General features: G+C 43.0%; 212 protein-coding genes and 1 tRNA gene (2 of these 213 only partly in view). 93 read left to right on the forward strand and 120 right to left on the reverse strand.

Annotated elements, in window-relative coordinates:
* Both LAQ65_RS16140 and LAQ65_RS16145 read right to left on the reverse strand, forming a co-directional pair.
* Positions 1 to 1469 carry the 5' portion of a SusC/RagA family TonB-linked outer membrane protein gene (locus LAQ65_RS16140; protein ID WP_224118028.1) on the reverse strand. The gene continues 1648 nt to the left of window position 1, outside the view, so 1469 of the gene's 3117 nt are visible here — the first part of the coding sequence; it begins with the start codon at positions 1467 to 1469; its stop codon lies off the left edge, out of view.
* A gap of 548 nt (positions 1470 to 2017) precedes the next feature.
* Entirely contained in the window at positions 2018 to 2704 is a 687-nt protein-coding gene (locus tag LAQ65_RS16145) for a zinc metallopeptidase (protein ID WP_224118029.1), read from the reverse strand.
* Between the two features lie 417 nt (positions 2705 to 3121).
* On the opposite strand from LAQ65_RS16145, the gene radA reads away from it, so the two are divergent.
* From radA to ricT, 6 genes are read left to right on the forward strand one after another with little or no spacing between them, the layout of a single operon-like run.
* Complete coding sequence (radA, locus tag LAQ65_RS16150) at positions 3122 to 4492, forward strand: DNA repair protein RadA (RefSeq protein ID WP_224118030.1); 1371 nt, start codon at positions 3122 to 3124, stop codon at positions 4490 to 4492.
* Positions 4493 to 4542: 50 nt separating this feature from the next.
* Positions 4543 to 5253: a ComF family protein gene (locus LAQ65_RS16155; RefSeq protein WP_224118031.1), complete on the forward strand. Its 711-nt coding sequence runs from the start codon at positions 4543 to 4545 to the stop codon at positions 5251 to 5253.
* 34 nt (positions 5254 to 5287) lie between these two features.
* Entirely contained in the window at positions 5288 to 6688 is a 1401-nt protein-coding gene (locus LAQ65_RS16160) for a choice-of-anchor Q domain-containing protein (RefSeq protein ID WP_224118032.1), read from the forward strand.
* 39 nt (positions 6689 to 6727) lie between these two features.
* The gene (locus tag LAQ65_RS16165) at positions 6728 to 7240 is read left to right on the forward strand and encodes a glutathione peroxidase (protein ID WP_224118033.1); all 513 of its coding nucleotides are present in this window, start codon (positions 6728 to 6730) and stop codon (positions 7238 to 7240) included.
* 43 nt (positions 7241 to 7283) lie between these two features.
* Complete coding sequence (locus tag LAQ65_RS16170; RefSeq protein WP_224118034.1) at positions 7284 to 8495, forward strand: DNA polymerase III subunit; 1212 nt, start codon at positions 7284 to 7286, stop codon at positions 8493 to 8495.
* A gap of 55 nt (positions 8496 to 8550) precedes the next feature.
* Positions 8551 to 9924 carry a regulatory iron-sulfur-containing complex subunit RicT gene (ricT, locus tag LAQ65_RS16175; protein ID WP_224118035.1) on the forward strand — a complete coding sequence of 458 codons (1374 nt, stop codon included), beginning with the start codon at positions 8551 to 8553 and terminating at the stop codon, positions 9922 to 9924.
* Between the two features lie 46 nt (positions 9925 to 9970).
* Here ricT and LAQ65_RS16180 read toward each other — a convergent pair whose 3' ends face one another.
* Complete coding sequence (locus LAQ65_RS16180) at positions 9971 to 11437, reverse strand: amidohydrolase (RefSeq protein WP_224118036.1); 1467 nt, start codon at positions 11435 to 11437, stop codon at positions 9971 to 9973.
* Between the two features lie 175 nt (positions 11438 to 11612).
* Between LAQ65_RS16180 and LAQ65_RS16185 the strand changes: the two genes are divergently transcribed.
* Entirely contained in the window at positions 11613 to 11810 is a 198-nt protein-coding gene (locus tag LAQ65_RS16185; RefSeq protein WP_224118037.1) for a hypothetical protein, read from the forward strand.
* Positions 11811 to 11876: 66 nt separating this feature from the next.
* On the opposite strand, the gene LAQ65_RS16190 is transcribed toward LAQ65_RS16185, so the two are convergent.
* From LAQ65_RS16190 to LAQ65_RS16225, 8 genes are all read right to left on the reverse strand, one after another.
* Complete coding sequence (locus LAQ65_RS16190; protein ID WP_224118038.1) at positions 11877 to 14474, reverse strand: TonB-dependent receptor; 2598 nt, start codon at positions 14472 to 14474, stop codon at positions 11877 to 11879.
* A 111-nt stretch (positions 14475 to 14585) separates the two neighbouring features.
* The gene (locus LAQ65_RS16195; RefSeq protein ID WP_224118039.1) at positions 14586 to 15299 is read right to left on the reverse strand and encodes a LytR/AlgR family response regulator transcription factor; all 714 of its coding nucleotides are present in this window, start codon (positions 15297 to 15299) and stop codon (positions 14586 to 14588) included.
* Positions 15299 to 16342, reverse strand: a complete 1044-nt coding sequence (locus LAQ65_RS16200) for a sensor histidine kinase (protein ID WP_224118040.1) — start codon at positions 16340 to 16342, stop codon at positions 15299 to 15301. The genes LAQ65_RS16195 and LAQ65_RS16200 overlap by 1 nt, the downstream gene beginning before the upstream one ends.
* Before the next feature lie 224 nt (positions 16343 to 16566).
* On the reverse strand, positions 16567 to 17361 hold the full coding sequence (locus tag LAQ65_RS16205) for a TIGR00266 family protein (protein WP_224118041.1): 795 nt from the start codon (positions 17359 to 17361) through the stop codon (positions 16567 to 16569).
* A 37-nt stretch (positions 17362 to 17398) separates the two neighbouring features.
* On the reverse strand, positions 17399 to 21016 hold the full coding sequence (locus LAQ65_RS16210; RefSeq protein WP_224118042.1) for an efflux RND transporter permease subunit: 3618 nt from the start codon (positions 21014 to 21016) through the stop codon (positions 17399 to 17401).
* A gap of 25 nt (positions 21017 to 21041) precedes the next feature.
* Positions 21042 to 22199, reverse strand: coding sequence for an efflux RND transporter periplasmic adaptor subunit (locus tag LAQ65_RS16215; protein WP_224118043.1), 1158 nt, complete (start codon positions 22197 to 22199; stop codon positions 21042 to 21044).
* A gap of 29 nt (positions 22200 to 22228) precedes the next feature.
* Positions 22229 to 23590, reverse strand: a complete 1362-nt coding sequence (locus LAQ65_RS16220) for a TolC family protein (RefSeq protein ID WP_224118044.1) — start codon at positions 23588 to 23590, stop codon at positions 22229 to 22231.
* Positions 23591 to 23601: 11 nt separating this feature from the next.
* Positions 23602 to 24225 (reverse strand): TetR/AcrR family transcriptional regulator, encoded by a 624-nt coding sequence (locus LAQ65_RS16225; protein ID WP_224118045.1) that lies wholly within the window; start codon positions 24223 to 24225, stop codon positions 23602 to 23604.
* A gap of 172 nt (positions 24226 to 24397) precedes the next feature.
* Here LAQ65_RS16225 and LAQ65_RS16230 point away from each other — a divergent pair, with 172 nt between their 5' ends.
* From LAQ65_RS16230 to LAQ65_RS16255, 6 genes are read left to right on the forward strand one after another with little or no spacing between them, the layout of a single operon-like run.
* The gene (locus LAQ65_RS16230) at positions 24398 to 25045 is read left to right on the forward strand and encodes a DUF502 domain-containing protein (protein ID WP_224118046.1); all 648 of its coding nucleotides are present in this window, start codon (positions 24398 to 24400) and stop codon (positions 25043 to 25045) included.
* Between the two features lie 8 nt (positions 25046 to 25053).
* A complete protein-coding gene (locus tag LAQ65_RS16235; protein ID WP_224118047.1) occupies positions 25054 to 26016 on the forward strand; it encodes a zinc dependent phospholipase C family protein in 963 nt (320 codons plus the stop codon).
* A 30-nt stretch (positions 26017 to 26046) separates the two neighbouring features.
* Entirely contained in the window at positions 26047 to 27141 is a 1095-nt protein-coding gene (serC, locus tag LAQ65_RS16240) for a 3-phosphoserine/phosphohydroxythreonine transaminase (protein WP_224118048.1), read from the forward strand.
* Between the two features lie 19 nt (positions 27142 to 27160).
* Complete coding sequence (locus LAQ65_RS16245; RefSeq protein WP_224118049.1) at positions 27161 to 28390, forward strand: DUF1015 domain-containing protein; 1230 nt, start codon at positions 27161 to 27163, stop codon at positions 28388 to 28390.
* A gap of 12 nt (positions 28391 to 28402) precedes the next feature.
* Entirely contained in the window at positions 28403 to 29422 is a 1020-nt protein-coding gene (locus LAQ65_RS16250; protein ID WP_224118050.1) for a tetratricopeptide repeat protein, read from the forward strand.
* A 58-nt stretch (positions 29423 to 29480) separates the two neighbouring features.
* The gene (locus LAQ65_RS16255; protein ID WP_224118051.1) at positions 29481 to 31328 is read left to right on the forward strand and encodes an AMP-dependent synthetase/ligase; all 1848 of its coding nucleotides are present in this window, start codon (positions 29481 to 29483) and stop codon (positions 31326 to 31328) included.
* On the opposite strand, the gene LAQ65_RS16260 is transcribed toward LAQ65_RS16255, so the two are convergent.
* From LAQ65_RS16260 to LAQ65_RS16275, 4 genes are all read right to left on the reverse strand, one after another.
* Positions 31329 to 32258, reverse strand: coding sequence for a transporter (locus LAQ65_RS16260; RefSeq protein WP_224118052.1), 930 nt, complete (start codon positions 32256 to 32258; stop codon positions 31329 to 31331).
* A gap of 33 nt (positions 32259 to 32291) precedes the next feature.
* The gene (locus tag LAQ65_RS16265) at positions 32292 to 33095 is read right to left on the reverse strand and encodes an MbnP family protein (RefSeq protein ID WP_224118053.1); all 804 of its coding nucleotides are present in this window, start codon (positions 33093 to 33095) and stop codon (positions 32292 to 32294) included.
* Positions 33096 to 33182: 87 nt separating this feature from the next.
* The gene (locus LAQ65_RS16270; protein ID WP_224118054.1) at positions 33183 to 33563 is read right to left on the reverse strand and encodes a hypothetical protein; all 381 of its coding nucleotides are present in this window, start codon (positions 33561 to 33563) and stop codon (positions 33183 to 33185) included.
* A 53-nt stretch (positions 33564 to 33616) separates the two neighbouring features.
* The gene (locus tag LAQ65_RS16275; protein ID WP_224118055.1) at positions 33617 to 34453 is read right to left on the reverse strand and encodes a CvfB family protein; all 837 of its coding nucleotides are present in this window, start codon (positions 34451 to 34453) and stop codon (positions 33617 to 33619) included.
* A gap of 97 nt (positions 34454 to 34550) precedes the next feature.
* Here LAQ65_RS16275 and purU point away from each other — a divergent pair, with 97 nt between their 5' ends.
* From purU to LAQ65_RS16310, 7 genes are all read left to right on the forward strand, one after another.
* On the forward strand, positions 34551 to 35390 hold the full coding sequence (gene purU, locus LAQ65_RS16280) for a formyltetrahydrofolate deformylase (RefSeq protein WP_224118056.1): 840 nt from the start codon (positions 34551 to 34553) through the stop codon (positions 35388 to 35390).
* Between the two features lie 180 nt (positions 35391 to 35570).
* Positions 35571 to 35957 (forward strand): hypothetical protein, encoded by a 387-nt coding sequence (locus tag LAQ65_RS16285; RefSeq protein WP_224118057.1) that lies wholly within the window; start codon positions 35571 to 35573, stop codon positions 35955 to 35957.
* 106 nt (positions 35958 to 36063) lie between these two features.
* Positions 36064 to 36783 carry a c-type cytochrome gene (locus LAQ65_RS16290; protein ID WP_224118058.1) on the forward strand — a complete coding sequence of 240 codons (720 nt, stop codon included), beginning with the start codon at positions 36064 to 36066 and terminating at the stop codon, positions 36781 to 36783.
* A 12-nt stretch (positions 36784 to 36795) separates the two neighbouring features.
* Positions 36796 to 37170, forward strand: a complete 375-nt coding sequence (locus LAQ65_RS16295; RefSeq protein WP_224118059.1) for a c-type cytochrome — start codon at positions 36796 to 36798, stop codon at positions 37168 to 37170.
* A gap of 11 nt (positions 37171 to 37181) precedes the next feature.
* Positions 37182 to 37637, forward strand: coding sequence for an OB-fold putative lipoprotein (locus tag LAQ65_RS16300; RefSeq protein WP_224118060.1), 456 nt, complete (start codon positions 37182 to 37184; stop codon positions 37635 to 37637).
* Entirely contained in the window at positions 37637 to 38194 is a 558-nt protein-coding gene (locus LAQ65_RS16305; protein WP_224118061.1) for a YceI family protein, read from the forward strand. Before LAQ65_RS16300 ends, LAQ65_RS16305 begins: the two co-directional genes overlap by 1 nt.
* 33 nt (positions 38195 to 38227) lie before the next feature.
* On the forward strand, positions 38228 to 39133 hold the full coding sequence (locus tag LAQ65_RS16310) for a DUF5777 family beta-barrel protein (RefSeq protein WP_224118062.1): 906 nt from the start codon (positions 38228 to 38230) through the stop codon (positions 39131 to 39133).
* Positions 39134 to 39182: 49 nt separating this feature from the next.
* Here the strand turns inward: LAQ65_RS16310 and LAQ65_RS16315 are convergent, their stop codons facing one another.
* A complete protein-coding gene (locus tag LAQ65_RS16315; protein WP_224118063.1) occupies positions 39183 to 39758 on the reverse strand; it encodes a hypothetical protein in 576 nt (191 codons plus the stop codon).
* A 235-nt stretch (positions 39759 to 39993) separates the two neighbouring features.
* Between LAQ65_RS16315 and LAQ65_RS16320 the strand changes: the two genes are divergently transcribed.
* Entirely contained in the window at positions 39994 to 40872 is an 879-nt protein-coding gene (locus LAQ65_RS16320) for a hypothetical protein (protein WP_224118064.1), read from the forward strand.
* Positions 40873 to 40883: 11 nt separating this feature from the next.
* Here LAQ65_RS16320 and LAQ65_RS16325 read toward each other — a convergent pair whose 3' ends face one another.
* The 11 genes from LAQ65_RS16325 to LAQ65_RS16375 all read right to left on the reverse strand — a co-directional run bounded on the left by LAQ65_RS16325 (position 40884) and on the right by LAQ65_RS16375 (position 52564).
* Entirely contained in the window at positions 40884 to 41888 is a 1005-nt protein-coding gene (locus LAQ65_RS16325) for a YncE family protein (RefSeq protein WP_224118065.1), read from the reverse strand.
* A 13-nt stretch (positions 41889 to 41901) separates the two neighbouring features.
* Entirely contained in the window at positions 41902 to 42339 is a 438-nt protein-coding gene (locus tag LAQ65_RS16330) for a PepSY-like domain-containing protein (protein ID WP_224118066.1), read from the reverse strand.
* Positions 42340 to 42404: 65 nt separating this feature from the next.
* Positions 42405 to 44594, reverse strand: coding sequence for a TonB-dependent receptor (locus LAQ65_RS16335; protein ID WP_224118067.1), 2190 nt, complete (start codon positions 44592 to 44594; stop codon positions 42405 to 42407).
* A 57-nt stretch (positions 44595 to 44651) separates the two neighbouring features.
* Positions 44652 to 45899: a sensor histidine kinase gene (locus tag LAQ65_RS16340; RefSeq protein WP_224118068.1), complete on the reverse strand. Its 1248-nt coding sequence runs from the start codon at positions 45897 to 45899 to the stop codon at positions 44652 to 44654.
* Positions 45896 to 46585 (reverse strand): response regulator transcription factor, encoded by a 690-nt coding sequence (locus tag LAQ65_RS16345; RefSeq protein ID WP_224118069.1) that lies wholly within the window; start codon positions 46583 to 46585, stop codon positions 45896 to 45898. Before LAQ65_RS16345 ends, LAQ65_RS16340 begins: the two co-directional genes overlap by 4 nt.
* 118 nt (positions 46586 to 46703) lie before the next feature.
* A complete protein-coding gene (locus LAQ65_RS16350) occupies positions 46704 to 47669 on the reverse strand; it encodes a hypothetical protein (protein ID WP_224118070.1) in 966 nt (321 codons plus the stop codon).
* A 140-nt stretch (positions 47670 to 47809) separates the two neighbouring features.
* Positions 47810 to 48778: a 3-keto-disaccharide hydrolase gene (locus tag LAQ65_RS16355; protein ID WP_224118071.1), complete on the reverse strand. Its 969-nt coding sequence runs from the start codon at positions 48776 to 48778 to the stop codon at positions 47810 to 47812.
* A 48-nt stretch (positions 48779 to 48826) separates the two neighbouring features.
* A complete protein-coding gene (locus LAQ65_RS16360; protein ID WP_224118072.1) occupies positions 48827 to 49543 on the reverse strand; it encodes a c-type cytochrome in 717 nt (238 codons plus the stop codon).
* Between the two features lie 14 nt (positions 49544 to 49557).
* The gene (locus tag LAQ65_RS16365; protein ID WP_224118073.1) at positions 49558 to 50994 is read right to left on the reverse strand and encodes a flavin monoamine oxidase family protein; all 1437 of its coding nucleotides are present in this window, start codon (positions 50992 to 50994) and stop codon (positions 49558 to 49560) included.
* Positions 50984 to 52021, reverse strand: a complete 1038-nt coding sequence (locus LAQ65_RS16370) for an amidohydrolase family protein (RefSeq protein ID WP_224118074.1) — start codon at positions 52019 to 52021, stop codon at positions 50984 to 50986. Before LAQ65_RS16370 ends, LAQ65_RS16365 begins: the two co-directional genes overlap by 11 nt.
* Positions 52022 to 52285: 264 nt before the next feature.
* Positions 52286 to 52564 (reverse strand): GNAT family N-acetyltransferase, encoded by a 279-nt coding sequence (locus LAQ65_RS16375; protein ID WP_224118075.1) that lies wholly within the window; start codon positions 52562 to 52564, stop codon positions 52286 to 52288.
* 168 nt (positions 52565 to 52732) lie between these two features.
* Between LAQ65_RS16375 and LAQ65_RS16380 the strand changes: the two genes are divergently transcribed.
* Both LAQ65_RS16380 and LAQ65_RS16385 read left to right on the forward strand, forming a co-directional pair.
* Positions 52733 to 52987, forward strand: coding sequence for a hypothetical protein (locus LAQ65_RS16380; RefSeq protein WP_224118076.1), 255 nt, complete (start codon positions 52733 to 52735; stop codon positions 52985 to 52987).
* Between the two features lie 147 nt (positions 52988 to 53134).
* Positions 53135 to 53704 (forward strand): hypothetical protein, encoded by a 570-nt coding sequence (locus LAQ65_RS16385; protein ID WP_224118077.1) that lies wholly within the window; start codon positions 53135 to 53137, stop codon positions 53702 to 53704.
* Between the two features lie 100 nt (positions 53705 to 53804).
* Here LAQ65_RS16385 and LAQ65_RS16390 read toward each other — a convergent pair whose 3' ends face one another.
* From LAQ65_RS16390 to LAQ65_RS16405, 4 genes are read right to left on the reverse strand one after another with little or no spacing between them, the layout of a single operon-like run.
* The gene (locus tag LAQ65_RS16390; RefSeq protein ID WP_224118078.1) at positions 53805 to 55430 is read right to left on the reverse strand and encodes a hypothetical protein; all 1626 of its coding nucleotides are present in this window, start codon (positions 55428 to 55430) and stop codon (positions 53805 to 53807) included.
* Positions 55431 to 55445: 15 nt separating this feature from the next.
* The gene (locus LAQ65_RS16395) at positions 55446 to 56567 is read right to left on the reverse strand and encodes a DUF4249 domain-containing protein (RefSeq protein ID WP_224118079.1); all 1122 of its coding nucleotides are present in this window, start codon (positions 56565 to 56567) and stop codon (positions 55446 to 55448) included.
* Entirely contained in the window at positions 56567 to 59278 is a 2712-nt protein-coding gene (locus LAQ65_RS16400; protein WP_224118080.1) for a TonB-dependent receptor, read from the reverse strand. The genes LAQ65_RS16395 and LAQ65_RS16400 overlap by 1 nt, the downstream gene beginning before the upstream one ends.
* Entirely contained in the window at positions 59272 to 59928 is a 657-nt protein-coding gene (locus LAQ65_RS16405) for a hypothetical protein (protein ID WP_224118081.1), read from the reverse strand. Before LAQ65_RS16405 ends, LAQ65_RS16400 begins: the two co-directional genes overlap by 7 nt.
* Positions 59929 to 60124: 196 nt before the next feature.
* Between LAQ65_RS16405 and LAQ65_RS16410 the strand changes: the two genes are divergently transcribed.
* Entirely contained in the window at positions 60125 to 63358 is a 3234-nt protein-coding gene (locus tag LAQ65_RS16410) for an alkaline phosphatase family protein (protein WP_224118082.1), read from the forward strand.
* A 75-nt stretch (positions 63359 to 63433) separates the two neighbouring features.
* Here LAQ65_RS16410 and LAQ65_RS16415 read toward each other — a convergent pair whose 3' ends face one another.
* The 5 genes from LAQ65_RS16415 to LAQ65_RS16435 all read right to left on the reverse strand — a co-directional run bounded on the left by LAQ65_RS16415 (position 63434) and on the right by LAQ65_RS16435 (position 66557).
* Positions 63434 to 64672, reverse strand: a complete 1239-nt coding sequence (locus tag LAQ65_RS16415) for a DUF3570 domain-containing protein (protein ID WP_224118083.1) — start codon at positions 64670 to 64672, stop codon at positions 63434 to 63436.
* A 23-nt stretch (positions 64673 to 64695) separates the two neighbouring features.
* Positions 64696 to 64911, reverse strand: coding sequence for a DUF4266 domain-containing protein (locus LAQ65_RS16420; protein WP_224118084.1), 216 nt, complete (start codon positions 64909 to 64911; stop codon positions 64696 to 64698).
* A 10-nt stretch (positions 64912 to 64921) separates the two neighbouring features.
* Positions 64922 to 65872, reverse strand: a complete 951-nt coding sequence (locus LAQ65_RS16425; RefSeq protein WP_224118085.1) for an FAD:protein FMN transferase — start codon at positions 65870 to 65872, stop codon at positions 64922 to 64924.
* Positions 65859 to 66299, reverse strand: a complete 441-nt coding sequence (locus tag LAQ65_RS16430) for a thioredoxin family protein (protein WP_224118086.1) — start codon at positions 66297 to 66299, stop codon at positions 65859 to 65861. Before LAQ65_RS16430 ends, LAQ65_RS16425 begins: the two co-directional genes overlap by 14 nt.
* Before the next feature lie 186 nt (positions 66300 to 66485).
* A tRNA-Arg gene (locus tag LAQ65_RS16435) sits at positions 66486 to 66557 on the reverse strand.
* Between the two features lie 205 nt (positions 66558 to 66762).
* Between LAQ65_RS16435 and LAQ65_RS16440 the strand changes: the two genes are divergently transcribed.
* Positions 66763 to 67413, forward strand: coding sequence for a tetratricopeptide repeat protein (locus LAQ65_RS16440; RefSeq protein WP_224118087.1), 651 nt, complete (start codon positions 66763 to 66765; stop codon positions 67411 to 67413).
* On the opposite strand, the gene LAQ65_RS16445 is transcribed toward LAQ65_RS16440, so the two are convergent.
* Positions 67410 to 67877 (reverse strand): SRPBCC family protein, encoded by a 468-nt coding sequence (locus tag LAQ65_RS16445; protein WP_224118088.1) that lies wholly within the window; start codon positions 67875 to 67877, stop codon positions 67410 to 67412. The two genes, LAQ65_RS16440 and LAQ65_RS16445, sit on opposite strands and share 4 nt — an antisense overlap.
* Positions 67878 to 67954: 77 nt before the next feature.
* Between LAQ65_RS16445 and LAQ65_RS16450 the strand changes: the two genes are divergently transcribed.
* The 5 genes from LAQ65_RS16450 (at position 67955) to LAQ65_RS16470 (ending at position 74321) form a co-directional block, all read left to right on the forward strand.
* Positions 67955 to 69415, forward strand: a complete 1461-nt coding sequence (locus LAQ65_RS16450) for an Ig-like domain-containing domain (RefSeq protein WP_224118089.1) — start codon at positions 67955 to 67957, stop codon at positions 69413 to 69415.
* Between the two features lie 9 nt (positions 69416 to 69424).
* Complete coding sequence (recR, locus tag LAQ65_RS16455; protein ID WP_224118090.1) at positions 69425 to 70039, forward strand: recombination mediator RecR; 615 nt, start codon at positions 69425 to 69427, stop codon at positions 70037 to 70039.
* A gap of 225 nt (positions 70040 to 70264) precedes the next feature.
* Positions 70265 to 71281, forward strand: a complete 1017-nt coding sequence (locus LAQ65_RS21280) for a homocysteine S-methyltransferase family protein (RefSeq protein ID WP_224118091.1) — start codon at positions 70265 to 70267, stop codon at positions 71279 to 71281.
* Positions 71281 to 73974, forward strand: a complete 2694-nt coding sequence (gene metH, locus LAQ65_RS16465) for a methionine synthase (protein ID WP_224118092.1) — start codon at positions 71281 to 71283, stop codon at positions 73972 to 73974. Before LAQ65_RS21280 ends, metH begins: the two co-directional genes overlap by 1 nt.
* A gap of 20 nt (positions 73975 to 73994) precedes the next feature.
* On the forward strand, positions 73995 to 74321 hold the full coding sequence (locus tag LAQ65_RS16470; protein ID WP_224118093.1) for a DMT family transporter: 327 nt from the start codon (positions 73995 to 73997) through the stop codon (positions 74319 to 74321).
* Here LAQ65_RS16470 and LAQ65_RS16475 read toward each other — a convergent pair.
* Together LAQ65_RS16475 and LAQ65_RS16480 are read right to left on the reverse strand one after the other, a co-directional pair.
* Positions 74316 to 75086, reverse strand: coding sequence for a CPBP family intramembrane glutamic endopeptidase (locus tag LAQ65_RS16475; protein WP_224118094.1), 771 nt, complete (start codon positions 75084 to 75086; stop codon positions 74316 to 74318). The two genes, LAQ65_RS16470 and LAQ65_RS16475, sit on opposite strands and share 6 nt — an antisense overlap.
* A gap of 26 nt (positions 75087 to 75112) precedes the next feature.
* On the reverse strand, positions 75113 to 75844 hold the full coding sequence (locus LAQ65_RS16480; RefSeq protein ID WP_224118095.1) for an LOG family protein: 732 nt from the start codon (positions 75842 to 75844) through the stop codon (positions 75113 to 75115).
* 51 nt (positions 75845 to 75895) lie between these two features.
* On the opposite strand from LAQ65_RS16480, the gene LAQ65_RS16485 reads away from it, so the two are divergent.
* From LAQ65_RS16485 to LAQ65_RS16500, 4 genes are all read left to right on the forward strand, one after another.
* A complete protein-coding gene (locus tag LAQ65_RS16485; RefSeq protein WP_224118096.1) occupies positions 75896 to 76663 on the forward strand; it encodes an exodeoxyribonuclease III in 768 nt (255 codons plus the stop codon).
* Between the two features lie 9 nt (positions 76664 to 76672).
* The gene (locus LAQ65_RS16490) at positions 76673 to 76978 is read left to right on the forward strand and encodes a DUF4286 family protein (protein WP_224118097.1); all 306 of its coding nucleotides are present in this window, start codon (positions 76673 to 76675) and stop codon (positions 76976 to 76978) included.
* Between the two features lie 276 nt (positions 76979 to 77254).
* The gene (locus tag LAQ65_RS16495; protein WP_224118470.1) at positions 77255 to 77542 is read left to right on the forward strand and encodes an HU family DNA-binding protein; all 288 of its coding nucleotides are present in this window, start codon (positions 77255 to 77257) and stop codon (positions 77540 to 77542) included.
* Between the two features lie 111 nt (positions 77543 to 77653).
* The gene (locus LAQ65_RS16500; RefSeq protein WP_224118098.1) at positions 77654 to 77776 is read left to right on the forward strand and encodes a 30S ribosomal protein THX; all 123 of its coding nucleotides are present in this window, start codon (positions 77654 to 77656) and stop codon (positions 77774 to 77776) included.
* Between the two features lie 254 nt (positions 77777 to 78030).
* Here LAQ65_RS16500 and pdxH read toward each other — a convergent pair whose 3' ends face one another.
* From pdxH to pyrH, 3 genes are all read right to left on the reverse strand, one after another.
* On the reverse strand, positions 78031 to 78675 hold the full coding sequence (gene pdxH, locus LAQ65_RS16505; protein ID WP_224118099.1) for a pyridoxamine 5'-phosphate oxidase: 645 nt from the start codon (positions 78673 to 78675) through the stop codon (positions 78031 to 78033).
* Positions 78676 to 78794: 119 nt separating this feature from the next.
* Positions 78795 to 79826, reverse strand: coding sequence for a hypothetical protein (locus LAQ65_RS16510; protein WP_224118100.1), 1032 nt, complete (start codon positions 79824 to 79826; stop codon positions 78795 to 78797).
* Between the two features lie 161 nt (positions 79827 to 79987).
* The gene (pyrH, locus tag LAQ65_RS16515) at positions 79988 to 80713 is read right to left on the reverse strand and encodes a UMP kinase (RefSeq protein ID WP_224118101.1); all 726 of its coding nucleotides are present in this window, start codon (positions 80711 to 80713) and stop codon (positions 79988 to 79990) included.
* A 56-nt stretch (positions 80714 to 80769) separates the two neighbouring features.
* Between pyrH and LAQ65_RS16520 the strand changes: the two genes are divergently transcribed.
* The 4 genes from LAQ65_RS16520 (at position 80770) to LAQ65_RS21215 (ending at position 83937) form a co-directional block, all read left to right on the forward strand.
* The gene (locus LAQ65_RS16520) at positions 80770 to 81573 is read left to right on the forward strand and encodes an ABC transporter ATP-binding protein (RefSeq protein WP_224118102.1); all 804 of its coding nucleotides are present in this window, start codon (positions 80770 to 80772) and stop codon (positions 81571 to 81573) included.
* Positions 81566 to 83272, forward strand: a complete 1707-nt coding sequence (locus LAQ65_RS16525) for a hypothetical protein (RefSeq protein ID WP_224118103.1) — start codon at positions 81566 to 81568, stop codon at positions 83270 to 83272. The genes LAQ65_RS16520 and LAQ65_RS16525 overlap by 8 nt, the downstream gene beginning before the upstream one ends.
* A gap of 84 nt (positions 83273 to 83356) precedes the next feature.
* On the forward strand, positions 83357 to 83635 hold the full coding sequence (locus tag LAQ65_RS16530) for a hypothetical protein (RefSeq protein WP_224118104.1): 279 nt from the start codon (positions 83357 to 83359) through the stop codon (positions 83633 to 83635).
* Between the two features lie 146 nt (positions 83636 to 83781).
* Entirely contained in the window at positions 83782 to 83937 is a 156-nt protein-coding gene (locus LAQ65_RS21215; protein WP_224118105.1) for a PepSY domain-containing protein, read from the forward strand.
* Positions 83938 to 84003: 66 nt separating this feature from the next.
* On the opposite strand, the gene tsf is transcribed toward LAQ65_RS21215, so the two are convergent.
* From tsf to rplM, 4 genes are all read right to left on the reverse strand, one after another.
* Entirely contained in the window at positions 84004 to 84840 is an 837-nt protein-coding gene (tsf, locus tag LAQ65_RS16540; RefSeq protein ID WP_224118106.1) for a translation elongation factor Ts, read from the reverse strand.
* Positions 84841 to 84966: 126 nt separating this feature from the next.
* A complete protein-coding gene (rpsB, locus tag LAQ65_RS16545) occupies positions 84967 to 85854 on the reverse strand; it encodes a 30S ribosomal protein S2 (RefSeq protein WP_224118107.1) in 888 nt (295 codons plus the stop codon).
* Between the two features lie 27 nt (positions 85855 to 85881).
* The gene (rpsI, locus tag LAQ65_RS16550; RefSeq protein ID WP_224118108.1) at positions 85882 to 86271 is read right to left on the reverse strand and encodes a 30S ribosomal protein S9; all 390 of its coding nucleotides are present in this window, start codon (positions 86269 to 86271) and stop codon (positions 85882 to 85884) included.
* A 32-nt stretch (positions 86272 to 86303) separates the two neighbouring features.
* Positions 86304 to 86747, reverse strand: coding sequence for a 50S ribosomal protein L13 (gene rplM / locus LAQ65_RS16555; protein WP_224118109.1), 444 nt, complete (start codon positions 86745 to 86747; stop codon positions 86304 to 86306).
* A gap of 173 nt (positions 86748 to 86920) precedes the next feature.
* Here rplM and LAQ65_RS16560 point away from each other — a divergent pair, with 173 nt between their 5' ends.
* Positions 86921 to 87523 carry a hydrolase gene (locus tag LAQ65_RS16560; RefSeq protein ID WP_224118110.1) on the forward strand — a complete coding sequence of 201 codons (603 nt, stop codon included), beginning with the start codon at positions 86921 to 86923 and terminating at the stop codon, positions 87521 to 87523.
* Here the strand turns inward: LAQ65_RS16560 and LAQ65_RS16565 are convergent.
* A complete protein-coding gene (locus LAQ65_RS16565; RefSeq protein WP_224118111.1) occupies positions 87509 to 88243 on the reverse strand; it encodes an NUDIX hydrolase in 735 nt (244 codons plus the stop codon). The two genes, LAQ65_RS16560 and LAQ65_RS16565, sit on opposite strands and share 15 nt — an antisense overlap.
* A gap of 50 nt (positions 88244 to 88293) precedes the next feature.
* Between LAQ65_RS16565 and ligA the strand changes: the two genes are divergently transcribed.
* The 3 genes from ligA (at position 88294) to LAQ65_RS16580 (ending at position 91881) form a co-directional block, all read left to right on the forward strand.
* Positions 88294 to 90507, forward strand: a complete 2214-nt coding sequence (gene ligA / locus LAQ65_RS16570; RefSeq protein WP_224118112.1) for an NAD-dependent DNA ligase LigA — start codon at positions 88294 to 88296, stop codon at positions 90505 to 90507.
* A 53-nt stretch (positions 90508 to 90560) separates the two neighbouring features.
* On the forward strand, positions 90561 to 91124 hold the full coding sequence (locus LAQ65_RS16575) for an NUMOD4 domain-containing protein (protein WP_224118113.1): 564 nt from the start codon (positions 90561 to 90563) through the stop codon (positions 91122 to 91124).
* Positions 91125 to 91215: 91 nt separating this feature from the next.
* Entirely contained in the window at positions 91216 to 91881 is a 666-nt protein-coding gene (locus tag LAQ65_RS16580; protein ID WP_224118114.1) for a DUF2461 domain-containing protein, read from the forward strand.
* Between the two features lie 7 nt (positions 91882 to 91888).
* On the opposite strand, the gene LAQ65_RS16585 is transcribed toward LAQ65_RS16580, so the two are convergent.
* Positions 91889 to 92881, reverse strand: a complete 993-nt coding sequence (locus LAQ65_RS16585) for an aspartate-semialdehyde dehydrogenase (RefSeq protein ID WP_224118115.1) — start codon at positions 92879 to 92881, stop codon at positions 91889 to 91891.
* A gap of 259 nt (positions 92882 to 93140) precedes the next feature.
* Between LAQ65_RS16585 and LAQ65_RS16590 the strand changes: the two genes are divergently transcribed.
* Positions 93141 to 94799, forward strand: a complete 1659-nt coding sequence (locus LAQ65_RS16590) for a lamin tail domain-containing protein (RefSeq protein ID WP_224118116.1) — start codon at positions 93141 to 93143, stop codon at positions 94797 to 94799.
* On the opposite strand, the gene LAQ65_RS16595 is transcribed toward LAQ65_RS16590, so the two are convergent.
* Entirely contained in the window at positions 94796 to 95722 is a 927-nt protein-coding gene (locus tag LAQ65_RS16595; protein ID WP_224118117.1) for a PfkB family carbohydrate kinase, read from the reverse strand. The genes LAQ65_RS16590 and LAQ65_RS16595 overlap by 4 nt on opposite strands.
* Positions 95723 to 95875: 153 nt before the next feature.
* Between LAQ65_RS16595 and LAQ65_RS16600 the strand changes: the two genes are divergently transcribed.
* The 6 genes from LAQ65_RS16600 (at position 95876) to paaD (ending at position 100319) form a co-directional block, all read left to right on the forward strand.
* A complete protein-coding gene (locus LAQ65_RS16600) occupies positions 95876 to 96466 on the forward strand; it encodes a TetR/AcrR family transcriptional regulator (RefSeq protein WP_224118118.1) in 591 nt (196 codons plus the stop codon).
* A gap of 2 nt (positions 96467 to 96468) precedes the next feature.
* On the forward strand, positions 96469 to 97551 hold the full coding sequence (paaE, locus tag LAQ65_RS16605; protein ID WP_224118119.1) for a 1,2-phenylacetyl-CoA epoxidase subunit PaaE: 1083 nt from the start codon (positions 96469 to 96471) through the stop codon (positions 97549 to 97551).
* A gap of 86 nt (positions 97552 to 97637) precedes the next feature.
* Positions 97638 to 98597 (forward strand): 1,2-phenylacetyl-CoA epoxidase subunit PaaA, encoded by a 960-nt coding sequence (gene paaA, locus LAQ65_RS16610; protein ID WP_224118120.1) that lies wholly within the window; start codon positions 97638 to 97640, stop codon positions 98595 to 98597.
* Between the two features lie 28 nt (positions 98598 to 98625).
* On the forward strand, positions 98626 to 98994 hold the full coding sequence (paaB, locus tag LAQ65_RS16615) for a 1,2-phenylacetyl-CoA epoxidase subunit PaaB (RefSeq protein ID WP_224118121.1): 369 nt from the start codon (positions 98626 to 98628) through the stop codon (positions 98992 to 98994).
* A complete protein-coding gene (paaC, locus tag LAQ65_RS16620; RefSeq protein ID WP_224118122.1) occupies positions 98995 to 99804 on the forward strand; it encodes a 1,2-phenylacetyl-CoA epoxidase subunit PaaC in 810 nt (269 codons plus the stop codon).
* Complete coding sequence (gene paaD / locus LAQ65_RS16625; protein ID WP_224118123.1) at positions 99798 to 100319, forward strand: 1,2-phenylacetyl-CoA epoxidase subunit PaaD; 522 nt, start codon at positions 99798 to 99800, stop codon at positions 100317 to 100319. Before paaC ends, paaD begins: the two co-directional genes overlap by 7 nt.
* Here the strand turns inward: paaD and LAQ65_RS16630 are convergent.
* Positions 100313 to 101710 (reverse strand): hypothetical protein, encoded by a 1398-nt coding sequence (locus LAQ65_RS16630; protein ID WP_224118124.1) that lies wholly within the window; start codon positions 101708 to 101710, stop codon positions 100313 to 100315. The genes paaD and LAQ65_RS16630 overlap by 7 nt on opposite strands.
* 104 nt (positions 101711 to 101814) lie before the next feature.
* On the opposite strand from LAQ65_RS16630, the gene LAQ65_RS16635 reads away from it, so the two are divergent.
* The 4 genes from LAQ65_RS16635 to obgE are packed head-to-tail and all read left to right on the forward strand — an operon-like array spanning position 101815 to position 104732.
* Complete coding sequence (locus LAQ65_RS16635) at positions 101815 to 102591, forward strand: enoyl-CoA hydratase-related protein (protein ID WP_224118125.1); 777 nt, start codon at positions 101815 to 101817, stop codon at positions 102589 to 102591.
* A gap of 3 nt (positions 102592 to 102594) precedes the next feature.
* On the forward strand, positions 102595 to 103026 hold the full coding sequence (paaI, locus tag LAQ65_RS16640) for a hydroxyphenylacetyl-CoA thioesterase PaaI (RefSeq protein WP_224118126.1): 432 nt from the start codon (positions 102595 to 102597) through the stop codon (positions 103024 to 103026).
* Positions 103027 to 103079: 53 nt separating this feature from the next.
* Positions 103080 to 103685 (forward strand): acyltransferase, encoded by a 606-nt coding sequence (locus tag LAQ65_RS16645; RefSeq protein ID WP_224118127.1) that lies wholly within the window; start codon positions 103080 to 103082, stop codon positions 103683 to 103685.
* A gap of 42 nt (positions 103686 to 103727) precedes the next feature.
* Positions 103728 to 104732, forward strand: coding sequence for a GTPase ObgE (obgE, locus tag LAQ65_RS16650; protein ID WP_224118128.1), 1005 nt, complete (start codon positions 103728 to 103730; stop codon positions 104730 to 104732).
* 166 nt (positions 104733 to 104898) lie between these two features.
* On the opposite strand, the gene LAQ65_RS16655 is transcribed toward obgE, so the two are convergent.
* Positions 104899 to 105498 carry a DNA-3-methyladenine glycosylase family protein gene (locus LAQ65_RS16655; RefSeq protein ID WP_224118129.1) on the reverse strand — a complete coding sequence of 200 codons (600 nt, stop codon included), beginning with the start codon at positions 105496 to 105498 and terminating at the stop codon, positions 104899 to 104901.
* A gap of 28 nt (positions 105499 to 105526) precedes the next feature.
* On the opposite strand from LAQ65_RS16655, the gene mnmD reads away from it, so the two are divergent.
* Both mnmD and LAQ65_RS16665 read left to right on the forward strand, forming a co-directional pair.
* Positions 105527 to 106198 carry a tRNA (5-methylaminomethyl-2-thiouridine)(34)-methyltransferase MnmD gene (gene mnmD, locus LAQ65_RS16660; RefSeq protein WP_224118130.1) on the forward strand — a complete coding sequence of 224 codons (672 nt, stop codon included), beginning with the start codon at positions 105527 to 105529 and terminating at the stop codon, positions 106196 to 106198.
* An 8-nt stretch (positions 106199 to 106206) separates the two neighbouring features.
* A complete protein-coding gene (locus LAQ65_RS16665) occupies positions 106207 to 107547 on the forward strand; it encodes an alpha-L-fucosidase (RefSeq protein WP_224118131.1) in 1341 nt (446 codons plus the stop codon).
* Positions 107548 to 107569: 22 nt separating this feature from the next.
* Here LAQ65_RS16665 and LAQ65_RS16670 read toward each other — a convergent pair whose 3' ends face one another.
* From LAQ65_RS16670 to LAQ65_RS16680, 3 genes are read right to left on the reverse strand one after another with little or no spacing between them, the layout of a single operon-like run.
* A complete protein-coding gene (locus LAQ65_RS16670) occupies positions 107570 to 108331 on the reverse strand; it encodes a LytR/AlgR family response regulator transcription factor (RefSeq protein ID WP_224118132.1) in 762 nt (253 codons plus the stop codon).
* 8 nt (positions 108332 to 108339) lie between these two features.
* On the reverse strand, positions 108340 to 109356 hold the full coding sequence (locus tag LAQ65_RS16675; protein ID WP_224118133.1) for a sensor histidine kinase: 1017 nt from the start codon (positions 109354 to 109356) through the stop codon (positions 108340 to 108342).
* Positions 109357 to 109374: 18 nt separating this feature from the next.
* The gene (locus tag LAQ65_RS16680) at positions 109375 to 110316 is read right to left on the reverse strand and encodes a fasciclin domain-containing protein (RefSeq protein ID WP_224118134.1); all 942 of its coding nucleotides are present in this window, start codon (positions 110314 to 110316) and stop codon (positions 109375 to 109377) included.
* A gap of 155 nt (positions 110317 to 110471) precedes the next feature.
* Between LAQ65_RS16680 and LAQ65_RS16685 the strand changes: the two genes are divergently transcribed.
* Genes LAQ65_RS16685 through LAQ65_RS16700 form a run of 4 tightly spaced genes read left to right on the forward strand, consistent with a single transcriptional unit; the run spans position 110472 to position 114654 of the window.
* The gene (locus LAQ65_RS16685; RefSeq protein WP_224118135.1) at positions 110472 to 111236 is read left to right on the forward strand and encodes a M90 family metallopeptidase; all 765 of its coding nucleotides are present in this window, start codon (positions 110472 to 110474) and stop codon (positions 111234 to 111236) included.
* Positions 111237 to 111245: 9 nt separating this feature from the next.
* Positions 111246 to 112130 carry an SMP-30/gluconolactonase/LRE family protein gene (locus tag LAQ65_RS16690; protein WP_224118136.1) on the forward strand — a complete coding sequence of 295 codons (885 nt, stop codon included), beginning with the start codon at positions 111246 to 111248 and terminating at the stop codon, positions 112128 to 112130.
* Between the two features lie 13 nt (positions 112131 to 112143).
* A complete protein-coding gene (locus LAQ65_RS16695) occupies positions 112144 to 113856 on the forward strand; it encodes an IlvD/Edd family dehydratase (RefSeq protein WP_224118137.1) in 1713 nt (570 codons plus the stop codon).
* A 30-nt stretch (positions 113857 to 113886) separates the two neighbouring features.
* The gene (locus LAQ65_RS16700; RefSeq protein WP_224118138.1) at positions 113887 to 114654 is read left to right on the forward strand and encodes an SDR family NAD(P)-dependent oxidoreductase; all 768 of its coding nucleotides are present in this window, start codon (positions 113887 to 113889) and stop codon (positions 114652 to 114654) included.
* Between the two features lie 27 nt (positions 114655 to 114681).
* On the opposite strand, the gene LAQ65_RS16705 is transcribed toward LAQ65_RS16700, so the two are convergent.
* From LAQ65_RS16705 to LAQ65_RS16770, 14 genes are all read right to left on the reverse strand, one after another.
* Positions 114682 to 115470, reverse strand: a complete 789-nt coding sequence (locus tag LAQ65_RS16705) for a 3-keto-disaccharide hydrolase (RefSeq protein WP_224118139.1) — start codon at positions 115468 to 115470, stop codon at positions 114682 to 114684.
* Between the two features lie 9 nt (positions 115471 to 115479).
* Positions 115480 to 116058 carry a LutC/YkgG family protein gene (locus tag LAQ65_RS16710; protein ID WP_224118140.1) on the reverse strand — a complete coding sequence of 193 codons (579 nt, stop codon included), beginning with the start codon at positions 116056 to 116058 and terminating at the stop codon, positions 115480 to 115482.
* Positions 116055 to 117425, reverse strand: a complete 1371-nt coding sequence (locus LAQ65_RS16715) for a lactate utilization protein B (protein ID WP_224118141.1) — start codon at positions 117423 to 117425, stop codon at positions 116055 to 116057. The genes LAQ65_RS16710 and LAQ65_RS16715 overlap by 4 nt, the downstream gene beginning before the upstream one ends.
* Positions 117422 to 118159 carry a (Fe-S)-binding protein gene (locus LAQ65_RS16720; protein ID WP_224118142.1) on the reverse strand — a complete coding sequence of 246 codons (738 nt, stop codon included), beginning with the start codon at positions 118157 to 118159 and terminating at the stop codon, positions 117422 to 117424. Before LAQ65_RS16720 ends, LAQ65_RS16715 begins: the two co-directional genes overlap by 4 nt.
* 119 nt (positions 118160 to 118278) lie before the next feature.
* On the reverse strand, positions 118279 to 119694 hold the full coding sequence (locus LAQ65_RS16725) for an alpha-L-fucosidase (RefSeq protein WP_224118143.1): 1416 nt from the start codon (positions 119692 to 119694) through the stop codon (positions 118279 to 118281).
* Between the two features lie 72 nt (positions 119695 to 119766).
* A complete protein-coding gene (locus tag LAQ65_RS16730; RefSeq protein WP_224118144.1) occupies positions 119767 to 121161 on the reverse strand; it encodes an FGGY-family carbohydrate kinase in 1395 nt (464 codons plus the stop codon).
* A gap of 15 nt (positions 121162 to 121176) precedes the next feature.
* Entirely contained in the window at positions 121177 to 122451 is a 1275-nt protein-coding gene (locus tag LAQ65_RS16735) for a TIM barrel protein (RefSeq protein WP_224118145.1), read from the reverse strand.
* A 28-nt stretch (positions 122452 to 122479) separates the two neighbouring features.
* Positions 122480 to 122794, reverse strand: coding sequence for an L-rhamnose mutarotase (rhaM, locus tag LAQ65_RS16740; protein WP_224118146.1), 315 nt, complete (start codon positions 122792 to 122794; stop codon positions 122480 to 122482).
* Between the two features lie 17 nt (positions 122795 to 122811).
* Positions 122812 to 124932: a bifunctional aldolase/short-chain dehydrogenase gene (locus LAQ65_RS16745; RefSeq protein ID WP_224118147.1), complete on the reverse strand. Its 2121-nt coding sequence runs from the start codon at positions 124930 to 124932 to the stop codon at positions 122812 to 122814.
* A 27-nt stretch (positions 124933 to 124959) separates the two neighbouring features.
* The gene (gene rhaT, locus LAQ65_RS16750) at positions 124960 to 126039 is read right to left on the reverse strand and encodes an L-rhamnose/proton symporter RhaT (RefSeq protein WP_224118148.1); all 1080 of its coding nucleotides are present in this window, start codon (positions 126037 to 126039) and stop codon (positions 124960 to 124962) included.
* A gap of 100 nt (positions 126040 to 126139) precedes the next feature.
* A complete protein-coding gene (locus LAQ65_RS16755) occupies positions 126140 to 127456 on the reverse strand; it encodes a c-type cytochrome domain-containing protein (protein ID WP_224118149.1) in 1317 nt (438 codons plus the stop codon).
* Positions 127457 to 128563 (reverse strand): NHL repeat-containing protein, encoded by a 1107-nt coding sequence (locus LAQ65_RS16760; RefSeq protein WP_224118150.1) that lies wholly within the window; start codon positions 128561 to 128563, stop codon positions 127457 to 127459.
* Positions 128564 to 128588: 25 nt separating this feature from the next.
* A complete protein-coding gene (locus LAQ65_RS16765) occupies positions 128589 to 130109 on the reverse strand; it encodes a DUF1501 domain-containing protein (RefSeq protein WP_224118151.1) in 1521 nt (506 codons plus the stop codon).
* Positions 130110 to 130112: 3 nt separating this feature from the next.
* On the reverse strand, positions 130113 to 133349 hold the full coding sequence (locus LAQ65_RS16770; protein WP_224118152.1) for a DUF1553 domain-containing protein: 3237 nt from the start codon (positions 133347 to 133349) through the stop codon (positions 130113 to 130115).
* Between the two features lie 135 nt (positions 133350 to 133484).
* Here LAQ65_RS16770 and LAQ65_RS16775 point away from each other — a divergent pair, with 135 nt between their 5' ends.
* The gene (locus tag LAQ65_RS16775) at positions 133485 to 135170 is read left to right on the forward strand and encodes an alpha-L-fucosidase (RefSeq protein ID WP_224118153.1); all 1686 of its coding nucleotides are present in this window, start codon (positions 133485 to 133487) and stop codon (positions 135168 to 135170) included.
* A gap of 152 nt (positions 135171 to 135322) precedes the next feature.
* Here the strand turns inward: LAQ65_RS16775 and LAQ65_RS16780 are convergent, their stop codons facing one another.
* On the reverse strand, positions 135323 to 138514 hold the full coding sequence (locus LAQ65_RS16780; RefSeq protein WP_224118154.1) for an alpha/beta fold hydrolase: 3192 nt from the start codon (positions 138512 to 138514) through the stop codon (positions 135323 to 135325).
* Between the two features lie 65 nt (positions 138515 to 138579).
* Positions 138580 to 141054, reverse strand: a complete 2475-nt coding sequence (locus LAQ65_RS16785; protein WP_224118155.1) for a glycoside hydrolase family 95 protein — start codon at positions 141052 to 141054, stop codon at positions 138580 to 138582.
* Positions 141055 to 141094: 40 nt separating this feature from the next.
* Here LAQ65_RS16785 and LAQ65_RS16790 point away from each other — a divergent pair, with 40 nt between their 5' ends.
* Entirely contained in the window at positions 141095 to 141778 is a 684-nt protein-coding gene (locus tag LAQ65_RS16790; protein ID WP_224118156.1) for a 3-keto-disaccharide hydrolase, read from the forward strand.
* A 9-nt stretch (positions 141779 to 141787) separates the two neighbouring features.
* On the opposite strand, the gene LAQ65_RS16795 is transcribed toward LAQ65_RS16790, so the two are convergent.
* From LAQ65_RS16795 to LAQ65_RS16815, 5 genes are all read right to left on the reverse strand, one after another.
* On the reverse strand, positions 141788 to 142663 hold the full coding sequence (locus tag LAQ65_RS16795; RefSeq protein WP_224118157.1) for a sugar phosphate isomerase/epimerase family protein: 876 nt from the start codon (positions 142661 to 142663) through the stop codon (positions 141788 to 141790).
* Between the two features lie 24 nt (positions 142664 to 142687).
* Positions 142688 to 145057: a TonB-dependent receptor gene (locus LAQ65_RS16800; RefSeq protein ID WP_224118158.1), complete on the reverse strand. Its 2370-nt coding sequence runs from the start codon at positions 145055 to 145057 to the stop codon at positions 142688 to 142690.
* A gap of 32 nt (positions 145058 to 145089) precedes the next feature.
* The gene (locus LAQ65_RS16805; protein ID WP_224118159.1) at positions 145090 to 148536 is read right to left on the reverse strand and encodes a ThuA domain-containing protein; all 3447 of its coding nucleotides are present in this window, start codon (positions 148534 to 148536) and stop codon (positions 145090 to 145092) included.
* A 12-nt stretch (positions 148537 to 148548) separates the two neighbouring features.
* Complete coding sequence (locus LAQ65_RS16810) at positions 148549 to 150123, reverse strand: GDSL-type esterase/lipase family protein (RefSeq protein ID WP_224118160.1); 1575 nt, start codon at positions 150121 to 150123, stop codon at positions 148549 to 148551.
* Positions 150124 to 150232: 109 nt separating this feature from the next.
* Entirely contained in the window at positions 150233 to 153250 is a 3018-nt protein-coding gene (locus LAQ65_RS16815) for a family 78 glycoside hydrolase catalytic domain (RefSeq protein WP_224118161.1), read from the reverse strand.
* 279 nt (positions 153251 to 153529) lie between these two features.
* On the opposite strand from LAQ65_RS16815, the gene LAQ65_RS16820 reads away from it, so the two are divergent.
* On the forward strand, positions 153530 to 154561 hold the full coding sequence (locus tag LAQ65_RS16820; RefSeq protein ID WP_224118162.1) for a winged helix-turn-helix domain-containing protein: 1032 nt from the start codon (positions 153530 to 153532) through the stop codon (positions 154559 to 154561).
* 7 nt (positions 154562 to 154568) lie between these two features.
* Here LAQ65_RS16820 and LAQ65_RS16825 read toward each other — a convergent pair whose 3' ends face one another.
* The 6 genes from LAQ65_RS16825 to rlmD form a co-directional block, all read right to left on the reverse strand.
* Positions 154569 to 154955: a Dabb family protein gene (locus LAQ65_RS16825; protein WP_224118163.1), complete on the reverse strand. Its 387-nt coding sequence runs from the start codon at positions 154953 to 154955 to the stop codon at positions 154569 to 154571.
* A gap of 10 nt (positions 154956 to 154965) precedes the next feature.
* Positions 154966 to 156465: a cysteine--tRNA ligase gene (cysS, locus tag LAQ65_RS16830; protein ID WP_224118164.1), complete on the reverse strand. Its 1500-nt coding sequence runs from the start codon at positions 156463 to 156465 to the stop codon at positions 154966 to 154968.
* Between the two features lie 68 nt (positions 156466 to 156533).
* On the reverse strand, positions 156534 to 157676 hold the full coding sequence (locus LAQ65_RS16835) for an endonuclease/exonuclease/phosphatase family protein (RefSeq protein ID WP_224118165.1): 1143 nt from the start codon (positions 157674 to 157676) through the stop codon (positions 156534 to 156536).
* A gap of 8 nt (positions 157677 to 157684) precedes the next feature.
* Positions 157685 to 158611: a rhomboid family intramembrane serine protease gene (locus LAQ65_RS16840; RefSeq protein WP_224118166.1), complete on the reverse strand. Its 927-nt coding sequence runs from the start codon at positions 158609 to 158611 to the stop codon at positions 157685 to 157687.
* Positions 158612 to 158622: 11 nt separating this feature from the next.
* Positions 158623 to 159225, reverse strand: a complete 603-nt coding sequence (locus tag LAQ65_RS16845) for a rhomboid family intramembrane serine protease (RefSeq protein ID WP_224118167.1) — start codon at positions 159223 to 159225, stop codon at positions 158623 to 158625.
* 9 nt (positions 159226 to 159234) lie between these two features.
* The gene (gene rlmD / locus LAQ65_RS16850; protein ID WP_224118168.1) at positions 159235 to 160638 is read right to left on the reverse strand and encodes a 23S rRNA (uracil(1939)-C(5))-methyltransferase RlmD; all 1404 of its coding nucleotides are present in this window, start codon (positions 160636 to 160638) and stop codon (positions 159235 to 159237) included.
* Between the two features lie 63 nt (positions 160639 to 160701).
* Here rlmD and LAQ65_RS16855 point away from each other — a divergent pair, with 63 nt between their 5' ends.
* The 3 genes from LAQ65_RS16855 (at position 160702) to LAQ65_RS16865 (ending at position 164846) form a co-directional block, all read left to right on the forward strand.
* Positions 160702 to 162165 carry a thioredoxin-like domain-containing protein gene (locus LAQ65_RS16855; RefSeq protein ID WP_224118169.1) on the forward strand — a complete coding sequence of 488 codons (1464 nt, stop codon included), beginning with the start codon at positions 160702 to 160704 and terminating at the stop codon, positions 162163 to 162165.
* A 3-nt stretch (positions 162166 to 162168) separates the two neighbouring features.
* The gene (locus LAQ65_RS16860) at positions 162169 to 164100 is read left to right on the forward strand and encodes a peptidylprolyl isomerase (RefSeq protein ID WP_224118170.1); all 1932 of its coding nucleotides are present in this window, start codon (positions 162169 to 162171) and stop codon (positions 164098 to 164100) included.
* A 62-nt stretch (positions 164101 to 164162) separates the two neighbouring features.
* Positions 164163 to 164846, forward strand: coding sequence for a porin family protein (locus LAQ65_RS16865; protein WP_224118171.1), 684 nt, complete (start codon positions 164163 to 164165; stop codon positions 164844 to 164846).
* Positions 164847 to 164859: 13 nt separating this feature from the next.
* On the opposite strand, the gene metF is transcribed toward LAQ65_RS16865, so the two are convergent.
* Complete coding sequence (metF, locus tag LAQ65_RS16870; RefSeq protein WP_224118172.1) at positions 164860 to 165813, reverse strand: methylenetetrahydrofolate reductase [NAD(P)H]; 954 nt, start codon at positions 165811 to 165813, stop codon at positions 164860 to 164862.
* Between the two features lie 95 nt (positions 165814 to 165908).
* Between metF and lptB the strand changes: the two genes are divergently transcribed.
* Positions 165909 to 166685, forward strand: a complete 777-nt coding sequence (gene lptB / locus LAQ65_RS16875; RefSeq protein ID WP_224118471.1) for an LPS export ABC transporter ATP-binding protein — start codon at positions 165909 to 165911, stop codon at positions 166683 to 166685.
* A gap of 29 nt (positions 166686 to 166714) precedes the next feature.
* A complete protein-coding gene (locus LAQ65_RS16880; RefSeq protein ID WP_224118173.1) occupies positions 166715 to 168232 on the forward strand; it encodes a GH3 auxin-responsive promoter family protein in 1518 nt (505 codons plus the stop codon).
* On the opposite strand, the gene LAQ65_RS16885 is transcribed toward LAQ65_RS16880, so the two are convergent.
* Complete coding sequence (locus LAQ65_RS16885) at positions 168229 to 168969, reverse strand: hypothetical protein (protein WP_224118174.1); 741 nt, start codon at positions 168967 to 168969, stop codon at positions 168229 to 168231. The genes LAQ65_RS16880 and LAQ65_RS16885 overlap by 4 nt on opposite strands.
* A gap of 81 nt (positions 168970 to 169050) precedes the next feature.
* Between LAQ65_RS16885 and fabG the strand changes: the two genes are divergently transcribed.
* The 7 genes from fabG (at position 169051) to LAQ65_RS16920 (ending at position 174698) form a co-directional block, all read left to right on the forward strand.
* On the forward strand, positions 169051 to 169806 hold the full coding sequence (gene fabG, locus LAQ65_RS16890) for a 3-oxoacyl-[acyl-carrier-protein] reductase (RefSeq protein WP_224118175.1): 756 nt from the start codon (positions 169051 to 169053) through the stop codon (positions 169804 to 169806).
* Positions 169807 to 170015: 209 nt separating this feature from the next.
* Positions 170016 to 171032, forward strand: a complete 1017-nt coding sequence (locus LAQ65_RS16895; RefSeq protein ID WP_224118176.1) for a fumarylacetoacetate hydrolase family protein — start codon at positions 170016 to 170018, stop codon at positions 171030 to 171032.
* A gap of 7 nt (positions 171033 to 171039) precedes the next feature.
* On the forward strand, positions 171040 to 171924 hold the full coding sequence (locus LAQ65_RS16900) for a flavin reductase family protein (RefSeq protein WP_224118177.1): 885 nt from the start codon (positions 171040 to 171042) through the stop codon (positions 171922 to 171924).
* A 256-nt stretch (positions 171925 to 172180) separates the two neighbouring features.
* A complete protein-coding gene (locus tag LAQ65_RS16905; RefSeq protein ID WP_224118178.1) occupies positions 172181 to 172870 on the forward strand; it encodes a CPBP family intramembrane glutamic endopeptidase in 690 nt (229 codons plus the stop codon).
* The gene (locus LAQ65_RS16910) at positions 172867 to 173874 is read left to right on the forward strand and encodes an NAD-dependent epimerase/dehydratase family protein (protein ID WP_224118179.1); all 1008 of its coding nucleotides are present in this window, start codon (positions 172867 to 172869) and stop codon (positions 173872 to 173874) included. Before LAQ65_RS16905 ends, LAQ65_RS16910 begins: the two co-directional genes overlap by 4 nt.
* Positions 173847 to 174341 (forward strand): SDR family NAD(P)-dependent oxidoreductase, encoded by a 495-nt coding sequence (locus tag LAQ65_RS16915; protein ID WP_224118180.1) that lies wholly within the window; start codon positions 173847 to 173849, stop codon positions 174339 to 174341. Before LAQ65_RS16910 ends, LAQ65_RS16915 begins: the two co-directional genes overlap by 28 nt.
* Positions 174342 to 174368: 27 nt before the next feature.
* The gene (locus LAQ65_RS16920; protein ID WP_224118181.1) at positions 174369 to 174698 is read left to right on the forward strand and encodes an SDR family oxidoreductase; all 330 of its coding nucleotides are present in this window, start codon (positions 174369 to 174371) and stop codon (positions 174696 to 174698) included.
* Positions 174699 to 175179: 481 nt separating this feature from the next.
* On the opposite strand, the gene LAQ65_RS16925 is transcribed toward LAQ65_RS16920, so the two are convergent.
* Complete coding sequence (locus LAQ65_RS16925; protein WP_224118182.1) at positions 175180 to 176214, reverse strand: glycosyltransferase family protein; 1035 nt, start codon at positions 176212 to 176214, stop codon at positions 175180 to 175182.
* Between the two features lie 11 nt (positions 176215 to 176225).
* Complete coding sequence (locus LAQ65_RS16930; protein WP_224118183.1) at positions 176226 to 177092, reverse strand: UDP-2,3-diacylglucosamine diphosphatase; 867 nt, start codon at positions 177090 to 177092, stop codon at positions 176226 to 176228.
* A 101-nt stretch (positions 177093 to 177193) separates the two neighbouring features.
* Here LAQ65_RS16930 and lysS point away from each other — a divergent pair, with 101 nt between their 5' ends.
* Together lysS and LAQ65_RS16940 are read left to right on the forward strand one after the other, a co-directional pair.
* Complete coding sequence (gene lysS, locus LAQ65_RS16935) at positions 177194 to 178711, forward strand: lysine--tRNA ligase (RefSeq protein WP_224118184.1); 1518 nt, start codon at positions 177194 to 177196, stop codon at positions 178709 to 178711.
* Positions 178712 to 178821: 110 nt separating this feature from the next.
* Positions 178822 to 179457 carry a sterol desaturase family protein gene (locus tag LAQ65_RS16940; RefSeq protein ID WP_224118185.1) on the forward strand — a complete coding sequence of 212 codons (636 nt, stop codon included), beginning with the start codon at positions 178822 to 178824 and terminating at the stop codon, positions 179455 to 179457.
* A 59-nt stretch (positions 179458 to 179516) separates the two neighbouring features.
* Here the strand turns inward: LAQ65_RS16940 and LAQ65_RS16945 are convergent, their stop codons facing one another.
* From LAQ65_RS16945 to LAQ65_RS16995, 11 genes are all read right to left on the reverse strand, one after another.
* Positions 179517 to 180338: an SDR family oxidoreductase gene (locus LAQ65_RS16945; RefSeq protein WP_224118186.1), complete on the reverse strand. Its 822-nt coding sequence runs from the start codon at positions 180336 to 180338 to the stop codon at positions 179517 to 179519.
* Positions 180339 to 180862: 524 nt separating this feature from the next.
* Positions 180863 to 182437, reverse strand: a complete 1575-nt coding sequence (locus tag LAQ65_RS16950) for an amidohydrolase (RefSeq protein ID WP_224118187.1) — start codon at positions 182435 to 182437, stop codon at positions 180863 to 180865.
* Entirely contained in the window at positions 182434 to 183777 is a 1344-nt protein-coding gene (locus LAQ65_RS16955) for an aspartate aminotransferase family protein (RefSeq protein WP_224118188.1), read from the reverse strand. Before LAQ65_RS16955 ends, LAQ65_RS16950 begins: the two co-directional genes overlap by 4 nt.
* Position 183778: 1 nt before the next feature.
* Positions 183779 to 184438 carry a GNAT family N-acetyltransferase gene (locus LAQ65_RS16960; RefSeq protein ID WP_224118189.1) on the reverse strand — a complete coding sequence of 220 codons (660 nt, stop codon included), beginning with the start codon at positions 184436 to 184438 and terminating at the stop codon, positions 183779 to 183781.
* A 10-nt stretch (positions 184439 to 184448) separates the two neighbouring features.
* Entirely contained in the window at positions 184449 to 185813 is a 1365-nt protein-coding gene (locus LAQ65_RS16965) for a Na+/H+ antiporter NhaC family protein (protein WP_224118190.1), read from the reverse strand.
* Between the two features lie 3 nt (positions 185814 to 185816).
* Positions 185817 to 187247, reverse strand: a complete 1431-nt coding sequence (locus LAQ65_RS16970) for an NAD-dependent succinate-semialdehyde dehydrogenase (protein ID WP_224118191.1) — start codon at positions 187245 to 187247, stop codon at positions 185817 to 185819.
* A 4-nt stretch (positions 187248 to 187251) separates the two neighbouring features.
* Entirely contained in the window at positions 187252 to 188568 is a 1317-nt protein-coding gene (locus LAQ65_RS16975) for an aspartate aminotransferase family protein (RefSeq protein ID WP_224118192.1), read from the reverse strand.
* A gap of 10 nt (positions 188569 to 188578) precedes the next feature.
* Positions 188579 to 189940, reverse strand: coding sequence for an NAD-dependent succinate-semialdehyde dehydrogenase (locus LAQ65_RS16980; protein WP_224118193.1), 1362 nt, complete (start codon positions 189938 to 189940; stop codon positions 188579 to 188581).
* A gap of 1 nt (position 189941) precedes the next feature.
* The gene (locus LAQ65_RS16985) at positions 189942 to 191489 is read right to left on the reverse strand and encodes a flavin monoamine oxidase family protein (RefSeq protein WP_224118194.1); all 1548 of its coding nucleotides are present in this window, start codon (positions 191487 to 191489) and stop codon (positions 189942 to 189944) included.
* 9 nt (positions 191490 to 191498) lie between these two features.
* Positions 191499 to 192881 carry a RagB/SusD family nutrient uptake outer membrane protein gene (locus LAQ65_RS16990; RefSeq protein ID WP_224118195.1) on the reverse strand — a complete coding sequence of 461 codons (1383 nt, stop codon included), beginning with the start codon at positions 192879 to 192881 and terminating at the stop codon, positions 191499 to 191501.
* 18 nt (positions 192882 to 192899) lie between these two features.
* The gene (locus tag LAQ65_RS16995; protein ID WP_224118196.1) at positions 192900 to 196001 is read right to left on the reverse strand and encodes a SusC/RagA family TonB-linked outer membrane protein; all 3102 of its coding nucleotides are present in this window, start codon (positions 195999 to 196001) and stop codon (positions 192900 to 192902) included.
* 206 nt (positions 196002 to 196207) lie between these two features.
* Between LAQ65_RS16995 and LAQ65_RS17000 the strand changes: the two genes are divergently transcribed.
* Complete coding sequence (locus LAQ65_RS17000; RefSeq protein ID WP_224118197.1) at positions 196208 to 197227, forward strand: hypothetical protein; 1020 nt, start codon at positions 196208 to 196210, stop codon at positions 197225 to 197227.
* A 5-nt stretch (positions 197228 to 197232) separates the two neighbouring features.
* Here LAQ65_RS17000 and LAQ65_RS17005 read toward each other — a convergent pair whose 3' ends face one another.
* On the reverse strand, positions 197233 to 198222 hold the full coding sequence (locus LAQ65_RS17005; protein WP_224118198.1) for a potassium channel beta subunit family protein: 990 nt from the start codon (positions 198220 to 198222) through the stop codon (positions 197233 to 197235).
* A gap of 160 nt (positions 198223 to 198382) precedes the next feature.
* Between LAQ65_RS17005 and LAQ65_RS17010 the strand changes: the two genes are divergently transcribed.
* From LAQ65_RS17010 to LAQ65_RS17070, 13 genes are all read left to right on the forward strand, one after another.
* Positions 198383 to 199480, forward strand: coding sequence for an acyltransferase family protein (locus LAQ65_RS17010; RefSeq protein ID WP_224118199.1), 1098 nt, complete (start codon positions 198383 to 198385; stop codon positions 199478 to 199480).
* 74 nt (positions 199481 to 199554) lie between these two features.
* A complete protein-coding gene (locus tag LAQ65_RS17015; protein ID WP_224118200.1) occupies positions 199555 to 200076 on the forward strand; it encodes a hypothetical protein in 522 nt (173 codons plus the stop codon).
* Positions 200077 to 200239: 163 nt separating this feature from the next.
* Entirely contained in the window at positions 200240 to 201058 is an 819-nt protein-coding gene (locus LAQ65_RS17020) for a hypothetical protein (RefSeq protein ID WP_224118201.1), read from the forward strand.
* Between the two features lie 20 nt (positions 201059 to 201078).
* On the forward strand, positions 201079 to 201462 hold the full coding sequence (locus LAQ65_RS17025; protein WP_224118202.1) for a hypothetical protein: 384 nt from the start codon (positions 201079 to 201081) through the stop codon (positions 201460 to 201462).
* Between the two features lie 18 nt (positions 201463 to 201480).
* Positions 201481 to 202458, forward strand: coding sequence for a DUF5777 family beta-barrel protein (locus tag LAQ65_RS17030; protein ID WP_224118203.1), 978 nt, complete (start codon positions 201481 to 201483; stop codon positions 202456 to 202458).
* Positions 202459 to 202474: 16 nt separating this feature from the next.
* Positions 202475 to 203014 carry a hypothetical protein gene (locus LAQ65_RS17035; RefSeq protein WP_224118204.1) on the forward strand — a complete coding sequence of 180 codons (540 nt, stop codon included), beginning with the start codon at positions 202475 to 202477 and terminating at the stop codon, positions 203012 to 203014.
* Positions 203015 to 203102: 88 nt separating this feature from the next.
* Positions 203103 to 203510 carry a c-type cytochrome gene (locus LAQ65_RS17040; protein ID WP_224118205.1) on the forward strand — a complete coding sequence of 136 codons (408 nt, stop codon included), beginning with the start codon at positions 203103 to 203105 and terminating at the stop codon, positions 203508 to 203510.
* A gap of 171 nt (positions 203511 to 203681) precedes the next feature.
* On the forward strand, positions 203682 to 203921 hold the full coding sequence (locus LAQ65_RS17045; protein ID WP_224118206.1) for a hypothetical protein: 240 nt from the start codon (positions 203682 to 203684) through the stop codon (positions 203919 to 203921).
* Between the two features lie 15 nt (positions 203922 to 203936).
* Positions 203937 to 204869, forward strand: coding sequence for a 4Fe-4S dicluster domain-containing protein (locus LAQ65_RS17050; RefSeq protein ID WP_224118207.1), 933 nt, complete (start codon positions 203937 to 203939; stop codon positions 204867 to 204869).
* A gap of 11 nt (positions 204870 to 204880) precedes the next feature.
* Positions 204881 to 206200 carry an NrfD/PsrC family molybdoenzyme membrane anchor subunit gene (nrfD, locus tag LAQ65_RS17055; protein ID WP_224118208.1) on the forward strand — a complete coding sequence of 440 codons (1320 nt, stop codon included), beginning with the start codon at positions 204881 to 204883 and terminating at the stop codon, positions 206198 to 206200.
* Positions 206178 to 207083: a hypothetical protein gene (locus LAQ65_RS17060; protein ID WP_224118209.1), complete on the forward strand. Its 906-nt coding sequence runs from the start codon at positions 206178 to 206180 to the stop codon at positions 207081 to 207083. The genes nrfD and LAQ65_RS17060 overlap by 23 nt, the downstream gene beginning before the upstream one ends.
* A 156-nt stretch (positions 207084 to 207239) precedes the next feature.
* Positions 207240 to 208064 carry an N-acetylmuramic acid 6-phosphate etherase gene (locus LAQ65_RS17065; RefSeq protein WP_224118210.1) on the forward strand — a complete coding sequence of 275 codons (825 nt, stop codon included), beginning with the start codon at positions 207240 to 207242 and terminating at the stop codon, positions 208062 to 208064.
* 8 nt (positions 208065 to 208072) lie between these two features.
* A complete protein-coding gene (locus LAQ65_RS17070) occupies positions 208073 to 209341 on the forward strand; it encodes a sugar MFS transporter (RefSeq protein WP_224118211.1) in 1269 nt (422 codons plus the stop codon).
* Between the two features lie 24 nt (positions 209342 to 209365).
* On the opposite strand, the gene lptC is transcribed toward LAQ65_RS17070, so the two are convergent.
* Genes lptC through LAQ65_RS17090 form a run of 4 tightly spaced genes read right to left on the reverse strand, consistent with a single transcriptional unit; the run spans position 209366 to position 212720 of the window.
* Positions 209366 to 210013 (reverse strand): LPS export ABC transporter periplasmic protein LptC, encoded by a 648-nt coding sequence (gene lptC, locus LAQ65_RS17075; protein ID WP_224118212.1) that lies wholly within the window; start codon positions 210011 to 210013, stop codon positions 209366 to 209368.
* Positions 210006 to 211367, reverse strand: a complete 1362-nt coding sequence (locus LAQ65_RS17080) for an outer membrane protein transport protein (RefSeq protein WP_224118213.1) — start codon at positions 211365 to 211367, stop codon at positions 210006 to 210008. The genes lptC and LAQ65_RS17080 overlap by 8 nt, the downstream gene beginning before the upstream one ends.
* The gene (locus LAQ65_RS17085) at positions 211345 to 212070 is read right to left on the reverse strand and encodes a type III pantothenate kinase (protein WP_224118214.1); all 726 of its coding nucleotides are present in this window, start codon (positions 212068 to 212070) and stop codon (positions 211345 to 211347) included. The genes LAQ65_RS17080 and LAQ65_RS17085 overlap by 23 nt, the downstream gene beginning before the upstream one ends.
* Before the next feature lie 5 nt (positions 212071 to 212075).
* Positions 212076 to 212720, reverse strand: coding sequence for an LON peptidase substrate-binding domain-containing protein (locus tag LAQ65_RS17090; RefSeq protein WP_224118215.1), 645 nt, complete (start codon positions 212718 to 212720; stop codon positions 212076 to 212078).
* A gap of 100 nt (positions 212721 to 212820) precedes the next feature.
* On the opposite strand from LAQ65_RS17090, the gene LAQ65_RS17095 reads away from it, so the two are divergent.
* Entirely contained in the window at positions 212821 to 213690 is an 870-nt protein-coding gene (locus tag LAQ65_RS17095) for a glycosyltransferase family protein (RefSeq protein ID WP_224118216.1), read from the forward strand.
* A 29-nt stretch (positions 213691 to 213719) separates the two neighbouring features.
* On the opposite strand, the gene LAQ65_RS17100 is transcribed toward LAQ65_RS17095, so the two are convergent.
* On the reverse strand, positions 213720 to 214613 hold the full coding sequence (locus tag LAQ65_RS17100) for a methyltransferase domain-containing protein (RefSeq protein WP_224118217.1): 894 nt from the start codon (positions 214611 to 214613) through the stop codon (positions 213720 to 213722).
* A gap of 158 nt (positions 214614 to 214771) precedes the next feature.
* On the opposite strand from LAQ65_RS17100, the gene meaB reads away from it, so the two are divergent.
* Positions 214772 to 215674 (forward strand): methylmalonyl Co-A mutase-associated GTPase MeaB, encoded by a 903-nt coding sequence (gene meaB, locus LAQ65_RS17105; RefSeq protein ID WP_224118218.1) that lies wholly within the window; start codon positions 214772 to 214774, stop codon positions 215672 to 215674.
* Here meaB and LAQ65_RS17110 read toward each other — a convergent pair.
* Positions 215671 to 218082 carry a zinc-dependent metalloprotease gene (locus LAQ65_RS17110; protein WP_224118219.1) on the reverse strand — a complete coding sequence of 804 codons (2412 nt, stop codon included), beginning with the start codon at positions 218080 to 218082 and terminating at the stop codon, positions 215671 to 215673. The genes meaB and LAQ65_RS17110 overlap by 4 nt on opposite strands.
* A gap of 62 nt (positions 218083 to 218144) precedes the next feature.
* Positions 218145 to 218363, reverse strand: coding sequence for a hypothetical protein (locus LAQ65_RS17115; protein ID WP_224118220.1), 219 nt, complete (start codon positions 218361 to 218363; stop codon positions 218145 to 218147).
* Positions 218364 to 218434: 71 nt separating this feature from the next.
* Here LAQ65_RS17115 and LAQ65_RS17120 point away from each other — a divergent pair, with 71 nt between their 5' ends.
* Complete coding sequence (locus tag LAQ65_RS17120; RefSeq protein WP_224118221.1) at positions 218435 to 219268, forward strand: tetratricopeptide repeat protein; 834 nt, start codon at positions 218435 to 218437, stop codon at positions 219266 to 219268.
* Here the strand turns inward: LAQ65_RS17120 and LAQ65_RS17125 are convergent.
* The 16 genes in view from LAQ65_RS17125 to LAQ65_RS17200 are tightly spaced (at most 24 nt apart) and all read right to left on the reverse strand, a layout consistent with a single transcriptional unit that may run on beyond the window.
* Positions 219263 to 219631 (reverse strand): hotdog family protein, encoded by a 369-nt coding sequence (locus LAQ65_RS17125; protein ID WP_224118222.1) that lies wholly within the window; start codon positions 219629 to 219631, stop codon positions 219263 to 219265. The two genes, LAQ65_RS17120 and LAQ65_RS17125, sit on opposite strands and share 6 nt — an antisense overlap.
* Entirely contained in the window at positions 219631 to 220248 is a 618-nt protein-coding gene (locus LAQ65_RS17130) for a hypothetical protein (RefSeq protein ID WP_224118223.1), read from the reverse strand. Before LAQ65_RS17130 ends, LAQ65_RS17125 begins: the two co-directional genes overlap by 1 nt.
* Complete coding sequence (locus LAQ65_RS17135) at positions 220226 to 220864, reverse strand: LolA family protein (RefSeq protein WP_224118224.1); 639 nt, start codon at positions 220862 to 220864, stop codon at positions 220226 to 220228. Before LAQ65_RS17135 ends, LAQ65_RS17130 begins: the two co-directional genes overlap by 23 nt.
* Positions 220857 to 221618 carry a polysaccharide deacetylase family protein gene (locus LAQ65_RS17140; protein ID WP_224118225.1) on the reverse strand — a complete coding sequence of 254 codons (762 nt, stop codon included), beginning with the start codon at positions 221616 to 221618 and terminating at the stop codon, positions 220857 to 220859. The genes LAQ65_RS17135 and LAQ65_RS17140 overlap by 8 nt, the downstream gene beginning before the upstream one ends.
* The gene (locus LAQ65_RS17145) at positions 221612 to 222616 is read right to left on the reverse strand and encodes a beta-ketoacyl synthase chain length factor (RefSeq protein ID WP_224118226.1); all 1005 of its coding nucleotides are present in this window, start codon (positions 222614 to 222616) and stop codon (positions 221612 to 221614) included. The genes LAQ65_RS17140 and LAQ65_RS17145 overlap by 7 nt, the downstream gene beginning before the upstream one ends.
* Position 222617: 1 nt before the next feature.
* Positions 222618 to 223865, reverse strand: coding sequence for a beta-ketoacyl-[acyl-carrier-protein] synthase family protein (locus LAQ65_RS17150; RefSeq protein WP_224118227.1), 1248 nt, complete (start codon positions 223863 to 223865; stop codon positions 222618 to 222620).
* Positions 223825 to 224094, reverse strand: coding sequence for a phosphopantetheine-binding protein (locus LAQ65_RS17155; protein WP_224118228.1), 270 nt, complete (start codon positions 224092 to 224094; stop codon positions 223825 to 223827). The genes LAQ65_RS17150 and LAQ65_RS17155 overlap by 41 nt, the downstream gene beginning before the upstream one ends.
* A complete protein-coding gene (locus LAQ65_RS17160) occupies positions 224072 to 224713 on the reverse strand; it encodes a hypothetical protein (RefSeq protein ID WP_224118229.1) in 642 nt (213 codons plus the stop codon). Before LAQ65_RS17160 ends, LAQ65_RS17155 begins: the two co-directional genes overlap by 23 nt.
* A 2-nt stretch (positions 224714 to 224715) precedes the next feature.
* On the reverse strand, positions 224716 to 225963 hold the full coding sequence (locus LAQ65_RS17165) for an NAD(P)/FAD-dependent oxidoreductase (RefSeq protein WP_224118230.1): 1248 nt from the start codon (positions 225961 to 225963) through the stop codon (positions 224716 to 224718).
* A 24-nt stretch (positions 225964 to 225987) separates the two neighbouring features.
* Positions 225988 to 227070 carry a methyltransferase gene (locus LAQ65_RS17170; RefSeq protein ID WP_224118231.1) on the reverse strand — a complete coding sequence of 361 codons (1083 nt, stop codon included), beginning with the start codon at positions 227068 to 227070 and terminating at the stop codon, positions 225988 to 225990.
* Positions 227071 to 227086: 16 nt separating this feature from the next.
* Entirely contained in the window at positions 227087 to 228223 is a 1137-nt protein-coding gene (locus LAQ65_RS17175; RefSeq protein WP_224118232.1) for a beta-ketoacyl-[acyl-carrier-protein] synthase family protein, read from the reverse strand.
* Positions 228224 to 228227: 4 nt separating this feature from the next.
* Positions 228228 to 228656: an acyl-CoA thioesterase gene (locus tag LAQ65_RS17180; protein WP_224118233.1), complete on the reverse strand. Its 429-nt coding sequence runs from the start codon at positions 228654 to 228656 to the stop codon at positions 228228 to 228230.
* Positions 228657 to 228671: 15 nt separating this feature from the next.
* Positions 228672 to 229313 carry a hypothetical protein gene (locus LAQ65_RS17185; RefSeq protein ID WP_224118234.1) on the reverse strand — a complete coding sequence of 214 codons (642 nt, stop codon included), beginning with the start codon at positions 229311 to 229313 and terminating at the stop codon, positions 228672 to 228674.
* Positions 229314 to 229323: 10 nt separating this feature from the next.
* Positions 229324 to 229746 carry a 3-hydroxyacyl-ACP dehydratase gene (locus LAQ65_RS17190; RefSeq protein WP_224118235.1) on the reverse strand — a complete coding sequence of 141 codons (423 nt, stop codon included), beginning with the start codon at positions 229744 to 229746 and terminating at the stop codon, positions 229324 to 229326.
* Entirely contained in the window at positions 229743 to 230624 is an 882-nt protein-coding gene (locus tag LAQ65_RS17195) for an LpxL/LpxP family acyltransferase (protein ID WP_224118236.1), read from the reverse strand. Before LAQ65_RS17195 ends, LAQ65_RS17190 begins: the two co-directional genes overlap by 4 nt.
* Positions 230624 to 230686, reverse strand: partial view of an acyl carrier protein gene (locus LAQ65_RS17200; RefSeq protein WP_224118237.1) — the 3' end only. 195 nt of this gene lie beyond the right edge of the window; the window shows 63 of its 258 coding nt (coding positions 196-258); its start codon lies off the right edge, out of view; it ends in the stop codon at positions 230624 to 230626. The genes LAQ65_RS17195 and LAQ65_RS17200 overlap by 1 nt, the downstream gene beginning before the upstream one ends.

The following is a 230686-nucleotide window of genomic DNA, read 5'->3' on the forward strand; positions in this document are numbered from 1 at the left end:
AAAGACAGGCCTTTCATAATTTGCGCCTGTCCATATACGTTACCCAGAATCCGGTTAACAAATGTATTATAGTATGCTCCTTTTACACTCAGCATAGGGTTATAATAGACCGGGTAATTTGTGTTGGGAACACCGGTCTCGGGATCTAATTCCCCACTTATCAAACCGGTACGCGGATCAATCAGCGGGGTAATTGGAGAAAGGGCAACACTCTGTAAAGGAGTTGAGAAGGCGTTATCATTAGACACCCTGAAGTTTAAGGTTCGGGAAAATGCCATGTTCATACCTGCTGAAAGCCAGTTATTTAATTTGTGGTCAATATTCAACCTGCCATTATACCTTTTTAAACTATTGTTTTTGGCAATACCAGTTTGATCAAGGTATTGGCCGGCCATATAGAAGGTGGTTTTTTCATTACCACCAGAAAGGCTCAGGTCATATTGCGTTATTGGCGCAGGTTGAAAAGCTTCTTTCTGCCAATCGGTATTAACCTTATAGGTCTTATAATCATCATTGCCGGCAGAATACCTTTTTAACCTGCTTTCAACATAGTTTGTCCACCAGTCAATTCCTTCCTGTTCTGTATTCCAGTAGCCAAGCCTGTACTCATATTTACCAGCACCTACAGCCGCCTGCCGGGAATAATCAACAAATTGCTGGGCATTCATAAAACTCCTCAAGTGGGTTGGTTCCTGGACACCAGAGAAAAAGCCGAAATCAATTTTTGATTTGCCTGCCTTACCCCTTTTTGTGGTAATCAATACAACACCATTTGATGCCTGGGACCCATAAATAGCTGCTGATGACGCATCTTTCAGTACTTCTATTGACTCTATATCATTTGTATTTAAATCAGCCAGAGGACTGGTCTGGGCTCCGTTACTTGAAAGGTCTGTGGTTGTTACAGGAACACCATCTACAACATACAAAGGTTCATTTCCTGCAGATACAGAAGATGCTCCCCTGATCCTGACTTTAATTCCCTGTCCGAGTTTACCATTTTGTTGTTCTACCTGAACACCTGCAGCACGACCCTGGAGGGCACTTTCAAAGCTGGTAGCAGGTGTATTGCCAAGTTCTTTTGCGCCAACTTTGGCAACAGAACCTGTAATATCACGCTTAATTTTAGTACCATAACCTACCACCACTACTTCAGAAAGCGCACTTTCACCTACTGTAAGACTAACTGAAATATTGTCGTATACAGCCACTTCCTGCTGGGCATACCCTACTGAGGAAATTACGAGAGTTTTAGCTCCTGAGGGAATTTTAAGGCTGAAGGTTCCATCAGCACCGGTAGCAGTTGAAACACTTGTACCTTTTACAGTTACAGTTACACCAGCAAGGGGAAGACCATCCTTTTGGTCTGTAATTCTACCGGATATTTCCCGGGTTTGTGCCTGAACCGATAATGTGGTCAGAAGCAATAAGCTCCATAACAGGCCAGTCAATTTCTTAAATGCAGCCATATACATCTGTTAGTTTGTGCCAAAGGTATTGGCGGTTAAAGGATAGTTAAACTTTATAACAGGTCTATTTTAAAAAAGTTATGGTAATTTCCAAAGAAATACATATATTTTTTTACAATATCTGTTAAATAGAAGTGAAACACTTATCGAAAAGACAATTTAATCTAAAAATTTGCTGTCTGACTACAAAAGAAAAACCAGGTTAGAATACCAGGATTAAAGATGCATATGAGAAAAAACCTTACTATTTATGATTTACGACCGGATCACTACTCATTTTTTACATTGGCATTAACATCACCTTTTGCCGAAAGGACTATTGCATAACTTCTTCCACCGCCTTCTGATAATTTATTTATACCCCAGCGGCATACATGGCAATATGGTTAACCCCTTGAAAGCCAGGCATTCGTCTATTTTACCAGTATTAATCAGTGCCTCTGCTTTATTCAACTCCATTTCTTCATAAGTGCCTGACAGGTATCACTTATACAGGAAAAAAAGTCCGGCAAAAAGCCGGACAAACCAATATCATTTTGGTTATAAATTTAATTACGGTTTCTTCCCTGGTAAATCAATATGTACTGAAAGAGGGTTACTATAGAAGCCACAGCAGCCACAACATAAGTAAGAGCTGCCCATTTCAGGGCATCTTTTGCCATGGGCTGCTCTTCAATGGTGGTTATTTTGGTGCGTTCCAGCCAGGCCAGGGCCCGGTTACTGGCATCAAACTCTACCGGCAGGGTTATCAGCGAAAACAAGGTAGTTACCGCAAAAAGGATAATTCCGCCCAACAGCAGGCCAGGAAACCGGTTAATGGTAAAAATACCAGCTAAAAGGATCCACTGAACAATTGTTGAACTGAATTGAACGGCAGGAACCAGTTTACTACGCATATTTAACCATGGATAACCTGTAGCATGCTGAACAGCATGGCCGCATTCATGGGCAGCTATTGCGGCTGCAGCTACATTCCTGCCCTCAAAGATATCAGTACTCAGGCTAACTGTTTTGGTAAGAGGATTATAGTGGTCACTTAAAAAACCCTGGGCAGGAACCACCTGAACATCATAAATGCCATTTTCCCGTAACATACGCTCGGCAATCTCCTTTCCAGACATGCCCGATTGCATGGGAGTTTGGCTATATTTTTTGATCCTGCTCTTCAAAGCCAGAGAGACCAGCATACTAAGTCCCACAAAAATGAGCGATACAAACATAATTGAAGGTGTCATATATAGTCAGATTCTAATAGTATTATGATCCATCAAAGCTATGACCAATTCCCTATCCTGCCATTTTCTGCCTGCCCTTTCCCTAGCCGGACAGCCGTTTTGTCAGACTCCTTAAAATCGATACTTTTTACCTGCCAATTTAGCGGCGAACGTCATTTTTGAGAAATTTTTAATCACGCATATATTATTGATATACAACAACTTACACCTACTCTTCAGGTGCTTTAATACGGAAGCGGTGGTGGGTAAAAGTTATTCACAGGAGCAAAAAATTATTTTGAAATGTGCCCCTAATTCGTAATTTAGTGCAAGAATTTAATGGGTTAGTAAGTAAAGGGTCAGCAGGAATGCTGGCCTTTTTACTTTTACGGAACTCCCGATTTAATCCTTCTTTTTTTCCCTTTTTACGATTTGGTCATGAGCAAAATGAAGTCATCTTTTTTCTGTCAGCAATGCGGATATGAAAGTGCAAAATGGTTAGGAAAATGTCCGGCTTGCCAGGAATGGAATAGTTTTGTTGAAGAGATCAAGCAACCAGAGACTAAACAAAATGCCACTCCCTGGAAACAGGATAACCATCGATCAAAATCTGGTGTTACACGTTTACAGGATATTTCTGTTACAGAAGAAAATAGAATTGTTACTCCGGATATAGAATTGAACAGGGTGTTAGGTGGCGGTATTGTAACCGGCAGTATTATTCTGGTAGCAGGAGAACCCGGAATTGGAAAATCAACTTTGTTCCTACAAATAGGTTTACAACTTCAAAATTTAAAAGTATTGTATGTAAGTGGTGAAGAAAGTGAACAGCAAATCAGGATGCGTGCTGAAAGACTTCCATGCCAGAGTGGGAATTTTTTTCTGCTAACCGAAACCAGTACCCAAATCATTTTTCAGGAAATAAAAAAACTGAGGCCCCAACTTGTTATAATAGATTCCATCCAAACCTTACATACATCACAAATAGAATCTTCACCTGGAAGTGTTTCACAAATAAGAGAATGCGCAGCAGAATTGCAACGCTTTGCAAAAGAATCCAATACCCCTGTTTTCCTTATCGGGCATATTACGAAAGAGGGTGCAATTGCTGGTCCAAAGATCCTGGAACATATGGTGGACACGGTTTTGCAGTTTGAGGGTGACCGGCATTTTACCTTCAGAATCCTGAGAACCCTTAAAAACCGTTTTGGCAGCACTGCTGAATTGGGCATCTACGAAATGAGTGCAGAAGGCATGAAAGGTGTACTCAATCCCAGTGACCTGCTCCTTTCTCAGAAAGAGGAACACTTAAGCGGTATTGCCATCGCTGCAACGATAGAAGGAATGCGGCCGTTCCTGATAGAAGTTCAGGCATTGGTTACTCCATCTGTTTATGGTACCCCGCAAAGAACAGTAAGTGGTTTTGATTTGCGCAGGCTACAACTACTGTTGGCAGTTTTGGAAAAAAGAGGCGGATTTCAATTTGGCTCAAAAGATGTTTTCCTGAATATAGCAGGCGGATTAAAAGTTGAAGATCCTGCAATTGACCTATCAGTTCTATGTGCACTTTTAAGTTCATATGATGACACACCGATTGCACCTTCCATTTGTTTTGCAGGTGAAATCGGACTTAGTGGAGAGATCAGGTCAGTGAACCGGATCGAACAAAGAATTGCTGAAGCGGAAAAATTGGGGTTCGAAAAAATGATCATCAGCCGTTACAACCAGAAGGGATTGTCCAAGATAAATGCACAAATCGAAATTATACCGGTTAGTCGCGTTGAAGATGTATATCGCCTGCTTTTTTAATACGGTGAATTGACGCTTGTCAATCAAAAATCTGCGGCCTATTTTTCAGCATGTTTTTTCCTTCTTTCAGGTACTGTTTTAAGGCTTTTTCGGCCTTGTTTTTCCCCCACAATTGTGCTGGCTGCAATTCGCCAGCATTACCCGAATCAGCCGGCATCTGTGCCCAATGCCTTTCAAAATTACCCATTACCGGTTATTTATCCGAACCTGGCAACGCGGTGGAGCAGGTTTTCTGGGGAAGGTTACCGGTTTCCCGGGCAGCCGCCTGCTGCTTTTTTACCAAGAAAAGCAGGGTTCAATCTGCCCTTCACCAGATAAAATACCATTTCCGCAAGGACGCTGCCCTTCAAATTGGGGAATGGATGGGTAATCAACTGGCTAATTCCGGTTGGTGTGCAAACGTCGATCTGCTCCTGCCTATGCCCCTTCACCGGAAAAGGGAACAGGAAAGGGGTTATAACCAAGCCGCCCTTTTATGCGATGGCATTTCTGATAAATTGAATATCCCCACCCTGCACCATGCGCTGGTCCGTAAATCGGCAACCCGGTCACAAACCAAACAGCACCGGGCTGAACGGTGGGAAAATATGCAGGGAGTATTCGCTATTGCTGATCCAAACCTGCTGATCAACAAGCATGTGTTGCTGGTTGATGATGTTATTACGACCGGAGCAACCCTGGAAGCTATGGGAGAAATTTTACTGAAGGTGCCGGGATTAAAACTAAGTATCCTTTGCTTTGCTTATACGGTTAAGCATTGAGGCCGGTTAAGCAATTCCCCCTACTTTTGAAAACATGTTGCGCATTTTTTATTTTTTTGTCCTTCCCTTGCTTTTCCTCTTTGGCGCATGCTCTAAAGAGCACCTGACCAACAGCCAGGAAGCCCGGATTGGCACAAGCTCCGACAGCCTTTATTTCGATACGGTATTTACCCAGGAAGTTTCGATAACCCAAAGCATCAGGATATATAACCAGAACAACCAAAAAATAAAACTGGCATCCATCCGGCTGGCAGGTGGTGATACCTCCATTTTCAGGATTAATGTAAATGGCGAATCCGGTCCTGTTGTTCAAAACATTGAAATAAGCGCCAATGACAGCATCCACGTTTTTGTAAATACCAGGGTACCACAAAATTCATCCCACCTGCCATTCATTGTGGAAGACAGCATTATAATAGTATGGAATGCCAATCAAAAAAAAATAAAGCTGTCAGCATGGGGGCAAAACGCCCGCTATATTAAAAATGCCAGTCTTTCAGGCAAGCATATCTGGACCAGTGAACTACCCTATGTAATACTTGGTGAACTTCACGTTGAAAAAGATGCAATCCTTCAAATTGCTAAAGGAACCAGGGTTTACTGCCATGCAAATGCACCAATTCTTATAGACGGATCCATACAGGTTAACGGTGACACAGCAGCCAGGGACCGTATTGTTTTTTCCGGGGACAGGCTCGATAAACCTTATAAAAATCTCCCGTCAGGCTGGCCTGGAATTTACTTACGCGAGCCCAGCCATGATAACAGTTTCGCCTATACGATAATCAAGAATGCATACCAGGGAATTATTACGGAAGGGCAGCAAAACAATCCCGGAAAAAAATTATTGCTTGAGCAATGTATTATAGACAATATATGGGACGCAGGTTTACTTGCGATTAACAGTTCAGCCGAAGTCAACAACTGCCTGGTCAGTAACTGCGGAAAAAATATCCGGTTAATTTATGGCGGTGATTATAGTTTCACTCATTGCACAATTGCCAGCTTTAGTAACCAATATTTTTCACATACTGAACCGGTAGTTTTTATTACAGATGCCATAAGTAATAATAATGTTGTACAAACGGCAGCACTATCCGCCAGGTTTACCAATACGATCTGCTGGGGTGATGGCGCTATGGTAAACAATGAAGTAGTGGCTTTGAAAGAAGGAAGCAATGCGTATTCGGTCATATTTACATATGGCTTATGGCGGGAAAATGAAGTTTCCCCGAATATCGACACAGAAAATACCTATAATGATATTGATCCGGAATTTGAAGAAACCGGTGGCGAACAGGGAAAATATAATTTTCACTTAAAAAGCAGTTCACCAGCCATAGATAAAGGGCTAACCACTAATTTGGTGGTTGATCTGGACGGCAACCCCCGAATCCGGGAAATTCCGGATTTTGGTGCCTACGAAAAACAATAGTTTAGGATATTTGTTAGATTACCTGTAAATCGAATTATTATGTTAAAGACATTAATTGTAGCTATGATAGTTATGGCAGCCACCGGCATTTATGATTTTAAATTAACAAGCCTTGACGGTAAGGCATTTAACCTTGGACAGTTTAAAGGGAAAAAAATCCTGATAGTGAACACAGCATCCGCTTGTGGATATACCCCTCAATATGCTGACCTGGAAGCCCTTTATGAAAAGTATAAGGGAAAATTGGTGGTGGTTGGTTTCCCGGCCAATAATTTTGGCGAGCAGGAAAAAGGCACGAATAGTGAAATCCAGACTTTCTGCAAGAAAAATTATGGGGTTACTTTCCCAATGTCTGAAAAGGTCTCCGTAAAGGGAGATGATATCCATCCATTATTTAAATACCTCACCGAAGAAGCTGGAAAATTGGGTGAAACAGATCCTATCAAATGGAATTTCACCAAATTTCTGGTAGATGAAAATGGTAAATTAATTGCCGTATTCCCCAGCAAAGTGACGCCGATGAGCGAAGAGATTACCAAATACCTGAACTAAGCCGGGTTGGGAATAGGGAATCGGTAATCGTTATCTTCGCGGTATGCAATTCGCTTCTGTAATCGGGCAATCTGAAGTTAAACATCAGTTAACAGACATGGTTCAGCACAACAGGCTGAGCCATGCGCTTTTATTTCTGGGAAAGGAGGGAAGCGGAGCCTTGCCCCTTGCCCTGGCATTTTCACAATATATAGTTTGCGAAAAAGTCCAGGGTAAGGCAACTGAACCTGCTGTTTCATTATTTGGGGAGGCATTACCGGCAACGGTTACAGGAAGTGTTAATGATAGCTGCGGGGCTTGCGCTGCCTGCACTAAAGCTGCAGCACTCGTTCATCCTGACATACATTATTCTTACCCGGTTATTCCAAGGAAGTCAGGAGATAAACCAATTAGCACAGGCTATATTTCAGAATGGCGCGAGTTTGTCAAAAACTATCCTTACGGAAATGTTTTTGACTGGTTACAATCAATTAATGCTGAGAATAAACAAGGTAATATTACAGCGGATGAATGTTCTGATATTCTTCGGAAACTAAGCCTCAAGACATTCGAAAGTAAGTATAAAGTGCTGGTTATGTGGATGCCAGAATTCCTGGGCAAAGAGGGCAATAAGTTGCTGAAGTTGATCGAAGAACCTCCGCCAAATACTATTTTCCTGTTGGTTGCTGAAAATGAATCGCAGATCTTGCCAACTATTTTATCGCGTTGCCAGCTGGTGAAAATTCCGGCATTGACCAACAATGAAATAAGTGCACAACTTGTACAAAAGGCCGGCATTACCCCAGACCAGGCGCAACAACTGGCTGCCATTAGTGAAGGAAATTACAGGGAGGCCCTGCAACAATTGAACCATGCCGGTGAAGACTGGCAATATATGGTGCGCGAATGGCTCAATGCAATTTTGAAAAACGGCCCGGTTTCGCTGGTAAAATGGATCGAAGAATTAAGTAAACAGGGCCGGGAAAAACAAAAGCAATTCCTCCGTTATTTTAACCACCTGCTGGAGCAAAGCGTCAGACTGAATATTTTGGGAACCGAAAGCGAATGGGCCAATAGTTTGCCTCTAAGCGAAAAAGACTTCATACTTCGTATTAACAAAATGTCGGACCTCGCCCAACAGGAGGCAATAGTGGAGGAGTTAGACAAGGCAGCATATTATATTGAAAGAAATGCTAATGCGAAAATCTTGTTTCATGCCCTGAGTATTAAGCTATTCCATATCCTGACGGAGAAGTCGAGGGTAAAGCCGTGGTAGTTTTCGCCTATATTTGTAGAATCTAATTAATTCACATTCATTTTATTAATAATATATGGGATGCAGTAGTTGTGGAACAGGAACACCAAACGGGTGCAAAAGCAATGGAGGATGTTCCTCTGGCGGTTGCAACCGGATGAATGCTTACGATTGGTTGCAAAATCTGCCCTTTGCGGATACGGAATCAGCTTGTAAAGTGGTAGAAATTTCTTTTAATGGTGGCAGTCGAAAAGATTTTTTCAGGAATAACGCCCTTCAAAATTATGAAAAAGGGGAACAGGTTACAGTAGAAGGAATCAGCGGCGTTGATGTTGGAGAGATCAACCTTACCGGCGAAATTGTGCGGCTCCAGTTGAAAAAGCGTGGGGCGAATGAGTTCGATCCGGAGATGAAGAAGATTTTACGTCGTGCTAATGACCGTGACCTGGAATTATTACGTTTAAATAAAGCCCGTGAAGCTGAAGCCCTGATCAGGGCAAGAGCAATTGCACGCCAGTTGAAACTGGATATGAAAGTGAGTGAGGTGGAAATCCAGGCCGATGGCCGCAAAGCAACATTTTACTATATCGCAGATGACCGTGTTGATTTCAGGGAACTGATAAAGATCTATGCCGGCGAATTCAAGGTAAAAGTGGAAATGCGGCAGATTGGTGCCAGGCAGGAAGCTGCAAAAGTTGGTGGTATAGGAAGTTGCGGCCGGGAACTTTGCTGCAGTACCTGGTTAACGGATTTTAAGAGTGTAAATACCACTGCAGCCCGTTACCAGAACCTAAGCATTAATCAAACCAAGCTCAGTGGCCAGTGTGGCCGTTTGAAGTGTTGCCTGAATTATGAATTGGACACTTACCTCGATGCCCTGCAGGGTTTTCCCGACCGTGCCGACAACATTAAAATATCCAGGGGAACTGCTACCCTGATCAAAAAAGATATTTTCAAAAACCTGATGTGGTATGTTTTGCCGGATAGCAATAAACAATATCCGCTTACTATTGAACGGGTGCGGAATATTCAGTCGCTGAATGCCCAGGGTGTTATACCGGATGAACTTGAAGCAGTTGATCTCACAGGTTCAAAATCGAAGGAACTGGAGCCGGAATTTGTTGATGTAGTGGGACAGATTAGTTTAAGGAGCCTTGAGAAAAATGATCGTCGTCGAAAGCAACAGCAGCAGCAACAAAAAGGGCGACCGGGTATCCAGAAGGCAACTGCACCACAGCAAGCCCAAAAGCCAGGTGGGCCTGCTGCATCTCAGCCTTCCCGCTCACCCCGTCCGCCGCAGGGTACCAGGCCCCCCCAGGGAAATCGTCCGCCGCAGGGTGATAGGCCGCCCCAGGGAAATCGACCACCGCAAGGTAACCGGCCCCAGGGTAACAGGCCACCCCAGGGTAACAGGCCACCAAGGCCACAAGAGCCAAAACAAGACAACTAACCAGATTACCGAATCAATCATAAAAGGCACCCACCAGGTGCCTTTTTTAATCGCGGTAATTCAATGCGGGCTGACGGTCACCCAATAATGGTACATACTTAAACTCTTTCCCTCTTGCTTCCTGCAATTCTTCTTTCGCTTTTTGGACCAGGCCTGCATCCTGGAATAAATCAATTGCTGTTAATGCCATTGCTTTCGCCGCAACCATCATTCCCTTGATACCAATTTCCGTTCCTCCGCAGGCCACTGCCTGCCAGCTGTGCGCCGGTGTTCCAGGAACCCAGGTCGCAGTATACAAACCTACAGTTGGAACATTCCAGCTAACGTCACCAACATCGGTTGATCCCATCGGCGGATTTGGTGCTTTGACCAAGGGACTAACTTCAGCGGCTTTCTCTGCAGTCGGACAAGCATATCCTATGGTTGACTGGATTTTCCGGGCGAATTCAGTTTCTGCCAGAGTATACTGAACGCCGCCAACCATCTGCAGGTTTCGTTGCATGGCATTAGCCAGTATGTTGTTTAATAAGAGGTCGTAAGTGCCACCAATAATTTCATAATCAGACCGGGTTTCTGTACCAAGAGCCGCACCCTGTGCTGCTTTATTTACGCGTTCAAATAATTGCTTAACTACTTCACGGTCAGGATGCCTTACATAATAATATACTTCTGCAAAATCAGGTACAACATTTGGGGCTTTGCCACCATTGGTTATTACATAATGTATCCGCGCATCCGAAGGCATGTGTTCCCGCATCATGTTGACCATATTGTCCATTGCCTCAACAGCATCAAGGGCGGAACGGCCTTTCTCGGGCGAGGCTGACGCGTGGGCCGAGGTTCCATAAAAACGAAACTTTGCCGACTTGTTAGCCAAAGCACCATCATAAGTGGTGTTGTTTTTATCGCCCGGATGCCAGTGGATTACAGCATCAACATCATTGAATAGTCCGGCCCGGACCATATATACTTTTCCAGAACCGCCTTCCTCTGCTGGTGTTCCATAGACCCTTATTGTTCCCTTCCATTTATTTTGGTCTATCAGTTGTTTTAACTCGATACCAGCTGCAACAGATGCAGTGCCAAACAAATGATGCCCGCAGCCATGGCCTGCATTGCGACCGGCAATGGGCGCTTTTTCGGGTATGGCTTCCTGTGAAAGGCCGGGTAAAGCATCGTACTCTGCCAGGATACCAATTACAGGGTGCCCGCTGCCATAAGTTGCAACAAATGCGGTAGGAATACCCGCTACGCCGGCTTCAATGACAAAGCCTTTATCTTTAAGTGATTGTTGCAGTAAGGCCGAACTTTTTTGTTCCTTATAACCGAGTTCAGCATAATCCCAGATCTTAAGGGCAATTGCCTTATAAGTATCGTACTGGGAAGAAATGTCTTTCTGTGCCTGTTCCTTCCAGGTTAACAGATTTGTACCGGTATTTTTCTTTTGAGCCGGCGCAGTTAGGATACAAAGGCAAAACAATATTGACAAAACAAGTTTAAACACATTGAACATATTTTCCAATTGATTCTCCAAATTATGCCATTTATGAAAAGATCAATGAGCATACATATCATTTCTCACCAAACCGCCCCAGATACACTTCCCATTTTAATTTATAACCGGTAAGGCTACCGGGAACCTTTAGGAACTTAGCTCAGATTTTATGTATTTTGTACAAATTCAACCTATGATAATCCGAAACCTCTTTTCAGCATTGGTAGCAATAACTGTTTCCCTGACCAGCTGTACAAACAAAATGGTAGTCGTGGCCCCCTCTTCGCATCATCAGAACCTGCCACCCGGACAAGAAAAGAAAATTTATGGTGAGAAATCCGCAAAATCATATGCACCCGGTCAGCAAAAGAAAGGCAATACTGAAAATTAAATTTTATTAAAATGGGAAATGCCAGAAAGCATAACTCTCTGGCATTTCCCATTATTTAATGAATCATTATTCCATTTGCATACCTTCCCCGCCAGCCTTCATGTTCTTTCTTTTGAAAAGGGACGTATCTATTTTACCGAATTTATAGGCCAGGTTTAAGCGTACCATTTGCGGATCACGAACCCGGTAATTATCCTGAGTAAAATACTCATTATAAGAATACTGTTCCATTTTCCGGGTACGGAATATATCGTTGAAACTTAGTGTTGCAGACAATGCATTGTTCTTCAGGAAGCTTTTCTTGATTGCTATATCTATACCGTAGTTAGCTTTGATATAGCCTTGTGATGCACTCTGGGCCTGGTTCATAGGTGGTCCGAAGCCCTGGTTCTGGTTTACCGGCAGGTTGGTTTTAGACTGGAAGGTACCACTCAGCTGGATATTAAAATTTTTAGGGAGTTTGAAGGTATTATTCCATTTGGCAAAAACACTCCACATCCCATCTGTTTCGGCTGCCTTGGTGGAATCATTAGTATTGATTTTACTGTTATACAGGTTTACGTTTGTAGTCATATCCCACCATTTGGCGATCGGGTCTACAGCAGTAACTTCTACACCAACACTCCGGCTATTGTTCGCATTAATATAACTATTCACCAGAACATCCCTTTTAAGCACATTATCATATTCAATTTGCTGGTACCGGGTGATCAGGTTGTCGGTATATTTATAATAAGTTGAAGCGAGGATGGTGTGATTGTGTGGCAGGGTTTTGGAATACGACAATTCCAAAGACTGTGTAAATTCAGGAACCAGGTCGGGGTTACCGCGGGTGATGTTAAGAGGATCCGTATAATCCGTGAAGGGGATCAGCTGAAAGAAATTGGGACGGTTAATCCTGCGGCTGTAACTGAATTGTAATTGCTGGTCTTTATTCAATTTCTGGTTCAATGAAATAGAAGGGAATAAACTAACAGGGAATTGATTGGTGAACTTTTCACCTGTATTGGTCTTTTCGCCTTCATAGGAAGAACTCTCCGCCCTTAAGCCAAGCTGGTAACCGAAATTCCTGACAGTATTAGATACAGAAACATATGCCGCATAAACATTGTCTGAATTCTTATAGTTTGTGCTTGCATCTGTTACCAGGTCAAAATCACCGGTTCCCTTATTATACAGGTAATTGTCAATATTACTCTTGGTTGACCTCAGCTGCGCCCTGAGACCTGTTTCCACTTTCAACTTTCCTTTTATTGGCTGCACATAATCAGTTTGTACTGTAACGAACTGATTGCCGCCATCACTTACCAGTTTTTGTTCCTGGTAATCTGTTACAGCGCCTTCTTTAGCTGCAAAATAATCTGTATGGTATAATGAATTGGATGTCATCTTTCCTCCGAAGTAGTTGATATCTGCAGTCAGTTCCTGCCCTTCTTTAGGGAACAATTGCTTCAATCCCATTGAAAGCCCGGTACCATTAAATTCCCTTTTACCTGTAGTTGTCCTTTCATAATAACCATGTGTTGTTCCGCTTTCATACAATGAATCAACTGAAGTTGCAATAAAATCATTCGGTTTGAATTCACCATGGACTTTTACCGCGCCAACTGAGATGGTTGTCCTGTTGGTGGCAAAATAATCGAATCCAACCCTGCTAAACATGAACTGGCCATTGTTGCGGTTTGTATTGGTCTGGAAAATACTGGTTTCCGGCACCTGGCTGAAATTATCGCGCGCTGTGGTGCCGTTCCCCCTTCCTTTGTTCTGGTTAAGGTTTGCACTTATTGAAAAATTGAATTTTTGCTGACGGATGCTTAAATCACCACCACCAGTTACTGCTCCATATTTATCTACACCAGCCTGAACTGTACCATTGTAACCAGATTTTTTATTCTTTTTAAGTACAATATTCAGTATGCCCGCATTGCCGCCTGATGCATCATACTTTGCAGAAGGATTGGTAATCACTTCAATTGATTCAATGGCATTGGCAGGGATCTGGTCTAGGGTAAGTGTGGTGGGGCGACCATCAATAAATAATGTGGGCTGCGCATTCCGCATGGTTACATTTCCATCAATATCCACTTGCACGGAAGGTACGTTTTTCATTACATCAATTGCAGTCCCCCCAGCACTTACCAGGTCTTTATCAACATTGAATATTTTTTTCTCGCCATCCATCCTGACAATGGGTTTGCTAGCGGTCACAGTAACATTCTCCAATTGTTTAATTTCCTTTTTCAGGCTAATATTTCCGAGGTCCTTTGATAAACCGCCACCTCTTTCAAACACAACCGGATGTTCTGTTGCAGCATATTCCAGGGATGAAATCTTTAATTTCATTGGTCCGGATAAAGCAATATCTGAAAAATTAAAATCCCCATTTGCCTTTGTGGTTATACCTGAAACCAGGATGTCTTTACTTTTCTTACCGGTTGTATCACGGCTGGTTTTCAGCAATAAAACCGAAACATCACCTAAAGGCTTTCCATCACTGTCCACAATCTTACCATATACCTGTGCGGTGGGACCACCAGGACCACCGGGAGGCATACCACCCGGAGCCATGCCACCAACAGGCATTTTTGCAGGAGGCGTGCCAGTTTGCGCGAATACACTGGCAACTAGTGATAAGAAAGTGAGGATAAACAATAAACGTTTCATGGAATAAATATTATGCCACAAAACTAATCTGCAATACGGCAATAATGGAAGAAATGAGATGATCGGTAAAAAAGATGCGACTTAATAGATAAACGCCGGGAAACAAACTTATCAAGAAAGTTTTCCTGTTATGATTGCGATAGTATCACGGTAATTTTCTCCAACCGGAATTTCCATAGTGCCTATGAATAAACTATTCTTACGAACTGCCGTAACCTGGTCCTTTGAAATAATAAATGATTTGTGAACCCTTAAAAATTTATCAGCAGGCAGGCTTTCCTCCAGCAGTTTCATGCTCATCCTTGTAATTATGGGCTTCGACGAACTTTTCAAATTAATCTTAACATAATCCTTTAGCGATTCGATCCACAAAATATCACTGAATGAGATTTTCAGCAGGCTGTAATCTACATTCACGAAAAAATAATCTGCAGAATTTTCGCTGGGAGGTCCTTGTTTTAATGACCTGAGTTCGTGTAATTCACGGGCTTTATTACATGCCTTGATAAACCGGTCCAGGGATACAGGTTTCACGAGATAATCTACCACATCCAGTGAGTAACCTTCCAGGGCATATTTTTCATACGCTGTAATTAAAATAAACAAGGGCTTAATGGTAAGGCTCTGGATAAATTGTAAACCGGTTAGTCCGGGCATCTGAATATCCAGGAATATAAGGTCTACCGGATGTTTTTCCAGTATGCGCATAGCCTGAAGAGGGTTTTCGCAGGCAGCAACCAATTTTAGAAAAGGTACTTTGCTGATATTGTCTTCCAACAATTCAAGCGCTAATGGCTCATCATCAATGGCGATACAATTTAGCATCAGGTTAATTTAATGGTTAGCAATACGGTAAACCAGCCATCTTCCCTGTCTACCTGCAAAGTGTGGTTCTTTCCATATAAAAGATTCAGTCTTCTTCTCACATTAACCAGGCCTATACCGGAAGTTTTATCTTTTAGTTCCTGGTCTTCATCTAGATAACGGTTCTTCACCCTGAATTGTAAAAGGCTATTTTTTGTTGTCAGTTCAATGTCAATAGCTGCCTGGTCGATAATACCGGTGCCATGTTTAAATGCATTTTCCACAAATGGGATCAGTAACATCGGTTCTATTTCAAGGCTCCGGTCTGCTTCTTTAAAATCGGTAGTAATTATTACATTCTTGCTGATCCGTTGTTTTTGCAGGTCTATATAGCTTTCGAGATATTCAATTTCTTTTTCTAATGATACCTTTTCGCCATCAACATCATAAAGCATGTAACGCATCAGGGAAGACAGCTTAATCAATGAAGGTTCAAGTAAATCAGATTTTTTCCTGGCCAGCGCCACCATGTTATTCAAAACATTGAACATAAAATGCGGACTAACCTGTGAACGCAGCAGGGACAATTCGGTTTTAAGGTTTTCATTGATTTTTTCATCCGCCAGTTTTTCAGCCCTTATCCGGTCTATACCCATGCGTATGGCAGTACTGGTAGCCAGCATGAAAAGGAAGATAAAAAAAGTGAACAGAAAATGGCTTCTGAAATTAAAATGATTTTGATCCCGGAGCAACAAATTATTCATCCAGCCAATACCCAGGTAAACAACAAATAAAAAGACCTGCATCATTACGAAGCCTGCATATTTTTTACGGTAAAGGATGCGGGGAACTAAAACCACGGCATTCAGGTAAAAGAATGCTATCCAGAAAAGGTTATTGATGATGTAAAAATAATACATCCCGGAAGAGGATGATTCAGGTTTACCGGCTTGTTGGGGGGAGGAACTTGGCCGCAACATGAATGGCAGGGAAAAGAGGAGCATCCAGGCTACTACCTGGAGCAATGCCATCATCCATTTCCTGTTTAACAGGTTTCTAGTCATGGCAGAAAATTACAGCATTTGGCCGTATCGATAGGTTGTTGCTGGCAAAAATGCGCTTAACCAGCAAAATTCAGCGATTAAACCGGACTGCAAACCCGGCCTTTCGGTTTTTCCTCATGATTAATCATCAATCGCAGGCATCTAAGTAAAACAGGTATAGAAATATGATGAGATAGGAAAGAGCCACCAATATATAGCAGCTCTTTCAAAAATCATACTTCATTTTACCATCCATCTCCATCCAGCATATTGCCTAAACCGCCAAGGATTCCACCTTCCTCTTTTCGGGTGGTTGTGCCATATTGCAGCACCCGGCTGGCCAGCCTGCTGATTGGCAAAGTTTGGATCCATACTGTACCTGGCCCACGCAAGGTTGCAAAGAACAAGCCCTCGCCACCAAAAATTGTGTTGCGGATACCGCCAACATATTGAATATCAAAATCAATGGTTTGTGTATAGGCAACTACACAGCCAGTGTCTAACTTTAAAAGTTCACCAGCCTGTAGTTCACGGGCAAATACATGTCCGCCGGCATGCACGAATGCCATGCCGTCGCCTTCCAGTTTTTGCATAATAAATCCTTCACCACCAAAAATTCCTGTACCTAGTTTTTTCTGGAGGGAAATGCCGATGCTAACGCCTTTGGCAGCGCAAAGGAAGGCATCTTTCTGGCAAATTACCCGTCCGCCTAACTGCAATAGGTCGAGTGGTATTATTTTTCCGGGGTAAGGTGATGCAAAACTCACCCTTTTCTTCCCCTGGCCCATATTGGTAAAGGTTGTCATGAAGAGGCTTTCCCCTGTAAGTACCCTTTTACCGGCACTGACCAGTTTTCCCAGTAGCCCGCTTGTTTGCTGTTTTGATCCGTCACCGAAAATAGTGGCCATTTGTATTCCATCATCCATCATCAAAAAGCTGCCGCTCTCTCCTACAGCGGTTTCGTTGGGATCCAGTTCAACTTCAACATATTGCATTTCTTCCCCGAAAATGCGGTAATCTATTTCGTGATTAGTTCGCATGGTTAAAATATATTTTAATATCAATAATCAGTCATTCCTAAAACCAGCTTCCTGTAAATGCCTTATAAGCCCGACTGGTTTCGTCACCATTAAATTTCCTTTTGCGCCTGGATACTTTAATCATTTGCCTAAACATGGTAACAAACATCAGGGGAATAAATAAGAATGTTAACGGTGGAATACCCAGCATGCTGATCCATTTGCCACCGTATTGGTTTCGCATTGGCCTTTTTAACCGCTCAGAAATCAGATACATCGCCGGTACTATAATCAGGGTCATAAAGAAGGCAAAAGTCAAACCAAAGATGATGGTCCAGGACAGTGGCTTCCAGAACCTGGCGTTATCACCACCGAAGAAAATATGTGGGTTCAGGTCTGCAAACAGCGTAATGAAGTTGATATTGAATCCTACTGCAAGCGGAATCAAAGCCAGGATGGCCGCCATTGCAGTAAGCAATACCGGAATAATACGTGTCTTACCCGCTTGTATAACCGCTTCACGGGTTTTCAGGCCCCTGGAACGCAATTCATCAGCAAATTCAATCACCAGGATCCCATTCTTCACTACAATACCTGCCAAGCCGATAATACCTATTCCGGTCATTACTACGCTCACGGTCATCCCAGTAAGGGCAAAGCCAAGTAATACACCAATTATACTAAAGACAATTTCCGTTAAAATAATTACGGGCTTACTAACTGAATTGAATTGCAGCACCAGGATGAAGAGGATCAGCATCAGGGCTATGCCGAGGGCCTTAATCAGGAATGCACCTGTTTCCGCCTGCTGCTCGCCTTCGCCGGTTTGTTTGATATTGACACCTTCACCCTTCATATTGAAACTACTGATGTAATCTGTAATTCGCTGGTTCACCTCTGTTGGTGTATACCCTGTTAATACATTCGACCTTAATGTAATTACACGCTTCAGGTTCTTCCTTTTCACACTTCCAAGCGTACTGGTATAATCAATATTTACCAGTGAACTGATAGGGATTTTCTTTACCTGGCCGCCACTTGCCATATCACGGAATACTATATTCATATTAAGCAGGTCTACCAGGTTATTCCGCTGCAGTTCACTATTCCTTAATTGAATTTTATATTCATCCTCACCATCCTTAATCTTTGATATTTCACGACCAAACAATGCTGTTCTGATCTGCTGGCCAACCTGGGCAGAAGAGACGCCTTCAATCAAAGCGCGCTCGCGGTTAATGGTCAGTGATATTTCCGGGTTATTCAGGTCCACATCCATTTTTAATTCTTCAACACCTGCCACCTGGATAGAATCTAGGTAATTTTTAAGTGCTACAGCCGTCTTGATCAGGTTATCAAAATCTTCGCTGGATACTTCAATATTCACTGGCGGGTCAGTAGGTGGACCACTCTGTTCCTGTGTTACGCTGAGCTCAGCACCCGGAATTCCTTTTACTACAGCGCGGATCGAGTCCAATATGGGTTTTGTACCAACACCATGACGCTTTTCAAATTCAACAAATGAGATCTGTATACGCGCCAGTTCCGGCCTGGTACTTCTATCACCGCTCATAGGATCACTTGCGCCTACTGCAACGTTCGAAATGATCGATTCAACAATTGGATTTTGCTTTCCATTCTCCATGTCCAGCACCTTATAAACTCTTTTCTCCAGTACCTGGGTAACAGAATCAGTGTAGTTAACAGCTGTACCCACCGGCAATTTCATGTATACATATACAAAGTTAGGATCACCGCTTGGAAAGAAAACTACCGGGACTTTCCTGGCTACAAAAAAGAACACAGAGAAAATGAATAATCCAAATATGCCTGCCAATAGCCAAACCGGGCGCCATCCTTTCAGGGCCCAGCGGAGGAGGTTTTCATAGTGGCTCATGATCCATGGCAATACTTTCTTTTGGAAATTATTAATCATATCGGCGAAAAAGAAAGTATCCAGCAGGGCAAGTATCACAAAAAAGAACAGGAGGTTGCCCCAGAAATAATACATATTACTCACACCTGGTATCTTATCCGCACCTGATCCCATGATCGTTAAAATAATTCCCAATCCGAGGGCAATCCACAATCCCTTTTTCCTGAAAATAGCGGTCTTATGCTCGGTATGTTCTTCTGCGTTCATGAAGTCTACAGCGAATACCGGGTTCATGATGAAGGCAACCACCAATGAGGCTGCAAGTGTAAAAATCAGCATGGTAGGCAGGTAAATCATGAATTTCCCAATAATACCAGGCCAGAATAACAAGGGAAAAAACGGAGCAAGTGTGGTTAGGGTACCTGCAAGAACTGGCACGAAAACTTCACCGGCAGCCATCATAGCAGATCGCTCTGAACTAATTTTACCTTTGCCTTCCGTAAAGATCCTATGGGTATTTTCAATCACGACAATTGCATCATCCACAATGATTCCCAATCCGAATAAAAGTGCAAAGAGGACCATGAAGTTTAGGGTAACATGGGATCCGGCAATAATATCAGCAGCAGGTAAAAACCAGAATGCCACAAACATACTCAGGGGCACACTAAGCGCCACAAAAAATGCATTTAGTACACCCATAAAGAACATCAGGATGACCAATACCAGTATAAATCCGATAACAATGGAATTGACCAGGTCATTAAAAGAAACCCGAGTCGCTTTGCTTTGATCACCTGTGATCACCAGATTCAGGTCTTTGGGAAATTCTGTAACCTTTAATTCATTTACTATTCTTTTAACCTCATCGGATGTTTCAATCAGGTTCTCGCCTGCCCTTTTGATTATATTGAGTGTGATTACATTTTTACCATTCAAGCGGGCAAAACTCTCCTTGGTTTTGATAGTATCCCTGATATTGGCGATATCTTTCAGGTAGATTGGAGCACCGCTCGTATTGCGGACTATAACTTTCTCCAGGTCAAAACTCGTCTTGAACTGGCCCTTGAGTTGCAGGTTTCTTTTCATATTACCCACTTCAAGCAAACCTCCTGAGATATCAAGGTTTTCGCGCGCCACAGCGTTGGCAATATCATCAAAAGTAATATTGGATGCCTGCATGCGGGCATTATCAACATTGATCTGAAACTCCCGTTCAGGCGCTCCGACCAGGTCAACCCGGTTGATCTGGGGCAACTCCTCTAATTTATCCTGTATTTCGTCTGCATATTTCTTCAACCGCACAAGGTCATATTCACCGCTGACGTTTACATACATGATAGGTTGTTCAGACAAGCTGACTTCCATCACTGTAGGCTCCTGTGTAAGATCAGTGGGCAGGTCCTTTTTCGCTTTATCCACTGCATCCTTAACCTTTTGCAGGGCTATATCCGTTTTAACATCAGCATCAAACTCTACTATAATAATACTAAAATCCTGCTGTGAGGTACTGGTCAATTTTTTGACCTTGGCACCCGTTATTCCCTTGATTTGTTTTTCTATAGGCCGGCTTACCAGGTTTTCAATGTCCTTTGGTGAGTTACCTACATAAATGGTTTGCACATAAATATTGGGAATTACGACATCCGGGAATTGCTCCTTGGGTAAAGTAACAAATTGGTACACACCAATTATGCTCACAAAAATCATCATCAGGTAGATGGACGTCTTATTCCTGATGCTCCAGGTGGTAGGTCCAAATTGCTTGAACTTATCCATTATGTTATTTAAAACACTCATACAATTAGTTTAATGTAACCGTCTATTATTTTACTTCCGTGCTGATCAGCTGGCCATCAAACAATCCCTGGAAACCATTCATCACCAGTACATCACCAGCGTTAAGGCCTTTATGGATCTCCAGTTTTTCACCATAAAGCTGGCCAACTTCAACCATTCTTTTCCTGGCTTTCAATTTGCCATTCTCATTTTCTGCAACCATCACAAATTTTCCTTTTTCATCATTCTGTAAAAGGTTAACAGGAATAGTGACAGCGTCATTTACGGTGTAATCTTCAATCTGTACATTGGCTATCTGGTTTGGACGGAAGCTATTATCCTGCGGCATTTTTGCTTCAATATAAAATGAGCGTGATGCCGGGTCAATAAGTTTTCCGGAAACTGAAATTTTCGTAGTCACAGTCTTTCCAATATCAGGCAAAGTCACTAAAACAGGTTTCCCGACTTTAACCTTGTCGAGGTAATTTTCGGGTACCTGTGCAATTACTTTCAGATTGCTTGTATTTACAATCCGGATCCCGTTCATCGGTGAACCGGTAAATGTTTCTCCAACCCTTATATTAACTTCGTCTGCAACACCACTAATTCCTGCATAAACGCTAGTCATAGAAAGTTGCTCATTCAAAATACTCAGCTGCCGTTCAGCCTGGTCTACATTGTTCTTGGCATTGATGAGCTGTACCTCGGTACCAATATTCTGGTCCCACAGGTTTTTTTGGCGCTGGTAGAGGTTCTTTGCATATTCTACCTGCGTTTTAGCAGTTTCAATCTGCTGGCGGATAACTGCGTCATCGAGTTTCAGCAATAATTTGCCTTTTGTAACAACATCCCCTTTTTTTACATAAATGGCACTAACCTGGCCACCCATTCCTCTCGGAGTTACATATGCAACATTCTCCGCATCAATCTTGCCCTGAAGGTTTATATAGTGAGTAAAAGGTGCCGTGCTGATGCTGGCTGTAGTAACCAGCTTAGGCTTTTCCGCCGGAACTGTTGTTGGATCCATCAAAGCAATCTCCTTTTCAAGTGAAGCAATTTTTTCAGCGGTACTTACCTGCGTACTTTTTAATTCCTGTAGTTCTGCTTTCTTTTTATCCAGGTTTGATTTACCACCACCCTGGCCACAGGCCACTGCCAGCAGTATGAGTGTAGCGGTTGCCATCTTCTTCATGATCGTTTGCATAAATGCTATTTAAAATTTTCAGGATTTGTTTAATAAATTTTACCAACTGCTTTCAGGTAATCAATTTTTGCTATTACGGCATCATAATATGCAGAGAAAAGATTTGTCTGGGCTGTCAGCAAATCGGTTTGGGCAGTATTGATTTCAGTATTAGAGCCCAGGCCCTGGTCATATTTTTTCTTTGTTTGGTCGAATACAGACTCTGCCACCTTCATGTTTGCGTGTTGTGCGTCCACCGCAATTACAGCATCACGGAAACGGTTACGAGAAGCAGCAACATCATTATCGATACTGAGTTCAAGCAGCTTGGCATCATATTCTGATTTTCTAACGGCAGATATAGCTTGTTGCATCCTTGCCCGGCGCCGGTTGCCATCAAAAATGGGCACATTAACACGCAGTCCTATAGCGCTTTGCTGGAACCAAACACCACCCTCTTCAAAATAATCAAACCTGTTCCGCTGGGCATTGGTATAATAGTTACCAAATACCGAAAGGGTCGGAATGGCCATCATCTTATAGCGTTTCACATTAAACTCATTCAGCTGTTTACTTAACATGAGCATCTGGTATTCCCTGCGGTTTTCATAATTATATGCCGAATCGAGGATATCATTCTTTACCATTGCCTCGGTTATCTTATCTGTCAAAATAAGGCTGTCTGCAATGGGCATTCCCAATAATACCTTTAAACCCAGGTAGCCATTATTCATCTGGGTCCGCAATTTCAGGCTATCAGTACGCAGGTTAATAAGGGTAACACTAACCTTATCTACATCAAGCTTTTCTGCAAATCCGTTTTTATAAATTTCGCGGGTATCGTTGTATAGTTTTTCATAGCGCACAATATTATCATGGAATAAGCCAATCTGGACTTCGGCTATCAGCAACTGGTAATAAACTTTATAGACATTTACAGCAATATTCTCCTCAGTAATCTCTTCGTTTTTCCTGGCAAACTCCATGGCTGTTTTCCGGGCTTGCAAACCAACAAAGACCTGGCCATCAAAAATTATCTGGTCTAAAGTTGCGCCAAGAGTTGAAGAGTATTGCACTCCAAACTTTACAGGAATATATGTGCCGGCAGGTTGCCCAAAAAATTCACCTGGCAAAAGGCTGGTAGGCAACTTAACATTATCCGTAAAATTGAAGGATCCGTTAATCTGCGGAAATGCACTGGCGGTAACTTCACGGTTAACCTGGTCCTGTATGCGTATATCCTCCAATGATTTCTTCACCTGGTAGTTGTTCTTCTTTGCAAATTCAACCGCTTCCTTGGCAGAAAGCTTATTGATCTGCCTGGTTCCCTGGGCGATTGCACCATTCCCTATAGCTGCCCAGTAAATGCTTATAAAGGTCAATACCCTTATCCACCTGCATGTCATTTTCATATTCGTCTGGTTTAGGTCTTTTGTCTTTTTTGTTGATATTTCAGAATCAGTTTATAGCCTTTCAGGGTAACGATACCGAAGAGATAATGCTCCATTATCTGCTGCTCTATTGTAGCAAGATTTGCTTTCTGTTCGGCTAAAAAAGTTGGATCAAAAGGTAACATTGCGCTTCTGACGCGGAAATGCGCTATGATATTAATATTGATCTCGGGCCGGTATAATTCTTCCCTGATACCCCTTTCAAGATTGGTACGGATCACATTAAAGATGTATTCGTTTTGATGCTTTTCTATCTGGCTGTAGGCAAGCGGGTGGTATTTCTTCAGGTCAAATAAAACCGACGGATTCATGGTCCGGAACATCTGTTCTACCATTTCCATGGTCCTGAAAATTTCATCTATGGCGTTTTCAGATACGATACGGTCGTGGTTACAGAATTCCTCTGATTCACAAACCTTAAACTGTATAACAGCATTAACCAGTTCATCTTTATCGGCAAAATACTGGTAAATGGTCTTTTTACTCATGCCCATGGATGATGCGATATCGTCCATGCTGATGCTTCTTATGCCATATTGCATGAATAATTCCCTTGATTTTGTCAGTATCCGCTCTTTATTGTCTAAGTCAGCCATATTAGGGCGCAAAACTATGGAAACTTTTTATGTAACAAAAGTTTCCATCATTAAAAATCACCATTCGTCACAAAATCTTAATATCGGGGGTGTAAACCCGGTAATACAAATGGGTCAAATAACTGGTTCTGCATCGCTGCCATTTTAGTAGGTTTGTGCCAGAAACCGCATTATGGACAATTTACCGGTGCCGGCCAATGGCTGGCGGTGGAAAAAAGTTTTCCAGTATTTCATACAGGGCCTGCTGGTAACCGCCCCGGTTGCCATTACAGGTTACCTTTTATTTTGGTTTGTGAGTTCTATAGACAACCTGTTACCAATATTCCAGGTACAGGATCCCAGTGGAAAATTCACGACCCGGAATTACGGATTGGGTTTTGTGGTTATTATTTTTACACTAATTGCAATAGGCTACCTGAGTTCAAATTTTATTACCAGCCGGATTTTCAGCCTTTTTGACCATTGGCTGGAAAGGGCACCTGGCGTAAAATTTATTTATTCTTCCATTAAGGATTTTTTTGAAGCTTTTGCAGGCAATAAAAGAAAATTCAATAAGCCGGTTGCCGTTTCCCTATTCCAGGAAGATGTTTTCCAGATTGGTTTCATAACAGATGAAAATCCCATTGAATTTGGTTTCAAGGAATACCTTACCGTTTACATACCACTTTCCTATTCATTTGCGGGACAAACCTACCTTGTTCCGCGGTACCGGGTTCGCGCACTGGACAACGTAAAAGCTGCTGATGCCATGAAATACGTGGTATCGGGCGGAATAGCGGAACCCGATCATGAAGCAGAGGAGCAGCCAAAAAATAGCTGATTGCACAAATGGCCCGAATTGTAATTGCGACCATCTTATTAGCCTGGTCGCAGGAAGTGTATTGCTGGGGCTTTTATGGCCACCGGCTGATTAACGAATATGCTATCTACCTTTTACCACCCAAAATGCTGGTCTTGTATAAACCAAGCCTTGAATACCTGCGGGAACATGCGGTTGATGCCGATAAGAGGCGCTATATACTGGCCACTGAAGCACCAAGGCATTTTATTGATATGGACCATTACGGCACTTTGCCATTCCAGGGCTTACCGCGCCGATGGGAGGATGCCGTAAATAAATATGGCACCGACAGTTTACAGGCACACGGAATTTTACCCTGGCGGATACTGCAAATGCTGGGAGCACTCACCCGTGCTTTCCGGGATAAAAATGCCCTGGACATTATCAGGTTATCGGCAGATATTGGGCATTATATTGGTGATGCACATGTACCCCTCCATACCAGCTCCAATCACAACGGCCAGAAGACGGGGCAACATGGCATTCATGCATTTTGGGAAAGCCGGCTACCCGAATTGCTGGCAGAGAATGAATGGGACTTCTTTATGGAAAAGGCTGCTTACGTAGATAATCCTTCCCAATTCATCTGGGGAAGCATAATTGAAAGCGCAGCTGCAGTTGACTCGGTTCTTTTACTTGAAGCAGCACTATCCGCCCAAACGCAGCCAGACCAAAAGTATTCCTATGAGTGGCGGAACCAGCAGGTATTGCGGCAATATGCCACCAAATACAGTAAAAAATATAACCAATTATTAAATGGTATGGTAGAAAAGCGCCTTCGTAAAGCAATATATACGGTTGCCAGTTTTTGGTATACAGCCTGGGTAAATGCAGGCCAGCCTGATCTTTCAGGCCTTACTACCGGCTCTACACCATTAATGGTTAATCAGACTGACAGCCTTGACTTTTACTGGAGGCGACAACCACCAAAAGGAAAATCCTGCGAATAGCGGGCGGAGAATTAATAATTTTTAAGGAAATTGCAGCCTTACCAAATTGCCAAAACATTGGTCCACAATTTCAATGCAGGGCCTTCCATCCTGCCAAAAACTGTTTTTCAGCAAGCCAGCGAAGCCGTTCTTAACTATAATAACATGGGGTTATCCATCCTGGAAATCGGCCATCGTACAGATGCATTCCAGGCTGTAATGGACGAAGCACAGATGCTGGTCAAAGAATTGATGCAATTAGACAGTAACAAAGAGGTCCTCTTTCTTCATGGTGGAGCTTCAACCCAGTTTTTCCAGGTTCCTATGAACCTTTTGCATGAAAATGCCTCTGCAGCTTACCTCGATTGTGGCGTATGGGGCAGTAAAGCAATTAAGGAAGCAAAACTATACGGCAAGGTAGATGTAGTAGCCACTTCAAAAGATCGCAATTATTCATATATTCCTAAAGGTTATACCATTTCTGATAATGCAAGCTATTTCCATTATACGACAAATAATACTGTTGAAGGCACCCAAATGCATGCAATGCCCCAAACCAGCGTTCCGTTGGTGGCAGACATGAGCAGCGATATACTAAGTACTGTAATGGACTTTAACCGTTTTTCACTGATCTACGCAGGGGCACAGAAAAATATTGGTGCTGCCGGGGTTAACCTGGTGATCGTAGACCCTGAAATTTTAGGAAAAACTGGACGGAACATGCCAAGTATGATGGATTACCGTGAGCATATTAAGAACGGCTCTATGCTTAATACACCGCCGGTATTTGCAATTTACGTTTGTCTGTTAACGTTACGTTGGCTGAAAGAACAAGGTGGCGTACCTGCCATTCAGCAGGTAAATGAAAGGAAAGCAAAGCTTCTTTATGAAACCATTGACCAGTTCCCGGTTTTCAACGGGGTTGTTGATAAAGAAGACCGGAGCCTGATGAATGTAGTTTTTACCATAAATGATCCCGAAGTGGAAAAAGAATTCCTGGCCATCTGCAAATCAAATGGAATGTATGGTGTTAAGGGACATCGCTCTGTGGGAGGCTTCAGGGTGAGCATGTACAATGCGCTGCCTTATGAGAGCGTAGTGGTATTAACGGACCTGATGAAAGAATTCGCTAACAAAAAAGGATAAATCCAGCATAAAAATTATTATGGCCACTATACGACCTTTCAAAGCACTAAGACCAGCCCCGGTTAAAGCAGCAGCAGTTGCTGCCCCGCCTTATGATGTACTGAACTCTGCAGAAGCAGCAATGCAGGCCGCAAATAATCCGGATAGTTTCCTGCATATAACGAAATCGGAAATTGACCTTCCGGGAATAACCGATATACATACTGCGGAAGTGTATGAAAAAGCAAAATCCAACCTTGCAGGTTTCATTGGCAGGGGTGTTTTGATCAGGGAAGAAAAACCCTGCTATTATATTTATGAACTGGTGATGAATGGCCGGACGCAAACCGGCCTGGTTGCTGTTTCCTCTATTGACGATTATGAAAAGGATATTATCAGGAAGCATGAATTTACGCGGCCTGAAAAAGAGCAGGACCGCATTAACCATATCAGAACCAGCGGTGCACAAACAGGTAATGTGTTTTTGGCTTACCGGGATGTTCCTGCCATTAATTCGCTTATAGACGAATGGAAAGAAAAAACGCCGGTATACGATTTTACCGCAGCTGATGGAATATCTCACCGGATCTGGATAATCAATGATGAAGTTGCGATTGAGCATATCAGTGACTTATTCACCAGCCAGGTGCCCTTCACATATATCGCAGACGGGCACCACCGTGCAGCTTCTGCAGCTAAAGTGCGGCGTTCACTGGAACCAGGTTATAACGACAACGCCAATTATTTCCTCACCACTTTGTTTCCTGCGAACCAACTGCATATCATGGATTATAACCGTGTGGTAAAAGACCTCAACGGGCATACAGAAGCAGAATTGATCCGCGCTTTATATGATGATTTTGAAGTGGAAAGAATGCCTGCAGCCTTTTCCCCTACTCATTTTCATGATTTTGGTATGTACCTGGGTGGACACTGGTATAAACTTACAGCAAAAGAAGGCAGTTATTCAACAGACCCGATCGGCGTGCTGGATGTAACTATACTTTCTGAAAAAGTGCTCGACAAATTATTGGGCATTAAAGACCAGCGGACTGATAAACGAATCGACTTTGTCGGCGGAATCAGGGGCTTGCACGAACTGGAAAAGAGAGTGGATAGCGGCGAAATGAAATTGGCCTTTAGCCTGCATCCTGTAAGTATCCAGCAATTGTTTGATATTGCAGACAGCGGTAATGTAATGCCTCCAAAAAGCACCTGGTTTGAACCAAAACTTAGAGATGGCCTGCTTACCCATTTAATTTATGAATGAATGCTTAATAGTATGAAAAAAGCGCTGCTTGTTGCCCTGACGCTTACACTGTCTTTATTTTCACTGGCACAGCAGGATATTAAAGCATTGCAGGCGAGTGCAAAAAATTATATGCAGCAGGGTGATTACGCAAATGCCACACTGGTGCTGAATAAAGCCTTGCAGCAGTCACCGGATAATATCGACCTGCAGAATGACCTGCTGTTCAATTATTACCTTTCGCAGGATTATGCGAAAGCAATGGAGTTGGGTAAAAAACTAACCAGCCGGCCTGATGCGGATATCAGGAGTTATCAACTACTTGGACTAACATACCGGAATATTGAGGAAATAAAGGAATGCGAAAAATTGTACAAATCGGGCATTAAGGCCTATCCTAAAAGTGGTGTGCTGTATAATGAATATGGAGAATTTTTGTGGTCAAGGAAGAAAATGGAAGACGCCATTGACCAATGGGAAAAAGGCATTGCAGCCGATCCGAATTATTCAGGGAATTATTATAATGCCGCAAAATATTACTACATCAGCACCGATAAAACCTGGGCACTAATTTATGGTGAAATTTTTGTAAACCTGGAAAGCTATAGCCGCAGGACACCTGAAATCAAACAGATTTTGCTGGATGGCTATAAGAAATATTTTACCAATTTGAATAGCCTGAAGGCTCCTGATTCAAAAAACGGCTTTGAACAGGCATTCTGCTCCATATTGAATAAACATGCCGCAACCGTAAATGAAGGTGTAACCACTTCTTCCCTAACCATGCTGAGAACCCGCTTCCTGCTTGATTGGTTTGAAAAAGAACCCGGGAAATATGCTTTCCGTTTATTTGATTACCAACGCCAGTTAACGCGTGAAGGACTCTTTGACGCTTATAACCAGTGGCTATTTGGAGCAACTCAAAGCCTTCCAGATTTCCAGCAATGGACCCAACAGAACCAAAAAGCCTATGATGGATTCATTGAATTCCAGAAGGGCCGGGTCTTTAAATTGCCTCCCGGGCAAAACTATAGGGGCTGGCCTTCTAACTGATTCCTTTTTCAGGTCAATTAAACTTTAGGTTAAAACAACCTGACAGTTAATCTTATCCATGATTCCCTATATTTGGATTAGCATCTATAACCTACACGATCGATTGCATATGGACCAGCCAAAAAGACTTTTTGATTGCCTGCAACTCCAAATGAAAACAGGCCCGGTTGACGATTTACTGGCAGCCAAAGAAGGCGGCGCCTGGAAAAAGTATAGTACCGGGGATGTTATTGAACTGGTAAACCAGTTGAGTGCAGGTTTACTGAACCTTGGTATCAGTTGTGGCGACATGAGCGCTGAAGGCCGGGACAAAATTGCCATCTTGTCGAAAAATCGCCCCGAATGGATAATGGTTGACCTGGCAGTTCAGCAAATCGGCGCCATTTTAACACCTCTTTACCCCACTATAAATGTCAAGGAACTGGAATTTGTCCTGAATGATGCTGAAGTGAAAATGGTATTTGTAAATGACGAGGAACTCTACCATAAAGTACTCAGCTTGCAAGGAAAAATTCCGAGCCTGAAGCATATTTTCACTTTCGAAAAAGTCGCCCAGGCTGCACATTGGAAAGACGTTATCAGGAACAGCAATGCCGAAGCATTGCAAAAGGTACCGGAAATTTCTGCAAGAATCGGATATGAAGACCTTGCAACCATCATTTATACTTCAGGTACAACCGGAACGCCAAAAGGCGTTATGTTAAGCCATGAGAATATTGTGAGCAACGTTGTGAGCAGCATAGATTGTGTATTCAATGAAATTGGTGTGAAAGGCCAGCGTGCCCTTAGCTTCCTGCCTTTAAACCATATCCTTGAAAGGATGGTTACCTATATATATTTATTTTCCGGAACATCTGTTTATTACGCCGACAGTTTTGATACCATTGGCGAAAACCTGAAAGAAGTACAACCCACTTTATTTACTACCGTTCCACGCCTTCTGGAAAAAGTATATGAAAGGATTATGCAGAAGGGAATGGAACTGACCGGCATTAAAAGAAAATTATTTTATTGGGCGCATGGCCTTGCTGAAAATTTTGAGATTAATAAGAACCAGGGACTCTGGTACACGACGCAATTAGCCCTGGCGAATAAATTGGTGTTCAGTAAATGGCGGGAAGGTCTTGGTGGCAATGTTAAAGCGATTGTTTCAGGAGGCGCTGCCTGCCAGGTCAAACTAATACGGATTTTTACTGCTGCGAAAATTACGATCATGGAGGGTTATGGCTTAACAGAAACCTCTCCTGTAATTTCCGTGAACAGGTTTAATGAAAAGGGCAGGAAATTCGGTACAGTAGGCCCTTTGATTGATGGGGTTGAAGTACGGATAGCAGAGGATGGTGAAATCTTATGCAAGGGCAAAAATGTGATGGTGGGTTATTATAAACGGCCAGACCTGACAGCAGAGGTAATGAATGATGGCTGGTTTGCCACAGGAGACATTGGTCTTTTTGAGGACAATATATTTCTGAAGATTACTGACCGGAAAAAAGAAATGTTCAAAACCAGCGGAGGTAAATATGTAGCGCCATTGCCAATTGAAAGCAAGTTGAAAGAGTCACTGTTTGTTGAGCAACTAATGGTTATAGGTTCTGAACGAAAATTTGTCGGGGCTTTAATCGTGCCCTCCTTTGCCAACCTGAAAGACTGGTGCAGGCAAAAGGGTATCATTTACACTACCAATGAAGAAATGATCCGGCACCCGAAGGTGGTTGAATTGTTTAAAGACCTTGTAGAAAGCTTCAATATATTTTTTAACCATGTGGAACAAATCAAGCGGTTTGAATTACTACCTAATGACTGGAGTATTGATACTGGTGAACTGACCCCAAAACTTAGTTTGAAAAGAAAAGTGATCATGGAAAAATACCAGGAAGCTATCGACCGGATTTATTCTGAAAAATAATCAGAATGACCAGGTCATTTGAATCAATGCCCTATTTTTACCACGTACTGTCCCCTCTGCAAGATCCTGCTTTATGGGGGCTTGGAAATTTCCGCCAATGCCAAAATTACCAAAAGAAATTTCGGCACCAAGGGTTCCCATCAAAGAGCTTCCGCCTGATTCATAAACAGTAGTACCATATTTATTTAAATCCTTACCGGAGGATTCATATAACAATCCGGCATTGGGGGCGAGCACTATTTTTTTCTGCACCCTGATCTTGTAATAGGCCAGCCAGTTCAGGGTGAATTTATTCCCATACTGGTAATCGTACTTATTAGCTGTATTAATTTTATAGTTCAGGTTTGTATTCATGCCAATATCCTGGATGCGGATATCATACATGGCATTAAGGGAAAAATCTACACTGCCTGTTCCCAATTGAAAACTATTTTGCGATCCCTGAACAGTGTTTTTATCCAGGGGATTATATACACCCGTTGGAAGTTTTAATCCGCCCCCCAGCCAAAGGGAATGAACCAGCAATTTATTACCATGTATCGGACTCCTTTTGTCGAACAACTTGTAATACCCATAAAGAGCAATATCACCAAGTCCGGATTTATAATATGATTGCCCCTCGCTGGCTCTTTGGTTAATATTATAAGGTACAAAAGCCATCAGCCTGAACTTTTTCCCGAGGTTCCAGGCACCCCAGATATCGATAGTCTGGTAATTCTCATCAGAACTGAGATAACTTATATTTCCATCTGGACCTATATGCGTGGTCAATCCTTTATGCTGGTACCTGATGCCAATGAATCGCTTTTTAAATTCTGGTAGTATGCCCAAATAATACGACCCTACACCGCAACCACAGATATCACAGGCCAGCAGGGCTGGTGCCTTTAACAGGATGACCATTATGGCAAGTATAATTTTCCTTTGCATTGTGTTCATTTAAAATTGTTCAGAAGTCTGTTTTCAGTCATTATGAATATGATCAATTGAAAACATATTCGCATAGTTATTGGCAACATTAACTGAGAAAGGGTAATACAAAATATCCGGATGGTCGGCGAAACTGATGTTAGTAGCGCCATTCACAAGTTTGAGGACATCTGAAAACAGGTGAATATGTGGGGCCTCCGCCTTATTTTTCCTGACTTCTGCCCTGGCACCCGGAGCCCCATTGAGCGAGATTGCTTTTATATTATTAAGTGACGGAACTACCGGTCCGCCATAACCGCCAATATTAAACCGGTAAGCATGAGCAGTAGTATTTACAGCATCAGCATGACCTTCCATTTTCATAAAAATATATCCGCGGTCTTCGTCCCAGTACATTCCTGCACCTGCACCTGCAGGGTCTAAAACGCTGGTCCGATTGCCCGCAGGTTCAGTACTTTTCAGACTATCAATGCCAACTATAAAACTTAGACCGGTATAATTTCCTGCAGGTATATCCTGAAGATTTATGATTTGTGTACTATTTGCTTCTTTTATCAGGAAGTAACTATCATTCACAGGAACTATAAACTCTGTGCCATTTTCATTCTTAAGGCGAATATTACTGATATAATAATTAAGGGTATCAACAGAAAAAGATTCTCCTGCGGCATTCGTATATATTCCAGTGTATAATTGAAGATTTTGCGCGCCAACAACATTATCAAACTCAATTTCAAGCTCACCTGTATCCCCGGGTTGAAAATCCGGTGATTTTGTTTTTGAACAGGAAGCGAATATTATAGCCGCAGATAATGCAGCAATGAAAAAATATTTCATACTATTTGATTATTATTTGTAAAACCTTACTGATCCTGCAATACAGGACACAATGAAAAAATTAATTTCGGGAAGCGGGACAAATAATCAAACAGAGGGAGGATGGAATATTGCATTATAAAAACCTGCAGGAATGCCTGTGGAATTTGGTACAAAATAATGGCGATTGAATCTGCTGGAAGTATAAGTCATATCATTATTTAATGACTTAAATGACAACACTTCGAATTTCCATTCCAGTTTCTTTTCAGGCGTTTGCTGGTCTTTCTTATCTGACTGATGCATTTTCTTCATTAACAGGCATTGCCCGTTACAATGGAGTTGAGGCCTGGACTTATTCTCGCAATTTGCCAGGTAGACTGATTTATTGGCATAATAATCCATAACCAGCAATAATTTACCGGTATTTTGCGCTGTCAAAGCCAACAACAATACTACAGTAATTATATTTCTGATCAAGTTATTCACAACGCGAAACTAACTAAGGAATACTGAATAAAACCTGATTGGGATCATTTTTTTTATTTCTGGCCAGGCAACCGGATGCCATGATCGGTAATTTCAATTTGCTTCTGCTTAAACAATTGGCCTATAGCCATTTTGAAGGTCTTCTTGCTCATGGCAAAATGCGCATAGATATCATCGGGGTCAGATTTATCATGGTAGGGCAAAAAACCGCCAGCAGCTTCCAGCAGGCCAAGGATCTTACCAGCTTCCCCGCCAACCCTGTTATAACCTGGAACGCCAAGGGCTACATCAATTTTGTTTTCTTCCCGGATTGTTTTAATAAATCCTTTCATTGTATCGCCAACCTGGATATTTCTGTAAATTTCATTAAAGTGAAGTACGCCAGTATGCTTACCATTTATGATAACCGTATAGCCGATGTCAGTGCGACGATAAACAATCAGGTCAACAATTTCCTTCTCCCTTACAGTTAATGTATCATTACTTAAAAAGGGTTCTATTTTTTCAGTGGCAGCTACCCTTCCTGTTTGCTCATCAATATAAATTTTCACGATATAGGTACCTCCCTCCCGCATGGCCATCAATTGTTTGGACTTCGGAACAAAAATATCTTTCATAAGTCCCCAGTCCAAAAATGCTCCTTGTTTGGTTACACTAACTGCTTTTAGAGGAACAATATCACCTACTATACCGTAAGGTTTTTGTGTAGTGGCGATAAGGCGGTCTTCAGAATCGTGGTAAATAAACACAGTGATTTCATCGCCGGGCTTAAGATTGGCCGGCATAAATCTTTTAGGCAATAAAATGCCCTCCTTGCTATCATCCAGGAAAACGCCAAAATCTACCGCACGTAGAACTTTCAGCGTATTATACTTTCCAACTTCAACCATAAAAAACCTTTTATTCTGAAAAATCAATAAGCAAAGGTACTATAAGGCTGGCATGAATGGCCGAACAGTATTATTTTTAGGACATAGATAATAACCCATGGAAGAAAATCATGTTATTCGCATAAAATGTGCTGACAGGAAAGGTTTGATAGCGGGAATTTCAGGCTTATTGTTCTCCAATAACCATAATATACTCGTAATGAAAGAATTTGTTGATACAGATACAGAAACTTTTTTTACAAGGCTGGAAGTATCCGGCGACCTGGATACTGCCGGATTACATGCAGCATTGGGAAAGCTTTTGCCAGAACATGCTGTAATTGATATTATTCCAAAAAGAAAAAAGGATATCGTAATACTGGTTACAAAAGAGCATCATTGCCTGAGTGATTTAATAGTCCGTCACTATTTCAATGAATTACATGCCAACATCAGGGCAGTTATCGGAAACTACAATTCACTGCAGCCATTCACAGACAAATTCAATATTCCATATCATTATATCAGTCATGAAAACCGCAGCCATGAAGCCTTTGAAAAAGCCATAACAGAAGTTCTTGACGGTTACCAGCCCGACTACCTGATCCTGGCAAAATTCATGCGCATCCTTTCGCCGGATTTCGTTTCAAAGTATCCGGACCGGATCATTAATATTCATCATTCTTTTTTGCCGGCATTTAAAGGAGCCAATCCATATAAGAAAGCTTTTGAAAGAGGGGTTAAATTAATTGGCGCAACTGCCCATATTGTAAATAACGACCTTGACGAGGGACCGATCATTACCCAAAAGATAATTCCTGTTCAGCACGATGATGGCCTCCGCGATATGGTCGAAGCCGGGCATGAAATAGAAAAAGCGGTCCTTGCAGACGCACTTAAAATGGTTTTGGAAGACCGGATTTTTGTTTCCGGGAACAAAACGATCATTTTCAATTAGTATTGATTGTCCATTCGTCGAAAAATGCGAAACAGCGGCTTAGGTGGCCATATTATGCTGAAAGCCGCTACTGTAAAGGATTGTAAATTTATGTTAACTACATTTCAGGTATCTTTTTCAACCACTAAATGAGTTAAATTTACCCGGCTGGCATCTTTTTTGCACAAGTAGGTTTATCCAATGCAAAAACTACTGATCATATCTTTTTTGTCCATCCACATATTCGGCAATACCGAATTAGGCCAGGTTTTTCATTTACCCTACATAGCAATACATTATTTTCATCATATTCAAAGCGGAGATAAAATATCATTTTCGGATTTTGTTTCTGAGCATTATGGCAAAGGCGATAACAATAAAGCAGACGACAAGGAAGAACAGAACCTGCCTTTTATGCAAGTTCATTTTCATGCATTTAGCATTGCAATAATTCCTTTTAAGGAAAATTTTAATACTACAAAAACAGTAGTTCTAATTAATACAAAGTCAGCAAAATTTGCAAATATAATATTGCCGGTTGGCTTTTTTGGCACACTTCTCAAACCTCCACGTACTACTATAGCATAAGTCTACATTACTCCTTTTTTATAAAATACTGTCATTAAGCACTAATGAGATAGGTTCTCTATGTGGTTATTAATGATGTGAAATATTATTCAATTAAACGACTCATATGAAAAGAAGATCAATCCTTCTGGGTTTGGCAATGCTATCCTTCACAGTCGTGTATATGTCGTGTATACATGAAATTCCCGTTCAGCCAAACACGGGTGGTAATAATGGCGGTGTAACAACTCCGCCACCAGCAGCAAATGGCAGCACTTGCAGCAAAGACACCGTCTATTATGCAAACGATATACAACCACTTTTAAATTCAAGCTGCGGAATGAGTGGCTGCCACGATGCTGTTACGCACAAAGAAGGTGTGAATGTGACAAGCTATGCCAATGTAATGAGAATGGTCAGCGCCGGAAATGCCAACAACAGCAAGTTGTATGATGTTATCACAAATACCGGTGGTGACCGGATGCCTCCACCACCGATGTCGCCGTTAACTGCTGATCAAATTTTAAAAATAAAAACCTGGATCAACCAGGGTGCAAAAAATAATAGTTGCACCAGCTGCGACACCTCCGATTTTAAATTCAGTACTGCTGTACAGCCTATGATAGCAAATTATTGCCAGGGCTGCCATAATACAGGTAATGCAAGCGGAGGATATGATCTCTCCACCTATGCAGGAATCAAATCAGCAGCAGCATCGGGGGTATTGTATAATTCAATTATTTGGGCAAGCGGATTTTCGCCAATGCCCAAAGGTGGTTCCAAACTCTCAGAGTGTCAATTGCAAAAAGTGAAAAAATGGATTGACGCCGGCACTCCTAAAAATTAATTAATAAAAAATATGAAAAAGATACTTCTGATTACAGGTACAATAATTCTCATATTTTCTTTCGGCTCATGCTACTATGATAAAGCGGAGTTACTATATCCTAATATTAATAGCTGTGATACGGTTACATCAATCACCTATACTAAAGTCATCGTTCCAATATTTCAGCAAAACTGCTATAGCTGTCATGGCGGTAATTCTCCCTCTGGAGTTATTGCTATGGGCACTTATGCAAATGATAAGGTGCTTGCTACCAACGGGAAACTTATGGGGAGCATAAACCATACAGCAGGCTTCTCTGCAATGCCGCAAGGTGCTGCGAAATTAAGCGACTGCAATATTGCCAAAATAAGGAAATGGGTGCAGGCTGGAAGTCCAAACAATTAAAAAGCAAAAAAATGAAAAACAAGAAAAGTCTTATTCTGGTAATCTTGCTTACTTGCTGTTTTGGTGCTGTTTTGTATGCAGTTAAAGAGTACAACCGGAAACCCGAGAGCCTTGAAACTATTAAGGAAGACTTTGCTATATCGGCAGGCCAATTGATTGGCCAATATAGCCAGGAACAAAAGACTGCAGACCAGAAATTCCTCGGCAAAACCATATTAGTAAAAGGGAAAATAAACTCCATCGATATAACAGATAAGAAAAATATAACTGTAGTGTTAGGCAGTGATGGCGAACCATCGTCCATAAGGTGCAGTATTGATACACTTTACATGGACAAGTTGCCCGCACTCAAAGAGCAGGACAGTGTCCACCTGCGGGGTGTTTGTACAGGATACATACCCGATGATATGGGCCTGGGAGCAGATATTATTTTAAACAGATGTTATTTAACTGAAAAAATAAAATGATGAAAAAAATAACCTTGGCATTAGCATTCCTGGCTTTATTTTCCGGCATAAATGCACAGGATAAATTTTTTACCAAGTCAGGTAAAATAAAATTCGATGCAACAGAAAAGAATTCTCCTGAAAATATTGAAGCGGTCAACAAAACAGTGACTTGCGTCCTTGATACAAAAACGGGCAATTTCCAGTTCGCTGTTTTAATGAAAGGCTTTGAATTTGAGCGCGCCCTGATGCAGGAACATTTTCACGAGAACTACATGGAAAGCGACAAATACCCGAAATCTGAGTTTCGAGGAATAGTTGCTAACAATAACCCGGATAATTATACGAAAAACGGCAGTTATGATGTAGTTGTCAAAGGGAAACTGACCGTACATGGTGAAACAAAAGACATTGAAACCAAAGGAAAGATGATTGTTCAGAATGGCAATATCGAGGCCACTGCGAACTTTCCGGTTGTGCTGGCAGATTATAAAATTATTATCCCTCAACTTGTGGCCGACAAATTAGCGAAGACTGCTTCTGTGCTGGTAGACTGTATGCTAACCCCGCTAAAGTAAGTTCCCAAACCCAGAAACCCATATTCAACTAAAATGAGAAAATCAATTAAGGGTATCTTCTCTGTAGTGTTACTCTTAGGTTTTGTCCAGGGTATTTTTGCCCAGGATATGGATCTATTAAAACTGGCAGAAGATAAAGCGCCCAGGAAAGAAATAGTGAAAAATGCTTTTAAGTCAACCAGGGTAATCAATGGACATTCAATGGAGTTTTTGTCTCCGGGTACCATGGACTTTAGGATCCTGCACCGGTTTGGAGAAGTGAACCATGGATATAGTAATTTCTATGGACTTGACCAGGCCAGTATGCGGATGGGGTTTGACTTTGGCATTTTACAAAACCTGATGGTTGGTGTAGGCAGAAGTACCTACAAAAAAGAACTGGATGGTTTCATCAAATTCGCGCCTATACGGCAATCAACCGGGACAAAAAGCTTCCCGGCTACAATTGCCCTGGTTGCGGGAATGACTATGAATACAAGTCCTTGGCCAGACACAACAATTAAAAACTTTACTACCTCCAGGCTTGCCTATTATTTCCAGGCTATTATCGGAAGGAAATTCAGTAATGCAATCACTTTGCAAATAACACCAACACTTGTACATAATAATATTGTACCCCTTGCCAGCCAGTCAAACAATATTTATGCGCTTGGTTTCGGCGGAAGGATTAAGTTTTCGAAAAGGATGGCATTTACCTGGGATTATTTTTACGTTGCCAACCCCTTAGATAAAGAACTATACCATAATCCTTTATCAGTTGGCATTGATATTGAAACAGGAGGACATGTATTCCAGTTGCATTTTTCCAATTCAACCGGTATGAATGAAAGGGCTTTCATTACAGAAACAACCGGAGATTGGGCAAAAGGGGAAGTCAGGTTTGGGTTTAACCTTTCGCGGGTGTTCCAGCTTACCAAGAAAAAAGTAACCCTTTATTAAATGAAAAAAACAGCTCACTTGAGCTGTTTTTCTTTGTGCAAATAAATATTTAGTTACCGGTTCTATTATCTTCTGTTTCATTCTTATCTCTATCCAGGTCTTTGCGATCCCTGTGGCGGTCTTTGCGATCCCGTTTCAGGTCCTTACGATCGGCGTGTCGATCTTTCACATCGCCATTAAGGTCCTGACGGTCTTCCTGGCGGTCTTTCAGGTCAGTCTTCGCTTCAAGGTGGTCATTTTTTAAGTCCTGACGATCGCCTTTCAGGTCTGATCTGTCACCGGAAATTTCATCTTTATTACCTGCTTTTTTATCAGCAGCCAGGTCCCTTTTGTCCTCGTTAATATCTTTACGGTCGCCACTAATATCCTTACGATCGCCCCTTAAATCCTTATTATCCTTGTTAAGGTCCTTACGATCACCGGCAATATCATGGTTATCAGCGCGGACATCTTTCTTATCACTGCGGACATCCCGGTTATCTGCATGGAGGTCACGACGATCATGTTTCATCTCATGACGGTTTTGTCGCATTTCGTGGCCGACACCATGTGGTTTACGAAATTGTGCATGCAAGCTAGTTGTGGCGGTTACTACTGTGACCAGTAAAACAAGTTTAGTTTTCATTTTAATAGATTAAATGGTTTACAAAGATTAACGAACCTTTGAAGGGATTTGGTACGAAAGGTTTAATGTAATAGGGTTAACATTAGTTAATGAAATACAAAACGCCTATTATCGGATAAGGAGAGCCTCTGTTCTTCGTTTCATTGCTTGAAATTTGCGGGCGTGTTAAACTTTCCAACACGTAAAAAGTCTCAAATAAACAAAATATTGCTTTTAAGAACCCTTACCCCCTATTATGAAAACCGGATTATTTGTATTACTTAGCGTATGCATTATAAGTAGCGTTAAAGCACAGGATGCAACAGATGCAGAGAAAACAGAAAAACATTCATATGGCAAATTTTCACTTTCATACCTGAGTAATTCTGTATATAATGGCAGAAAAGACTCCCTCGCTATTCCTTATTTAACGGCTTCACTTGGCTATTATAACAAACATGGATATTATGTAAATGCTGATTTAAATTACCTGGCACAAAGTGGTAATGGACGAATTGACCTGTTAGAACTTACTGCAGGATACAATTTTGAGTCCGGTAATTGGGAAGGTGACTTTAACGGATTCAAATCATTTTATCATACAGACAGCAAAAACCTGCGCTCATCCATTGATGGTGGCGTATCAGGGTACACTGCTTATGACCTTAATTTTATCAAGCCGAGCATTCAGGCGGGTTTAAATTTTGGCACAAAAACGGATTATATCGCGGCTATTGGACTGGAACACAGCTTCGAGGCTTTTGATGACAATTTAGAAATAACCCCATCATTCCTTGCCAATGCAGGAACCTACAATTATTATGGATCCTATTACCAAAAGCGCAAATTTGGCAGAAGAAAGAAAACAGGTAGTGGCACTTTAAACAAAACGACAGTAGATGTATCTGATGCAGAAAATTTCAGGTTACAGGATTATGAATTCAGTTTACCAGTAGACTACTATACCCGAAATTTTCATATCGGATTTATACCAACATATGCGATCCCTGTAAACCCAGCCACAGTCTCTGTTCAGACAACAAGTTCAACCGGAACAATCATTCCCAAAAAAATATTTACAGAGCCGCTAAGCAACAGTTTCTTCTTTTCAATTGAAATCAGTTATAAATTTTAAAGCGATCGCAATTAGTTAACACCCAATACCAATACCTGGAAAGTGCCGGGTTTCATTGCAGGCCTGGTTCCTTCAGTGGCGCCTGCAGGTAAAGGCTGAAATTCAGCTGTTGGGAGGTAAAGATGATGAGTAACTTCGTCTATTGCAATGGTCCGTGCGCCTTTCTTGGTGGAAACATTATCTAAAATGCCACATTTCCCGGTTTTATCGATTTTAATTACCGTCATTGTGCCTTCCCCATTACTGGTGAAAACCAACCGTTTTTCCTTGTCCAGGGCTACACCGTCGCATCCGTCCCCAATGGGCAACTGCTGTTGCATCTTCCCGGTCAATGCATCAACTACTACCAAAAGTTTCTCGCAGCCGGCAAAAAGTAATTTTGTTGCCGGATCATAAACCAGGCCTGTTGGTGATTCGCCAGGGGCAATAGACCAACGCTGCTCGACTTTATAGGTCTGTGCATTAACCTGCAGGATTTCACTTTTATCCTCAATATTCACATACCATTTTCCCGCTTCATTAGTAACCGCAGTTTCAGGCTTTCCACCAACTTGTATGGTTGCAATAACCTTCTGACTGGAGGGGTCGATCACTGATAAATCGTTACTCCTTCCATTGCAGGTAATGATTTTATTGGTGAAGCCGTCGTACATTATCGCATCGGGGTTTTCACCAGTGGGAATCTGCGTGATTACCTTGTTATCGGATAAATTAAAAACCGTAACTGAATTCAAGCGGCCGTTGCTGGTGTAACCTTTGCCAATACTATTAATAAAAGCAATACCGTGAACACCTGTAGTGTTTGGAATTACACCTGCGGAATCACCGGTTTTTTTATCCAGGATATTTACCTGTGTCCCGTGGGAAACATAGAGCTTATTTTCATTTACAGCGAGGTAATCCCAACCACCACTGCTGGCAATTGAAAATGTTCTTAGCATCTTGTATCCGGATTTCTGTTGTGCCATCGCTAATAGTGCGACCAGGCTAAATGAAATAATTAATAGTTTTTTCATCTTAATTTTTTGATCAGTATTTTTCTTGTTTTACAAATTTTCCGGATGCGTCGAAGATGAGATCCTTGCCATTAACCTCTGCTTCATACATAATAGCACCATCTGCCTGTGTTATTTTTGCTGCCTCCTTAACTTTAGCGCCTTTATAGTTTTTGGCTATATAGTCTGTCACGGGTTTAGGTAACTCACTTACCGGTATATCCCATTCTGTTTCTTTTAATTGTCCATTGCTGGTATATACAGCAGAACCCGATTTTCCGTTTTGTACAAAATTGGCTTCGAAATCGGGTCCTTCTTTCTCCCATTTCAATTTTGAACTTCCGGGGAAGGCCTTTTCAAAGGCAGAAACCACCGCAACAGGCGGGCTGGCTTGTCCACTTTTATTTGATTGTGCCTCAATAACTGATACGCAGCTAAGCCCTGCTATTAAAAGTGCAACCAGCTTTTTCATTGTATGTATTTTTTGATGGGATTCAAAATACATATCAATTCTGTGTTCATTCTGTAGTGTGTTTATTAATTACGGGCAAATGGCTGAAAGCGCAGGCAAAGGTTTACAGCCCTGCCATCGATAGGACCCCATAAAGTTTTAAAGTAAGGATCTGTAACTGGACCGGTATACAATGATTCATGACGGCTTTGGCGTTCATCCAGGAGGTTCTCACAATTAAGTACCAGGCTCCATTTCGGCCCGAATTTCTTTTCTGCCATCATAGCCATAAAAAGGTATTCCGGTGTTTTAGAATAATCCTCACGATGTTGGTAACCGTTGTAAGAGGCTTCCAGTCCGACCCTCCAATTACCAGCCACATCATAAACCAAGGTTGCTGCAGCCCGATTCTTAGGTGTATATAGAACAAATTGGTTTTCAGGCAGGTATTGCCTTATAGCCTGGGTGTAGGTATACCCTACATAAAACTCCCAGTTAGCCACGTGCATTTGTACATATGTGTCGAAGCCTTTTGTCAGCAAAGGCTTTGCTTCGTTGTTAAAATACACCATTCCGGCCTGGTCTTCTGTTCCAATCACCGGGTCTTTTATTTGGGTAATGAAGAAAGCCTGGTTGATCAGTATACTTCCATCTGTGCCTATTTCGGTTTTATAATTTACTTCCAGGTTTCCGGAATAGGAACGTTCTGCTTTTACGCCTGCTGCTATGGGTTGCAACTGGTAAATGGTATAATCCCTTGTTTGTGGGGTAAGTGGATTAGGCGTAATATAGCCCATGCCATAGCCTGCCCTTGCGCCCCAATGTTTATTTATCTGCTGGAATAGGGCAATCCTTGGCAATAAAAAATTGCCATACTGGTTGTGGTGGTCCAAACGCAAACCTGTTTCTAATTTAGTTCCGGAAAATAAACGCCAGGTGTCCTGCAAAAATGCGCCTAAGACATTATTAGAAAAGGATCCTACAGGAACGGGGGTTTCTTCAGCCGGTGCAAATTCATCACCCGTGGTATTTATCCCTGCAACGATATTGTGCTTCCGGGTACGTTTAAATATTGACAACTCTGCATAATAATTTTTCTGCCTGCCATTGAACAGGTAGGTATTGGTTGACTCTTCACGTTTGAAATTACTAAAGCTACCCTTCACCGTTAGTACAAATGAATTATCAAGGCGGCTTTCTGACAACAGGGTAATAATATTCCTGTTCAGGTTATTTTTTTCAAAATAAGGGTGGCTGGCATCTGCTTTCCCTGATAAGGCAAGCATATCACCACCAAGTCGCTTTTCAAAACTGCCCGACCAACCCAGGGAAATAAAGCTTCGGTCCGACGGATAGAAAAAAACAGTGGGGTGAATGACCGTACTATTGGTATTTGGCACGTCACTGAAGCCATCCTTATTTACATCAACTTCTTTTTGGAAGGTTTGCCCGCCAAAGAAAGTAAAACCCACCTTTTTCCACCGCTGGGCATAATAGGCATTAATATTGGTTTCCTTTAAGGATGTTTGATTAACAAGGAAAGAAGCTTCGGGTGCAGATGTTGGCTTCCTGGAAATCATATTGACAAGTCCGCCGATTGCGCCACCACCATATAAAGTGGATGAGGACCCTTTGATCAATTCCACCTGTTTCAAATCCAATGGCGGAATGGACAGGATGCCAAATCCGCCGGAATAGCCGCCATATAAGGGCATACCATCCCGTAATATTTGCGTGTACCGGCCGTCCAGTCCCTGGATCCGGACGTTAGCATTACCGGTTGTTGCGGAAGACTGTTGTATTTGTACACCGCTTACATCGCCTAATATACTGGCTATATTACCTGGCTTCAGCGTACTCTCCTCATTCATGTCTTCCTGGCCTAAAACCTCAACCTTTGTGGTGGCGTTTTCTATGCGGTCGTTTCCACGGGTTGATGCTACTACAACTACATCATTTAGGGTCCGGGCATCAGTTTCCAACAAAATGGAATGCACAATAGTGTCCGGCAGTTGAAAGACCTGCTCCAAAGGTTTATACCCGACATAACTGACTACAATAGTATCATATCCTCCCGGCAAATTTTTAAGCGTGGCAAAGCCTTTTCCATCTGTGCTGGTAACCTTCTGGTCATCCCCTTTAAGGCTTATTGTAACACCACTCAGAAGCTCTTTATTTGTCTTATCCTGCACAATTATTCTAATGGTATGTTGTGCATTGGCAACAAATACCGTCAAAGTCATTATTACTGTAATAAGGAAAAATCGAATGCGCATAAAATAAAATAATTACTGCAAACCTATAGACCAATTCTGAAGCAATGCTGAACCAGATTAGAAAGTAACTGTAAACCAGTGTACTTGATTATTATATTGGTACTTAATGGAAAATCCGGAAACCTGGCAAATTTGATAGGCAATGGATAAGCCCAGGCCATGCTGGTCTGAGGACTGTCCGCCTTTATAAAAACGATCAAATAATTTATTCTCGTCCAACTTATCCTGCTGTGCTGAATTTGACAGGCTGAATTGATTATCATCGAGTGCCACCCTGATTTCTCCACCAATATTTGTATGCCGTATTGCATTGCTGAATAAATTATTAAGCAGCGCATCAGCCAGTTCAGCATTCATGCGAACTATAACCGGTTTCAGGCTGACTGTTAATTTGAACTGCTTATCATGCAATAATTCAGAAAACTCTTCAAGTTTAGCCTCAACTAACTGATCAAACCTTATTTCAGCCAAATCAGCGAATTGCCTGTTTTCAATTTTACTCAAAAGCAAAAGGGAATGATTCAATCTTGCCATTTTCCGAACCGCGTCATATGCGCTTTGCACAATCTGGCTTTGCCTTTCTGAAAGTGCTTCATCCTGAATTAACACATCCAGTTTAGAACGAATTACAGCCAATGGTGTTTGCAATTCATGGGAAGCATTATCAGTAAATTCTCTAAGGCGCTGGTAATCGGATTCCGCATGACTCAAAGATTGCTCGAGGGTGCTATTGAGTGTGTCGAATTCTTCTATGGAAGTTGGGGTAAATACCGGACGGCTGGATTGACCCAGCCTGAATTGCTGCATTGCGGAAAGGCTATCGTAGAATGGCTTCCACAGCGAACGCAGGACAAGCCTGTTAATGAGTAAACTGGCAACCAATATTGCGAGGATAGTTGACACGGAAATCAGGATAACAGACCGTATTATTTCGTCTGTTCCTTCGAGTGATTTAGCAACCTTTACTTCATACCATTGTCCCCCTACAGGCAATGAAAATATGAGTTGCCGCATATCTTCCCTTTGACTACCTGAAGAGTTAATTGTCTGGAATGCTTTTCTTTGTGAACCAATTTTACCGGCAGGCACAAATTCTATCACCTGGTCTTTTACAGCAATTGGTTCAGGTAACCTGCCAAACTTTTGGGAATACCCTTCAATTTCCCGTTGTTCGATCCGGAGGTCATCATCCACCTGGCCGATCAATACAAACCTGAGTAAGAAATAAAAAGCCGTACTGGCCAGTAAAAAAATGGCAACGGTTGATGCGATATTAATTCTGTTATAACGACTAAATAGTTTCATTTTGGCTGGTTAGCAGCACTAAATTTATAGCCCATGCCATACACCGATTTAATATAATCGGCAGAACCGGCTTGTATAAGTTTCTTGCGGAGGTTTTTTATATGGGTATAAATAAAATCATAGTTATCAGCCAGGTCCATATTATCTCCCCATAAATGTTCCGCAATTGCGCCCTTACTGATTACCCTGTTCTTATTACTTATAAAATACAATAAGAGGTCATATTCCTTCCGTGTGAGGTCAACTATTTTATTATCGACTTTTACCAGCTTTTCATTGAGATCCAATTGAATTTCATCAAACCTTACAAGGCTCCTGCCATCAAAGGATTTTCGCCTGATAATTGCATCAACCCTGGCAGCCAGTTCCGGTAAATGGAAAGGCTTGGTCAGGTAATCATCTGCCCCTGTTTTGAGTCCTAGTATTTTGTCGTCCAGGGAGTTTTTTGCTGAAATAATTAATACGCCATCGGCCTTGTTATTTGATTTCAATTCTTTAAGGATGTCTAATCCGCTGCCTCCGGGAAGTGAAATATCAAGGATAATGCAGGCATAATCATAAAGGCTTATCTTCTCAATGGCCGAATGGAAATCAAAAACTGTTTCGCAAATAAAATGTTCATTATTCAGGTATGCTGAAATGCTTTCAGAAAGTTGTTGTTCATCTTCTATTACCAGAATTTTCATGATTTCCGCAAAACAGGTTCATTTAATTAGCGAAAATTACAGGTAATTCTGGTGAAATTCTGAAGTATTGCATTCCAGTGAATCCTCACTGTAGGCCTCACCGGGTTTTGGGAAACTATCAATAAACAAGCTGCATTGTTATTAAGGGCGTCCCCCCCAAGGTTTCAGCAACGTTCATTTTTGTAAGCAGGCTACGGGTGTTATGCTCCTGGCTTAAAAAATAATATTGCTTGTTAGAGCCCGATCCAGGGAAAATAATTACTTCCTGTGATTTTGATATGTCATAAGGATCAGAAAGTGAATAAGTAAAAACAAGGGTTTTGTATACAAATGGGTAGAATTCATTGATGTCATCCAGGAAAAAATCTTTCCCCAGCAATTCCATTTTTAATGAGTCGTATTTGAGAGCCCCAGTAGAAGAGGTATAAGTAAGGGATACAGTATAATTGTCACCGGTATTTGAACTTTGGGATGACTTGACATTTAAACTGCCATTCGCGTTATAAGTGTAGTTCCGGATGGTTTCCCCATTGTAAAATTCAGCCCTTGTGATCCTGTTTAAATTGTTATAGGTATACAGCGAAATCTCATTTCCCGGAACCGGAGATGCCAGGTGTTTATCAATGTGTATCCTTAAACTATCCGGAAATGTTTCATAAGTAAAGAAGGCGGTGTCTTTTGTGTTATTCAGGTTATCTGTATGTGAAATCCAAACAATCTTGTTGTCGGCAGACCTGTTAATTTCATATTCAATTGCTTCAGGTTGGCCAGGGGAAATATGATTGCTGATGAGGTATCCGCTGGTATTGTATTTAAATTCCTGGGTCAGTTTATCATACGGATTACTATTGGTAAGGTCATCGAGGTAAATTCCAATAGTATAATTGTTCGTATCGTATTTGATGGAATAGTTTTTTGTAGGTGTTAAGGGGTCTGCAATAGGATCAGTTAATATTATCTGCTTAGGAAGCCTGGCAGTATTTGTGTCCACAGGAGGCACCGGACTGCTGTCTTTTTTTGAACAGGAAAAAAGGATAAAGCTTGAAAGTCCAACAGTGACCAACAGCGAAAAATATTTTTTCATACCAACATTTTTAAGGGCAGGACTAATATATGTATAACGATATCAAATTAAGCACCCATAACAAAATTAAACATTCCAATAACAAACGTTAAAGGTCCGTGTTTTACACGAACCTTTAAACAAATAAAACTTCTTACGGCTTATTTTGCCGGGGTGATAATAATATTCCTGTATTCAATCGGACCGTGATCGCCCTGGATCATAATCGGACCGGGCTCGCCTTCCTTACTGTTTAATGCGCCACCGGTAATTCCGGGTATAGGCCGGTTACAGATAATTGTTTTACCATTTGCTACCACAGTAACCAACCTGCCTACCAGCGTAATATCATAAGATTGCCACTCACCTGCCGCTTTTGCCACTTGTTCTGTGGGTTCTATGAAACCGTAAATAGCACCGAAATAATCCTTTAATGGTTCCTCGCCTTTATTATCTGCAACCTGTACTTCGTAACGGCCGCGCAGGTAAACGCCACTATTGCTTTCCTTGGGATAGCGGAATTCAATATGCAGCTTAAAATCATTAAATGTCTGGTCAGATATAAGATTGGAACCGGTCCTGGCACTTGTCAGAACACCATTAACCGCCTGCCATTGGTTTTCGCCTGAAGCATGCCAGCCGTTGGTGTTTTTGCCATTAAATAAGGTGATCGGCTTACCCCAAACCGGTGATTTATCACGCCAGAGTGAAGGCGCCCTAACCCCTACCCAGGTGGCAGTTGTTCCATCAGATCCAAGAATCGTACCGCTCAGCTTGCCATCCACCAGAGTGCCTTCCAGGGTCATATCCTTATCGCTCCTATCCCACTGTGGTGGTATGGAAAAACTGATTTTCCCGTTCTCAAAATTGACACGGGATATTGGCCGTGCACTCCCACCTTCTGCTACAAAATATCCTACAAGGGTCTTTAAACCAGAGTGCCTGACTTCCAACCAGGATGGCAGTTCCTTGCCGTTTTTTGTTACGGTTAAGTCCCAACGCCCTTCAATTGAGGGATCCCCAAACAGGTGATTGGGATAATTGCCGGCTTTAGCAACAGAAAGAACAAACAAAAACACCAATGGCAGCAATAATTTTCTGGAAATTTCAGGCAAACGTTGACCTCGCATTTTCTTAAGTTTTTAAGCGTAATAAAAAATCAATTTACTTAAAATAATCTAATGTGCTAATGGGATAACCACTACCTGCTTACCTTCCTTCCTGTCCAGGCCATTCAGCCCGTGGTCCCTATAGCTGGGAATAAGCACATAAACCGCTTTAGGTTGTTTTACATTACCGGAATGGGTTTTAAATGAGCCCTCAAGTCCGGGTAAAAGGTCGAAATCTTCATCTGCGCCATATTGCAGGACCCATTCTGCAATAGCCACCGCATCTTCCTTTTTTATATCAGGATGCGAAGGCATAGGTTGTGAAGCGCCCCAGGTGCCTTTTGAGCCATTGATGATGCTGGCAGAAAGTTTTTCGGCAACATCCTTCCCGGCGCCGTATTTTTTAGCAACCGATTCAAATGACGGCCCTATAAGTTTTTGTTTTACACTGTGACAATTGAAACAGATATCCTGCTTCATAATGGCTAGTATGGCATCGGCTCTTTTTTGCTTTTCCAGGTATTTGGATACCATTGCGGAATCTGGCAGGAATTTCAATTTGAGGAATACTTCATTGGATACGATTTCTTCATAAGCAGAAGAACCATCTTCCTTATCTTCAACACGAATCGTATATTTTATGGTTGCATCCTGCTGAAGCGGATTATTTCCCGATGGCTGTTTTAAGGAAACAGAAGGGATTGAATTCGATTGCTCATTGATTACAAAGCCCATTATTATAATCACCCCGGAAATTAATGCAGCAAAAAGAAATGCTTTTTTCATAGGTAAGCAATATTTTAAGCCATGTCTATTTCATTAGCCGCACGGTAAGCCGAGCGGGTTGAGGCTTCCATTCCCCAATTCAGGTTATCAGCATAAGCCCCGGCAAAATGTATTCTTCCATGCGGCTTAATTATTTCAGGCCAGAACTTATGTAACTCCCCAAGGGGAAAATTTACCCGTTCACAGGTTGAAGAAAAAGCCTCCTTAGTCCAGTCGCGACTTACTGCCTGTTCAATAGTATCCTTGGATCCCGGATACAATTCCCGGAACACGGCCAATGCCCTTTGTACGGAGATGCCTCCGGATCCTGTTCCAAGAATTATAACCCGATGGGTGTCTACCTCGTCTGCTGATTGCCAAACGGCCCAAAGGTCAGGATGATCAAACTCCATATTGATGCTCAGGTTATCTTTTTCCCAGAATTTTGAACTCGCCTGGAAAACAAAACGCTGGTAAGAATCATACTGAATATTATCAATTACAAATTGCTTTTCGGGTGGGAATGCTGGTGTAACCGGAATTTTCCTGAATGCAGGCAATGGGATGCAATTGACTAGGTAGTCGGCAGTGATTACCTGTTCTTCACCAAATCTTTTATACTTCACTGTTACCCCACTTGCACCATGCTCAATGGACTGGATGGGGCAATTTAGCCAAACCCTTGGCCCGAGCTTTTTAGCAAAAGCATTTGGCAACATCTGGTTACCTCCCTTAAGCCGGAAAACGTCAACAGGAAACTGTGGAACGCCCCTTATATTAAGTATTGCAGAACGCCAGAATTCAAATAAAGCGGAAGTATTGGAAGCACTTAAAATCTCAAGGGCCCTGGCAGATGCCCCATCCCTTTTATAAATATCGTCAATCGGCACTTTGTCCAATTCATCGTAACCAGCATTAAAAGGATTGTACTCATCAGTAAATTTGGACAGGTATGGTTTTACATATAATGAGTTCAGGTCCCAGTAAGGATTCTTTGAAAGAAATGCAATTTCCTTTTCGTTAAAACCGAGAGTCTTCAGCACTACTTTATCGCGCAGCATTTCTTCGGTATAAAACTTACCGTCAATTCGCCTTAAAATATTTTTACGCCGCGGATAAGGAAGCGCTTCCACTCCCAACTCATTTAAATAGGACCAATACCGCTCATACCCAGGCTTTGTAATGTGCTCCGCACCGAAATCACCGTAAAGACCATCAGATAACCCATCGTGCACGGTGAATACATGACCGCCATGCCTGCCTGTTGCTTCAAGAACGGTTACATCATGCCCCCGCTTCATTAATTCATAGGCTGTGCATAATCCGGCAATGCCTGCGCCGGCCACAATTACCTTTTTTACTTTCCTGGGACTATTGCCAGGGAAAGACAGCATATCATTAGGGAGCAAACCCGCTCCAAGTCCGGTTATTGCCGTGTTTTTAATAAACGCACGGCGACTGTTATTTTGCATACATCAATATTTTTTTTCCGTTGTCCTGGTAAATTTTGCGGAGTGTGGCAGGTGACAAACCAAGGCCGTATAAGGCCCAATGATAACTGAAAAGATCATGGTCATAAAAATGTTCATCATCGGATTCCAGAATACGGAAAGTCGTCCTGTACATCGCTTTATTCGTACCCATATCAGTGCCATAAACTATCCGGCCAGCATATTTTTCCATAAAAGCATGAACGTATTTTGGTATTGGGGCAAGCTCACCATAACGGGCTGCAATATCCGCATACAAATTCGGGTACTTATCAAACATTCCGGCTATCACGCTCAGGTCAGAACAGGTGTTAGCCAGGTGGCAGGCGATAAAGGTGGTATTTGGATTATCCCGAACAGCATTTTCCAGCGTCTTAACTAATTGATCGTGGTTCAGGATACCAGGCTTACTCATATCAACCTTCCATGTCCCCGCATTCATCAAACCATCATTTTTTTCATTTGCAGGTTCGTACATCCAGGCATCTTCGGCCACATGAATGCTGATGGGCATATGCAGTTCCCCGCATTTACGAATTAGCGCTTTCATTTTCGGATCATCAATATGCAGCCCGAAGCCGGAAGATGGCTTTGAATAAAATTCACCCAGGCCCTTGTCACCCAGTTCCCCAACGCCTCTTGCGCCTTTTTGGTAACAACGCACCAATTCTTTTACCGCTTTTTCTTCCCAACCGGGCTTGTCGCAATCCCTGAAATCGAAACCGCACCATACTTCAAACCGGTCCTTATAGGGGGAATATTTTTCTATCACAGAGTCAAATGCAGTTCCTATGGAATAGGAAAGGATGATTGATTTGGCAATACCAACTTCATCCATGGTACGCACCCAGGCATCCAGGCCAGCACGGTCAAGGGGGTAATCATGCGAATGAAAATCAGTGATGGGAAATTTTGCTTTCTGGATATTACTCACCGGCACCTTATAAATAGACACAGGCCTGAAATCCTTAAGTTTTAACTCATTAATATCCTGTGAAAATGCGGGCACAGCAATATAATTAATCAATATTAGGAGTATTGAAAAATATATTATTCTTTGCTTAATGAGCATGCGCAGGAACATCTTACCGGATTTAACATTTAAGTTACAGCAAAGGTTTCCAATAAGACGATTTTCGCATTCATTCACACAATCGATTGCATTGTGCAGGCATAAAAATACAAATGGCATAAAACAATGGCAGTGGTCTTTCTATGTGTTTCATCCATGACATATTCAACGAATATCGGGGAAGGGAAAGACAGAAAAGCTTCATTTAAGGGTATTGTATTCAGGATGCCTTTCGAGGTACTTCGCCACAAATGGGCAATAAACGATGATTTTAATTTGCTCTGTCCTGGCATATTCCAGTGCATATTTCGCCAATGCCGAGGCAATGCCTTTGCCTTCTAAAGACTCAGGCACATAGGTATGCATCAGGGCTATTTTGCCATTATGCCAACGATATTCCAGGTAAGCCATCTCACCATTTACAACCAGCTGAAATTGCTGCTGTTGCTTATTGTCGGTAATATCAAATGATTCAGCCATATACGGAAAAGGCTTTAAGTAACAGGTATTTTTTAAAAAATGTAACGCGATTCCAGAAGCTGTTATAAAATATCTGATGTTTTAACCGGTTTAGTTAAAGGTATAATTAAAGTCGGGTATCCTTGCTCCGGTATCTGTTTCTTAAGCAAAGAGTATAATAATTCCAATATGGTCGCAAATGCTGTCGCCAATTTGCACCGGCAGGTCAATAACAGGATGTCAACCATGTGCCATCCATGTGCCATCCATGTGCTATCCTGCGTAAAATGGCCATTTTTCACATGGTTGGCACATGGATGGCACATGGTCCGGACTTCTTTCAACGGCTGCGAATACATGCTTTATGCCCCCTCAAAAACCGGTACGTCCCGGATTTCTCTATATCCGGTTCCGGAAATGAGTATAGCCAGTACCAAAGGCTGAAAAACTATTGCCTGGCTAATTATTTTTGGTTGTTGTTATTGCTGAGGAGCATCACATAAGCTGAAACGGGAGTTGTGACCCGCCAGGCTTCCTTCTGCAGCAAACACAAAAAACCCAATTTTTTTAAAACCGTAAAATTTTAATCCAATGGCCAGAGTAACCCAAAATGCGCTTGTAAAAGGAGCGCGTGGAAACGTAGGTAAACAATTCGTTTACAAAAAAAGGGGGAAGAACACGCACATCGCGCTGATGCCCACCATCGACAAAACCACAGTCCCCACCGAAAACCAGGTTCGGGTACGTGACAAATTTGCTGATGCTTCGGCTTATGCTTCAGGTGCAATGGCTTCGCCCGAGTTGAAAGCAGAGTATGAAAGAAAAGCCCCGTCGGGCAAAACCGCCCATAACATGGCCTTCAGGGATGCCCTGAAAGCGCCGGTTGTAAAAGGTATCGACCCGGGAAAATATGCCGGACTTCCGGGAGCATTGATTGAGATTAATGCAAAAGATGATTTCCGTGTGGCCAGTGTCTTTGTCAGCATTCGCACGGCCACCGGCGAATTGGTGGAAGAAGGTAATGCCATCCTGAATCCCATCCACCGTAACAGGTGGGGATATACGACGGTAAGGGAAAACCCGTCGGTGGCTGGCTACAGTATCAGTGCCACAGCCAGGGATATCCCGGGCAACGAAGGGAAATTGGACATTACCCTGTAAAAAAAGAAAAATCCCCCGGAGCTAGCGCCGGGGGATTTTCTTATTTGATTTAAGATTGTAAAAAGTAATTCCTGTGGTCAAATATTGGCAGTTTAAAAGGTTATTGCACTATAAATGATGTCTCTCCATAGACAGCATTTCCATTTTTATCTTTGCCCTTTACTACAACTTTATATTCAGCCGCGGCATCTGCCGTAAAAAAAGAAATTGTCTTCCTGCCGTTTTCTGGCACCGCAATATTCAACTCCCTGTAAAGGAGATTCCTGAGATTAGGCAAATGTTCATCCGCGCCATTGCTGTGATCTGCAAAATTTGGTGAAGACGGTATCTGTACCCCATTGAATGGATAGATCACATCGCGCGGAGATAATGCAAATCCAGCCAGGTCACTCTTATACGACTTGTATTGAATTATTCCATTAAACTGAAGCTCACCCAAAAAATATTTCCGTGTTACAAGGTCGATGGATTTCAATAACAGCGGATTAAGAGATAGTAACTGTTTTGTATCCTGGAGCGGAATGCCATCCAGCAAAACCAGTCCGGATGTACTGAAATAACCTTTGGTTGGTGCATTTAAAATCTGTATCACTGGTTTCACATCCCCCTCATTCCTTACCCTTGCTTCGGGTACATATTCCAGTAAGATATCCTTCATTTCAGGGAACCTGGTATAGTCATCCAGCATATAATGGGCATCCGGCTTTCCATAAAAATCGGTAGTGTCCGCATCCTGGATAGTATACCGCTTCAATGCATCGCCATAAAACCCTTTTGCTGCTTTACTATTCAATATCCTGTCTTCTATTGCTGCGCGCATATTTTCCGTTAACTGCAAACAGGGAAAATCAATGGCGGGATGAACCTCTGATTCGTCTTCCATTTCAATCCTGCATTGTTGTTCAGACTTTTCATCAACAGAAAATACAATCCTGGATTCACCGTATACAAGCGGTAAAATGAATGTCACCTGTCCTTTGTCACCTGAAATGCCAAAGGACAATTTTGCCTGGTCCCCAATAACTGCTGCAAACACCCTGACGCCTTTCAGCGGGGCATTTCCTGCAACAGCCATTACTTTAATGTTTACCAAATGGCCTTCAGTTTCACGCTCTCCCCTGGCGCTATGAACGGATAACATTTTATACTGGTATGAAAAGCTGTCCACAAAGTCAGACAACATATCCTTTCGGCTTACATAAAGTGAAATATTTGTTCCGGTAGCCAACCCATTGAAATCAATTTTTACAGGATCACGCTTTGCATAAACTGGTTTATCGGTGGTGATTACCAACTGTGGCTTCGGCAAAATGAGGGGATTTGCAGTTGTGTTTCCCAAGCTGCAGGTAGCAGGAGGATACCTCGGATTAATGATCATTACCGGACGCATTTCTACAGAGGATGCCTGTCCTTTAACATAACTATCCAGGAAATAATAATCTGAAACCAGGTTACCGGGAACTTCAAGAAACCCGGAAAAACTGCCGTTTGTATTGAGCAATTTTACCTCTGCCCTTGCCCGACCCTTCCTGTCCAGCAATTGGACCTGGATGTATTTTGGCATTGGTGCACTACCTGATAAAAAGCCATTAATCCATATGTCTTCACCGGTTATATATACGCCCTGGTCGCTTTGCAGCTCCATAGTAACAGCTGGTTCAACCTGCGCCAAAACAGCAGTGTATAACCCCAGGAACGACAATATTGATACTAATATTCTTAACATGTTTACAATTAGTCTTTACCAGAATGATGGCTTAATATTAGTACCGCCGCGTAACCTGCAATCGACACAAATTTTACTGGCAATATTCAGACCGGTCCCGAATGTAGGGTATGAGACCGGCACATAAAATGGATCTTTTTTCATGTATTCAATTGCGTCTGGAATTTCTTTATTAATAAGCGGACAGTTATCCGTCTGATCCGGATATGGCCATAATGACATGGCAGAATTCAGGATGAAAATTCTCGCCTCTGTAATTTTTCCCACCGACACAAACCCAACCACTTCATTATTACCATTACTGACACACTTTAAATTAGTCGGCATTTTAGACGGCTGCGGGTCAAATAATGTACCTGTTAACTCGGTATTCTTTTGCAGGATACTCCAAAAATTATACGCTTCTTGTGTCAGGCCAAGTTGCCTGACTAAAATACTGTAGCGTTTAGCAAGTTTCGGGGATGGCCTTAACACTTTTGTTATCGGCTGATAGCTGATCACATCTTCAGACAATGCCTTATTATTCCCTATTAAGATGGCCTGTGAAGAGTCGGTGCTCCAGCAGTTGTGGATCTGCTCCCCGGTGGGTCGTGTCACTACCTCACCATTTACAAAATCAAGGGTGGTTTCAAACCAGGAATCATTTGCCCAGGTTTCAACGTATTCCCAACGGAAATACCTGGTGTTATTTGCAGGGTCGTGTGTATGCACATAAATATCCAGGTCATCCGGTTGTTTCCAGGTAACACTGTCAATGGGCGGTGTATTTATAACAGGCTGAAGCGCTGATTCGTATTGAATTCCGTTAGAAGTCTGGATGGTCACTTTATAGCTGGCCGCGTCATTTAAACTCAGGTTAGCCGAATATGTACCCTTTTCAACCTCATTCAGCCTGTAGCTTGCGCCATCACCGGAAACAATACTCACAATTGCTGCTGCTTCCGGGGCACTTGTTGAAGTATCCTGTAAAGTCCTGAGCCTGCTTAGCTTAAAAATATTCCCTGCATTGTCGCCAACATTAATAGTGCCTTCGACAACCAGTACGGAACTGTCTGCAAAACCTTCAGGAGGTTCGTAAGGCTTTTTGCAGGTAATGAATACCGTTATAATGCCAAATATAAACAGCAGCTTCTTCATTAAAATCTCAGGTTAAATGAAATAAATGGAATTGCTGTAGAAAATACAGATAACTGGTATCCTTTTATTTCCCCGTTCTCAAGGGCAAAGTAAACTGAATAAGGATTATCCCTTCCTGTCAGGTTATAAACTCCAAAGGTCCATGATGAATGTATTTTCTGCTTTAGTTTATGATTTCCCTCAAGTGTCATGGAAAAATCTGTACGGAAATAATCTGGGATCCTGTAAGCGTTTCGTTCGGAATAATAAACCCTTGGCGCTCCCCCCATGTCGAATGTACCAATAGGCATTGTAATGGGTCGCCCTGTACTATATGTAGAAGTCAGGGAAATACTAAATCGCTGGGTAAACCTGTAATTGCCTACCAGGCTTGCATTATGTGGTTTATCATAATTAGCCGGATAATAATCGCCTTTATTGATGGTCTCCCCTGCATTGGGATCATCCACTTTCAGGAAGGTCCTGGAATAGGTATAACTAATCCAGCCATTCAGCTTGCCGGACAGTTTTTTAAAAAGGAATTCAATACCATAGGCCTTGCCCTTTGTATTGATTACATCCCTTTCAATAGCATCATTCAGGATTAATTTTGCCCCGCTTTTATAATCAAGATTATTTTTACTCAGTTTATAATAGGCTTCTACAGATATTTCTATGCTTTTTTTACCGGGATTCGTATAAAAGCCAAGTGAAACCTGCTGTCCGATTTGTGGTTTTACATACTGGTCACTCAGCTTCCAGATATCTGTGGGCGATATTGCAGTGGTATTGGTGATCATATGTATATACTGCCGAAGGGTATTATAACTGAATTTCAGGGAGGACTTGGCGCCCAATAAATACTTTGCAGAAATCCTGAATTCCGGTCCATGGTAGGCCTGGATAGTTTCCCCTTTACCGTATTCTGCGGAATCAACAACAGTAGATTCGTTGCGGGGTTGCCCGGCAGCATATTCATATATTTTCTGTGGGCCCAGGTACCTGTAATAACTGTACCTAAGCCCAACCTGTACTGACAAATTATTTGTTAACCCGTATTGGTCCCCCAAATAAACAGATGTCTCTGTTCCTTTTTCACTTTCTACTGAAACAGGCTTTACAATAGATGCGCTGTCCAAGGGAATTATTTCGCCGGGCTTAAGGTTATATATCAAATGCTGGATACCAAAATCAATATCATGTTTATTGTTAGGCGCATATTTAAAGTCAGCCTTAACATCAAATTGTTTTACACCGAATTTTATATTGAAAGCATCCTTTGGATTGTTCCGTCCTTGCACGGTATAATCGTACTTGTTCATACCGGTTGATAAAACCGAATAGAACTTGTTCGTAAAATTATGCTTCCACTTTACACTGAAATTGAGGTTGGTATAAGCATATGTAGAATCGCTATTCAACCTGAACTTGTCACCGCTGGTATATCCCGAAAAGAAAATCCGGTCTTTATCTGAAAAAATATGTGAGAAATGCAACATAGCATCATAAAATGAAGCTTTACTATTTTCAAAAGCAGGATCAGGGATTTGTTTCAGTAACCAATCAGAATAAGTAATCCTTCCGCCTGTGAGAAAGGTTGTTTTTTCGCTGCCCAATGGACCTTCCAGGGTAAACTTACTGGTAACCGGACCAAGCCCGGCAGTACCCGTTAACTTTTTGCTGTTTCCATCCCTTGTAGAGACATCCATAATTGAAGAAATCCTGCCACCAAATTTTTCAGGTATAGCACTTTTATATAATTCCAGTCCGCGTACCAATTCAGGGTCTACAGCAGAAAAGAAACCAAAAAGATGAGTTGGATTGTACAGGGTCATATCATTCAGCAGGACCAGGTTTTGGTCTGTTGCGCCGCCCCTTACATTATAACCCGCGGTACCTTCACCAACGGAAGTAACTCCAGGTAGTGTCAGCATAGCGCGCATGAGGTCCGTTTCGCCAAAAATTGCCGGTATCTGTTTAATTGTTTTAATATTCAGCCTTTCAACACCCATCTGCATTCCCCTTACATTAGATTGTTTCTGGGCTACAATAACTGCGGATTTAAGGCTGCGGACATCTTCCTTCATTTCAATATTAACCTTGCCACTACTGAGAACATTGATTTGCCTGGAAATTTCCTTCATACCCACATAGCTCATTTTTAATACATGCCTGCCTTTGGGAACTGTGATAGAATAGAAACCAAAACCATCAGTAGAAACTGTCCTTGCACCTTCAACAGATACCGTTGTGCCAATTAAAGGTTCCCCACTTCTTGAGTCGCGCACATAGCCCGAAATAACTGCGGTTGTGCCTGCCCCACCCTTTGAGCCAACCGTATACACTATATTGTCAGCGGTAGCGGCAACAACTGTTTCAGGTAATTCATTGATAGTAGTATCAAGCCTGTTTCCAGGAAGCCTCGGTGAAAAAAAGTCTTTGGGCAAAGCAGGGGATAATGAAAATCCTTTGGTAATGAATACCCTGCTTTTATTGTCTTTATAATAAGAAAATTCTGTGCCCGCAAAAAGCCTGCTAAGTATACTATCAAGAGAGCCGGTTACATTGGCAATTTCAAGGTCAGCCGTCTGCTTCTTATCGTAGAAAATTTTAACCGAATTATTTTTTTCCAATACATTAACCAAACTATCGAAAGGGCTTCTGGCCTGCGCCAAAAGGCCATTACAGAATTGCAAGAACAAAACAAATATGAATAGCAGTCTTTTTACCATCCTTCTGATTCGGCTTTTTGCACCATTAATACGACAGCCTTTTCAGGATCCTTTTTGAAAGACAAACGGTTATCATGGTAAAACTGTTTGATTGCTTTTTTTCTATCACCCATGAGGTTAAGCAGTTCGGAGGCCTTACTGATTCTGGTACTATTCTTTCCATCGAAAAGATAAATGCTTTTGTACATCTCATACCTTTCCTGTTGTGACAAATTCAGCACAATCCTTTTTTGCCATTGAACCAGCACGGCCCTTTTCCCTTTGTAAAGCTGTTCATAAAACCCTCCCCCGGCACCCAGGACAGGCGCTTTAACGAATTTGTGCTCACCCAGACTAAATGAATCAAGTTTCTCTTTGATCAGTTGGATACGCTTTTCACCGAAAGGATATTTAAGAAGAACCACATCATCCTGGCAATCGTATTGAAGGTCTAACCCTTTGTAAAAGTTGCCATAATAGGTAAGATCACCTTTAAAAAAATCGTCACCACCAAAAAATGGAGATTCATTATTATAGGTAAGCCCTTTGGTATATTCGACCCCATTGTATAAAAGGCTGTTAGACCGGATCGTATCAGTTAAGATACTTCCCAGTGATCGGGAGAGTAAACAACAGCAAAAAATAATGGTCAGTATTCCCGATTTCCGCATGAGGTAAGTGGAATTATATATCAATGTACTGAAAATCAAATAACCTATCACTATTAATCAACTGCACTCCGGAGTTTTGGGTAAATTTAATACACTGTTATTCTATGCCACAATAATACCTGGCATAGACGCCGCTACCGGTCTTTTTGAGAAAAAGAAAAAGAATGGTAGTATTGGACCTGAAAATTTAACACTAATGAGGCCTTTTCTTTTATACATATTATGTTTACTTGCAATTAATAGTAACTCCCAACCCGTTGCTTACACTACCGCCAATGCACATTCGCATAATGACTACGAGCAAAAAGTTCCATTTCATACTGCATATAATGAACAATTCGGATCCATCGAAGCAGATATCCATCTTGTAAAGGGGCAATTACTTGTAGGCCACGACCCGGAAGATCTTAAGGAAAACAGGACCCTTGAGAACATGTACCTGGTTCCGCTTATTGAATACAATGATAAAAACAGAAAGCTGCAGATTTTAATTGACCTTAAAACTGAAGCCATATCAACCCTTAATGCCCTGGTTACTACTTTAAAAAAATATCCTGCGATCATTGAAAGCAAATCGATAAGGATAGTTGTAACCGGCAATAAACCTAACCAGAAACAATTTGGGCAATATCCTGATTTCATTTGGTTTGATGGAAACCTGAATGAAAATTATACAGCCGGGGAACTGAAAAAAATTGCCATGCTCAGTGCTGATTTTGGCAGTTACACCAAGGGGAATAACGCGTTGCCAATACTTAATGAGGACCGCAAAAAGATTATTGCAGCTATTGACAAAGGCCATAAACTAAAAAAGCCGGTCCGCTTCTGGGGTGGACCCGATTCTCCTGAAGCCTGGGAAGAAATGATCAATCTTAAAGTCGATTACATCAATACTGACCATATCCACGAACTTTCTGATTTCCTTACCAACCGGAATAAATCAGTTCGCCTTTTACCGTATAACCGTATCATCCGGTCGGCAGGGGAAGTAATCAGGTATGGACAGCCAGAACTTGAAAACCATGCATTGGATGTTGCCATCCTGGAAAAAAACAGCCTTGTGGTTGTAGAAGACCGGTATGGAATATTTATTGTGGATATAAATAGTAAAAAGATAGTAGGCAAGTGGAGTTTTGGGGATATGCCAGATTATAGTGGTTACATGAGTACGTATTCCGGAATTAAAACTTTCCAGGAAAATGGAAAGACCTGGATCGTTTGGAGTGCAGTGGGCAGAACTGGCGGGCAGGCAGCCCTGATGATCGCTGAATGGGATAAGGGAATAAGGAATGTAAGGGATATACAATTTGAAACACTGGCTCCGGCCGACAATGCCATCCCGAATGAAATAGCAATAGCCAGGGAAAATAATTCCCTGTTCCTTTATGTTGTTCTCAATGGCAATAATGAATTGTTGAAAATTGACTGGAATACCCAGAAAATTATTTGGAAAACAGCCACAGGTGTTGCACCGTACGGACTAACTATCGCCAATAATAAAATTTATGTAAGCAACTGGGCGGGCGAAACAGCTACTGATTCGCTCCGGGAAAGAGCTGGAGTGCCCTGGGGACTTGCCTATACTGATCCACGTACAGGTGCAACTGCCGGAGGGACTGTTTCCGTTTTTGATATTACCAATGGAAAACAGACGGCAGAAATCAGGGTAGGACTTCATCCCAATGCAATCAGGGCATCAAACGATGGAAAATTCATTTATGTTGCCAATGGTTCAAGTGATGAGGTTTCTGTAATAAATTCCAGTTACAACAGTGTTTCAGAAACTATTTTTGTAGGAAGGCTAAGGGGTAAGGAATCATACCAGGGCAGTACACCAAATGGACTCGAACTAAATGAGGATAATTCAATACTGTATGTGTCAAATGGTATGGATAACGCAGTAGCTGTTGTACATCTTGGTAAAAATGCCTCTTCAACAGGAAAAAATAAATCATCAGTCATTGGTTATATACCAACAGAAGCCTACCCTGCCGGATTAAAACTAACCGGTAATTCATTAGTAGTTGCCAACCTTGAAGCTGACGGAGCCAATGTTATCGATCAAAACAAACACGCGAGACAGATTCACAATGAACTAGCTTCCATCAGTATTATTCCTGTTCCCGATAAGCCAACACTTGAAATATACACGCAGGAAGTAGCGCAATTGAATTTGATGAACAGGATGGACCTGCTATCATTGCCCCCAAGAACTGGTGTAGCTCCAGTTCCTGTTCCGGAAAGGTTAGGAGAACCATCTGTATTCAAGCATGTCGTTTATATCATTAAGGAAAACAAGACCTATGACCAGGTTTTTGGCGACATGCAAAAAGGGCGAAGCGATAGCAGCCTCTGTGTATTCGGGGAAAAGGTAACGCCCAATACACACGCCCTTGCCAGGCAATTTGGATGGATGGATGATTACAATGCATCAGGAAAATCATCTGCAGAAGGGCACCAGTGGACTGACGCAGGGATGGTATCCGATTACGTTGAAAAAAATGTAAGGGCATGGTTCAGGAGTTACCCGCATCGCCAGGCAGATGCCCTGGTATACAATAAAAACGGATTCATCTGGAACCAGGCATTGGACTATGGAAAAAAAGTCCGGATATATGGCGAAGCCTGTACATCAATATATGACCCTAAACTGAAATGGATCGATATTTATAATAATTATAAAGCAGGAAAAAAACCGGTATGGACTAATACAAGCACCATTGCAAGAATTTTACCGGTTATTTCCCCAACTTACCCAGATTGCGACAACATTACTTTTACTGATCAATACCGGGCAGATATTTTTATCAATGAATGGAAGCAATATGAACAGGGCGACAGTTTACCCGACCTGCTTTTACTGTCGCTGCCCAATGATCACAGTGCCGGCACATCCCCTGATTTCCCAACCCCGAATGCAATGGTGGCTGACAATGACCTGGCCCTGGGCAGGATAATAGAAACCATCACAAAAAGTAAATACTGGGACTCAACGGTAATTTTTGTAACAGAAGATGATTCACAAAGCGGCTGGGACCATATATCAGCTTACAGGACGATTGGCCTTACTATAAGTCCATATAGCAACCGCAGTCTTGTATCTGCCCATTACAACCAAACTTCAATGCTCAGGACAATAGAGCAAATCCTTGGCATTCCTCCTATGAATATTATGGATGCTACGGCAAGGTTAATGACTGATTGTTTCCAAAACAAGCCCGACAGGTCAGGATTCACAGCAATACCTAACAATATCCCTTTAGACCAAATGAACCTCCCCTTGCAAAGCCTGCGCGGCAGGGCAAAAAAACTTGCAGAGCAATCACAGAATGAGGTATTCAATGAAGTGGATGGAGGAAAGGATGATGAAATGAACAAAATAATTTGGGCTTATGCAAAAGGCAAGCGCAAGTATCCAAAGAGGAAGTAAGGTCTGTTTAACCAAAGTATAAAAAAAGCAGGTGGGTTGCCACCTGCTTTTTTATTCTTCAATTTTGAATGTCCTTTATTTAAATGTGAAGGCAAAGGTTATAACATGTGCATATAAGTCTGTTGTTTGGGTGTAATGTCCGTACCGGGCCTCCATAGCACTTACATGTTGGTTAAAGATACCACCGGGCGGCGCAAGGTGAATGCCAACACCCATAAACTGACTGTTCAAAGCAGATAAGGAATAATTGCTGGTATAATATTGGTCAGCAGCCGTATGTGTTCCGATAGCACCGAAATATTTTGACCCCGTTTGGGTATAATACCTGTAAAAAGGTGAAACAGAAAAGAAGGAGGTAATCTTAACCGGCACTTCCAGTTCAGCAGTATGTGAAGTTATTCCCCAATCATCTTTATAATACCGGTAATAGCTGCGCAGAACTACCTTATCACCCAGGAAATAATTTAGCCTGAAACCAAGTGGTATTTTTACCCGTGAACTAGGCAGGTTTTCAACATGCACCGTACCGTCATTAAAATAAACCCTGTGAAAAGGCAGGCCGAGGTATCCGCTTTGTGCAACAAGGTCCAACATAACACTAAACTGCATGCGGGTATTTACAATCTGGTCTACGGAAGTGGATAATGTAAACGTGTTCCTTGGGCTGGTAGGTATATTCTCTTTTTCTGACTCGCCGTCACCTGATACAACCCTGCCACTTGCAGTTGTATACGTTGAAGGTTGGGTGGGCACAGAAGCAGGAATTAATTCAGAGGGATAGATCAGCGTCACTTTGTCAAAGAAATTTGAAATTTTACCATTGATTTCAGTGTTTGAGCTAATCTTCCTGGTTGCATGGGCTTCCAATCCAAAAGATTTATAATTATATTCAGTTGAAAAATAGGTACCGAAACCAAAACTATTCCCTTTGATATTCTCAACAGTATAGTTAAGCGAGGGGTAAAAGCGGGTTCCGTTTGTATTAGATGCACCGGTTTTGGAAACATAGGCAGCAGAAGCTGCAGTGTGGTGGTCGAAACCTATTTCCCCGCTCAGCGTATGCTTGTTATGCGCCATGTCCCATCCAACAAATTTCAATTCAAGGCCATTGGCAAAATCCACAACATGTTCATTACCCAAACCTCCCATTACCGCGGAATGGTTCCCCTCCTGGGTATAATAGCTTGATACCAGGTTAATTTCGTCCAGCCGCAATGGCTTGGGATCGTAGAGTGTATCGGCGCGGTTGCTTTGTCCAAAAGCACTGACAAGATTGATATACAAGCCAATTACGGCCAAAGACAATTTTCGCATGTCAATAAAATAATTGTTTGAAATTAATTACAGCCGCAACCGCCGCCTGTTTTGCCACCATTTGCACCGGCAGACCCTTCCCGGTAAGTTTGAAAATTCAATTCTGTTTTCTGGCTTTTCCTGGTTCCCAGCGACATGTCTGAATCATTGAGCTTGCTCTTCTGGTACTCCTTTACTGATGTGCAGGAAACCAGGCCTAAGACCAGAAAGACAAAGAAAACACCGGTTATTTTTTTCATGATGAATTATTTATGCAAAATGCAGGTTTCCCGAAGTGTAAATTTTATCGTTATCGTCAATAATAATTGCTTCAATATTCTTTAGCTGGTTGATCATATCAAGGCCCGTGCGGATACCCATTATCGTTACAGGAGTAGCCATGGCATCAGCAATTTCCGCATTGGGGGTAATTATCGTAACACTTTTGATCCCCTGCACCGGCAGGCCGGTCCGGGGATTAATGGTATGGGAATATTTTACGCCATTAATCATAGTAAATTTTTCATAATTGCCGGATGTGGCTACTGCCATATCCGTTACCTCAAGCACTGAGAATATTTTATTGGCGAAATTCGGATTTACGATTCCAACTGTCCATGGCTTCCCATCAGGTTGCACTCCCCATGCGGCCAAATCACCTGAGGCATTCACAATACCACTCTCAACCCCCGATTCTTTCAGCAACTGCTTTGCCTTTTCAGCAGCATACCCTTTGCCGATGCCACCAAAGCCAATACGCATTCCCTTTTCTTTTAAATAAACAGTATGCTCTTTTTCGTCTAACAGGATGTTCCTGTAATTAATAAGCCGCACCATTTTTTTTGCGGTTTTGGCATCAGGCAAACGGGTCATTGTTTGGTCAAAGTTCCAGAGTCTTTTATCTATAGAACCGTATGTAATGTCAAATGCTCCCTGTGTTATATCTGAAATCCTGATGGATCGCTTTATCAGCTGGAATGTTTCCTCGCTTACTTTAACAGGAGATATACCGGCTGCCCGGTTCACCTGGTTGGTTTCGCTGTTCTCGTCATAAGTAGTCAGTAATTGCTCAATTCTTTTTATTTCTGCAACAGCAGCAGCAATTCTGTCATTGGCCCATTCCGCATCAGGGGAAACAACCGTAATTTCAAAACGGTTTCCCATCAGCTTCATAGCCTGTTTATGAATACAGGATGCTATGGCGTTTTTAGTTGCCGGCATCTATTGCCTGTTTGACTTCATTGGTAAATGCTTCAGCACTTTCCTTGGGAAAACCATCCCAGGCCTTAATTATTTTTCCATCAGCATTTAATAAAACTGTGTACGGAAAATGGCCGGCTGAATTGTAGGTATCTGCTAATTTTTCATTTTGTTGCTCCTGCGCTTTAGGCAACTGGTTTTTTTTCAGTCTCGGGAAATCAGCGTTAACCAACACCAGTTGTTCGTTGGCGAATGAAGTGAATGCTTCACTGTCAAAAATTTCCTTATGCAGCCTGATACAGGGACCACACCAGTCAGACCCGGAAAAATTCAGTAAAATATACTGGTGCTTTTCCAGTGCGGCCTTCTTAGCCTCCGTAAAATCTGTAAACCAGGTTGCGGAAGTAACTGTGAATAGAGATACTAGAGCAATAGCCAATAACTTCATACGATTTTCCTTTTATTCGTTTCAGGAGATGTTCCAACATCATTTCAGGGAATAAAAGTACCTATGGCAATTGTTAAACGGGAATGAGGTATGTTAAATGACGAAAAATTAGCATATCCACAACATAGGGACATAAAAAAACCGCATCATAAATCAGTGATTAATAATGCGGTTATCACTTGTTTGTAGTCCCGACAGGAATCGAACCTGTATCTAAAGTTTAGGAAACTTCTATTCTATCCATTGAACTACGGGACCAGGAATTTTCTTCCGGGCAGCAAAAATAATGGTTTTGCCTATTCAGCGATCGGTATTGTTATAATTGCGTCCATTAAGTCACACATATTACTCAATTACAACATGTTAACTTAATTTATTTTACCCGCCGGGTTTTACCCGGCAGGTAATACCCGGCGGGTAAAATAGCCTGCCCTTCCCTATCTTTGCCGTCCATTTGAACATTATGAAGTTTTATAATTTAGTTATCCGCTATAGACTGTATATCGGTGTTGCCTTCCTGATCCTAGCCGTAGTAACCAATATTTACGGCGGTTTTTGGCCTGCCTTCCTGCCTTACCTGATTGGTGCCATCCTTATTTTCGGCCATTTTTTCTTTGGCCCAATGCGCCTCATTCAGGAGCATATGGAATCCGGCGATATGGAAGCAGCCGAAAAAGTGCTTTCCGCCATTAAATATCCCAACCTGCTGTACAAACCCATCCGCTCGGTATTTTATACCCTGAAGGGGAATATCGCCATGATGAAGCAGGACTATGACGGTGCTGAAAAAATGATGCAAAAGGGCCTGGACCTGGGTATGCCCATGAAGGAAGCCGAAGGTGCAAGTTTGCTTCAGATGGGCATGATCGCCATGCAACGCAGCGACCTGAAGGGTGCTGAAAGCCATATCCGCATGGCCTTACGCAAAGGTTTACCCGACAAGGAAAATGAAGCTGCGGCATACCTCCAGATGTGCAGCATCATGATGACCAAAAGGGAATTTCGCAGCGCAAAAGATTTTTTCCGCAAGGCAAAAGCCCTGAAACCAACCACCCCGCAAATCATAGACCAGATCAAACAGATAGAGAAGTATATCGCCAGGATGCCGGGTTAATTCCAGCGACCGAATAATTCTTCGACTTTCCTGAACCGGAAATTAAAAATTCCGTTGAGCTGTTGCCGCACAAACAGGCTATTGGCTACATCACCCAATATCCAAAGGGGCAGTTTATAATGCACGATATCAGTCATCTCAACCCCACCTTCAATAGCCTTAAAATGATGCTGGTGGTGCCACATGGCATATGGCCCGAACCTTTGTTCATCTACAAAATACTTACCCGCATCTACATGCGTAATTTCGGTCATCCAGTATAATGGCACGCCTAATAAAGGCTTTACCGTATACTCGATGATCTGGCCGGCATACATTTTTTCGCCGTGATGCGCTGAAATGATCTGGAATCCAAGGTGGTTGGGCGTTATATCGGCAAGGTTAGCCGGACTGGAAAAAAAGTCCCAGGCCCTGTCAAGGGATACGGGCAGCCGCTGAACAGTTTTGATAGAATAAACAGCCATTTGTAAAGATTGTAATTTAACAACCCCCAAATGGTAAAAAGGTTCGGGATCTATCTAAAAGCGGCTAAGTTTGCATCTTGAAAAAATCATTGACCGCTATGGCTTCTGCGCCTCCAAAGTTGTGCTGTTCTGCCCTTGTGCTATGTATGCTTGTGCTGTTTAGCAGCCTGATGGAAGGGTGCGCGAATATCATCCCGCCACTTGGCGGACCAAGAGATACCCTGCCACCGGTACTCATTTCAGTTGTACCGCGTGATTCCGTTAAAAACTTCACCGGCCAAAAAATAGTGTTCAACTTTGATGAATATGTAACACTCGACCAGATCCAGGAAAACCTTCTGGTTAGTCCGACCCCGAAAATCAATCCAATAGTGGAGTCGCATCTCCGCACTGTAACTGTCCGGATAAAAGATACCCTGGAACCAAATACAACTTATGTTATCAATTTCGGTAAAGCGATCAGGGATGTTAACGAGAACAACCCACTAAAGAATTTCAGGTACATTTTTACTACGGGCACTTACCTTGATTCCATGGAACTGCCCGGGAAAGTGATTCTCGCAGAAAACGGTAAAACAGATAGTACGCTGATTGTTGTGCTGCATAAAAATCTTGATGATTCCGCAATTGTTAATGACCGTCCGAGGTATTATACCCATGTAGATAAAGAAGGCAAATTCAATTTCACTAACCTGGCGCCTGGCACTTATGCGATCTACGCTTTAAAAAGTGAAGGAGGTGGAAGATCCTATATGTCTCCAAGCCAGTTATTCGCGTTCGCAGACAAACCTGTTGTACTGAACGGATCACAGGAACCCATTATACTTTATGCTTACGCTGAACCTGCTGAAATCAAAAAACCAAAAGGCAAAACTACCCCTACACAGCCTGCCACCAAAAAGAAATCTGCTGAGGAGGAGAAACAAGATAAGCGCTTAAAATATTCCTTAAACATGCAGGGTGGCCAGCAAGACATATTGCAACCCCTTATTATCACTTTTGCTGCACCGTTAAAAGAATTCGATTCCACTAAATTCAGGTTCACCAATAATAAATTTGAAAACATTACAAATTACCAGTTGGAAAAAGACAGCACGAATACCATTTTTAAACTCAGGTACAACTGGCCGCTGGAACAGGAATTCAATATTATTGCTGAAAAAGGCATGGCTTCCGACAGTACTGGAAAATCACTAACAAAAAATGATACCATTCATTTTCGCACCATGAAAGACAGCGATTATGGCAGCCTTAAACTGCGGTTCTCCAATATTGACACCTCGCGAAAGCCGGTTTTGCTGTTGGTCCAGGCAGAAAAAATCATGTATAGCTATCCAATAAAAGGGCGTGAATTATTCATCAAGCGGTTCAGGCCCGCGGAATTTGAATTACAGGTGCTCTATGATGAAAATGGTAATGGCCATTGGGATCATGGCAGTTTCTTTGGTACCAGGCGCCAGCCGGAAAAAGTACAGGCCATTGCCAAAAAGCTGAACATCAAAGCCAACTGGGATAACGAAGTGGATATTACCTTGTAACTTTGCAGTATGCAACTACCATCGGCCTTATTGGAACAGGCGGTTAATGAATTCAGTAAATTGCCCGGCATTGGAAAAAAAACAGCACTTCGGCTGGTACTTCATTTGCTGAAACAGGATCCCGAAAAAGTGCAGGCTTTCACCAGCGCAGTTACCCGCGTTCGCACAGAAACACATTTATGCCAGCGTTGCTTCAATATTTCGGATACCCTGCTGTGCACCATTTGCGCTAATCCCATGCGAAAGCAGGACATAATATGCGTAGTTGAAAGTATCCGGGATGTAATTGCTATTGAAAGCACACAGCAATTCAATGGAACCTATCATATTCTCGGCGGTATCATTTCACCACTTGACGGTATCGGTCCCGATCAACTCTATATCGACCCGCTGCTCAAGCGCGCCAAAGAAGAGGAAACAACTGAAATCATCTTTGCCCTTAACCCCACAATACAGGGCGATACTACTATTTATTATATCCAGAAAAAATTACAACCGTCAGCCATAAAAATCACCACCATTGCCCGGGGAATTTCCTTTGGCGGAGAACTTGAATATGCCGATGAAATGACCCTCGCCCGAAGCCTCCAGCACCGAATGCCCGTTGAGCAGTTACGTGTTTAAGGACCCCATACCCCTGGTTATGCTATTCACTATTCACTTTCTTCGTATCTTTGCGCCTGCACAGGCGGATTTATTTATTGTTCGGCCTGTCGCCCGCCTTTACCAGCGGGTAAACTGAACTAATAAATGCCTCCGGAATTTCCTTCTTGATTTCCCCCGCGTTTATTAAGTTCAACAAGATTGTGAGCCACTGGTTCACCAGTTGATTATTTAAAATGTAAGCACATGACCGACCTCAAAAAAGCATTGCAGGAAAGGATACTTGTCTTAGATGGCGCAATGGGTACCATGATACAGCGGCATCGGCTCTCAGAAGCTGATTATCGCGGCGAAAGATTCAAGGACTGGCCCTCGGACGTGAAAGGGAATAATGACCTGCTTTGCCTTACCCAACCAGCCATCATTGAAAGTATACACCGCGAATATCTATCTGCCGGCTCGGACATCATCGAAACCAATACTTTCAATGCGCAGCGCGTGAGCCTGGCCGATTACCACATGGAATCACTGGCCTATGAAATCAATTTCGAAGCAGCAAAAATTGCAAAAAAAGCGGCCGCAGAATTCACCGCTCAAACACCAGGCAAGCCACGCTTTGTTGCCGGCGCTATTGGTCCCATGAATAAAACACTGAGCCTTTCCCCAGATGTCAATAACCCGGGGTTCCGCGGGCTATTATGGGATGAAGCAGTGGCAGCCTACTATGAACAGGTGAGTGGCCTTGTGGATGGTGGTGCAGACCTGCTGCTGATAGAAACTATTTTTGATACCCTTAATGCCAAAGCGGCAATTTTTGCCATTAAGAAATACTTCCAGGATACAAAAAAACCGGAACTGCCGATTATGATCAGCGGAACTATAACTGACGCGTCGGGGAGAACTTTAAGCGGACAAACGCTGGAAGCTTTTTATATATCCCTTATGCATGCCAAGCCATTAAGCATCGGGCTGAACTGCGCACTTGGTGCAGCAGACATGCGTAGCCATATAGAGGAACTTAGCCATATCGCATCATGCTATACTTCAGCATATCCAAATGCCGGGCTTCCTAATACCATGGGAGAATATGATGAACAACCCGAGCAAACCGCCCACTTCCTGGAAGACTGGGCCCGCGAAGGATTTGTGAATATTGTAGGCGGATGCTGCGGCACCACCCCGGACCATATCCGCCATATCGCCGAACACGTTAAACAATTCAAACCAAGGCAACTTCCCGTTGTTGAAACTGCCATTGCATAATGAACAGCATTAAACCATACCTGCGTTTAGCCGGACTTGAACCTTTAGTCGTTCGTCCGGAAACAAATTTTGTAAATATCGGAGAGCGAACCAATGTTACCGGATCAAAAATGTTTGCGCGGCTGATCCGCGAAAATAAATACGAAGAGGCATTATCAGTAGCCCGCCAGCAAGTGGAAAACGGCGCACAGGTCATCGACGTAAATATGGATGATGCCCTGCTCGACGGCGTACATGCCATGACGACCTTCCTGAACCTGGTGCAAAGCGAACCCGATATAGCCCGCATTCCTATAATGATCGATTCATCGAAGTTCGAAATCATTGAAGCCGGATTAAAATGTGTCCAGGGAAAATGCATCGTTAACTCAATCTCCATGAAAGAAGGAGAAGAGAAATTTATCCGGGAGGCCAATATCTGCAGGCTTTTCGGGGCAGCAGTGGTCGTTATGGCTTTCGATGAAAAGGGTCAGGCAGATACCCTGGAAAGGAAAGTGGAAATCTGCACAAGGGCATATAAGATCCTGACCGAAAAAGTCGGGTTCGATCCTCAGGACATCATTTTCGACCCCAATATTTTTGCTATAGCTACCGGGCTGGAAGAACATAATAATTACGCCGTTGATTTCATCGAGGCAACACGCATCATTAAACGAAATATGCCGCTGGCAAAAGTAAGCGGGGGTGTGAGCAACCTTTCCTTCTCGTTCCGTGGCAATGATCATGTCCGTGAAGCAATGCACAGCGTATTCCTGTTTCATGCCATTAAAGCTGGTATGGATATGGGTATTGTCAATGCCGGCCAGCTGGTAGTATATGATGAAATTGAACCCGCACTTCGTGAGCTTTGTGAAGATGTGATCTTGAACCGCAACAACGATAATAATGAAGCCACCGAAAAGCTGATCAATTTCGCAGAAACCGTTAAAGCAAAAGGCAAAGAGATTATTAAAGATGAAGCCTGGCGAAAGGATACAGTGGAAGCAAGACTCACTCATTCCCTCATCAACGGCATCACTGATTACATTGATATCGATACTGAAGAAGCGCGGCTGAAGTATCCACGCCCCCTGGATGTTATCGAAGGCCCGCTGATGGATGGCATGAATGTAGTGGGCGACCTGTTTGGTGCAGGGAAAATGTTTTTACCGCAAGTGGTAAAAAGTGCCCGGGTAATGAAGAAAAGTGTAGCCTGGCTATTCCCTTTCATTGAAGAAGAAAAGAAAAACAATCCATTAGCCAAACAGGGAAGTGCGGCAAAAATTTTACTGGCTACCGTAAAAGGTGATGTGCATGATATTGGCAAAAATATTGTTGGCGTGGTGCTGGGGTGTAATGGTTATGATATTATTGACCTCGGTGTAATGGTTCCTGCCGATAAAATCCTGGATACTGCCATCAAAGAAAAAGTAGACATTATTGGATTAAGCGGATTAATAACACCATCCCTCGACGAAATGGTGCATATTGCCCATGAAATGAAAAGGCGGGGCATGGTGTTGCCGCTATTGATAGGGGGAGCGACAACCAGCCGCATGCATACCGCAGTTAAGATTGCACCACAATACGACCATGGTGTTGTGCATGTGCTTGATGCTTCAAGGAGCGTAACCGTTGCCGGATCTTTACTAAATGAAGAAAGCAAGAAAAAATTCCTGCAGGATACCGGCAGTGAATATGAAAAATTGCGGGATGATTTCCAGCGTAAAAGAACCATCAAACAGTATATCGATTTTAATGCGGCACAGAAAAACAAAGTCCAGATTAACTGGGCTGATTACAATCCTGTCGTTCCAGGTTTCACCGGTACAAAAGCATTTGATGCCGCAGACCTGGATTTGATATCACGATATATTGACTGGGGACCATTTTTCATTGCATGGGAATTAGGTGGCAGGTTCCCGCAACTGCTGGAAGATGAAGTTATAGGGAAGGAAGCAACAAAACTTTTTGAAGATGCAAAAAGCCTGTTGCACAAAATCATAAAAGAAAAATGGCTTACCGCGAAAGGTGTGGTTGGCTTCTGGCCTGCGAATACAGATGGTGCAGATACAATAGTTGTGAAACGGGGAGATTCAGTTGTGAAACTCGAAGCCATCAGGCAGCAAATCAAAAAAGCACCGGGGCAACCCAATTTTTCACTGGCCGATTTTATTGCTCCTGCAGACACCGGGAAGCCTGATTTTATCGGTGCTTTTTCTGTTACCATAGATGGTATTGAAGAACATATTAAAAGGTTCCAGGACAATCACGACGATTACAATAAAATTATGCTGCAGGCCCTGGCCGACCGGCTCGCGGAGGCTTTTGCAGAATGGTTGCATGAACAGGTCCGTAAGGAATTCTGGGGGTATGCAAAAGATGAGCATTTAAATACCGAAGGACTCATCAGGGAAGAATATACCGGTATAAGGCCTGCTCCTGGTTACCCGGCCTGTCCCGACCATACTGAGAAAATTAAACTTTTTGATTTGCTGGGCGGAGAAAAAAGTACTGGCATCCACCTAACGGAATCACTGGCCATGTACCCGGCATCTTCAGTTTGCGGCTGGTATTTTGCGCATCCCCAAAGCCAGTATTTTGGTGTAGGGAAAATTAAGCCCGACCAACTGGAAGATTATGCACAACGCAAGCAAATGCCTTTGGAAGAAGTCACCCGCTGGCTAAGGCCAATACTTGAAGACGAAGCGTAAAGGATAAATATAATTTCACCATGAACTGGTTATTACTAATCATTGCCGGTTTGTTTGAAGTTGGCTTTGCCACCTGCTTAGGTAAAGCAAAAGAAACAGCCGGCACATTGTCCACTTTATGGATGGGCGGATTTTTTATCTGCCTTACTTTAAGTATGTACCTGCTGTACAAAGCGACCCAAACGTTACCCATTGGCACGGCTTATGCGGTCTGGACGGGCGTTGGCGCGATTGGTACTGTCGTGGTGGGGATATTGGTTTTTAAAGAACCCGCCGACTTCTGGCGGCTATTTTTTTTAACGACCCTTGTTGCATCTATAGTCGGTTTGAAATTTGTTAGCTCATAATAAACCAAGCTCATGCAATTCCAGGTAACAGGTAGTTGCATTGAAGAAAAAATGTACAATGATACCGTACCAGATTGTCTGTGTCCTTTGACGAAGCCAGCCCAGGAACAAGGCAAATGGAAGTAACCAAACAAAGGAGATTATACTCATGTGGATGATGGCAAACAAAAGGGCGGTCATTACTACAGCCTGGCGGCCATGCATTATTTTTAATAACCCTGCCTGGATCACCCCGCGATAAGCCAGTTCTTCTGAAAATGCCGGAAAAAAAGCAATCAGCAGGAACATGGAAATTTTGGGAAAAGGCAATTCCCGGAAAGAGGCAAAATAATAGAGATCGCGGTCAAACACACTCCGGTTGATCCATTTTACACCATAGTTTACCACAATCGCACTGATCACTGCCACTGTAATAACCGATGCCAGCCTCCACCAGGAAAAGCGATTCCAGGCAAGCAATGGCCTGACCAGTTCCCGCATCCTGTAAGCATAAAATATAGCACAGGCAAATAGAAAAACATCAACAATTATTAGTCCGGTTAAGGTCTCTCCTGCCGGTGGCCAAAAATTAAAAATGAGGCAAACAATTAAATTTATACTGAAAAAAGTAACTACCAGGCCACGGTATCTTTCATATGCGCCCTCCCACTCCTCTGAGGGAACAGTTGGGCTTCCGCACTGGTAGCAAACCACCGCATCGGGTTCCATGCGGCTACCGCATGATGAACAGGTATCGGGAGCCTGTATGTCTGTTTCGCTGGCCATTTTTAAATTCAGCTCAAGATAAAGGATTATTTTCTCTCGAATAACCACCACCGCTTTTTACGGGGCTTAACCTCATAATTCGATTTAATATACTTACTGATATGCTCCATGGCTTCATCAATACTGTCTGTCAGCAACACCAGGTTGATATCTTCCCAACTGATAGTTTTTTGTTCGGCCATAAATTTCAGGTAATCAAGAACCGGCTGATAATACGCTTTTCCCATCAGCACAATTGGGAACCGGGTAATCGTGTGGGTTTGCACAAGGGTTAATGTCTCATAAAATTCATCCATGGTACCTACACCGCCAGGCATTATAATAAATGCATAGGAATATTTAACCAGCAATACTTTTCTTACGAAAAAATGCTCAAATGTTATTGAAGTGGTTACATATGGATTGAGTTTCTGTTCATAGGGCAACTGAATATTACAGCCGATAGACCTCCCGCCATGCTCAAATGCCCCGCGATTGGCAGCTTCCATGATGCCGGGCCCACCACCGGTCATGGTATTGAACCCAAGTGCGGCAATTCGTTTGCCACATTCACGGGCCATTACATAATAAGGATGGTCTTCAGAAAATCGCGCGGAGCCAAACACAGTGATAGATGGACCAAGAAAGTGAAGGGTCCTGAAACCTTTAATAAACTGCCTGAAAACGCGGAATGCGAAAAGTAATTCATAACTACGGTCCTTGGGGCCTTCCAGGTAAATTTGCGCCTTCGGGGGAATTATTGGTTTATGCTGAACCATTTCAATAATTTTGGTAAAACTGAGAATCAATTTAATTAAATGAAACGGGTTATGCGAATTATATCTTACAATGTTAACGGCATAAGGGCTGCGATGAATAAAGGATTGATAGACTGGCTGAAAACAGACCCCGCAGATATTATTTGCCTGCAGGAAACCAAAGCGCATCGCGATAATGTAGATTACAAATCGATCCAGGCACTTGGTTTTGATGATTATTGGTATTCTGCAGAAAAAAAGGGCTATAGTGGTGTTGCCATATTCAGCAAAATAAAATCAGACAATGTAGAATTCGGGAACGGGTTCATGAAAAGTGATGCAGAAGGCCGCGTCATCAGGGCAGATTATGGAGATATTACCCTAATCAACGCTTATTTTCCTTCAGGAACATCAGGTGATGAGCGGCAGGAGTATAAATACCAGTGGCTGGAAGAATTTTTCGGGTACACGGAACTGTTAAGAAAAAAAAGACCAAAACTGATTGTCTGTGGCGACTATAATATAGCCCATCGCGAAATTGATATCCATGATCCCAAAGGCAATAAAAAATCTTCCGGATTCCTGCCGGAAGAAAGAGCCTGGATGGACAAGTTTCTGGAGCATGACTGGGTAGACAGTTTCCGGCAATTCCACCCGGAACCACACCGCTACAGTTGGTGGAGCCAGCGATTTCCAGGCGTACGCCTTAACAATAAAGGCTGGCGTATCGATTACATTAATGTCACAAAAGCGCTGCAACCGCAATTACTGGATGCTGACATTTACCCCGATGTAAAGCATAGCGACCATTGCCCTGTTTACCTGAAATTAAAATATTAATATCCCGGTATGTTTATTTATAATGTTACCCTGAAAATAGACTGGTCCATCATGGAAGACTGGTTAAAATGGATGAAAGACGAACATATGCCTGAAGTTTTGTCCACGGGCTGCTTCGAAAACAGCCGTTTACTAAGGTTAATAGAAGTGGATGAAACAGATGGCCCCACTTTTGCTGCACAGTATACAGCAAAGACCCGGGAAGCCTATAACCGGTATATTACGCAGTATGCAGAAATACTCCGGAAAAAAAGCTTTGAAAAATGGGGAAACCGGTTCATTGCCTTCCGTTCAGTTATGGAACTTGTGCACTAATTGTGGATAATAAAAATCTGCAGAAAACATTATTGTGTATATTACCTACCTTCAGCTGTAATGCAGTACTGGTGGGCATTTCAGGATAAATTTAATGAAACCCTTTACTGTAGGGCATTTCAGGGTTTCAGATTCCCGTAATATCAAATTTAAATATTTTATTTTTCTTCTATAATGCTTATTTGGTGCGGGTTCCAGCCACTAAAAACAGTCTTCGAAAAAAAACAAAAAAAAATTTGTTGGAATTAAAAACCGTCTATATTTGTTCTGCTTAAAATTCTAAAATTTTCCACTATGAACAAAGCTGAATTAATCGCTAAAATTGCCGATGACGCAGGCATTACAAAAACCCAGGCAAACGAATCTTTGGATTCTTTCATCGAGGCAGTTACCAAAACCCTGAAAGGTGGTGGTAAAGTTACCCTGGTTGGTTTCGGTACTTTCTCTGTTTCTAAAAGAGCAGCTCGTAATGGTCGCAACCCACAAACTGGTGCTGTGATCAAAATCAAGGCTAAGAAAGTTGCCCGTTTCAAGGCAGGTAAAGAACTGTCTTCAAAATTATAACACTGCGCCACCACAGCATTAAAGTGGGAGAAGAAGGGTGAGTTTACCACTTAGCCTTCTTCTCCCCTTTTTTATGTATTTTTGCGCCCTAAACAACTAAAAAACCAGATCATGGGAAGAGGTGATAAAAAAACCAAAAAAGGAAAGATTTTCAAAGGCTCTTTCGGAAAAAGCAGGCCAGCAAGACCAGCCCAGGCGAAAAAAGCAAAGGCGCCGGTTGTTGTACAGTCTTAATTGAAGAGATGAAAATGTGAAAATGTTACCAGATCGTTTTCACATTTTTTTTAGGAGCAACCCTGAACGATTTGTTCCTGAATGGAAACCGGTTCAGCCCCCACAGGTTGAATACAGGGGGGTGCCGTATAGTCCGAAAATACTTACCGGAATAGGAAGGTAGCCTCCAGCCTGGAAACCAGTGAATAGATGTTTATTGATCGGGTACGTTGAGAGTACAATTTCAATACTAGTTATTGCTTATTGAATACCCCCTAAGGAGCAAGCCTTTCAATACGCCAGTTGCCCGTTTCTTCTAACGAGTAATGGATGCGGTCATGCAAACGGCTTGGCCGGCCCTGCCAGAATTCTACACTTACCGGCTTCAGGCGGTAACCTCCCCAATGTAAAGGCCTTGGAATTTCTTTTCCTTCAAATGCTTTCTGTAATTCTGCTTCAGTAGTTTCCAGGATGCCCCGGCTTTCAATAACCTTACTTTGGGGTGAAGCCCATGCACCGATCCTGCTCGATTCCGGACGGCTTGAAAAATACACATCGCTTTCTTCAGCACTCACTTTTTCAATGAGCCCTGTTATCCTAACCTGCCTTTCCAGTTCCTTCCAGAAAAATACCAGGCAGGCCCTTGGATTTTCATCGAGCTGCTGTCCTTTATAACTATTGTAATTGGTAAAAAAAACAAAGCCTTCTTCAGTAAACCCTTTCAATAAAACAATTCGGGCTGAAGGCAACCCATCAGACGACGCAGTTGCCAGGGTCATTGCATTAACTTCCTCAATCTGGCTGCTGATCGCCTCAGTCCACCAAAGATCGAATTGCCTTATAGGATCATGCTGTACGTCCTTTTCGCTTAAGGAATGTCGTTTATATTCAATGCGGATATCTGCAATAGGTTTTGACATAGTTCCAGTTTGTCCGCAAAGTTAAGGCGATTCGGTTACCGGCAGGGTATAGCAATTTTAGGAAACAGGCAAACGGTCGCATCAAATATTGAATAATATTTGAGCGTATTGTTCAGATTTCAGATAGAAGGATCAGCCTTATCGGGAGTGGAAGTAAACTGTGTTGCTTTGGCAAGCAGTTGCTCAATTTCGGTTATCCTCCGCATTTGGCTATGCAACTTGTTATGGTGCTCAGAAACTTGTTGCAGGTCCTGGTTCAGCTCCTCTAAATAAGTTGTTTTCTTTTGCAATTGCATCCGCTGGAAATTAGCTTCCCGGAGTTTGTCTTCAACATCAGCAAGTGTTCGGGTAGTGCGCTGGCTTTCTTCCAGCAGGTTCAGGTATTTCACCTTTAACTCATCAAGTTCTTTTGTAACCTTAAAATAGGAATCCTGCATTTCTGCGTAGGAACTACCTTCTTTTTGGCTGGTAGCAACATGCGCTTCCAGTTTATGCATTTTCTCCAGCAGGCTATTATAATCGGCATATACTTTTTCCAGGCGCTGTTGCATTTCTTCGCCCAACCTGTTCTGCTGCCTCAATGCGCGGATATCATTTTCCTTTTCCACCAGCTGCACCCGCATATCGCCCATTTGCTTTGTCAGCAAATCGTTGGCATGCACCAGTTCAAGATGCTTCTGTTCCATTTGTTTAAGCTGTTCGATCTGGGACAACAACTGATGCATCCGCTCATTGTGCTGAATCATGTGTTGTTGTGCATCCTGCAATTCCTGCAGGTATTCAGTAGTTTGCCTGGCCGGAGATGCAAGTTCGGCCTGGCTTTCGAGCAATTCTTCCCTTTCCTGCCGCACTGAATCAATTTCCATCGCAAGGAACTGTTCATTTTCGCGCGACAACTTCAGTTCATGCTGAAGTTTCGCTATTCGCTTTTCGTAATCTTCAGTATCATTAAAATATTTCAGCTTCCATTCATCTGCTTCCTGGTAAGCAGCTGTATCCGAAGGCTGTTGCATTTGAAGGCGTGTATTTCTGCGAGAAGTTATAAAGAGGTGAATAGCAAAGCCGAGCGCAATGGCCCCAAATTGAAAAATGATAATTTCTACTATCCCCACGGAGATCCTGATTTCCAATAAATTGAATAACGTAGTCATAATGGTCGGAGTTTTCGGAGTAAATCCTTCAGCGGGCTTCCATGGGATCTTAAGACAGGGGATTAAAAAACCACCCTATTAAAGGTGGCTTTTCATACTGCAATGTAATAATGATAACCCAAACCTGCAAGCAGGGGCCGGCATTCGCGTAAAAATACGCTTTAGCCCTGTACCATAGTGCCAACTTTCTCGCCCATAACCACTTTCATAAGGTTTCCGGGTTTATTCATATCGAAAACGATAATTGGCAGATTATTCTCCATGCAAAGGGTAAAAGCGGTCATATCCATCACCTTCAGGTTCTTATTGATGCAATCGCGAAAGCTGATGGTGTCAAATTTTGTAGCTGTCGGGTCCTTTTCAGGATCGGCCGTGTAAATTCCATCCACACGTGTACCCTTTAAAATAACGTCGGCCTTGATTTCAATAGCACGCAAAGACCCGGCTGTATCGGTTGTGAAATACGGATTCCCCGTGCCTGCACCAAAAATTACCACCCGGTGTTTTTCGAGGTGCCGGATGGCCCGCCTGCGGATATACGGTTCAGCAATCTGTTCCATTTTAATGGCACTTTGCAGGCGCGTAAACACACCTTCCTTTTCGAGTCCGGCCTGTACCGCCATGCCATTTATTACTGTCGCCAGCATGCCCATATAATCGCCATGTGCCCTTTCAATACCAGTATCCGCTTCATTCATCCCGCGGTAAATATTACCACCACCTATCACCAGGGCAACTTCTACACCTGCTTTAACCACTGCCTTGATTTCACGGGCATATTGCGCAATGATAGAGTGGTTAAGGGGTTCATAACCGTTTTCACCGCCTTCACCCATCAGGGCTTCACCAGAGAGCTTCAGCAAAATTCTTTTATACCTGGGTTCCATATGGCATTCCGTTTTCTTGTGGTGCAAAGAAAGGTTATTTTTATGTTTCTATACTTATGGAACCAATCATCCGCATTCAATCTTTGTTCAAATCCTATGGCAGCAAGCAGGTCCTGAACAATATCAGCCTTGATATTTTCCCCGGCCAGGTGATCGGCTATATCGGGCCAAATGGGGCCGGGAAAAGCACGACTGTAAAGATCCTTTGCGGCCTGTTGCCGGATTTTGAAGGATCTGTAACAGTAAAAGGTATCAGCCTCCGGGAGGATCCTTTATCCGTAAAAAGGATCATCGGTTATGTACCCGAACTGGCAGAATTATATGAAGTACTTACTGCTGCTGAATTCCTGGAACTGGTAGCCGGGCTTTATGAAATCCCCCCTGATACCGCCCAAACAAGAATCCATCGGATGCTGAACGCGCTTGGTCTTGAAGCTAATATGCACCAGCGTATGGATACTTTTAGTAAAGGCATGCGGCAAAAGGTTTTACTGATATCCGGACTCATCCACAACCCCGATATCCTGATCCTTGATGAACCCTTAAGCGGGCTTGATGCCAACAGTGTAATCATCATTAAAGAGCTGATCAGCAAACTGGCAGCTGAAGGAAAAACCATTTTCTATTGCAGCCATATGATGGATGTGGTGGAAAAAGTAAGTGACCGCATAGTACTTATCAACAATGGCGTGATTGTGGCCGATGGCAGTTTTGCAAGCCTGCAGCAAAGCCAGGGCCAGGGAAGCCTGGAAAATATTTTCGCCCAGCTAACGGCCAGCAAATCGCTTCATGACGCAGCTGCCAGCCTGGTCTCCGCATTCGGGAATGAAACCGCTACAACCCCTGATATAAATGAATAAGATCAGCCGGGCATTTTATACCCTTGTTTTATTGCCCCGGCGATTATATGAAAGCTGGGGAATCAATACCGGCCAGCTCGCACTGATATTGCGGTATAAGCTGATAATGGATGATCGCCGCCCAAATACATTCCAGCAAACCCGTGGAAGGGTGAAGAAAGAAGGTATCAGCAATGCCATGCTCGGCACAATGCTGATGGCTTTGGTGATGGGAATGATCAACCTGATCGCATTTGTATTAGGGAAAGACGATATCACCCATTTCAGTTTTTTTTTCCTGGCTTTTCTTTTCTTACTGGCTTCAGTATTGATCACTGATTTCACTTCCGTGCTGATTGATGTGAAAGACAATATGATATTGCTGCCAAAGCCCGTGAATGACCGGACCATTCTCATGGCCAAATTGCTGCATATTCTGGTTCACCTGATCAGGGTAATACTGCCCATGAGCCTGCCGGCAATAATTTATAACGGCATGGCAACCGGATGGTGGGCTGCATTATCACTTTTTTCCCTGGTCCTGCTCGCCAGTCTTTTCGCCATCTTCCTGATTAATGCAGTCTACCTGCTTGTGCTGAAAATCATGTCGGCGGAAAAATTCAAATCCTTTATCGCCTGGTTCCAGGTAGGATTTGTAATATTTATTTATGGAGGCTACCAGGTTTTTTTACGCCTGACAGACCGCAGTGAATTCCAACAGTTCAGTATAGCCGAAAACCCTTTTGTCCGCATTTTTCCACCTTATTGGTTTGGCAGGGCCTGGACCACACTGAATGGATCGGCCAATACCGGTGGCTGGTTTTTTTTAGTACTGAGTGTGATAACCAGTTTAGGCAGTATCTGGGTTGTAATCAGCATCCTTGCACCGGCGTTTAACCAAAAGTTGTCGATGATTAATAGCAGCGGCGCAGAACCCCAGGCATTATCAACCGTCAACTATTACAAACAGTCCACAAAACGAAAACCCCTGCCTGAACTTTTGGTGGGGTTATTAACCAGGGATGCCATTACCAGGGCAGGGTTCCTGTTCACCTGGCGCTGGACGAACCGCAACCGGGGTTTCAGGATGCGGGTTTATCCGACCATAGGTTATCTTGTTATCTGGGTCATCCTGATGTTTTTGCCGCGCACCGGTGATCAGGCGGAAGGCTCGGCTAAAATGATGGGGGATTCCTTTGGTTTTATTTTCCTGCTATATATGAGCTCCTTTATCATCATCAGTGCCATCCAGCAAATTGCCATTGCAGATGAATACAAGGCTTCCTGGGTTTTCTATAGTTACCCTGTAGGAAAGCCCGGATCTATTATCCAGGGCAGTTTTTTGAGTATGGTATGCAAATTCTTTTTACCCCTGGCGTTCCTGCTATTTGTTGGTGGTATAGTTTGGAAAGGTTGGGAAATTTTACCGAACCTGTTATTAGGATTATCCAACCAGCTTGTGATTTGCTGCACTATATTGTTGCTGGGAAGGAAATCATTACCCGCTTCCAGGCCTCCGGTAATGAAAGATAAGTCGGGGAATTTCCTTCGGGGAATGATGATGATGATCATTACCGGGTCAACCGGATTGATGCATTTCCTGGTATATAAATTTATTGCGGTGGTATTGTTATTAACAGTCTTAAGCATACTCGCCAATTGGTTGCTGATCAAAAAAATTGGTGAGATCAGCTGGGCAGAAATAAAAGATATGCCATAATAATTTAAGCCTGTAATTATGGGTATTATTATTTATTCATCAACATTTACATATTGCTTCTACGTGTGAAGGCAACCTGTTATTATGGCTAAATCTTTCAATAGAAGAATTTTTAGTCTGCATAGCTGGCTTGGATTAATTAATGGTAGCTGGCTATTAATTCTTGGTTTATCGGGGGCTATGCTGGTCATCACATTAGCCGGATTATTACTCTTTACCAATATTATCACCGGCATCATCATTTACAAAAAGTACGTTTTGAAAGCATTGGTTTTACGGGCACCTGTCAAATGGAAAAACTGGAGGCAGGTGCATCCGGACTTCACCGATATATTGGTGTATGGGCGCTGCTATTTAATGTAATGATATTTTTCAGTGGTATTGAAATGACCTGGATAAAATATTACATGCCGTGCAGGAGATTTATCCAGGTTTCGAACCAACGTTTATGCATATCCCTTTTACAAAAAGGGATGGTGAAAACCTGGAGGAACATATTGTAGTCAGCTGTGGCCTATAGCTTTCATGTGGGCAGTTTCGCAGGCAGCTATTCAAAAGTTTTGTACCTGTTTGTCGGGCTTTCACCAGCCATATTATCAATAACAGGGTTCATGCTGTGGTGGCGCAGAAAAAATTATGGGCAAAAAAGACCAAAAGACAAATAGGTAAAAAAGAGAACCCGGTTGCTAATTGCAACCGGGTTCCCGAAAATTATATATTGCCTAAAATTATTATCCAAGCGCAACGCGCTTGAACTCGGTAACTTTCACGTCACCTGCAGATTTCAGGTAATCAGCAACACTCATACCGCCATCTTTTACGAAGGCTTGTGCCAGCAGGGTGCTTTCTTTAAAGAAAGCATTCAGTTTACCGGAAGCGATCTTTTCGATCATTTCAGCAGGCTTGCCAGCCATTTTTGGATCAGCAGCTACCTGGTCGGTGATGATTGCTTTTTCACGGGCAACAATATCGGCAGGAACTGCATCAGGATCAACAGCAACAGGATTCATCGCAGCAATTTGCATAGCTACATCTTTTCCTGCTTCAGGGGCTTCTTTGGTCAGGCCAACCAATACACCCATACGGTTTGCGCCATGGATATAAGAAGCAACATATGCTGCATCGATACGCTCAAATTTAGAGATGCCGATTTTCTCACCGATAGAAGCAAGTTTATCATTTACCAGGTCGGCGATTTTCTGACCATTAATCGCAACATTGTTCAGCTCATCAGCACTCTTCACATTATTGGCAATAGCTGCATCCATGATGCTTTGTGCAAATGCAACGAAGTCTGCATTCTTGCTCACGAAATCAGTTTCACAGCTAACGCATAATGCAATACCTGTTTTGTTATCTGCAGTTGTTTTAGCCAGCACCACACCTTCTTTAGCATCGCGGTCGCTACGCAGGGCAGCTACTTTAGCTCCTTTCTTACGCAACCAGTCGATCGCAGCTTCGAAATCACCATTGTTTTCTGTGAGGGCTTTGCGGCAATCCATCATACCTGCTCCAGTTGCCTGGCGCAGCTTATTGATATCCGCAGCTGTAATTGTTACAGTTGACATATATGGAAATTATGTTTGTTAATTAATCAATTAGAAGTGAATAGTAAATGGTGAATCGTGAATGGTACATAATTTTCCGACTGCGGATTTCATTTTCCCATTCACCATTTACTATTTACCTGCTTATTATCTCGCTCCGGTTCTCTTTGGACTGTTTGGAACACGACGCTTCGCTTGTCCGCCAGGACCACCTGCACCAGGACCTGCACCGCGACCACCGCGGCCACCACGGGCAGCTTCAGCCTGGGCTTCAGCTTCCATGCGGGCTGCACGTCTTTCGTTCTCATCCTGGTTATCTTCAACATCTTCATCTTTCGCAGCTTGTCTTTCAGCAAGACCTTCAGCGATTGCTGCTGTGATGTATTCGATAATGATGGCGATACTCTTGGTAGCATCATCGTTTGCGGGGATCGGGAAATCAACCTTATTCGGGTCACAGTTTGTATCAACCATACCGAAAGTAGTGATGCCCAGGCGCTTTGCTTCAGCCAGTGCAATATGCTCATGGCCGATATCGATGATGAACAAAGCGGCAGGGATACGGCCTAACTGGGCGATACCACCTAATACTTTTTCCATTTTCTCTTTATCGCGGGTAAGGGTCAAACGCTCTTTCTTGGTGATATTGTCCAAAGTACCATCACCCAACATTTTTTCAATGCTCTGCATTTTCTTCACGCTCTTACGAACCGTGTTGAAGTTAGTGAGCATACCACCGAGCCAACGCTCGGTTACAAATGGCATGTTCACTCGCTGGGCGCACTGGGTAGCGATTTCTTTCGCTTGTTTCTTGGTACCAACGAACATGATTTTCTTACCACTGCGGGCGATCTGCTTCAGGGCAGCAGAAGCTTCCTGCAGACTTTCAGTAGTCTTGTTCAGGTCGATGATATGAATACCTTTCTTCTCAGCGAAGATATAAGGCAACATTTTGGGGTTCCACTTCTTCTTGAGGTGACCGAAGTGAACGCCAGCCTCAAGCAATTGCTGTTGCAACGAAGTATTATTTTCCATTATAGACTTATTAATAGTATTATAAAATTATCTCTTACTGAACTGGAAGCTTCTACGGGCTTTCTTCTTACCAGGCTTCTTACGCTCCACGTTACGAGGATCGCGGTGAAGGAACCCTGCAGCTTTAAGGGTCGGGCGGTATTCAGCATTTACTTCGAGCAGTGCGCGGGCAATACCGAGCTTGGCAGCTTCAGCCTGGCCTTTTACACCACCACCTGTTGCATTGATAACGATATCGAATTTATCGGTCGCTTCAATGGCTTTAAGTGGTCCTTCCACCTGGTTCTGTAAATAAACCAACGGGAAATACACTTTATAATCTTTATCGTTTACAGTGATTTTGCCATCGCCTTTGCTGAGGAACACGCGTGTTACAGCAGCTTTACGACGACCCAAACCATTTTTTTGCTTTTCCATGTATTGTGGAATTTGAAAATTGATAATGTGGATTAGAATTTCAGATCTTTAGGCTGCTGTGCAGTATGCGGATGGTTTCCACCAGCATATACAAACAACTTCTTGTACATCTTACGGCCCAGGCGGTTCTTCGGTAACATGCCTTTTACAGCACGCTCGATGATCACTTCCGGGCGGCGCTTCAACAGGTCCTGCGCAACTTCTTCCTTACGGCCACCTGGGTAACCACTGAAGTTCTCATACACTTTCTGCTCAAGTTTGTTTCCGGTGAACTTAACCTTGTCGGCATTGATCACAATAATAAAATCGCCACAATCTACGTGTGGAGTATAGTACGCTTTGTTCTTACCACGCAAAATGGCCGCGATTCTGGCGCACATACGACCTACGGTTTGATTGGTACCATCAACAACATACCAGTTATGTTGCACGGTAGCCTCGTTCGCATGCTTGGTGGTGAAATGTAATTTGCTCATTTAACTTAATTTAGTCTGCTACCTCCAACCAGGTAGTCAGTTTGGTGAAATAATTCGGAGCGCAAAGGTAGGCAAGTACTGTATTTAGTTCCAAGCTTTTGACCCGTTATTTTTAATCATACTTTTATAACTAATTGATATTCAATAAATATTTTTACATTAAATTTAAACAGATGCTCATTTTAGCCCTTGGCAGAACTCAATTTGGCAACCCGGCCAATACCGGAAACGTTTTATCCGAAGCCGAAACCCTTGCCCTTTTACAGGATTGGGTGCCCAATGAACGCCTCCGGTTGCATATGCGGCAGGTGGGTGCCGTGATGAAGGCCTGGGCCCTGGAGCGGGAAAAACTTACAGAAGCCGAGGCCCATAAGTGGTGGATGGCCGGGGTACTCCACGATGCCGACTGGGAAAAATATCCTGATGCCCATTGCCGCATCATTATTGAAGAACTGGAGAAAAGACAAATAGATCCCCTGGTAATCCGTACCATCGCCTGCCACGGGCCAAGACATTTTGGAGTTGAACCGGAAACAACTATGGAAAAAATGATTTATGTGTTTGATGAATTATCGGGGTTCATACATGCTGCAGCGCTGGTCAGGCCAACGCGTTATGAGGGCATGGATGTAAAATCGGTGATGAAGAAGCTGAAAACGCCATCCTTTGCTGCGCAGGTTGACCGTACCGATATTGAAGATGCCATCAGCAGGATATCAATTCCTTTGGAGGAGATCATTTCTTTTGTAATTCAACACCAGTTATCGGTGAACTGAATTTGTGCGTTTATTTCTATCCATTCCACTAACAGCTTTACCGAATTTCTCCTGGTTAAACTTGTAAAGTTTCCCGGGGCGATGGGGCACGTCAACTTCAAGCTCATCAAGGTCGATCAGCCAATCCATCATGAAGAACTTCTTCCTGAAATTCCTCCGGTCGAGTTTTGTATTTAAAATAGCTTCATAAAGGCATTGTAATTCCCTTAAAGAGAATTTACCCGGTAGTAAGTTGAACACCAGCGGATAATCCTCTATTTTTTCTCTTAGCTGATCCAGGCAGCATTGTAAAATTTCCCTGTGGTCAAAAGCCATTTCCTGAATATCATTTACCGGATGCCAGTGCAATTCATTGTCAGACAATTTCAACTTGTGGTTCTTGATATTCACAAGGGAAAAATAAGCAACAGTAATTACCCTACCCGCAGGGTGCCGACCGGGTTTGCCAAAAGTGCGCACCTGTTCCAGGTAAACATCATTGAGTCCTGTCCGCTCTTTCAAAATCCTGTAGGAAGCTGTTTCGATATCTTCATCGGGCTTAACCAGGTCGCCGAGTAATGACCATTTTCCTTTGTACTCATTTAAATTGCATTTAATCACCAGAACTTTCAATTCATTGTCTTCAAATCCGAAAATCACACAATCCACCGACAGGGCTATCCTGAAATAATCCTTATCACCCAATTCTCCAAAATGACTGAAACGGGAAATCTTTTTCATAGTGCTAACCTTAAGGTTGTTCAAGTTTTTCAAAAAGACACCAAAAAACTTTGTACAATACTACATTTTTACCGCCTGTTTTAGTATACATTTTTGCCATTTCCCGGAATACCACGAGCTTATACATTACGCTGGCAAGAAATTATATATTTGGGGCAATTGGCAATAAGAATATGTACACCCAGAAACAAACACATGAATGGCAGGCGAAGACCGTGCAACTCCTCCAACAGCTACCAGATATCCCGGTGGCTGAGGTTGAGATCCTTCGGGAGGTGCTGCGGTTCCATGAATACAGGTATTATCTGCTGGACTCGCCCTTAGTGTCAGATTTCGAATATGACCAGTTGTACAAGGCCCTGGAAAGGATAGAAGAAAAACATCCCAAACTGGTCCGGCCGGATTCGCCAACCCAGCGTGTTGCAAATGGTTTAACTCCATCCTTCCCCACTGTTTCGCACCTTGTACCAATGTTGTCACTGGATAATTCATACAATGCAGAAGACCTGGCAGATTGGGACCGGCGGGTTCGTGAGGGATCCGGGGAGGCACATATTGAATACTGCGTTGAACCAAAATTTGACGGGGCTAGTATTTCCCTCATTTATGAAAACGACCTGCTGGTTCGTGGTGCAACCCGGGGTGATGGGGTTCAGGGCGATGAAATCACCACTAATATCCGGCAGATCAGGTCAGTACCGCTTTCCGCAAAATTTTCAGATTATGGCATCCAACAGATTGAGATTCGTGGGGAGGTTTTGCTGACAAAAAAACATTTCAAGGCATTCAACGAAAAACTGGCTGAACAGAACCTGCCGCCACTTGCGAATCCAAGGAATGCCGCATCAGGTTCTTTGCGCATCAAAGACCCTAAGGAAGTAAAGCGGCGTAACCTTGAAGCTTTTTTGTACCACATCAGCTACCATGTTGATACCGGAGGGATGCCAGCCGCTTTGAGAACCCATTCCGGAAGCCTTGAATTGCTTTGGGAATTGGGTTTCAGGAGCCCTAATAAAGAAAAAAAAGTATTTAAAGGAATAAAAGATGTAATCGCTTATTGCAAGGAATTTGAAGAGGGCCGGGATGAATTACCCTACGAAATTGATGGTATGGTGATTAAGGTAAACCGGCTTGACCTGCAGGACCGCCTGGGAATGACAACGCACCATCCGCGTTGGGCGATAGCCTATAAGTTTAAAGCGAGGCAGGCAACAAGCCGCCTGAAGGATGTTGAATTCCAGGTAGGCCGGACAGGGGCCATTACGCCGGTAGCGAAAATAGACCCCGTACCCATCGGGGGCGTAACGGTTGCTTCCATCAGCCTTTTTAATGAGGACGTTATCCGTGAAAAAGACCTGATGATTGGGGATATGGTATTGGTAGAGCGTGCTGGGGATGTGATTCCCTATATTGTAAAGTCATTGCCCGAAGTCCGTAACGGAAAGGAACAACCGATTGAATTCCCGGTTAAATGTCCCGAATGCAAATCAAGATTATTTAAGGAAGAAGGTGAGGCGGTATGGCGTTGTATCAATATTGATTGCCCGGCACAGGTTGTGGAGCGCATCATCCATTTTGTTTCTAAAGACGCCATGGACATCCGCAGTTTTGGGGAAGCCAATGTGCGTAAATTTTACGAGTTGGGCTACCTGAAAGATATCCCCTCAATTTACCGGTTGCCCTTTGAGAAAATCGGCGGCATGGAAGGATTTGGGGAAAAGTCGATTAGTAACCTTTCGGAGGCCATCAGTAAATCCAAGCACCAACCCCTGCACCGCCTGATTTTTGCCCTTGGTATTCGCTACGTTGGTGAAACCACCGCCAAAACACTGGCCCAGGCCGTAAGTAACCTGATGGAACTGAGCAAAATGAGCCTTGAAGAATTGCAGGAAGTGGAAGATGTAGGTGTAAAAGTGGCTGCCAGTATACACCAGTTCTTTCATAATCCAGCCAACCTGAAGATGCTGGAAGAGCTAAAAGAGCTGGGACTAAACATGAAGAGCGAAAAGAAGAAAACACTGTCTGGAGGCGGGCTTGAAGGCCAGACCTTCCTGTTCACAGGTACCCTTAACCGCATGAAACGGTCTGATGCTGAAACCATGGTGGAAGAACGGGGTGGGAAATTGCTAAGCGGGGTAAGCAGTAAGCTGAATTACCTGGTGGTAGGTGAAGATGCCGGCTCAAAACTGGAAAAGGCGAAAAAAATACCCCAGATCCATATTATTACCGAGGAAGATTTTTTAAAAATGATCGGGAATGTATAAACGCATAAAAGTTTTGTGGCATATCTTTTCGTAACTTTAAAAAAATGGGAACGATGGTCAAATCATTAACAGGCGAAATCTGGAAGCCACTCCAGTTTCCGGGATGGAAACACCTTCGCAAACAATACGCATTATCATCCAGTGGCCGCGTAGCAAGTTATACCGATTCGGTACTGGAGGATGGTAAATTATTGAACGGGTCGCTGACAACCGGTTATAAAACACTGAATCTTCACCGTCCGGGTAATAATGGTACGTTGTATATACACCGTGAAATTGCCCGTCTCTTTTTGAAGAAGCCTTCTCCAAAGCACCGGTATGTGATTCATGTTAATCATAACAAAACAGACAATTCATTAAAGAACCTGAAATGGGCTACGTTGGATGAAATGATCGAACATCAGCAAAGCAGTCCTGCAAAGGTTGCTTATAAGAAAATCCAGGCCAACCGTGCGACCGGGTTAAAGCTCAATGCAACGCAGGTTAAATCAATTAAAAAGACACTCAGTAGCAAAAGCAGGACACTTACCATTCGCCAGCTAGCTGAAAAGTATGGCGTAAGTGAAATGACTATGTACCGCATCAAAAGCGGCGAAAACTGGGGTAAAGTGAAATAATTCCTGCCTGGTGCTTTTAAGGTACCAGGTACCTTCCTTTTCAGAACCGGCTCAATTGATCCGGTTTTTTTTGCAGCAACAAAAAAAAGCAATGTTGGTGAAATCAACAATCGGGTTCCTGAAAGACCTGAAGAAAAACAATAACAAAACCTGGTTCGATGAAAACCGGAAAACCTACGAAGCGGCAAAGGAGGATATGGAAAAATTTGTTCAGGCCGTTATTGATACCCATGCTAAAAATGACCCATCAATTTCTGCCCTAAAGGCAAAAGAATGTTTGTTCCGCATTAACCGTGATGTCCGATTCTCGAAAGACAAATCGCCTTATAAAACCAATTTCGGGGCAAGTATTAACGCGGGAGGCAAAAAGTCGATGCGGGCAGGATATTACATACATATCGAACCCGGGCAAAGCTTCACTGGAGGTGGATTGTATATGCCAATGCCGCCGGATTTAAAAAAAGTACGGCAGGAAATTGATTATAACCTGGAAGAGTTTAGAAGTATTGTTGAAGGGAAAAAATTCAAATCAGTTTTCGGCAAACTTTCCGAAAGTGCTGATTTGAAATTAACCCGCGTTCCCCAGGGATTTGAAAAAGACTCCCCTGCGGCCGAATACCTTGTTTTTAAAAGTTTCGTCGCCATTAAACAAATTCCTGATAGCGATTTACAAGACAAAACTATGGTGAAGAAAGTAACCGAAGCTTTTACAACATTGCAGCCCCTGTTAAATTTCCTCAACCGTAGTTTTGACTAATCATTCTTTATCCTAACAACCCTTTCTGAAGCAGGTATTCTGCAATCTGTACAGCATTGGTTGCCGCACCTTTTCGGAGGTTATCACTTACGATCCACATATTCAGGGTATTTGGCTGAGACTCATCCCTTCTCAAGCGGCCGACAAAAACTTCATCTTTTTCGTGTGCGTCCTTCGGCATCGGATATTTTGCGTTGGCGGGATCATCCACCAATACTACTCCGGGTGCCGCTGCCAATAAGGATTTTACTTCGTTTATGTCAAACTCATTGTCGAACTCCACATTTACGCTTTCACTATGTCCGCCCATCACCGGAATACGGACTGTTGTAGCCGTAACACGAATACTATCGTCTCGCATGATCTTTTTGGTCTCGTTCACCATTTTCATTTCTTCCTTCGTATATCCATTATCGAGGAATACATCAATTTGCGGAATTGCATTCATATCAATCTGGTATTTATATGCCATTTCGCCTTCAATACCCTGACGCTCATTCATTAACTGGGTAACCGCCTTTACGCCGGTTCCGGTAACACTCTGGTAAGTAGACACCACAAGTCTTTTGATATGGTATTTCTTATGCAAAGGATTCAGAGCAACCACCATTTGTATAGTGGAGCAGTTCGGATTAGCGATGATTTTATCGTTTACAGTTAATGCATCTGCATTAATTTCAGGAACGACCAGTTTTTTCGTGGGGTCCATTCTCCAGGCAGATGAATTATCGATGACCGTAATGCCAGCTTCAGCAAATTTTGGCGCCCATTCAAGTGAGGTGCTGCCCCCTGCTGAAAACAAAGCCACGGCTGGTTTTGCTGCAATGGCATCAGTCATGCTTACTACTTTGTATTTTTTACCCTTGTATTCTACTTCCTTTCCCACTGATTTTTCAGAGGCTACGGGGATCAGCTCGGTAACAGGGAAATTGCGTTCTGCCAGAACCTGTAACATTTTGGTGCCTACTAGTCCGGTGGCACCCACAACTGCGACTTTCATTTTATTTTTCTTGCTTTTAATTAAAAAAAAGCCTTCCCGTTTGGGAAGGCTTGAGTCTATTTTTTGAACATACACTACAATTATACACCTTCCTGGTTGGGGAGCTGTTTCTTAATCTTAGTTGTATGTTTCATCATTGTCATGGATCACGAAATTAAGCACCCGGGTTTTTTCACCCAAATAATATTTTGCTATTGCAAATAAAACGGGGGTTGAGTAGTTTCATTCCATGCTCCGGAATTACCTGTTTCTGATATTTTTGATATCTGCTGGAACGCATTCTGCACAAGCGTTTCAGGTAGTTATAACTGAATTGCTGCCAGACCCTGTTCCGGCCATTTCATTACCACCAGAAGAATTTATTGAACTAACAAATGTTAGTGGCAAAATTATTGATATTTCCGGCTGGCTGCTCTCCAACGGCCGGACAACCGCAGTTTTCCCGGACAGCACTTTTTTACCACCGGACAGCATATTGATCGTTTGCAGTACCCGCGCATTCAGCCAATACCTCAGTTATGGCAGAACAATCGCGCTAACAAAATATCCGGTACTTTCAAATGACGGAGATACAATCCTGCTTTTCGACAGGAACCAAAACCTCATTCATGCAGTTGCTTATTCCATAAAATCCTATGGGGGAGTTAATACAAATGGCCGAAGCCTGGAGATGATCGATTTGAAAAAGGCCTGCAGCATTAAAGGAAATTGGCAGGCCAGTGAGTCTGAGGCTGGTGGCAGCCCCGGTAAACCCAGCCTGGCCGGCATTTCACGAGATAAAGAAACAGGTTTCAATTTACTTTACGGGTTCACCAAAGGGAATGATAAACTGGTATTAGTTTTTGATGATGTTATCGATGCCGCGTCTGTCGCCAATATAAAGGCAATTGAATCGGAGCCATGGCTTGATTTTACCGGGCTAACCATTGATGGCCCATTACACAACCAACTGGTATGCCAGCTTGCAGGTCCGCTTCTACCCCACAAGGTATATGCCCTGCAGGCCAACAGTATCAGGTCATGCCAACTTTACCCGCCGGGTAATACCCGGCGGGTAAAGTTGGGTTTAGCCGACTCGATAGCAACTGGTATGGTTATCAATGAGTTGCTTTTTGATCCACCCCCAACCGGCTGCGATTACGTTGAATTATACAATACAGGTCAGCAGATAATCGATTTGCAACAACTAAAACTAGCTAACCGGAATAACCGGGGTGAAATCAGTTCATCAAAATCAATCAGCACCAGTCCGAGATACTTCTGTCCAGGAGAATACATTGTATGCACTGAAAATAAAGGCTGGCTCAGCAAACAATACCTGGTAAAAGACCCCATTACTATATTAGAATTGGAAAAACTTCCCTCCTGGCCTAACGAAACTGGTTCGGTAGTGCTATTAGATGGTAACAACAAAATCCTGGATGAATTAAATTACCAGTCTGGCTGGCAGTTTGAACTACTGGGAAATAAGGAAGGCATAGCCCTGGAAAGGAGAAATCCAACAGGCAAAACACAGGACAGGGACAATTGGTTTTCTGCAGCTATGAATGTGGGTTATGGTACGCCGGGTTATGCAAATTCACAGTTTACGGGAAATACATTTAATGGAATTAAAATTTGGCCAGAACCAGCTCTTTTTTCACCGGACGGCGATGGCAAAGATGACTTTTGCCATATCCGCTATAGTTTTAATGAACCCGGTTATGTTCTCACCACACTTATTTATAACCGAAATGGAATCCTGGTGCGAAGCCTCGCCAGGAATGGTCTTTGTGGTATTCAGGGCCAGTTTTCCTGGGACGGTAAAGACGATAAAAAAAATCAGTTACCACCAGGTATATACATAGCGGTAACTGATATTTTTTCGGTAAATGGCAAAACCCGGCGATGGCGGCATGCTATTACCCTTGTGTATTAATTTGTAAGGTTGATATCAAAATTAACCAGGTCAACAAATTGCTGCACCCTGTCATTAATATCTGCATGGCTTATTTCCCGCATTCTTGTTGCTCCAAATTTTTCAACGCAGAAAGAGGCAAGGGCTGATCCTTTAATTACTGCATTTTTCATGTTTTCAAAAGAGATGTCTTTGGTTGCGGCTATATGACCAATAAATCCACCTGCAAAAGTATCACCTGCACCGGTTGGGTCGAAAACATCCTCCAGTGGAAGGGCTGGCGCGAAAAATACTTTTTCATCATGGAACAGTAAAGCGCCATGCTCGCCTTTTTTAATTACCAGAAATTTCGGGCCCATTTTCCTGATTTCCTTCGCGGCTTTAACCAGTGAAAATTGCCCGCTTAACTGTCGGGCTTCACTATCGTTCACCATCAGCACGTCCACCTCTTTCAGTACTTCTTCCAGGTCGGCCATGGCCGTATCCATCCAGAAATTCATTGTATCCAGGACTATAAGCTTTGGCCTGTTCTTTAGTTGCCTGATTACGCTGAGCTGAAGTTTAGGCATAAGGTTTCCCAGCATAAGGAATTCAGAATCCTGGTAGCTTGCCGGTACAACAGGATCAAAATTGGCCAATACGTTCAGTTGTGTATCCAGAGTATCACGGGTATTCATGTCGAGGTGATACTTGCCCGCCCAGAAAAATGATTTCTCGTCCTTTTTTACCTGCACGCCTTCCATGTCTACGCCACGGGCAATAAGGGCATCCAGCTCTTCCTTTGGAAAATCATACCCGATAACAGACATCTGGTTTACCTCATGCACAAAATTAGAAGCACTCCAGGCCAGGTAGGTGGCTGATCCGCCAACGATTTGACCGCTTTTTCCAAATGGCGTTTCAATAGCATCAAAAGCCATTGTACCAACAACAATTAAGGACATATAATTAGTATAATTTATAGGTGGTTTTATTAAATAGCCTTCAGCAGGGCGTGCAGGCAATTCGCCGCGAAAGTAGCCGAATTTTTCCAAATAAATGAGCCATAACAGGCCTTTCGCGCAACTAACGGCCGTTCGTTTGTATATTTGGTTGTTATGGCCAAGATCAAAAACAAAAATAACGGCACCAAGAAAGAAGTGATCGTTGAAGCGGCTACCCGGCTATTCCGGGAAAAAGGTTTTAAAGCAGCATCGATGCGCGACCTGGCAGAAGCTGTTGGTGTAGAAGCGGCTAGTTTGTATAACCACATTCAGTCAAAAGAAGAATTGTTGCAGGAAATCTGCTTTAAGGTTGCCAATGAATTCACCCAGAAAGTTGATGAAATTGAAAACAGCGACCTCACCAGTATCCAGAAAGTGGAAGCAATGCTGCGGTTCCATATCAGGCAAATGTTTCACCACTATGAAATGGTGATCGTTGCAGACCGCGATTGGAAACACCTTTCCGATCCTTATCTTTCTAATTTTCACAGCCAGCGCAGGGTTTACCGGAAGCGGCTGGCCGGCATCATTGAAAAAGGCATCGCACAAAAAGAAATAAAACCTGTTGATGCACCAACCGTTGTACTAATAATGCTTCACGCTGTTAACGGTATTGAAAGCTGGCACCGGAGTAAAGAAAAAATCAGTCCTAAACAGCTCGAAGAGAATATGGTGCTGATCATGATTGAAGGACTAAAAGCATAATTATGTCCATCCATTTCCATTCCCTTCTCATTAGTGATATCAGGCGGGAAACCAACGATTGCATATCGGTTGCGTTTGATATTCCTGATGTATTAAAAGATACTTTTTCCTTTAGGGAAGGTCAGAACATTACGCTACGAATCACAATAAATGGGGAAGAACTGAGGCGATCCTATTCTATATGCAGCTCGCCAGTGGAAAATGAATTAAGGGTGGCAATTAAAGCAGTTATGGATGGCCGTTTCTCTGTGTATGCAAATCAAACACTTAAAAAAGGTGACCGAATTGATGCGCTTCCGCCTACCGGAAAATTCCATATCCATTTAGATTCGTTACACAAAAAACAATATGTCGCCTTTGCCGCAGGCAGTGGAATAACTCCCATAATTTCGATCATTAAAACAGTATTGGCCACTGAGCCCCTTAGCGAATTCACCCTGGTATATGGTAACCGCAACAGGACTTCCATCATTTTCAGGGAAGATCTTGAAGCGCTTAAAAACAAATACATGAACCGCTTCAGGGTCATCCATATTTTAAGCCGGGAAATCACCGATGCGCCAATCAATTATGGCCGTATTACCGCCGATAAATGTGAGCAACTGGGTACCGCTTTGATCAACTGGAATAATACTGATCATTTCTTTTTATGTGGCCCCGAGGAAATGATTTTTACTGTGCGCGATTTCCTCTTGTTGCATGGTGTGGAAAGTACAAATATTCATTTTGAATTGTTTACCACTCCCGGGCAAAAAGTAAGTGAACGCGAAAAATCAATCAACGCTACAAAAGAACTGGGGCCTGTTGCCTCTGTAACAGTGAAGCTAGATGGCATCGCTTTCCAATTTGACCTTCCCTACCACGGCAGCAGCATATTGGATGCAGCTTTAAAGCAGGGTGCAGATCTCCCCTATGCCTGCAAAGGCGGGGTTTGCTCTACCTGTAAGGCAAAGCTGGTGCTTGGCAAAGTGGATATGGACCAGAACTATGCCCTTGAACCCGATGAAATTGCAGCAGGGTATATACTCACCTGCCAGTCGCACCCGAGAAACCCTGAATTAGTGGTGGATTATGACATGAGATAATACCAAAACAAGGACTGTAGCGACTTGGCGTCCTAAAATACTAACATTTGTTAGCTAAATATTGGTGTATTAATTACATTTGAAAGATGAATACCAAGTTGAATGATTTGAACCCGGAATTACAATTCCAGGAAAAAATTGACAAGGAAATCAGGGTTGAACCGAAGGACTGGATGCCGGAAAGGTATCGCCAGGCCCTGGTCCGGCAGATTTCACAACACGCTCACAGCGAAATAGTAGGGATGTTGCCGGAAGGTAATTGGATCACAAGAGCACCTTCTTTAAAACGAAAAGCTACCCTTATAGCGAAAGTGCAGGATGAAGCCGGGCATGGCCTCTATTTGTACAGTGCCGCAGAAACCCTTGGCATCAGTCGCGATGAAATGATCAACCAGCTTCATTCTGGTAAAGCCAAATATTCTTCCATTTTTAATTACCCAACACTAAGCTGGGCAGATATCGGCGCAATTGGATGGCTTGTTGATGGCGCTGCAATTATGAACCAGGTGCCTTTATGCAGGGCATCTTATGGTCCCTATGCCAGGGCAATGGTGCGCATATGCAAAGAAGAAAGTTTTCACCAACGGCAGGGCTATGAAATATTGTTAACCTTAAGCATTGGAACCGAAGCACAACGGCGAATGTGCCAGGATGCCATCAACCGCTGGTGGTGGCCAAGTATCATGATGTTCGGACCGGCTGATGAAGCCTCACCACATACTGCACAAAGCATGCAATGGAAGATTAAACGGTTTACCAATGATGAATTGCGGCAGAAATTTGTGGATGTCTGCGCAGGGCAGGTAAAATTTTTAGGAATGACCCTACCGGACAAAGATTTAAAATGGGATGAAGTTTCCGGGCATTACAAATTCGGGGCAATCAATTGGGAAGAATTCTGGAATGTAATCAATGGAAACGGGCCCTGCAATAAAGAAAGACTGGACGCCCGGGTTAATGCCCACAATGAAGGTGCCTGGGTGCGGGAAGCTGCATTAGCTTTCGCGGATAAACAAAAAAAGAGGCATGAAAAAGCAATTGCATAATTTTTTTAATTGATCATTCAGTATTAGTATGAAAAATTATTTACAACATTATAAATATGGCGATTACGGTGATAGTGAAAGGTCCAAATCGGCAGAAACGGATACTGCAACAAAAAATACAGATTGGCCCCTCTGGGAAGTTTTCATCCGGAGTAAACAGGGCATGGACCATAAACATGTTGGCAGTCTTCATGCCGCTGATGCACAAATGGCTATTGAAAATGCCCGTGATGTATACACACGCAGGCAGGAAGGCGTAAGCATTTGGGTTGTTGAGAGCAAATATATGCATGCGTCGAACCCCGATGAAGCTGCGAGCCTTTATGACCCTGCAAATGATAAGGTCTACCGCCATCCCACGTTCTATGATTTGCCCGACGAATTGAAACATATGTAAATGAACTCCTCTTTATTTTTATATACATTGCACCTGGCAGACAATGCTTTGATAACAGGTCACCGCAACAGCGAATGGACCGGTCACGGACCTGTGCTGGAGCAGGATATCGCGATTTCAAATATTGCACTGGACCTTATTGGGCAAGCCAGGAATTTATACCAGTATTCAGCCAGAATCTTCAATGATAATATATCTGACTGTAAGCGCCTGATAAGCTCACCTGCATTTTTAGCCGTTATTGGCGATATCGATGAAGACGACCTTGCCTACCTGCGTGATACTAATGAATATTATAACCTGCTGTTGGCAGAGCAAACCAATGGCGACTGGGCAAAGACAATCCTTAGGCAATTTTTCTTCAGCGTTTACCAGCAACTGTTATATGGCAATCTTTTAAAAAGCAAAGACGCGCATTTATCTGCCATCGCAGAAAAAGCATTGAAGGAAGTTAATTACCACGTGCGGTGGAGTGGTGAATGGGTGATCAGGCTGGGTGATGGAACTGCTGAAAGTAACCGCAGAATGGTGGAAGCATTGGATAACCTGTGGATGTATTCAGGCGAATTGTTTTTGAGCAGCCCATATGAAAATGAATTAGCTACCGAAGGCATTGCTGCCGATCTGGAAACTCTGAAAGACACCTGGTTAAATAAAATCCAGGAAACGTTTGATAAGGCAAACCTTCAAATACCTCCCCCTGGCTGGATGCAGCAGGGCGGGAAAACGGGGAAACACACTGAACACCTGGGTTTTTTATTAGCTGAAATGCAATTTTTACAAAGAGCCTATCCGAATAGCGAATGGTAAACTACAATTTAAATAATACAAATATACCGGATGAGGAAGCAAAAGTATGGCAGCTACTGGATGAGGTTTCAGACCCTGAAGTGCCCATTTTATCAGTCATCGACCTGGGCATCGTAAGAGAGATAAATATTCAGGATAAGGCAGTTGAAGTGGTAATAACACCAACCTATTCCGGCTGCCCGGCAATGGATGTAATTACAATGCAAATCAAAATGCAATTACTTGGTCATGGATATGGTCCGGTAACCACCAGGACTATTTTATCTCCGGCCTGGACAACTGAATGGATGACGCAGGCGGGTAAAGATAAACTCAAGGCATATGGCATTGCGCCCCCGAACCCGAAGCAACAGGTATGTACCCCGGAATATTTTCAAAGAGAGGAATCGGTTCAATGCCCGCACTGCCACTCTTATCATACAACAATGATCAGTGAATTTGGGTCAACTGCCTGTAAATCGCTATACCGTTGCCTTGACTGCCAGGAACCTTTTGATTATTTTAAATGTCATTGAACATTACCTAAGCGCATTAATATACAATTAGTGACAGGCAATTTTTCCTGAACCGTAAATTGATAACCGCTATTCCTGATACCAGAAGTATCCACTGGAGGAAAGAACGCGGCATACTCACACCCTTTCATTTTTTCAATCACCAATGGCAGTAAATGCCTGCTTTCAAGCTGGCTAATGGTTGATATTTCAAAACTGAACAACTGTGGATATGCATGGGAGTAATAATTCCTGTATATATTCATATACACAGGATCCATATATACTTTCTTTGCTTTCTTCCGGTGAAAATATTCATATACTTCTTTTACCTCGGCATTGAATTTCCAATCATAATGATAATGTAGTTCAGACTTTGTAGATGCCATTAACAGAAATCCGGAAATAAGAAGAATAGAAAAGGCATTACCCAATAAATTCAACCCCGGCCTTTGTGCCAGGAGTTCATCCCATTGAAATAATAAAGTCAGCACCATCATCGGATAAATAATAAGCGCAGTCCGCTCAGATAAATAAGGAGTATTCAATAAAAGGTGGAAAACAATATTAAGCAATAGAAAAATGGCAATTAAACATGTAAAAAGATCATTGGCAATTATCTTTCTCAGTTTTACCAAATTAACAATTACCTGAATGGCACCCGCCGAAATAAATAAAACAAGCCCGTAACTAATTAAACGTATGGTTTCCAGGCTTGCAGATCCATATAAGCTTGCGTTTACAACCGAACCAATAATTGATTCAATCAAGTTCGATTGATGTCCAAATTCAAGATCTCCTGAATAGAATTTAATAAAAAGCAAACTACTAATTGTAAATGCAACTGTTCCGGCACAAAAAAATACCCAGCGTTTGAAAGGTATATTAAAAACCGGCCGGATATTTCCATTAATAGCATGTTGAAGGAGAAATAACAATCCAAGTGCCAGGAAATTATAAAAGCTACTGAAATTTGCCAGCAATGCGAAGCTGGCCCAAAGGAAGGGCAATTGCCAATTCCCGATACTCCAATTTTGCTCTTTTACCAGGCAATAGGCATGATACAATGACATCATAGAAAATGCGATCATCATTCCATATCCACGTGCAACAGAAAAAAAATCAAGCAAATAGGGGTTCAGTACCAGGGCTGATAGAAGAGCCAATCCTGCCAATTTATTATTCAGTTTGTTACTTAATTTAAAAGCGGCATAACCATAAACCGGCCAGGCTAAAACTGAAAACAGCCTCAATTTCCAGGGATCATCGCCGAGTAGTAACCCAAACCATATACCCAGGGAATTTAGCCAATGGGTATTGGCTGTTCCAGGCATTGCCCGAAAATAATGTGTCTTAATAAGGAAGTAAGAATAGCCTTCATCATTAGTGAATTGAAGATAGTATGACTTCATTATTATAAACACCCAGGCTACAAGGATTAGTACAATTTTCAGGGCCCTAAGCATAAGATGGAAATAATCAATAGGTTTGTGAATATAATCACATTTCTACTACAATGGAACCCTCTATTCGGCTGTCAATTGAGCATTCTATAGCTGTCATTTTGCTCAACAGGCCCGACAAACTCAACTCTTTCAACCGTGAAATGGCGCTTTTATTGCAGGATACGCTTCGCCAATGCAAATCAGATGAAGTTCGGTGTGTTTTGATAACAGGTGCTGGCAAAGGATTCTGTGCCGGGCAGGACCTTTCAGAAATTGTTGACCCGGATGGCCCGGGTATGGCCCGGATCCTGGCTGAACACTATAACCCGATTGTTGTGGCTATCCGCGATTTAAAAAAACCGGTTGTAGCTGCGGTAAATGGCGTAGCTGCCGGCGCAGGTGCAAACCTGGCACTTTGCTGCGATATAGTGCTGGCAACTAAATCTGCATCGTTTATACAAGCCTTTTCTAAAATCGGATTGATTCCGGACAGTGGCGGAACATTTTTTTTGCCACGCCTAATTGGTTCACAAAAAGCCAGTGCACTTATGATGCTTGGAGATAAGATTTCGGCTGAAGATGCTGAACGGATGGGAATGATCTATAAATATTTTGAAGATAGTGTGTTCCGGGATGAAGTTGAAAAAATAACAAAAACCCTGTCTAATTTGCCAACTACCGGACTGGCATATACGAAAAAAGCACTACAGTTATCCGAGTCTAATACGCTTTTGGAGCAACTCGGCAATGAAGACAAATTGCAGCAAAAAGCAGCATCAACGGAGGACTTCAGAGAGGGTGTGCAGGCTTTCCTGGAAAAAAGGCCCCCCGCATTTAAAGGAAAATAAAATATGCAAAATAATAAATCGCAGCTCAACCAGCAGGTAGTTGATCATATGATACAACAAGACGCTTTTAGCCAATGGCTGGGAGTAGAAGTACTGGAAGTACGCGAAGGATACAGCAGGATTAAGATGCAGGTCCGCGAAGAAATGGTGAATGGTTTTGGAATTGCGCATGGTGGTATTTCATTTTCACTGGCTGATAGTGCATTTGCGTTCGCCTGTAATAATCGTAACAACTTATCAGTTGCATTAGATGTTGCCATCTCTTTCATCAAAGCCGTCCATTCAGGTGACACACTTTGGGCTGAAGCAAAAGAAATACACAATGGAAGAAGCACCGGTGTTTACCTTATAACTGTCATAAATCAACTTAACGAAGAAGTGGCCCTGTTCAAAGGAACCTGCTTCAGGACCGGAAAGAACCTAATTAATAAATGACCGGGCGCGAATTGTTATTGAATCAACGTTAGATTAAGTTAAAAGTTTATACTATGATATATTCTTTCAAAGGATTTATTCCTGTAATTCATCCCGGATCATTTGTACATCCTCAAGCCTGTATTACAGGAAATGTAATCATTGGAAAGAATTGTTATGTTGGTCCGGGTGCCGCACTACGTGGCGACTGGGGCGGAATCGTATTGGAGGATGGTTGTAATGTTCAGGAAAATTGTACCATACATATGTTTCCCGGCATAACAGTAACCTTGCAGGCCGGGGCACATATCGGACATGGCGCAATCATTCATGGGGCGCAGATCGGTCGAAATTGCCTTGTCGGGATGAATAGTGTGATTATGGATCACGTTGAAATTGGTGAAGAATGTATTGTTGGTGCCCTGAGCTTAATAAAAGAGGGAGAAAAATTTCCGCGACGAAGCCTGGTATTGGGCAACCCGGCCAGGGTAGTGAAATCGGTTAGTGATGAAATGATGGACTGGAAATCGCGGGGAACCGCATTATACCAGGCCCTCCCTGCCGAAATGCACGAATTCTGTGTAGCCTGCGAACCACTTTCTGAATTACCCCAAAGCAGGCCATCACAGGAGGTTTTATACGAAACCTGGAACAAGGTCAACCGAACAAAGCCAGCCTAATTAGCAAATTGGGTTACCTTCGCCACTTAATTGTGTTCAATAGTGTCAGAGAAATCGAATTTTGTAGACCAGATCAAGATATTTTGCCGTAGCGGCCATGGCGGAGCAGGTTGCAAGCATTTTATGCGTACCAAGTTCAATGCCAAAGCAGGCCCGGATGGAGGTGATGGTGGCCGGGGCGCACATATTATCCTTCGCGGTAATAAGAACCTTTGGACCCTACTGCACTTGCGTTACCATAAAAATATTCTGGCAGAAAATGGCGAAAGTGGCAGTGGCAATAACAGTTCAGGCAGAAGCGGTAAAGATATTTATATTGACGTACCACTTGGCACCATTGCCTATGATGAAGCAACCGGGAACAAAGAAGCTGAGATTCTTGAAGATGGTCAGGAAATAATATTTATGCAGGGCGGTCGCGGCGGATTGGGAAACGCCCGTTTTGCTACACCAACCAACCAGGCCCCGGAACATTCGCAACCTGGCGAACCCGGAGTTGAAGGCTTTAAAATACTGGAACTGAAAGTACTTGCGGATGTTGGTTTGGTGGGATTTCCCAATGCCGGCAAATCAACCCTGCTGAGTGTGCTCACTGCAGCAAAACCAAAGATCGCAGACTATGCTTTTACAACCATAAACCCACAATTGGGCATGGTGGAATACCGCAATGGCAAGTCTTTTTGTATTGCAGATTTACCCGGCATCATAGAAGGTGCTGCTGAAGGTAAAGGGCTGGGCCATCGATTTCTTCGTCATATTGAAAGAAATTCCATTTTGTTATTCCTTATACCGGCTGATAGCAAAGATCACCGGAAAGAATTTGAGATCCTGAAAAATGAACTTCAGGAATACAATCCCGAAATGTTGCAGAAAGACTTTGTGATTGCTATCAGCAAAAGTGATATGCTGGATAATGAACTAAAGGAAGCCATTGAAAAGGAATTGCCCTCAAACATTCCACACATTTTTATTTCTTCAGTTACCCAAAAGGGATTGCCGGAATTGAAAGACCTTCTTTGGAAAGTACTGAACCAAACTTCCGAATAAAGCACCGCTTATGGTAACCGGTCAATTTTTTTAAGTGACCCACTTCGGAAATAACCATTGATCCAGATTTTCGCTAAACTGCTTCAGTGCTTCTGGTCCTCCATCCCAGGTTACAAGAGCTATTAGAGCAAGGCACTGCTCTACGGGAGGAAAAATCGGTTGGGGATCAGACAGCTAAATCCTTCCATTTCCACAAATGCAGGCAGGCATAGGTACGGTAAGGAGACCATTTTGCAGCAATGCGAAGCATTTTTTCCTTGAATTCCTTTTTATTGAAGTTGTCCAGTTTGTATAATTTGATCATCGCCTGCTGTATACCAAGGTCATCCACTGCAAAAACATCTTCACGTCCCAGGGCAAACATCAGCAACATTTCAATTGTCCAGCGACCAACGCCTTTGATCTGTATCAGGTGATCAATTACCTCATCGTCACTCATTTTTTTCAGCTGCTTCCATTCCATACCATGTTCGAGGGCAAAACGCGCAACATTTTGAATATACTGCACTTTAGCATTAGAAAGCCCAATTCCGCGCAGGGTATCGTTGGGCGTCGCCAGGATTTGCTCTGGTGTCGGGCTCCGGTCTTCATAAAGACCAAGGAATCGCTTCCAGATTACTGCAGCAACTTTCGTCGACAATTGCTGGCTCATTATAGAGCCACAAAGATGGAGGTAAACTTTTTTCTCCTGCTTAAGCTTGAAAGGGGCATTGGATAAGGTTAATGCCAGTTTTTTATCTTTCGCAAGGTGGTCAGTATAGCTCATAGCTGAAAGTTAATAATAACTTTGAATCATGGAAAGACTCCTTCAAATAACTTCAGATGGCTCACATACTATCTCGATTCCATCCTTGCAGGTAACTTATCATTCCAAACACGGAGCCATACAGGAATCCATGCACGTATTTATTGAAGCGGGCTTAAGATTCATATCACCGCAAAGCGGCAGGCCTGTTGAAATCCTGGAAATGGGTTTAGGTACAGGTCTCAATGCATTATTGACCCTTATAGCATCAGAAAATATGGCTGTCCGCTATGAATCCCTGGAAGCTTATCCCATTGATACGGACATAATAGACCAGCTCAATTACTGCGGGCAACTAAATCGAAATGACTTGTCAGAAATATTCCAGTCCATGCACAAGAGTGATTGGGAAATACCTTTATCAATTTCAACAAATTTTACCTTAACCAAAAGAAAAATAAAACTGGGGGATTACAATTCCTGCCGCAAATTTCACCTGGTTTACTTTGATGCTTTTGCGCCTGGCACACAACCAGAACTCTGGACAACTGAAATTTTCACAAAACTATATAACCTGATGGAGGAAAATGGGGTTTTGGTTACCTACTGCAGTAAAAGCGATGTACGAAGGTCGTTACTGGCATCAGGATTTAATGTAGAAAAAATTCCCGGGCCACCCGGAAAAAGAGAAATGCTGAGGGCAATCCGAAAGAATTCTTAGTTTTCAGTATGATTAGATTCTCAACAATAGCAGTAATCAGCATACTGTTGCTACACAACAGCTTCGCGCAAAAAAAAGCGCAACATAACCCAAAGCCAAGTCCCCAGCAACTGGCCTGGCATGACATGGAATTTTATTGGTTCATCCATTTTGGCCCAAATACATTTACCGGGAATGAATGGGGACATGGCGATGAAGCCACTTCAGTATTCCAACCCAGCGGACTCGATTGTGACCAATGGGTAAGGATCGCCAAACAATCCGGGGCGAAGGGAATTATTATTACTGCAAAACACCATGATGGATTTTGCCTTTGGCCAAGCAAGCTCTCCACCCATACCATACGGGAAAGCTCCTGGAATAATGGCCAGGGCGATATCCTGAAATCTTTGTCAGAAGCCTGCAAAAAAGGCGGCATTAAATTTGGCGTATATATATCTCCGTGGGACAGGAACCATCCGGCCTATGGTACCGATGGATATAATGATGTTTATATTGGCCAGATGAAAGAAATATTTGCTGCATACGGCCCGATATGGGAATTATGGTGGGATGGTGCAAATGGTGAAGGACCCAATGGGAAAAAGCAGGTTTACGATTTCAGGAAATTCGAAAAAACAATTCGCAGTATTTCTCCCAAGACTGTAATATTCAGCGATATCGGCCCGGATATCAGGTGGGTTGGTAATGAAAACGGCATTGCCGGCAAAACCAACTGGAACCTGCTCGATACAGCAGGATTCAAGCGAGGTGCAGGCAGCCCACCAACAGATACACTAAACCAGGGCAATTTTAATGGTGCCAACTGGATTCCAGCAGAATGCGATGTAAGCATCAGGCCAGGATGGTTTTTTCATGCATCAGAAGATCCGAAGGTTAAAACAGCCCGGGACCTTTTCAGGTTATACCTGCAATCCGTTGGAAGGGGCTCAAATTTCCTTTTAAATGTTCCACCTGATACCCGTGGATTGATCCACGAGAATGATTCTGCATCGTTAGTAGGTTTCAGGAAATTACTCAACCAGTCATTCAGCCATCCGCTGGGAACTTATTCGGCAGAGTCAATGGCCCTCAAGCTCACAGCACCAACTTCCATGAATTGTATCGCCTTGCAGGAAGACCTTAAAAATGGCCAGATGGTCAGTGAATTCACACTTGAAATCGTTAACGTTAAAGGGGAATTAAAAATGATCAAAGGAACTACAATAGGCCATAAAAGAATTTTATGTTTCCCGACTGATACAGTGAAAAAAATCACCCTCAAAATTATCGGGGCAAAAGGGAAACCCGTAATTAAACAGTTTCACGGGTATAAGCTTGCGGAAGAATTATTAGAAATTGAACCTTAATAAATTAAAACTAAAATTAATTTTATTGTTCCGCCCACTCTTTAAACGCGGTAACCCGTTCCCTGCTTACAACTAATTCATCAAGACCGCTTCCCACTTTTACAACCAGTTTAAGCCGGCTATTAATATATGGTTTGATTTGATCAATTGCCGAAACCCGGACAATAGTGCTTCGGTTTGCCCTGAAAAAAAACTGCGGATCGAGTAACTGCTCCAGGATTTCCAGCTTGTGCTCGGTAATATACCGGCAACCATCAAGCGCAACAAGGTAAACGATTTTGTTATCTGCCTGGAAATAAGCGATTTCATCAGTCTTTACAAAAAAACTCCTGTGTCCAACTTTAACCAGGAACCGGGACTTATATTGTTGCCTCACATTTTGAATTGCTGATAAAATTTCCTGGTAATCAACTCCCGGATTGTTTCCTGATTTTAACTTGCGCATTTTTTGAATGGCTTTCCCAAGGCTGTCGGCACTGATAGGCTTTAGCAGGTAATCAATACTCATCAATTGAAAAGCCTCAATAGCATATTGGTCATAGGCTGTAGTAAATATGACTGGAACATCAATATCCACCTGCCTGAAAATTTCAAAAGCAGACCCATCAGACAAATGAATATCCATCAATACAAAATCCGGAAGGGGTTTTTCCTGAAACCAGGTTATTGAATCTGCCACACTATCCAGGCATGCTTCAACTTTAACATCAGGACATACCTGCCTCAGCAGGATCTGTAATCGCTCTATTGCAAGTGGTTCATCCTCTATTATTAAAGTACGCATAAATAAGCCTATATTAATGGTAACTGCACACTAAAAATACCGCTAACTGAGGTTATTGATATACTTTGACCGGTGCTTAAGAAATACCTGTCCTGGATATTCTTCAGGCCAATCTGGGTAGATGATTCAACAACCTCTTTCTTTTGCAGATTATTAGTAACAACCAATTTGTTCATTCCGTTCACTGAAATATCAATTAATAGCGGATGTTTTTTCCCAACCACATTATGCTTTATGGCATTTTCAATTAAAAGTTGAAGAGCACCGGGTACAATCTGGTATTTTAAGAAGTTATCTGAGACCTGGATGGAAATGGAGAGGCTTTCGGGAAATCGCTTAAGCAATAGAAAAATATACGGCTGAATATAATCTAGCTCTGTTCCCAAAGTAACTAGTTCATCATGTTGCGTGTGTAATATATGCCGGTAAACTTTAGCGAAAGCTTCAACAAATTCATTAGCCTCCGGGTTATCCTTAATTACAAGGCTTGATAATATATTCAGGTTATTGAATAAAAAATGTGGGTTAACCTGGTTGCGGATGGCCTGCAGCTGCGCCTGCACAGTAATTCTATGCAAAGCCTCTGCTTCCAGTTCTTTTTGCTTGTAGGCGGATACAAAAACAAAAATTGCATTAATCGCATGAAGGAAAAGATTGATACGGGTCGAATACAGAATTGCCAGCTTCAATGGAAGCCGAAGTTCAGCATAAGAAAATCCAGACAAATAATACCCTATAACGGAAGTAATTAATATTGCCGATACAAAAGCCAAAATGGTTCCGATTCCAAAAGATATCGCCAGCTTTTTCCAGGTCCCCTTTAACGCCAGGTATTTATTGAAAAACGGAAGAACCAGCCGGTTCAATTCCCAAACTGCAAGCGTAATCAACAACATGGTGGCCAGGCAGAAATACCAGTGTGCACCTATATTATATAACTCAAATACCTGGGCAAATACTGCATTAAAGTATGAGTAAATGCCCAGGAATAATATGAGCAGGTATCGGAACCGGTGATTGAACATGAAGGAACTTAGCCAATATTACAAAATTACCTTGTCTATTACATGAACTACGCCATTTGTCGCGGTAATATTGTAAGTAGTCCCTGCAGTTGTAGTCACCACATTACTGAAAGGATTTGCGCTGCCAGTCAGTTTCACTCCGGCAGGCGATGTATTTATTGTTAAGGTAGCACCATTTTTAAGCGTTGGTGCAGTTGCGCCATTAATAAGGTCGCTGGCATAAACATTGGTTGCTATTATATGCTGTTGAACAATTCCTGTAACTGTTTCAACCGATGCAGCATCAATTGCAGCCTGGTTTAATCCGGCTGCTTCAAAAGCAGCATTAGTTGGTGCAAATACAGTGAATTTACCCGGACCGGCTGCAGCCCCGGCTAATCCGGCTTTCACTACAGCAGATAAGAGGATAGAGAATTCCGGATTGCCTGAAGCAATTTCCGCTATAGATGCCGTGGGTGGATATAATACCCCACTGATTACATGGATTACCCCGTTACTTGCGGCAACATCAGCAGTCTTAACGCCAATGCCATTTACAAAAACACCATTGGCATTTTTTGAAGCAAAAAGTTTTTGCCCCTGCAATGTTACAACTGCATCACTGGCAGGTACACCAGCGGCCATTACCTTGCTGCCTAAAACATGGTATTTTAATATGCCTGCCAGGTCAGCCACAGGAATTGTTGCAATAACATCAGCTGTTATTCCTGCATCTGTAAACGCTTTATTATCTGGTGCAAATACAGTTAAAGTTCCGGGTTGGTTCAGTGCGTCTGCCAATCCGGCCCTGGTGACAGCAGCGGCCAAAATGGAAAAATTGGGGTCAGATGTCACTACTCCAGTAATTGTTGGCGTTGTTACCGGTTTTGGATCATCTTTTTTATCACAGGCCGACATAAAAAAAGTTCCAAGTAGCGCTAGTGCTATTAATAAAGTTGAAGAACGAAATACATTTTTCATATTTAATGATTTAGGTATACTAACAGCAGCCAAATCAATTGGATTAGTTAATTCTACCGGACTGTCGAATTAATGGAGTGAATTGTTTGAATTCGTAGACCGAACTGTATTTCAAACAAGTTGTTATTTCTATTGAAGCTGGTTATCTTCAATAAATGTTTGGCGTATTATTCTTCCTTGCTGTTATTACCGGATATGTTTTATGGCGACAGCGCAGCAGGTCGGTATTGCAATCCACCCCAATCCCTGCACAGCTGGAGGAAATCCTGCTGAGCGAAATTGCCTATTACAGGAATTTAAATCCAGCCGGTCAGCAACGGTTCTTAAGCCTGGTTGTTTCATTTTTGCAACAAACAAGAATTGAAAATATCGGAACTACGATTGATGATACCGATAGGGTTCTGGTGGCCGCAAGCGCTGTAATCCCAATTTTCGGATTTCCTGAATGGAGGTATAACAATCTGTCTGATGTACTAGTCTATGACGATAATTTCAATGAAGAATTTCGGGCAAAAGGGAAAAATCGCTATTTCATGGGAATGGTGGGCAGCGGTTACATGAATGGTAAAATGTTGTTGAGCAAAACAGCGCTGCGAGAAGGGTTCAGCAATAAGACCGATAAAAGCAATACGGCTATCCATGAATTTGTGCATTTACTCGATATGGCAGACGGAGCTGTAGACGGAATTCCTGAAGCCCTTCTCGAGAAGCAGTATACAATTCCCTGGTTAGACCTTGTACATCAAAAAATTCAGGATATTACCGACGAAAAATCTGACATAAATCCATATGGCGCTACCAATAAAAGTGAGTTCTTTGCCGTTGCGGCAGAATATTTTTTTGAACGGCCCGATTTGTTGAAAAGCAAGCATCCGAATTTATATGGGATGATGGAAAAAATATTCAGGCAAGCACTTTAATTAAAAACAATGAAAGCATCATTACTTGTAAAAATTTCATGCGAATTGGGTGAAGGACCTATGTGGCATTCGGACCGCAACAGTTTGTTTTGGGTCGATATTGAAGGGAAAAAAGTATATGAATATCAACCTGAAAATAAACGGTTGACTTCCTGGTTTATAGGCCACAGGGTAAGCCTTATCATTGAATCAGATAACAACAACATCCTGATACTTGCGGTCCAGGGCGGCATCGTTTCCTTTAACCTGATAACAGGTAAATTGTCCTGGCTGGCTGAACTCGAAAAAAACCAGGTAAATATCCGCACCAATGACGGCGCTTGCGACAACCGGGGTAATATCTGGATCGGCACTATGGCGTTGGACTTTACCGAAAATGCAGGGTCATTATATATTATTGATAAAAATTATTCCATAAGCCGGAAAGTTGACCAACTGACTATACCTAATGGACTGGTATTTTCACTGGACCACCGCTATATGTATCATATTGACAGTACAACGCGAAAGGTAGCCGCTTACCAATACGATCCGGTTTCAGGCAATATCCGCTGGGAAAAAATTGCCATCCAGGTCCCCAAAGAAAATGGCGCACCCGATGGCATGGCTATTGATGAAGAAGGTATGCTATGGATTGCGCAATGGGGTGGATTTGGTGTTTACTGCTACAATCCCTTAACGGGAGAATTACTGACCAAAATTGACGTGCCGGTGCCTAATGTTTCATCCTGTGTTTTCGGAGGTAAAAACTTCGATCAGTTGTATATTACCACAGCAAGGGAACATCTCTCTGAAAAAGATTTACTGGAATATCCCGATAGCGGAAGTGTGTATTTCGCGAGTCCAGGTGTAAAGGGGATGGCCGGCAATAAATGGAATTTGAATAATATCTGAAAATCAGCATATCATGTCAAAGAAATTACGGAGCCAGAACTGGTTTGGGAAAGATGGCAAGGATGGTTTTATCTACCGGGCCTGGATGAAAAACCAAGGCATACCAGATGATGAATTCCGGGGAAAACCAGTAATTGGTATCTGCAATACCTGGAGTGAATTAACCCCTTGCAATGGCCATTTCAGGGAACTTGCCGAATCCGTCAAAAAAGGCGTCCTGGAAGCTGGTGGATTTCCCTTGGAATTCCCTGTGATGTCACTGGGCGAAACACTGATCAAACCAACTGCCATGCTGTACCGGAACCTGGCCAGTATGGATGTGGAAGAATCCATTCGAGCCAATCCAATTGATGGTGTAGTCCTCTTGTGCGGTTGCGATAAAACAACACCCTCGCTGGTAATGGGTGCATGCAGTGTGGATATTCCAACTCTTGTTGTTTCAGGTGGGCCAATGCTTACCGGAAAATTCAGGGGAAAAAATATTGGCACCAGTGATATATGGCGGTTTAGCCAGGAACTTTCCACCGGCAAGATCACCCAACAGGATTTAAGGATGGCTGAAGCTGCCATGTGTCGTAGTGATGGTCATTGCGCTGTTATGGGTACTGCTTCCACTATGGCCTGCATGGTTGAATCATTAGGCTTATCACTTCCAGAAAATGCTGCAATACCCGCCGCTGACAGTCGCAGAAAAGTATTTGCACAATTGTCCGGACAGCGTATAGTTGAAATGGTAAAGGAAGACCTGACATTGACGCATATACTAACCCGTAAGGCATTTGAAAATGCAATAATGGTCAATGCCGCAATTGGAGGGTCAACTAATTTTGTAATCCACCTCCTGGCAATTGCAGGCAGGATTGGCGTGCCCCTGCACATTGATGATTTTGACCGTCTATCGAACGGCATCCCACTGCTGGCCAACCTGCAACCATCTGGTGAATATTTCATGGAAGACCTGTATTATGCCGGCGGATTACAGGCCGTTATGAAGGAACTGGATAGATTCCTCAATAAAGACTGCATTACAGTAAATGGTAACACAATTGGCGAAAATTTAAAAGATTCTTCCTGCTATAACCGTAACGTCATTGAAACAACCCAAACCCCATTCAATAAAACATCAGGGATTATAGTGTTGAAAGGAAATATATGTGAGGACGGCGCAGTGATCAAACCCTCTGCCGCAACACCGGAATTAATGCAACACACCGGCAAGGCTGTTGTGTTTGAAAATATTGAAGACTATAAATTGCGGGTCAATGATCCGGACCTTGAAATTGATGAAACCTGTATAATGGTTTTGAAAAATGTGGGGCCAAAAGGTTATCCGGGAATGGCAGAAGTCGGCAATATGACGCTGCCTAAAAAAATCCTTGATAAAGGCATTACTGATATGGTTAGAATTTCGGACGGCCGTATGAGTGGAACAGGATTCGGAACAGTTGTTTTACATGTAACTCCGGAAGCAGCAGTAGGCGGAACATTTGCATTACTGAAAACAGGTGATTCAATTACGCTGGATGTAATCAACCGGACGCTGACTGTTGCACTAAGCGCTGATGAACTGGCACAGAGAAGGGCTTCATGGAAAGCTCCTGAAGCCGCTGCCAATCGCGGTTTTGTTGGACTTTATGTGCAACATGTGCAACAAGCCAATCTTGGAGCGGATCTCGATTTCCTGATCGGCCAGTCGGGTAGCATAGTCACCCGGGATTCACATTAACTTTATCAAATTCAATAACCCGATTATTATATGGTTTCTGAAAAATTACTGACTAACAAGGTTGCGATAGTTACCGGAGCAGGACAAGGTATTGGCTTTCAGATTTGCCGCCAATTGTGCGATCAGGGCGCAAAAGTTATCCTGAATGACCTAGATGCCGACTTAGCCAGCAATGCCGCAAAAATTATTCGGCAAGAAAACGGCGATTGTATTGCCGTGCCAGGCGACTCCTCAAATATCCAATGTATTGAACAACTAATTGATACTGCTGTTAATCGGTTTGGAAAATTGGATATCACTATCGTCAATGCAGGCATCACCCTTTTTGGGAATTTCCTTGATTACACGGTCGAGGCTTTTAATAAAGTGATGGAAGTGAATTTGACAGGTAGTTTTTTCCTTGTGCAGGCTGCTGCCAGGCAATATATAAAACAGGGTAATGGTGGAAGCATCCTGTTAACCTCTTCTGTTACTGGTCACCAGGCGCATAAAAACCTGGCTGCCTATGGCATGAGCAAGGCGGCACTTGAAATGCTCGCCAAAAATTTAGTCATAGAATTATCCCCATACCATATCCGGGTAAATACTATCGCTCCGGGTGCAACCCTTACAGAAAGGACACAAAGCGATATCGAATATGAAAAAACCTGGTCGAATATTACTCCATTGGGAAGCCCTGCAACCACGACAGATATCGCAAATGCAGCTATTTTCCTGGTTTCACCGTTGGCTAAACATATTACCGGGCAAAGCTTAATCGTTGATGGAGGATGGACTGCCGTTAGTCCTTCACCATAAGGAAGTAAAAAAAATTTTAAACTGGGATTATTTTTTCTTCTTGTAATATTTCTCCAGGTCCATGATCTCAACTTTCCTGAATTCAACAGGATGGCTTTCACTTTGGAGGGATATATATCCGGAAGATAAAATCATTCCGTCTTTCTTTATTGCAGGATCATAATTACTTACTACCCCGCCACCCATTTGGGGTTTTGAATATTGCAAAACCGTATCCCCGTTAACGATATGCTTAATGATTGAATCACCAAGAACCAATACTTCCGCCCTAACCCACTGATCACCAACAAAAGTGGGCGAACTTGAATTAGTGCAATGATCCGTGAACAGTTTACCGTCCTTTACTACATTAGTTCCTGGTGTGCAAAGGTTACAGGTCGGCCTGGTTTTGCCAGAATCACCGCCTAATAATTGAACTTCAATAGAAATCGGAAAATCCTGTGCTTTCAACATGGTTGACGGCGGCTGGCAATGAATCATTATGCCACTGTTTTTATATGCCCAGTCTGCTCCCCCCTTAACCTGGTTGCCAACAAACCGGTACTCAACGGCTAAAAGGTAATAGGAATAAGGCTTCTTATAAAAAATATGTCCATACTGGTCATTAAAGTTGTCATACCCATCATAATTTACCTGCAACAACCCATCTTTGACCCTGAAAGTATTTGCGAAGTTATCATTAAGTTCATGGCCTGCAATTTTTACTTCCCAGCCTTTAAGGTTCTTTCCATTAAACAGCTGCTTCCATTTCCCTTTGGGTTGTGCCATTGCAACCATAGATACAAAGGCAAACAAGAAGGTAAGTTTACTTTTCATGCAATAAATTTAGTGTAATATTATCACAGAAAGGGCCTTTGGTCCATGCGCCCCGATCACAAGCGACTGCTCAATATCAGCTGTCTTCGAAGGGCCGGCAATAAACACCCCAAAACCCTCCTCCTGGACGTTAATCCGGTTATATGCCAAATGCATATTAGCAACCAATTGCTTGCGCCGTAACACCAATACCAGTTGCTGGCAAATAAAAGGTAAAATCCGTTGCCCCATTGCTGATTCCCAAACCCATATGGCACCATTTTCTGCCACACCAAAAGCTCCTGAAATATACGCCTTGTCAACTGCATGCAAAGCAGCCGCATTTTCCGGAACAACATCTGGTTCACCCATATTGGTTACCCTGTTAATAATATTAACACCAGCTGATTTTTCCTGTTGAATTAATTGTGAAAGCCCGGATTCATCGTTCATTTCAATGAGCCTTCCGCCCACTACCAGCAATTGTTTTGAAAATGCCTCGAACAAATCAACAGGAGTTTCAAACTGGCTAAAATCCATTTCTGGCAACGGTATCAGTGCCGGTTTATTTTTTGCAACAGTTTCTATTATTGTATTTCTTGCACTCATGATCTTCTATTTTTTTTGTACCAGTCCCGGAAACTTTCACTGGGTGCTTCGGGCATTTCCCTTTGTTTATACCAGGGATTTAAGGATTTAAATTTTACTAATAATGGCATATGCCTGAGGACCCACCTGCCTGTTTTACCAATCAGCCGGTATAAGGAAGGCTTCGACAAAATATAGCCCAATACCTGCATGGACATTTTCTTTGACGGGGCCACCAGGCCCTCTTCTGCTATTACCTGGCGCCATTTCCAGAGTTGTTCGTGGATATTGATCTTCACAGGACAAACATTGGTACATGACCCGCATAAAGTTGATGCAAAGGGCAGGTCCGCATTTGCTTTCATGTCGAGGTTGGGATTCAAAATAGAACCAATTGGACCCGCTACAGCAGTATGGTAACTATGCCCGCCACTACGCCGGTAAACCGGGCATGTATTGAAGCATGCCGCACAGCGTATGCACTTCAGGGAATTCCTGAAATCTTCACGGCCCAATTGCCTGGAACGGCCATTGTTCACAATTACAATATGCATTTCCTGCCCGGGCCGCGGACGATGGAAATGACTGGTATAGGTTGTGATCGCCTGCCCGGTTGCACTGCGAGCCAGCATACGGGTAAATACGCCCAGGTGTTCTGCCTTTGGAATAATTTTTTCAATACCCATACAGGCAATATGGATTTTAGCCGCATGTGCGCCCATATCTGCATTGCCCTCATTAGTGCAAACCACAAATCCACCGGTTTCGGCAATGGCGAAATTAACGCCGGTAATGGCTAATTCCGATTGTATAAATTTTTCACGGAGATGGGTACGTGCAGATTCTGTCAGGTACTGCGGATCATTATTGCCCTTCTCTGTACCAAGATGCTCATGAAATGTTTCACTGACGTCTTCTTTTTTCAGGTGGATTGCAGGAAGCACTATATGGCTGGGTGGCTCGCCCCTGAATTGGACAATCCTTTCCCCAAGGTCAGTATCTATTACTTCAATTCCCGATTGATGCAGGTATTCATTCAAATGACATTCCTCCGTGAGCATGCTCTTGCTCTTCACGATTTTGGATATGGAATGCTCTTTGATAATTTTTAAAATGATCTCATTGTGGGCAGTGGCATCATTTGCCCAATGCACTTTTATCCCGTTAGAAATTGCTTCCCGCTCAAAAATGGCCAGGTATTCATCAAGCTTTGATAAAGTATGTTCCTTGATGGCTGAAGCCCATTGCCGCAGTATTTCCCATTCAGGAATTTGCTGTACAGCTTTGTCGCGTTTCTGCCTTACCCACCAAAGTGTTTCATCATGCCAGTCTGTCCGATTTTCATCGGCTGTAAATTCTGCCGCAAGCGCAGCATGTGACTTACTCATTTTTGACTATTCAAAATTTCTGCGATATGCATTACCCTAACTTTACTGCCCTTCCGTTTTAATATGCCCTCAAGGTGCATCAGGCAACTGACATCTCCCCCGGCTATTACTTCTACCTCATTTTCTTCATGATCTTTAATTCTGTCCTTACCCATTTTTACACTGACCGCTTCCTCAAATACACAAAAAGTTCCGCCAAAACCACAACACTCATCGATCCTGGACGGAAGATGCAATTGCAGGCCGTTAACCATATTTAAAAGGCTAATTGGTTTTGAAAAATGCGGTGCCACCAGTTCAGACATTGAAGATAGATGGAGCCCGCGTTGGCCATGGCAGCTATTGTGCCAACCCACTGAAAAAGGAAAATGCGCATCAAGTTTTTCAACTTTCAATACATCAGTCAGGAATTCCGTGAGCTCAAATATATGTGTGCGAATAAATTCAGCGGCTTCAGGGTTTTGGGCATCAGCTAAATGTTCCTTTACATGCAATACGCAACTTCCTGAGGGTGCAACTATAAAATCAACATCTGAAAAATTAGCAACAAAATTCCGGTCACAGCCCTTTGATAAAGTATTAAAACCACTATTAGCCATTGGTTGGCCACAACAGGTTTGTTCTAATGGAAATACTATTTCACAACCCATTTTTTCCAGCAATTGCATTGTGGCAATAGCAACCATTGGATAAAACTGGTCTATATAACATGGTATGAATAATCCTACTTTCATGATGGATTGATATCTGTTGTGGAAAGCTCGGGGTTCCAATAATAAAATTCGTCATTGGAAATGGCGAGACCAGATTCATTTTTACCAGTTGCTATCCAAAAATTAACTATACACATAATTTATTTTGTTTCAATACGGATTGCCCATGCATAAAAAGAAGGTAATTCATTAATGCTGCATTCAGGAAGTGTAATTACAAGTTCGTCTTTATTATAGGACCATTTTACCTGTTTATCAACTCCAACCAGGCTAACCTTGGAAATGGTTCCAATATCCTTAAGGTTCATTGTCATAGCAGTGTTTGGCCATTGTGCGAAAATGGCATATATAATTTTCCCCTTTTGTGTGAAATATAATTTTTGTCCATAGGATTCCTGGGCAGGGACAACTGATTTCCTGGTTCCATATATAGCTTCGCCATTTACTTTAAGCCACTTCCCAATATCACTTAACCTTTCCTGCATTATAACAGGTATCGTACCATCAGCAGCCGGACCAACATTCAATAAAAGGTTACCACCACGACTTACGATATCTATTAATTCAATAATCAGGTGTTTGGAAGTACTATAATTTTCCAGGTTTTCAGCCCTGTTAAACCCATATGATCCGCCAATACCCCGGCTCTCTTCCCAGGGATGGTACTTTGTGATTTTTGCATCGCTGTATTCACTTGAGTAATAATCGCCATGATTGCCGGGCATCCCTTTGGCAAACCGGTCGTTAACGACTACCTCAGATTTTATGGGCGATTCAGAATATAACCACGATAAGAATTCCTTTGTCTTCAGGTATTCTTCCGAACCATCCCATTCTCCACCATCTGAAAATAGCAGGGAAGGCTTATAATTATTCACCAACTCTTTCAGCTGGGGCAATAAATGCTTGTCTACGTATTCGCTTTCCGGAATTTTGTATTTCTCCACCATCCTAAGGGGCACATAGTAGCCGGTTTCTGAACGATGTGTTTTTGAGCTTTCCCACTCAATAATTGAATAATAAAGACCCATTTTCAATCCCTGGCCACGGACAGCAGTAGTCAGCTCACCAACAAGGTCCCGCTTTGGACCAATATCCATCGCATTCCAGTTTTTTTTGTACGGGCTTTTTGTTGGCCATAGACAAAATCCGTCATGGTGTTTTGAAGTTAGTACAACATACTGTGCACCTGCATCCTTAAACATTTTCGCCCAGGCATCCGGCTGCCATAATTCTGCCTTAAATAAAGGGGCAAAATCCCGGTATTCAAAATCCTTCCCGTAGTTTTTTTTATGAAATGCTTTACCACCGTTCTTTTCATTGTCCAGCACTTTAGCATAATACCATTCTGAATAAGAAGCATACAAACCATTTTCCAAAGGCCTGTAGGCGGGAACTGAATAAACACCCCAGTGTATGAAAATCCCAAATTTCGCATCTTCGAACCAACCCGGAATAGGTCTTGAATCTAATGAACTCCAGGTAGGTTGGTACACCTGTGCTGTTAACGAAGTGCTGTCCATTACCAGGAACAAAAATGCGATTAAATATTTCATTATGGCTTTCATCATTAAGACAACATTAATTCATTCTGCCTGGTAAACAGCAAATTGATATTAACCCGAATATCAGGCAGTGCGGCCCTGGCCTTTAGGGAAATATTGTAATTGAACCAGGTTTGCAGGTACCGCATGGGCGTTCCAGTCTTTGTGTATGGCCATTGCTGCACCTAATGCAGTTGCCTGTGACAAGGAAGCAGCGAATAATTTTACTTCCGGCATGGCATTGGCCAATAGTTTCATAAAAATATCATTCTGGCTGAAACCGCCATCAACAAACAGCTTCCTTACAGAGGTATCCTGTATTACCAGTTCAGCTGATTTAACCTGTAATTCCACCAGGTCAATCATCAATTGGTGATAAGCTTCGGTATAGGTAGTAAATTTTCCCAAATCGCGTAAAGAAAAAACTGAGGTCTTTAGCGATACCTTGCTATCCTTTTGTATAACCTTAAAATCCTGTCGCGATTTAAGGGATGCTTCAACCAAAGGATCATATTTCATCGCAGAAACCAGGGCAGGGTCAACTAAAAATTTTTCCGCTATCCTGCCTAGCTGTATTTCATGTTCATTTCCGGCAAATAACCGGGATGCCTTTACTGGCTTTCCACTATAACTCATATAACAAAGGCAGTCTGCTTTAAGTTCTTCAAGGGTAAGGGCGTGCTCATTAAATGGATTGAGTGTTATGCACCAGGTTCCGGTAGACAATAAGGCAAAGGGCTCACTGAAATTAACAAGGTAAGGTATTAAGGCGGCGGAACTATCATGCAGGCCAATACCTACTTTTAATTTCCGGCCGGCACGGGTAATATCAAATGCGGTATCAGCAGGCACTACAGGCGCCAGCTTATCACCGATATGTTCAGTGTTGAGCCAGTAATGGTACTGCCCTTTTGAAAAATCCCAAAGATTGGTATGACAACCAATACTCGTAATATCAGAAACCGGCCTTTCGGTAACCAGGAAACTTAAATATTGTGGCAGGTGTAAAGCATACTTCATTGCTCCGAATACAGCCTCTTTTTCATATTTCATCCTGAACAATTGCATGCCTGAATTGAGGCTGCCCAATACCGGTGAAGCAGTTGTCATTGAAAAGAATTCCTCCCCGCCATACTTTCTATAAAAGGCAGATTGAAGCGCTTCGGGATATGGTTTCAGGTAATTGTACAATGGAGTGAGTGGACTACCCTTTTCATCAATATAAACTAAGCTCGCACCATAAGCAGAGAAATTAACTGCTTTCAGGTCGTATTGATCCATTTTCAAAATCTCATCGACAGAATCAATAACAAACCGTTCAATACCCTTCAGTTCATCACAGGGGAATCCGTCTTCATCAGTTATCTCCTTGAATTTTTTGGATTGTTCATGCACGACCTGGTAGTATTCATCGAACAGGAAAAACTTCTTATTGGTTTTCCCGATATCAAAAATGGCTATGACAGGTTTTTTATGCATGTGTCTTCTATTTTATTATAAGCCAGTGGCAACAGTTTTTTCTCCCCTTTCCCTGATCAGGTGCTTCCTGACTTTTGCCTCCCGGTAAACCTGCAAAGGCTGTAACGCTCCACCAGAGCGAAGGCTTGCCTCCGCAACCAAAGTACGCACGTCAGTCCGGTATGCATTTTGTAAAATTTCCTGGCACTGTACAACGTCATTCATTTCCTGTGCCGCATTCAAAGCATCAGCATCTACCAGTAATGCCTGTGCGTAAGCAATCTTGATGGCTTCCACTGATTGCAGGAGATCTTCTAAAGGATCTTTCACGTTGTGGGATGCATCAATCATCCAACCCAAATCTCTGGCGTGGTTCATGCCTCTTGCATTCATGCCTTCCACAAGTTCATTAAAGATCAGGAAGAGCTGGTAAGGATTGATGCTTCCAACCGTAAGGTCATCATCACCATATTTCGAATCATTGAAATGGAAACCGCCCAATTTCCCTTCCATCAGCAATAAGGAAACAATCTGTTCGATATTGGCATTAGGCAGGTGGTGCCCAAGGTCAACCAATGTAAATGCCTTTGGACCGAGCTTTTGTGCATACAATAATGACTGTCCCCAGTCACCAACGGTCATAGAATAAAAATTGGGCTCGAATGCTTTGTATTCAACAAACATTTTCCAATCGGCCGGCAACGCTGCATATATTTCCTGCAGTCCCTCCAGGGTACGTTGAAAAGCTTTCCTGAAATTTAACTGCCCGGGGAAACAGGAGCCATCAGACAACCAAACGGTGAGGGATTCAGAACCTAGTTCCACGCCATGTTTTATTACTTCTATGTTATGTTCAATTGCCTGTTGGCGAACCGCTTTGTCAACATGCTGTAAAGAACCAAATTTGTAGCTCAGTTTCTGTCCGGGCTGGTCCTGGAAAGTGTTGGAATTGACGGCATCAAAACGTAATCCATATTGTTCCGCAAGGGTCCTGACTTTTTCTGGATTTCCGGGAATATCCCAGGGAATATGCAATGATATTGCGCCACTGGAACGGTTCAATTGATGCAGTAATGCTACATCAGCCATCTTTTCTTCCAGGTCCCGGGGTTCTCCGCCCCCTGAAAACCGACCAAATCTAGTTCCACCCGTACCTAAAGCCCAGCTGGGTATCGCCACCTGGAAGTCAGACAAAAGCCCGATGACCTTTTCTGCATTTTCCAATTCAGCCTTATTCGCTGCAAGTTTCAATTGATGGGTGGCTAAAAGGGATTCATTGTGTTGTTGAAGTAAAGACGCATTGACTAACATGAACCTTTTATTTTATCGTTATATATTTTCAGGGCAGGTAAAAGACTTCCTTCAATGGTATGCTAACTGGACTGTTGTCTACATTTGTGTCCATAATATCTTTCATATAGGCCCACCATTTTTTCATAACGGGCTGATCCGGCAGTTTATCCAGGGCTTGCCCATCCGGCACAGTCAATACGCCAAACAGGTCTAGTGTTGATTCATCCAGGAAGATAGAATATCCAGTTATTCCGGTGTCCTTCAGCAACAACTGTAATTCAGGCCATAAAACGGCATGTCTTTTCCTGTATTCCTCTTCATAGCCTTTGTGCAATTTCATTTTGAAAGCCAGCCTGACCATATATACCCGGTTAAGTTTTACCTCATGAATGCCATTGCAACACCGCCATCGACATTTAATGCATTTCCAGTTGACTTATTGAGCAGTCCGCTTACGTATGCATAACAGGCATTGGCGATATCTTCCGGCAATATGATTTCATTCAACAAAGTTCTTTTAGCATAATAGGCCGGTAATTCTTCCACCTTAACGCCATATGCTTTGGCTCTTCCTTCAGCCCAGCCACCTGCCCAAATATTGCTGTCTGCAATTACGGCATCAGGATTAACAGCATTAACCCTTATCTTATCTGCGCCAAGTTCAGCAGCCAACAGCCTGCTAAGGTGCGCCTGTGCCGCTTTTGCCGATCCATAACCCGGATTATTAGGCCCGGCTACTACTGCATTCTTCGAAACGATATTTATAATATCACCACCAAATCCCTGCTTGCGCATAATTTCAACACCGGCTTTCGATATAATGAATTGTCCTTTTACGAGTATATCATATAATTTATCCCACTCTTCCAGGCTATGTTCAGCAATAGACTTTGATATACTGATGCCGGCATTGTTAACTAATATATCCACACCGCCAAATGCGAGCGCAGCTTTTTCAAATGCTTCAACGGCAGATGCCGCATCGGTAACATTTAAAATCGTAGCGGCGGCTGTATCTTTTCCGAATAATTTCCTGAATTCTTCCAAGGCTCCATCCAGCCTTTCTGTGTTAATATCATTTAATATTACGCAGGCACCTTCTTCTGCAAATTTTTTCGCGATGGCCTTTCCAATTCCCCCGGCGCTTCCGGTGATCAGCGCTACCCTGCCTGTCAATGATTTCGGCTTTGGCATCCGCTGCAGCTTAGCCTCTTCCAGTAACCAGTATTCAATATTGAATGCTTCCTGTCTTGGTAAAGCTGTATACTCACTAACGGCTTCGGCGCCACGCATTACATTGATGGCATTGATATAAAATTCCGCTGCTACGCGGGCCGTTTGTTTTTCCTTGGCAAATGTGAACATCCCTACACCAGGATATAAAATCACTACCGGGTTGGCATCACGCATGGCGGGACTATCAGGATGCTTACACGCTTCATAATAATCAGCGTACATTTTCCTGTAGGCCTCGAAAGCAGGTTGCAACCGGCCTTTCAGCGCATTAAGGTCAGACAGGTCGGCATTCGGCTGCAGGTCAAGTACTAGCGGACTTATTTTTGTTCGGAGAAAATGATCCGGACAACTGGTACCCAGTGGTGCAAGCCGGCCCAGGTCATTTGAGTTAATGAATTGCAATACCCTTTCATCGTCGGTAAAATGGCCAATCATCCTTACCTGGCTGCTGCAAAACCCGCGCAACACAGGAGCCAGTGCTGCGGCCTGTTTCAGCCGGTCAGCAGGTGGCAATGAAGTTATTTTTTCACCGCCGAAAACCGGCCTTCCCTTTCCTATATTTTCATCAAGGTATTCTGCACACCGTTCCACAACCTCAAGGGTATTTATATAGCTCTCATAAGCTGTATCGCCCCAAGTAAATAAGCCATGTGAACCAAGCATGATTCCCCGGATACCAGGATTTTCATCAAGGCATTGCTTCAATTTTAAACCCAGGTCAAATCCGGGTTTCTGCCATTCTACCCAACCAATGGTACCACCAAATAATTCATGCGTTATGCGTTTGCCATCCTTTGCTGCAGCAATAGCAATGGCGGCATCGGGATGCAGGTGATCAATATGCTTAAAAGGCAAAAACCCGTGCAATGGGGTATCAATAGAGGGTGCTTTACTAGCCAGGTCATATATGCAATGATTGAAAAGTTCAACCATTTCATCTTCGTGTGTAATTCCCCGGTAGATCTTTTGCAGGCTATGAAGGCGGTCAACATATAATGCAGCCAGTCCGCTTTTCTTAAGCGTACCGATATCACCGCCGGACCCTTTAACCCACATGATTTCTGTCTCCTTCCCTGTCAGCGGATCTTTGGCCATCGCCTTACAGGAAGTGTTACCACCGCCGTAATTGGTTAACCGAAGGTCTGCACCCAACAGATTGGACCGGTATATTAACAATGCTACTTCATCGCCTGCCAGCTCAGCAGCTTTTACTTCATCCCACAGGTAACTGACATGTTTGAATTGTTCTTTTTTGATTGACATATAAGATAAGTTTTCGCTTTCAAAATTTTATGGCCTGATTGAGTTACCATAACCAACAACCAGGACTGCAATTATTATAGTGATGATCCCAAATACCACCGTACTAATAGTTTTCCTGCTAACACCTTTCCATTCTTTCAAAGCAAGTCCCCACGCATTGGCAACAAGGATAATGAATGCCATATGAAGTATCCAGGAGCTGGCCCCGTTTCCTAATTTACTTTCACCCATACCATAAAAGAAGAATTGCAGGAACCAGGTTGTGCCGGCCAGTGCACAAAAAATAAGGTTATTTAACCTGGGAGCTTGTGCATTTGTATAATCCTTAAAAGTTTCATTCCGGGCATTCAGTAACAGGCACCAGATAAGATTTGTAGTTAGTCCACCCCATAAGACCACCACATAAATAACATTATTCCTGTAAAGGAATTCCCCTTCGCCCGGGTGTGCTGCTTTCCAAACTTCGTTGGCCACAATGGCCATGGGTTTACCGGCCTCGAGCCCGAAATTAAAACAGGCACTCAACACACCGGAAATTATGGATACAAGTAGTCCGATACCAAACTTATATTCCGTATTATTTGATATTTCGCCAGTTGCCGCCAATTCCTTCTCCTTACGGGTGCCCGCTTTACCACAGAGAATAATTCCCGCAATACAAATAGCCAGACCGGCAAGGATGGTCATTCCCCATTGAGTGCCGGTCAGAAGACTGATAGTATCTTTCCCCTCTGCAGGATTAAGCTGGTAATATATAGATGGGATTAGTGCACCGAAAACCATACAAAGGCCAAGAATGATACTGCTGCCCAATGAAACGCCAAGGTATCTAACACCAAGACCATAGGTTAGTCCACCAATTCCCCATAATACCCCGAAGAAATAGGTCAGCCATAATGTACCAGAATGAGTATCGGAAATAATATTTGAAAACCCTGGAATTGTAAGCCAGGCTGCCAGCGGTGGTACAATCAGCCATGAAAAAAGGCCACCAATTAACCAATAGGTTTCCCATGACCAGCCCTTGACCTTTTTATAGGGGATATAAAAACTTCCGGAGGCAAAACCACCAATAAAATGAAAAATAACTCCAAAAATGGCCTGCATTTAACTGGTTTTCTATATGGCAAAATGAAATCTCCAACTAAAGTAGGCACGAATACCTGTCCAACTGTCCTGAACTGTTGGGTTCAGTATACTTTGCCGGCTATTCGGCAAGGGTTTTCCAGGTATACACCCTTTTCAGGTTAGGCATTTGCTTTAATTTTTCCGTACAAGCCCTGGTTATTTTTGTTTCATTTAGGTTCACCGCTTCAAGGTGCTGTAATCCGACGATCTGACTGCTGATACCATCAGCAACAGGGTTTTTCTCCAACCTTAATTTCTCAAGATTTGTCATGAGTGGCAAAAAATCGAGATCATTTTCAGTTAATTTGTTATTGGAAAGATTAAGCCAGATTACATTTTTTGCTACGGCCCTCAGGTTGCTTTTTATTATGCCTAATTTGTCACCTGAACCAGCGGGCATTGTAATATCCAGCATAACCGGGTTGTGTGACATCAGCCGTACATGTACACCCTTATTTCTCAGGCTGTCCAATAGGTTTTGATTGAAACTTTTAGGGATGTCCGGATTGACGGCAATTCCGGAATTGTCAGCTATTTCACCTCCGTCCCCAAGCCCTAAAAAGACCGCTACCCTGGGCTTTATTTCATCCCCATTTTTTAAATCGGCAATCTTTACGCCACTCATGGCCATTCCCTTTTCAATCCACCATTTAATGATTGCAGTTTCTTCTTTTGTTAAGGGTGTTTTACCATCAGCAGGCATGTATTTTTTATTGGAGGGATCAAGTGTTATTCTTTCATAGAGTTCACTTTCATGAAGTTTTCCCCCTACCACAGCAGGCCTGCTTTTACCGCCTTTTAATAAACCCTGCAATGTTTGAACGGAGAGCTCCCCCTTCATTTTCCCTTCATTATGACATTGACTGCATCGCTTTGCCAATAAAGGCTGCACAACATCTTCAAATAACAGGGCTTCATCCACACTTGAGGGCTTTTTAAGCTCCCGTTGCCGGAGGGTTTTAAGTGAAAGGTAATCACTGCCATGGGTTAGGTTCCCGCCCTGGTGACCAGTATAGGTCATTAGAAAAAAAAGCCCGATAAAAAAAGATGAAAACAACCAACGTGAAATTGAAATTTTGTTTCTGAATGCAGTGGTCGTACATAAAAATAGCAGCCCCGATACAACAGCCACTGCTATTCCAGTAATCTTATGATTTGCCAGGTTCAGCAAATCATAATCACCGGATAACGAAAGCATATAACCGAATATGCAGGCAAAGACTGCAGAAATAAAGCCAAGTAATAAAGCAAATGAAACAGCAGGTTTCAGGTACTCATATCTTTTTACATAAGACAATAATTCAAACAGCACAGCCAATAAAAGAAATCCAATTGGCAGGTGTACAATCAGTGGATGTAAATGCCCTAAATAAGTAGTGATATCAAGCAAAATCATTTAAACGCGTGTTAGTTTGATGGGTGCTGAATGATTTGCATTCCACTGGCAGATATAAAGGTTCTTGTCTTCATCAACACAGACATCATGACAGTGGTGAAAGAACTTATCCGGAGCCTGAAGCGTTGGTAACAATAAATTGTTCTTATAAGCAGGGGCATTGCCACCTGGATTTGAAACTACTTTGTTATTACCATCAAGGATCGTTACAAATCCAGTGCTGTCATTTTTTTGTCCCGCTGCATCTTTTGACCAGCAAACACCGGCATACATATTCTCGCCATCGGGTACTGCGCGGCAAACATACATACCAGGCATATCTATACGATGCAGGAATTTGCCATCCAGTGTAAATACCTTAAAACAATTTTCTTCCCTTGAAGTACAGATTAGCGTGGGCTTGTTCTTGTCCCTGTAGTCGATCGCGACACCATGGGCATTGACCAGGTTGTGGTCTGGATTGGCATTGTTATGCCCGCCAAAGTGCCTGATATATTGACCCTTACTATTGTATTGGATGATGTAATCAGACCCATATCCATCTGCTACATAAATATCACCATTAGGGCCAACCGCTGTTTCGGTAGGCTGGAAGGGTTCATTGTCTTTATAAATACCAATGGTTCGCGGATGACCAATAGTAAACAGGATCCGACCGTTCAGATCTGTTTTAATTACCTGACCGGACTGGCTTTTCCAATCACCATTCCTGTCCTGGTAATAACCACAGTCAACACACCACAAAAAATCTTCGCCACCTTCCTTTGAAATAGATAAGCCATGACCGCCGGGCCAGGCTGTTCCCCAGTAATCCAGCAGCTTGCCTGATTTGTCAAATATCAGGATATTGTTATGCGTATTATCACCCAGCATGATAAGCCTGCCTTTACTGTCCTGAACCATTTCATGGCAGTTGAACAATGGATTACTGTTCACGCTGATTTTTGCCCAGCCCCTATCTGCTTTGTATTTGTAACCACCATGGCCAAGCAGGGTTTCTTCAGGCTTGATGTTTTTGTGCAAAATAGAAAATGCAAAACCTGTTTGAGCCACTGTCAGGGCAGAAGCCAGGGTTGAGTTTCTTAGAAAATTCCTTCTTGTAATCATATGATTAATTTTATTGTTAGTGTTTTTAGGATAAAATATTTTTCACCACTGTACCATGCACATCGGTTAACCGGAAACGCCTTCCCTGGTATTTATAAGTAAACCTTTCATGATCTATTCCCATAAGGTGCATTAAGGTAGCCTGGAAATCGTGCACATGTACAGGGTCCTTTACAATATTATAACTGAAATCATCGGTTTCGCCATAACTGATTCCTGGTTTTACCCCGGCTCCTGCCATCCACATCGTGAAACAACGGGGGTGGTGGTCACGGCCATAATTATTTGGGAAAAGCTTTCCCTGTGAATACACTGTTCTACCAAATTCCCCGCCCCAGATCACCAGTGTATCTTCCAGCAGGCCACGCCTTTTCAGGTCTTTGATTAGGGCAGCAGTCGGCTGGTCTGTGGCCTTGCATTGTCCGGTAATTCCGGCGGGAAGTCCGCCATGATGGTCCCAGCCCTGGTGGTAGAGTTGCACAAACTTTACGTCTTTCTCCAGTAATTTCCGGGCAAGGATGCAATTGGCCGCATAAGTACCGGGGTCCCTGCTATCTGGTCCATAAAGCTCAAATACTTCATCGGGTTCTTCAGAAATATTCATTACTTCAGGAACAGAGGTCTGCATACGATAAGCCATTTCATATTGGGCAATGCGAGCCTCAACTTCAGGGTCTTTATTCACCTCATTCTGGTACTTATTTAACGCTGATAAATAATCGAGCATTTCCCTTCGGTCTGCACCATCATAACCTTCAGGATTATCTAAAAAAAGCACCGGGTCCTTGCCTGCCCTGAATTGCACACCCTGGTACTCTGAAGGAAGGAAACCATTTCCCCATAACCGGGCATATAAAGGTTGGTCTTTGACTGCATTTTTTGAAACAAGCACAATAAATGAAGGCAGGTTTTCATTATCCGTTCCCAACCCATAACTCACCCATGATCCTATTGATGGCCGCCCTGGCAATTGGTTACCCGTTTGGAAAAATGTAATAGCCGGATCATGATTGATTGCTTCGGAATGGATGGATTTGATAAGGCAAAGCTCATCAATAACTTCTGCTGTATGGGGCAATAATTCACTCACCCATGTCTGTGATTGTCCACGCTGGTTGAACTTGCAGAACGATGGCACTACCGGCAATATGCTTTGGTTGGAACTCATGCTGGTTAATCGCTGGCCCTGCCTTACTGAATCAGGAAGTGGCTGGCCAAACATATTAACCAGCTTTGGTTTATAGTCAAAGGTTTCAAATTGCGAAGGCCCGCCGCTCATGAACAGGTAAACCACACGCTTTGCTTTTGGCGCGAAATGTGGCAAGGCCCTCAATATCTCTGCTTCAAGGTCTTCAGAAGGTTTGGGCGACGATAACTGCCCCAGGGTATTACCAAACAGTGATTTCCCTAACAGCGTGCCCAGTGCAATGGAACCAAGGCCCATTGCAGTTCTGGTAAGGAAATTCCGACGGTCCAACCCCTTTTGTAATTGATCAAGGTCCGGCAGGTGCGGCTTGAAGGGTTCATTATGGTGGTTGTCACACATAGCTTATCTTTTTGTTAATGCAGCATCAGAATTTAGGATAACACTGGCCACTACAGCATTGGCTGCTACCAGTGCCGGATCCAATAATTTGTCTATTTTATACTGTCCTGCTGATAACCAGCCTTTGGCTTTATTTGGGGCTGCCCTGAATTTGCTGAGTTCCTTTCCCTGCAAATCCGTGAGCAACTCCAATTCTTTCCTGTCAGGCGTTCTCGCAGTTAGTTTCCTGTACATACGGATGAAAGCATCCTGCGGATTTTTTTCTTTTGCCGACTGCTCGCCCATCACTTTTGCTGCCTCAAGGAATGTAGGATCATTCAGGGTAACGAGTGCCTGTAACGGTGTATTAGTTTTTTGCCGGCGTACCACACAATAACTACGCGATGCAGCATCAAATGTAGCGAGGGTCGGATTCGGTACCGATCTTTTAATCAATATATATAAACTGCGCCTGTATACCGCATCACCGGAATCTGCCTGGTAACTTGTGTTATTGATCTCCCATAAACCTCCCGGCTGGTATGGTTTGATACTTTTACCACCTATAGTAGTATTAAGAAGCCCACTTGCCATCAAAGCATTGTCCCGGATCATTTCCGCTGTTAACCGTAGCGCTGGACCATGGGCCAATAACCTGTTCTCCGGATCCTTGCCAATGTCTTTTGCTGGAACGGTAGCATCCTGCCTGTAAGTGGCAGACATCGCAATCAGCTTCATGAGTTTCTTTACATCCCATCCGGATTCCCGGAAGGTCACGGCCAACCAGTCAAGCAGTTCTGGATGGCTGGGCATTTCGCCCTGGTTGCCAAAATCCTCTGTAGTTTTTACAAGGCCGGTGCCAAAGAAATTTTGCCAGTACCGGTTTACGGCAACCCTGGCCGTAAGCGGATGTTTCACATCAGTCAGCCATTGGGCAAACCCTAAACGGTTCCGGGGTAAATTTTTATCGAAGGGCAATATTGCCGCAGGTGTATTGGGGAAAACCTTCTCACCGATTGCATCATAATTACCCCGCATTAAAATATACGATTGCCGGGGTGTCGGCATTTCCTGCATCACCATTACTTCAGGAATATTTTCAGTGGAATCAGCCAATTCATTCCGAAGCTTTTGCAGTTTTTTCCGGGCTTCAACAACACCAGGGTTCACTGCTGAAAAATAATAGTTTTTTAATGCACTTAATTCCTGGGCTGTCAATTGTTCCGGTGATTTACCTGTTAAGGATGACCAGCTGGATTGCCCGGTAATTATTTTTATTTCAAAATCAGTGAGCAACCGGTTATACACCAGGATATCATCTACTTTCCCGCCTTTAAATCCTAAACCCCTGTCCCACGCACCTACCTGAAGTCCAGGCTGTTGGGACGAGTTGAGCAGGATATCCTTTGCCAACTGGTCCATAGTTGTCTCCAATGCCATTTCATTTCCATCCTGGTATAATTTCAATCCACTTGCCTTTGAAGAACCGTCATAGGTCATCGTCACCTGCACCCATTTTTCCCTGGGAAGGTCTTGCTTCGTTACCCTCGTAATTGCATTTGATGGCGCTGCATGCGACAAATTCAACTCCAGTTTATTGTCTTTGAAATACAGGTGATACCCCCGGTAATTATATAGTCTTTCGGCTACGCATTTATGAAAAATAACGCCTTCCTTAAAATCTTTAGGAATGAAAATACTTAGGTGTATAGTGAACGGATCCCCCTTCCTGAAAATGCCAACTGGCTTAAGGTCCAGCCATTCATCGCCACCGAGTACCAAGGCTTTTCCATGGTCCACTTTTTCAAGCACCGGCTTCTCGCCCACACTGGCATCCAAACCTCTTCGCATCACTCCCGCCTGTTTGTTGCCTGCACCATTTTTTAAGGTGCCGTCATCAAAATTGCAATATGCCTGTAGTGCATCCTGCGGCAATTTTTGCCGGCCCAGGTACTGGTAGTTTTTTGCCTGGATCCATTTTTCAAAATCAGCTGCTGAACTTGCAGTAGTGGTGGCTGTCTTTTTTTCCTGATCTGCAATGGTATTGTTAAAGAGCTGCAGGATCTTTTCCTTTTCTGCTGAAGGTAGCTGAACAGTTGGTGAAGGCATAGTGCCATCAAAGGTGATCTGCCCGGCTTCTTTCACATTATTGAAGAAACTGAACATCTCGTAATAGTTCTTCTGGGAAACCGGATCAAATTTATGGTCATGGCAGCGGGCACAGCCAACTGTCAATCCCATCATTGCAACACCGGTGGTGTTGACCCTGTCCACTACATATTCGGCTTTGAATTCATCTTCAATAATACCGCCTTCAAGATTCTGCTGGTGGTTGCGGTTAAAGCCAGTAGCTACCAGCATGTCTTTTGTTGGATGAGGCATGAGGTCGCCAGCTAATTGCCACTGGATGAATTTATCGTAAGGGAAATTTGAATTGAACGCATTGATCACCCAATCACGATAGGGCGACATGTCCCGCAGGCCATCTACCGTATAGCCATGTGAATCGGCAAAGCGTGCAAGATCCAACCAGTCTACCGCCATCTTTTCTCCGTAATGCGGCGACTGCAGTAAACGGTCCACCTGCTTTTCGTAGGCATTTGGTGAATTATCTTTTATGAAAGCATCAAGTTCTTCAATGGTGGGTGGCAGCCCTGTCAGGTCCAATGAAACCCTTCTCAATAACAATTCCTTTGCTGCTTCTTTTGATGGTTGTAATTTTTCCTGTTCCAGTTTTTGCCCTATAAAATGATCAATTGGATTGATGGCCCATTTATCATTCTTCAACTCCGGGACTGCCGGTTTTTCAGGCGCTACAAATGCCCAGTGTGGTTTATATTTTGCACCCTGTTCGATCCATTTTATAAGGATAGCTTTTTCTTTTGGCGAAAGGTTAAGGTGTGATTCTTTGGAAGGCATCCTGTATTCCGGGTCATCGGATACAATCCGGTGATACAATTCACTGCCATTTAGGTCACCCGGGTCAATTGCAACTTTACCCGGACTTTCAGGCAATCCTGCATATGCAGCGGAATCTATATCCAGCCGCAGGCTGGCTTCCCTTTTTGCTTTATCGGGGCCATGGCAGGAAAAACATTTATCCGACAAGACTGGCTTTACATGCAGGTTATAATCCATCTTGTCTGGAAGTTCTTTATAAGCATCCGCTATATCCCTTGGAAGGTCGGGCGAGCAGGACGTTACATAAAGTCCGGCCAGCAAAATGAAAAAAAAGCCTGGCTGTTTTCTATAGCAATACATTACCCTAAGATAACCCAATGCTTTGTCATATCCTGTGAGGGAAGGCTTTCATGTTATTTTTATGGCGGAAATAAGCAATATTGAGGTCGTTAACAGCATGGCCTTTTTGTTAATTTTCGCTTTCACCCAGCAATTATGAGAAATAAACTGATACTATTCGCTTGCTTGCTGATAGGTTTTAGAAAAGCCTACGCCCAGGAATTTCCTTTAGCCAAGCCCAGTGCTGTTCAATATAAATGGCAGGAACAGGAACGGATCATGTTTATTCATTTCGGTGTGGCCACCTGGCTTGGACTGGAATATGATGAAACCGGCAATTTCGATTTGTCAAGGATGAATCCCACACAAATAAACACTGACGAGTGGTGCAAAACAGCGCTTTCATGGGGTGCTAAACAAATCATCTTTGTCGCCAAGCATGTGGGTGGGTTTTGCTGGTGGCAAACCAATACAACAGAATACAGTGTGCGCAATATTCCCTGGAAAAATGGCAAAGGTGATGTGTTGGGTGACCTGGCAAAGTCTTGCAGGAAATACGGTTTAAACCTTGGAGTGTACATCTACCCGGGTGATCTTCACTATGGTGCCGGTATTGGCAGTGGCGGAAAGACCCAGGACCCCGCCTTACAGGAAACTTATAATAAAGTATTCCGGCAACAGCTGACTGAAGTACTTAAAAACTATGGCAATATGCTGGAAGTCTGGTTCGATGGCAGTTGCGTGATCGATGTTTCTGACATCCTCGAAAAGTATGCCCGTAATGCTGTGATCTTTCAAAGTACACATGCTACTATCCGCTGGCCAGGTACCGAATCTGGCAAACTGGCTTACCCGGCATGGAACTCACTCAAATCTTCTGTCCTTAAAACTGGCATAGCCACACAATATGACGATGACCCGGATGGCGATGCCTGGGCACCTTTGGAAGCTGATGTAACCCTGTATAACCACAACTGGTTTTGGAATCCGACAAATGGACAAAAAAGAAGACCTGTTGCAGAGTTAATGGACATCTATTATAAATCAGCGGGGTATGGTGGTATACTATTACTTAATTCCACACCAGATACAACGGGTAGAATTCCCATTGCTGACAGGGAAAGATATAAAGCATTTGGGGATGAAATCAACCGGCGCTTTGGTCACCCACTCACCGCCTCAAAAACAGTAGAGACAAATGAAACTATTCTGAAGTTTACAAAACCAACCTCAGTTAACCATACCATTTTAGAAGAAGATTACAGGGAAGGGCATCGGATCAGGGACTATATTATAGAAGGCAAAGTGGGTACAAAATGGCAATTGCTGGCGCAAGGCTCATCGGTGGGCAGAAAAAAAATCGATGCATTCCCTACTATAACTTTGAGTGAAATAAAACTGACCATTAAAAGATCCGTTAACCCACCACTGGTCCGTTCTTTTTCTGCTTACGGCGTTAAAAATTATACACACCATTATGAACCCACGGAAACAAAAGAATGGGCTGTTTGTGGCGGATGGAATACCAATACATTTAAAAACGGCCGTGATACCATTGACCTGGACCTTAGCAGGTTCATTGATAAACCCGGACAGTACGAATTTAAATTCATTGCTGATGTTGCCGTAACTGGTGCATCAATCGATTCTGCAGTTATCAATTTTGAGCGCCAGAACACAATGCAGGAATACCTTATCCGGAAAGACGAAAATACTTTTTATATCAATCATACTTCACAGGTAACACCAAACAGTGCTTCCATACTTACCTTGTTTATGCAATCCGATAACAAGGTATTCCAGAACAGGGGTGTATTTAAAATCAGGAAAAGAGGAAATTAAAATATATTGCCTGCTATCTTTAACCCATATGCGAATTTACAGGGCTGGCTAGCGGACAATGTAATTTCAAGTCCGGCGGTTGCCTGTGAAAACAGTTCAGCAAAACCCAACAAAGTGAAGAGAAATATAACTATCATTTTCATGAACCCTTTTTAATTAGCCAGGGAATTTTCCAGGATAAATTGCACGATCGCTGTCGGGTCCTGTAAACTATGCGGATGATGATCAACGCCGGGTTTGGCAATCACCTTCATTTTGCCGCCCATTTTTTTATACCGCTGTTCTGCAAGGGATGTGTTTTCTGCCATCGGTACTATGGTATCAGCATCACCACAAACACTGATGATCGGTATCCTGGCTTTGGCTAATGGCTTTAGGTTATCTACCGGATTCAATTTGTAAGCCATAGCTTCCTTCTCTGTAAATCCAAACACCTGCAACAATTGTTTCCAATCATCCGGTGAGCCCTTGCCGGTATATTTCCCACCAGGCCAGCTTTTAAAATCCAACACCGGCGCATCCGCATAAATACAAGCCACCTGGTTTGGGTTTCGAGCTGCCCAATTAAATGCAAACAGCCCACCCCTGCTGAATCCTTCCAGTACAACTTTTTTGTGCAATTTTTTCTCAGTTGTCAGATAGGTATAGAACTTATCCATCAGGTCCATTGCAACTGGCGCACCATACATGTTTTGTACGTCCATGTATACGACATGGTATCCATTGGCCAACAACATGCTATCGCCCTGTGGTTCATGACCGAAAAACTCTGTTCGCCAGATCCAGGGATTATTTTTCGCAGCTTTCTTCGGTGCCACCAATAAACAATTTCTTCCCGCTACTTCAAAATCAATCCGGTCAAAGCCCATCCAAATGGAAAGAACACCAACAGAAACTATAGCAGCCAGGGAACCTGTGATGGTTAATAGTCGCACCCGCGACTGATTCCTCACCAAATCAATGTTATGCTGTTGCTGCTGACCCGATTTTTTATCAATATAATCTTTCAGGTCCTGTACATTCTTTATCGCAAACCCATTGATACCCTGGATCAGGTCGCCATTTTTAAAACCCATCTTCGCTGCCCTGGAATTTTCCGGGACAACAGGTAAGGCTACACCACCTGCATCGAAACTTACTCCATAGGCCGACATTTCTGCACCTGCAGGTTCCCTTAAAATGACATCCATCCAACTGTATGCAGGCTTCACAGGCTCTTCTTTTTTATCATCAATGGAAAGTTGAAGGACGGGCATCTCCGGTGTTTTTGACTTTGCTTTTAAGGCCGGCTTCCTAACCCCAAAATCATCCATCGGGAAATTTGTAAACCCGGTATTAAATACTGGTGATCCGGGGCTAACCATGAAATTACCTTTCATCGGATCTTCAAAATATGGATCACCATTCAAGGAATGCAGGTCACAATTATTTCTTGCAAAGGCCGTCACCTGGTCTTTACCAGAAACATAGAAATTATGGTCCAACTCCTTGCCCCATTGGCCATCAGGTGCAATTACATTATCCATTATGGCTGGCTGGTAAGCTTTAAAAACAATATTTTTAGTGAATACATCACCACTATGCGCATACCATACATGCGGATGCAATCCGTTATTGATAATGACATTATTGGTGGCCAAGCGATTATATCCCTCACGCATTTTTAATCCGCCATTCAGTAACAGGTTATTGTATATCTGGTAATTTGAAGACCCGTCGTCGAGATCAATATCCCATCCATGGTCACAACGCCAGCGGCTGTTGCGGATGATATTAGGCTCCAGCATATCCCAGGTGGGCATATCAGGGTTCATGTCTACAACTGCAGAGGTCTCATTTACATCCGGCGTCCAATACCGGTCGCGGCCCCAGGAATTAAAACTGCCATGGTCACCGGTTTCCAAGACGGTATTAAATACATCGCAGTTTTCTATGATATGCCCACCAAATGTGCCCTCATTGATATTGATACCTGCACGTGGTACATCGTAAATAGAACAATGACTCACGCGGATCTTATGCGACATTGATATTTGTACGGGTGCTGTTTGCTTTTCATCCCTTCCCGTCATGGTTATCAGGCAATCTTCCACTACACAATCTTGGGGGTAATTATCTCCCTTTGGACCCGGCGTTCGATCTATATGCTGGTAATCTTGTTTGCCATATTGAAACAGCGGACTCCTGACTGTTGCCGGATCACCCACGAATGCGATCCCATTGGCACCGCTATGATGAATATAGCATCCCCTGATGCTGGCCCTGCGATTGTAGTTGTTGATGAAAATTGCATTCCCGCCAACCTGGTCAAATTCACAATCACTTATGCTGCAATCTGTGGTTCCATTCAATACTACAGCACCACCCCGGTAAACCGTCCAGTCTGATCGCAGCAGGGGTTCCTTATTGTCCATAAAGGAACGGGCAGCATGGCGAAATACGAATCCCTGCAACTGTACATTGCTAACCGGTTGTGCTTTGGAACCCTTGAATTCAACCAGGTGCCGCAATCTGACAATTTCCACTTTTGCTTTTGCCAGATCCGTGCCAACCGGGGGCATATAAAATAACTTACGCTGCCTTGCATCATAAAACCATTCACCTGGCGCATCAAGTTCTTCAAAAATATTTTCCACCATCCGGTAAAGCGGATGCATATTAGATGGGCGATTATTCTGCCAGCCACCTTCGTACCTGAGTGATCCATCAGCATTTTTTCCTTTGATCGCCCAGTGCATATCGCCCCAAAGGTATTGGTGCATGGCATGTATGAATCCACCCTGCGGATTTTTCCACCGTGCAATTCTTCCAGGTGATAATGGGTCCATTGTTGAATCTGCTTTTGCTTCATGATCCAGGGACCAGGTGTCAAAAACATTTTTACCGGCTACTGCATTCGGAAACCTGGCCATACGTTGCCGCTCACCATTGATGTAAAGTTGGTCGATGGCTATATCCGCAGGAAGTATTGCTGTGTATATACCATAGCTGGCCGGCTTCCAGTTGAGCGCAAGGCGTTTGCCGCCACTCAATATTGCCCGGCCTTCTTCCGCTGCTTTATACGTTACTGTAGCGTCGGCAGACTTGCTATCGGCGGCAGTAAACAGAACGGTTTGCGGCAGGTAATAAATACCATTTGCAAAAACTACTTCCACGGAACTATTTGAAGGGTATCGCCTGGCCAGCAACTGCGCTTTTGCAAAACTGGCAACCGGTTTCTCTTTTGTACCGGGATACTGGTCTTTACCCGAGGGCGAAACATAAATGGTTTGTCCTGCTAAGCGTGAAAACAAACCTATTGTCATGAAAACCAGTAAAATATGTTGTAAACCTGCCTTTGGCATATGGTATAGTTATGATTTGTACTGAAATGGGGCCAGCCTGAAGCAACAAAGAAGCAACAAACATGTTATTGTCTTGCCATAACTACATAACGCGCACCCTTTTGTGCTGAAAAAATTGCCGTATAACCCCTGGCATCCTTCACAACCTTAACCTTTTTGCCTTCAATGGTAAATGGCTGCGCTGCCCGTATAACACAATTCCCACCCTGCAATGATGTGATCACGGCCTTGGAGAGCCGGTGATCCTTCCAGGCAATATCCACGCCAAATCCGCCCCTGGCCCTTAATCCTTTAACTGAACCTTCTTTCCAGGCCGATGGTATAGCCGGCAATAAGGCGATCTCATCCAAATGACTCTGCAACAACATTTCTGCCATACCTGCGGTTCCACCAAAGTTGCCATCTATTTGGAATGGCGGGTGCGCATCAAAGAAGTTTGGGTAGGTACCGCCACCAGAAGACATATTATAGCCCCCTTCACCGGTCAGGTGTAACAAGTCCCTTATTAACAGGTATGCATGGTCGCCATCAAGCAACCGCGCCCAGAAATTGATCTTCCAGGCCTTACTCCAACCTGTTCCTTCATCACCACGCAACTCCAGTGTTTTCTTCGCCGCCGCGAAATACTCTGGTGTCTTTGCAGAGATCTGCCTGCCAGGATGTAGCCCGAATAAATGAGAAGTATGACGGTGGTGCGGATCAGCTTCCTCGAAATCCTTGTACCATTCCTGCAACTGGCCCTTATTGCCAATATGCAACGGATATAATTTATTGCGTTTTGCAATGAGCTCATTCCGGAAGGTGTTATCAATACCCAATACAGTTGATGCTTCTATTAAATTGGTAAATAGATCCCAAATAATTGACATATCCATAGTGCTGGCGACAGCTACTGAAAAGTTCTCGCCATTCCTGCTTTTAAAGGTATTCTCCGGTGAAGTTGACGGTGCAGTTACCAGCCAGCCGTCTTTATCTTCTACAAGCCAATCCAGGGTGAATAAAGCTGCACCTTTCATTAACGGGTAAGCTTTTTCAGCCAGGAATTTTTTATCGCCGGTAAAAGCATAATGCTCCCAAAGATGCTGGCAGAGCCAGTTTCCCCCCATGTACCAGTTTGCCCAAACCGGGTCGCCTTTGCCTGTATCACCAACCGGATTTGAGGTTGCCCATATCTCTGAGTTATGATGCGCTACCCAGCCCTTTAATCCATAAAATTCTTTGGCAGTATTGGACCCGGTGACAGAAAGACCTTTTATGAAGTCCATCAATGGTTCATGCAGCTCCGACAAATTCGTCACCTCTGCCGGCCAGTAATTCATTTCAGTATTTATATTGATAGTGTAATTGGAACTCCAGGGTGCCCTGAGTTCCTTATTCCATATACCCTGGAGGTTTGCTGCCGGTCCCCCGGGCCTTGAAGATGAAATCAGCAAATAGCGGCCAAATTGAAAATACAGTGTTTCAAGGGCAGGATCATATCCGCCTTTGGAATATTCCCTTAAACGCTCATCTGAAGGAAGCTGTGCATTGCTGTTAGTGGCCATCGTATCTTTTAGCTGGAAGCCTACCCGGTTAAAATAATGCTGGTAATCCGCTATATGCTCTTCCAGGAGCCGGGCATAGGTTTTTTGAATTGCATTTTGCAGGTATCCGGCGGATAATTGTTTTTCATCTTTACCCTGGGTATCCGGACAATGGTCAAAACCATTGAAGCTGGTAGCCGCTGACAGGAAAACGATTACTTCACTTGCATTAATGATATGAATGCCCGAAGTATCAGTTTGAATTTTACCGTCTTTGGAGATAGCTTTTATGCGATATTGAAACCGCATACTATTGCAACCCGCACCAACAGTATAATTAACATGTTCCTCACCAGGCGGGTTGAAATAACTGGGATCCACATGCGCCGGCGCTTTTCCACTAACCACTAGTTGATTGCCGCCTTCGGCAGCTATCGAGTAACGCAATTGGCTGCGCGCAGACAAATCCAGCGTCAAACTGCCTTTGCGATTTGAACTGATTCTCACTACCAATACATTTGCGGGTGCATTTATAAAAACTTCGCGCCGGAAATCTACACCATTCACCGTAAACTTTGTGGTAGCAATGGCATTATTAAGGTTTAGGTCACGGTAGTATTTCGTTGGTTTCATGCCACCAAAATTTTGCCTGATCACTAGGTCTCCCATTGGAAGGTATGATTCTGTGAATAAACCTTGCAACTTTCGGGTAAGGCTATCTGCTGCCTGCAGGTTATTATCTTCCAATAAAGCTTTCCTCACCATCGGCAAATAAGCCGCAGCACTCGGATTGATATTTTTTTTAACCGGCCCGCCACTATATAACGTACTTTCATTTAGCTGTATAAGTTCCTCGGAAGTGCCGCCATAGACCATTCCTCCAATCCGTCCGTTTCCTACTGCAAGTGCTTCAACCCATTGACTGGCTGGTTTTTTGTACCATAATTTCAAATCTGCCTGTGCATTTGCCCATTTGGCTATGGAAAGCAGGATTAGAATTATGAATGATTTTTTCATTTTTTCTTATTTGATACATTTACTCATTAAATATAATACAATGAAGCAACTACTGATCTTTATCAGCACTGCCATATTATGTGCCAATTGTCATAAAGCACCAGGGAGCAATCAAAGGATCGTTGAACTTTTCAACGGAAAGGACCTTACCGGTTGGCATCCAGATGTTCCTGATATGGACAAAGACAAAAGCCTGAAAAGCCCATTCCTGGTTCGGAATGGCGAACTTATCAGTATGGGGAATCCCCAGGGACATCTTATTACCGATGCTATCTATCATGATTACACACTGGATGTGGAATACCGTTTTGTAAATACACCTGGAAACTGCGGTGTATTGGTCCATGCTTCAACTCCACGTGTGTTATATAAAATGTTTCCTAAATCCATTGAGTGCCAGATGATGCACGAAAATGCCGGTGACTTCTGGTGCATCGGGGAAGATATAACCGTTCCCGATATGGAAAAAAGAAGGGGACCCAAACAAGATTGGGGAGTGACTGAAGGGAAAGGCAGAAGGATCATCAATTTAACTGATGGATCAGAAAAACCTTTGGGCGAATGGAACCACATGAAAATAGAATGCAAGGGCAATTCAATAACGGTATGGGTGAATGATACGCTGGTTAATGCCGGAACTAATTGTACGGCTTCACAGGGACAGATAGCCCTTCAGGCCGAAGGCGCTGAAGTGGCGTTCCGTAAAGTGACTTTAACCCAATAGGCTAAATAATTATTTTAATTTACCCACCTGTTCATTATAGTAGGTAATAGTTTCCTTTAATGAAGGCAGGTTGCTTGGCTTGCCTTCATAATCACGCTCAACATTAATATTTCCTTTAAATCCCTGGCGTTTGAGCTCTTCAAAGACAGCCGGGAAATTTACAACGCCGGTGCCTACCCGAACATCAAGCAATTTGGAGTCATTAAATGCAGCAATATCTTTCAGGTGGATGGCCATGATATGGCCGGCTAATTTCTTCACACCTTCAACCGGATCTACACCACTTTTTGGCCAATGGCCAAGATCGGCACATGCGCCAAAATTAGGATGGCCTTTAATCGCTGCCAATACAGAATCCGGATGCCAGTAGGCACTCACACCTTTCCAATGTTCATGTATTGCCAGCTTCAAGCCATAAAGGCCTGCAAGGCTGTCTATGCTATCCCATAAATATACCGGAGGTTCCCCAACTACGAATTTTACACCGAACTGTTTGGCAATATCAAATTGTTTTTTCCAGGATGCCACCGTAGTATCCCCTGCAATATAAATTGACTCCATGGCCAGCCCCTTCGACTGCAACAAAAGTTTCAGTTTCTCAATTCCATCGGGGGAAAGCTGGCCAACAACAGTATCCTTTAATTCAATACCGGCCTTTTGAAACATATTGGCTTCAACGTATTTAATTCCTGAACTATCCACTTTATCCAATGCATCGGGAAAGGAAAAAGTATGGAAAGTCCACAAAGCCACACCCAATTTCCACTCATTCGGGCCATCGCCTGAAGCAGTTGTATTTTCCTGTTTTTTTGGCTGCCCACCACAGGCAACAAGGAGGAGCGCAAACAACAGGAACTTACAACTGCTTAAATTAACATGTTTCATAATGCGGTTTCAGGCCTTAATTAATTAAAAGCGAAATGTGCCGGTTAAACCAACTGTAGAAGGATCACCCAAATGCACCGCCCCAAAATCATAGGCATATGCGATATATTTTTTACCCGTCAGGTTCCTACCCCAGAAAAATAACCCAAATGCCCTGGCATTAACGCCTATCCTCGCATTGAGGACCTGGTAGGGTGATTGCCTGATAGTATTGGCAAGATCAAAATACTGCTGCCCTAAATACATCCATTCGCCCCTTGCAACCAGCGTTACCTGGTTCTTTACAGAAACCGGGTAGCTGTATTGCAGCGCAAGCATTGAAGTCATATCAGGTGTAAAAATCTGCTTCTTACCATCCAGGTCAACTTCTTCACCATTCTGTGACAATTTCAATGAACTGTATTTCGCGTTTGTATAACCTAAATTATAATCCACTTCAAATCCTTTAAATGGCCTGGCGGAAATCTCCAGCTCTACACCCATGCTATTTAGTTTACCGGTATTCCTGGTAACCGTAATGGCTTCCGGTAAAACCAGCGTGGGTACCTGTGCATCAGTTACGGTGGTATAGAAAGCAGTAACGTTAATGCGCAAGCGGTTATTCAGTACCGAATTCTTCCAGCCAACTTCTATGTTATTACTATATTCCGGCTTATACGGATATAGGGGGGGCTGTGAAGGATCGGCAGATAATTGGGTAAGTCCACCCGTGCGGAAGCCCCTGCTGTAATTGGCGAAAAGGTTACTGTTTCCTGAAACCTGGTAGGCGACACCCAGCTTAGGTGAAAGTGCACTGAAATTCACTGTGGTAGCCGTATCCGGTTGCGTTGTAATTGCATCCTGCCCATCTTTCTGGTACTCTCCTTTTACATTCATGTACCTGGATTCATAGTCATAACGGAGCCCGCCAATTAACTGGACTTTCTTTGTTAGCGCATATCCCAGCTGACCAAAGAAGGCTACACCCTTATTCTTTGCAGTACTACTATTGATTGTTGAAAAATTAACATCTGGTACGCCCATCATTCCGGCATCTTCTCCAAAGTGAGTGGCTTGTTTCGATGGATTATGCTGACTGAAAAAATAAGTACCTGCAACCCAGTTAAAACGTTCAGATTTTTGTGGCGTTGAATTAAACCTGAATTCCTGTGTGAACACTTTCACTTTATTCCAGTCATTCCCGTAATCATTTATTATAGTAACGCCATCGATAGGTGAGAAATCACCATCAATGGGCGACTTATAAATCCGGCGATTTGTTTGCCAGGCTGTTTGTGAACTGAACTGAAATCCTTTGCCCTCATGTAGCAGTGTAAGGGAACTGTTCAGGGTATTATCCACCATTTCCCCAATGGCATTCTGGTTCAGCTTATACGGATTTGCAAAAGCCTCCTCAACACCAAAAACCATGGGGTAGGCTCCGAAATTCCTGTTGTTCTGGTGCTTTACATTTGCGGTTATTGTCCACTTATCGCTAATGAGGTATTTCAGGTAATAATTGCCGGTGAGCGCTTTTTGATTATCAAAAGGCTGATGATTGAATTCATTCGTATAATAGCCATCCCTTTGCTGATATACGCCAGAAGCACCAAAGAATAGCTTACCCTTAACCAGCGGCGTACGAACACCGGCTGCGTAACGCTGCAAACCATAATCCCCCATGCTTACCTCGGCAAATCCAGTGGTTGTATTAGCTGGTTGTTTGGTAATGATATTGATTACACCACCCATGGCATTCCGGCCATACAATGTACCCTGTGGTCCACGCAGCACTTCTATACGCTCAATGTCGGCAAGTTGCGGTATATAGGTGTCGAGGCTAAACTGGTTTACACCATCAACATAAACAGCAACGGCGGGGTCATAAGAAGTGGTTGTGATGCCCCTTATGGAAGTAACATTCCTGTCGTCACCTGAATTTCCGGAATACAGGTTTGGAACAATAGCCGTTAGCTCCTTGCTATTCCATAAACGGTATTGCTCCACCTGTCGGCTACTCAATGCTGTAATACTAAGTGGCGTTTTTTGTAACTGCTGCTCGCTTTTATTAGCTGTTACCACAATATCATCCAATTGCGTAGCCTGGTCCTGCAATACAAAAACAAGCTGAGCCGATTCTTGCTGTCCAACAACTATAGCCTGGCTCTGAGCAGCATATCCAATACATGTCAGCTCAATTTCATAATTGCCCGGTGCTAAACCGGGAAAGTTAAACTTGCCATTCATATCACTCACCACGGCCTTCAGGGTATTCAGTAAATGAATTGAAACATTCGGTAATGGATGGGCATTCTTATCTGATACAGTGCCCTGTAAGGAAAACAATTGCTGACTATAACTTACTGCACTGATAAAAACTACGATTGCTATTAATAAGATTCTTTTGCCCAACATTTTACTTTGCTCTACTTATTAAAAAATTAAAACTATTTAGAAATTAACTGAATGGCTTGCAATGCTGCCTGGTCAGATCCACCTGGATCCTTAGGATTGCTAATTATATACAGGCTATGTCTTTTGCCATCTGTAACAGGTTCCAGTTTTACAGACAACATGGTTCCTCCAAATTTACCACCAGGTCCTTTATCGGCAAGGCCGCCCGGCAATACTACCTCACCCAGCTTTTTCCCGTCGGGGGCATCAAGCCTTACTTCAAAAGTAAAACCACTTTTGGGAGCTACCTGCCAGCCAGCTGCAAAGTCAGCTGCATTGATACCGGAAAGATCAAGGTTTTCAAAACTAAATGAGCCGGTTGACTTTGGAATGACCATCAGGGTCATGTCATTATAATCCACCACCGAAAATTCCTTTAGGTTAGTGGCTGATTCAAAATTTAATTTTGTACTGATCAATGCAGCTGAAGAACTGCCAGACAGGGGTTTAATATTGTTACCACCCTTATCTGTATAACTGGCAGAGATAACAAGTACACCATTATTAATCGGTTTTTTATTTAGTGTAGGAGCTACTGTTCCTGATGCCGGAAGGGATTTTACCGCCTTTGCACTACCGGCCAATGACTGGATATATGATATAATTTGCCGCATATCTTCCGGTTTCAAGGAAGGATGCGCAGGCATTGCCACTTCACCCCAAACTCCAGAACCACCTTTTGTGATCTTATTGGACAGATAGGCCGCTGCATCCGCTTGCTTCTCGTACTTTTTAGCCACATCAATAAATGCTGGCCCGATTGATTTTTCATTTGCCTTATGACAAGATTTACAATCGAGGGTTTGAATCATGCTTTTGCCCATAATGATGTCGGAAACAACCTGGTGCCCCATTGAAGCACCGGCTTTATCGGTTCCCTCAACGTAATCGGCAGAAACATATAAGCCAGACATATCAGTTGCTGCAGTGGGATCATTCTTGTCCTGAACACTTACTGAATATGATACCGGTTTGCCTGGAAAATAAAATGACTGGTTCCCATTTATATGAACAGTCACTTCAGGCGCATCATTTCCTGCATATACATTTATTGAAGGACTGTTCGAGGATTTATTTTTATCATCGCTCACAACAACAGAAATGGCATAATCTCCCGGCTTTTCATAAGTATAGGAAATTGCAGGTTCAGTTGTTTCCTTCTTCACACCATTGCCCAAATTCCAGGTATAGGTCAGCTTATCTTTTTCAGGGTCTTTTGCTTCAACTTTCGCTACAACCTTATATGGCAATGCGCCAGAGGTCTTATCAACACTGATACCAGTAATTTTCGGTGCACGGTTTCCGGCATTATAGTCAATCCTCGCCAGGCCGGCGTCTGGATTTTTTGAAAACCAGCCACTTCCATATTCAAGCAGGTAAATCCTACCGTCAGGGCCCACTTCAATATCTATCGCAGAATTCAATTTAGTATTTTCTATGAAAGGCTCCATCTTGTCAAAGTCGCCATTTTCACGCATAGTAACTACCTTTATCCAGCCACGGATCCAATCTGATATGAATAATTTCTTATTATAATAATCAGGATATCTTGTTTCTTTAGGAAACATGTCGGTATAATAAACCGGGCCTGCTATTGCGTTCCTGCCACCTGTTTTTACTTGCGGAAAATCTTTTGAAGGGCCATAGGGATACCAGATAAATGCCGGCTGAGCTGGCGGCAACTCCTTAATTCCGGTATTGTTACGCGATGTATTTATCGGTTTGGCAGGATCAAAAACTGGTCCGGTTTTCCCTGTCGCATAATCATATTCATGGTAGGGGTAATTATTGCCAACAAATAGTGGCCATCCGAAGAAACCTGCTTTACGCGCCTGGTTAATTTCATCATAACCCATTGGCCCTCTCACATCAAAACTATCACTATTCGCATCCGGACCTACTTCACCCCAATAGAGAAATCCGTTTTTCTGGTCTACCGAAATACGGTAAGGATTCCTGTTTCCCTGTACATATATTTCAGGCCGGGTACCTGGTGTTCCTTTCGGATACAGGTTGCCTTCAGGTATCTCATAACTGCCATCAGGCTTTACACGTATACGCAATATTTTACCCCGAAGGTCATTGGCATTGCCCGATGAACGCCTGGCGTCATATTGTTCGTGACCCGGCCGGTCGTCCAATGGTGCATAACCATTATTAACATAGGGCATATTTTTCTCATTAAATGGCGTTGAATTATCACCCGTTGATACAAAAAGCAACCCATCTTTATCAAATGCTACAGATCCGCCCGTATGGCAGCAGATCTCCCGCTGGGAATAAAACTGTAACACTACTTTTTCATTAATAAGCGAATCATTTTCAAAAGTGAAGCGGGAAAGCCTGTTTACGGAAGTATCAGCCGGACTATAAAAAATATATACATACTTATTCTTTGCAAAATCAGGATCAGCTTTTATACCAAGCACGCCTTCTTCCGCATTAGCGCCGGCGGTTTTCGTTTTAAAATAAGCATCCAGAAACAAAACCTGCTTCAAGGTTGAATCGCTATTTCTATACCTTAATACTTCACCCCTTCGCTGTGTAATCAGGATATCCAGATTAGGCAGGATAGTCATCTCTGTGGGCTCATACAACTGGCCGGTAATCAGTACAGTTTTGGTGAACCGGTCTTCAGAAGGCACGTTTTGCGTGGTCGCTTTGGAATAATCCAGTTTCCTGTTTTCACCAATTGCATATTTAATTCCACCAAGCAAATGCTTTAAATATGGCTCCTCTGAATATGATTCTGCAGTATGACCAAGTTCTGTATAGAATGCCCTTCCTCCATCAAAGTCATGGTACCAGGCCATAGGATGGTCATCACCGTTATGACCGCCATGATAACTTTTCTCATCGATGGTCATCAGCACTTTTACATCTTTATTCAGTTTTTTAAAGCTGTAAAACTCATCCGTTCTTTTCCATTGCTCAGGAAGGTGCTTTGTTGAAATATTATCTTTATCCACCACATGCAATATGCCTTCCTGGACATTCGGAAAAGTATCTTTCATACCGGGGTGATCAAGGAAATAGGCGCCCACCAGCCGGCCATACCAGCCCCAGTCATATTCAGTGTCAGTTGCAGAATGCACGCCAACATATCCGCCACCGGCCTGGATGTAACGCTCAAAAGCTGCCTCCTGGTAATTGTTCAGCACATCACCGGTAGTGCCTAAAAAGATGACAGCAGCGTATTTTTGCAGACTGTCATCTGTAAATAATTCCGGGTTAACCGTTGTGTCAACCTCAAACTCATTCTCCTTTCCCAGTTTTTGAATTGCAGCAATTCCAATCGGGATTGATTCATGGTGAAAGCCGGCAGTTTTACTGAATATCAGTACGTGCGCCTTACCTGAACGACTGGAACATGATACTGTTCCTAAAATAATAAAAGCAATCATAACCAGGATGATTGCCGAGACGGATGATCTCATCATTGCATTGCTATTTTAATCTTTAAGTGCTTTTGCGATTTCTTTTTCAACCAGGGGTTCCATTATTTTATATCCTGCCAGGTTAGGATGGATGCCATCTCCTGCAAGGGATACGGGCAAACCATTTCTGCCATCAGCCATTGCAGAGAAGTAATCAACATAACCGCATCCGTTCTTAGCAGCATATTCTTTCAACATTTTATTTAATGCGATCACTTTAGGTGCAGGTTCCATTCCCGGACGCCAGGGGAAATCATAGGCAGGTAATACTGAAGAAATGATAACTTTTATTTTATTGGCTTTTGCAAGTGTAGCCATAGATACAATATTGCCAAAAGTTTCCTCAAGGGTCATTGGACCTGTATTACCGGCAATATCATTAATACCTGCCAAAATCACCACCACTTTAGGTTTCAGGTCTATTACATCTGGCCTGAACCTGAGCACCATTTGAGGGGTTGTTTGCCCGCTGATACCCCTGTTGATATATTGACGGCCGGCAAAAAAAGCACTGTCTGTACTTTTCCATCCTTCCGTAATTGAATTGCCCATGAAAACCACCCTGTTTTTTGCCAGGGGCATTTTTGCCACAGCCTTATTTTCATCTGCAAACCTTGCCAGGTTTGCCCAGTCATTATGGAATCTTTTTTCTCCTTCCACTTCCCATTTTTTTGATTGCTGATAATTAGTAGTGGCCATCCAGCCCATTGGATTCACAGGCCATAATAATCCTTTCTCACCCAGCCAATCGCCAAACCTTTCGATCCACGAATCTGTGGGAATATCCTGCACGCGCATACCAAATCCATGTCCGCCTTTTTCATACATATGCAATTCAGCCGGCTGACCTGCTGCCAGCCATTTATTGTAAATATCAACACTTGATGGCGCTAAACCGAATTGATCATTTGATGCTGCCACGATAAACGCCGGGGTCTTTGCAGTGGGCACTTTATTTCCAATAGCTGCAGCGGTATACGCATAAACCGGTGCTATAAAATCAGGGCGGTTATTATCATTTGCATTAAAGACCACAGACATGGTGACTGTTCCACCAGCTGAAAATCCCATGAACCCGATCCTGTGCGGATCAACTCCATAGTTCGCAGCATTCTTCCTGACATAATCAACTGCCTGAAGTCCATCGTTCAGGGCCATGGCAATAACCGGTGCATTTTCTTCTTCAAATTTTTTGCCTTCGCGTATACCATCCATCATTTCCTGTGGTGGGTTACTGGTCTTGGCATGTACGAGCCTGTACTTTAATACAAAAGCAGTAACGCCTTTCTTACTTAACCAATTGGCTACATCCATTCCTTCGCTATTAATGGACAGAACACGAAAACCGCCTCCGGGTGCGATAATCACGGCTGTGCCGGTATTGGTCCCGGCAGGTTTAACAACCGTAAGCGTAGGTTCAACAACATCATACACGACTGGTGTATTAAACATATTTACATCCATCCGTTTTTCTTCCCAGTTCCAGCTCTCAGAGCCTGGTGCTTTACCCTGATACAGTTTAATCACCTCCGGCTGAGACCAGCCATGGAAACAAAGTAGCGTGAATGTTACTATAAATATTTTTCTCATATGACAAACCATTTCAGAACCATAAATATACCCCCTTTAACCTGACTATTAATTTGCTCATCTTTTCATTTTATAGAACTATGTTAATAAAACCAGGCTCATTCCATGTCTATCGTTCACCATCAAATACCAAACCCTGCATCTCCATTCTCACTTTTACTACCTTTCCTGAACTGTTACGCGTAAACATTACGATTGCGCCATTATCGCCTTTAAAATGGTCAGAGTTAGGCCCTTCAGGGAACAATTCAGTTTCATGCCCCCAGGCAGAAATAAAAAGGCTGCCATTTTCTGCACTTACCTCCACTTCCCGAGTCATGCCTTCCTTAACCTGGTATGTACCCTCATAATCAGTTGCATTCTTTATACTGGCAAATTGATGCGAATCAATGGCTGTTGAAAAATGATACAGGCCCGATCCCGCTGTTACAACAGCATAACCGGCTTCCTCCCTGATGTATTGAATTTCTTTTTTTGCAAGAAGTGGTTTTCCACTTTCAGTGATTTCGGCCTTTGGTAAAACTGGAATATAGATGGTTGCGCTTGTATTTGCCGGAATCTCAATATCCATCTTTAACTGGTCACCTTCAATCGTCCAGCTGCTGGAAGCGATACCATAATATGTTTTCAGGCTGGCTGCAACATGGGAGAACTTCCCACCAACATGTGGCCTGATCCTGATCTTCCTGTATCCCGGACCGTCTTCCTCAGTATCCAGTCCGGCCATTACCCTGTACATCCAATCGCCAATGGCGCCATAAGCGTAATGGTTAAACGAATTCATACCCGGTGTCTGGAAGCTGCTGTCAGGTTTAATGCCATCCCATCTTTCCCAGATGGTGGTTGCACCCATTTTTACCGGGTAAAGCCATGAAGGATATGTTTCCTGTAATAATAATTTATACGCCATATTGGTATAACCAAATCGGGTTAGTACATGACAAATACGTGATGATCCCAGGAATCCTGTCGTTATATGCTGATCATAACTCTTGATATTCTCCACCAGTCTTTCTGCCGCCTGTTTACGCAATTGCTCCGGCAGCATATCAAATTCCAAAGCGAGTACATATGCAGTTTGCGTGCCTGAAACCAACCGGCCATTGGCGGTAACATATTCCCTTTGATATGCTTCCTTGATGCGGGTCAGCAGGGATTCATAATTGGCAGCATCTTCTGTCTTACCCAATACCCTGGCCGCGTTGATTAAGAGTTGTGTCGAATTTGCATAAAAGCATTGAGCCAGCATGTATTTATCAGTTACGGCTGCCCGTCCGTCATTGTCATCATCCGGACGGTAAAATAACCAGTCCCCAAAATGGAATCCTGTATTCCAAAGATCATTTTTCGCCGAACGCCGGATACTTTCCACATAACTTTTCATACTGTAATACTGGTTCTCCAGCATCCTTTTATCGCCATAAGCCAGGTACATATTCCAGGGAACAATGGTGGCCGCATCTGCCCAGCCTGCACTGCTGATGGGATTCCCCAACACATTCGGGACAACAAAAGGTACCGTGCCATTTACCTGTTCAGCTTCCAGGTCCTTTAACCATTTGGCAAAGAAATTATTGACCTGCATATTGAAAGATGCCGTACGGGAAAACGCCTGCGCATCGCCAGTCCAGCCAAGTCTTTCATCACGTTGCGGACAATCAGTCGGTACATCCAGGAAATTACCCCGCTGGCCCAACTGAATATTATGCTGCAACTGATTTATCAATTCATTGGAACTGGTAAAAGTTCCTGTTGGCGGCATATCCGAATAAAGGGAAACAGCTTCAAAATTATTGGCATTCAGTTCACCCGGGTAGCCTTCAATTTTAGCATACCTGAATCCCTGCCAGGTAAAATGCGGTTCAAACACCTCCAGCACGCCGCCTTTTAGAATATATTGGTTCTGGGCTTTGGCAGAACGCAGGTTGTCTGTATAAAAATTCCCGGCTTTATCAAGTACTTCTGCATGTGATATCCTGATAGTGTCTCCTGCATTTCCTTTTACTTTCATCACAACCCAACCCACCAGGTTCTGGCCAAAGTCAATCACTTTTTCACCAGCCGGAGTAGTAAATATTTTTACCGGCTTATACACTTCCTGTTTCCTTACCGGCTCATTATAAGTTGCCAGCAATACATCCTTAGGAAAGTTGGCCTCCCTGGCCGCATACCAATCGGTATCAGGATAACCGGCTTTCATCCAGCCTGGCTTATCCATACGCGCATCAATTGTTTCACCATTGTAGATTTCTGCATACCGAATCTGGCCGGTACTCGTCTTCCAGGTCTGGTCAGAACCAATAGTTTCAGTTGTGCCATCGTTGTAGGTAATATTCAGCTGGAACAATAATGCGATATCTTTTCCATATACATTTAAACTGTTGGTAAACCCAATTATACCCCGGTACCACCCGCTTCCTAATTCAACAGCAATTGCATTAGCACCACTTTTCAACAGGCTGGTTACGTCGTAGGTCTGGTATTGCAAGCGTTTTTTATATGCCGTCCAACCTGGTGTAAGATATGCATCTCCCACCCGCTTGCCATTAATATGCGCTTCGTACATGCCATGCGCTGTGATATATGCTGTTGCGGAAACGATTTTTTTTGCGGCAGTAAACTCTTTACGCATCAGTGGACTAGGCCGCATAACAGAGTCTTCAATATACCCGGGCATTATCCATTTTGCTTTCCATTCTCCAGCATCCAAAAAAGCTATTTGGAAATAGGCCGGTGCACTCCAGGCTGATTGTTTACCATGATTGTCCCAAACCCTTACGCGCCAGGTATATTGCTGGTTGCTTTTCAGGGCTTGCCCCTGGTAAGGCACCTGCACCGATTGACCTGAATTTTGCTTGCCGCTGTTCCAGACTGCTGTCTTTCCGGAAAGAACAGTGATCTCAAATGCGGTTTGAAGGGTATTCCTGGCAGGCGAACTTAATTGCCAGCTAAACCTGGGTTGGGCAATATCAAGGCCAATGGGGTTGTCCCTGTTTTCTGTGAGCAAATGCTGGACAGTAATCTGCGCATTAACATTTTCAGCAACAATAAGCAGTAACAACAAACAAAAGGATAGCACAATTTTGTTGGCGGCCCTGGCCAGCATCAACTTAAAACATGAAATCATGGTGGCAAATTGAATCGTTGAAAATGTAGCAATATACTGAAGGAAAATTGACCATTTTGGGGAAATTTACCATCCTGTCCCATCCTGTGGTTAAAGCAGACGGTAGTGTTTTCCCTGCAATTACACTGTATCCTTAACAAGCTTCAAATTCAGTGTGCCTGAAAATGCTTCAGGATTTGCTATTTTACAGTTTGTAAACCCGCTTATTACTATGAGCTGATAACTGAGTTGATGTTAAATTGTGCATGAATTCAGGCAGTGGCTTACTTTATAAATATTATGTTTTCTGATAACGTTTATCGGTATATTCAAATTGATGACAAGTCGGTTACACCCAAGTACCTGCAACTGACCAACTCAATTATCAAGGGGGTTGAGGCTGGTATTATTAAAAAGGACTACCAGCTGCCTTCCATCAATGACCTTAGCTATGAACTCGATATTTCACGCGACACGGCAGAGAAGGCATATCGCCACCTTAAATCTTTGGGCATTATTGGTTCTGTTCCCGGCAAAGGCTACTTTATTGCCAAAACAGACTTTATTCAGACATATAAAATTTTCCTGCTTTTTAATAAACTGAGCGCACATAAAAAGATCATATACGATTCACTGGTGAATAAACTCGGTGCAAAAGCAGCAATCGATTTTTATATCTATAATAATGACTTCAGCATATTTAAGAAATTACTGGCCGAACACAGTGAAGGATACACCCACTATGTAATCATTCCCCATTTCCTGGAAGGCGGGGAAAAGGCACACGAACTGATTAATGCCATCAAAGGGGCAAACCTGATTCTGCTCGACAAAAAAATACCTGGCATTACCCGGCCCTTTGGCGCAGTTTATGAAAATTTTAAAAAGGACATTTTTAACGCATTGGTCCAGGCTCTTCCCCAGATGCAGAAATACCAGGCTATTAAAATTATTTTCCCTTCCTATACCTATTTTCCGGAAGAAATTCTGAAAGGCTTTTTTGCTTTCTGCAGCGAGTACGCATACAATTACAAAGTTGTACGTGATTTAAAAGATGAGCCGATCAGTGACGGGGATGTATATATCAACCTCATGGAGGAAGACCTCGTCGTACTGCTAGACAAAATACAGCATACAAACCTCAAAGTGGGTAAGAACCTGGGGATCATCTCCTACAATGAAACACCGTTGAAACGATTTATTATGAATGGAATCACTACCATCTCTACAAACTTCCAGGCAATGGGTGAAGCAACTGCCCAAATGATTCTCAATAATGAGCTTGAACAAACAGAAGTTCCGTTCACTCTTACACTACGGCCTTCCTTATAAGCAGGTATTATTGCGCCGCCCAATAATCGATAACCAAAACCTTGTCGAGGTGCGGTTTTAATACTTCGCCAAATGCTTTATGTGCGGGATGCGGCAAATATACAGCCCTGTCGGCTTCTGAATTAAAGGTTACAAAAAAACAATGCGTGAAGCCCTGGTTAAGGTTCTCCGGACTATTGTTTAATCCCCATTCAAAAGATTTAATCTCTTTTATCTGACCTGGCAAAGCACGGAAAGCATCTTCTACTTTCTTAATGTCTGCTGCTGAACTGGTCTCCTTAAATTTAAACAATACCACATGGCGTAAAACTTTCCCTGTGTTCTTACTGTTCTGGGCATTTGTAATAGCTGTCATAGAAATCATTGCGAATAATAACGCGAATATATTTTTCATGCTTTTTTATTTAGGCAAAATTCACACTTACGCTGCCATCTTTTTCATCTTTTAAAATTACCCCCAGATCCTGCAATTGATTGCGGATTTTATCGCTGGTCGCGAAATCTTTCCGGCCTTTGGCTTCTTTACGGATATCAATAAGCAATTGCAGAACCCCATCCAGTTTGCTATTATCGCCACCTGCTGCCGATTGTTCATCTTTTAATCCGAAAATATCTTCAAGGTAAGCTTTAAACGCCTTGCGCATTTTTTCTACAGTGGCGGTGCTTAATGCCGTAGCGGCAATATGCTTGTCCTTAATGCCATTAATTACAGGTACCAGCTCGAACATACTGGCTAATACTTTTGCAGTATTCAGGTCGTCGTTCATGAATTCATCAAACTCATCTACCAGCTTATTACAGCGCGCATCCAGCTCTGCATCACCTGCAATGGCTGCGCCTGCTATTATTTTTCCCAATACATCATAAGCGTCCCATAAACGCCGCATACCTTTCTGGGCAGCCTGCAATGCTTCATTCCCAAAATCAAGTGTGCTGCGGTAATGTGTCTGTAAAATAAAAAAGCGTACCGTCATCGGGTGGTATGCCTGCTCCAGCAAAGGATGTGAGCCACTAAACAATTCAGTCAGCTTGATCACATTATTATAGCTCTTCCCCATTTTACGGCCGTTGATGGTAATCATATTATTGTGCAGCCAGTAACGTGCAGGAACATGGTGGTTGCAAATGGTACTTTGTGCAATTTCACTTTCATGGTGCGGAAACTGCAGGTCCATACCGCCACCATGGATATCAAATTGTTTACCCAGGTACTTGGTAGCCATTGCCGAACATTCGATATGCCAGCCGGGGAAACCTTCCCCCCATGGACTATTCCACCGCATAATATGTTCCGGGGGGGCAGCTTTCCAAAGGGCAAAATCCTGTTTGTTATTTTTTTCGTCCTGACCTTCAAGGTCGCGTGATGTTTCCAGCAGTTCATCCATTACCCTCCCGCTGAGTTTTCCATATGGATAGTGTTCGGCATATTTTACCACATTAAAATACACTGACCCGTTCTTCACGTAAGCATAGCCCGCATCAATTATGGTTTTAATCATCTCGATCTGCTCCACTATATGCCCCGTTGCGGTTGGCTCAATGCTTGGATCCAGGTTATTAAATTGCTTCATGGCCCAGTGGAACAGGTTGGTGTATTTCTGAACCAGTTCCATCGGTTCCAGTTTTTCAATCTGTGCCTTTGTGGAAATCTTGTCTTCCGCCTCGCGGCCTTCTTCCTCAAAATGACCGGCATCGGTAATATTGCGTACATACCTTACTTTATACCCCAAATGCATAAGGTAGCGGTATACCACGTCAAATGTGATAAATGGCCTGGCATGACCGAGGTGGCTCTCGCCACTAACAGTTGGTCCGCAAACATACATACCCGCATAGCCGGGTACAAGTGATTCAAAAGCCTCTTTTTGCCTTGTATAAGAATTGTATACTTTAAGTGTTGACATATGCTTGTAAAATGACTTGGATAACGTTCACTTTGGATAAAGATTATGAATTCATCTAAAATATTGGATTATTCCGGGTTTTCCAGCACCAGGTCTGCAATTACCGGGAAATGGTCCGACAGCCTGGGGTGCGGATTCCGGCATTGGACAACCCTGAATCGCTGGTCGGCCAAAATATAATCTATGCGCAAAGTTGGGGAAATGGAAGAAAAAGTCCGGCCAATGCCAAACCCTTTTTGGGTAAATACATCCTGTCTTTCTCCCTTAATGCGATGATAGGCAAAAGAGTTGGGAACATCATTGAAATCACCACAAATAATAACCGGGTATGGACTTTTATCAAGTTGCTCGCGCACCAGTTCTGCCTGTTTTTGCCTGAAACCATAAGCCTGCCTGAATTTCCTGAAAATAGCCCAGGATTTTTCAATCGTACTGTCATCGCCTTTCTTTATGTCTTCTACATTCTTGAATTCAGTGCTGGTAAATAACAAGGATTGCAAATGTGTAGTAAATACCCTGATTATTTTACCGTTTATTTCAATATCGGCGTAAATATAGCTTTCATCGGCTTTCAGGGATTTCGGACCGCCGAATTTCCATCGGCCGGTATTGCGGATCGGGTATTTTGAGAATATGGCTATACCATGCTCGTAACGTTTATCGGGCCTCCGATGGTCCATTGCATAAGAAAAATAGGAGTACCCAAGTGTATCTTTGAAATATGGAATATTGGCATCCAGTAATTTCAGGTTGTTGGATTCCAGGAATTCCTGCATACAAATAATATCGGGTTGCTGCTTCCGCACATAATCAAGGATTTCTATTCTTTTTGATTTACGCGAATGGGGACGGTAAGTCATTTCATCAAAGCGGGCCACGTTCCATTGCATAATCCTGAATGACCCGGGCTCTTTTTTTTCTGTGGACGGAGAAAAAGGATGAACCGCAAAAAATGCATTGATGGGCTTCCAGCCAATGAGCAGGGCAAAAAACGGAACCATAAACCAACGTGACCGGAAAACCACCCAGAACAATAAAAGGCAAAATACACTAAAACAGAGAAATGCAAAGCCAACGCCCAGTAAAGCGATATACCAATATTTCCCGGGAGGGATATACCAGGCCACGCAGGATAAAAGGAATATTCCCGTTACCACAATGGTAAGGGTGATAAATATCCTTTTGGTAAGGCTGCGAAGTAGCGACGGCATGATCGAATTTACAACTCATCTTCGTTAGCGGCCCGACGTAAAATGTCTTTTTCTTCGTCGGTGAGCATATGATACCCTTCCTGGTTAATCTTATCCAGTATCTGGTCTATCCTTTGTTGGGTGATGTTTGGATATTTTTTATACGGGGCATGCCCGCTTACCTTATAATAAAAACTGTCTTTCTGCTTTTTCCTGCGCGAAGGTTTATCGGGATTAAAAAGGTTTTCAAACCATTCGAAGAAATTATTGATCCAGGCACTCCAGTCGCGGCCCCGGCGCATTTGGTAAATAAATACAAAGCCCAGCGCTGCCCCGGCAAGATGAGATATATATCCAGCGACATTGCCTGTTGAAATACTGGCAAAATCTATGATTACAAACAGGGAAGTCAGTATCCATAAAGGAATACCACCATTGATCATCGGGAAAATCCGGTAATCTGGTGCCACTGTGGTAGTTGCTACTGCCACTGCCATCACCGATGTGTTTGCGCCGATCAGGCTGGCAAATGCCAGGTCGGGATGCAGACTTGGAATAAGGTAATGTGAGGCAACGAAAACCAAAGCACCAGTAAAACCACCCAAGAGGTATATAGGTACCAACTTCCTGTTTCCAGTGAGGTCCTGCAGGATATACCCAAACATCCATAGCCAAAGCAGGTTAGCAATAACATGCATCACGCTTTCATGTGTAAACATAAAGCTGATAATAGTCCATGGCCGGTAGGCCAGCTTCTCAATATTGGCCGGCAGGATAAACCAATTGAACACATTGCTGTAATAAGCATCCAGGTTCAAATCACTTAACATGTAAACGATATAGATGAATTTCAGCAATACGAAAACTACTGCATTCACTATTACCAGGTTAACCAATGCATTACCATCGGAACCCAGGAATACCCTGCTTCTGCTTTTTTCTTCTTGTACGTTCATAATGGATTATATCAATAAAACGTATTACGATTGGTTTTGTTCCACAATACTACCAGGATAAAACCGGTTATTGCACCACCAAGATGTGCCCAGTGGGCGATATTGTCACCATTTACACTGGCTATGCCTCCAAAAAGGTCCAGGGCCATTAGTCCGGGAATCGCGTATTTTGCCTTGATGGGAATAGGAATAAACATGAGGTAAAGCGGTGTATTGGGAAAAAGATAGGTAAAGGCTGCCAAAACCCCCATAATTGCCCCGGATGCACCAACTGCATAACCAAAATCACTTCCCATAAACAGTTGTGCCAAAGCAGCTACAATACCGCAGATGATATAAAAATTAAAAAAACGTTTTGGCCCCCAAACCTGTTCCAGCATGCTGCCAAACATATACAGCGTGAACATATTGAATAAAATGTGAAACCAATTATTCGTGGCATGCATAAACATATGCGTGACCAGTTGCCATATCTTGAAGTTTCCGGAGGCTATCGGCCATAATGCACCATACAATTCAAGAGGGGTTTCGGAATTCCTGAAATACATCTGTGCCAGGAATACCAGCACATTGGCAATCAAAAGGTTTTTTACTACTGGTGGTAATGATCTCATCTTTATTACTTATTTCCTCAGTTTTAACTGGACTACATTTTCAATATGGTGTGTATGCGGGAACATATCCACCGGTTTAACCCTTGTAACAATATACCTGGCATCCAGCAAATTCAGGTCGCGGGCCTGGGTTGCCGGGTTGCAACTTACGTAAACAATCAGTGGCGCTTCCATTTCCAACAGTTTCTGCACCAGTTTTTCATGCATTCCAGCCCTTGGGGGATCGGTGATGATTACATCCGGCCTGCCATTGCTTGCAAAAAAAGCGTCATCACATATATCAATTACATCACCTGCAAAAAAATCAGCATGCTCAATCTGGTTCAAAGATGCATTTTCTTTAGCATCGGCAATGGCTTCTGCCACCACTTCCACCCCAATCACTTTTGCCGCCTGCTTACTTACAAAGATGCCAATGCTACCGGTTCCGCAATACAGGTCATAAACAATTTCCTTTCCCGTTAGTTCAGCAAATTCACGGGCTACCTGGTACAAATGCTCTCCCTGGCGGGTATTGGTTTGGAAAAATGACTTTGGGCCAATTTTAAACCGGAAATCTTCAAGTTTTTCCAGCGCATACCCTTTTCCGTAATAAGTTATTGGCTCCTGGTCATGCAGGCTGTCATTCCATTTCTGGTTGATGGTATACAACAAAGTGGTAATGGCCGGGATCTTCTGCAGCAAATGATCAAGCAGCGCTTTGCGTAAGGCTTTATCTTCCTTACCAAAACAGACATTCACCATAACCTCCCCGGTAGTTAATACCCTTACAATTACAGTACGCAGGAATCCGACGTGTTCACGGATATCATAATAACTCAGTCCATTTACTGCGGCATACTCGCGGATTGTATTCCTGACCAGGTTGGCCGGTTCATGCATCAGGTGGCAGGAATAAATATCAATTACTTTATCAAATATGCGGGGAACATGGAATCCTATGGCATTCTCAGCCTGTATTTCCTGGTCTTTTTTGATTTCATCCGGCAAAAGGTATCGCCTGTTACTACAGGTGAACTCCAGTTTATTGCGATAATAACGTGTTTCAGTGCATCCAAGAATGGGTTCAATAGCCGGAAGGGCTACTTTGCCTATCCTTTTTAAATGCTGCTCCACCTCCTGCTGCTTGTATTGCAACTGCTTTTCATAGGGCAACATTTGCCATTTACACCCTCCGCAAACGCCAAAATGCTCGCAAAACGGGTCTACCCTTTCGGCAGAATACTTGTGAATCAGTACCGCTTTGCCCTCTGCCCAGTCTTTTTTGTTTTTGGTAAGGCGCACATCCACAATATCACCCGGAATTGCCCCTTCAATAAAAATGACCTTCCCGTCTACCCTGCTCAGCGCTTTCCCTTCGGCCGCATAGTCTTCAACCAATAATTTCTCCAGCGTAATATTCTTTTTGCGCATGGGGCAAAAGTAAACACAATATTATTGCAGGCAATTCGTGAAATTAGCAACTCAATCGAAGCGATGAAAAACCAGCTGATCGGTATTATGATTTTATTGAATGGATGGCTGATCAATCCTGTTATGGCACAGTCTTCCGGAAATAAAGGGTATCAACTGACTCTTTCTATTAATGCTTATCCAGCCCAGTATCTCTACCTGGGGTACCATTATGGCAAAATGAAGGCATTGGCCGATTCTGCTCTTGTTCAACCAGGGGGCAGGGCTGTTTTCAAAGGACCCGCCAAACTGCCGGGCGGCATATATTTTGTTGTTTCACCGAAAAAAGAAATCCTGTTTGAGTTGCTTCTCGACAAGGAACAAGTATTTTCAATGACCGTAGATTCAGCCAGGCTCAGCCAGGTTCAATTCATTGGTTCCACTGATAATACTGATTTTCAGGCTTATACCCGTTTTATTCAAACCAGGGGAAATGCAATATCTGAATCGCAACAGTTGCTCTTAAATGCAAAAAGCAAGGCCGATTCTTCCCGCATCCAGGAAAAATTACGTGACCTGAATACCGAAATATTGAATTACCGGTCCGATTTTATTAAAAAATCACCGGGCAGTTTCCTTAGCACCCTTTTCGCTGCACTTCAGGAACCACAGGTCCCACCAGCCGAAAAACACCCAAAAGGGGTGTATGACTCATCTTTTGCTTACCAGTATTTCAAAGCCCATTACTGGGATGGCATCAGCTTTACAGACAGCCGTTTGCTTCGGACACCCATTTTTGAAGGACGCCTCGACAAGTATTACCGTGACCTGGTATCTCCGGAACCTGATTCCATAAAAAAAGAAATTGATGGAATGCTGGCCAAGTCTAAGCCGGACAAGGATATGTACAAATACCTGCTGACCCATTTTGTGCAGCTTTATATCAATCCTCAGTATATGGGCCAGGACGCAGTTTTTGTGCACCTTTTTGAAAAGTATATTAATGAAAAACCGGAAGTCGACTGGTTTACAGAGAAGTATAAAAAATATATGACCGACCGGGCCTATTCACTCATGGCCAACCTGATTGGCAACCCGGCCTGGGATATGACCATGACCGACACAACAGGTAAAATCAGGCCACTTTATGAAGTTTCAGCCCCTTATGTTGTCCTTTGTTTCTGGGATCCTACCTGTAGTCACTGCAAAGAAATGGTACCTCACCTCGACTCTATGTACCAGCACAAATGGAAGCAACAGGGAATAAAAATCTATGGGGTTATGACCGATGGAGGAAAAGAAAACTGGCTAAGTTATATCCGTCAAAACAATCTGAAAGACTGGATACACGTTTACCAGACAGAGGAACAGCGTGAAACGGAAAAGAATTCAGGCAAACCAGGGTACAGGCAATTATATGACGTATACCAGACACCGGTTTTATATCTTCTCGATAACCAGAAAAGAATAATAGCCAAAAAATTGACATACCAGCAGATGGATGACCTGATTACAATAAAACAACAAAAAAACGCAGCCAACCGATAATTTATGAAGAAGCTTTTTTTTGTACCGGCCCTTTTATTACTGCTTGCTTCAACCACCATCAACGCACAAACGCTGTTTACTTACGGCCCCTATCCTGTTAGTAAAACCGAATTCCTGAATGCTTTCAGAAAGAATAACAATAATACGACTCCGGGCCAGAAGGCTTACGCCGACTATCTTGAAATGTACATCCGTTACAAGTTAAAAGTACAGGCCGCCAGGGCAATGCGATTCGATACTATTCCGACCCAAAAAGCAGACCTGCAGGATTTTAGAAAGCAGGTTATCAATAATTACCTGGCAGATGACAGCACTGTTAAATTCCTCGTAAGGGAAGCGATGGAGCATTGCACAAAAGACCTCCGCATATCACACATATATTTTCCTTTTGTAGGCAATGATAGTGCCGTTGCTAAAGAAAAAGCGATTCAGGCCATGTTGGAACTCAATAAAGGGGCTGCCTTCGAAACCGTTGCCCAGGCTTATTCTGCTGATACTTCAGTTAAATATAACAAAGGTGATATTGGCTGGATCAGCGCTTTTGTACTGCCCTACCCGCTGGAAAAATTAGCCTACCAGACAAAAGTTAATACCAACAGCCAACCATTTAAAACCAGCCACGCATACCATATTTTCAGAATAACCGCTGAACGCAAATCAGTAGGCATGTTACAAATTGCCCAAATACTGATCAGCCTTCCGGCAACAGCCAATCGGCAGGAAACAGAGAAAGCGGGCAAACTTGCCGATTCCATTTATAAAGCATTACAAAATGGAGCCAACTTTGCCACCCTCGCATTGACCTACAGTGATGATAATGCTTCCTATAAGAACCAGGGGGTAATACAGGCCTTTTATCCGGGAACTTATGACAAGGATTTTGAAGAACAGGCGGTTTCCCTGCAAAAAGACAATAACATTTCCCGCCCATTCAGAACAGCACAGGGAATCCATATCCTAAAAAAAATCGGTTCATTCCATTACTCCACCGACTTTAATAATGAAACCGCATTTGCTGCAATGAAAACAAGGGTGCTGAGTGACCCGCGTGGCAAACTCGCCATGGATGCAGTGGTAGTGAAGGCGGAAAAATCTATTGGTTTTAAAAAAGGAACTGTTCCGCAATCTGCAATCGATGCTTTTACAACGGCAAAGTTACAAGGCAATGCTACAGGGAATACCCTTTTAAAACCCCAAACGGTTCTGGCTACTTATAAAGGCAAAACGATTGTGGTTAAAGACTATGAAAGTTACCTTTCAACGAATGCCAGCCAGCTCAATAATACCCAACCAGGCTTATCAGGTCAACAGGTTTACCAACAGTTTCTGCAAAGCAAAATCCTTGAAGAATACCAGCAGAACCTGGAAAAATACAACCCGGATTTTGCCCGCCAGTTAAATGAATTCAAAGATGGTAACATGATTTTTGAAGCCATGCAGGTAAATATATGGGATAAAGCGGTAAATGATGAAGCCGGCCTTAAGCAGTATTTTAACCAGCATAAGGACAAATACACATGGAAAGAAAGTGTACGTGCAATTATTTTCAATAGTTTGGATTCAGCGGCCGCTTCTGGCATTTATAATTCAATTAGAACAAATCCATCTGACTGGAAGCAATTAGCCGACAAGAGCAACGGAATTGTACAGGCAGACAGCGGCCGCTATGAATTGGACCAGTTACCGAAACATACAGATACAGCGCTAAAGCCAGGAACCATTACCAGTCCGCTTTTCAGGGCAGAAGACCTGCTTACTACCTTTATTTATATAATTGAATCATTGCCTGGAAATTCACCCAGGAGCTTCGAAGAAGCAAAAGGATTTGTGCTAAACGACTACCAGTTATTACTGGAAGAAGAATGGATTAAAGCCTTAAAAAAGAAATACCCTGTAAAAGTAAACCAACAGGTTTTAAATAGCCTTAACAGGTAGTGGCATGATTTATGCGTATAGCCGTCTGCGTTAACTATTCCCTTAAATCGATTAAAATTCACATGAAAAAGTTTATGATTTTTTTGATGGCAACATCTGCCATCGCATTAAGCAGTAAATCACAGGATAGTAAATACTACCTGAAGGCCGGTATAAACATGGCCAATATTTCAACCACGCAGGATGCCAGTGCAAGCAGCCTCACAAGTTTTCATGCCGGTTTTATGGCAGACTTTCCTTTAAGCAAATTACTTTCAGTTCAACCCGGATTGTTATTTACGGGGAAAGGTTCAAAACTGGAAATAGGAAAACCCGATGATGCTACATATTTCAAGAACACAGTTAATCCTTATTATATTGAAATTCCGGTAAACCTTATTGCAAATATCCCGCTTGTGGATGGTGAGTCTAAATTCTTTATAGGTGCAGGTCTGTATGGAGCAGCAGGTGTTGCAGGAAAATACAAAAACTCATACAAAACACTTGCCGGAACAATCAATGCTGAAGACAAGATAAAATTCACAAGTGACGCACCAAGCACTAGTGAAGAAGTATTGGCTGGCCTTGGACGGATGAACAGGTGGGATTATGGTATCAACGGTACTGCCGGATTTGCTTTTAAAAATCTGCTTATTTCCATAAACTACGGGCATGGATTGGCCAATCTGTATACAGGCACAACCAACAGCTCAAGTGATAAGTACTATAACCGGGTATGGAGTCTGACCTTCGGTGTTAGTTTATAATACTGCCTCTTTTTTAGACCAATTCCTTAACGACATTCCAGATAACTTTTGGTTTTCCCAAAGTATAATAATGCAGTACGGGTACGTGAGCTGCTTTCAGCTCACGGCTTTGCTGCAATAACCATTCAGTGCCTACCTGCTCAACTTCCGTATCGGATTTACATTTAGTAATCTCAATGGAAAGTTCAGTGGGTAGGTCCACATGGAATATACGAGGCAGCAGACTCATTTGCTTTTTGTTGGTGATAGGCTTTAAACCTGGAATTATCGGCACATTAATTCCTGCAGCCCGGCAGCTCGCAACAAATTCGAAATACTTCTGGTTATCGAAGAACATTTGGGTCACAACATACTCAGCACCTGCGTCCACCTTGGCTTTCAGGTAAGCAACATCCGTGGCAATGTTGGGCGCCTCAAAATGCTTTTCAGGGTAACCGGCCACTCCAATACAAAATTTGGCATTGCCCGGATCTTTCACTTCCTCCTCCAGGTAAAGGCCATTATTCAAATCCATAACCTGCTTCAGCAAGTCGATCGCATAGCGGTTCCCCCCGGGTTCGGGCTCGAAAAAAGTTTCATTTTTCGCAGCATCCCCCCGCAAAACAAGCACATTATCTATACCCAGAAAGGCCAGGTCAATCAACGCGTTTTCGGTCTCTTCACGGGTAAACCCTCCACAGATCAGGTGGGGAACTGGATCAACTTTATAGTGCTGCATTATCGCTGCACAAATACCTACAGTGCCTGGTCTCTTACGAACTTCAATCTTAGCAAAAGAACCATCCGCCTGTTTTTTAAACATGGTTTCACTGCGGTGGTAGGTAACATTTATAAACGATGGTTTGAATTCCATCAGCGGATCAAGGTGATTATAGATAGCACTTATACCCTTCCCTTTCAGGGGTGGAAGTATTTCAAAAGAGATTAAAGTATCCTTCGCCTCCTTAATATGATCAATTACCTTCATTTGTTTGCTTGCGGATGAATAAACTATCTACAAACTTAGCATGCAGTTATGAATTAACAAGGTATTTTTGCCAAAAGCCGCCCACATTGAATTTAGTGATCCAAACCAATGAGCTTGTTAAAAGCTACCACAACAGGACTGTTGTAAATCATGTGTCTGTTAACGTAAAGCAGGGGGAAATTGTCGGCCTCCTTGGACCTAACGGTGCCGGTAAAACCACTACCTTCTATATGGTAGTTGGACTTATTAAACCCGATGAAGGACAAGTTTTCCTGAATGACCAGAACATTACAAGTCTGCCAATGTACAAAAGGGCGCAACTGGGAATCGGGTACCTGCCGCAGGAAGCCTCGGTTTTCAGAAGCCTCACCGTCGAAGACAATATCCGCTCTGTACTTGAAATGACCAGGCTTACCCGCCAGGAACAAAAGACAAAACTGGAAGAACTTCTCGATGAATTCAGGTTGCACCATGTTCGTAAAAATAATGGCGACAGCCTTAGCGGTGGCGAAAGAAGGCGCACGGAAATTGCACGGGCCCTGGCAGTTGACCCCAAATTTATCTTGCTGGATGAGCCTTTTGCAGGCGTAGACCCAATAGCAGTGGAAGATATCCAAACCGTAGTGGCACGCCTCAAATACAAGAATATCGGTATACTGATAACCGACCATAATGTGAATGAAACCCTCTCTATATGCGATCGTGCTTACCTGTTAATTGAGGGAAAAATCTTCAAACATGGCACGGCTGAAGAGCTGGCAGATGACGAACATGTTCGCAAACTATACCTTGGCCGGAATTTTGAGCTGAAACGAAAAGACTATCTCCACGAAGAAGTAATGAAGGGAATGGGTGATTTCCCCAAGATGTAACGGTATTTTCAGTATTTTGCTACTGCTGTATGAAATTATTCTCGCCTGCCATATCAAGATTGGCCCGGCTAAGGCTTTGGCAAATCGACGAGTGGGTCAACAATCCTGTTGCTGCCCAACGAGAGGTATTGCAGGAACTGGTCACTTCAGCACAATACACCCAATTCGGAAGACAGTTTGGTTTTAACCAGCTGTTTAACGTACGCACTTTTAAACAAACCGTTCCTGTTCACGAATACGAAGACCTCAAACCCTATATTGAAAGAATGATGCAGGGCGAGGATAACGTACTTTGGAATACACCTATAAAATGGTTTGCCAAAAGCAGTGGCACCACCAGCGATAAAAGCAAGTTTATACCGGTTAGTGAAGAAAGCCTTGAACAAAATCACTATCAGGGCGCAAAAGATGTCTTAACCCTTTACTATCGTTTCAATCCCGATTCTGAACTTTTAACCGGCAAAGGATTGGTTATTGGAGGTAGTCATCAAATCAGCCAGACTACTGAGGATATAAGTTATGGCGACCTTAGTGCTGTTTTACTGCAAAACTCACCGTTCTGGGGTCATTGGATAAGGACCCCGGAATTATCGATTGCACTGATGGACGAATGGGAGCAAAAAATTGAACAACTTGCCCTGTCAACGATTCCCGAAAATGTAACCTCCATTTCAGGTGTCCCTACCTGGAACCTGGTCCTGCTAAAACATATCCTGGCCATCACCGGAAAGTCAACGATCGCAGAAATCTGGCCGCAACTCGAATTATACATTCATGGGGGCGTTTCATTTGTCCCCTATCGCGAACAGTTTCAGCGTCTAATTGGCAAAGACATCCATTACCTCGAAATGTACAATGCCAGTGAAGGTTTTTTCGCAGCACAGGACAGTCCCGGTGAAGATGGCATGTTGCTTTTCACCCGCCATGGTATTTTTTTTGAATTCATGCCAGTCGAAGAATACGGTAAAAAATTTCCGAATACGGTTGGTCTCAACAAAGTTCAAACCGGAAAGAATTATGCCCCTGTTATTAGTACAACCGGTGGGCTATGGCGGTATATAATTGGTGATACTATCCAGTTCACTTCACTAAAACCTTACCGGATAAAGGTTAGCGGAAGGCTGAAGCATTTTATTAATGCATTTGGCGAGGAACTGATTGTTGACAATAGCGATAAAGCAATTGCCATTGCCTGTGAAAAAACCGGAGCCTCGGTTAATGATTATACTGCAGCGCCTATCTACTTTTCCGAGCATGGAAACGGCGCTCATGAATGGTTGATTGAATTTGAAAATAAGCCCGTTGATTTAGCGCTGTTCGCATATGAGTTAGACTCCGCCTTAAAAAACATCAACAGCGATTATGAAGCAAAACGCCATAAAGACATCGCCCTTAGAATGCCACAGTTGCATGCTGTAAGGAAAGGCCTGTTCAACGAATGGCTAAGCGGAAAGGGAAAACTTGGAGGACAACATAAAGTGCCCCGCTTAAGTAATGACCGCAAAATCCTTGAATCAATTCAGATGTTGCTCTATAATCAACACTAGTCTTTCTTATAGAACCCCAATAAAACATATATCTTCCTTAACAGGTAATAAGGTATGGAAAAATAATTCGCTGTAGTTTTCTTTTCAGCGCCAAAATCCAGCTTAAACTTTAAAAGGCTCTCAATCACTTTATCACTGTGCGTTTCATGGTACCCACCAAAATCAAAGGACAAAATACCCTGGTCTTTGAAAGCCAACATATCATAATAAAAAAGGTATTTATTAGCCCTCCCAATTTTGTTACTGTCAAACCGCTCATCAAAGCGCATTGAAGCAGAGTGCATTAGTCGCACAATTTTCTGACCCTGGTCCACTAAATAGGTATGGGTTGCAAGTAACTGGCCATCTAACTCTGCATAACTTATTTTGAAGCTGGGGCCATAAGATTTGACCCTTTCAATCGTTTCCTTTGGAATTCCTTTAGCCGGAGCAAACTCATTGAAGAAATTCACAAATTTGGAACTGTCCTGGTCAAAATAGCATTTAACACCTTCTTTCTCAGAATTCCTGACCAGCCTGTTGAATGTTCTTGAAAAATCTTCCAGTATCTGTTCCTTAGACTTTGAAAGATCCAGTGCAACAGTATAATTCGGGACTTTAACAAGAAATGGATTTTTTAAGTCCGTCCTAATATGGTTAAAGGCATTTAATCCGAATATGGACCAAAATCCCGGGTAATACGAAAACCAATACTCATGCACATTCAGAAAAAAAAATTTCCTGGAAATCTTGATCATCTTTTTATGGTTATAGAGAAATTAACGCCAAACTAGTACAAATTCGTATTTCTACCTATTTTCACAGCTCAATTTTACCAAATGAGTTTATTATCGAATAAAGTCGCAATCGTTACCGGTGCAGCACGTGGAATTGGCGAAGGGATTGCACTTAAATTGGCTGAACAGGGCGCTAATATTGCATTTACTTATGTTAGTGAAGCTAGTTCCTCCAAAGCGGAAGCATTGGTGGAAAAGCTAAAATCAATGAATGTACAGGCAAAAGCATACCGAAGCAATGCCGGCATTTTTGAAGAATGCGAACAATTTGTAAATGATGTAGTTGCAAGTTTTGGGAAAATTGATATCTGTGTAAATAATGCAGGTATCTCAAAAGACAACCTGCTACTTAGAATGACACCCGATCAATGGGATGAAGTTATGGTTACCAATCTGAAGAGCGTATTCAATATGACCAAGCAGGTAATCAGGCCTATGATGAAGGCAAAATCCGGTAGTATCATTAATATGAGTTCGATCATTGGCATTAAAGGAAATGCAGGACAAAGCAGTTATGCAGCTTCAAAAGCAGGTATTATTGGTTTTACCAAATCGATTGCGCTGGAATTGGGCAGCCGGAATATTCGCTGCAACGCTATAGCCCCCGGATTTGTTGAAACTGATATGACCCATTACCTTAAAGAAGGCAGCGGCGCAGATGAATTCCTAAAGAAAATCCCGCTCGGCCGCTTTGGCACCACCGAAGAAATTGCCAACGTAACCCTGTTCCTGGCCAGCGAATTGAGTTCTTACATGACGGGACAAGTACTCAGCACCTGTGGTGGGCTCAATATTTAATATCTGGATTTTTCGCCAGATGGCCTTCCGGAAATCAGGCTGCCAATAAATACTTTCAAGAAGAGGTAAATCAATAAACCTTACAATCTGTCTTTGGCCCTTTAGGACAATCATTTTTAGTCTTGCCTGTTAATAGTAAAGAATGCCGCCCACTAAAGCATGGGTAAGATAATTATTCCTGCTATTTTTGGCCACATAAATTGATGACAATGAAATTGGTTTCTTACCTCCGTGAAGGACATGACCAGCTGGGAATTCTGGTGGACGGATACTTGTTTGATATGGAAACCCTGCATCCAGACCTTCCCGGTAATATGAATATGTTCCTGCAATATTGGGAAGATTCTTATCCCGTTGCACAGATCGGTGAAAGAATGGTAAAGGAAGGAAGGATTCCACAAGAAAAAGGTTTTCCTATTGACCAGGCCTATATTCTTGCCCCTGTGCCCTTTCCCGCATCATGCCGCGATGGCTATGCTTTCAGGCAGCACGTAGAAGCAGCGCGCCGGAACCGCAATGCGCCAATGATTCCCGAGTTTGACCAATACCCCATCTTTTACTTTACAAACCATACCAGTATCCAGGGGCCTGGAGATATTATTTGCATGCCCGATCACCTGGAGAAACTGGATTTTGAACTTGAAGTGGCTATCGTTATCTGTAAAACCGGCCGGAATATCAGGGCCGAAGAAGCTGATGAATATATTGGCGGTCTGATGATTATGAATGACATGAGCGCAAGAAGGCTGCAGATGGAAGAAATGCTGCTTAACCTGGGACCTGCAAAGGGTAAGGATTTTTCTACTGTCATTGGCCCATGGTTGGTTACCACAGATGAATTAGAGCCGCTTGAAATTCCTGCCAGGCAAGGGCATACGGGGAAATGCTGGAACCTTAGTATGGAATGCCATGTAAATGGCATTCCCGTTAGTAAAGGAAATGTAGGCGACATGGACTGGACATTTGCCGAAATTATTGAGCGCTGTTCCTATGGCGTTACACTTCATCCGGGTGATGTAATTGGCAGTGGAACGGTAGGTACGGGCTGTTTTCTGGAATTGAACGGAACAGGAAAACTGAATAATCCCGACTATCCCGAGCAATGGTTAAAAGAAGGTGATGTAGTTGACCTTGAAATCAATGGCCTGGGAGTACTCTCAAATACTATCGTAGCAGAACCAACAGAATATTCTATCCTGGCTTTAAAAAAAACAAATACTACCTAACGCACTCATGCAAATAACACTTTCGGAAATTTCACCTGCTCAATGCCAGCAATGGTTACAACATGCCATTGCACCGAGGCCAATTTGCCTAGCTTCAACAATTAATGCTGCAGGACAGGTAAACTTAAGCCCTTTTTCGTTTTTCAACTTGTTCTCGATGGTGCCGCCAATTGTTATTTTCTCCGCCTCCAGGAGAATGCGCGATAATACCACAAAACATACATTGGAAAACGTATTTGAAGTTCCGGAAGTAGTGATAAATATCGTTGATGATGATATGGTACAACAGGTTTCCTTAGCGAGCTGTGAATTCCCCAAAGGTGTAAATGAATTTATAAAAGCCGGATTTTCTGAAGAACCCGCTACCCTGGTAAAGCCCCCTATGGTTAAAGAGAGTAAAATAAAAATGGAATGCAGGGTAATAGAAGTTAAACCCCTTGGCACTAAAGGAGGAGCAGGAAACCTGGTGATATGCGAAATACTTCGTATGCACGTTGCTGATAGTATACTTAATGAACGGGGAGATATGATCGAACAGCAGAAACTACATCATGTTGCCCGGCTTGGCGGACATTGGTACTGCAGAGTGGATACCAGTAACCTTTTTGAAGTGGAAAAACCCAATACCCAATTAGGCATAGGTATTGACGCTTTACCAGAAAATATCCGGAATAGTACAATTCTAAGTGGTAATGACCTTGGCCAGTTAGGCAATATCCATGAACTGCCAATGGTCGACCCTGCTTTTGATGATGAAAGACTTCGCAGCATCTTCCAGTATTACGCAATAGACCCAAAGGAAATGGAAAAGGAGCTTCATCTTTATGCCAAATCATTGCTACAACAGCATAAGACAATGGATGCATGGCAGGTCTTGTTATCTCTCCAATAAACCCCACTGGTATTTTTTGCAGATTTTCCCATCCTCAATAATTGTTTTAGTAAGAAATACCTAACCGGGGGAAAATGCTGGTTATGGTTAGGGAAAACCAATTACCCCAAAATATGTACCTGTACTACTTGCAATAATTCATAATTGCTTTAATAATCCCGTATTTATCAATTTCAACCACGCAATCTGCCGGCCTAGATTTACATCATATTCCACAAGAAACAGTATTTATTGTGAACCGTTTAAATTGATAGTTATGGCAGAGAATTATATCCTTTTCATTGTTTCCCTAACCAGCTTTTTGCTGTTTTTATTAAACGTGGCTGCCGTTCCTGGCATGAATCTCCTGGATATTATTGAAAGCAGAAACAGCCAGCCTGGAATTTATTCCCTTTCAATACGTAATGTATTTTCTATGCTGATCACCTTGGTGCCAGTTATGCTATCACTTTATTCAGATTATTATTTCAATGCTTACAGGCTACCATCAGCTGCTGAAAAAAATGCGGTATTCTTCACCGTTTTTCTATCAGTACTGGCATTGGGGATTGGTGTTCAGTCGGGCCGTAATGTAATAAAGGAGTGGGGCAAAAAAAACCCAATTAACCTGAGTTGGTTTTCAGTAAATATATACCTGGCAAGCCGCATCCTCTATATCATCAGTTATGAATTGTATTTCAGGGGATTCCTGTTTTGGTATTGCCTGCAATTCATGAATCTTACCGGAGCCATAACTGTAAATCTTGTTTTTTACCTGGTGGCCCATTACAAGTGTAATCAGCAGATTATCTTAGGCTGTATTCCAATGGGTATACTACTGTGTCTCTCCAATTTCTTCATGAACAGCACCCTGCCCGCGATCCTGATCCATTTGTGCCTTACCATTCCCTATGAATTTGTCCTTGGTAAAAAAATAACTCTTCACACAAAATCTTATGCAATATGAAAGTATTAGTAACAGGGGCTGGCGGATATATTGGGAATCCAATTGCACACCGCCTGGCAGAGGAACAGCATCATGTAATTGCCTTAGTCAGGTCACCAGCTTCAAATGTCCACTTGAATCATCCTAACATCCAAATCATGACCGGTGATATCACCCTACCATCTTCCGTTCAGGCCGCAATGAAAGGGTGCCAGCAGGTTTACCATGTAGCTGGCTATGCAAGGCTTTGGTCGCCCAACCCTTCAGTTTTTTACAATGTTAATGTAGATGGGACAAGAAACCTGCTTCTTGCAGCACTGAAAGAAAATGTGGAAAAGTTCGTCTATACATCCAGCACAGCAGTTTTTGGGCCTTCGCTTATGCAACCAACCATAGAAAACGACCCAAGGTCCTTTGCTTTCGATAACGATTATGACCTCTCAAAACATCTTGCAGAACAGGAAGTGTTTAAATATATTAAACAAGGCCTTTCTGCGGTGATTGTAAATCCCAGTAGGGTATATGGCCCGGGGTTAGACTCACCTAGTAATGCGATAAGCAGAATGTTGAAAAATGCCTTGCAGGGGCGATTTATTTTCTTGCCCGGAAAAGCAAGCACAATAGGCAACTACGCATATATAGATGATGTCGTCAACGGACATATCAATGCTATGCACCTTGGTAAAAGCGGTGAACGTTATATACTTGGTGGAGAAAATAAATCTTACCAGGAAATTAAAGACAGTATTACAAACATTATAGGCCCCTCTCCCGTTGTCCAGGTTCCGATGGCATTCTTTAAACTTTTTTTATTGGGCATGATTTCTTATAAAAAAATCACCGGGCAGGATGCAATATGCAGCGCTTCCGGAATAATGCGATATACTAAAAACAGTGCATTTGATTGCAGCAAAGCAAAGGCTGAAATAAATTACAGGATTACCCCATTTGATGTAGGTATAGAAAAAACTATTCAGGAAATAATAAAAGAACTACCATGTCATCCGGAATTTTCACACTTATAACAGGTGCCAGCGAAGGTTTAGGAAAAGCCTTAGCACTGGAGTGCGCTAACAGGAAAATGAACCTTATCCTTGTTGCTTTACCCGGTAAAGAACTGTTTCAACTCGCAGGTGCATTGGAAAGGAGTTTCCAAATTAAGGTAGCCGTTTTTGAAAAAGATTTGACCATTGAAGAAGAGTGCAGTTCACTTTACCATGAAATAGTTGAACAAAAATGGGAAATCAATATGCTGATCAATAACGCAGGTTTGGGCAATTGCTGCGCATTCGAGGACGGCCAGCTTGCAGGATTTCAGCAATTGATAAAATTAAATATCATGGCCACAACCATGCTAACCAGACTATTTATTGATCTGCTTAAAAAACAAAAGAAATCTTATATACTCAATGTTAGTAGTCTCATTGCATTTTTCAATTTGCCTAATAAACAGGTTTACGGGGGGACAAAATCATATATCTATTATTTCTAAAAATGCCTGAGAAATGAACTGGCGCACTTGAACATATCTGTTTCCGTGCTATGCCCGGGTGGCATGAATACCAATCCTAGGTTGTACCAGCTGATGAGTTCAGGAAATTGGTTTGTCCGCAATTCAACGATGTCGCCCGAATCTGTTGCGGCCATTGCCATAACCGGATTATTGAATGGGCAGACTGTTTTGATTCCTGGAAAATTAAACCGGCTATCTCTGGTAATTAATAAACTACTGCCCCGAAATCTGCACAAATACTGCACAAGGTTACTTACTAATAAAGTCACTTCACCTTCAATCATTCAAAGCATTAACCAGTATGAAACACAAGTCAGCCTTCCGGCATCAGCCTGATCTCTTTTTTAATACTTTTACTTTCTGAAATGGGTCTGACTCAAATGCATTTGCATTCTGGCGACATAAAAACCATCATATACATCCTGGGAATATCAGGGTAACTCCAAAGCAAAGAACAATTTTGGGAAAGATCTGCTTTGTATTATTTATTCCGGCACTGTTCTGGAATAATTATTACATTCTGTTTACCGGCTATATTTTTTGATGCTCGTATTACTTCATAAGCCATTAGATGCTTCATCAGAGAAGGGTAAAATACCTGTTTCCAGGTTCATTGAAATTTCACATGCACCACCACAGTAGGTTCGCGAAATATTGCTTCGGATTTAGCTGTCTTTGGTGGGATATTTTATTTGGTACCCAAACACCAACCCAAACAACAGTAATTAATAAGAATATTGAGTTTTATTTTAACAAGGACAAATTTGGCGAAGCAGAACGAATTGAAGCTTAATCAAAATTTATTAACCACATTTGCTCAGCCAAGCATCATTTCCGGGAAAAGCAAGTCTAAAGCAACTCCCTTTTGCGGATAATTATCCATCAGGTAACCCAATACTTCAGGGATATTATTGGAATAGGTTTTTTGAATGGCTTTACCCATAGCAACCCAATTCAGGAATTGTCCGGTAAATTTTTCATCCATTTGTTTCAGTGCAGTAATTCCCATTTTCTCCAGGGCGGCAGCATTACAATGTTGTTCATACTGACCCTTAATAGGCACAACCAGTAAATTCTTCCCTAAATGCAACACTTCTGCCGGTGTTTCAAAACCGGCACCCGTAATCACCCCGTACGCACTAATCAGGCTTTCATTGAACAAGCGTTGTGATACCGGTATTAGTTTAACATTTCCAACCGTGCTTACTTGTTTAACAACTTTTGAAAAAACTTCAAAACGAAATGATGCCAACTTCGAAAATTGGGCGATCAGGAACTCATCACTGCAAGCAGATAAGTATACCGTAATATGGCCAAGGTTCTTCGATTTAGCCTGCAATATTTCTTTTTTAATGACCGGTTCGAAAATGAAATCATCATATTTCTCGAAATGGAGGCCAATATATTGCGATGCGATAGCGTAATTTTTAAGTAGAAACTCACCAACCAGGTCCTTATTAGCAGGGCGTGGCGCTAGCGGAGAATGGAATGAAGCCTGGTGACCAAAGTTTACAGAGGGAACTTTTTTATAAGCACAGGCCAGCGAAGTGATACACTCAAAATCATTAATTACTACGTCATATTGCTCTACAGGCAATTCCTTAATTTCCTTCCAGACACGGTACGGGTTTATTTGCCTGGCCAGTTTACTATATTGCAGGCCGCCATTGTTATTATAAAATAAGCTTAGTCCCTTGCTACGAAACCGTACGGGAAGTTCGTTCTGTAATTGGCTATTGGCGCCGCTTAAAAAAATATCCACTTTGCCATACCTCCGCAGGTATGGCAGAAGCTGGGTTGCCCGGCTGATATGACCATTACCGGTCGCTTGTACGGCATACAATATTTTCATGTCAATACATTTTAAATAGCAAGTGAATTCACATAAAGATTTACCTCGTCGGTTACTACATTCAATTTTGGTTCAACTATTTCCAGCTTGGAGTCTGTAAATTCCTTTTCATCATACGTATAAATATGCCAGTCGTTCTGGTAGTACTCAAGGGCTGTCAAATGTTCAACCCAATCACCCGAATTAAGGTACATCACCTTCCCTTTTTCGGTTTCTACCATTCTTTTCTGGGGCTGGTGTATATGTCCGCAGATTACATAGTCATATTTTTTCTCGATGGCGATTTCTGCTGCAGTAAGTTCAAAATCATTGATTCGGGTTACAGCCTTATTGACGCTGGCCATAACAGATTTTGACAATGAGATGCGATCACGGCCAATCACTTTAAGCAGGTTATTTATCAGCCGATTCAACAATATTAATAATCCGTATCCACTGCTTCCAAGCTTTGCCCAGAATTTTGCAGCACCCCGGGTAGTATGATCGAAAACATCTCCATGAAAAATCCAGGTCATTTTATGGTTGATTTCAATAACCAGTTTATCAGTCAACTGGAAATTTCCCAATTCTATATCACAATACCGGCGCATGAATTCATCGTGGTTGCCAGTTATGTAGATGACCCTGGTGCCATTTGCCATCATACTGAGGATTTCCTTCACAACTGCAATATGCGCCTGGGGGAAATAATGCTTGGTAAACTGCCAGGCATCAATGATATCGCCATTCAGGATAAGCATTTGCGGAGTGATGCTCTTAAGGTAGTGGAGCACTTCCTTTGCCCTGGAGCCATAAGTACCCAGGTGGAGATCCGATAATATGGCAACATCTAGCTGGCGTTTTTCCATTTCAGGAGGTTTGTCAAAATTCGTAACCATGTATTAGCAGCCTGTAAAGGAATGGTTAAGGAATAGTGAACCCTTGCTAAGAAATTGTTATCCACTCAAATACATTATTTTTGCGCTTCAAATTTTGGTGCATGCATTTATCAGAACAAGAGTTGATCCGCAGGGAAAAATTGCAACAATTGGTGGAAATGGGCGTGGATCCCTTTCCGGCCCCACTTTTTCCCGTAAATATTACAGCAGCCTATATAAAGGATAACTATAAAGGTGAAGAAAATAAGGCCGATTTTGCTGATGTTTGCCTTGCTGGCCGTATAATGAGCATCCGGGATATGGGGAAAGCTAGTTTTGCGGTTTTACAAGACAGCACTGCCCGCATCCAGATTTATGTGCGCAGGGATGATATTTGTTTGGATGAAGATAAATCCGGATACGACAAAGTATGGAAACACCTGACAGATATCGGTGATATTGTTGGTATAAAAGGCTTTGTTTTTACAACAAAAACCGGTGAAACCTCTGTCCATGTAACTGAACTTACCTTATTAACCAAGTCTTTGAAGCCATTACCGGTGGTAAAAGAAGCAGAAGGACAAACCTTTGATGCAGTTACCGATCCGGAATTTAAATACAGGCAGCGCTATGCCGACCTTATTATTAACCCACAGATCCGGGACACATTTGTGAAACGCACAAAAATGGTAAATACCATACGTGAGTTCCTGAATGAACGTGGCGCTTTGGAAATTGACACGCCTGTTTTGCAGGCTATTCCCGGCGGAGCCGCCGCCAGGCCTTTTATCACACACCACAATGCATTAGATGTACCCTTTTACCTGCGCATCGCCAATGAATTGTACCTGAAACGTTGTATTGTGGGAGGATTCGATTGGGTATACGAATTCAGCCGCAATTTCCGGAATGAGGGTATGGACCGTACCCATAATCCTGAATTCACTATCCTGGAATGGTATACCGCATATAAAGACTACCTCTGGATGATGGAAACCACTGAGAAACTCCTTGAAAAAATCGCAATTGCCTTACATGGAACAACCGAACTAACAGTTGGGGATAAGAATATCAGTTTTAAGAGCCCTTTCAGGCGGATTTCGATTTTTGATGCGATCAAAGAAAATACGGGTATAGATATCAGCGGGAAAAACGAAGCTGCACTCCGTGAGGTTTGCATACAATTGAAAATTGAAGTTGCCCCGAATATTGGTAAGGGCAAACTTATTGACGAAATCTTCGGAGCCACCAGTGAGTTTACTTATATACAGCCAACTTTTATCATCGATTACCCGGTCGAGATGAGTCCACTTACGAAAAAACACCGCAGCAAGCCAGGACTGGTTGAGCGATTTGAGCTTATGGTAAATGGTAAGGAAATCGCAAATGCCTATTCTGAGCTGAATGACCCCATCGATCAGCGCAATCGGTTTGAAGAACAGGTAAAACTGATGGAAAGGGGTGATGACGAAGCAATGTTTATTGACCAGGATTTTCTGCGTGCTTTGGAATATGGCATGCCGCCAACTGCGGGTATTGGCATCGGAATTGACCGGCTTTGTATGCTGATGACTAATCAGCCTTCTATCCAGGACGTGCTATTATTTCCGCAAATGAGACCTGAAAATTTTGAAGAATAATCAGGGAATACGTACAACATCTTTAACTTTTCCCTGGCGTCGTAAAAAAGATTTATTTTTACAGGCAGGAATAGTGCAATTAATTTTTTTGACCTTAAAAGCAAACTATTATGGAATTCAAAAAAATTCATAATTCAGGAGAAGCCAAATTGTTTCAGAATAAATACCTGGAATTACTTACAAAAACGCACCCTCTATTAATATGGGGTATATATTTACCCATTATCATTTTCCTATTGTATTATTCGACAAAAACAATAAATGGCTTTCAGGTATTTCTGGTTTTTTTAGCCGGTGCGTTTTTTTGGAGTTTTATTGAATATTTATTACACCGCTTCGTATTTCACTATAAGCCTAAAACCGACTTTGGAAAAAGGATTAATTACCTCACGCATGGCAATCATCACGAATACCCGAGGGACAAGAATAGGCTATTCATGCCTCCTTTGCCAAGTTTAACCATCGCTAGTCTTTTCTTCCTGGTCTACTATTTAGTATTGGGGAATTATGCTTTCGCATTTTTCCCGGGCTTTATGTTCGGTTATTTGTTGTATGGCAGTATGCATTATGCAATACATGCCTGGAATCCTCCATTCAAATGGATGAAACCCCTTTGGCGCAATCATCATTTACACCATTATAAACATGGTGACCAGGGATTTGGGGTGAGTAGCACGTTCTGGGATCTTGTTTTTGGAACAATGTATGAAACCAATATAAAGCAAGAAGAAAAACAGCATACCTAGCCTTTATTGATACCCTGCCGGGGAATTAAAAGCTTTGTTTTTCCCCTCCCTGACTTCCCTCAGATAAATAAATCGTTCATTAATTTGTGCGAAGGATTTACGGCATATTTGTCGAGGTCGGTTATGCCTTCCTCCGCAAGCACCTGTTCGTCGATAAAGAAATTACCACTACAGTCGATGGACGACCTTCTCAGAATATGCAGCGCAGCTTCTGCAACAATTTCAGGTGTGCGGCTCCTTTGTATCAGGAAGTCCCCTCCGAGCAGGTTCTCTACCGCTGCAGTGGCAATAGTAGTCCGGGGCCATAAAGCATTTGCAGCAATGCGGTAAGGCCTTAATTCTTCTGCTAATCCAAATATCACCATACTCATTCCATATTTACTCATAGTATATGCCAGGTGCGGGGCAAACCAGCGTGGGTCCATGTTAAGTGGCGGAGAGAGGTTTAGTATATGCGGATTATTCGCCTCCTTAAGATGTGGAATACAGGCTTTGCAAACAAGGAATGTACCCCGAACATTGATACCATGCATGAGGTCCCACTTTTTTGCATCAGTTTGCTCTGTCGGCGTAAGACTGATTGCACTGGCATTATTCACCAGGATATCAATTCCCCCAAATGCCTGAACAGTTGTATCTACTGCCTGTTGAATACTATCTTCAAAGCGGATATCTGCCTGTAAGGGAAGCACTTTCCCCGGACCCTTTTTGGCAATTTCCTCCGCCGCGCTGAATATGGTGCCTTCCAGCCTGGGGTGAGGTTCAATCGTTTTTGCAGCTATGGCAATATTGGCCCCCTCTGCAGCCAGGCGTAAGGCGATTGCTTTACCGATTCCCCTGCTGGCACCGGTTATCAGCACATTCTTGTTTTCAAATAGCATGTTCTAATATTAATTTATGAATGCATTCAGATGCTTTACACTAACGGAAGTTAGTAGAGTTATACCAAAAAGCACTTCGTATTTTTACGAAAACATCAGTATTTCATGAACTATGCAGATTCAGCAATTGTGCTCTTGTACAGGTATTGCTTAGGATATACTTTTGTTATGTCAGTTGATCGATACCAAATCACCAAAATCCTAAGAAAGACCAAAAGCCAAATCCGAAGAAAAACCAGAAAAACCAAATCCAAAGAAAGACTAATTATCCAAGATCCGAGAAAGACCAAGTATCCAAATCCAAGGAAAGACCAGAGCACCAAGCATCCAATGAACCACCAAAAATGATTGGGACCTTTAACTGACAAGAAGTTTAAAATCCAGTATCACGCGATCCAATTCCTAGCGAATGACCAGTAAAATTTGTACCTATCGATGACCTGAACCATGGTAGTGTTCTGAATCGTACAAAAAATTAAAAGTCCCGGTGCACGCGCATCGGGCTTTTTTTAGGACTCCGCTGATCAGGCAGACCAGGCAATTTTTCCATCAACCCAGGTATTCACAACTTTGAGTTCCGGAATTTCATCAATAGGGGTAGACAGTGGGTCTTTTTCCAATTCAATGAAATCTGCAAGCATTCCTTCTTCCAGCTTCCCGAATTCCTTTACGCCACTAATTTTAGCAGCATTTCCTGTATATAGCTGTAATGCTTCACGGATGCTGATGGCTTCACCGCCGGCAATCAGGTTACCTTGGTCGTCTTTACGGCTAACTGCAGCATACACACCTTTAAAGGGATTAAAATTATTGACTACAGGAGCATCTGAGGACAAAGCAGCCAGGATCCCATGGTCAAGGACTGATTTTACCGGGTAGCACCTGCTTAGGTAATCTTCATCCAGATACCGTATAAAGTTCTTTCCCAGCTCACTTAAAAAAATAGTTTGCATTGATGCGGATATGCCATTCCCGGCCATTTCCTGAAGATGTTTTTGTTCTGGCAGGCCAAGGTGCTCAATCCGTCGGATGCTGTTGGGAAAAAGGGCATGCATCTCCTTGTAAATATCCACTACAAATTCAATTGCGGCATCACCTATTGCATGGGTAGCAATGCCCAGGCCCTTTTCCAGGGCTAATTTGCAAAGTTGCCGGTACTGGCCGGCCACCAGTCGCAATACCCCTCTTTCTGTGCTGTTTTTATACGTTCTCTTTAAAGCTGCGGTTTTTCCGCTCAGCCCTCCGTCACTGAAGAATTTAACCGTATTCAAACGAAGGAAAGACGATTCGAAAAGCTCTGGCAATGGATAGGGCTCTTCACCTCCGTCGGGCAACAATATAGGGATGGCGTTTAATCGAAAGCCTAATTCACCGGCTTCATTCATTTCTTTATATGCTTCCAGTAACAGGGGATCTACGGCAGGGTCAGTAGCTGCAGTTATACCATACCGGTACATCTCATTGCGCGCAGCCAGTACCATATGCTTTAACTGTTGCTTTGTATAAGGGGGAATATGATTGGCCACCAATCCCAGTGCAGTTTCAGATAAGATTCCATTAGGTTCGCCATCGTCCCCTAAATGCATCACACCGCCATCGGGGATTTTCGTAGCTGCATTTACTCCTGCAAATTGCAATGCTGCAGTATTTGCAACTGCAATATGCGCGCAGGTTCTGATTACATATACCGGCTTCCCGGGTACAATTTTGTCAAGGTCTTTTTTTTCTGGCAACCTATTGTTGGTCCAGCCCGCCTCATTGAAACCTCTTGCTACAATCCATTCGAGATCAGGATACTTCCGGTCATAATCGCGTATCGTATCCAGCATCTCTTCCAGTGATGACGCGCCACGCAGGTCTAGCATATAAGTTTTTAGGTTACCCACTTTCCAGATATGAATATGGGTATCATTCAATCCGGGCATTATTGTCCTGCCATCAACATCAATTTGCAAAGTATTGCCATCAACCAGGGGTTGTAATTCATCATAACTGCCAATTGCCCTGATCAGGTTATTCTCTATGAGCAATGCATTTCCCCCTTTCCGGAGGCCCTCCTGGAAAGACAATAACGCAGCATTATGGATCAGTGTTTTCAATTTCTTTTTTGTTGTGCTCTTGCGATAGCTGATTCCAGAACAGCAAGTCCTTCTTTCAACTGCTCATCTGTTATTACTATAGGCGGGAGTAAGCGGATACAGTTGCTGTACAATCCGGCCCTTATTAGTATCAGGCCGTTATTTATGGCATCTTTCATCACCTCCATGGCTACATCCATATCTGGAGTTTTGGCATTCCGGTCCTTTACAAATTCCACCAGTTGCATCGCCCCAACTCCTCTGGTATCACCAATGATTGGATATTTTTCTTTCCAGCCAGACATAGTAGTACTGATAATGCTGCCAACTTCACAGGCACGCTTTAAAAATGATTCGCTTTTCAGGATTTTAATGGCTTCAATAGCGGCCACACAGGCTACAGGGCTTCCACCGTATGTACCACCAATCCCGCCCAGGTGCGGGGCATCCATGATCTCTGCTTTCCCGGTTACGGCGCTGATTGGCATACCGGCGCCAATTGATTTGGCACTTACCACAATATCAGGAACAATACCGCTATGTTCAATTGCATAGAGCTTTCCCGTACGGCCTGCACCACATTGGATTTCATCCGCAATAAATACAATACCATACTGATCACAGATATCACGCAGTTTTTGCAGGTACTGCGCAGGGATTGGCAGGAACCCGCCTTCTCCCTGTACTGGTTCAATAATGATTGCTGCCAGTGATTCAGGATCAACCTGTGCAATCAGGGCACGTTCAAGGTTTTGGATACAATGCGCAACATATTGTTCCTCGGTCATGCCGTCGGTTTTACGATACATATTGGGCGCCGGGATACGGTAGATATCCGGAACATAAGTTCCAAAGCCTTTTTTGAACAGGGCATACTTGCTTGTTAAACTAAGTGTAAGTAAAGTCCGGCCATGATAAGCACCTTCAAAACATAATACGGCATTCCGCCTGGTATGGTACTTGGCAATATTTACTGCATTTTCAACAGCTTCTGAACCGGAGTTTGCCAGCAAGGTTTTCTTGGGAAAATTTCCGGGGGTACTGCTATTGAGCAATTCAGCCAGCTCGATATATGGCTCAATGGTAGTTACCAGTGAACAGGTATGAATGTATTTATCTACTTGTTCCTTGATTGCTCTTACAACGGCTTCGTTACAGTGACCAACATTAATCATGCCTATACCGCCGGCAAAATCAATCAATTGGTTGCCATCAACATCCCAGACCAATGCTCCTTCAGCCCGCTCCACAACCACTTCGGTTGATTTAGCCAGCCCACTGGGCAATGCCTGTTTTCTTCTCTCCAGGATAGATTGTCCTTTTGGTCCGGGTAATGCTGTTTTAAGTTGTATATAATTCATATTATATTGTTTTATCAATGTCAATTTTGATTAATACGCCATAGTTACCGCAGGCTGGATCATTAAGGTAATCCGGGATCAAAGCAATTGGTTCGAATCCAATTTTCATTTGCGCAGAAACGGTCGGGTCTGTCCTTTTCCCAGCCAGCAATTCCTGGTAAAACTGTTCACCACTCATCTGGTCACTAACTGCACCGTATCCATTCATCATACCTACGGTGATCTGGCCTTTTAATCCAAGTTGGCGGGCAATTTCATGCCTTGCCCTGTATAATATACGGGCAAGTCCCCTTCCCCGGTAATCCGGATGCACACCAATATCGAGGCCATATAGCCAATCCCCTTCCGGGTCATGGTTGGTTAACCATCCGCCGGCAATGGTTTCCTTGAACGTATGGTGATAATGGTCGAAATCAAATTTACTTCGCATAGTAGTGGTCATTGCAACTACTTTATCACCATCTTTTATCACCAGCTGGCCTTCGGGAAATAATTCAAGATGCCGAAGGTAATGTTCCGCCCTGATCAGTTCATCATCAGCAAGGGTTGGAAATACAATCCTTTGTAAAGCCTCCAGCTGGCCCGCATCTTCTGGCTGCATACTCTGCACCACAAGGCCATTGCCTATGTCTTTACGATAAAAATATTTTTTTGTTTCCATCAATTCATATTTAAGCAATCATATAACCCATTACAACATAGGCAATACAGGTGACCGTAAATGATATCAAGGCAAAAGGCAGTTGTGTGATGCCATGTTGGTAATTATTACATTCGGCGCCCTGGGCGGCAAGTATTGTTGCATCGCTGTAAAAGCAGGCATGCGCGCCAAAAGTCCCGGCACTGATAACTGCACCAATACAAACCCATACATTACAGCCAAGGTCATGCGCTAATGGTATAACAAGCGGAACAGCAATAGCGTAAAGTCCCCAGGAGTTACCCGTAGTAAAAGCAATCAATCCGAGTGACAGGAAAACCGCCAGTGGTAACCAGTTTTTATTTACTACTGGTTCTACTACACTGATCACATACTGTGTTAATCCCATTTCATCGCCTAAATCTTTAAGCAGGTAGGAAAAGAGCAGTAGTACCAATGCAAAAAGCATGCTTTTCATGCCTTCAATGCCTGACTCTGATAATTTTTTAAATGGTGCTACTTTTTTTATACTATAATAAATCAATGTAAACGCAAGGGCTATAATAATTCCTTTCAGCGCATCCAGGTCCATCAGTACCGTTGCGGTTATTAACACTAATACAGGAAGTACCAGGTACCAGATATTCCCTTTTACTTTTTCATCAAAGGGTTCAACTTCCAGGGAAAATTCTTCTGAGTTATCGGGAATCAACTGTCCTGTAGTTAATGCCCGGTGATTGGCTGTTTTCATTTTCCCTATGATTGGCACTATGCCTAATATGACTAGTGGAACCAAAAGGTATTGCACCCAGCCATAAGAAATATAAGGTATGATACCCAGGTAAACCGAAATTCCTTTACCGGCAGGAGCCAGGCCATTCCCTTCCAGCAGTTTACTGATAAAAATTACCCAGGTTGATATAGGTACGATTACACAAATTGGAACTGCCGTTGAACTCACAACAAATGCCAGCATCTCGCGCGAAACCTTGTAATGATCTGTCAGCTTTTTCATTGTGGTACCTGTGGTTAAAGCATTCAGGTAGTCGTCAACAAACATAAAAGATCCAAAAGCCCAGGTTGTCAGCAATGACCTTTCCCTGTTCTTTACAAAACGCAGCAGGTATTCACCAAAAGCAAGAACGCCCCCACTCCGGATCATTAACTGTATCAAGGCTCCATAAAGACTGCACACGATAATGACCCAAACCATCAGGTCATTTTGCATTACTTTGGTAAATGCAGCGATAATGGCATTGAAAAAATCCCACTTCCCAACAATGATATAACCTGCAAGGCAACCAATAAGCAAAGGTTCCAGTGAAAGTTTGGTTTTGATTGCTATGGCTATTACAATCAAAGGCGGCAGCAATGATATGATTCCGTAGTTTCCCATAATTTACAATCCGCCTATGCTGATTAGTTTTTTTTCCATGTACTCAAATAACCCTTCGCTGCCGCTTTCATGACCCTGTCCGCTGTACTTCCAACCGCCAAACGGGGATTCTGTGCCATGAGGCGCCCATTCATTAATACCAACCATACCGAATTCCAGTTGTTCGGAAACATGGATGGCGGTGTTTAAGTTATTGGTAAACAAATAAGCCGCTAATCCATATTCAGTATCATTGGCTTTTTTAATTGCATCTTCTGCATCGGTAAATGAAAACAAGGGTAATATTGGCCCGAATATTTCATTTCTCGCTAATGTTGAGTCCTGGTCAAGGCCAGATACCACAGCGGGTTGTAGGAAATACCCATTTGGCTTGTCTGCCGGAATATTACCACCCGTTAAAATATTTGCCTGTTCCTGCCGGGTTTTTTCTAAAAGCTCCAGAACACTATCCCGTTGTTTTTTTGTAATTAACGGACCAACCTGTACACCCTCTTCAAATCCCTGACCCACCTTAATGGCTGCCACATAAGCTGTAACGGCTTCTGCAAACTGGTGATAAATTTTATGGTGTACATAGAAGCGTTGGGGAGCGATACATACCTGGCCGTTATTACGGAATCGGGCAAGTGCGGCAGATTTTGCAACTGCAGTTACATCTACGTCTTCGAAAATGAGTACTGGTGCATTACCGCCAAGTTCCAGGGCCAATTTTGTATGGGTCCTTGAGGCCCCGTCCATCAGGATTTTCCCAACCCTGGTGCTCCCGGTAAAGCTTATTTTTTTAAGCAGTGGATGATCAAGCATCGCCTGTCCTATAGAGGATGATTCGCCAGTCAGGACATTCAATACACCAGCTGGTAATCCGGATTGTTCAAGGGCCTTTGCCATATGATATGCAGACAAAGGCGTGCTTTCTGACGGCTTTGCAACAACAGTGCATCCCGCTGCCAGTGCGGCCGCCCAGGCACGTGCCGGATTGTAGGCGGGGAAATTCCAGGCAGTGATAACCCCAACAACACCCAGTGGCTGCCATATTACTGAACTTCTTTTATCAGTGCGGTTAGTTGGAATCACTTTCCCATACGCACGCTTACCTTCCTCTGCATACCATTCAAAAAGGTTCGCAGCGACAGTGAATTCTCCTCTTGCCTCGGCAAGTGGTTTACCACTTTCCAAAACCATATCCCGGGCAATTTCATCCAGGTTCTCTCTTAAATAATCAGCTGCCTTTTTCAGGATAGTTGCCCTGGTATAAGGTGTGGTTAATTTCCACTTCCGGAAGGCTTCCTGCGCGGCTTCAATAGCTATTATACAATCTTTATCATTACCATAACTAATGGTATGCAATACTTCCTCAGTGGCAGGATTAATAAGTTCATGGGTATGTCCATCGATTGCATTAACCCATTGGCCGTTTATAAATTGCTTGTTCATGTAATTAATATTTTGAGGTAAGTGCAGCAAGCCCGGCTTCGATAATATCCAATCCTCTGTCCAGCAGGTTTTCTTCAATCACCAATGGACTCAATACCCTTATGATGTTTCCATTTACACCGGCACTTATTACAATTAATCCATGTTCTGCGCAAAAAGCAATTAACTTTTTACAAAGCTCTGCATCCGGACGAAACGGATCCTGGTCCTTAACAAGCTCAAAGGCCATCATTGCCCCTAACCCGCGTACATCGCCTATTACCGGGAATTTTTTCTTCATGTCGTTGAATCGGTCGCGGACAACCTTTCCTACCTTTTCACCCAATGCATTAATATTGATTTTCTCCATGTAATCAATCGTGGCGATAGCAGCCGCACAACAAACGGGGTTACCAGGGTAAGTGCCGCCAATGGTTGAAGGCTGGCAGGCATCCATTATTTCCGCCTTGCCAATCACGGCACCTATCGGCATCCCGCTACCCATGCTTTTGGCCCAGGTTGAGATATCAGGCACCACACCAAAATGCTGGTAGGCAGCCCATTTACCAGTACGGCCAAACCCACTTTGCACTTCATCCAGGATAAGCAGTATGCCGTACTTGTCACATATTTTTCTAAGTCCATGTAAGTAAGGCTGCGGTATTACATTAAATCCGCCTTCGCCCTGCACAGGCTCAACTATAATAGCAGCAACCTGTCCGGCAGGAACATTAGTATGGAAAAAATCTTCCAGCTCACGTAAATGGATATCTGAAAACTCATCCAGGTTCAAACCCGTTCCATAACGATAATAATCTGGAAACGGGATCCGGTACACTTCCGGGGAAAACGGTCCGCAGCCGATCTTGTATCCCACTTTTGAGGTGAGTGTCATTGCCATCATGGTGCGGCCGTGAAAAGCGCCGCCAAAGCATATAATGGCTTGGCGGCCTGTTGCCTGCCGCGCAATTTTTATAGCATTCTCCACACTTTCTGCACCCGAATTAGTAAGCATTACTTTAGTCTGCTCACCATGTGGAAACAGGTTGGCCAATTTCTCAGCCAGTTCCATATATAGTTCATAGGTGGCCACATTAAAGCTGCAATGTATCATTGTTGCAGCCTGGCGGGCAATGGCTTCCACTACAGGCGGTGGACAATGGCCGGCATTTACCACACCAATACCACCGGCAAAGTCTATCATTTCTTTTCCATCAGCATCAGTGATAACTGCCCCTTTTGCACTTACTGCTGTTGATGGATTAAAAATTCCTATAGCGTTTGGTACAAACTTTCTTCTTCTCTGCAGCAATTCTGCTGACCTTTCTAAAATATCGTTCATGTCATTTATTTTATAATTCTGCGGCAATTGTTTTCGCATTTACAAATTCGAGTATACCATGCCGGCCAAGCTCCCGGCCATATCCGGATTTCTTCACGCCACCAAAAGGCAGTCGCGGGTCTGATTTAACCAGCGAGTTAATAAATACAGCACCAGTTGTTACCTGCTTAGCGATGGCTATTGCCTTCCCAATATCTGAAGTCCATACACTGCCACCAAGGCCGTATTGCGACTGGTTTGCAAGGGAAATTGCTTCCTGCTCATCATTTGCAGTAATTACAGCCGCCAATGGCCCGAATGTTTCTTCATCAAACGCTGGCATTCCGGGATGCACATTCAGCAAAATTGCAGGCGTGAAATTGCATCCATCCACCTGCCCGCCAAAATCGAGATGTGCACCTGCTTTTAGTGAAGCATTCAACTGCTCAGATAAATTTGCAGCCAGGTCGGGCCTGGCCATTGGTCCGGTAGTAATGCCAGCTTCAAATGGATTGCCCTGTTTATATCGCAGGATACCTTCGTGCAGGTAATGCATAAAATCATTCATGGCTTCCTTAAGCACTATAAACCTTTTGGATCCAATGCAGGACTGGCCCGCATTGAGCAACCTCGATTGCAATGCAACTGTTGCGGCTTTTTTTATATCAGCATCCGGCAATACGATCAGCGCGTCGGAACCTCCCAATTCAAGCAGTGATTTTTTAATGTGCTTACCGGCAAGCGATGCCACGGAACGCCCCGCTCTTTCACTCCCGGTAAGTGTAACGGCCTGGACAATGTTCGAAGCAATTATCCTTTCCACGGCATCCGTATCAATAATTAGGGACTGGAATACACCATCCGGAGCCCCGGCCTGCTTAAAAATATCAGCTATTGCCAAAGAACAGCCACAAACATTCGGTGCATGCTTCAGCAAGGTTACATTTCCTGCCATCAGCGTTGGTGCTGCATATCGGAATACCTGCCAGAATGGAAAATTCCAGGGCATTATTGCAAGCACTGCGCCTATTGGCTGGTAGGTTACAAAACTTTTATAGTAACCCGCATCCAGCAATTCATCCTGTAAAAAAGATGCTGCATTTTCCGCATAATATTCGCATACCCAGGCACATTTCTCCACTTCACCTTCAGCCTCTGCGAAAATCTTTCCCATTTCACGGGTAATCAGCTGCGCATATTGGTTTCTGTTATTACGAAGAATGGATGCTGCATTTTTCAGTACAGTTGACCTTTCTTTATAACTTAACCGCTTCCATTTTTCATAACCGGATTCGGCCGAAACAAGGGCATTATTGAGTTGCGTTTCATCCATCAGGGGATACTCATTCACTAACTCCCTGTTAAAGGGGAATATTGATTGAAACAGCGCCATTTTAACTGGTTTTTGATTTTATTTTTTTCATAACTGCCTCAGCAGCAATAGCGGCTGTTTTTGCTGCTCCATTCATATAACCCTGGAATTCAAGACTCACTTGTTCTCCTGCAAAAAAGATATTGCCAACAGGCTCTGCTTCCCAGCCAGCCAATGTAGACCATTGCCCCTTTTTCATAGCGCTATAGCCGGCTTTACTAAATGGGTTACCTGCCCAGCAGTACTTGATATTTTTCCCGTTGTAGGCCTTTTTTGCCCCGGGGTAAATTGTATCCAGGCCACCGGAGAAATTTATTTCCAGTTCTTTCATCGGGGTATCACTAACCATATCACTGAACCTGCCACCACCGAACACCGTAAAACTGCCTTCCCGTTCAGACTGCAGGTTACTGCTGTCCCAACCACAACCAAAAGAAATATCGGTAAAAGTATACCCCTGCATTTTCTGGTCACGCCATGGCTTTTTATCCATTCCTAAAATAAGTTTACAGCTGTTCCCATAGCCCAGTTCATCAATACACTTTCGTTTTCCTGCAGGCATATTAACCTTCATTGGAATATTTCTAAGGATTGTAAATGGGATGGTTGAAATCACATAATCCGCCGTGATAGTCTGGTTTTTACCACCGGTAAAAAACTCCAGTTCATAACTTTTACCGTCACTGCCCGAATTAATAGCTGTTAGCCTGTGTGAAAATTTTATCTGTTCGGGCATTTTATTATACAAAGTATCAGTCAGGTGCATAGCCCCGCCCTTTATCCTGAATACTTCATGGTCTTCACCAAACAATGAATACTTGCCTGTATCATTGGACGGCGCCTGGAACATGATCAGGAAATTAATTGCAGATTGTTCAGTTATCTCCATACCATATTCACGGGTCAGCAATACATTGAGATAATTGTATAGCCATCCGGAAATTCCAATCGACTGGAGATATTCTGAAATAGACATATCATCGAGTCGTTGAAAATCTGGAGCCGTGCGATAAGAAATATGTTCAGGCAGTGAGGTAATGTCTTTTACCATCTGTTTCACGTATGGTGTTAAAGCCTTTACCAGATCCTCCTCGGAAAATACTTTTCCATCAAAATAATAGGTCTGCTTTACAAATGGGTCCGTACGCAAATCAAGAAAAGAAAGGCCCAACTCTTCCACAAGTTTGATAATATCTGCATGAGATGTATCTACGAATTCACCACCCAGGTCGGAATAAATTTCCTTTCCGAACACCTCGTTCAGCGACCACATTCTTCCACCTGTACGATTACTGGCCTCATAAACATCAGCCAGTATACCATTTTTTCGTAACTGCCATGCAGCATTTAATCCCGCTATGCCCGCACCAATGATAGCGACCCGGGGCTTTTGATCAGCCTGCAAACAAGATGGCAGAAATGCCATCCCACCTGCAACTACAGCGGTTTGCTTCAGGAAATGCCGCCTGCTTTTTTGCCAGGCCTGAAATTCTCCTGCTGTAATGCCATCCTGGTCAAGGGAATTGATAAAGGCTCGTTTTAACAATTCTATTAACGGGTAATGTGCCATAAAAATTAATTAGAACCCCGGGTTCTGTTTTACCTGTTCTTTAGAAGCTATTAATTCACGCTGCGGAATCGGGAATACACCTTTTTCCTGGTCAACCCCTATTACATCATGGATCTTCTCCGTTCTGGCAAGATCAAAAAAACGATGCCCTTCAAAATTCAATTCAGCAAGCCTTTCATCTGCCACAAACTGCTGGAAAGCAGTTTCATTTTCTACATCTGCAGGCTTTAGTTCATTCATTCCCCTGTTCACCCTAAGCGTGTTTAATAAGGAAAGCCCACCACCAGCCAGACCTTTTGCTTCAGCTGCAATCAGGTATAACTCGGCTATCCTAATAATGTAAGCCGGATTGTCCTTAGCTACTTCGCCACGGTATTTTTGGGTTCTTCCATCTGGTAGAATGCTGGGATCATTGTTTACAAAATCAACCAATTCGCTTCTTCTGTCGCCGGGCCTTGCCTCAAAGAAATTATGCAATCCTTCACTGGCAATAAAAAGGATTTCCGACCGCAATGCATCTTCCCTCACATAAGTTGTTCCGTTATAGAAACTGGGGTTCTGTGAATCGAAGCTTAGTTCAAAAATCGATTCTGAACTTAATCGACCAGAATAAATCTTAGTGAAATTATCTGCGTCCAGTAAGCTGAAACTGCCATCATCAATTACTTCCTGGGCAAGTGAAGCTGCCTGGGCTGTATTTTTCTCGTACAGGTAAACTCTTGCAAGTATTGACTTTGCGGCCAACAGGTTCATATATTTTGCATTAATCTCTGCATTGGAAAGTAGGCCAACCGCATCTGTCAGGTCTTTTATGATAGACGCATAAGTTTCAGCAACTGTACTGCGTGCAACTATATCATAGGGTCCCTGCACAGTAGTCACAACAGGGATGCCAAATTCAGAAGCATTATTCCAATGGTAGCCGAACATCCTTAACAAATCAAAATGAATCATTCCACGAATGGCCATTGCCTCCCCTTTTATACGCTTTCTTTCTTCTTCGGTGAGGTTAACGTCCTCTATTTTATCCGCAGCATCGATGATAGCGTTTGCATTGGTTATGCTTTTGTATAACGCTACATATATCTGTTCAACATAAATGTTGGAAGAAGTTACAGCATGGTCAGCTATTTCATTCAGGGCCGGGTTATCATATCCGCCTGCTTTTGCCACATCACTGTTCAGGTCGGCAATCAGCGGATAATACCCACCATAATAATCCCTCTGCTGTAAAGTGCTGTAAAGGCCTATAAGCGCTGAACGAAGGCCATTTGCATCTTTGAAAACATCTTCACTGGCAACATCATTTGGAGAAACAACTTCCAGTTTCTGGCAGGCGAACATAGAAGTTAAAGCCAGGAAAAAAATTATACTTTTTATGGAAAATTTCATGGTTGACAATTTTTTGGATTAGAAACTTGCTGTAAGTCCGAATGTGAATACCCTGGGTTGCGGATAGGCTGCATAATCAACACCAGCTGTGCGGTCGTTGCTGCCTCCCGTTGAACTTACTTCAGGATCAAAACCGCTATAGTTGGTAAATACAAACAGGTTCTGGACCTGTGCATATAAGCGCAGGTTCGCTATATTATGAAGTTTCTGTTTATTAAATGTATATCCCAGGTTCACTGTGCGGAAACGGAAGAAAGAGGCATTTTCCACAAACATCGATGAGTTTTCAAAGTAGTTTTTTTCTACAAATGCAAACCGGGGAACATCAGTTTTATCTCCTGGTTTGCGCCAGCGATCCAGCGAATGGGTGCTGTTATTGGCAAATACCTGGTCCAAGCCGCCGTCATTGCTGTATCCCAGGTTCTCATATACCGGCCTGATGAGGTTATATACCTCATTGCCAATGCTGAACTGGCAGGCAATCAGGAAATCAAAATTGCCGTATTTGAAATTGTTGGTTAACCCTCCGTAATAGTCGGGCCGGGCCTTCCCGATAATCTGGGCGTCATTAAAATCAATTACACCGTCTTTATTAACGTCATCAAACATAGCGTCTCCGGTCTGCTCATTTACCCCAAGGTATTTTACACCCCAGAATGTTCCGACTGATTCACCAACCTTCATGATATGCGTAGGAGCAATATCATTATATGCACTTACTAATTCACCGTCAACCGGCAGTTTTTTGATGGTGTTTTTCTGGTATGATATATTGAAATTGGTTGTCCAGCGGAATTTATTGTTCCAGATATTTTTACTATTGAGTGAAAATTCAAATCCCTTATCCTCCACTTCTCCACCATTGGTGGTCAATGTTGCAAAACCGGTTGTACCTGCAATGGGTATATTGCTGAGCAGGTCTGTACGATTGGCTACATAGTATTCCATAGAACCACCAATAACACCGCCAAGGATTTCATAATCAGCACCAATATTGAATGATTTATTTTTTTGCCAGGTTAGATTCGGATCGGCAATATTTCTCGGACGAAGCCCTGATTGCCCATCATAACGACCCGGTTGCCAGAAAGAAATATTCTGGAAGTCTCCAATTTCCTGGTCACCGGTATAACCATAACTTGCCCGCAGTTTAAGGGCAGTAAGCACTTTCGAGTTAGCCATGAATGCCTCACGGTCAATATTCCAGCCTACACTTGCCGATGGGAAATACCCATACTGGTTCCCCTTTGAAAACCGGGAAGAACCATCAGCCCTGAAGGTTACACTGGCAAGGTATTTTCCATTATAATCGTAGTTCGCACGACCAAGGAAAGAATGTAATCGCCATCCGCTGCCAGTCTGTGTCGCACCTGTTATCAATGCCGCACTGGAAATATTGGTCAACCCGCTCCCTAAAGGGAAACCTTGTCCCGACATACTTGTACGTTCATTTTTTGATTCCTGCTGTGAAAAACCAGCCAGCAGGCCAAGGTTATGGTCCCCAAATGATTTCTGGTAGTTCAGTGTGTTTTCATTCAGCCAGGTAGTATTACGGAAGTTGCCATTAAATGCTTTCCCGCCAACTGCTTCTGCATCTGTGGTTAATGCAGACAGGAATAATTCATCCTCAACGGCACTATAATCGGTATTTAATGTTGTTTTGAATTTAAGGTCCGGAGTAATCTTATATTCTGCAAATACTGATCCCAGGAAACGGTAACTTGTAGTATAACCCTTTATTTCCTTTGCAGATTTTACAGGGTTATCACTTAACCAGTTTGCCTGGTAATCCTCGAATTTGGCGTAATTACCATTTTCATCATAAACAGGCATCAAAGGAGATGCACCAATCGCATTGGTAATAATTCCAGTGTAGGTATTATCATTAAAACTGCGGTGGTTGTTGGTTTTAGAAACCGATATATTAGTGCCAATCAGGAATTTATCCGTTACGGCATGGTCAAGATTCAGTCGCGCATTCATCCTTTTGAAATAGTTCTCAATCACAATACCCTGCTGGTCGAAATAACCCCCACTCAGGTAAAAATGTGTTTTATCATTTCCGCCACGAAGGTTAAGTTCATAATTACCAATAGGTGCCGTACGCATTACTTCATCGAGCCATACGGTATTTACAGCACCCGGACCGGCTTTATAATGTAACGGATCGGTCAGAACGGAAGGATCAAAATCAGGTCCGAATACTGAATTGTCGGCATTGTATTTTGCCAGGTCGTTAGCCCTGGCTTCTTCAACCATGGATACAAACTGGTCAGAATTCATAAAGTTTATTTTCTTAGCCACCTGCTGCATGCCATAATAACTGTTGAAGCCAATTTGTGTTTTTCCTGATTTACCTTTTTTAGTAGTTATCAATACAACACCGTTTGCAGCGCGGGCGCCATAAATTGCCGCAGATGAAGCATCTTTCAATACTTCAATAGACTCAATATCATCCGGGTTAATGTCTGAAATTGAACTCAGGTTCTGGCCCTTACCAACCTCTTCCCCTGTTGTATTGAAAGAGGTAGATAATGCAGAATTACTTTCACTAAGCATCGGAATTCCATCAACTACATATAATGGGTTTTGCGCGCCGCGGATACTTACAAGCAAGCCGGCACCGGGAGTACCCGAAGGCGATGTCACATTTATTCCGGAAACCTTACCCTGTATGCTGCTGGCCAGGTTAGAAACAGGCTGGTCTTTGAAGTCCTTATTGCTGATGGAGGAAATCGCACCGGTCAGGTTTGATTTCCGCTGGGTTCCATAACCGACCACAACTACATCGCTTAATTGGCTCTTTGATTCCTGAAGAACAATGTCAACAATTGTTGATTGCCCGGAAAGCTGGACAGATTTTTTTGCAAACCCTACAGAAGAAACTTCCAGTGTTGCTGGCCCGGCCGGGACTGTTAGGGAAAAAGATCCATCCTCTGCTGAAGACACTCCTTTATTTGCCCCTTTTACCATAATAGAAGCACCAGAGATGGCTTTTCCTTCCGCATCTTTTACGGTTCCCTTAACCTGGACCGTTTGCGCCAGAAGGAATCCCGGCAGGAAAATTAGCAGTGATAATGCTGCTGAAACTGATAATAATTTTCTCAGAAAGTAAATCATACAAGGCATTTAGGTTGTTTGTGTAAATGAGCCATTTCACAAAAAGCAACTGTTGAGTTTGATCCTTTAAAAATGAATAAGTCAAACCAGACAAAATCTAAGTCAAATTATTTTTTCTTATAAAATTAAAATGCTGATTATCAATATTTTAATTTTAGTCATTATTTAGTCGATATTTAAGTCAAAAGATTTGACCATTTTTACATATGCATTTTACCGAGAAAATAAAAAGAGCCGTTGAGCAGGACTACCTGGTTTTAAATGCTTTAAAGCCGCGTGGCAAACACGACTGGAACAGTTTTACCCGTACCCAATTTAATACTGTTGCAAGGGTTATTAATAAGGAGATTACCCGTGAGGTTGTAGCAAATCCAGAACTGGTTGAACTGAACCTTATAATAGGTAAACAAAAGCTGGAAAAAGAAATGCAGCGATTGCGCTGTCATAACCTGTACGATTACCTGAAGTTATTGGGTAACATGAACGAATACCGCATTTATAACTGGGTAAGTGGCAAAACCCTGCAAAGCTATTGGCAGGGCGGCGACTGCAAATTCATCAAAATGAATGCATTGCTGGTATTTTTAAAAGTGCCTATGAAAGACTGGGAAAGCTGGCAACAGGAAAACCGCACCATAAACGCAAAACCAGCTATACCTGTTCCCGGATTCAGCAAGTCCTCATTGCAAATTGTAAAAAGTTATTATCTCGGGAATTATTTCCTGTACTACCAAAAAACGGATGGCAGTAAAAATATCATTAAAACACCTTTTACTTTAAAAGAACATGAAAGTGGGCAGGTTATCGTGAAATCCGTTTCAGAAGGGCACCGCTATAGCGGCAAGGTAATGGGTATTCGTGACGGGTGCCTGTATATTAATTGCCAGAACCTCGATTTCGAGGAAATGGAGCAGTACGTTTTCAATATAGGGCTTGAAACCAAACCGCAGGTTTTGTTCGGTGTTTCTAATACCGTTAGCGTAAAAACCCGGCTGGCGGTTGCACTTAGGAATATTTTAGTAAAACAAAAAACAGATGACCCTTCCTTTGACAATATCCAGGAAACAGAAATTCCTTTTACCAGAAAATACCCTTCCCTTACAGAGGAAGCAATTATTGTCGGTTACCTGAAACAATTTACCGACAACATTATTTCTACACCCAATTGCTGCAATCTCGAGGACCTGAAGTCATCTTTCACCCGGCGGGTATTACCCGCCGGGTGACAAGATCACATAAGGTTAAGAGCGGGTTTATTGTCCAGGATATGGTCAATGCGTTGCATAACCTCATCAGTCAGTAACGGTAGAATAGCAAGGGATTTAAGATTTTCCTCCAGCTGGCTCGCCTTGGTTGCACCCAGGATGGCCGTTGTAACATGCGGATTGCGAATGGTCCAGGCAATAGCCATCCCGGCTAATGAAACGCCTAGCTCTTTGGCTAATGCATCGAGCTGTTTCAGCCTGGAAATTTTTTCTTCCTGCATCCACCTCTCCTTCAGCCATTCAAAGCCCTCTATGGCCAGGCGTGACCCTTCCGGAAACCCACCAAGATATTTGCCAGTTAAAAAACCTGCAGCAAGCGGACTCCATATTGTGGTTCCTAATCCAACATTTTGGTAAACCGGAAGATAATCAAGCTCAACTTTATTCCTTTCAAACATATTATATTGGGGTTGTTCCATTACCGGCGCAATTAATCCAAATTGGTTTGCTACCCTATGCGCTTCCATGATTTCAGCACCACTCCACATGCTGGTGCCCCAATACAAAATTTTTCCCTGCTGAACCAGGTTATGCATGGTCCAAACAACTTCTTCAATCGGTACACTGGTATCGGGACGGTGACAAAAATACATATCCAGGTAGTCTAACTGCAGACGGCCAAGCGCTTCATGGCAAGCTTCCACAATATGTTTCCTGCTTAACCCGGTTTGGTTAGGCTTGTTATTTTTACCGCGCCAGCCAAAAAAAACCTTCGAGGAAACGGTAAAAGAACTGCGGTCCCAATTTTTCTTTCGCAGGACACGTCCCATCATTTTTTCGCTTTCCCCCAATGCATAGGTTTCGGCATTGTCAAAAAAATTGATGCCGCTATCATAAGCCATACCCATAAGCTGGTCAGCAACTGTATCATCAATTTGTTTGTGAAAGCTAACCCAACTGCCAAAACTTAATACACTTAACTGTAGGCCGGAGCGGCCCAGGCGACGATATTCCATGTTAATAAACTTTTTGGCCTACGAAACTAGCGTAAAATGTATAAATAAGTGACGCCCGCATTTGTTACAGCCAATAGCTGCCAAAACAATCAAAGCTTCATAAATATGAAATCTTATATTAGTTAAACTATTCTTTTAAACAACCAGCAAAGCATTTATTATGCAAACCATTGGCAAACGGCTGATTTCGCTTGATGCTTTCCGTGGCTACACGGTAGCAGCCATGATCATGGTAAATTTTCCAGGCAGCGAAGACGCTGTTTTTTTCACCCTGCGGCATACCACCTGGAACGGACTGAGCTTTACCGACCAGGTAGCCCCATACTTTCTTTTTATTGTGGGAATGTCCATCGCATTCGCATATACGGGTAAGTTAGCTACCGGAATGAGCAAGCCTCCATTGTATAAAAAAATTATATTCCGTTCATTGAAAATTTTTGCTGTTGGCATGTTCCTTAATGCAATGCCACAATTTGATTTACACAACCTGCGCTGGACAGGCACCCTGCATCGTATTGCCATTGTATTCCTGGTATCGGCGATAATTTTCCTGAACACAAACTGGAAGCAGCAAGCCTGGATCGCATTGCTTATACTGGCAGGTTATTGGATCGTAATGACTACCATCCCAACCCCGGGTGAAGGAATGGTAATACTTGAGCCAGGAAGGAACCTGGCTGCCTGGGTAGACAGCAAATATTTACCGGGAAAAATGTGGCAGGGCACCTGGGACCCCGAAGGAATAATGAGCACATTCCCATCAATCGCTACCTGCATATTGGGTATGCTCGCAGGCCGGCTAATGCTTGCGCCGATTTCCAATAACCTTAAACTGAATTACCTGATGACTGCTGGTGTAATCAGCGCAATAACCGGTTATTTTCTCGGACTGGCATTTCCGGTAAATGAAAATTTATGGACAAGCAGTTTTGTATTGGTTACAGCAGGATTTGCTGCCCTGGTATTTGGTGCATTTTATTTCGTATCCGATATCCTGGGCTATAACGACTGGTGTATACCTGGTGTTATTTTCGGGGCAAATGCCATCACCGTTTATTTTATGGGGGATTTACTTTCCCTGTTTTTTTACCAGTTGCCGATCAGTGGAAAAACGCCAAATGAGCATGCCATGGACTGGATGGTAACCATTGGGCTTGCACCTAACCTGGCCTCCTGGCTGTACGCATTATTTTATGTTTGCATCAATTTTATACCGGCCTATATCCTATACAAAAAGAAAATTTTTATCAAATTATAAGTGATGCAGTATAGGTTTATTTTAATGTAGCTTAGCCCGCCTGATTGCATTCAATTTGGCCATTAATCATTTATATGGATAACAGTATTTTTTCCTATATGGAATTTATTGAATTGATCGCTTTTTTCAGCGGATATCCATTAATCTATGCCGTTACCATACTGATAAGTGATAGTTTTTCAAAAAACAGGTATATCGGCAAGGCGGGTTCGTTATTGCCAAACGCGTATGCATTAGTGGGAACATTATATCTCGGGCTCCAGTTAAAAAAATTTTACCCCAACTATTCTTTCAGCAACTTTAAACAGTCAGTATTCCACCCCTGGGCAATGGCCTGGGCCCTTGTTTCCCTCCTTTTCTGGATACCTGCCCTTGCCAGGAAAAAAACCTTAAGCCTTATACACAGTTTGTTTTTTCTATACTTATTAATCCATGATTTATATATACAATTCACTCAATTAGAGATTGATAAACATATGGTTAAAAATGATATGAATGTTTATACGGCTAGCCTGGTACTTAATTTCTGCGCCTTGTTAGTGGTGGTATTTATGTCGTCTTTGCTTACCCGCCTACGCCAAAAAAATGCCGGCTGACGATAGAAAACCTGTCTGCTGGTTATTTGAATTGTATCCCTGGCCATAAGACTAAGCCATTTTATGAGTTTAATCACATAATGCTTTGAGGCAAGTCATAAAAGCGTCATTTATTCAGAAATAGTTTTACAGTAATTATTTTTTACACTAAAAACGCTTTTTTATGAAACTGCTTAGTAACAAGATACTTGTACTTGTTCTTATACTTTTCTCCACATTTGGGTATATTGTAAGTTGCACCCACGAAGATGTGGTACCACCTGCCCCGGCGTCTACTACTCCTGTTGTTACACATGGCACTAATGTGCACCTTGCTGGAATTCCGGGAGATAAGGATTCTACTACCTGGAAACTTGATAAAGTGCATTCAAGTACATTATGGTCAACCGCTTATGTAGGAGCTGCCGGATTGCTGACTGGCCGGTTTAATCAGTTTGGTATGCATGATGTAACCAACGCTAAAATGCTCAAATATGTTACAACTGGTCAACCGCTGGCCGACACTTCATGGGCTTTCTATGAAAATGATCCCACAAAAACATATTTTAATGGATATGTACAGATCAACACCTCAAATACCGGGGAACCTGGTCGCGACGCTGGCTGTAATATACCAGGAATGAACACAGTCCCCATTATTTCTGGAACACAAAACCTTGAAATAATAAACCTGGCAAAAATCAAAACCAAAAAGGTGGAATTTGACAAGACTAGTAATGATTATATCGTAACATTTGACCTGACATGGCATAAATGGGATACAACCGCCGCAGGCATGGCTAATCCCGCTCCGATAACACAAGAACTTGTTGGAAGGCTAAAATACATCACCAAAGCTCAACCAACTGGTCAGTATTATTATGTATTCGGATTGCAATTGTTGTTCCAGTTTAACTGTAGGGATTTTGGTATACCAAGCACAAGCATCGGTGATAAAATTGATATTGAATGTAATATGAACTTCAATAATAAGTGGAAATGATAATCCAAAAATGTATTACAATGAAACAACTACTTATAATAATAGGCCTCCTTTTTACAATGGGTGCCGGCTTAACAGGATGTTACCAGGATGTAATTTATCCTAATGCCGCTGTTGACCCTGATGGCCCTCCACAGTTTGTAAGCTATAAAACAGATTTGGAGCCGCTGTTCAATAACCAATGTGCAAAAGCAGGCTGTCACGTATCTGGTAACCATCACCCATACATGAATACAGGTATTTCCTACAATGAAATCATAAACGGTGGATTTGTTAATACTACTGTACCAAAAGAAAGTGAATTGTACATTATGATCAACGGTGAAATGAAGGAATATATTCCTTCTGCTACAGACAGGCAAAAAGTGTATGACTGGATCAGAAATGGTGCCCCGAATAATTAAGCTATAAAAAATATTAAAATGAAACTAAATATAAATAAAAGGCATCTCCTGCTTTCATTTACTATGTGCCTGCTTTGTTTCTTATTCGGATTCCAGGAAACAGTAAACGCACAGGACAGCACAGGCGCCGCGACAGTAAAACCGGCACCAGCAAAGGTTAAACCGGTAAAGAACACTTTCGAAAGTCTCTGGATCATAGATAACCAAACCGTTATGGTGCCGCAAAAAGGTACTTTCGAAATGGAAATTATGCACAGGTTTGGAACAACAGAAAATGGCTACGATGATTTCTGGGGATTATTTGCACCTTCCAATATCCGGCTTGGTGCCAGTTATTCTCCGATTAATAACCTTTTCATTGGAATCGGTATTACAAAGAGTAATATGTTGTGGGATGCCAGTGCTAAATATGCACTGATGAAACAAACCAAAGGCCAATACCCGGTAAGCATTACCTATTATGGCAATATGGGTTACGATACAAGGAAAGATCCGGACGGCAGCCTTTTCAAATACAATTCCCAGCGACTGATTTTCTTTAACCAGTTGATTATCGCCAGGAAGGTTACTGATAAGTTTTCTATTCAGGTCGCTCCTAGTGTTTCCCACCAGAATGCAGTAAATGGATATTATACAAAAAATGACAGCACAGGTACGTCGACTTATAAGGAAATGGAATTCAACCATTTCGCGATTGCCATTTCGGGAAGGTATAAATTAACCAATGTAACTTCTGTAATGGTCAATTATGACCAACCGCTTACTAAGCATAATCAAAATAACCCTAATCCAAACCTGTCTTTCGGATTTGAATTTAGTACCAGCAGCCACTCTTTCCAGATCTTTGCTGGCAGTTATGGATTGCTTAGTCCGCAACGTAATAACCTTTATAACGACACTAATCCGTTTGGTAGTTATACAGATGCTGCTGGCAATAAACATGAAGGCCATCAGTTCAGGATTGGATTTAATATTACCAGGTTGTGGAATTACTAGAATAATGTTTTCAGTTATGGTGATTTCAGTCCATGCACTCAGGATCCGGTGGTATTTATATTTTCCCCTGCTGATCCTGGGTGCCTGTTCTGATAAACCCGGAAAACACCAGGTTGATAAAATAATAAAAGATCACACGGTTAATGCACAGGGGAAACCACCATCTAGTTTTTCAGATACTATTAAGGTTGGTTTTCCCAGTGCAGTTTTTTACGGCCCCGATTCTTTACAGCTTGAAAAAATAAAAGCCAGCACAGATCCCCGGATATTTGAAAGCTTGACCCATGAAAATTTTTACATGATGAGAAATGCAAGGCAGGTAATTTTAAAATACTACCCGGCCACCAAAATTGTAGATGTAAATAATTACAGGTTCATACTTTTTGAGAAACGCGGATTTGATAAAATAATAATCGATTTAAATACAAAAGACCCTTTTGGCCTATTCATTTTTGATGGGAAAAAAGACCCAATGCTTACTGATATGGCTAATATAGATACCGACCTTGGCTTTTATTTCGACAAAACAAATAATAACAAGGGGCCTGCTAAATAAACCGGTTTTTAGATTACCTTTCCTATGATATTACTTGTATTTCTATAAACTGTAAATAACATTTAACCTAACAAAACATCTATCAATTATGAAAAAATTATTTGTTATTCTCATTTTAGCCATCGGCTTTGCCAGCATTAGTTTTACTGTTATTAAGGAACAGCAGGCAAAGCCCTGGGCCGTACCGGACAATTACCAGAAAATGAAAAACCCGGTAGCAGCTGATGCCACTTCATTGGCTGATGGAAAAACCTTATGGAGTACCCATTGCAAATCCTGCCATGGTGCAAAAGGATTGGGTGATGGTTCTAAAGCTGCGCAGCTAAAAACTGAACCTGGTGACTTTTCCACCGCTACAACACAGTCTCAGTCTGATGGGGCATTATTTTATAAAATTTCAGAAGGCAGGGATGATATGCCAAGCTTTAAAAAGAAATTACCAGAAGCTGATGAAAGATGGACACTGGTGAATTATATACGGTCATTAAAAAAATAAACCGCAGTATATATGAATTTAACCGGCCTGTTAAAAACAGGCCGGTTTTTTTTATGCTTAATCAGCCCAACCTTATGATTAAGATCATATAGCTGCCTAAGGAAAGTAATAAAATGATCAATGTTTACGCAATAATTTACACTATCAATTATTCAATTCAGATTAATAATTATGGAACAACAAACCAAAAACCAAACCCGGAAAAAGTTCCTGTTGTGGGGTGCAGCAGCGCTGTCATCAATTGGCATTCTAAAGTATTTCAGAAGCCCGAAAACACAAAAAACTGAAACTGTAAAGATGCTTTCCCAGGATGGAACCCTGGTGGAAATTGATAAATCCCTTTTGGCCAATGCAACCAAAAAAATAAGCAACGCCGAATTACAGCAATGGGTTAATAAAAATAATCCCTAATCAATTTAAACTGCAATGGAAAATACTGATAAATCAAGAAGGGAATTCCTCATATCTGGCCTAATGGCTACAGCCGCCCTGGCTGGGTGCGGCGAAAACAACAATCCTTTCGCGCCAGACCAGGAAGTAAAACTTACTGGTGAAAAAGTAAAATTACTTTCCGTAAACGGGGAGATCATAGAAATTGACAAGGCATTTTTAAAACCAGTGCCCGATCTGCCCACATTATCCAATAGTGAGGAAAGAAAAGGGATTCCAGGTAAGAAATTTGCCATGGTAATTGACCTGTCGAGGTGTAAAAACCTTAAAAAATGCCAGTCAGCCTGCAACCATATGCATTTTGTACATCCCGGACAAAGTTGGATAAAAGTGCTTTCCATGCAGGATTCAGAGCAATCTTCACCATACTGGCAACCAACTACCTGCATGCATTGTGATGAACCACCATGCGTTAAGGTTTGTCCTGTTGATGCTACTTTTAAAAGGCAGGATGGTATCGTTGCCATTGACAGCGACCGTTGTGTCGGTTGCCGGTTTTGTATGGCAGCCTGCCCTTACTCTACAAGGGTTTTTAACTGGGATGCCCCTGAAATGCCTGAAGAAGTTGCTAAACAACACTACTCCTGCGAAACCAGTGTACCCCAGAAAAAAGGAACTGTAGGCAAATGCGATTTTTGTCCCGATATGGTTAGAAAAGGCGCACTACCACATTGCGTTTCAGCATGCCCTAATGGCGTATTTCTTTTTGGGGACATAAACGAAGATTCTGTTACAAACGGGGCCGAAACTTTCCGCTTCAGTGACCTGATAAAGGATAAAGCCGGGTACAGGCTAATGGAAGACCTTGGCACAAAACCCAGCGTTTATTACCTGCCTCCTGTTAGCCGGAATTTCCCATATGAAACCGGTGTTGAAAACCAAAACCCCGATGATTTACACCACCATTAAAACTCCTGCTCGTGGAAAAAAATACTATTTTATCAAGCGAACAAATCACCCAGGACCTTCTGCCGAAAAAATTCGGAAAGATCGGGTTAATCTGGACAACCACACTGGTCATCATCTGTTTAATAGGCGCTTACGCTTATTTCCGACAGCTTAAATACGGACTGGCTGTCACCAATATGCGCGACTATGTTTCCTGGGGCATCTACATATCCAACTTTGTATTCTTTGTGGCCATCAGCCTTGTTGGCTCACTAATTACTGCGATCTTCCGGATAGCAAAAGTTAAATGGGCAACCCCGCTGACAAGGATTGCAGAAATAATTGCTGTTTCAGCAATCGTATTTGCATCCCTCATAATAATAGTAGATATGGGCCGGCCTGAAAGGTTCATGAACCTGTTCCTGCACGGCCGCATCCAATCACCAATTATGTGGGACGTGATTGTAATCGCAACCTATTTTTGCATAAGCCTTTTATTACTGTATTTACCATTATTACCCGATCTTAAAATACTGATCAGGTTCAAAGAAAAAACCACGAACTCCCTGTATAAATTGTATCGTTTCCAAGGCTCATTCTGGAAAGGAACAAGGGAGCAATTTAAAATCAGTGAAAAGTCCATCAACGTTCTTTGTATAACAATTATACCTGTTGCCTTTTGTATCCATACGGTAACCTCCTGGTTATTTGCAACGACTTACCGACCGGGCTGGGACAGTACTAACTTCGGCGCATATTTCATATCTGGCGCATTCCTTGTGGGGGCAGGTGGTGTAGTAGTGGCCATGTATGTTTTCCGGAAATACTATAAGCTGGAAAAATATATCACTGAATTACATTTTGAAAATATGGGCCGTATAGTGGTTTTACTTGCCTTGCTATACCTGTATTTTAATGTTAATGAATACCTGGTTCCGGCCTTCAAAATGAAGAAATCAGAGGAAGCCCATTTAGCCAGTTTGTTTACGGGGGATTTTGCACCTATGTTCTGGTTTGCGATACTGGTAGGCATGATCCTTCCCATTATTATACTGTTGTTTAAAAAAGGAAGGAAACCGTTTCCAATGTTTATTGCCGGGGTAATGATAGTTGTAGGTGCCTGGTTTAAACGGTACCTCATCGTAACCCCTACATTACTGCACCCATTTTTGCCCATGCAGGAAGTGCCGGCAAATTTTCACCATTACTTCCCCAGCTGGGAAGAATGGGCCATAGCCATGGGTTCCCTGGCAGGCGCCTTACTGGTGATTACTTTTTTTGCAAGAATCTACCCTATCATTCCTATTCAAGAAACTATAACCGAACAACATGAAGAGCAAGAACATCAATAATATAGGCAGGGCCATCCTTTTACTGGTAATGGCCATGCCCCTTGGTGCAGCAGCCCAGCAAGACTCTGTTAAACCAAAGCTGCTTTTAAATGTGGGTTATTACATGAATAATAACCAGATGATGTACCTGTTAGCAAATACAAAAGCAAAAATTTCCGGGAAGTTTAAACAGGTGCCGGGAATAGCTGTAACTGTTTACCTGGATAAGGAATCCCCTGATCAGTTAATCGGTAAAACTATTACCAATGAAGAGGGATTAGGAAAACTGATTATTCCTGCTTCATTGAAATCAGTTTGGGATGCATCAGCACAACATCAATTCATAGGTAGTACGGAAGCCACAAAAGAGTATGAATCCGCCACTGCTGAAACTGATATTACCAAATCAAAGATTACCGTAGACACCATTTCTGATGGGGAAACCAGGAAAATTGCTGTATCGGTTTCAGCATATAATGGCAAGGATTGGATACCAGCCCCTGATGTAGAACTTAAAGTAGGTGTTGCCAGGATAGGTGGAAGCCTTCTTACAGCAGGGGATGAAGCTACCTATACTACAGATTCCACTGGAAAAGTTTCCGCTGAATTATTAAAAAAGAACCTGCCTGGTGATGAAAAAGGTAACCTTATATTGGTTGCCAGGGTGGATGAAAATGATACCTATGGTAATTTGAAAGTTGAAAAATCTGTTCCCTGGGGCATTGCAGTAAAACCAAACGAGCATTTCTTTGACCAACGTACACTATGGTCTACCCGTTTCAAAACACCAATCTGGTTGCTTGCAATGGCTTATTCAATAGTGCTTGGTGTATGGGGAACTATTATTTACCTGGTCTTTCAAATCATCAAAATTAAAAAACTGGGCACTTCTGGCGAGTTGTAGTATTTTTTTTCTTAATAAAGGAACCCTGGTTTAATTGAAGACCAGGGTTTTTTATGCCTATTTCAATTGTTTAGCTTTAAAACTGCACCTTTTAAGAATTTTTTTCAAAGAATGGTGCTAGTTTTAAGCCTTTCAACAATTCAACAAATTGCAATAATGACCCGTATTACTGAAGAACCTTCCCAACACAGGCACCTGGAAACTAAATCCATCGAAGAAATCACTGTCCTTATTAACCAGGAAGACAAATCAGTTCCTTTAGCGATTGAAAAAGCACTGCCGCAAATTAACCGGCTTATTGGCGCTATAGTAACCCAGCTAAAAAATGGCGGCAGGTTTTTTTATCTCGGTGCTGGCAGCGGAGGAAGGCTTTCAGTACTTGACGCCCTCGAATTGCCTACCACCTATGGCATACCAAAAGGAATTTTCAATGTAATATTAGCCGGGGGTGTTGACAGGCTTGCTGAAGCGCCTGAAGAAAAAGAAGACGAATACGAAACCGGCTGGCGTGAACTCGAAAAGCAGCATATCTCAAAAAAGGACCTGGTCCTCGGTATTTCAGCAAGCGGAACAACTCCCTTTGTTCTTGGTGCATTAACCTGGTGCAGGCAGCATGGCATCCCAACAGGCTGCTTAGTCAGCAACCCTGGTTCGCCTATTGCAGAACAGGCCGACTTCCCGGTAGAAGTGATTACAGGCCCCGAATTCATAACAGGAAGTACACGCATGAAATGCGGCTCTGCACAGAAGCTGATCTTCGACATGATCAGCACTACTACCATGATTCAACTCGGCAGGGTAAAAGATAATAAAATGGTCAATGTATTGCTGATTAACGATAAGATCACCGACCGGGCAGTTAAAATGCTTATGGAATTGGCTGCATTATCCGATTACGAAAAAGCAAAAGCACTTTTGCTGGAGCAAGGCAGTGTACAAAATGCATTAGACTATTTATCCGGACTAACTGAAAACAAATAATCCCGCAATTGAAAACGACACCATTGAACCGGCATTTCCTGGGTAGCCGTCCCATCCTCATTATTGGCATTCTTTTTTTTGTTTTCGGATTTGTGACCTGGCTCGGATCTGTATTAATTCCCTACCTGCGTATAGCCTGCCAGCTTAATAGCTTCCAGTCTTATTTTGTGGCTTTTTCATTTTATATCTCCTACACAGTGATGGCCATTCCCTCATCGTGGGTGCTGGAAAAAATTGGCTTCAAAAAAGGAATGTCCGTTGGATTGCTCTTAATGGCTGTGGGCGCAGTTATATTTATTCCTGCAGCACTTACCCGGTATTATTTTTTATTTCTGGTTGGACTATTTTTCCAGGGGGCCGGCCTGACTCTTTTGCAAACAGCTTCCAATCCTTATATCACTATTCTCGGGCCGAAAGAAAGTGCGGCCCGAAGAATCAGCATTATGGGCATTTGCAATGGCGTTGCGGGTGTTTTAGCCCCGCTGATCCTTGGATCAGTTATCCTCCAGGATGCAGATTCACTTACAGCAAGCATTGCCCTGATGGACCCCATGCATAAAGAAATGGCCCTGCATACCCTTGCTTCCAAGGCAATCCTCCCCTACACCATCATGGTAGTATGCCTTATCCTGCTTTCTTTACTTATTCACTATTCCGGACTGCCCGAAGTAGATGCAGATATTGATGAAGAAGTGTCAACCCTTTCTTCCCACCGAAAAAAAAGTATCTGGCAGTTTCCGCACCTGCTGATTGGCGTATTTACTTTATTTCTGTATGTGGGCGTTGAAGTAATTGCCGTAGATACGATTGCCGGTTTTGCACATGTACAGGGCTTTTCCCTGTCCAATGCAAAATTCTTCGCCAGCTTCACATTGCTTAATATGCTGGCCGGTTATTTTATCGGGATTACCTGTATCCCCCGTTATATTAAGCAGGAAAATGCCTTGTTATTCTCATCCATTACCGGTGTTGCATTCGCAGTAACTGCCCTTCTTACCAATGGAACCACCTCAGTTGTTTTTATCGCTTTATTAGGAGTAGCCAATGCACTGATGTGGCCTTCTATCTGGCCGCTGGCGATAGATGGACTTGGCCGTTTTACCAAAACCGGCGCGTCCCTTTTAATTATGGCCATTGGTGGTGGCGCCCTTCTGCCATTATTATATGGTTACCTGGCCGACCGTTTTACAGCGCATTCCGCATACGGCATTGTCATACCCTGCTATATCGTGATTTTTTATTACGCGGCTTATGGACATAAAATCAGAACCTCCTGAGCCGCTATAAAACAAGAAGCTATTTCACTTGATTGCTTTGACTGTATCCCTGGCAAGCGTAGAATCTGTTCTTTTGGTAGAATCCCTGGGGGCGAGTGCGCCAAATCCCTGCTTAGGTACCAGGACTTCGCCGGTTACCTGTTTAATGATCCACCAGTTAAAGGACTGATCGGCCTCGAGTCCATTACCAAATATGGTTTTATCGGGCTGGTGAATCTGTACCGGCTTATCTGTATAAAACTTCTGGGTATTCTGGTCCCACCATAATTCATCACTGCGCAGTGTGTCTTTCTTAATATTAAAAACAACAACACTATCGCGCAGGAAGACCTTCTGCTGCGTTTCCTTATAGCGGCCGAACTTTGCATTCAACTGGCTTTCAACTTTGAGACTGTCGTTATAAAAATCAACATGCAGCGTCTTTGGAAATTCAATATAGGGTGTATCGGTCTGGTACCTGTTCATAACAGGAGCGGTTAACCGCGCTTTCATCTTTCCGCCCTGGCTAAGGTAGCTTTCAATATTCCTGGCTTCTTCAACAGCTATCCTTTTGGTTGATAAAGCCTGCAATTCCTCATTGCTGTTTTCACAGGACATCAAAAAAAGGCAGCACATAATGGGTGCTGCCAAAAACAATCCTGATACTTTAATATAAGGAAATCTGTTAATCATATTTGCGCTTAACAAACCAGAGATCGCTCAGGGTGAATCCCACGGATAACCTGAACAGGTTTTCTTTCAAAGCAGTATTGTTATCTCCATTGCGTCCAAATTCCAACCCAAGGTTAATGGTGGAATATTGATTACTGAACCGGTTCGGACGGACAGGCAGGCCAAATCCAAGCGTAACTGCATATTGCATGGATTGCTTATTGTTGAACTTGAAATAATTCGGGCCATAATTGAATCCCGCACGATAGGCTACGCGACCCCAAAAATTTGTACCGAATGCATCCGGAACCACCTGGCCGCCAAATTTAATTTTCCAGTTTGATGCCACACTATCTTTCTGTCCAAAAATCCTGAAATCATCCCAACCGCTGGTTGTATAGTCAAAACCAACCAACCATTTATCAACTTTTTCCAAAGTAAATCCACCAGAATAAGACCCGGGGAAAGTTACTGTACCTGGTACATTAAGTTCTTTGTATACGGTATCCCTCGGTATCAGGCCGCCATTGGCATCATATACATAAGTGTCCCTGATGACATCTTTGTGTGCACTGTAGTCGGTCTTAAATTGTGCAGTAGCACCCAACACGAGGCGCATGGTCGGGCTTAACCTGGTTGAAAATTGAATTCCGGGTTGAAAAAAAATACCCCCGAAATTGATTTTAGTTTCGTTGTTTCCCTTGTAGTAGGTTACGGTATCGTTTATAAATTCCTTCCTGGTGCTAAAGTCCTTTGTGCCAAAAAAATAACCGGTATTTATACCAAAACTAAACTTCCCAAAAGACTTTCCCAGTCCCGCAAAAAACTGGTAGGAGCCCCCCGTACCCTGGTAAAACGTCAGGGTGGAATCAATGGAATTTCCGGTTTCAGGGTTTGCTTCCCTGGCAAATGACTGAATCTGGTAACTAACATTTGATACAGGCTTCAGTCCCAGGACCATGGCGAAATTTTTCTTCCGGCTCAATGGGATCCCCAATTGAACATAGGAAATATTCGCATATGTAGCTTTGTATTTATCTGTCTGCCCCTTTTCTGAAAGTACCTGGCTTTCAAAATCCAAGCCAAGGTCAAAGGAGGTTATTTTCAATTTGGCGTATGAAGCCGGGTTTAAAAAATTTACTGTCTGGGAGTGCGGGTACTGGTATTTGAAATCATAGCGGGCATCATAGTCAACATACCCGACCCCTATGCCGCCCATCCCCCTTGTTGCGATTGGGGTGCTTGGTACCAGGCTGCCCCAACCATACCGGGAAGAAGGAGAATTCTGCTGGGCATTGGTTACTACCCCGCAAAATAGCAGTACGGTTAACAATAATTGGGCTATTGGTCGTTTAATTACACTCGCTGATCGCATACAGTCCTTTAAATATTAAATTCTGGTCGGCAAATATCTTGTTTTTTAGGTGCGGTACAAAATAGCTCGAATTACCCCCGGTTAAGACCGCGTTAAAGTTCCCGTACCTGGCCTTATATGCATCGATAAATCCATCAATTTCCTTAGCCATGCCCAAAATAACCCCGCTGGTTATATTTGTTACCGTATCGTAGCCTACCAGCGGAAAATTCCAATCCTCCTGTACCAGCGGCAATTTTGCGGTGTAGTCTTTCAGGCTGCGAAACCGCATTTCCATGCCGGGGGATATACCCCCGCCAAGTAATTCATGGTTCCTGTTGACGAAATTGTATGTTATACAGGTTCCAAGGGCAATTGCCAGGTTATTCTTACCCGGAAAAAGATTTACGGCCGCTGCTACAAGCGCCAGGCGATCGGCACCTATGGTAGCAGGCTTTCCGACAGGAGTCGTAAAGGGTAATTTCGTTAAATGGGAAAGCTTGTGAAAACCTGACTCATCCATAAGAATACGCTCAACAGCCGGTTCATGGTCAATAACTGATGATAATATGGTTTTCTGGGGAAGATATGCTGCCAGCACCTTACTTATTGTGACTGAACTGGTATCTGCCAGCAAGTTAACTTCCTGCAGGATTGCATCCTTAAACACCGCATATTTCTGCCGGGTATTGCCAAAATCAAAGCAGAGGGTTATCTGGGCCATTCAGTTTATACATCTAAATCGAGCGAAGATAGGTTTTTAAAGTGCCCGTTGAGCTTCACTTTTTCCTTGAGCTCCTCCATGTCGGCCATCATCGGCAATACCTTATACAAATGTCTTTTAAGGTATTCCTGCCGCTGCTCTTCCCGCAATAAGGCCAGTAATTCGTATTCTTGTTCGAGCGACATGCCCGCGTGATGGGCCACATCATAACTTATCAGCTGGTCATCAGGCTTGCTGAATTCTTTATTCACCTGCAACATCTTGTGCAATTCCCGGATCCCAACTAATACTTTCTGCATCAGCCCGCGTTTTCCGAGCCCTTCAGCATTTTCCGGATAGGTAACGATTGCACCACCATATAATTTATCCGGAACATTTCTGACCATTTCCAATATCCTGAAAACCATAACGCCTTCTGTTTTAATATCCATCTCCCCGTTTTCATACTTCTTGCTAATTTCTGTTACCCGCATCAACGTCCCGAGTTCAGCTACCTTATGGTTAATAACGGTCGGTATGCCAAACATTTTCTTTTGTTCTGCACATTCCTGGATCAGCTGCTTATACCTGGGTTCAAAAATGTGGAGGTTAAGTGCTTCTTTGGGGTAAACTACAATCCCTAATGGAAATATTGGAATGAAATTGGTCATCTTAACTTTTAGTACTTTGTAAAATGTACCGGGCTGAATAGCATATTGAATTAACTTGCCGTGGTTCAACAAACACTCATATCCGATAAGTCAAAATTCCATGAAAATAACTGGATTCACAATAATAAAAAATGCCTTAATCAATGACTATCCGATTGTAGAGGCCATCGAATCTGTCCTGCCTATGGTAGATGAATTCATTGTACTTGCCGGTGATAGTTCTGATGATACCGACCAACTGATTAAGAACATCAATTCCCCCAAAATAAAAATCCACCATTCTACCTGGAACCCGGCACTAAAAAAAGGGGGTGTGGTATTGGCCGATGAAACCAATAAAGCTTTTGACCTCATAGGCAGTGACAGTGATTGGGCTTTTTATATCCAGGGCGATGAATGCATTCATGAAAAATACCACAGCACTGTGCTTGCAGCTGCGAAAGAACATTTGAACAACCATAAAGTGGAAGGCTTGTTGTTTAACTACCTGCATTTTTATGGCACTTATGATTACATAGGCGATAGCCGGAAGTGGTATAATAAAGAAGTCAGGATTATCAGGAATGATAAAAATATCCGGGCCTACAGGGATGCACAGGGATTCAGGAAAAACGGCAAAAAATTAAACGTAAAACAAATCGACGCCTGGGTTTATCACTATGGCTGGGTTAAAAGCCCAATACAGATGAAGAGGAAATTGATGGAAACCGGTAAGTTCTGGCATGATGATGAAACATTGCAGGCCAGGTACGACACCAAAGATGTTTTTGATTTTACGGACTTTGATTCTATCGCAAAATTTACCGGCACCCACCCCGCCTGCATGAAACAAAGGATTGAGCAGGCTAACTGGAACCTCACACTGGACACTTCACAGAAAAAGATGCCCTTTACGGATAAACTGCTCACCTATGCTGAAAAAATAACAGGGAAGCGTTTTTTCGAATTCAGGAATTACCATACAATTTAATATTTCCGCCGCCGCGTTGGGATGCTCCCCTACACAGATTTTGGCTTTGTAATAAACGCCAGGTTACTGCCTATTTTCAAACTCCTGTGCATAAACCTTGCCAGCCAGTTTTTATCAGAAGTTGCATCCTTCCTTGAATAAGTATAGTATTCAAGGATTTCAAACCTGTTCTTATCCAGGAAATATTTCATGCTCCTGATCGTTGGCTCAAATAAATGATCCGGTGTTCTTGACGGATCGCTCCAGGTGTCTGAAAATTGTTTTTTCAGTCCTGCTTTATAGAAGAAATGCTGTAACCGAAAACTTAAACTATACTTGTTAGGCACATTGATTACTAATATGCCATCCGGGGTAAGCAGCTCTTTGGCATGCTGTACCCATTCATTTGGATTCGGTATATGTTCAATAACATGACTCATATGGATTAATGAAAACTTATGCGGCGGGTTGAAATTCTCAAATTGGCCAATATGTACTTTTACCCCTATATTTTTCTCTACAAATGCAGCCATCTTCAACGATACATCCATCCCTTCAGCAACAGGATAATATTTTTTTGCAGCCAGTAAAAATGTTCCCATACCACTCCCGATATCCAGCACCGCCTTTTTTTCCTTGTCGTATTTAAGGAGGTGAACAATTTCCTTTTCAAATAATTTTAAAGAAGATTCCTTGATATTGTCCAGGTCATTCACCGTAATATTCTCTGCAAACTGGTAGTAGGATGCATATGCGGCGTCTAAAAAGTCCTGGTCATATTTAGGCCTGGGCTTTGTATAAATAAGGCCGCAGTTACGGCATGTAACATAGGCATACTGATATGTACTGCCGAACTTTTCATAGATATCCGATTCTCCTGAATTGCAGAAAGGGCAGTTAACATTTTCCCAGGCTTTGGGAATATATGCGTTTGTTGTTGTCATATCAGCCAGTATTATTAAAAAAATGTAAAAGTAATCATTTGCGGCATTTTGAAATTATTAGGGCTACAAATGGAAATAAATATTAATCATACCTGATCATTTGTAGTATTATCTTCGGGTATCCATACATAAAATCAGCCTAATTGAATCAGTAATCCATGTGGGACCAGATGCTCAAAGACATAATGTCTGGTGATGTTAAGTCAATTGCCAGGGCTATTTCATTAGTTGAAAATGAAGTGCCCGGATATGAAGAACTGATGGTTTCGCTCCCCCATTTCAACACACCGATTATAGGCATTACTGGTCCACCAGGCGCCGGTAAAAGCACCCTGACTGATGCGCTCATCGGGTATATTATTGACCAGGACAAAAAAGTGGCTGTGCTTTGCATTGACCCTTCATCTCCATTCAATATGGGCGCTGTTTTGGGTGACCGCATCAGGATGAGTGACTGGTATAACCATCCCGGCGTTTTTATCCGCTCTTTAGCGACACGGGGATCTTTGGGTGGATTACATCCGCATATTATTGAAATTACCGAACTGCTTAAAGTTGCTCCATTTGATTTCATTATTGTGGAAACAGTTGGCGTTGGCCAGAGTGAAATCGAGATTGTCGGACTTGCCGACGTTACAACTGTTGTGCTGGTACCAGAAGCCGGCGATGAAATACAAACCATGAAAGCCGGGCTAATGGAAATTGCTGATATTTTCGTGGTGAACAAATGTGACCGGCCTGGTGCCGACCAATTTGTCCATAACCTTCACGCCATGCTCGCCCCTGCTTTCAGTGGCCACGCCAAAAACATCCCTGTTATTAAAACCATTGCAGCAAAAAAACAAGGCATTGATGAATTAATGGTTGCAATTAATAATGTATTGCATTATCACCTGGGCACCGACAAAAAATCATGGCTGCTTGCAGAAAGGGCTTACCACCTTATAGAAAGGAACCGCATGAAAGATATCAATAAACAGAGATTGAAAGAAGCCATTGAAAACCTGCAGGAAAAAAATGTCTTTAACCTGTATAAATTCGTCCTGCAATTCCACAACTAATCCTGGTCGCAGCCTATTGGTGCACCGGGGGGGATTGCTGCATGCAAGGTTGGCTTCGCCTTTTCCGGTTCTTTCATACGAAATAATACAAGGGCATAATGTGCTTTAAGTTGCGGGTCGGTTGCGCCCTTTTGTTTTTGTTCCACTGTTTTTTTAAGGTCAGCCAAAGCTTTTACCAGTGCACCACGGGCAGCACTGTTCAATTCTTCATTAACTGATCCTGCCAATAAATAGGTCAGCAAAACCTGCTCATTCTGCTCCTGGATCAACCCTTCCATCCCTGTTCTTCTTTTCGCATTATAGGTTTGGTTCACCAGGCGTTCTGTCATCGCGGCAACTCCTAAGCCGCCATACACTGCCTGTTGTTCCATCCTGCTCAGCCTTTGAGGGTTAAATAAGAAAGAAAGCGGCAGGTCTGCTGCAGTTTCAGCAGGTGACAAGGCATCGAAGGTCAGCCCGGTCCTTTTGAAGAATAATTCCCTGGTAAATTCATAGCCTGCCGGTCGGGGTGGAATCGCTTCTGTAATTTTAGCCGGCAATGCCAGCACGGATGGATCAATACACTGTATAATGGCATCCAGTGCTTTTAGCTGTGCTTCTTTTGACACCATTCGTGTTACCAATTGGCCATCACCTCTTAAAGCATAACTGTAATTCATGCCGCCAATTATTTTTGTCACTGCTTCAAGCTGGTAACGATGGAATAAATAAACGGGTACTAAAACATCTTCCTGCATTGCCATTGGTGTTCCGGGCCTTATGTTTTTTTCCCCGAAATCAGCAAGTGCCTTCGCCCTTACTTTCATTACAGATTTCAGTTCGGCCACTGCATCCGGACCATTATCCCACAAATGGGCCTGGGGATGTGCACCCCCGGGTGACCGCGCATCACGATCACTTATAAACTGCAATCCCCTGCTTTCAGCACCCTTCAATATTGTGCCAAGTACCGCTTGTTCATTTGTTCCGGCGGGAAAGTCCTGGTACCCCCAGGCAATTGCCGCTTTATCCCATTCCCCGATTTTATTGTCGTAGGCTTGCTTCAGGTCTATTTCACCACTGGCATCCAGTGTAACCAGCGGATGCGGGTAATCCATAACACTCGCGCGGTTACTCACACTGGATGCATAATTATGCATAAGCCCGAGGGTATGCCCCACTTCATGCGCTGCAAGCTGCCGGAGCCGGGCCAGGGCCATGGCCAGCATTTTATCATCTGCAGGCACTCCATTTTCGAAAGGGGCAAGCAGGCCCTGTGCTATCAGGTAATCTTGCCGCACCCGAAGTGAACCCAGGGTAACATTGCCTTTTATAATTTCACCGGTTCGCGGGTCCGTTACAGTTGCACCATAACTCCAGCCCCGCGTGCTGCGATGCACCCAGTTTATCATATTATAACGGATATCCATAGGGTCTGCGCTGTCTGGTAGTATTTCTACCCTGAAAGCATCTTTGTAACCGGCTGCAGTAAATGCCTGGTTCCACCACCTTGCACCATCAAGCAATGCACTGCGGATGGGTTCGGGCGTTCCGTTATCGAGGTAATAGACAATCGGCTTTACCGGCTCGCTGACTGCAGCGGAGGGATCTTTTTTCTGCAAACGATGCCGGCAGATCCACATCTTTTCAATGGGTTCCGACACAGGTGAACTGAAATCAAAAAATGATATGCCAAAATACCCGGATCGCGGATCAAAAACCCTGGGCTTATACTGGTTATCGGGCAACTGCACAAAGGAATGGTGCATGCGCAGGGTTATTGCGTCACTTGCTGCTGATACCGACCTGATGTAATTGCCCACTTCCCCATCTGTATTTACCAGTGTAACCGTTGCTTCCAGTTCTGTATTTAAAGGAAAATTCTTTATGCCAGGATAAAACAGGGCAGACCTTGATTTATCTATGGCGTAATTGCCTTGTTTCATTGCTTTTATCCGCTGGGTGGCTTTCATGGCGTCACGCAATAAAAACTCAGTGGCATCTACTAATACCCGGTTTTCTGTTGCTGCTTCAATAGTAAAGCCCCATAAAACCGAGGAGGCAAATGATTGTTCTACGGCTCTTCTTTCAGCAGGTTCATTACTTATTGCACGAAAATTATAGTTCGGCTCAACCATCAGTAATTTCCGGCCATTGCGTTCAAACCGGACCACCTGCCCGTTACCAAGCAACCCGCGGTCAAGCCCGATATCATTGGATCCCAGTCCGGCCGGTAAAGAAATCACATATAATAATTCCTGGTCTAAGCGGTTTACCTCTAACCACAATTTTCCCTGTTGTTCATCCTTATAATAAGGCATCCAGCCTTCGGTTTTGCTGAGTCCTTTCACTTTTTCTTCAATAGAGGGAAGTGGCTGTGTTGATGCAAGGAGGGGTAAAATGAGCAGGAGCCACAGTAGAAGACGCATTCGGTGTTATTTGCAGGTTAATTTACTAAACCTCTTCCAAACCCGACGGTGATATTAAAAAATCAGAACATGTCTTTATTGGATTTCCACCAGCGCATACCTATTACAGCCAGTATGGCCAGCGGTGTTGCTGCCAAGTAAACAATCCCTGAATTGAGGGCTTTTGCAGGCTTTTCCCCCATTTGCTGAGCAGTTTTGGTGCAGATGGAACATTGACTATAGCCATTGAGGCCAGCCAGAAGTATAAAAAAGGTAAATAATGCCACCACGCTACGTTTCATTCCCAAGCATTTCTGCAAATTTAATATGCGCTACCCATTTGGCACCCATTTGTTTAATAATTTATCGAATTATGTTACATTTCAGGATGAGGCGATGGGCTACGATACTGATATTTTTGGCGGCATATATGCCTGGCTTTTCCCAGGAAACAGCCAAAACTGATAATTGCCTGGATTACCTTAAAAAAGGCAATTCAGCCAATGAATTGGGTAGCTATGAAGACGCGCTTCTATATTTTGACAGCCTTTTGGCGACCTGCAAAACCAGTACATCCCTTATAAATGGAAATGCCGGTAAGGCAAGGGCAATGAATGGCTTAAACCGGTACCCTGAGGCTATAGCTGCTGCCCAGTCTGCTTTGGAAAAAGCGCAAAACAAATCTGTAATTGCTTTATTTGAAAGGGCCGATGCGTATTTCGCCATGAATAAAACAACTGAAGCAAATGCAGATTACGACCAACTTGAAAAGCGGTCCCTGAAAACCACAAATACAAAAGAGAAGGCCTTCATCTTATCGAAATTATCCATGCTGAACCTGCGGCAAAATAAAACTTCGGAAGCTATACGGTTGGTTAATAAAGCCATTTCATTGGATCCTGCCAACCCTTCACTTTTTATATTACAGGGGGATATTAAATCAAAGTCCGGCCAGCTTACTGAAGCGTTTACTTATTACGACAGGGCGCTTTCCAATAAGGCTGAACCATTACTTATTCATAAAAAAAAGGCTGATGCCTTCACTTTTGCCATGCAGCAAAAGTACCAGGTTCATGATGCTAAAGAGTTGCGGCTGAAAATGGGAATTAATGAAAAGCAGGAATTCTGCGAATTATGGAAGAACGCATTTTCTAATGGATACACCAACAAACGCGATGAACTTGCATTTTCGCTCATTTGCTTATAAAAATGCATAACGCCCCGAAAACCTGAAAAATACCGTGCCCGCCATTTGCAAGCTTGCATTTACCAATAACTGCCCGTATTCATTTTCGGTATAATCCAAACTGATTTCCACTGATGGCTGGATACGCGGATCTATAAATTGTAAAAATTTCATCTGGCTGCCCTGCTGCAGGGCCATTTTTTTTTGCAGGCCGATTTCCAGTATTTCCTTTACCAGTTGCATCATGCAAACACCAGGCACTACCGGCTGCCCGGGAAAATGCCCCTGGAAAATTGCATGCCCTGCATTCCAGTTAAGCACTGCCTTAATAGTACCATCCTTGTGGTCAAATCCAGAAACAGTACAAAAATCTGCAATCAGCATTAGCGTTCCAGTTTTTTTAAGGTAATCGTGAAATCGAAATTATAGTGCTGTATAAACATTGAATCGGGTATATTCCCATTAGTGTTTACCGAATATGCCTCAACCAGTTTTTTACGTGATGAACCAAGTTCTGAATGAAGCAATTTACTACATGTTGAATCAGTTATATAATAGGCTGTTTTGCTCCCTTTTGAAAACATATGGTACAACCCCGGCTCTCCCTTTTTAACCATTCCTTTACCCGGCTCAACCCAACTCTGGAACAAAAGGTCGAAATCATTCCGGAGCGCGTCCACAACCACTTTTTTGTCCAGCTTCTTCATGATGTAAACAACTTTAAAACCATCCCTGCCGCCAAAGGAAAAATCGAAAAATTTAAACCCGGTTTCAGCAGAAAATACAACCCTGGTAGTACTGTCTTCCATGGATTTAATCAGCAATAATCCACTTAGCCTGTGGCCGGTTACAACAGCCTGGGCTTTATACAACTGGGATTGAAATACAGGCCTGAACTTCGCTACGCATAGCGGATCGCCTGCAGTTGTCCGTAAGGTTTTATACGAATTAGTGCATGCGCCTGTTAACAGCACCAAACTACTTAATAGCAAAAACCGCATCGGGAATAGTTGTATTCAATTCTTTCTGGTGAAAACTGATAAGCGTATTGTCGCCGCCTGTTTCCATCATATTAATGCTCAACACAGAATAATCTTTCCGGTCTATCGTGACTAAAATCTTAGAAAAAAAACCGGTAAGGTCCTTTGCAACCGGTGTCATCTCAAGCAGGAACTGCTGCTGGGTTTCAAATGCATTTACCGAAAAATCGGAATTACCCAGTATTGTTCCTTTAATGCAATCGATCGTTATTTTATTGATTTTCTGGAACAGTTTATTTGATTTTACTGAGATCCTGTTTTCCTGCTGCCCGTCTTTTATGTACACATTATTGCCATTCAGGATCATCAGGTATTGAAAGGGCTGCTGGTATTCCATGCGGACCAGGTTTTCACGGCGAAACCAGAACTTTCCCCTGGAGACAATTTTCTCAGACAGCAGGCTAAGGTTTTTTTCCTGGATAAAATCACTTTTGATACTGGTAATTGCCTGGGATGCTGCTGTAAAAGAAGATTTGAATGCATCTAAACTGGCAACAGGCCTGAAGCCTTTGTATTGTGCCATAGCCATTTTGCCTGCTACTACCGATATTATTAAAATAAGGAATAGTTTACGCATAAGGTGCTTCGTTAATTAATGTATCGAGCCGGACAAATTCGTATCCCTTCCTCCTGGCTTCATCAATAAATTGCGGCAAAATGTTCAGGGTTATTTGTTTAGTATCGTGAAATAAAATAATTGCACCCGGCTGTAAAGATCGGAGGAGCTTTGCAAACAAACGGGATTCATTTTTAACAATGGTATCCAGTGACCTGATATTCCAACCCACTGCCTTCATGCCGGTTTTTTGTACAGCCGCACTTACATTGGGATTGGTAACTCCATATGGCGGCCGGAATAAATTTGGCTTCAGCTGAAGGACACGTTCTGCTTCCTTGTTCATCTGGCGTAAATCTTTCTCCATTTTCGATGCAGCATACAAATCAAATAAAGTATGGTGACTATAACTATGGTTGCCAACAAGGTGGCCTTCCTGGTGAGTTCTTTGCAAGAGGGATTCCCTGCCAATTATCCGGTTCCCAATACAAAAAAAAGCAGCAGGCACCTGCTTCTCTTTCAGCACATCCAGGATTGCAGGTGTAATTGCATCATGCGGACCGTCATCAAAACTGAGCGCAATTTCCTTTTTGTCTCCATTTCCCTTGCAGGTAACAGGCATATAGAATTGTGAATCTACGCGGTAACTTCCCCAGAAAAGCAGGAGTGAATACATGAAAAGAAGCAGGCCATAACTATAAACCGGGGCACTGAAAAACCAAAGCAACAATGCGCCCAACAATAAACCTATAGTTGTATTTCTGAAATTTAACATGCCGTCAGCAACATTAGGGAATGATATCCGGCTGTATCAATATTGTATATTAAAATATTTTTCAGCTGACCGGTAAAAGACGGACAAATAATTGAAGGCACTGATTGCTGTTTTAAAATTTTAGCTGCCAGCCAGAAAGCAAAGGCCGAAGCTGTTGGATACTCACCACAAAGGGATTTAAACTGTCCGGCGGGTGTTAAAGGAAAAATCGTTTTTTCCACCATCCCATAATAAGTTGCAGTTGATGGTTCATTTGTCCTGCCGGTTAACAAAATATGTATATCTGCCGGTTTCATTCCGTTTTGTGAAAGGAGTGAATGAACAGCTTTTTCAACAGCATGATCACCGGGCTGGAAAATAGTTTTTAGCCCGGCCATTTTTGCCAGGCTTCCGGCCGCTGGTGATACCCCTGCAACAAAATAACAGGCACCCTCACCCGAAGCCTGGTGGCGGAAGAGCCCGAACCTTTCCAGGAGGACAAAACTCTGGTTCGTCGTTTCATCTGCAGAGCCAACCAATACACTTGCAGCAGGGTTTTCCCCTAATAAAAGCATTGTATCGAGCAGGGCTGTTTCAAATGAATGGCCCCTTTGTACATACGTGTTATTATAGGAATGGCACTTAAGTAATAAGGCGACCTGGGCGCCTACCGTATTATGGGTTGATTGAATAAAGGCTGTAGGTGTCAGCATTTCCTCCTTGTTCTCTACCATTCGCTGCAAAAAAATGCCGGTATCTTCCAGGCAGCCATAAGCAGTTCCTGTAATGATAGCCGAAGGATCCTTTACGCCTGCCTGCTCCAATGCATCCATTGCAGTAGCCACGCCCATCCTGATGATCCTGCTCATGCGCCGGATCAGCTTTGGTTCGATAAGTTGCATATAATCGGGCTCTTCGCAGGTAAACCGGTTGCCGCTTAAAGCCTTCAGCCCGGTTAATGGATCCATCTGCCGGAAGCTCCGTTGTGGTGATATGGAAGATGCTGAATTTATATACATATCAGGCTTGTGAAAAAATCAGTGATGAACAATTACCGCCAAAGCCAAAGGAATTTGACAACACATTCCGGAGGGCGACATCCGGTGTATATGCTGAAACCATCACCCCCGGCTTTTCTATTACCGGCGTTGTAATCCTTAATCCGGGGAAGAGGCACTGCCTTTCGAGTGAAAGTACCGAGTAAACTGCCTCAATGCCGCCACAGGCCGCTAAAGTATGGCCGGTAAAGGATTTCGTTGAGCTCATACGGGGATATGCTGTTCCAAATATCCGGTGAAGAGCCGTACTTTCTGAAGCATCATTATTCTGGGTACCTGTTCCATGTAAATTGATATAATCTATGTCTCCCGGTGCCAGTCCGGCCATAGCCATGGCACCCATCATGGCAGTATACGAACCGATACCTTCTGGTGAAGAGGCTGTCTGGTGGTGGGCATCATTTGCATTACAATAGCCTGTAAGCCTCGCATATTTTTTATGCCTGGTAGCATCAGCTACCTTTTCACTGGTCAATACCACAAACCCTGCGCCTTCGCCTAAATTGAGGCCTCTTCTTCCCTGGTCAAACGGCTGGCACAACTGGTGGTCGAGGATCATCAAAGTATTAAACCCGTTCAGGGTAAACTTTGACAGGGCGTCTGTTCCGCCTGCAATGGCAATATCGAGTAACCCATGCCTGATCATTCTTGCCGCCAGCATTATGGCATTTGCAGAAGAGGAGCAGGCCGTACTTATGGTGGTCACAAATTCGGTTATACCCAGGGCTTTGGCCACGCGTTCTGTAACAGCCCCGCATTCATGTTGCACTACATTACGCAATTTTCCCGATAGATTATTCTCCAGGAAAGCCGGGTAAAAATTTTCTGTAAGGTCCATCCCACCCACCGATGTGGCAGATACCAGCCCGGTGCGATACGGCATACCACCATCAAACCCCGCATCCAAAAGGGCTTCCCTTGCTGCGATATAAGCGAGCATGGCCGACCTGCTGTTGGTGCCGGTCCAGCCGCAACGTTCTGCCAATTCCTCATTAGCTGATTTCACTTCACCAACAGGAAACACCTCTTTATGCAAGGTGGAGAGGTGTTCAATCTTCCCAATGCCAGACCTGCCGGATTGCAACGATAAAACGTTTTCAGCCACATTGTTACCAATGGCCGAAATTGCCCCAAGCCCTGCTATATATACCGGAGGTACCAATTGATCATCAGGATTTTTCTGCCTTAGTGGCGATGATGAAATCTGCAATAGACCCAACCGATTGAAACACTTTCGGGCCATCTTCAGCATTGGCCAGCTTAACGGAATACTTTTGCTGAAGCAATACAATCAGTTCCAGGGCATCAATAGAATCCAACCCCAATCCTTCATTAAACAGCGGGTCATCTGCTTTTATATCAGCCGGGGTAACCTGCTGCAAATTTAATTGCTCAATGATCTGTCCTTTTAAGTCTTCAATTAACTGCTCCCTGTTCATGATATTGATATAAATTTTTTGTGTTCATAATTTTGCGGGATTCACCTCCCCCGGCATTTGCACTAACCAGGAACATAACTGCTTCATAGTTTTCCTGGAAAAGGTCAACCCAACCCAGAAGGCAGTATTTTACCTGCCCCTCGGAAAACAGCGCCTGTGTAACCTGTTGCAAAAATGCCCAATCAGGTTTATCCATTAAATAAAAAGCCTGTTCCCCTTTTATCCCAAAACGTATGGTGATTTCACCAATCACAATATTAGGAAGGGTATATACAAAAACAGCCGGACTGGGAATATCGGCCAACTGGTCAGCAAACCGGGTATCTGTATCCAGGCTCGAATGCCGGTTTGACAAAACAATGGCAGTATCCATTGGTTTAGCCCCTGCTTCTCCCAAAGTCCGGGGCAGCAACAACTCCGCAGCCAATAGCCCCAATTGTGAAAGCCTGTCCATCTTATACCACTTCGGGTAGTTTACCTGTAGTTCTTTATACAAGCCAACCAGGAAGCTTTCCGTGCTGGTTCCTGCCTGCCCAAAGATTAGTTCATCATCCTTCCAGGCCTGCCCGGGAACAATCCTGCAGGCACTTTCTATATATAAAGTATCAGGTATGTTCAAGCTTATTCTTTTTCTTCCAGCATTTGTTTCATATCCAGTATACGGGCCAGTTTTTTAACCTGGTGGTAATGGTCTTTCACAAAAGGATTTTCCATATCCCAAACATAACCGGCCAAAACAGAGCAGATCATATTCTTGATATCCGGTTGTTGTTCTTTCGCGAAGAATATCTTGTCCAGGGTACCGTCATACCAGCAGTTGACATAAGTGCGGAAGGTGTTTACGCCCTGCATCATGATATCCATATATTCTTTATCCCAGTCAACTTCTTCTCCTTGTAGTTTCCTGATCACCAGGTGGGCAGCGAGCTGGCTCGACACCGATGCAAGTGTTACGCCCGATGAAAATACCGGGTCCAGGAATTCGGTTACATTCCCTGTCAGCACAAACCCGTCCCCGTAAAACTTTTCCGTAGAAGATGACCAGGATTCCAGGACGCGCGGTTCAAAAATCTTCTCAGCACCAGTGAACCTTTCCGCCAGGTAGGGTTCTTTTTTTATTAGGGTATCAAATACCTCGGTATCATTTCCTGCGAAATCTTTATAAAATGAAGGATCGCCTACAAATCCCACTGAGGTAATGCCTGAAGAGAATGGAATCACCCAGATCCATACAGCCGGCTTATGGGTTACGATTGTAATACGGTTGGGCTCATGCGCTAATTCACGGTTGTCATCGCGCATATGGGCAAACAAGGCTCTCCGGCTGGGCAAACTCGATGGCTTGTCTAAATTGAACAGCTTCGGGATAACCCTGCCATAACCACTTCCGTCAACAATATAACGGGCTTCAATAGTGGAAATATTCCCTGCCGCATCCTGAACTGTAGTTACAGAATCGGATCCTGAAAAATCAATGCCGGTTACTGTTGTTTCATAATAAAGCGGTATGCCCATTGCTTCGCAGCAATCAGCAAGTGTTTTATCAAATTCTGCCCGGGGAACCTGCCAGGTCCAGTTCCAGCCACTGGTAAACTGGTCTGCAAAAAAGTAATCACAAACCATCCCGTCCTTAACGAATTTGGCACCGTTTTTTTCCTGGAATCCCCTGGCTTTTACGGCTTCCAGGAAACCGGCTTCTTCCAGCGCTTCCATGCATCTCGGCAGCAGGCTTTCGCCAATTACGAAGCGGGGAAATTTCAATTTCTCCACGATTACTACCGAATATCCTGCCTGCTTTATGATTGAAGCGGCAATGGTGCCTGAAGGACCGGCGCCAATTACAAGGACGTCTGTTTTAATATTGTTCACACTCGGGGTTTTATGGTTATCCAATTAAGTGACCGGTTTTGCCTTACGGCATATCAACAGGGTATGCCCGGCTTCGCCAATATAATCAATCTGTTTTTCAATTGTGAATCCTGCATCAAATACCGATTTCTTAAACAGTTCCGAATCGTACAGCTGGCTGTTCCCATTGGCAAGGGCCGTAAAATACAGGGAGGTCATCTGGATGGAAAAAGCAGCGGCTGCATGCTTCTGGCAATCCCAGAAATTCTCCAGGATGAGCAGGTAGCCGGTATCTTCCAGGGCAGCATAGCAACGTTTAAGGATCGACGTAATTTCCGTTTCAGAGAAACAATCCAGGAACTGGCTCATCCAGATCGCATCATGGCCTTTCGGGAACTGTTCCTGCTCATCCAGGATATTTACCGGGTGAAAATGGATCCGGTCTGCATAACCCATTTCCCTGATCCTTTTTTCTGCCATGGCCAACTGGCCGGGCAGGTCCATTATTGTTACCTCAATACCCGGTGATTGCTGTACGCAGGAAATAGCCCATTTTCCGGTATTCCCGCCAATATCTATCAACTTCTTAATGTCAAGGGCCAGTACATATTTTAATACCACCGGAAAAGAACCATCCGAAAAATGGTGATCGAAAGCAAACCAGCTTTTTTGTACCTGTTCCGGTAAACTGGAAAGGCCTTCATAAATAGTTGGCCAATTACCAAAGACTTTTAACCCTTCCGGTTTGCCGGTAGCAATACTTTCTTCAAGATATGCAAGTCCGTTGTAGCATACATCATCTACAAAATCAATATTGGCAATCGTCAGGTCATCATAAAGCAGGAAAAATCCGGTTTTTGTGATCGCATACTTTCCATCATTTAAGGTACAAACACCCATTCCCAGCGCGGCTTCCATCAGTACCCTGGCACCGTAAACAGACAATCCGGTTTTTTGGGCAGCATCTGCAATGGTTATGCCCTCTTTTCCGGCATTGCGGATGGTTAGTAATAAACCATTTTTCCGCATAGCCTGGGCGGCCTGGAATATCACAGGCCCAAAGGCGATCCGCTGGGCTTCTTCTTTTGCTTCAATGGCTGTTTTAGTATCCTTCGAGAAATGGTTCATGCTATTCTGAAAAGTTTTAATTGTTTTTGCTGAAAACCAGGGCGGCATTGCAACCGCCAAAACCAGAACCTGTTTTTAAAATATGTCGCATTCCGGGAGCAAGAATGGTTGTTTCGGCTATGGTAACAGGCTGACTAACACCATGCTTCCGGTAACCTTTTGATGCCGGTATTATACCTTTTTGCAGGGCCTCCACAGCAATAGCAGATTCCAATAATCCTGCAGCTCCCAGTGTATGTCCAAAATACGCTTTGAGGCTGAATACAGGTGAATGTTCCAGACCGCTAAGCATAAAAGCTTTTGATTCCATTTCATCATTAAACGAGGTTGCTGTACCATGGGCGGAGATGCCCCCAATATCCCGGCAACCCAAACCTGCCCTTTCTAAAGCAGTCATAATGGCTTGCGCCATTTCTTCGCCTGTCCTCGACGGACCTGAAATATGGTTGGCATCGCTACTGGTACTTCCGGCAGACAACCGGATGGAAGAAGCGGTTCTGGACAATATAATCGCTGCAGCTCCCTCACCAAGGTTGATGCCTTTCCTGTCGATGTCAAAAGGCCTGCAGGTTTCATCACTCAGGGCCTGGAAAGACCGGAACCCTGCCACAATAAAAGGTGAAATACAATCAGCGCCAGCCACAACAGCATGGTCATAATGCCCTGCATCCATCAGCCGTTTGGCGGTAAGCAGGGCAGTCATTCCGGATATACAGGCATTGGAAACCACTACAGGATGACTGTGGTAATTCAAATAGCCGGCAATTTTACGCGCCGATTGAACAAGCCCGACATGGTCCTGCGGATTGGGCATGCCAGGTGCCAGCAGCCCGATATTCCCTTTCGTTGAGGCCAATAGCAAAAGTGTGCGGCTGCCGGATAAATCAATGTTTACCTGGCCTAAAGCCCCTTGCAAAGCAGAAAGCAGCAGTTGCTCAAAACGGGTTAAAGCGGCAGGCAGGGAATCACCCATGCCGGCCCATTGGCTCTCTGAAAAAAGTGACGCGCATACAGGTTGGTCCCGAAACCCATCCCGGTACTGCAAAGCAACGCCTGAGCGGCTTTCACTGATTGCCTGCCAATTAGCAGCGATTCCATTGCCCAGGGGCGTCAGGATATGGTGCGCAATTATATAGGTTTCATTGTGGGCCATTGGCTCAGGTCATTTCATGTTTTTCCTTCCAGGCCTGGAAAAAAGGGGGATTGGTCAGCTGGAGCGTATTGTTCTTCAGGTCAAGGAAAACCTGCACTGAAGACCCTTTTGCAACTAATTCATTAGTGGCCGCATTAAACAATTGGTAACTAAACAATAATTTAGCTGCATCACAAGGTTTATAAGTGGTTTCAATAATCATCTTATCGCCGTAGCGCAAAGATTTTTTATAGTCGCATTGAAAATTAACAATCGGCACAACAAATCCCTGGTGATACACATCCAGGTAACTTAGTCCATAAGCATGGCCAAATGCTTCCCGCCCGTCTTCAAAATACCGGACATAATGGCCATGCCAAACGATACCCAAAGGATCGGCTTCATTAAATCTCACAACAACCTCGGTACGGTTTGATAGTGACCTGGGTTTCATTGGCTTTACATTTATTCAGGAACCGTACTTGCTACGCCATTCGCTGAGCTTGTTCTTCTTGATGTCCTGGATTACTTTATACACAGTATAGGCATAATAATTACGGAAACCAAAACCCATGGCCTTACCTGTCATCTTTTCGGTTAAGATCATCTTTTGGGTATCCATATTCACAAATGTAACCCACATGGTCCCGTTCTCTGATGATTTGCTTAATGATTCCATAAACAAAACCAGGCCGATTCCTTTTTTCCCTGAAAAATCATATTGCTGCAGTAAGTTTTCAATATCGCCGGGCTTCAGCCGGGTTTCATCGGCTGTATTGTTGGAAGAAATTTTTGTTTCGTCAATCTTCTCATTTCGGGCAGTTACAATACCGAGGTCAATGCTGTAATTGCTTTTATCCAGGGCTTTCTGCCAGTCGTATTTTTTCACTTCGCTAATCACCACCAGGTTTATGCCTGCAAAATAGCGGTTCTTGATATCGGAGGGTGTGGCTGAAGCATCATTTATGACTTTTACCTGTGTAAAGTCAATACCCAGATACAGGATGGGCACATCTTTTGCAAATGGCCCGGATTGGTTTTGTGCTGATACTGTAAAGTTTGCCATAATAAGCAAAAGCAGTGCATAGATTACTTGTGCGGTCCGTTTCATGATCCGGTTTTTATGGTTGCAGGAAAATTTTCATTTCGCAGCTGGCAATAACTTCATCATCACAGATCACCCTGCCTTCTACAATTGATACATTAAAAACTGTATGGACCAGCCTGGTTTCTGTAATAATTATTTGCCCCACATGCGGCAAATAATTAACCACAAGGTTCTTTATGGCGCCAATAAACCCAACCTTTACGGGCCGTTGGTGCTGTTTGGCTTTATAACCCGCACCCGCAGCAGCGGTCTGGGCAATATTCTCCACCAGTGCAGCAGCTTCCAGCCGGCCTTCTTCCACAAATAACCCGTCATCCTTTACGAGGAAAGAAGTCCTTGTGAGCGCATCATCATCGTGAAGCAAGTGATCTACCATTACAAAAGGGGCCCTTTGCGGAAGTAACAGGGTAATACTGGTATCGTTGGTCAGGCTCATTTTTTCCAGAAGTCATAGAAATTAAACCATTGGTCGGGGTATTTCCTCGTCATGGCCTCCATTTCGGTTACAAAATTATCCAGCAGCAATTTCATTTTTACTTTTTTCTCAACCCCTTCCATAGGTTCCGGCCTGCTGGCGAACAAGTGATAGTGTTTCCGGGATTCCTTAAATGCGAAAACATAGGAAACCGGCACTGAAAACCTGGATGCCAGGATAAAAGGGCCAGCAGGGAACTGTGCTATTGCACCAAGAAAATTTGCGGTCACGGTTTTATTCCCTGCCACGAACCTGTCTGCATGCATACAAACCAGCTGGTTGTTATCCAGGGCTGCGCTGATCGCATAAATATGCGAAAGGTCTTCTTTAATTAAAATCAGGTTCATATTCCGTCCACCGGTCACTTTCTCGAGATAGGCTTTAATTTGTTCCTGTTCGCCATCGTACATCACAACATTGATGGTAGTGTTTAACCGCTTCAGTAAATGCCCTGCGATTTCCCAGTTACCAATATGCGCACTCAGCAACAAACCACCCCGGCCATTGGCAACCATTTCCCGCAAATAATTCTCGCCTTCAAATTCAAAACTGAAAGGCGTATCCATTCCGGCCTGTAAAGCAACCTTATCAATCAGTGATTGCCCGAAACGGTAATAATTGCGGTAAATATGAATGATGGATACCCATTTACCAAACCCTAAACGGTGGTGAAAATATTGATACAGGTATCTTGTACTGGCCTGTGAAAAAAGTAAATAATACGTGGCTACAATACCCAGCAGCCAGTAGGCAGGCCGCAGGCCAAAAATTTTTAACACAACGACAAAGATCCTGTAACCAAGTGGCGTCGCTTTTGATTTTCCTTCCCACGAAGGCATCAGACCAGTTCTTTTGCGTTGATGCGACGGACAACATAGTCATAAAAATCCTGGAAGGTGTT

The sequence above is a fragment of the Flavihumibacter profundi genome, from assembly GCF_020076305.1.
GTDB classification, from domain to species: domain Bacteria; phylum Bacteroidota; class Bacteroidia; order Chitinophagales; family Chitinophagaceae; genus Flavihumibacter; species Flavihumibacter profundi.

Excerpts from the sequence above, each read along its gene's own strand:
- lysS (WP_224118184.1), top strand. The coding sequence starts at position 177,194 with ATGCATTTATCAGAACAAGAGTTGATCCGCAGGGAAAAATTGCAACAA.
- LAQ65_RS16220 (WP_224118044.1), bottom strand. The coding sequence starts at position 23,590 with ATGAAAATGACATGCAGGTGGATAAGGGTATTGACCTTTATAAGCATT.
- LAQ65_RS16190 (WP_224118038.1), bottom strand. The coding sequence starts at position 14,474 with ATGAAACGTTTATTGTTTATCCTCACTTTCTTATCACTAGTTGCCAGT.
- LAQ65_RS17085 (WP_224118214.1), bottom strand. The coding sequence starts at position 212,070 with ATGGCCCAGATAACCCTCTGCTTTGATTTTGGCAATACCCGGCAGAAA.
- LAQ65_RS17095 (WP_224118216.1), top strand. The coding sequence starts at position 212,821 with ATGAAAATAACTGGATTCACAATAATAAAAAATGCCTTAATCAATGAC.
- LAQ65_RS17045 (WP_224118206.1), top strand. The coding sequence starts at position 203,682 with ATGGAACAACAAACCAAAAACCAAACCCGGAAAAAGTTCCTGTTGTGG.
- LAQ65_RS16475 (WP_224118094.1), bottom strand. The coding sequence starts at position 75,086 with ATGGCCAGCGAAACAGACATACAGGCTCCCGATACCTGTTCATCATGC.
- LAQ65_RS17170 (WP_224118231.1), bottom strand. The coding sequence starts at position 227,070 with ATGAACCATTTCTCGAAGGATACTAAAACAGCCATTGAAGCAAAAGAA.
- LAQ65_RS16810 (WP_224118160.1), bottom strand. The coding sequence starts at position 150,123 with ATGAGAAAAATATTTATAGTAACATTCACGCTACTTTGTTTCCATGGC.
- LAQ65_RS16145 (WP_224118029.1), bottom strand. The coding sequence starts at position 2,704 with ATGACACCTTCAATTATGTTTGTATCGCTCATTTTTGTGGGACTTAGT.
- meaB (WP_224118218.1), top strand. The coding sequence starts at position 214,772 with ATGTGGGACCAGATGCTCAAAGACATAATGTCTGGTGATGTTAAGTCA.
- LAQ65_RS16680 (WP_224118134.1), bottom strand. The coding sequence starts at position 110,316 with ATGAAAAATGTATTTCGTTCTTCAACTTTATTAATAGCACTAGCGCTA.
- LAQ65_RS16790 (WP_224118156.1), top strand. The coding sequence starts at position 141,095 with ATGAAGCAACTACTGATCTTTATCAGCACTGCCATATTATGTGCCAAT.
- LAQ65_RS16925 (WP_224118182.1), bottom strand. The coding sequence starts at position 176,214 with ATGAAAATATTGTATGCCGTACAAGCGACCGGTAATGGTCATATCAGC.
- paaD (WP_224118123.1), top strand. The coding sequence starts at position 99,798 with ATGGTAAACTACAATTTAAATAATACAAATATACCGGATGAGGAAGCA.
- LAQ65_RS16600 (WP_224118118.1), top strand. The coding sequence starts at position 95,876 with ATGGCCAAGATCAAAAACAAAAATAACGGCACCAAGAAAGAAGTGATC.
- LAQ65_RS16670 (WP_224118132.1), bottom strand. The coding sequence starts at position 108,331 with ATGCGTACTTTAATAATAGAGGATGAACCACTTGCAATAGAGCGATTA.
- LAQ65_RS16400 (WP_224118080.1), bottom strand. The coding sequence starts at position 59,278 with ATGGTAAAAAGACTGCTATTCATATTTGTTTTGTTCTTGCAATTCTGT.
- rhaM (WP_224118146.1), bottom strand. The coding sequence starts at position 122,794 with ATGGTCAGGCTGGCTTTCAAAATGAAATTGCACAAAGGCTATGAAGAG.
- purU (WP_224118056.1), top strand. The coding sequence starts at position 34,551 with ATGGAAGAAAATCATGTTATTCGCATAAAATGTGCTGACAGGAAAGGT.
- LAQ65_RS16360 (WP_224118072.1), bottom strand. The coding sequence starts at position 49,543 with ATGAAAAAAGCATTTCTTTTTGCTGCATTAATTTCCGGGGTGATTATA.
- LAQ65_RS16160 (WP_224118032.1), top strand. The coding sequence starts at position 5,288 with ATGTTGCGCATTTTTTATTTTTTTGTCCTTCCCTTGCTTTTCCTCTTT.
- LAQ65_RS16390 (WP_224118078.1), bottom strand. The coding sequence starts at position 55,430 with ATGTTAAGAATATTAGTATCAATATTGTCGTTCCTGGGGTTATACACT.
- LAQ65_RS16865 (WP_224118171.1), top strand. The coding sequence starts at position 164,163 with ATGAAAAAGTTTATGATTTTTTTGATGGCAACATCTGCCATCGCATTA.
- LAQ65_RS16440 (WP_224118087.1), top strand. The coding sequence starts at position 66,763 with ATGAAGTTTTATAATTTAGTTATCCGCTATAGACTGTATATCGGTGTT.
- LAQ65_RS16820 (WP_224118162.1), top strand. The coding sequence starts at position 153,530 with ATGTTTTCTGATAACGTTTATCGGTATATTCAAATTGATGACAAGTCG.
- lptC (WP_224118212.1), bottom strand. The coding sequence starts at position 210,013 with ATGATTAACAGATTTCCTTATATTAAAGTATCAGGATTGTTTTTGGCA.
- LAQ65_RS16785 (WP_224118155.1), bottom strand. The coding sequence starts at position 141,054 with ATGAAAAAATCATTCATAATTCTAATCCTGCTTTCCATAGCCAAATGG.
- metF (WP_224118172.1), bottom strand. The coding sequence starts at position 165,813 with ATGAAGGTAATTGATCATATTAAGGAGGCGAAGGATACTTTAATCTCT.
- LAQ65_RS16480 (WP_224118095.1), bottom strand. The coding sequence starts at position 75,844 with ATGGTTCAGCATAAACCAATAATTCCCCCGAAGGCGCAAATTTACCTG.
- LAQ65_RS16350 (WP_224118070.1), bottom strand. The coding sequence starts at position 47,669 with ATGAAAAAATATTTTTCGCTGTTGGTCACTGTTGGACTTTCAAGCTTT.
- LAQ65_RS17125 (WP_224118222.1), bottom strand. The coding sequence starts at position 219,631 with ATGCTGATTGCAGATTTTTGTACTGTTTCTGGATTTGACCACAAGGAT.
- LAQ65_RS16705 (WP_224118139.1), bottom strand. The coding sequence starts at position 115,470 with ATGAAAAGTAAACTTACCTTCTTGTTTGCCTTTGTATCTATGGTTGCA.
- LAQ65_RS16165 (WP_224118033.1), top strand. The coding sequence starts at position 6,728 with ATGTTAAAGACATTAATTGTAGCTATGATAGTTATGGCAGCCACCGGC.
- LAQ65_RS16995 (WP_224118196.1), bottom strand. The coding sequence starts at position 196,001 with ATGATTTACTTTCTGAGAAAATTATTATCAGTTTCAGCAGCATTATCA.
- LAQ65_RS16905 (WP_224118178.1), top strand. The coding sequence starts at position 172,181 with ATGGCAGAGAATTATATCCTTTTCATTGTTTCCCTAACCAGCTTTTTG.
- LAQ65_RS16795 (WP_224118157.1), bottom strand. The coding sequence starts at position 142,663 with ATGAAACATGTTAATTTAAGCAGTTGTAAGTTCCTGTTGTTTGCGCTC.
- LAQ65_RS16965 (WP_224118190.1), bottom strand. The coding sequence starts at position 185,813 with ATGGGAAACTACGGAATCATATCATTGCTGCCGCCTTTGATTGTAATA.
- LAQ65_RS16385 (WP_224118077.1), top strand. The coding sequence starts at position 53,135 with ATGGCCAGAGTAACCCAAAATGCGCTTGTAAAAGGAGCGCGTGGAAAC.
- LAQ65_RS17050 (WP_224118207.1), top strand. The coding sequence starts at position 203,937 with ATGGAAAATACTGATAAATCAAGAAGGGAATTCCTCATATCTGGCCTA.
- LAQ65_RS16710 (WP_224118140.1), bottom strand. The coding sequence starts at position 116,058 with ATGAGTGCAAGAAATACAATAATAGAAACTGTTGCAAAAAATAAACCG.
- LAQ65_RS16365 (WP_224118073.1), bottom strand. The coding sequence starts at position 50,994 with ATGCAAAATAACAGTCGCCGTGCGTTTATTAAAAACACGGCAATAACC.
- LAQ65_RS16595 (WP_224118117.1), bottom strand. The coding sequence starts at position 95,722 with ATGTCCTTAATTGTTGTTGGTACAATGGCTTTTGATGCTATTGAAACG.
- LAQ65_RS16170 (WP_224118034.1), top strand. The coding sequence starts at position 7,284 with ATGCAATTCGCTTCTGTAATCGGGCAATCTGAAGTTAAACATCAGTTA.
- LAQ65_RS17175 (WP_224118232.1), bottom strand. The coding sequence starts at position 228,223 with ATGGCCCACAATGAAACCTATATAATTGCGCACCATATCCTGACGCCC.
- LAQ65_RS16425 (WP_224118085.1), bottom strand. The coding sequence starts at position 65,872 with ATGCCGGCAACTAAAAACGCCATAGCATCCTGTATTCATAAACAGGCT.
- LAQ65_RS16445 (WP_224118088.1), bottom strand. The coding sequence starts at position 67,877 with ATGGCTGTTTATTCTATCAAAACTGTTCAGCGGCTGCCCGTATCCCTT.
- LAQ65_RS16395 (WP_224118079.1), bottom strand. The coding sequence starts at position 56,567 with ATGAAGAAGCTGCTGTTTATATTTGGCATTATAACGGTATTCATTACC.
- LAQ65_RS16300 (WP_224118060.1), top strand. The coding sequence starts at position 37,182 with ATGAAAAACAAGAAAAGTCTTATTCTGGTAATCTTGCTTACTTGCTGT.
- LAQ65_RS16815 (WP_224118161.1), bottom strand. The coding sequence starts at position 153,250 with ATGATTTCATGTTTTAAGTTGATGCTGGCCAGGGCCGCCAACAAAATT.
- LAQ65_RS16990 (WP_224118195.1), bottom strand. The coding sequence starts at position 192,881 with ATGAAATTTTCCATAAAAAGTATAATTTTTTTCCTGGCTTTAACTTCT.
- LAQ65_RS16715 (WP_224118141.1), bottom strand. The coding sequence starts at position 117,425 with ATGAGTAAGTCACATGCTGCGCTTGCGGCAGAATTTACAGCCGATGAA.
- LAQ65_RS17080 (WP_224118213.1), bottom strand. The coding sequence starts at position 211,367 with ATGCGATCAGCGAGTGTAATTAAACGACCAATAGCCCAATTATTGTTA.
- LAQ65_RS16265 (WP_224118053.1), bottom strand. The coding sequence starts at position 33,095 with ATGAAATATTTTTTCATTGCTGCATTATCTGCGGCTATAATATTCGCT.
- LAQ65_RS16755 (WP_224118149.1), bottom strand. The coding sequence starts at position 127,456 with ATGATTTTGCTTGATATCACTACTTATTTAGGGCATTTACATCCACTG.
- LAQ65_RS17195 (WP_224118236.1), bottom strand. The coding sequence starts at position 230,624 with ATGCCTTCGTGGGAAGGAAAATCAAAAGCGACGCCACTTGGTTACAGG.
- LAQ65_RS16430 (WP_224118086.1), bottom strand. The coding sequence starts at position 66,299 with ATGAAGTTATTGGCTATTGCTCTAGTATCTCTATTCACAGTTACTTCC.
- LAQ65_RS16800 (WP_224118158.1), bottom strand. The coding sequence starts at position 145,057 with ATGTTGGGCAAAAGAATCTTATTAATAGCAATCGTAGTTTTTATCAGT.
- metH (WP_224118092.1), top strand. The coding sequence starts at position 71,281 with ATGAACAGCATTAAACCATACCTGCGTTTAGCCGGACTTGAACCTTTA.
- LAQ65_RS16520 (WP_224118102.1), top strand. The coding sequence starts at position 80,770 with ATGGAACCAATCATCCGCATTCAATCTTTGTTCAAATCCTATGGCAGC.
- LAQ65_RS16895 (WP_224118176.1), top strand. The coding sequence starts at position 170,016 with ATGAAATTGGTTTCTTACCTCCGTGAAGGACATGACCAGCTGGGAATT.
- LAQ65_RS16340 (WP_224118068.1), bottom strand. The coding sequence starts at position 45,899 with ATGAAACTATTTAGTCGTTATAACAGAATTAATATCGCATCAACCGTT.
- rplM (WP_224118109.1), bottom strand. The coding sequence starts at position 86,747 with ATGAGCAAATTACATTTCACCACCAAGCATGCGAACGAGGCTACCGTG.
- tsf (WP_224118106.1), bottom strand. The coding sequence starts at position 84,840 with ATGTCAACTGTAACAATTACAGCTGCGGATATCAATAAGCTGCGCCAG.
- cysS (WP_224118164.1), bottom strand. The coding sequence starts at position 156,465 with ATGTCAACACTTAAAGTATACAATTCTTATACAAGGCAAAAAGAGGCT.
- LAQ65_RS16530 (WP_224118104.1), top strand. The coding sequence starts at position 83,357 with ATGGCTAAATCTTTCAATAGAAGAATTTTTAGTCTGCATAGCTGGCTT.
- LAQ65_RS17060 (WP_224118209.1), top strand. The coding sequence starts at position 206,178 with ATGAAGAGCAAGAACATCAATAATATAGGCAGGGCCATCCTTTTACTG.
- LAQ65_RS16510 (WP_224118100.1), bottom strand. The coding sequence starts at position 79,826 with ATGACTACGTTATTCAATTTATTGGAAATCAGGATCTCCGTGGGGATA.
- LAQ65_RS16330 (WP_224118066.1), bottom strand. The coding sequence starts at position 42,339 with ATGAAAAAGCTGGTTGCACTTTTAATAGCAGGGCTTAGCTGCGTATCA.
- LAQ65_RS16405 (WP_224118081.1), bottom strand. The coding sequence starts at position 59,928 with ATGCGGAAATCGGGAATACTGACCATTATTTTTTGCTGTTGTTTACTC.
- LAQ65_RS17005 (WP_224118198.1), bottom strand. The coding sequence starts at position 198,222 with ATGGAATATCGTCGCCTGGGCCGCTCCGGCCTACAGTTAAGTGTATTA.
- LAQ65_RS16885 (WP_224118174.1), bottom strand. The coding sequence starts at position 168,969 with ATGATCAAGATTTCCAGGAAATTTTTTTTTCTGAATGTGCATGAGTAT.
- LAQ65_RS16380 (WP_224118076.1), top strand. The coding sequence starts at position 52,733 with ATGGTCGCAAATGCTGTCGCCAATTTGCACCGGCAGGTCAATAACAGG.
- paaI (WP_224118126.1), top strand. The coding sequence starts at position 102,595 with ATGCAAAATAATAAATCGCAGCTCAACCAGCAGGTAGTTGATCATATG.
- LAQ65_RS16470 (WP_224118093.1), top strand. The coding sequence starts at position 73,995 with ATGAACTGGTTATTACTAATCATTGCCGGTTTGTTTGAAGTTGGCTTT.
- LAQ65_RS16780 (WP_224118154.1), bottom strand. The coding sequence starts at position 138,514 with ATGCCAAAGGCAGGTTTACAACATATTTTACTGGTTTTCATGACAATA.
- LAQ65_RS16775 (WP_224118153.1), top strand. The coding sequence starts at position 133,485 with ATGAGAAATAAACTGATACTATTCGCTTGCTTGCTGATAGGTTTTAGA.
- LAQ65_RS16630 (WP_224118124.1), bottom strand. The coding sequence starts at position 101,710 with ATGAAGTCATACTATCTTCAATTCACTAATGATGAAGGCTATTCTTAC.
- LAQ65_RS16195 (WP_224118039.1), bottom strand. The coding sequence starts at position 15,299 with ATGCTAAATTGTATCGCCATTGATGATGAGCCATTAGCGCTTGAATTG.
- LAQ65_RS16260 (WP_224118052.1), bottom strand. The coding sequence starts at position 32,258 with ATGCAAAGGAAAATTATACTTGCCATAATGGTCATCCTGTTAAAGGCA.
- LAQ65_RS16250 (WP_224118050.1), top strand. The coding sequence starts at position 28,403 with ATGAAAAAAGCGCTGCTTGTTGCCCTGACGCTTACACTGTCTTTATTT.
- LAQ65_RS16580 (WP_224118114.1), top strand. The coding sequence starts at position 91,216 with ATGTTGGTGAAATCAACAATCGGGTTCCTGAAAGACCTGAAGAAAAAC.
- LAQ65_RS16585 (WP_224118115.1), bottom strand. The coding sequence starts at position 92,881 with ATGAAAGTCGCAGTTGTGGGTGCCACCGGACTAGTAGGCACCAAAATG.
- LAQ65_RS16375 (WP_224118075.1), bottom strand. The coding sequence starts at position 52,564 with ATGGCTGAATCATTTGATATTACCGACAATAAGCAACAGCAGCAATTT.
- LAQ65_RS17015 (WP_224118200.1), top strand. The coding sequence starts at position 199,555 with ATGGATAACAGTATTTTTTCCTATATGGAATTTATTGAATTGATCGCT.
- LAQ65_RS16295 (WP_224118059.1), top strand. The coding sequence starts at position 36,796 with ATGAAAAAGATACTTCTGATTACAGGTACAATAATTCTCATATTTTCT.
- rhaT (WP_224118148.1), bottom strand. The coding sequence starts at position 126,039 with ATGCAGGCCATTTTTGGAGTTATTTTTCATTTTATTGGTGGTTTTGCC.
- LAQ65_RS16560 (WP_224118110.1), top strand. The coding sequence starts at position 86,921 with ATGCTCATTTTAGCCCTTGGCAGAACTCAATTTGGCAACCCGGCCAAT.
- LAQ65_RS17130 (WP_224118223.1), bottom strand. The coding sequence starts at position 220,248 with ATGCGGTTTTTGCTATTAAGTAGTTTGGTGCTGTTAACAGGCGCATGC.
- LAQ65_RS16290 (WP_224118058.1), top strand. The coding sequence starts at position 36,064 with ATGAAAAGAAGATCAATCCTTCTGGGTTTGGCAATGCTATCCTTCACA.
- paaE (WP_224118119.1), top strand. The coding sequence starts at position 96,469 with ATGTCCATCCATTTCCATTCCCTTCTCATTAGTGATATCAGGCGGGAA.
- mnmD (WP_224118130.1), top strand. The coding sequence starts at position 105,527 with ATGGAAAGACTCCTTCAAATAACTTCAGATGGCTCACATACTATCTCG.
- LAQ65_RS16655 (WP_224118129.1), bottom strand. The coding sequence starts at position 105,498 with ATGAGCTATACTGACCACCTTGCGAAAGATAAAAAACTGGCATTAACC.
- LAQ65_RS17100 (WP_224118217.1), bottom strand. The coding sequence starts at position 214,613 with ATGACAACAACAAACGCATATATTCCCAAAGCCTGGGAAAATGTTAAC.
- LAQ65_RS17010 (WP_224118199.1), top strand. The coding sequence starts at position 198,383 with ATGCAAACCATTGGCAAACGGCTGATTTCGCTTGATGCTTTCCGTGGC.
- LAQ65_RS16735 (WP_224118145.1), bottom strand. The coding sequence starts at position 122,451 with ATGTTAGTCAATGCGTCTTTACTTCAACAACACAATGAATCCCTTTTA.
- LAQ65_RS16500 (WP_224118098.1), top strand. The coding sequence starts at position 77,654 with ATGGGAAGAGGTGATAAAAAAACCAAAAAAGGAAAGATTTTCAAAGGC.
- LAQ65_RS17020 (WP_224118201.1), top strand. The coding sequence starts at position 200,240 with ATGAAACTGCTTAGTAACAAGATACTTGTACTTGTTCTTATACTTTTC.
- LAQ65_RS17025 (WP_224118202.1), top strand. The coding sequence starts at position 201,079 with ATGAAACAACTACTTATAATAATAGGCCTCCTTTTTACAATGGGTGCC.
- LAQ65_RS16310 (WP_224118062.1), top strand. The coding sequence starts at position 38,228 with ATGAGAAAATCAATTAAGGGTATCTTCTCTGTAGTGTTACTCTTAGGT.
- LAQ65_RS16955 (WP_224118188.1), bottom strand. The coding sequence starts at position 183,777 with ATGAATTATATACAACTTAAAACAGCATTACCCGGACCAAAAGGACAA.
- LAQ65_RS16985 (WP_224118194.1), bottom strand. The coding sequence starts at position 191,489 with ATGGCACATTACCCGTTAATAGAATTGTTAAAACGAGCCTTTATCAAT.
- LAQ65_RS16805 (WP_224118159.1), bottom strand. The coding sequence starts at position 148,536 with ATGATGAGATCATCCGTCTCGGCAATCATCCTGGTTATGATTGCTTTT.
- LAQ65_RS16915 (WP_224118180.1), top strand. The coding sequence starts at position 173,847 with ATGTCATCCGGAATTTTCACACTTATAACAGGTGCCAGCGAAGGTTTA.
- LAQ65_RS16415 (WP_224118083.1), bottom strand. The coding sequence starts at position 64,672 with ATGCGAAAATTGTCTTTGGCCGTAATTGGCTTGTATATCAATCTTGTC.
- LAQ65_RS16230 (WP_224118046.1), top strand. The coding sequence starts at position 24,398 with ATGGACAATTTACCGGTGCCGGCCAATGGCTGGCGGTGGAAAAAAGTT.
- LAQ65_RS17115 (WP_224118220.1), bottom strand. The coding sequence starts at position 218,363 with ATGAAACGTAGCGTGGTGGCATTATTTACCTTTTTTATACTTCTGGCT.
- LAQ65_RS16665 (WP_224118131.1), top strand. The coding sequence starts at position 106,207 with ATGATTAGATTCTCAACAATAGCAGTAATCAGCATACTGTTGCTACAC.
- LAQ65_RS16930 (WP_224118183.1), bottom strand. The coding sequence starts at position 177,092 with ATGGTTACGAATTTTGACAAACCTCCTGAAATGGAAAAACGCCAGCTA.
- paaC (WP_224118122.1), top strand. The coding sequence starts at position 98,995 with ATGAACTCCTCTTTATTTTTATATACATTGCACCTGGCAGACAATGCT.
- LAQ65_RS16635 (WP_224118125.1), top strand. The coding sequence starts at position 101,815 with ATGGAACCCTCTATTCGGCTGTCAATTGAGCATTCTATAGCTGTCATT.
- LAQ65_RS16730 (WP_224118144.1), bottom strand. The coding sequence starts at position 121,161 with ATGCATAAAAAACCTGTCATAGCCATTTTTGATATCGGGAAAACCAAT.
- LAQ65_RS16285 (WP_224118057.1), top strand. The coding sequence starts at position 35,571 with ATGCAAAAACTACTGATCATATCTTTTTTGTCCATCCACATATTCGGC.
- paaB (WP_224118121.1), top strand. The coding sequence starts at position 98,626 with ATGAAAAATTATTTACAACATTATAAATATGGCGATTACGGTGATAGT.
- LAQ65_RS16420 (WP_224118084.1), bottom strand. The coding sequence starts at position 64,911 with ATGAAAAAAATAACCGGTGTTTTCTTTGTCTTTCTGGTCTTAGGCCTG.
- LAQ65_RS16485 (WP_224118096.1), top strand. The coding sequence starts at position 75,896 with ATGCGAATTATATCTTACAATGTTAACGGCATAAGGGCTGCGATGAAT.
- LAQ65_RS16215 (WP_224118043.1), bottom strand. The coding sequence starts at position 22,199 with ATGCAAACGATCATGAAGAAGATGGCAACCGCTACACTCATACTGCTG.
- LAQ65_RS16980 (WP_224118193.1), bottom strand. The coding sequence starts at position 189,940 with ATGGCGCTGTTTCAATCAATATTCCCCTTTAACAGGGAGTTAGTGAAT.
- LAQ65_RS16275 (WP_224118055.1), bottom strand. The coding sequence starts at position 34,453 with ATGGTTGAAGTTGGAAAGTATAATACGCTGAAAGTTCTACGTGCGGTA.
- LAQ65_RS16900 (WP_224118177.1), top strand. The coding sequence starts at position 171,040 with ATGCAAATAACACTTTCGGAAATTTCACCTGCTCAATGCCAGCAATGG.
- LAQ65_RS17155 (WP_224118228.1), bottom strand. The coding sequence starts at position 224,094 with ATGAACAGGGAGCAGTTAATTGAAGACTTAAAAGGACAGATCATTGAG.
- LAQ65_RS16840 (WP_224118166.1), bottom strand. The coding sequence starts at position 158,611 with ATGAACGTACAAGAAGAAAAAAGCAGAAGCAGGGTATTCCTGGGTTCC.
- rpsB (WP_224118107.1), bottom strand. The coding sequence starts at position 85,854 with ATGGAAAATAATACTTCGTTGCAACAGCAATTGCTTGAGGCTGGCGTT.
- LAQ65_RS17000 (WP_224118197.1), top strand. The coding sequence starts at position 196,208 with ATGCATTTTACCGAGAAAATAAAAAGAGCCGTTGAGCAGGACTACCTG.
- LAQ65_RS17090 (WP_224118215.1), bottom strand. The coding sequence starts at position 212,720 with ATGACCAATTTCATTCCAATATTTCCATTAGGGATTGTAGTTTACCCC.
- LAQ65_RS16255 (WP_224118051.1), top strand. The coding sequence starts at position 29,481 with ATGATTCCCTATATTTGGATTAGCATCTATAACCTACACGATCGATTG.
- fabG (WP_224118175.1), top strand. The coding sequence starts at position 169,051 with ATGAGTTTATTATCGAATAAAGTCGCAATCGTTACCGGTGCAGCACGT.
- LAQ65_RS16675 (WP_224118133.1), bottom strand. The coding sequence starts at position 109,356 with ATGTTCAATCACCGGTTCCGATACCTGCTCATATTATTCCTGGGCATT.
- LAQ65_RS16690 (WP_224118136.1), top strand. The coding sequence starts at position 111,246 with ATGAAAGCATCATTACTTGTAAAAATTTCATGCGAATTGGGTGAAGGA.
- LAQ65_RS21280 (WP_224118091.1), top strand. The coding sequence starts at position 70,265 with ATGACCGACCTCAAAAAAGCATTGCAGGAAAGGATACTTGTCTTAGAT.
- LAQ65_RS17180 (WP_224118233.1), bottom strand. The coding sequence starts at position 228,656 with ATGAAACCCAGGTCACTATCAAACCGTACCGAGGTTGTTGTGAGATTT.
- recR (WP_224118090.1), top strand. The coding sequence starts at position 69,425 with ATGCAACTACCATCGGCCTTATTGGAACAGGCGGTTAATGAATTCAGT.
- LAQ65_RS16975 (WP_224118192.1), bottom strand. The coding sequence starts at position 188,568 with ATGAACGATATTTTAGAAAGGTCAGCAGAATTGCTGCAGAGAAGAAGA.
- LAQ65_RS16685 (WP_224118135.1), top strand. The coding sequence starts at position 110,472 with ATGTTTGGCGTATTATTCTTCCTTGCTGTTATTACCGGATATGTTTTA.
- LAQ65_RS16880 (WP_224118173.1), top strand. The coding sequence starts at position 166,715 with ATGAAATTATTCTCGCCTGCCATATCAAGATTGGCCCGGCTAAGGCTT.
- LAQ65_RS16575 (WP_224118113.1), top strand. The coding sequence starts at position 90,561 with ATGGTCAAATCATTAACAGGCGAAATCTGGAAGCCACTCCAGTTTCCG.
- LAQ65_RS16845 (WP_224118167.1), bottom strand. The coding sequence starts at position 159,225 with ATGAGATCATTACCACCAGTAGTAAAAAACCTTTTGATTGCCAATGTG.
- LAQ65_RS16745 (WP_224118147.1), bottom strand. The coding sequence starts at position 124,932 with ATGTCAATCAAAAAAGAACAATTCAAACATGTCAGTTACCTGTGGGAT.
- LAQ65_RS16155 (WP_224118031.1), top strand. The coding sequence starts at position 4,543 with ATGTTTTTTCCTTCTTTCAGGTACTGTTTTAAGGCTTTTTCGGCCTTG.
- LAQ65_RS17185 (WP_224118234.1), bottom strand. The coding sequence starts at position 229,313 with ATGAAACGGACCGCACAAGTAATCTATGCACTGCTTTTGCTTATTATG.
- LAQ65_RS17140 (WP_224118225.1), bottom strand. The coding sequence starts at position 221,618 with ATGTTAAATTTCAGAAATACAACTATAGGTTTATTGTTGGGCGCATTG.
- LAQ65_RS16225 (WP_224118045.1), bottom strand. The coding sequence starts at position 24,225 with ATGGCTGACTTAGACAATAAAGAGCGGATACTGACAAAATCAAGGGAA.
- LAQ65_RS17110 (WP_224118219.1), bottom strand. The coding sequence starts at position 218,082 with ATGCGTCTTCTACTGTGGCTCCTGCTCATTTTACCCCTCCTTGCATCA.
- LAQ65_RS16315 (WP_224118063.1), bottom strand. The coding sequence starts at position 39,758 with ATGAAAACTAAACTTGTTTTACTGGTCACAGTAGTAACCGCCACAACT.
- LAQ65_RS16345 (WP_224118069.1), bottom strand. The coding sequence starts at position 46,585 with ATGAAAATTCTGGTAATAGAAGATGAACAACAACTTTCTGAAAGCATT.
- rpsI (WP_224118108.1), bottom strand. The coding sequence starts at position 86,271 with ATGGAAAAGCAAAAAAATGGTTTGGGTCGTCGTAAAGCTGCTGTAACA.
- LAQ65_RS16725 (WP_224118143.1), bottom strand. The coding sequence starts at position 119,694 with ATGAAATATTTAATCGCATTTTTGTTCCTGGTAATGGACAGCACTTCG.
- LAQ65_RS16695 (WP_224118137.1), top strand. The coding sequence starts at position 112,144 with ATGTCAAAGAAATTACGGAGCCAGAACTGGTTTGGGAAAGATGGCAAG.
- LAQ65_RS16565 (WP_224118111.1), bottom strand. The coding sequence starts at position 88,243 with ATGAAAAAGATTTCCCGTTTCAGTCATTTTGGAGAATTGGGTGATAAG.
- LAQ65_RS16305 (WP_224118061.1), top strand. The coding sequence starts at position 37,637 with ATGAAAAAAATAACCTTGGCATTAGCATTCCTGGCTTTATTTTCCGGC.
- LAQ65_RS17065 (WP_224118210.1), top strand. The coding sequence starts at position 207,240 with ATGACCCGTATTACTGAAGAACCTTCCCAACACAGGCACCTGGAAACT.
- LAQ65_RS16945 (WP_224118186.1), bottom strand. The coding sequence starts at position 180,338 with ATGCTATTTGAAAACAAGAATGTGCTGATAACCGGTGCCAGCAGGGGA.
- LAQ65_RS16855 (WP_224118169.1), top strand. The coding sequence starts at position 160,702 with ATGAAAAACCAGCTGATCGGTATTATGATTTTATTGAATGGATGGCTG.
- pyrH (WP_224118101.1), bottom strand. The coding sequence starts at position 80,713 with ATGGAACCCAGGTATAAAAGAATTTTGCTGAAGCTCTCTGGTGAAGCC.
- radA (WP_224118030.1), top strand. The coding sequence starts at position 3,122 with ATGAGCAAAATGAAGTCATCTTTTTTCTGTCAGCAATGCGGATATGAA.
- LAQ65_RS16410 (WP_224118082.1), top strand. The coding sequence starts at position 60,125 with ATGAGGCCTTTTCTTTTATACATATTATGTTTACTTGCAATTAATAGT.
- LAQ65_RS16860 (WP_224118170.1), top strand. The coding sequence starts at position 162,169 with ATGAAGAAGCTTTTTTTTGTACCGGCCCTTTTATTACTGCTTGCTTCA.
- LAQ65_RS16325 (WP_224118065.1), bottom strand. The coding sequence starts at position 41,888 with ATGAAAAAACTATTAATTATTTCATTTAGCCTGGTCGCACTATTAGCG.
- LAQ65_RS16525 (WP_224118103.1), top strand. The coding sequence starts at position 81,566 with ATGAATAAGATCAGCCGGGCATTTTATACCCTTGTTTTATTGCCCCGG.
- LAQ65_RS16645 (WP_224118127.1), top strand. The coding sequence starts at position 103,080 with ATGATATATTCTTTCAAAGGATTTATTCCTGTAATTCATCCCGGATCA.
- LAQ65_RS16335 (WP_224118067.1), bottom strand. The coding sequence starts at position 44,594 with ATGCGCATTCGATTTTTCCTTATTACAGTAATAATGACTTTGACGGTA.
- LAQ65_RS16940 (WP_224118185.1), top strand. The coding sequence starts at position 178,822 with ATGGAATTCAAAAAAATTCATAATTCAGGAGAAGCCAAATTGTTTCAG.
- LAQ65_RS16180 (WP_224118036.1), bottom strand. The coding sequence starts at position 11,437 with ATGTTCAATGTGTTTAAACTTGTTTTGTCAATATTGTTTTGCCTTTGT.
- paaA (WP_224118120.1), top strand. The coding sequence starts at position 97,638 with ATGAATACCAAGTTGAATGATTTGAACCCGGAATTACAATTCCAGGAA.
- LAQ65_RS16235 (WP_224118047.1), top strand. The coding sequence starts at position 25,054 with ATGGCCCGAATTGTAATTGCGACCATCTTATTAGCCTGGTCGCAGGAA.
- LAQ65_RS17040 (WP_224118205.1), top strand. The coding sequence starts at position 203,103 with ATGAAAAAATTATTTGTTATTCTCATTTTAGCCATCGGCTTTGCCAGC.
- LAQ65_RS17035 (WP_224118204.1), top strand. The coding sequence starts at position 202,475 with ATGGTGATTTCAGTCCATGCACTCAGGATCCGGTGGTATTTATATTTT.
- LAQ65_RS16760 (WP_224118150.1), bottom strand. The coding sequence starts at position 128,563 with ATGATTACAAGAAGGAATTTTCTAAGAAACTCAACCCTGGCTTCTGCC.
- LAQ65_RS16770 (WP_224118152.1), bottom strand. The coding sequence starts at position 133,349 with ATGTATTGCTATAGAAAACAGCCAGGCTTTTTTTTCATTTTGCTGGCC.
- LAQ65_RS16355 (WP_224118071.1), bottom strand. The coding sequence starts at position 48,778 with ATGCGAGGTCAACGTTTGCCTGAAATTTCCAGAAAATTATTGCTGCCA.
- LAQ65_RS16700 (WP_224118138.1), top strand. The coding sequence starts at position 113,887 with ATGGTTTCTGAAAAATTACTGACTAACAAGGTTGCGATAGTTACCGGA.
- pdxH (WP_224118099.1), bottom strand. The coding sequence starts at position 78,675 with ATGTCAAAACCTATTGCAGATATCCGCATTGAATATAAACGACATTCC.
- LAQ65_RS17030 (WP_224118203.1), top strand. The coding sequence starts at position 201,481 with ATGAAACTAAATATAAATAAAAGGCATCTCCTGCTTTCATTTACTATG.
- LAQ65_RS16835 (WP_224118165.1), bottom strand. The coding sequence starts at position 157,676 with ATGCCGTCGCTACTTCGCAGCCTTACCAAAAGGATATTTATCACCCTT.
- rlmD (WP_224118168.1), bottom strand. The coding sequence starts at position 160,638 with ATGCGCAAAAAGAATATTACGCTGGAGAAATTATTGGTTGAAGACTAT.
- LAQ65_RS16960 (WP_224118189.1), bottom strand. The coding sequence starts at position 184,438 with ATGGAAACAAAAAAATATTTTTATCGTAAAGACATAGGCAATGGCCTT.
- LAQ65_RS16490 (WP_224118097.1), top strand. The coding sequence starts at position 76,673 with ATGTTTATTTATAATGTTACCCTGAAAATAGACTGGTCCATCATGGAA.
- LAQ65_RS16245 (WP_224118049.1), top strand. The coding sequence starts at position 27,161 with ATGGCCACTATACGACCTTTCAAAGCACTAAGACCAGCCCCGGTTAAA.
- LAQ65_RS16825 (WP_224118163.1), bottom strand. The coding sequence starts at position 154,955 with ATGAAAAATATATTCGCGTTATTATTCGCAATGATTTCTATGACAGCT.
- LAQ65_RS16200 (WP_224118040.1), bottom strand. The coding sequence starts at position 16,342 with ATGACTAGAAACCTGTTAAACAGGAAATGGATGATGGCATTGCTCCAG.
- LAQ65_RS17190 (WP_224118235.1), bottom strand. The coding sequence starts at position 229,746 with ATGAGCCTGACCAACGATACCAGTATTACCCTGTTACTTCCGCAAAGG.
- LAQ65_RS16970 (WP_224118191.1), bottom strand. The coding sequence starts at position 187,247 with ATGAACAAGCAATTTATAAACGGCCAATGGGTTAATGCAATCGATGGA.
- LAQ65_RS16320 (WP_224118064.1), top strand. The coding sequence starts at position 39,994 with ATGAAAACCGGATTATTTGTATTACTTAGCGTATGCATTATAAGTAGC.
- LAQ65_RS17135 (WP_224118224.1), bottom strand. The coding sequence starts at position 220,864 with ATGCGTAAACTATTCCTTATTTTAATAATATCGGTAGTAGCAGGCAAA.
- ricT (WP_224118035.1), top strand. The coding sequence starts at position 8,551 with ATGGGATGCAGTAGTTGTGGAACAGGAACACCAAACGGGTGCAAAAGC.
- LAQ65_RS17145 (WP_224118226.1), bottom strand. The coding sequence starts at position 222,616 with ATGTATATAAATTCAGCATCTTCCATATCACCACAACGGAGCTTCCGG.
- LAQ65_RS16720 (WP_224118142.1), bottom strand. The coding sequence starts at position 118,159 with ATGAAAGTAGGATTATTCATACCATGTTATATAGACCAGTTTTATCCA.
- LAQ65_RS16185 (WP_224118037.1), top strand. The coding sequence starts at position 11,613 with ATGATAATCCGAAACCTCTTTTCAGCATTGGTAGCAATAACTGTTTCC.
- LAQ65_RS17120 (WP_224118221.1), top strand. The coding sequence starts at position 218,435 with ATGTTACATTTCAGGATGAGGCGATGGGCTACGATACTGATATTTTTG.
- LAQ65_RS16910 (WP_224118179.1), top strand. The coding sequence starts at position 172,867 with ATGAAAGTATTAGTAACAGGGGCTGGCGGATATATTGGGAATCCAATT.
- LAQ65_RS16205 (WP_224118041.1), bottom strand. The coding sequence starts at position 17,361 with ATGCGAACTAATCACGAAATAGATTACCGCATTTTCGGGGAAGAAATG.
- LAQ65_RS16210 (WP_224118042.1), bottom strand. The coding sequence starts at position 21,016 with ATGAGTGTTTTAAATAACATAATGGATAAGTTCAAGCAATTTGGACCT.
- LAQ65_RS16765 (WP_224118151.1), bottom strand. The coding sequence starts at position 130,109 with ATGTGTGACAACCACCATAATGAACCCTTCAAGCCGCACCTGCCGGAC.